The sequence below is a fragment of the Caminicella sporogenes DSM 14501 genome (assembly GCF_900142285.1).
GTDB lineage: Bacteria > Bacillota > Clostridia > Peptostreptococcales > Caminicellaceae > Caminicella > Caminicella sporogenes.
Genome location: NZ_FRAJ01000003.1, coordinates 57672 through 288357 on the forward strand (window position 1 = coordinate 57672; position 230686 = coordinate 288357).

General features: G+C 27.7%; 244 protein-coding genes, 1 tRNA gene and 1 pseudogene (2 of these 246 only partly in view). 30 read left to right on the plus strand and 216 right to left on the minus strand.

Annotation, left to right across the window (positions count from 1 at the left end; translation table 11 throughout):
• Positions 1 to 418 carry the 3' portion of a GNAT family N-acetyltransferase gene (locus tag BUA90_RS00320; protein ID WP_072965376.1) on the plus strand. 53 nt of this gene lie to the left of the window's left edge, so the window shows 418 of its 471 coding nt (coding positions 54-471); its start codon lies beyond the left edge, outside the window; the stop codon is at positions 416 to 418.
• Positions 419 to 434: 16 nt separating this feature from the next.
• Positions 435 to 1022, plus strand: a complete 588-nt coding sequence (mnmM, locus tag BUA90_RS00325) for a tRNA 5-(aminomethyl)-2-thiouridylate-methyltransferase MnmM (protein WP_072965377.1) — start codon at positions 435 to 437, stop codon at positions 1020 to 1022.
• Here the strand turns inward: mnmM and BUA90_RS00330 are convergent.
• Positions 1019 to 1657, minus strand: coding sequence for a hypothetical protein (locus BUA90_RS00330; RefSeq protein WP_072965378.1), 639 nt, complete (start codon positions 1655 to 1657; stop codon positions 1019 to 1021). The two genes, mnmM and BUA90_RS00330, sit on opposite strands and share 4 nt — an antisense overlap.
• 122 nt (positions 1658 to 1779) lie before the next feature.
• Between BUA90_RS00330 and surE the strand changes: the two genes are divergently transcribed.
• The 14 genes from surE to BUA90_RS12325 all read left to right on the plus strand — a co-directional run bounded on the left by surE (position 1780) and on the right by BUA90_RS12325 (position 12447).
• Positions 1780 to 2544 carry a 5'/3'-nucleotidase SurE gene (gene surE / locus BUA90_RS00335; RefSeq protein ID WP_072965379.1) on the plus strand — a complete coding sequence of 255 codons (765 nt, stop codon included), beginning with the start codon at positions 1780 to 1782 and terminating at the stop codon, positions 2542 to 2544.
• A gap of 191 nt (positions 2545 to 2735) precedes the next feature.
• Complete coding sequence (locus tag BUA90_RS00340; RefSeq protein ID WP_072965380.1) at positions 2736 to 2954, plus strand: 4Fe-4S dicluster domain-containing protein; 219 nt, start codon at positions 2736 to 2738, stop codon at positions 2952 to 2954.
• Positions 2944 to 4083, plus strand: coding sequence for a 2-oxoacid:acceptor oxidoreductase subunit alpha (locus BUA90_RS00345; RefSeq protein ID WP_094756645.1), 1140 nt, complete (start codon positions 2944 to 2946; stop codon positions 4081 to 4083). Before BUA90_RS00340 ends, BUA90_RS00345 begins: the two co-directional genes overlap by 11 nt.
• A 1-nt stretch (position 4084) precedes the next feature.
• Positions 4085 to 4906, plus strand: coding sequence for a 2-oxoacid:ferredoxin oxidoreductase subunit beta (locus tag BUA90_RS00350; RefSeq protein ID WP_072965382.1), 822 nt, complete (start codon positions 4085 to 4087; stop codon positions 4904 to 4906).
• A 1-nt stretch (position 4907) separates the two neighbouring features.
• Entirely contained in the window at positions 4908 to 5447 is a 540-nt protein-coding gene (locus BUA90_RS00355; RefSeq protein ID WP_072965383.1) for a 2-oxoacid:acceptor oxidoreductase family protein, read from the plus strand.
• Positions 5448 to 5487: 40 nt separating this feature from the next.
• Positions 5488 to 6357: a MurR/RpiR family transcriptional regulator gene (locus tag BUA90_RS00360; RefSeq protein WP_072965385.1), complete on the plus strand. Its 870-nt coding sequence runs from the start codon at positions 5488 to 5490 to the stop codon at positions 6355 to 6357.
• A 153-nt stretch (positions 6358 to 6510) separates the two neighbouring features.
• Positions 6511 to 7122, plus strand: a complete 612-nt coding sequence (locus BUA90_RS00365; protein ID WP_072965740.1) for a histidine phosphatase family protein — start codon at positions 6511 to 6513, stop codon at positions 7120 to 7122.
• Between the two features lie 23 nt (positions 7123 to 7145).
• Positions 7146 to 7595 carry a hypothetical protein gene (locus tag BUA90_RS00370; RefSeq protein WP_072965386.1) on the plus strand — a complete coding sequence of 150 codons (450 nt, stop codon included), beginning with the start codon at positions 7146 to 7148 and terminating at the stop codon, positions 7593 to 7595.
• A gap of 157 nt (positions 7596 to 7752) precedes the next feature.
• Positions 7753 to 8403 carry a (d)CMP kinase gene (gene cmk / locus BUA90_RS00375; RefSeq protein ID WP_072965387.1) on the plus strand — a complete coding sequence of 217 codons (651 nt, stop codon included), beginning with the start codon at positions 7753 to 7755 and terminating at the stop codon, positions 8401 to 8403.
• Positions 8404 to 8430: 27 nt separating this feature from the next.
• Positions 8431 to 9273 (plus strand): 4-hydroxy-3-methylbut-2-enyl diphosphate reductase, encoded by an 843-nt coding sequence (locus BUA90_RS00380; RefSeq protein WP_072965388.1) that lies wholly within the window; start codon positions 8431 to 8433, stop codon positions 9271 to 9273.
• Between the two features lies 1 nt (position 9274).
• Positions 9275 to 10426: a 30S ribosomal protein S1 gene (gene rpsA / locus BUA90_RS00385; protein ID WP_072965389.1), complete on the plus strand. Its 1152-nt coding sequence runs from the start codon at positions 9275 to 9277 to the stop codon at positions 10424 to 10426.
• A gap of 180 nt (positions 10427 to 10606) precedes the next feature.
• On the plus strand, positions 10607 to 11377 hold the full coding sequence (locus tag BUA90_RS00390) for a CheR family methyltransferase (RefSeq protein WP_072965390.1): 771 nt from the start codon (positions 10607 to 10609) through the stop codon (positions 11375 to 11377).
• 176 nt (positions 11378 to 11553) lie between these two features.
• On the plus strand, positions 11554 to 12177 hold the full coding sequence (locus tag BUA90_RS00395) for a MerR family transcriptional regulator (protein WP_072965392.1): 624 nt from the start codon (positions 11554 to 11556) through the stop codon (positions 12175 to 12177).
• A gap of 129 nt (positions 12178 to 12306) precedes the next feature.
• Positions 12307 to 12447, plus strand: a complete 141-nt coding sequence (locus tag BUA90_RS12325) for a hypothetical protein (RefSeq protein ID WP_159429977.1) — start codon at positions 12307 to 12309, stop codon at positions 12445 to 12447.
• A gap of 66 nt (positions 12448 to 12513) precedes the next feature.
• On the opposite strand, the gene BUA90_RS00400 is transcribed toward BUA90_RS12325, so the two are convergent.
• Positions 12514 to 13707 (minus strand): pyridoxal phosphate-dependent aminotransferase, encoded by a 1194-nt coding sequence (locus BUA90_RS00400; RefSeq protein WP_072965393.1) that lies wholly within the window; start codon positions 13705 to 13707, stop codon positions 12514 to 12516.
• 356 nt (positions 13708 to 14063) lie between these two features.
• On the opposite strand from BUA90_RS00400, the gene BUA90_RS00405 reads away from it, so the two are divergent.
• The 7 genes and pseudogenes from BUA90_RS00405 (at position 14064) to BUA90_RS00435 (ending at position 23966) form a co-directional block, all read left to right on the plus strand.
• The gene (locus BUA90_RS00405; RefSeq protein WP_072965395.1) at positions 14064 to 15170 is read left to right on the plus strand and encodes an HD-GYP domain-containing protein; all 1107 of its coding nucleotides are present in this window, start codon (positions 14064 to 14066) and stop codon (positions 15168 to 15170) included.
• A gap of 120 nt (positions 15171 to 15290) precedes the next feature.
• Positions 15291 to 16604, plus strand: a pseudogene (miaB, locus tag BUA90_RS00410) (tRNA (N6-isopentenyl adenosine(37)-C2)-methylthiotransferase MiaB); the annotation flags it as partial.
• Between the two features lie 177 nt (positions 16605 to 16781).
• Positions 16782 to 19451, plus strand: coding sequence for a DNA mismatch repair protein MutS (mutS, locus tag BUA90_RS00415; protein ID WP_072965397.1), 2670 nt, complete (start codon positions 16782 to 16784; stop codon positions 19449 to 19451).
• Between the two features lie 11 nt (positions 19452 to 19462).
• Entirely contained in the window at positions 19463 to 21358 is a 1896-nt protein-coding gene (mutL, locus tag BUA90_RS00420) for a DNA mismatch repair endonuclease MutL (protein WP_072965398.1), read from the plus strand.
• Between the two features lie 13 nt (positions 21359 to 21371).
• Positions 21372 to 22313 (plus strand): tRNA (adenosine(37)-N6)-dimethylallyltransferase MiaA, encoded by a 942-nt coding sequence (gene miaA / locus BUA90_RS00425; RefSeq protein ID WP_072965399.1) that lies wholly within the window; start codon positions 21372 to 21374, stop codon positions 22311 to 22313.
• A gap of 41 nt (positions 22314 to 22354) precedes the next feature.
• On the plus strand, positions 22355 to 22600 hold the full coding sequence (gene hfq, locus BUA90_RS00430; RefSeq protein WP_072965401.1) for an RNA chaperone Hfq: 246 nt from the start codon (positions 22355 to 22357) through the stop codon (positions 22598 to 22600).
• A 76-nt stretch (positions 22601 to 22676) separates the two neighbouring features.
• The gene (locus tag BUA90_RS00435; protein WP_072965403.1) at positions 22677 to 23966 is read left to right on the plus strand and encodes a methionine gamma-lyase family protein; all 1290 of its coding nucleotides are present in this window, start codon (positions 22677 to 22679) and stop codon (positions 23964 to 23966) included.
• Between the two features lie 34 nt (positions 23967 to 24000).
• On the opposite strand, the gene lexA is transcribed toward BUA90_RS00435, so the two are convergent.
• The 106 genes from lexA to BUA90_RS00965 all read right to left on the minus strand — a co-directional run bounded on the left by lexA (position 24001) and on the right by BUA90_RS00965 (position 127295).
• A complete protein-coding gene (lexA, locus tag BUA90_RS00440; RefSeq protein WP_072965405.1) occupies positions 24001 to 24642 on the minus strand; it encodes a transcriptional repressor LexA in 642 nt (213 codons plus the stop codon).
• A 146-nt stretch (positions 24643 to 24788) separates the two neighbouring features.
• Positions 24789 to 25916 carry a tyrosine-type recombinase/integrase gene (locus BUA90_RS00445; RefSeq protein WP_072965407.1) on the minus strand — a complete coding sequence of 376 codons (1128 nt, stop codon included), beginning with the start codon at positions 25914 to 25916 and terminating at the stop codon, positions 24789 to 24791.
• A gap of 653 nt (positions 25917 to 26569) precedes the next feature.
• Complete coding sequence (gene purB / locus BUA90_RS00450) at positions 26570 to 28000, minus strand: adenylosuccinate lyase (RefSeq protein ID WP_072965408.1); 1431 nt, start codon at positions 27998 to 28000, stop codon at positions 26570 to 26572.
• Between the two features lie 171 nt (positions 28001 to 28171).
• A complete protein-coding gene (gene spoVS, locus BUA90_RS00455) occupies positions 28172 to 28432 on the minus strand; it encodes a stage V sporulation protein SpoVS (protein WP_072965409.1) in 261 nt (86 codons plus the stop codon).
• 220 nt (positions 28433 to 28652) lie between these two features.
• Positions 28653 to 30194 (minus strand): ribonuclease Y, encoded by a 1542-nt coding sequence (gene rny / locus BUA90_RS00460; protein WP_072965741.1) that lies wholly within the window; start codon positions 30192 to 30194, stop codon positions 28653 to 28655.
• Between the two features lie 208 nt (positions 30195 to 30402).
• Positions 30403 to 31452 (minus strand): recombinase RecA, encoded by a 1050-nt coding sequence (recA, locus tag BUA90_RS00465; RefSeq protein ID WP_072965411.1) that lies wholly within the window; start codon positions 31450 to 31452, stop codon positions 30403 to 30405.
• A 103-nt stretch (positions 31453 to 31555) separates the two neighbouring features.
• Positions 31556 to 32791, minus strand: a complete 1236-nt coding sequence (locus tag BUA90_RS00470; RefSeq protein ID WP_072965413.1) for a competence/damage-inducible protein A — start codon at positions 32789 to 32791, stop codon at positions 31556 to 31558.
• Positions 32792 to 32856: 65 nt separating this feature from the next.
• A complete protein-coding gene (gene pgsA / locus BUA90_RS00475) occupies positions 32857 to 33393 on the minus strand; it encodes a CDP-diacylglycerol--glycerol-3-phosphate 3-phosphatidyltransferase (RefSeq protein ID WP_072965414.1) in 537 nt (178 codons plus the stop codon).
• Entirely contained in the window at positions 33362 to 34723 is a 1362-nt protein-coding gene (gene rimO, locus BUA90_RS00480) for a 30S ribosomal protein S12 methylthiotransferase RimO (protein ID WP_072965415.1), read from the minus strand. The genes pgsA and rimO overlap by 32 nt, the downstream gene beginning before the upstream one ends.
• On the minus strand, positions 34720 to 35790 hold the full coding sequence (gene mnmH, locus BUA90_RS00485) for a tRNA 2-selenouridine(34) synthase MnmH (RefSeq protein ID WP_072965416.1): 1071 nt from the start codon (positions 35788 to 35790) through the stop codon (positions 34720 to 34722). The genes rimO and mnmH overlap by 4 nt, the downstream gene beginning before the upstream one ends.
• A gap of 66 nt (positions 35791 to 35856) precedes the next feature.
• Complete coding sequence (locus BUA90_RS00490; protein WP_072965418.1) at positions 35857 to 38148, minus strand: FtsK/SpoIIIE family DNA translocase; 2292 nt, start codon at positions 38146 to 38148, stop codon at positions 35857 to 35859.
• A gap of 152 nt (positions 38149 to 38300) precedes the next feature.
• Entirely contained in the window at positions 38301 to 39023 is a 723-nt protein-coding gene (locus BUA90_RS00495) for a ClpP family protease (RefSeq protein WP_094756648.1), read from the minus strand.
• 96 nt (positions 39024 to 39119) lie between these two features.
• Positions 39120 to 40325 (minus strand): aspartate kinase, encoded by a 1206-nt coding sequence (gene dapG, locus BUA90_RS00500; protein ID WP_072965420.1) that lies wholly within the window; start codon positions 40323 to 40325, stop codon positions 39120 to 39122.
• Between the two features lie 84 nt (positions 40326 to 40409).
• Entirely contained in the window at positions 40410 to 40673 is a 264-nt protein-coding gene (locus BUA90_RS00505; RefSeq protein ID WP_072965421.1) for a YlmC/YmxH family sporulation protein, read from the minus strand.
• Positions 40674 to 40751: 78 nt separating this feature from the next.
• Positions 40752 to 41186 (minus strand): dUTP diphosphatase, encoded by a 435-nt coding sequence (gene dut / locus BUA90_RS00510; RefSeq protein WP_200793451.1) that lies wholly within the window; start codon positions 41184 to 41186, stop codon positions 40752 to 40754.
• 26 nt (positions 41187 to 41212) lie between these two features.
• Positions 41213 to 42487, minus strand: a complete 1275-nt coding sequence (locus tag BUA90_RS00515; RefSeq protein ID WP_072965422.1) for a M16 family metallopeptidase — start codon at positions 42485 to 42487, stop codon at positions 41213 to 41215.
• Between the two features lie 58 nt (positions 42488 to 42545).
• Positions 42546 to 43250, minus strand: coding sequence for a polysaccharide deacetylase family protein (locus BUA90_RS00520; RefSeq protein ID WP_072965423.1), 705 nt, complete (start codon positions 43248 to 43250; stop codon positions 42546 to 42548).
• Between the two features lie 78 nt (positions 43251 to 43328).
• On the minus strand, positions 43329 to 45443 hold the full coding sequence (locus BUA90_RS00525; protein ID WP_072965424.1) for a polyribonucleotide nucleotidyltransferase: 2115 nt from the start codon (positions 45441 to 45443) through the stop codon (positions 43329 to 43331).
• Positions 45444 to 45586: 143 nt separating this feature from the next.
• Positions 45587 to 45853 (minus strand): 30S ribosomal protein S15, encoded by a 267-nt coding sequence (gene rpsO / locus BUA90_RS00530; protein ID WP_072965425.1) that lies wholly within the window; start codon positions 45851 to 45853, stop codon positions 45587 to 45589.
• A 154-nt stretch (positions 45854 to 46007) separates the two neighbouring features.
• Positions 46008 to 46937 carry a bifunctional riboflavin kinase/FAD synthetase gene (locus BUA90_RS00535; RefSeq protein WP_072965427.1) on the minus strand — a complete coding sequence of 310 codons (930 nt, stop codon included), beginning with the start codon at positions 46935 to 46937 and terminating at the stop codon, positions 46008 to 46010.
• 20 nt (positions 46938 to 46957) lie between these two features.
• Positions 46958 to 47854: a tRNA pseudouridine(55) synthase TruB gene (gene truB, locus BUA90_RS00540; protein ID WP_072965428.1), complete on the minus strand. Its 897-nt coding sequence runs from the start codon at positions 47852 to 47854 to the stop codon at positions 46958 to 46960.
• Positions 47855 to 47859: 5 nt separating this feature from the next.
• Complete coding sequence (locus tag BUA90_RS00545; RefSeq protein WP_072965429.1) at positions 47860 to 48825, minus strand: DHH family phosphoesterase; 966 nt, start codon at positions 48823 to 48825, stop codon at positions 47860 to 47862.
• The gene (gene rbfA / locus BUA90_RS00550; protein ID WP_072965431.1) at positions 48818 to 49195 is read right to left on the minus strand and encodes a 30S ribosome-binding factor RbfA; all 378 of its coding nucleotides are present in this window, start codon (positions 49193 to 49195) and stop codon (positions 48818 to 48820) included. Before rbfA ends, BUA90_RS00545 begins: the two co-directional genes overlap by 8 nt.
• Before the next feature lie 31 nt (positions 49196 to 49226).
• On the minus strand, positions 49227 to 51254 hold the full coding sequence (gene infB / locus BUA90_RS00555; RefSeq protein WP_072965432.1) for a translation initiation factor IF-2: 2028 nt from the start codon (positions 51252 to 51254) through the stop codon (positions 49227 to 49229).
• 20 nt (positions 51255 to 51274) lie between these two features.
• Entirely contained in the window at positions 51275 to 51598 is a 324-nt protein-coding gene (locus tag BUA90_RS00560; RefSeq protein ID WP_072965433.1) for a L7Ae/L30e/S12e/Gadd45 family ribosomal protein, read from the minus strand.
• A complete protein-coding gene (gene rnpM / locus BUA90_RS00565) occupies positions 51588 to 51863 on the minus strand; it encodes an RNase P modulator RnpM (protein ID WP_072965435.1) in 276 nt (91 codons plus the stop codon). The genes BUA90_RS00560 and rnpM overlap by 11 nt, the downstream gene beginning before the upstream one ends.
• A 36-nt stretch (positions 51864 to 51899) precedes the next feature.
• Positions 51900 to 52949, minus strand: a complete 1050-nt coding sequence (gene nusA / locus BUA90_RS00570; RefSeq protein ID WP_072965436.1) for a transcription termination factor NusA — start codon at positions 52947 to 52949, stop codon at positions 51900 to 51902.
• Between the two features lie 12 nt (positions 52950 to 52961).
• Positions 52962 to 53429: a ribosome maturation factor RimP gene (gene rimP, locus BUA90_RS00575; RefSeq protein ID WP_072965437.1), complete on the minus strand. Its 468-nt coding sequence runs from the start codon at positions 53427 to 53429 to the stop codon at positions 52962 to 52964.
• Positions 53430 to 53611: 182 nt separating this feature from the next.
• A complete protein-coding gene (locus tag BUA90_RS00580; protein WP_072965439.1) occupies positions 53612 to 57883 on the minus strand; it encodes a PolC-type DNA polymerase III in 4272 nt (1423 codons plus the stop codon).
• A 16-nt stretch (positions 57884 to 57899) separates the two neighbouring features.
• A complete protein-coding gene (ispG, locus tag BUA90_RS00585) occupies positions 57900 to 58970 on the minus strand; it encodes a flavodoxin-dependent (E)-4-hydroxy-3-methylbut-2-enyl-diphosphate synthase (protein ID WP_072965440.1) in 1071 nt (356 codons plus the stop codon).
• 15 nt (positions 58971 to 58985) lie between these two features.
• Positions 58986 to 59993: an RIP metalloprotease RseP gene (rseP, locus tag BUA90_RS00590; RefSeq protein ID WP_072965441.1), complete on the minus strand. Its 1008-nt coding sequence runs from the start codon at positions 59991 to 59993 to the stop codon at positions 58986 to 58988.
• Between the two features lie 15 nt (positions 59994 to 60008).
• Positions 60009 to 61154 carry a 1-deoxy-D-xylulose-5-phosphate reductoisomerase gene (locus tag BUA90_RS00595; RefSeq protein WP_072965442.1) on the minus strand — a complete coding sequence of 382 codons (1146 nt, stop codon included), beginning with the start codon at positions 61152 to 61154 and terminating at the stop codon, positions 60009 to 60011.
• Between the two features lie 39 nt (positions 61155 to 61193).
• Positions 61194 to 61973, minus strand: coding sequence for a phosphatidate cytidylyltransferase (locus BUA90_RS00600; protein ID WP_072965443.1), 780 nt, complete (start codon positions 61971 to 61973; stop codon positions 61194 to 61196).
• 12 nt (positions 61974 to 61985) lie between these two features.
• Positions 61986 to 62744, minus strand: coding sequence for an undecaprenyl pyrophosphate synthase (locus BUA90_RS00605; protein WP_094756650.1), 759 nt, complete (start codon positions 62742 to 62744; stop codon positions 61986 to 61988).
• Positions 62745 to 62796: 52 nt separating this feature from the next.
• Positions 62797 to 62994 (minus strand): hypothetical protein, encoded by a 198-nt coding sequence (locus BUA90_RS00610; RefSeq protein WP_072965445.1) that lies wholly within the window; start codon positions 62992 to 62994, stop codon positions 62797 to 62799.
• Between the two features lie 6 nt (positions 62995 to 63000).
• The gene (gene frr / locus BUA90_RS00615; protein ID WP_072965446.1) at positions 63001 to 63558 is read right to left on the minus strand and encodes a ribosome recycling factor; all 558 of its coding nucleotides are present in this window, start codon (positions 63556 to 63558) and stop codon (positions 63001 to 63003) included.
• Entirely contained in the window at positions 63549 to 64271 is a 723-nt protein-coding gene (gene pyrH / locus BUA90_RS00620; RefSeq protein WP_072965447.1) for a UMP kinase, read from the minus strand. Before pyrH ends, frr begins: the two co-directional genes overlap by 10 nt.
• A 105-nt stretch (positions 64272 to 64376) precedes the next feature.
• Positions 64377 to 65027 carry a translation elongation factor Ts gene (gene tsf, locus BUA90_RS00625; RefSeq protein ID WP_072965448.1) on the minus strand — a complete coding sequence of 217 codons (651 nt, stop codon included), beginning with the start codon at positions 65025 to 65027 and terminating at the stop codon, positions 64377 to 64379.
• A gap of 105 nt (positions 65028 to 65132) precedes the next feature.
• On the minus strand, positions 65133 to 65846 hold the full coding sequence (gene rpsB, locus BUA90_RS00630) for a 30S ribosomal protein S2 (RefSeq protein WP_072965449.1): 714 nt from the start codon (positions 65844 to 65846) through the stop codon (positions 65133 to 65135).
• Between the two features lie 245 nt (positions 65847 to 66091).
• A complete protein-coding gene (locus tag BUA90_RS00635) occupies positions 66092 to 66676 on the minus strand; it encodes a DUF6115 domain-containing protein (protein ID WP_072965450.1) in 585 nt (194 codons plus the stop codon).
• Positions 66677 to 66687: 11 nt separating this feature from the next.
• A complete protein-coding gene (locus BUA90_RS00640; protein ID WP_072965451.1) occupies positions 66688 to 66993 on the minus strand; it encodes a hypothetical protein in 306 nt (101 codons plus the stop codon).
• Between the two features lie 30 nt (positions 66994 to 67023).
• A complete protein-coding gene (locus BUA90_RS00645; protein ID WP_072965452.1) occupies positions 67024 to 68433 on the minus strand; it encodes a flagellar assembly protein A in 1410 nt (469 codons plus the stop codon).
• 21 nt (positions 68434 to 68454) lie between these two features.
• Positions 68455 to 69189 (minus strand): FliA/WhiG family RNA polymerase sigma factor, encoded by a 735-nt coding sequence (locus BUA90_RS00650; protein ID WP_072965453.1) that lies wholly within the window; start codon positions 69187 to 69189, stop codon positions 68455 to 68457.
• A gap of 43 nt (positions 69190 to 69232) precedes the next feature.
• Entirely contained in the window at positions 69233 to 69724 is a 492-nt protein-coding gene (locus tag BUA90_RS00655) for a chemotaxis protein CheD (protein ID WP_072965454.1), read from the minus strand.
• Positions 69711 to 70340: a chemotaxis protein CheC gene (locus tag BUA90_RS00660; RefSeq protein WP_072965455.1), complete on the minus strand. Its 630-nt coding sequence runs from the start codon at positions 70338 to 70340 to the stop codon at positions 69711 to 69713. The genes BUA90_RS00655 and BUA90_RS00660 overlap by 14 nt, the downstream gene beginning before the upstream one ends.
• A gap of 17 nt (positions 70341 to 70357) precedes the next feature.
• Positions 70358 to 70801: a chemotaxis protein CheW gene (locus BUA90_RS00665; protein WP_072965456.1), complete on the minus strand. Its 444-nt coding sequence runs from the start codon at positions 70799 to 70801 to the stop codon at positions 70358 to 70360.
• A 30-nt stretch (positions 70802 to 70831) separates the two neighbouring features.
• Complete coding sequence (locus BUA90_RS00670) at positions 70832 to 72889, minus strand: chemotaxis protein CheA (protein ID WP_072965457.1); 2058 nt, start codon at positions 72887 to 72889, stop codon at positions 70832 to 70834.
• 3 nt (positions 72890 to 72892) lie between these two features.
• A complete protein-coding gene (locus BUA90_RS00675; RefSeq protein WP_072965458.1) occupies positions 72893 to 73960 on the minus strand; it encodes a protein-glutamate methylesterase/protein-glutamine glutaminase in 1068 nt (355 codons plus the stop codon).
• Positions 73961 to 74626 (minus strand): flagellar brake protein, encoded by a 666-nt coding sequence (locus BUA90_RS00680; RefSeq protein WP_072965459.1) that lies wholly within the window; start codon positions 74624 to 74626, stop codon positions 73961 to 73963.
• 20 nt (positions 74627 to 74646) lie between these two features.
• Positions 74647 to 75543: a MinD/ParA family protein gene (locus tag BUA90_RS00685; protein ID WP_072965460.1), complete on the minus strand. Its 897-nt coding sequence runs from the start codon at positions 75541 to 75543 to the stop codon at positions 74647 to 74649.
• On the minus strand, positions 75524 to 76660 hold the full coding sequence (flhF, locus tag BUA90_RS00690) for a flagellar biosynthesis GTPase FlhF (protein ID WP_072965461.1): 1137 nt from the start codon (positions 76658 to 76660) through the stop codon (positions 75524 to 75526). The genes BUA90_RS00685 and flhF overlap by 20 nt, the downstream gene beginning before the upstream one ends.
• Positions 76660 to 78687, minus strand: coding sequence for a flagellar biosynthesis protein FlhA (gene flhA / locus BUA90_RS00695; protein WP_072965462.1), 2028 nt, complete (start codon positions 78685 to 78687; stop codon positions 76660 to 76662). The genes flhF and flhA overlap by 1 nt, the downstream gene beginning before the upstream one ends.
• Before the next feature lie 11 nt (positions 78688 to 78698).
• Positions 78699 to 79787 (minus strand): flagellar biosynthesis protein FlhB, encoded by a 1089-nt coding sequence (flhB, locus tag BUA90_RS00700; protein ID WP_072965463.1) that lies wholly within the window; start codon positions 79785 to 79787, stop codon positions 78699 to 78701.
• A 13-nt stretch (positions 79788 to 79800) separates the two neighbouring features.
• Positions 79801 to 80568, minus strand: coding sequence for a flagellar biosynthetic protein FliR (gene fliR, locus BUA90_RS00705; protein WP_072965464.1), 768 nt, complete (start codon positions 80566 to 80568; stop codon positions 79801 to 79803).
• Positions 80569 to 80586: 18 nt separating this feature from the next.
• Positions 80587 to 80856 (minus strand): flagellar biosynthesis protein FliQ, encoded by a 270-nt coding sequence (gene fliQ / locus BUA90_RS00710; RefSeq protein WP_072965465.1) that lies wholly within the window; start codon positions 80854 to 80856, stop codon positions 80587 to 80589.
• A gap of 10 nt (positions 80857 to 80866) precedes the next feature.
• Positions 80867 to 81637 carry a flagellar type III secretion system pore protein FliP gene (gene fliP, locus BUA90_RS00715; protein ID WP_072965466.1) on the minus strand — a complete coding sequence of 257 codons (771 nt, stop codon included), beginning with the start codon at positions 81635 to 81637 and terminating at the stop codon, positions 80867 to 80869.
• Between the two features lie 17 nt (positions 81638 to 81654).
• Positions 81655 to 81981, minus strand: a complete 327-nt coding sequence (locus tag BUA90_RS00720) for a flagellar biosynthetic protein FliO (protein ID WP_072965467.1) — start codon at positions 81979 to 81981, stop codon at positions 81655 to 81657.
• Between the two features lie 6 nt (positions 81982 to 81987).
• On the minus strand, positions 81988 to 82350 hold the full coding sequence (locus tag BUA90_RS00725) for a response regulator (protein ID WP_072965468.1): 363 nt from the start codon (positions 82348 to 82350) through the stop codon (positions 81988 to 81990).
• 17 nt (positions 82351 to 82367) lie between these two features.
• Positions 82368 to 83552 carry a flagellar motor switch phosphatase FliY gene (fliY, locus tag BUA90_RS00730; protein ID WP_330390618.1) on the minus strand — a complete coding sequence of 395 codons (1185 nt, stop codon included), beginning with the start codon at positions 83550 to 83552 and terminating at the stop codon, positions 82368 to 82370.
• The gene (gene fliM / locus BUA90_RS00735; RefSeq protein WP_072965470.1) at positions 83545 to 84531 is read right to left on the minus strand and encodes a flagellar motor switch protein FliM; all 987 of its coding nucleotides are present in this window, start codon (positions 84529 to 84531) and stop codon (positions 83545 to 83547) included. The genes fliY and fliM overlap by 8 nt, the downstream gene beginning before the upstream one ends.
• Positions 84532 to 84547: 16 nt before the next feature.
• Positions 84548 to 84961 carry a flagellar basal body-associated FliL family protein gene (locus BUA90_RS00740; RefSeq protein WP_072965471.1) on the minus strand — a complete coding sequence of 138 codons (414 nt, stop codon included), beginning with the start codon at positions 84959 to 84961 and terminating at the stop codon, positions 84548 to 84550.
• A 14-nt stretch (positions 84962 to 84975) separates the two neighbouring features.
• Positions 84976 to 85728 carry an OmpA family protein gene (locus BUA90_RS00745; RefSeq protein ID WP_072965472.1) on the minus strand — a complete coding sequence of 251 codons (753 nt, stop codon included), beginning with the start codon at positions 85726 to 85728 and terminating at the stop codon, positions 84976 to 84978.
• A complete protein-coding gene (locus BUA90_RS00750) occupies positions 85721 to 86515 on the minus strand; it encodes a motility protein A (RefSeq protein WP_072965473.1) in 795 nt (264 codons plus the stop codon). Before BUA90_RS00750 ends, BUA90_RS00745 begins: the two co-directional genes overlap by 8 nt.
• Positions 86516 to 86530: 15 nt before the next feature.
• The gene (locus BUA90_RS00755) at positions 86531 to 86734 is read right to left on the minus strand and encodes a flagellar FlbD family protein (RefSeq protein WP_072965474.1); all 204 of its coding nucleotides are present in this window, start codon (positions 86732 to 86734) and stop codon (positions 86531 to 86533) included.
• A 59-nt stretch (positions 86735 to 86793) separates the two neighbouring features.
• On the minus strand, positions 86794 to 88293 hold the full coding sequence (locus BUA90_RS00760; RefSeq protein WP_072965475.1) for a flagellar hook protein FlgE: 1500 nt from the start codon (positions 88291 to 88293) through the stop codon (positions 86794 to 86796).
• A gap of 81 nt (positions 88294 to 88374) precedes the next feature.
• Entirely contained in the window at positions 88375 to 88749 is a 375-nt protein-coding gene (locus tag BUA90_RS00765) for a TIGR02530 family flagellar biosynthesis protein (RefSeq protein ID WP_072965476.1), read from the minus strand.
• Between the two features lie 22 nt (positions 88750 to 88771).
• On the minus strand, positions 88772 to 89236 hold the full coding sequence (locus BUA90_RS00770; protein ID WP_072965477.1) for a flagellar hook capping FlgD N-terminal domain-containing protein: 465 nt from the start codon (positions 89234 to 89236) through the stop codon (positions 88772 to 88774).
• A gap of 13 nt (positions 89237 to 89249) precedes the next feature.
• Positions 89250 to 90626: a flagellar hook-length control protein FliK gene (locus BUA90_RS00775; RefSeq protein WP_072965478.1), complete on the minus strand. Its 1377-nt coding sequence runs from the start codon at positions 90624 to 90626 to the stop codon at positions 89250 to 89252.
• Between the two features lie 45 nt (positions 90627 to 90671).
• A complete protein-coding gene (locus BUA90_RS00780) occupies positions 90672 to 91922 on the minus strand; it encodes a V-type ATP synthase subunit I domain-containing protein (RefSeq protein ID WP_072965479.1) in 1251 nt (416 codons plus the stop codon).
• 6 nt (positions 91923 to 91928) lie between these two features.
• Positions 91929 to 92372, minus strand: a complete 444-nt coding sequence (gene fliJ / locus BUA90_RS00785) for a flagellar export protein FliJ (RefSeq protein WP_072965480.1) — start codon at positions 92370 to 92372, stop codon at positions 91929 to 91931.
• A 47-nt stretch (positions 92373 to 92419) separates the two neighbouring features.
• Positions 92420 to 93730, minus strand: a complete 1311-nt coding sequence (fliI, locus tag BUA90_RS00790) for a flagellar protein export ATPase FliI (protein ID WP_072965481.1) — start codon at positions 93728 to 93730, stop codon at positions 92420 to 92422.
• Between the two features lie 7 nt (positions 93731 to 93737).
• Positions 93738 to 94493 (minus strand): FliH/SctL family protein, encoded by a 756-nt coding sequence (locus BUA90_RS00795; RefSeq protein ID WP_072965482.1) that lies wholly within the window; start codon positions 94491 to 94493, stop codon positions 93738 to 93740.
• The gene (gene fliG / locus BUA90_RS00800; protein WP_072965483.1) at positions 94486 to 95496 is read right to left on the minus strand and encodes a flagellar motor switch protein FliG; all 1011 of its coding nucleotides are present in this window, start codon (positions 95494 to 95496) and stop codon (positions 94486 to 94488) included. The genes BUA90_RS00795 and fliG overlap by 8 nt, the downstream gene beginning before the upstream one ends.
• Before the next feature lie 10 nt (positions 95497 to 95506).
• Positions 95507 to 97057 (minus strand): flagellar basal-body MS-ring/collar protein FliF, encoded by a 1551-nt coding sequence (gene fliF / locus BUA90_RS00805; RefSeq protein ID WP_072965484.1) that lies wholly within the window; start codon positions 97055 to 97057, stop codon positions 95507 to 95509.
• A gap of 52 nt (positions 97058 to 97109) precedes the next feature.
• Positions 97110 to 97403, minus strand: a complete 294-nt coding sequence (gene fliE, locus BUA90_RS00810) for a flagellar hook-basal body complex protein FliE (protein WP_072965485.1) — start codon at positions 97401 to 97403, stop codon at positions 97110 to 97112.
• Positions 97404 to 97419: 16 nt separating this feature from the next.
• Positions 97420 to 97860 (minus strand): flagellar basal body rod protein FlgC, encoded by a 441-nt coding sequence (gene flgC, locus BUA90_RS00815; protein ID WP_072965486.1) that lies wholly within the window; start codon positions 97858 to 97860, stop codon positions 97420 to 97422.
• A 4-nt stretch (positions 97861 to 97864) separates the two neighbouring features.
• Positions 97865 to 98272, minus strand: coding sequence for a flagellar basal body rod protein FlgB (gene flgB / locus BUA90_RS00820; protein ID WP_072965487.1), 408 nt, complete (start codon positions 98270 to 98272; stop codon positions 97865 to 97867).
• 316 nt (positions 98273 to 98588) lie between these two features.
• Entirely contained in the window at positions 98589 to 99368 is a 780-nt protein-coding gene (gene codY / locus BUA90_RS00825) for a GTP-sensing pleiotropic transcriptional regulator CodY (RefSeq protein WP_072965488.1), read from the minus strand.
• Positions 99369 to 99441: 73 nt separating this feature from the next.
• Complete coding sequence (gene topA, locus BUA90_RS00830) at positions 99442 to 101502, minus strand: type I DNA topoisomerase (RefSeq protein ID WP_072965489.1); 2061 nt, start codon at positions 101500 to 101502, stop codon at positions 99442 to 99444.
• A 74-nt stretch (positions 101503 to 101576) separates the two neighbouring features.
• Complete coding sequence (gene dprA, locus BUA90_RS00835) at positions 101577 to 102662, minus strand: DNA-processing protein DprA (RefSeq protein ID WP_072965490.1); 1086 nt, start codon at positions 102660 to 102662, stop codon at positions 101577 to 101579.
• 23 nt (positions 102663 to 102685) lie between these two features.
• Complete coding sequence (locus tag BUA90_RS00840) at positions 102686 to 104218, minus strand: YifB family Mg chelatase-like AAA ATPase (RefSeq protein WP_072965491.1); 1533 nt, start codon at positions 104216 to 104218, stop codon at positions 102686 to 102688.
• Between the two features lie 65 nt (positions 104219 to 104283).
• On the minus strand, positions 104284 to 104643 hold the full coding sequence (locus tag BUA90_RS00845) for a YraN family protein (RefSeq protein ID WP_072965492.1): 360 nt from the start codon (positions 104641 to 104643) through the stop codon (positions 104284 to 104286).
• A 229-nt stretch (positions 104644 to 104872) separates the two neighbouring features.
• Positions 104873 to 105145, minus strand: coding sequence for an EscU/YscU/HrcU family type III secretion system export apparatus switch protein (locus BUA90_RS00850; protein ID WP_072965493.1), 273 nt, complete (start codon positions 105143 to 105145; stop codon positions 104873 to 104875).
• Positions 105146 to 105147: 2 nt separating this feature from the next.
• On the minus strand, positions 105148 to 106602 hold the full coding sequence (locus tag BUA90_RS00855; protein WP_072965494.1) for a hypothetical protein: 1455 nt from the start codon (positions 106600 to 106602) through the stop codon (positions 105148 to 105150).
• A gap of 1 nt (position 106603) precedes the next feature.
• A complete protein-coding gene (locus BUA90_RS00860; protein WP_094756652.1) occupies positions 106604 to 107380 on the minus strand; it encodes a ribonuclease HII in 777 nt (258 codons plus the stop codon).
• A 63-nt stretch (positions 107381 to 107443) separates the two neighbouring features.
• Positions 107444 to 108310, minus strand: a complete 867-nt coding sequence (gene ylqF / locus BUA90_RS00865; protein ID WP_072965496.1) for a ribosome biogenesis GTPase YlqF — start codon at positions 108308 to 108310, stop codon at positions 107444 to 107446.
• Positions 108311 to 108399: 89 nt separating this feature from the next.
• On the minus strand, positions 108400 to 108747 hold the full coding sequence (gene rplS / locus BUA90_RS00870; protein ID WP_072965497.1) for a 50S ribosomal protein L19: 348 nt from the start codon (positions 108745 to 108747) through the stop codon (positions 108400 to 108402).
• A 123-nt stretch (positions 108748 to 108870) separates the two neighbouring features.
• Positions 108871 to 109629: a tRNA (guanosine(37)-N1)-methyltransferase TrmD gene (gene trmD, locus BUA90_RS00875; protein ID WP_072965498.1), complete on the minus strand. Its 759-nt coding sequence runs from the start codon at positions 109627 to 109629 to the stop codon at positions 108871 to 108873.
• Positions 109626 to 110147: a ribosome maturation factor RimM gene (rimM, locus tag BUA90_RS00880; RefSeq protein WP_072965499.1), complete on the minus strand. Its 522-nt coding sequence runs from the start codon at positions 110145 to 110147 to the stop codon at positions 109626 to 109628. Before rimM ends, trmD begins: the two co-directional genes overlap by 4 nt.
• 68 nt (positions 110148 to 110215) lie before the next feature.
• A complete protein-coding gene (locus tag BUA90_RS00885) occupies positions 110216 to 110446 on the minus strand; it encodes a KH domain-containing protein (protein WP_072965500.1) in 231 nt (76 codons plus the stop codon).
• Positions 110447 to 110472: 26 nt separating this feature from the next.
• Entirely contained in the window at positions 110473 to 110742 is a 270-nt protein-coding gene (gene rpsP, locus BUA90_RS00890; RefSeq protein ID WP_072965501.1) for a 30S ribosomal protein S16, read from the minus strand.
• Positions 110743 to 110785: 43 nt separating this feature from the next.
• Positions 110786 to 112126: a signal recognition particle protein gene (ffh, locus tag BUA90_RS00895; RefSeq protein WP_072965502.1), complete on the minus strand. Its 1341-nt coding sequence runs from the start codon at positions 112124 to 112126 to the stop codon at positions 110786 to 110788.
• Between the two features lie 24 nt (positions 112127 to 112150).
• The gene (ylxM, locus tag BUA90_RS00900) at positions 112151 to 112525 is read right to left on the minus strand and encodes a YlxM family DNA-binding protein (RefSeq protein WP_072965503.1); all 375 of its coding nucleotides are present in this window, start codon (positions 112523 to 112525) and stop codon (positions 112151 to 112153) included.
• 86 nt (positions 112526 to 112611) lie between these two features.
• Positions 112612 to 113790 (minus strand): signal recognition particle-docking protein FtsY, encoded by a 1179-nt coding sequence (gene ftsY, locus BUA90_RS00905; RefSeq protein WP_072965504.1) that lies wholly within the window; start codon positions 113788 to 113790, stop codon positions 112612 to 112614.
• Positions 113791 to 113806: 16 nt separating this feature from the next.
• A complete protein-coding gene (gene smc / locus BUA90_RS00910; protein WP_072965505.1) occupies positions 113807 to 117373 on the minus strand; it encodes a chromosome segregation protein SMC in 3567 nt (1188 codons plus the stop codon).
• 125 nt (positions 117374 to 117498) lie between these two features.
• Positions 117499 to 118554, minus strand: coding sequence for an elongator complex protein 3 (locus tag BUA90_RS00915; RefSeq protein ID WP_072965506.1), 1056 nt, complete (start codon positions 118552 to 118554; stop codon positions 117499 to 117501).
• On the minus strand, positions 118547 to 119251 hold the full coding sequence (rnc, locus tag BUA90_RS00920) for a ribonuclease III (protein WP_330390619.1): 705 nt from the start codon (positions 119249 to 119251) through the stop codon (positions 118547 to 118549). The genes BUA90_RS00915 and rnc overlap by 8 nt, the downstream gene beginning before the upstream one ends.
• A gap of 153 nt (positions 119252 to 119404) precedes the next feature.
• Complete coding sequence (gene fabF / locus BUA90_RS00925) at positions 119405 to 120649, minus strand: beta-ketoacyl-ACP synthase II (protein WP_072965508.1); 1245 nt, start codon at positions 120647 to 120649, stop codon at positions 119405 to 119407.
• 36 nt (positions 120650 to 120685) lie between these two features.
• A complete protein-coding gene (fabG, locus tag BUA90_RS00930; protein WP_408608421.1) occupies positions 120686 to 121432 on the minus strand; it encodes a 3-oxoacyl-[acyl-carrier-protein] reductase in 747 nt (248 codons plus the stop codon).
• Positions 121433 to 121459: 27 nt separating this feature from the next.
• Complete coding sequence (gene fabD, locus BUA90_RS00935; RefSeq protein WP_072965510.1) at positions 121460 to 122395, minus strand: ACP S-malonyltransferase; 936 nt, start codon at positions 122393 to 122395, stop codon at positions 121460 to 121462.
• A 17-nt stretch (positions 122396 to 122412) separates the two neighbouring features.
• Positions 122413 to 123405, minus strand: coding sequence for a beta-ketoacyl-ACP synthase III (locus BUA90_RS00940; protein WP_072965511.1), 993 nt, complete (start codon positions 123403 to 123405; stop codon positions 122413 to 122415).
• Entirely contained in the window at positions 123398 to 124405 is a 1008-nt protein-coding gene (gene plsX, locus BUA90_RS00945) for a phosphate acyltransferase PlsX (protein ID WP_072965512.1), read from the minus strand. Before plsX ends, BUA90_RS00940 begins: the two co-directional genes overlap by 8 nt.
• 14 nt (positions 124406 to 124419) lie before the next feature.
• On the minus strand, positions 124420 to 124977 hold the full coding sequence (gene fapR, locus BUA90_RS00950) for a transcription factor FapR (RefSeq protein WP_072965513.1): 558 nt from the start codon (positions 124975 to 124977) through the stop codon (positions 124420 to 124422).
• A 288-nt stretch (positions 124978 to 125265) separates the two neighbouring features.
• Positions 125266 to 125445 (minus strand): 50S ribosomal protein L32, encoded by a 180-nt coding sequence (gene rpmF, locus BUA90_RS00955; RefSeq protein WP_072965514.1) that lies wholly within the window; start codon positions 125443 to 125445, stop codon positions 125266 to 125268.
• A gap of 2 nt (positions 125446 to 125447) precedes the next feature.
• Positions 125448 to 125969 (minus strand): YceD family protein, encoded by a 522-nt coding sequence (locus tag BUA90_RS00960; RefSeq protein WP_072965515.1) that lies wholly within the window; start codon positions 125967 to 125969, stop codon positions 125448 to 125450.
• Positions 125970 to 126098: 129 nt separating this feature from the next.
• Complete coding sequence (locus BUA90_RS00965) at positions 126099 to 127295, minus strand: acetate/propionate family kinase (RefSeq protein ID WP_072965516.1); 1197 nt, start codon at positions 127293 to 127295, stop codon at positions 126099 to 126101.
• Positions 127296 to 127494: 199 nt separating this feature from the next.
• On the opposite strand from BUA90_RS00965, the gene BUA90_RS00970 reads away from it, so the two are divergent.
• Positions 127495 to 128748 (plus strand): nucleotidyltransferase, encoded by a 1254-nt coding sequence (locus BUA90_RS00970; RefSeq protein ID WP_072965517.1) that lies wholly within the window; start codon positions 127495 to 127497, stop codon positions 128746 to 128748.
• A gap of 82 nt (positions 128749 to 128830) precedes the next feature.
• Positions 128831 to 130105 carry a sporulation integral membrane protein YlbJ gene (ylbJ, locus tag BUA90_RS00975; protein WP_094756654.1) on the plus strand — a complete coding sequence of 425 codons (1275 nt, stop codon included), beginning with the start codon at positions 128831 to 128833 and terminating at the stop codon, positions 130103 to 130105.
• On the opposite strand, the gene BUA90_RS00980 is transcribed toward ylbJ, so the two are convergent.
• The 7 genes from BUA90_RS00980 to BUA90_RS01010 all read right to left on the minus strand — a co-directional run bounded on the left by BUA90_RS00980 (position 130102) and on the right by BUA90_RS01010 (position 136132).
• Entirely contained in the window at positions 130102 to 130551 is a 450-nt protein-coding gene (locus BUA90_RS00980) for an ATPase (protein ID WP_072965518.1), read from the minus strand. The genes ylbJ and BUA90_RS00980 overlap by 4 nt on opposite strands.
• A gap of 19 nt (positions 130552 to 130570) precedes the next feature.
• On the minus strand, positions 130571 to 131044 hold the full coding sequence (gene coaD / locus BUA90_RS00985; RefSeq protein WP_072965519.1) for a pantetheine-phosphate adenylyltransferase: 474 nt from the start codon (positions 131042 to 131044) through the stop codon (positions 130571 to 130573).
• 1 nt (position 131045) lies between these two features.
• The gene (gene rsmD, locus BUA90_RS00990; protein ID WP_242945010.1) at positions 131046 to 131600 is read right to left on the minus strand and encodes a 16S rRNA (guanine(966)-N(2))-methyltransferase RsmD; all 555 of its coding nucleotides are present in this window, start codon (positions 131598 to 131600) and stop codon (positions 131046 to 131048) included.
• A gap of 131 nt (positions 131601 to 131731) precedes the next feature.
• On the minus strand, positions 131732 to 131935 hold the full coding sequence (locus BUA90_RS00995) for an alpha/beta-type small acid-soluble spore protein (protein ID WP_072965520.1): 204 nt from the start codon (positions 131933 to 131935) through the stop codon (positions 131732 to 131734).
• Positions 131936 to 132052: 117 nt separating this feature from the next.
• Positions 132053 to 134110 carry an ATP-dependent DNA helicase RecG gene (gene recG / locus BUA90_RS01000; protein ID WP_072965521.1) on the minus strand — a complete coding sequence of 686 codons (2058 nt, stop codon included), beginning with the start codon at positions 134108 to 134110 and terminating at the stop codon, positions 132053 to 132055.
• A 37-nt stretch (positions 134111 to 134147) separates the two neighbouring features.
• Complete coding sequence (locus BUA90_RS01005; protein WP_094756656.1) at positions 134148 to 135761, minus strand: DAK2 domain-containing protein; 1614 nt, start codon at positions 135759 to 135761, stop codon at positions 134148 to 134150.
• A gap of 14 nt (positions 135762 to 135775) precedes the next feature.
• Complete coding sequence (locus BUA90_RS01010) at positions 135776 to 136132, minus strand: Asp23/Gls24 family envelope stress response protein (RefSeq protein ID WP_072965522.1); 357 nt, start codon at positions 136130 to 136132, stop codon at positions 135776 to 135778.
• A 223-nt stretch (positions 136133 to 136355) separates the two neighbouring features.
• On the opposite strand from BUA90_RS01010, the gene rpmB reads away from it, so the two are divergent.
• Positions 136356 to 136547, plus strand: a complete 192-nt coding sequence (rpmB, locus tag BUA90_RS01015) for a 50S ribosomal protein L28 (protein ID WP_072965523.1) — start codon at positions 136356 to 136358, stop codon at positions 136545 to 136547.
• A gap of 241 nt (positions 136548 to 136788) precedes the next feature.
• Here rpmB and BUA90_RS12220 read toward each other — a convergent pair whose 3' ends face one another.
• The 18 genes from BUA90_RS12220 to dapF all read right to left on the minus strand — a co-directional run bounded on the left by BUA90_RS12220 (position 136789) and on the right by dapF (position 152915).
• Positions 136789 to 137013 (minus strand): hypothetical protein, encoded by a 225-nt coding sequence (locus BUA90_RS12220; protein WP_143146257.1) that lies wholly within the window; start codon positions 137011 to 137013, stop codon positions 136789 to 136791.
• Positions 137014 to 137045: 32 nt separating this feature from the next.
• Positions 137046 to 137681 carry a thiamine diphosphokinase gene (locus BUA90_RS01020; protein WP_072965524.1) on the minus strand — a complete coding sequence of 212 codons (636 nt, stop codon included), beginning with the start codon at positions 137679 to 137681 and terminating at the stop codon, positions 137046 to 137048.
• Between the two features lies 1 nt (position 137682).
• A complete protein-coding gene (rpe, locus tag BUA90_RS01025) occupies positions 137683 to 138351 on the minus strand; it encodes a ribulose-phosphate 3-epimerase (RefSeq protein WP_072965525.1) in 669 nt (222 codons plus the stop codon).
• Positions 138352 to 138356: 5 nt separating this feature from the next.
• Positions 138357 to 139232, minus strand: coding sequence for a ribosome small subunit-dependent GTPase A (rsgA, locus tag BUA90_RS01030; protein WP_072965526.1), 876 nt, complete (start codon positions 139230 to 139232; stop codon positions 138357 to 138359).
• An 11-nt stretch (positions 139233 to 139243) separates the two neighbouring features.
• A complete protein-coding gene (gene pknB, locus BUA90_RS01035) occupies positions 139244 to 141154 on the minus strand; it encodes a Stk1 family PASTA domain-containing Ser/Thr kinase (RefSeq protein WP_072965527.1) in 1911 nt (636 codons plus the stop codon).
• A 16-nt stretch (positions 141155 to 141170) separates the two neighbouring features.
• Positions 141171 to 141911, minus strand: coding sequence for a Stp1/IreP family PP2C-type Ser/Thr phosphatase (locus BUA90_RS01040; protein ID WP_072965528.1), 741 nt, complete (start codon positions 141909 to 141911; stop codon positions 141171 to 141173).
• Positions 141912 to 141961: 50 nt separating this feature from the next.
• Positions 141962 to 143305, minus strand: a complete 1344-nt coding sequence (rsmB, locus tag BUA90_RS01045) for a 16S rRNA (cytosine(967)-C(5))-methyltransferase RsmB (protein WP_072965529.1) — start codon at positions 143303 to 143305, stop codon at positions 141962 to 141964.
• 47 nt (positions 143306 to 143352) lie between these two features.
• The gene (locus BUA90_RS01050; RefSeq protein ID WP_094756657.1) at positions 143353 to 144045 is read right to left on the minus strand and encodes a zinc metallopeptidase; all 693 of its coding nucleotides are present in this window, start codon (positions 144043 to 144045) and stop codon (positions 143353 to 143355) included.
• Between the two features lie 2 nt (positions 144046 to 144047).
• A complete protein-coding gene (locus BUA90_RS01055; RefSeq protein ID WP_072965530.1) occupies positions 144048 to 144815 on the minus strand; it encodes a DUF116 domain-containing protein in 768 nt (255 codons plus the stop codon).
• Between the two features lies 1 nt (position 144816).
• A complete protein-coding gene (fmt, locus tag BUA90_RS01060) occupies positions 144817 to 145749 on the minus strand; it encodes a methionyl-tRNA formyltransferase (RefSeq protein WP_072965531.1) in 933 nt (310 codons plus the stop codon).
• Between the two features lie 9 nt (positions 145750 to 145758).
• Positions 145759 to 146202 (minus strand): peptide deformylase, encoded by a 444-nt coding sequence (gene def / locus BUA90_RS01065; RefSeq protein WP_072965532.1) that lies wholly within the window; start codon positions 146200 to 146202, stop codon positions 145759 to 145761.
• Between the two features lie 14 nt (positions 146203 to 146216).
• Positions 146217 to 148697, minus strand: a complete 2481-nt coding sequence (gene priA / locus BUA90_RS01070) for a primosomal protein N' (protein WP_072965533.1) — start codon at positions 148695 to 148697, stop codon at positions 146217 to 146219.
• A gap of 76 nt (positions 148698 to 148773) precedes the next feature.
• Positions 148774 to 149985 carry a bifunctional phosphopantothenoylcysteine decarboxylase/phosphopantothenate--cysteine ligase CoaBC gene (coaBC, locus tag BUA90_RS01075; protein WP_072965534.1) on the minus strand — a complete coding sequence of 404 codons (1212 nt, stop codon included), beginning with the start codon at positions 149983 to 149985 and terminating at the stop codon, positions 148774 to 148776.
• A 16-nt stretch (positions 149986 to 150001) separates the two neighbouring features.
• Positions 150002 to 150205, minus strand: coding sequence for a DNA-directed RNA polymerase subunit omega (gene rpoZ / locus BUA90_RS01080; RefSeq protein WP_072965535.1), 204 nt, complete (start codon positions 150203 to 150205; stop codon positions 150002 to 150004).
• A complete protein-coding gene (gene gmk / locus BUA90_RS01085; protein WP_072965536.1) occupies positions 150205 to 150822 on the minus strand; it encodes a guanylate kinase in 618 nt (205 codons plus the stop codon). Before gmk ends, rpoZ begins: the two co-directional genes overlap by 1 nt.
• A gap of 13 nt (positions 150823 to 150835) precedes the next feature.
• Complete coding sequence (gene remA, locus BUA90_RS01090; protein ID WP_072965537.1) at positions 150836 to 151108, minus strand: extracellular matrix/biofilm regulator RemA; 273 nt, start codon at positions 151106 to 151108, stop codon at positions 150836 to 150838.
• Between the two features lie 13 nt (positions 151109 to 151121).
• Positions 151122 to 152000: a YicC/YloC family endoribonuclease gene (locus tag BUA90_RS01095; protein WP_072965747.1), complete on the minus strand. Its 879-nt coding sequence runs from the start codon at positions 151998 to 152000 to the stop codon at positions 151122 to 151124.
• Between the two features lie 63 nt (positions 152001 to 152063).
• Positions 152064 to 152915 (minus strand): diaminopimelate epimerase, encoded by an 852-nt coding sequence (gene dapF, locus BUA90_RS01100; RefSeq protein WP_072965538.1) that lies wholly within the window; start codon positions 152913 to 152915, stop codon positions 152064 to 152066.
• 132 nt (positions 152916 to 153047) lie between these two features.
• On the opposite strand from dapF, the gene BUA90_RS01105 reads away from it, so the two are divergent.
• The gene (locus tag BUA90_RS01105; RefSeq protein WP_072965539.1) at positions 153048 to 154829 is read left to right on the plus strand and encodes an Rqc2 family fibronectin-binding protein; all 1782 of its coding nucleotides are present in this window, start codon (positions 153048 to 153050) and stop codon (positions 154827 to 154829) included.
• 21 nt (positions 154830 to 154850) lie between these two features.
• On the opposite strand, the gene pyrR is transcribed toward BUA90_RS01105, so the two are convergent.
• The 66 genes from pyrR to gspE all read right to left on the minus strand — a co-directional run bounded on the left by pyrR (position 154851) and on the right by gspE (position 213392).
• Positions 154851 to 155390, minus strand: a complete 540-nt coding sequence (pyrR, locus tag BUA90_RS01110; RefSeq protein ID WP_072965540.1) for a bifunctional pyr operon transcriptional regulator/uracil phosphoribosyltransferase PyrR — start codon at positions 155388 to 155390, stop codon at positions 154851 to 154853.
• A gap of 91 nt (positions 155391 to 155481) precedes the next feature.
• A complete protein-coding gene (locus BUA90_RS01115; protein WP_072965541.1) occupies positions 155482 to 156402 on the minus strand; it encodes an RluA family pseudouridine synthase in 921 nt (306 codons plus the stop codon).
• Positions 156403 to 156553: 151 nt separating this feature from the next.
• A complete protein-coding gene (locus BUA90_RS01120) occupies positions 156554 to 157189 on the minus strand; it encodes a TraR/DksA C4-type zinc finger protein (protein ID WP_072965542.1) in 636 nt (211 codons plus the stop codon).
• 17 nt (positions 157190 to 157206) lie between these two features.
• On the minus strand, positions 157207 to 157485 hold the full coding sequence (locus tag BUA90_RS01125) for a DUF5665 domain-containing protein (protein WP_072965543.1): 279 nt from the start codon (positions 157483 to 157485) through the stop codon (positions 157207 to 157209).
• Positions 157486 to 157657: 172 nt separating this feature from the next.
• Positions 157658 to 158353: a 5'-methylthioadenosine/adenosylhomocysteine nucleosidase gene (locus BUA90_RS01130; RefSeq protein WP_072965544.1), complete on the minus strand. Its 696-nt coding sequence runs from the start codon at positions 158351 to 158353 to the stop codon at positions 157658 to 157660.
• Positions 158354 to 158380: 27 nt separating this feature from the next.
• Positions 158381 to 158839 (minus strand): DivIVA domain-containing protein, encoded by a 459-nt coding sequence (locus BUA90_RS01135; protein WP_072965545.1) that lies wholly within the window; start codon positions 158837 to 158839, stop codon positions 158381 to 158383.
• A 15-nt stretch (positions 158840 to 158854) separates the two neighbouring features.
• On the minus strand, positions 158855 to 159643 hold the full coding sequence (locus BUA90_RS01140; RefSeq protein WP_072965546.1) for a YlmH family RNA-binding protein: 789 nt from the start codon (positions 159641 to 159643) through the stop codon (positions 158855 to 158857).
• 13 nt (positions 159644 to 159656) lie between these two features.
• The gene (locus BUA90_RS01145; protein WP_072965547.1) at positions 159657 to 159917 is read right to left on the minus strand and encodes a YggT family protein; all 261 of its coding nucleotides are present in this window, start codon (positions 159915 to 159917) and stop codon (positions 159657 to 159659) included.
• Positions 159918 to 159950: 33 nt separating this feature from the next.
• Positions 159951 to 160391, minus strand: a complete 441-nt coding sequence (locus tag BUA90_RS01150) for a cell division protein SepF (RefSeq protein ID WP_072965548.1) — start codon at positions 160389 to 160391, stop codon at positions 159951 to 159953.
• Between the two features lie 35 nt (positions 160392 to 160426).
• The gene (locus tag BUA90_RS01155; RefSeq protein ID WP_072965549.1) at positions 160427 to 161134 is read right to left on the minus strand and encodes a YggS family pyridoxal phosphate-dependent enzyme; all 708 of its coding nucleotides are present in this window, start codon (positions 161132 to 161134) and stop codon (positions 160427 to 160429) included.
• 16 nt (positions 161135 to 161150) lie between these two features.
• On the minus strand, positions 161151 to 162407 hold the full coding sequence (locus tag BUA90_RS01160; RefSeq protein ID WP_072965550.1) for a biotin/lipoyl attachment domain-containing protein: 1257 nt from the start codon (positions 162405 to 162407) through the stop codon (positions 161151 to 161153).
• A gap of 300 nt (positions 162408 to 162707) precedes the next feature.
• Positions 162708 to 162784, minus strand: a tRNA-Pro gene (locus tag BUA90_RS01165).
• A 105-nt stretch (positions 162785 to 162889) separates the two neighbouring features.
• A complete protein-coding gene (spoIVA, locus tag BUA90_RS01170) occupies positions 162890 to 164368 on the minus strand; it encodes a stage IV sporulation protein A (RefSeq protein ID WP_072965551.1) in 1479 nt (492 codons plus the stop codon).
• A 254-nt stretch (positions 164369 to 164622) separates the two neighbouring features.
• Entirely contained in the window at positions 164623 to 165789 is a 1167-nt protein-coding gene (locus tag BUA90_RS01175) for a D-alanyl-D-alanine carboxypeptidase family protein (RefSeq protein WP_072965552.1), read from the minus strand.
• A gap of 155 nt (positions 165790 to 165944) precedes the next feature.
• Positions 165945 to 166772, minus strand: a complete 828-nt coding sequence (locus tag BUA90_RS01180; protein WP_072965553.1) for a purine-nucleoside phosphorylase — start codon at positions 166770 to 166772, stop codon at positions 165945 to 165947.
• Positions 166773 to 166812: 40 nt separating this feature from the next.
• On the minus strand, positions 166813 to 167985 hold the full coding sequence (locus BUA90_RS01185) for a phosphopentomutase (RefSeq protein WP_072965554.1): 1173 nt from the start codon (positions 167983 to 167985) through the stop codon (positions 166813 to 166815).
• 167 nt (positions 167986 to 168152) lie between these two features.
• Positions 168153 to 169037, minus strand: coding sequence for a site-specific tyrosine recombinase XerD (gene xerD, locus BUA90_RS01190; protein WP_072965555.1), 885 nt, complete (start codon positions 169035 to 169037; stop codon positions 168153 to 168155).
• Positions 169038 to 169166: 129 nt separating this feature from the next.
• Positions 169167 to 169796 carry a stage II sporulation protein M gene (gene spoIIM / locus BUA90_RS01195; protein WP_242945019.1) on the minus strand — a complete coding sequence of 210 codons (630 nt, stop codon included), beginning with the start codon at positions 169794 to 169796 and terminating at the stop codon, positions 169167 to 169169.
• A gap of 91 nt (positions 169797 to 169887) precedes the next feature.
• Complete coding sequence (locus tag BUA90_RS01200) at positions 169888 to 170421, minus strand: NUDIX hydrolase (RefSeq protein ID WP_072965557.1); 534 nt, start codon at positions 170419 to 170421, stop codon at positions 169888 to 169890.
• Between the two features lie 29 nt (positions 170422 to 170450).
• Complete coding sequence (locus BUA90_RS01205; RefSeq protein WP_072965558.1) at positions 170451 to 171533, minus strand: DUF3866 family protein; 1083 nt, start codon at positions 171531 to 171533, stop codon at positions 170451 to 170453.
• Between the two features lie 32 nt (positions 171534 to 171565).
• Positions 171566 to 172369: an MraY family glycosyltransferase gene (locus BUA90_RS01210; protein ID WP_072965559.1), complete on the minus strand. Its 804-nt coding sequence runs from the start codon at positions 172367 to 172369 to the stop codon at positions 171566 to 171568.
• Positions 172366 to 173049 (minus strand): glycosyltransferase family 2 protein, encoded by a 684-nt coding sequence (locus BUA90_RS01215; protein WP_072965560.1) that lies wholly within the window; start codon positions 173047 to 173049, stop codon positions 172366 to 172368. The genes BUA90_RS01210 and BUA90_RS01215 overlap by 4 nt, the downstream gene beginning before the upstream one ends.
• A 14-nt stretch (positions 173050 to 173063) precedes the next feature.
• A complete protein-coding gene (locus BUA90_RS01220; protein WP_072965561.1) occupies positions 173064 to 173828 on the minus strand; it encodes a copper transporter in 765 nt (254 codons plus the stop codon).
• Positions 173822 to 174958, minus strand: coding sequence for a putative cytokinetic ring protein SteA (steA, locus tag BUA90_RS01225; protein WP_072965562.1), 1137 nt, complete (start codon positions 174956 to 174958; stop codon positions 173822 to 173824). The genes BUA90_RS01220 and steA overlap by 7 nt, the downstream gene beginning before the upstream one ends.
• Before the next feature lie 326 nt (positions 174959 to 175284).
• Positions 175285 to 176106, minus strand: coding sequence for a sporulation transcription factor Spo0A (spo0A, locus tag BUA90_RS01230; protein WP_072965563.1), 822 nt, complete (start codon positions 176104 to 176106; stop codon positions 175285 to 175287).
• Between the two features lie 157 nt (positions 176107 to 176263).
• Complete coding sequence (gene spoIVB, locus BUA90_RS01235; protein ID WP_072965564.1) at positions 176264 to 177571, minus strand: SpoIVB peptidase; 1308 nt, start codon at positions 177569 to 177571, stop codon at positions 176264 to 176266.
• Positions 177572 to 177750: 179 nt separating this feature from the next.
• Complete coding sequence (gene recN / locus BUA90_RS01240) at positions 177751 to 179487, minus strand: DNA repair protein RecN (protein WP_072965565.1); 1737 nt, start codon at positions 179485 to 179487, stop codon at positions 177751 to 177753.
• A gap of 16 nt (positions 179488 to 179503) precedes the next feature.
• On the minus strand, positions 179504 to 179953 hold the full coding sequence (locus tag BUA90_RS01245) for an arginine repressor (RefSeq protein ID WP_072965566.1): 450 nt from the start codon (positions 179951 to 179953) through the stop codon (positions 179504 to 179506).
• Between the two features lie 107 nt (positions 179954 to 180060).
• Positions 180061 to 180870 carry a TlyA family RNA methyltransferase gene (locus BUA90_RS01250; protein WP_072965567.1) on the minus strand — a complete coding sequence of 270 codons (810 nt, stop codon included), beginning with the start codon at positions 180868 to 180870 and terminating at the stop codon, positions 180061 to 180063.
• Between the two features lie 6 nt (positions 180871 to 180876).
• Positions 180877 to 182748 carry a 1-deoxy-D-xylulose-5-phosphate synthase gene (gene dxs / locus BUA90_RS01255; RefSeq protein WP_200793453.1) on the minus strand — a complete coding sequence of 624 codons (1872 nt, stop codon included), beginning with the start codon at positions 182746 to 182748 and terminating at the stop codon, positions 180877 to 180879.
• A gap of 14 nt (positions 182749 to 182762) precedes the next feature.
• Complete coding sequence (locus BUA90_RS01260; protein WP_242945012.1) at positions 182763 to 183404, minus strand: hypothetical protein; 642 nt, start codon at positions 183402 to 183404, stop codon at positions 182763 to 182765.
• Between the two features lie 727 nt (positions 183405 to 184131).
• On the minus strand, positions 184132 to 184575 hold the full coding sequence (locus BUA90_RS01265) for a divergent PAP2 family protein (protein ID WP_072965568.1): 444 nt from the start codon (positions 184573 to 184575) through the stop codon (positions 184132 to 184134).
• Between the two features lie 15 nt (positions 184576 to 184590).
• The gene (locus BUA90_RS01270; protein WP_072965569.1) at positions 184591 to 185481 is read right to left on the minus strand and encodes a polyprenyl synthetase family protein; all 891 of its coding nucleotides are present in this window, start codon (positions 185479 to 185481) and stop codon (positions 184591 to 184593) included.
• Between the two features lies 1 nt (position 185482).
• Positions 185483 to 185728, minus strand: coding sequence for an exodeoxyribonuclease VII small subunit (locus tag BUA90_RS01275; protein ID WP_072965570.1), 246 nt, complete (start codon positions 185726 to 185728; stop codon positions 185483 to 185485).
• Positions 185718 to 186941, minus strand: coding sequence for an exodeoxyribonuclease VII large subunit (xseA, locus tag BUA90_RS01280; protein ID WP_072965750.1), 1224 nt, complete (start codon positions 186939 to 186941; stop codon positions 185718 to 185720). Before xseA ends, BUA90_RS01275 begins: the two co-directional genes overlap by 11 nt.
• Positions 186923 to 187780 (minus strand): bifunctional 5,10-methylenetetrahydrofolate dehydrogenase/5,10-methenyltetrahydrofolate cyclohydrolase, encoded by an 858-nt coding sequence (locus BUA90_RS01285; RefSeq protein ID WP_330390620.1) that lies wholly within the window; start codon positions 187778 to 187780, stop codon positions 186923 to 186925. The genes xseA and BUA90_RS01285 overlap by 19 nt, the downstream gene beginning before the upstream one ends.
• Positions 187773 to 188732 (minus strand): Kae1-like domain-containing protein, encoded by a 960-nt coding sequence (locus BUA90_RS01290; RefSeq protein WP_159429979.1) that lies wholly within the window; start codon positions 188730 to 188732, stop codon positions 187773 to 187775. The genes BUA90_RS01285 and BUA90_RS01290 overlap by 8 nt, the downstream gene beginning before the upstream one ends.
• Positions 188725 to 189138 carry a transcription antitermination factor NusB gene (gene nusB, locus BUA90_RS01295; protein ID WP_072965572.1) on the minus strand — a complete coding sequence of 138 codons (414 nt, stop codon included), beginning with the start codon at positions 189136 to 189138 and terminating at the stop codon, positions 188725 to 188727. Before nusB ends, BUA90_RS01290 begins: the two co-directional genes overlap by 8 nt.
• A gap of 167 nt (positions 189139 to 189305) precedes the next feature.
• Positions 189306 to 189692 carry an Asp23/Gls24 family envelope stress response protein gene (locus tag BUA90_RS01300; protein WP_072965573.1) on the minus strand — a complete coding sequence of 129 codons (387 nt, stop codon included), beginning with the start codon at positions 189690 to 189692 and terminating at the stop codon, positions 189306 to 189308.
• 72 nt (positions 189693 to 189764) lie between these two features.
• Complete coding sequence (locus tag BUA90_RS01305) at positions 189765 to 190460, minus strand: SpoIIIAH-like family protein (protein ID WP_072965574.1); 696 nt, start codon at positions 190458 to 190460, stop codon at positions 189765 to 189767.
• Between the two features lie 15 nt (positions 190461 to 190475).
• Complete coding sequence (spoIIIAG, locus tag BUA90_RS01310) at positions 190476 to 191063, minus strand: stage III sporulation protein AG (RefSeq protein WP_159429980.1); 588 nt, start codon at positions 191061 to 191063, stop codon at positions 190476 to 190478.
• A gap of 26 nt (positions 191064 to 191089) precedes the next feature.
• Complete coding sequence (gene spoIIIAF / locus BUA90_RS01315) at positions 191090 to 191683, minus strand: stage III sporulation protein AF (protein WP_072965575.1); 594 nt, start codon at positions 191681 to 191683, stop codon at positions 191090 to 191092.
• A gap of 8 nt (positions 191684 to 191691) precedes the next feature.
• Positions 191692 to 192882, minus strand: coding sequence for a stage III sporulation protein AE (spoIIIAE, locus tag BUA90_RS01320; RefSeq protein WP_072965576.1), 1191 nt, complete (start codon positions 192880 to 192882; stop codon positions 191692 to 191694).
• A gap of 11 nt (positions 192883 to 192893) precedes the next feature.
• The gene (gene spoIIIAD, locus BUA90_RS01325) at positions 192894 to 193280 is read right to left on the minus strand and encodes a stage III sporulation protein AD (protein WP_072965577.1); all 387 of its coding nucleotides are present in this window, start codon (positions 193278 to 193280) and stop codon (positions 192894 to 192896) included.
• Positions 193281 to 193294: 14 nt separating this feature from the next.
• Positions 193295 to 193498, minus strand: coding sequence for a stage III sporulation protein AC (gene spoIIIAC / locus BUA90_RS01330; protein ID WP_072965578.1), 204 nt, complete (start codon positions 193496 to 193498; stop codon positions 193295 to 193297).
• 15 nt (positions 193499 to 193513) lie between these two features.
• Positions 193514 to 194032, minus strand: coding sequence for a hypothetical protein (locus tag BUA90_RS01335; protein WP_072965579.1), 519 nt, complete (start codon positions 194030 to 194032; stop codon positions 193514 to 193516).
• On the minus strand, positions 194025 to 195089 hold the full coding sequence (gene spoIIIAA / locus BUA90_RS01340) for a stage III sporulation protein AA (protein WP_242945013.1): 1065 nt from the start codon (positions 195087 to 195089) through the stop codon (positions 194025 to 194027). The genes BUA90_RS01335 and spoIIIAA overlap by 8 nt, the downstream gene beginning before the upstream one ends.
• Positions 195090 to 195207: 118 nt before the next feature.
• Positions 195208 to 195621 carry a CD1247 N-terminal domain-containing protein gene (locus BUA90_RS01345; RefSeq protein ID WP_072965580.1) on the minus strand — a complete coding sequence of 138 codons (414 nt, stop codon included), beginning with the start codon at positions 195619 to 195621 and terminating at the stop codon, positions 195208 to 195210.
• Positions 195622 to 195666: 45 nt separating this feature from the next.
• Positions 195667 to 196224: an elongation factor P gene (gene efp, locus BUA90_RS01350; RefSeq protein ID WP_072965581.1), complete on the minus strand. Its 558-nt coding sequence runs from the start codon at positions 196222 to 196224 to the stop codon at positions 195667 to 195669.
• A gap of 68 nt (positions 196225 to 196292) precedes the next feature.
• Positions 196293 to 197354: a M24 family metallopeptidase gene (locus BUA90_RS01355; protein ID WP_072965582.1), complete on the minus strand. Its 1062-nt coding sequence runs from the start codon at positions 197352 to 197354 to the stop codon at positions 196293 to 196295.
• Complete coding sequence (aroQ, locus tag BUA90_RS01360; RefSeq protein WP_072965583.1) at positions 197347 to 197805, minus strand: type II 3-dehydroquinate dehydratase; 459 nt, start codon at positions 197803 to 197805, stop codon at positions 197347 to 197349. The genes BUA90_RS01355 and aroQ overlap by 8 nt, the downstream gene beginning before the upstream one ends.
• A gap of 135 nt (positions 197806 to 197940) precedes the next feature.
• Positions 197941 to 198462: a shikimate kinase gene (locus BUA90_RS01365; RefSeq protein ID WP_072965584.1), complete on the minus strand. Its 522-nt coding sequence runs from the start codon at positions 198460 to 198462 to the stop codon at positions 197941 to 197943.
• Positions 198463 to 198471: 9 nt separating this feature from the next.
• Entirely contained in the window at positions 198472 to 198741 is a 270-nt protein-coding gene (locus BUA90_RS01370) for a late competence development ComFB family protein (RefSeq protein ID WP_072965585.1), read from the minus strand.
• A 12-nt stretch (positions 198742 to 198753) separates the two neighbouring features.
• The gene (locus BUA90_RS01375) at positions 198754 to 199320 is read right to left on the minus strand and encodes a PilW family protein (RefSeq protein WP_159429981.1); all 567 of its coding nucleotides are present in this window, start codon (positions 199318 to 199320) and stop codon (positions 198754 to 198756) included.
• Complete coding sequence (locus BUA90_RS01380) at positions 199313 to 199774, minus strand: hypothetical protein (protein ID WP_072965587.1); 462 nt, start codon at positions 199772 to 199774, stop codon at positions 199313 to 199315. Before BUA90_RS01380 ends, BUA90_RS01375 begins: the two co-directional genes overlap by 8 nt.
• Positions 199775 to 199903: 129 nt before the next feature.
• Positions 199904 to 202204: a vWA domain-containing protein gene (locus BUA90_RS01385; RefSeq protein ID WP_072965588.1), complete on the minus strand. Its 2301-nt coding sequence runs from the start codon at positions 202202 to 202204 to the stop codon at positions 199904 to 199906.
• 22 nt (positions 202205 to 202226) lie between these two features.
• The gene (locus BUA90_RS01390; protein ID WP_072965589.1) at positions 202227 to 204323 is read right to left on the minus strand and encodes a hypothetical protein; all 2097 of its coding nucleotides are present in this window, start codon (positions 204321 to 204323) and stop codon (positions 202227 to 202229) included.
• An 18-nt stretch (positions 204324 to 204341) separates the two neighbouring features.
• Positions 204342 to 205121 carry a type IV pilus modification PilV family protein gene (locus BUA90_RS01395; RefSeq protein ID WP_072965590.1) on the minus strand — a complete coding sequence of 260 codons (780 nt, stop codon included), beginning with the start codon at positions 205119 to 205121 and terminating at the stop codon, positions 204342 to 204344.
• A gap of 15 nt (positions 205122 to 205136) precedes the next feature.
• Positions 205137 to 206360: a hypothetical protein gene (locus tag BUA90_RS01400; RefSeq protein ID WP_072965591.1), complete on the minus strand. Its 1224-nt coding sequence runs from the start codon at positions 206358 to 206360 to the stop codon at positions 205137 to 205139.
• The gene (locus tag BUA90_RS01405; protein WP_072965592.1) at positions 206347 to 206919 is read right to left on the minus strand and encodes a PilN domain-containing protein; all 573 of its coding nucleotides are present in this window, start codon (positions 206917 to 206919) and stop codon (positions 206347 to 206349) included. The genes BUA90_RS01400 and BUA90_RS01405 overlap by 14 nt, the downstream gene beginning before the upstream one ends.
• Positions 206920 to 206927: 8 nt before the next feature.
• Complete coding sequence (pilM, locus tag BUA90_RS01410) at positions 206928 to 207986, minus strand: type IV pilus assembly protein PilM (RefSeq protein ID WP_072965593.1); 1059 nt, start codon at positions 207984 to 207986, stop codon at positions 206928 to 206930.
• Positions 207987 to 208005: 19 nt separating this feature from the next.
• On the minus strand, positions 208006 to 208749 hold the full coding sequence (locus BUA90_RS01415) for a prepilin peptidase (protein WP_072965594.1): 744 nt from the start codon (positions 208747 to 208749) through the stop codon (positions 208006 to 208008).
• A gap of 64 nt (positions 208750 to 208813) precedes the next feature.
• Positions 208814 to 209254, minus strand: a complete 441-nt coding sequence (locus BUA90_RS01420) for a prepilin-type N-terminal cleavage/methylation domain-containing protein (RefSeq protein ID WP_072965595.1) — start codon at positions 209252 to 209254, stop codon at positions 208814 to 208816.
• 98 nt (positions 209255 to 209352) lie between these two features.
• Positions 209353 to 210564 (minus strand): type II secretion system F family protein, encoded by a 1212-nt coding sequence (locus BUA90_RS01425; RefSeq protein ID WP_072965596.1) that lies wholly within the window; start codon positions 210562 to 210564, stop codon positions 209353 to 209355.
• 77 nt (positions 210565 to 210641) lie between these two features.
• Positions 210642 to 211697: a type IV pilus twitching motility protein PilT gene (locus tag BUA90_RS01430; RefSeq protein ID WP_072965597.1), complete on the minus strand. Its 1056-nt coding sequence runs from the start codon at positions 211695 to 211697 to the stop codon at positions 210642 to 210644.
• 12 nt (positions 211698 to 211709) lie between these two features.
• Positions 211710 to 213392: a type II secretion system ATPase GspE gene (gspE, locus tag BUA90_RS01435; protein ID WP_072965598.1), complete on the minus strand. Its 1683-nt coding sequence runs from the start codon at positions 213390 to 213392 to the stop codon at positions 211710 to 211712.
• A gap of 377 nt (positions 213393 to 213769) precedes the next feature.
• Between gspE and BUA90_RS01440 the strand changes: the two genes are divergently transcribed.
• The 3 genes from BUA90_RS01440 to BUA90_RS01450 all read left to right on the plus strand — a co-directional run bounded on the left by BUA90_RS01440 (position 213770) and on the right by BUA90_RS01450 (position 216128).
• A complete protein-coding gene (locus BUA90_RS01440) occupies positions 213770 to 213949 on the plus strand; it encodes a hypothetical protein (RefSeq protein WP_072965599.1) in 180 nt (59 codons plus the stop codon).
• A 63-nt stretch (positions 213950 to 214012) separates the two neighbouring features.
• Positions 214013 to 214402 (plus strand): sigma-70 family RNA polymerase sigma factor, encoded by a 390-nt coding sequence (locus BUA90_RS01445; protein WP_278301751.1) that lies wholly within the window; start codon positions 214013 to 214015, stop codon positions 214400 to 214402.
• A 145-nt stretch (positions 214403 to 214547) separates the two neighbouring features.
• Positions 214548 to 216128 (plus strand): recombinase family protein, encoded by a 1581-nt coding sequence (locus BUA90_RS01450; RefSeq protein WP_072965601.1) that lies wholly within the window; start codon positions 214548 to 214550, stop codon positions 216126 to 216128.
• Here the strand turns inward: BUA90_RS01450 and BUA90_RS01455 are convergent.
• From BUA90_RS01455 to alaS, 17 genes are all read right to left on the minus strand, one after another.
• Positions 216110 to 216517, minus strand: a complete 408-nt coding sequence (locus BUA90_RS01455; RefSeq protein ID WP_072965602.1) for a sigma-70 family RNA polymerase sigma factor — start codon at positions 216515 to 216517, stop codon at positions 216110 to 216112. The two genes, BUA90_RS01450 and BUA90_RS01455, sit on opposite strands and share 19 nt — an antisense overlap.
• Before the next feature lie 86 nt (positions 216518 to 216603).
• Positions 216604 to 218292, minus strand: coding sequence for a peptidoglycan D,D-transpeptidase FtsI family protein (locus tag BUA90_RS01460; protein WP_072965603.1), 1689 nt, complete (start codon positions 218290 to 218292; stop codon positions 216604 to 216606).
• Positions 218293 to 218372: 80 nt separating this feature from the next.
• Complete coding sequence (gene udk, locus BUA90_RS01465; protein WP_072965604.1) at positions 218373 to 219005, minus strand: uridine kinase; 633 nt, start codon at positions 219003 to 219005, stop codon at positions 218373 to 218375.
• 1 nt (position 219006) lies between these two features.
• A complete protein-coding gene (locus BUA90_RS01470; protein ID WP_072965605.1) occupies positions 219007 to 220239 on the minus strand; it encodes a peptidase U32 family protein in 1233 nt (410 codons plus the stop codon).
• Entirely contained in the window at positions 220239 to 220898 is a 660-nt protein-coding gene (locus BUA90_RS01475; protein ID WP_408608422.1) for an O-methyltransferase, read from the minus strand. Before BUA90_RS01475 ends, BUA90_RS01470 begins: the two co-directional genes overlap by 1 nt.
• Before the next feature lie 74 nt (positions 220899 to 220972).
• The gene (gene mltG / locus BUA90_RS01480) at positions 220973 to 222001 is read right to left on the minus strand and encodes an endolytic transglycosylase MltG (RefSeq protein WP_072965607.1); all 1029 of its coding nucleotides are present in this window, start codon (positions 221999 to 222001) and stop codon (positions 220973 to 220975) included.
• A gap of 110 nt (positions 222002 to 222111) precedes the next feature.
• Positions 222112 to 222711 carry a LysO family transporter gene (locus BUA90_RS01485; RefSeq protein ID WP_072965608.1) on the minus strand — a complete coding sequence of 200 codons (600 nt, stop codon included), beginning with the start codon at positions 222709 to 222711 and terminating at the stop codon, positions 222112 to 222114.
• Positions 222708 to 223001, minus strand: coding sequence for a LysO family transporter (locus BUA90_RS01490; protein ID WP_072965609.1), 294 nt, complete (start codon positions 222999 to 223001; stop codon positions 222708 to 222710). Before BUA90_RS01490 ends, BUA90_RS01485 begins: the two co-directional genes overlap by 4 nt.
• Before the next feature lie 103 nt (positions 223002 to 223104).
• The gene (locus BUA90_RS01495) at positions 223105 to 224793 is read right to left on the minus strand and encodes a ribonuclease J (protein WP_072965610.1); all 1689 of its coding nucleotides are present in this window, start codon (positions 224791 to 224793) and stop codon (positions 223105 to 223107) included.
• Positions 224794 to 225197: 404 nt separating this feature from the next.
• Positions 225198 to 225632, minus strand: coding sequence for a Fur family transcriptional regulator (locus BUA90_RS01500; RefSeq protein ID WP_072965611.1), 435 nt, complete (start codon positions 225630 to 225632; stop codon positions 225198 to 225200).
• 80 nt (positions 225633 to 225712) lie between these two features.
• Positions 225713 to 225865, minus strand: a complete 153-nt coding sequence (locus BUA90_RS12335) for a hypothetical protein (protein ID WP_159429982.1) — start codon at positions 225863 to 225865, stop codon at positions 225713 to 225715.
• A gap of 91 nt (positions 225866 to 225956) precedes the next feature.
• Positions 225957 to 226202 (minus strand): DUF1292 domain-containing protein, encoded by a 246-nt coding sequence (locus BUA90_RS01505; protein WP_072965612.1) that lies wholly within the window; start codon positions 226200 to 226202, stop codon positions 225957 to 225959.
• Between the two features lie 31 nt (positions 226203 to 226233).
• Positions 226234 to 226644, minus strand: a complete 411-nt coding sequence (gene ruvX / locus BUA90_RS01510; protein ID WP_072965613.1) for a Holliday junction resolvase RuvX — start codon at positions 226642 to 226644, stop codon at positions 226234 to 226236.
• 13 nt (positions 226645 to 226657) lie between these two features.
• On the minus strand, positions 226658 to 227608 hold the full coding sequence (locus BUA90_RS01515) for an aldo/keto reductase (protein WP_072965614.1): 951 nt from the start codon (positions 227606 to 227608) through the stop codon (positions 226658 to 226660).
• Positions 227609 to 227621: 13 nt separating this feature from the next.
• Entirely contained in the window at positions 227622 to 229775 is a 2154-nt protein-coding gene (locus BUA90_RS01520; protein ID WP_094756661.1) for a hypothetical protein, read from the minus strand.
• A gap of 26 nt (positions 229776 to 229801) precedes the next feature.
• Entirely contained in the window at positions 229802 to 230059 is a 258-nt protein-coding gene (locus BUA90_RS01525; RefSeq protein WP_072965615.1) for an IreB family regulatory phosphoprotein, read from the minus strand.
• Between the two features lie 134 nt (positions 230060 to 230193).
• Positions 230194 to 230686: the end of an alanine--tRNA ligase gene (alaS, locus tag BUA90_RS01530; RefSeq protein WP_072965616.1), read on the minus strand. The gene runs 2147 nt beyond the window's last position; only the last 493 of its 2640 coding nucleotides appear in the window; its start codon lies off the right edge, out of view; it ends in the stop codon at positions 230194 to 230196.

The following is a 230686-nucleotide window of genomic DNA, read 5'->3' on the forward strand; positions in this document are numbered from 1 at the left end:
TTTATATGAATGTAAATATAAAGAAATAAATTTAGATGAAAAAATTAATAACTCTATGGCAGTATACGATGGTAATGATTTAATTGGTTTTGCAAGTTACATATATGTAGAAGATGATAATATGGGAATTATTGATATTATAGCAGTAAAGGAAGAATTTCGTGGACAGTATATAGGTGATGGACTTATAAAAGCTCTTTTAAATTTAGCTGATAAAAGAGGAATATCTAAAATTTATGTAATATCAGATTCTGTAAATTCTCTGTTTTTTAAAAAAGTAGGTTTTACAAAGAGAAATGGAAGTGTTTATAAGAACTTAAGAAAGTATTTAAGTCTTAATTATGATGAAGGTAATATAGAAATTTTTGAAGCAAAACTGCCAGACTTTTTTAATAAATCATGCAAGTCAAATTTGTAATTTTGGAGGTGTAAAAATGCAAGCTATATATTTGAATAAGGCAACTCAATTAGCAAAAGACATAATAAAAAAGGTAGTGAAATCAGGAGATGTAGTGGTAGATGCAACAATTGGAAATGGAAATGATACAGTTTTTTTATGTAATCTAGTTGGAGACAGCGGGAAAGTATATGGATTTGATATTCAGAAAAAAGCAGTCATGACAACTATAAAAAAACTTGAAATGGAAAATGTAATTGATAGAGCAGTTATAATAGAAGATGGTCATGAAAATATTGACAAATATGTAAAAGAAGAAGTTTCTGCAATTATGTTCAACTTAGGTTATCTGCCAAAGGCTGATCACAACATAACGACAAAATATAATACGACTATTGAGGCTATAAAAAAGGGAATAAAAGTTTTGAAATTAAATGGTGTGATGACTATAGTTGTTTATCCCGGACATAAGGAAGGATTTGAAGAAAAAATTAAATTATTAGAATTTCTGGAAAAAATTGACCAAAAATATATAAATGTTTTAAAACTTGAGTTTATTAATCAAATTAACAATCCCCCTTTTGTTTTAGCTTTAGAAAAAAAGTCAAAAGACGTAGTTTTTTAACAGCTGCTGTGAAGATAAATTTTTTGAGGTCTTATACTAGTAAACTCTATTATTTTTACATAACTATTATCATTAATACGTCGATTGCATTTTAAGCATATATACTTTGATTTATTTATTTTTTGATAGGAAATATTTATGGGTAGATTGCCGTATTTTTGCCAACTTTTCCAGCCGGTTTTACAAAGTTTTACTCTATTTTCATAATCTGCATATACCCAGCAAAGTATTCTGTGAAAATGAAAAGGATATTTAGTATAACTAATATATCTTTTTGGAAAGCCTAGATTTATTGCATAATTTTCAAATGTTTTTTCAATTTTAGATTGTAGGGGTTCTTCAATTTTTGTATTAGTAAAATTATAATGATTGTTTTTAAGCCAAATTCTCAATTTATCAAACATATACCCTCTACAGACAAAAATGTTTTCATTTTGTCTTACATCGAGCTTATTAAATAAATTTGAAACAATATCAACTACTTTATCTAAATAAGATTTTTTTTTGAATAAGCTGGGAGAATAGTATTCAAGAGGAATGACATCATAGAGAAATTCACCCGATTCTGTTCTCATTATTCCAATAATAGTTCCGCCTATTAAACTTCCGCTGCCTGAATCATCAATAAGTATCAAAATATCACTCCTATCATAGAATGAATATGTATTTATTATTTGAATAATATTACTTAACTATGAGTTATAAATTTTTATAATTTTTAATTTTATTAATTACAACATAGTAAGGAAGTGAAAAAATGAAAGTATTAGTTACAAATGATGATGGCATATTTGCTGAAGGTATATATAAACTAGCTAAAAAATTAAGCGAAAAGTTTGATGTCTATGTAGTAGCTCCAGATAGACAGAGGAGTGCTACTGGACATGCAATTACTATGCATCATCCATTAAGGGTAAATAAAGTCAAATTTTTTGATACCGATATTTTAGCTTGGGCTGTAAACGGAACACCTACAGATTGTGTAAAACTAGGAATAGAAGCTATTTTAGATATTAAACCTGATATAATAATTTCTGGAATTAATGACGGTCCTAATCTTGGAACAGATGTACTTTATTCTGGAACTGTTTCAGCAGCTATTGAAGGAGCTATACATGGATTTAAATCTTTAGCAATATCAATGGTTAGTAAAAAAGATATAGATTATGATTTTGGTGCAGATTTTAGCTTGAAAATTGCTGAAAAATTGCTTGAAAAAGAACTTCCAAATAATACTTTATTAAATATTAATATTCCAGACTGCAGCAGGCAAGAAGTCAAAGGTATAAAGGTAACTACTTTAGGAATTAGAAGATATAAAAACTCTTTTATTAAAAGAATAGACCCTAGAGGGCAAGAATATTACTGGTTAGGTGGTGAAATAGTAAAAGAAATTCAAAATGAATCATCAGATATAGCTTGTGTAGAAGACAATTATATTTCAATAACTCCTATTCATTTTGATTTGACTAAATTTGAAGCAATAGAAGAAATTAAAAAATGGGATTTAAAAAGTATTTAGCACTTTAAATAAGTGCTATTTTTTATTGTATACAGATATAAAATTAAACTGTCATACTAAAATTAAGGGATACAAAATGCAATTTTAGTTTCATTTTTCAAAATAAACTAAATTAAAATGAAATTTTTATTGCATTATTATTGTAAAATTGTTATTATTTATTTGAAGATATTTTGAAGGGGGTTCAAAAGTTGAATCAGAATAAAAATGATATTATTTTGAAGGTAGAAAGAGAATTATGTAAAGGCTGTAGAATATGTGTTGAATTTTGTCCAAAAGACGTTTTAGCCATAGCCGAAGATAATAAGATAATTATTAAAAATATTGAAAATTGTATAAAATGTGGTTTGTGTGAGATGAGATGTCCTGATTATGCTATTTATTTAGGAGGTATTGATGATGAGCAATAAAAATATAAAGTTAATGCAAGGAAATGAAGCCTGTGTAGAAGCTGCGATATTTGCAGGAATGAGATTTTATAGTGGATACCCAATCACACCTTCAACAGAAATAGCTGAAATTTCTGCTGTTAAATTGCCAAAAGTTGGAGGTAAATTTATTCAAATGGAAGATGAAATAGGTGGTATAGCAGCTGCCATTGGAGCATCACTAGCAGGATTAAAATCTATGACTGCTACAAGCGGACCGGGATTTTCATTAAAACAGGAAAATATAGGTTATGCTGCAATAGCTGAAATACCTCTAGTTATTGTAGATGTTCAGAGGGGTGGACCAAGTACAGGACTTCCTACTGCACCAGCACAAGGTGATGTTATGCAAGCTAGATGGGGAACACATGGAGACCATCCTGTTATAGCATTAAGTCCTTCTTCTGTTAAAGAAACTTTTGATTTGACTATAAGAGCATTTAATTTAGCTGAAAAATATAGAACGCCAGTAATACTTTTAACTGATGAAGTTGTAGGACACATGAGAGAAAAAATAGAAATTCCTAATAAAGACGAAATAGAGATAATAGATAGAAAAAAACCTGAAGATAAAGATGAAAATTATTTACCTTATGATGTAAAAGAAGGAGAACTTGTTCCAGCAATGGCTGCTTTCGGAGATGGACACAGATTTCATGTTACAGGACTTATTCACGATGAAACAGGCTTTCCTAGCAACAGTTCACAGGTAGCTGAAAAATTATTGAACAGACTTATGGATAAAATTAATAAAAATTTGGAAGATATTATCGATTATGAACAGTTTATGACTGATGATGCTGAAATAGTTATCTTATCTTATGGAAGCAGTGCAAGGTCTGCAAAAAGTGCAGTAAAGAAGCTAAGAGAAGCTGGTATAAAAGTAGGATTATTTAGACCTATTACAATATGGCCTTTTCCTGAAAAAGAAGTTTATGAATTGAGCAAAAAAGTTAAATCAATTGTAGTAGCAGAAATGAATTTAGGACAATTAGTTCTAGAAGTTGAAAGAGTTGTTAAAGAAAATTGTAAAGTGCATCATATAGGAAAGGCTAATGGAGAAGTTATTACTCCTAATGAAATCGTTAACATGGTTAAGGAGGTTTTATAAAGTGACTAGTAAGCTAATTAAAAAGTATTTTAGAGAAAATAATTTACCTCATATATGGTGTCCGGGATGTGGGCATGGAATACTTATGAGAGCAGTTGCTAAGGCGATAGATAATCTTGGACTTGATAAAGATAAAGTTTGTATAGTATCAGGAATAGGTTGTTCATCAAGAGCACCTGGTTATATGGATTTTAATACTCTTCATACTACCCATGGTAGAGCTTTAGCTTTTGCTACGGGAGTAAAACTAGCAAAGCCAGAATTGGAAGTTATTGTAATTACTGGTGATGGAGATTGTGCGGCAATTGGAGGTAATCATTTAATACATGCAGCTAGAAGAAATATTAATATTACAACAATAGTATTTAATAACAATATTTATGGTATGACAGGAGGACAATATTCTCCAACAACACCTAAAAATGAATTTGGTACAACTGCTCCTTATGGTAATATAGATAGACCTTTTGATATTCCGGGTTTGGCAGCTGCAGCAGGTGCTACATATGCTGCTAGGGGAACTGCATATCATGTTAATCAATTAATCAAATTGATAGAAAATGGAATAAAGAATAAAGGTTTTTCATTAATTGAAGGTATTAGTGTATGTCCAACATATTATGGTAGAAAAAATAAAAAAGGTTCTGCTGTAGATATGATGAAGTGGTTAAAAGACCATGCAGTTGATATTAAGGTAGCAGAAAAATTACCTAAAGAAAAACTTGAAGGAAAATTTTTAATAGGCGAATTTAAAAATATTACTGAACCGGAGTATACTGAAGAATATATGAAAATTATAGAAAGATGTCAAAAGGAGAGATAGTATGGCTATGCAAACAGAAATAAGATTAACAGGTTCTGGTGGACAAGGGCTTATCCTTGGTGGTATAATATTAGCTGAAGCTGCTATACTTCAAGGTCATAATGCAATACAATCTCAGTCTTATGGTCCAGAAGCAAGAGGCGGAGCAAGTAAAGCAGAAGTAATAATTAGTGAAAATGAAATAGATTTTCCAAAAGTTGAAAAAGCAGATATACTACTTGCACTTACACAAGTAGCATTTGATAAATATAAAGATTCTCTAAAAGAAGACGGAATATTAGTTGTAGATTCTTCAATAGAAATTTCAGAAAACTTAAAAGCAAAAAAAATTGTATCAGCGCCAATACTTAAAACTGCATCTGATGTAGTTGGTAAGAGTATGGTTGCCAATATAGTTGCTTTAGGTGTAATACAAGAATTATCAAATATTGTAACTAAAGAAGAACTTGAAAAGGCAGTTTTAAATAGAGTTCCAAAGGGAACAGAAGAGTTAAATAGAAAAGCTTTAGAAGAAGGATATAAATTAGTAAAGAGTGTATAATATTTAAGAAATAAAAAAGTATTTTTAAGGGGTATTACAAATGAAGGAAAGTAGTTTAAATATTCTCAACAGAATACAATTAAATTATAAGAAACTCAGCAAAGGACAAAGATTAATTGCAGATTATATTATTAATAATTATGATAAAGTAGCGTTTATGACTGCTTCAAAGTTAGGCGAAAAAGTTGGGGTAAGTGAATCTACAGTTGTCAGATTTGCAACAGCTCTCGGTTATGGGGGATATCCAAAATTACAAAAAGAACTTCAAGAATTTATAAAGACGAAACTTACAACTGTACAGAGATTAGAACTTTCTAGTGATTATAATGATGAAGAAGATATTTTAAAAAAGGTAATGAAGGCAGATGTAGAAAATATAAAAAAGACTATAGAAGAAACAGATGCATATGTTTTTCAATCTGTAACTGATATTATTTTGGAAGCAAAAAAAGTTTACATATTAGGACTTAGAAGTTCTACAGTATTAGCTGAGTATTTAGGATTTTATTTAAATTTTATACTTGATGATGTTTCTGTTGTTCCTTCTGGTATTAATGATGTTTTTGACCAATTAATAAATATAGATGAAAAAGATGTTATAATAGGAATTTCATTTCCAAGATATTCTAAAAAGACTTTAGAAGCTTTAAAATATGCTAAAACAAAAAGAGCTGCTATTATAGGTATAACTGACAGTAATTATTCTCCAATAAAAGAAATAGCAGATTTTACTCTAACAGCTAGAAGTAATATGGCATCATTTGTCGACTCTTTAGTAGCTCCAATGAGTCTTATAAACGCCTTAATAGTAGGTGTAAGTATGAAGGAAAAAGACAAAATAACCTCAACTTTCAAGACTCTTGAAAATATATGGAATGAATATGATATATATTTAAAAAATAGAGATTAGAATTTAGCTCCTCTTTTTTGAGGGGTTTTTTTATTGCATAAAATTTAAATAATGAAAAAAAGAAATGATTTAGGTCTAAATAGTATAAGAGTTGTCGATAATAAAAATAAAATTCAAGTAAAAAAGAGTTATTTTTTATTAAAGGGGCTGAAAATGAAAAAGATATATTTAGTAAGGCATGGCGAAACACTATGGAACTATATGTCAAAAACACAAGGATGTAAAAATATTCTTCTCAGTAAAAAAGGCATATTTCAAGCAAAAGCAGTTGCAAATAGATTAAGCAGTTTTGATGAAAAATATATAAAAATATATTCTAGTGACCTTGATAGATGTTTGATTACTGCAAAATATATTTCGCAAAAAATTAATAAAGAAATTGAAGTATTAAAAGATTTAAGAGAAATGAATTTTGGAAGTTGGGAAGGACTTACATCTGAAGAAATTAAACAAAATTATCTATCAGAATATAATATTTGGAGAAATACACCCCATATAGCTAATATTCCTAATGGTGAAAATTTAAAAAGTGTTCAGAAAAGATGTTTAAAAGCAATTTACAAAATATGTGATGAATTTGAAGAAGGTTCTGTAATAATTGTTTCTCATGGTGTAGCAATTAAAACCATTATATTAGGAGTTCTCAATATTGATTTATCTAATTATTATAAAATAAGCTTAAATAATGGAAGTATAAATAAAATAGAAATAAGGAGTTATGGAACTGTATTGACTGCATTAAATGATACTGCTCATTTAGAATAAAAAAATAACTTGGGAGAAGGTTCATGAGGCAGAAAAAAAATAAAAAACATGATAAAATTGATAAAATACTGATAGGCTTAATTACTTTTTCATTTATACTTACTATCCTAACTCAAATATATTTAAATTTTTTTCATAACAGAATAGTGTTTAATAATTTTTATAAAAAGAAAAATTTAGTTTTTGAACAATTAGATATAATGCCGGAATATGGAGAAATAAAATTGAAAGTTAAAAACGAAGAGAAAACTGATAAGATAAAAATATTAAAAAACGGAAATATTCAGAAATTTATTAATGGAATTTTAAAAATACAAGTCAAAGATGGGGATTTAATAGAATTTGAAAATTTAAGTAAAAAAGAAAAAATAAAAATAAAAGTAATTCATGCTAGTTTAAACATTGAAAATTTTAAAAGTGGAGATATTATCTCTATATCAAACAATAAAATTATATTAATCAAAATATCTTAATTCTACTTGTTACTAAATGTATTATAAGTTATAATTTTCTTGAAAAGAAAATTATAATAATGAAATTATCTACTACATATTTATTTTGCCAGATTTAAATATTCGATAAACCACCAGTAGTCTGGTGGTTTATATATTTTGAAAAGGAGGATGTATTGTGGCTAATTTAAGTATAGCAATTGATGGACCAGCAGGTGCAGGAAAAAGTACAATAGCAAAGAAAATTGCACTGCTTAAAAATCTAGTTTATATAGATACTGGAGCAATGTATAGAGCATTTACTTTAAAACTCATTAATAAAAATATACCACTAGATAATTATGATTTAATTAAAGAAGTGTTGAAAGACACAGAAATTGATATAGTTGATGGAAAAATATATTTGGATAATGTAAATGTAAGTAGTGAAATAAGAAAACCTATAATTAATAAAAATGTATCTCAAATAGCTTCTATACCATTCGTAAGAGAGTTTTTAGTAAAACTTCAAAGAAAAATTGCTGAAAACAATAATGTGATTATGGATGGAAGAGATATAGGTACTAAAGTTTTACCAGATGCTAAATATAAGTTTTTTTTAACTGCTTCTATTGAAGAAAGAGCAAAGAGAAGATATAAAGAACTAAAAGAAAAAGGCTATAAATGTTCTTTAAAAGATGTTATTGACGAAATAGCTAACAGGGACAAAATGGATTCTGAAAGAAAAGTAGACCCATTAAAAAAAGCAGATGATGCTATTCTTATTGATACAACAGGAAAAACTATAGAAAAAGTAATAAATGAAATTTTAAGTATGATAGATATGTAAATATTGATTTTTAAGGAGGGCTATATATTGAATATAATTGTTGCTGAAAATTCGGGTTTCTGTTTTGGTGTAAAGAGAGCTATAAATAAAACTTTTGAAGCATCTAAAAAAAACAAAAAGAAAATATTTACATACGGTCCTTTGATACATAATAATCAAGTTATTAATAAACTAGAAAAATTAGGAATTAATTCTATTGAAAAAATTGAAGATGCAAAGAATTCAATATTAATAATTAGGTCTCATGGAGTTCCTCTTGAAATATACGATAGAGCAAAAGAATATGACATAGAATTAATTGATACAACTTGTCCTTTTGTTAGGAAAGTGCAGACAATTGCTAAAGAATATCATGAAAAAGATTATCAAATAATTATCGTTGGAAATCCAAATCATCCAGAGGTTATAGGAATAAATGGCTGGTGCAATAATGAAGCTATCATAATCGAAAGTATTGATGAAGCAAATAAACTTTCAGTTTTTGATAAAATTTGTGTAGTGGCTCAGACTACAATTACTCTAGAAAAATGGAACAGTATAACTAAAAAATTAAAGGAAAAAGCCCGTGAAGTTATAGAATTTAACACAATATGTTTAGCAACAAAAGAAAGACAAGATGCATGTGCTAAACTTGCTAAAAAAGCAGATATTATGATTGTTATTGGAGGGTATCACAGCTCTAATACACAAAAGTTATATAATATAAGCAAAAAATATTGTAAAAATACTATTCATATTGAAACTGCTGAAAACCTGCCCTTAAATATATTTAATAAGGATGATATAATAGGGGTAACAGCTGGTGCTTCAACGCCAGAATGGATTATAAACGATGTGATAAATAAGTTAAAAGAAAAGGTGGGAAATTAAAATGGATAATAATAATTTAAATCAAATGTTAAGTGAATTTGAAAAACATATGATTATTCCTAAAAGAGGAGATATTATAAAAGGATTAGTTATGCAGGTATCTGATGATGAAATAGTAGTTAGTATAGGATATAAATCTGACGGAATTATTCCTCTTAAAGAAATATCAAATAATCCTTTTGTAAAGCCAAATGAAATTGTCAAAGAGGGAGATGAAATACAAGTAGTTGTTTTAAAAGAAGATGATGGTGAAGGAAATGTAATTTTATCTAAAAAAAGAGTAGACTTATTAAATGATTGGCATAAAATAGAAGAAGCAATTAGTAAAGAAGAGGTTATAAAGGTTAGAACAGGAGAAGTTGTTAAAGGTGGAATTATAGCATATTTTAATGAAATAAAAGGTTTTATTCCAGCATCTCAAATATCAAATGAATATATTAAAGATTTAAAGACATTTTCTAATAAAACTTTGGAAGTAAAAGTAATTGAAGCAAGTAAAGACAAAAAAAGAATAGTTTTTTCACATAGATTAGTTATTGAAGAGAAATTGAAAAAAGAAAAAGAAAAGTTGTTAAATAGTCTTGAAAAAGATCAAGTTGTAACTGGAAAAGTAAAAAGACTGGCTGATTTTGGAGCTTTTATCGACTTGGGTGGAATAGATGGACTTATTCACATTTCTGAAATCTCATGGGGACGAATAAAACATCCTTCAGAAGTATTGAAAGTTGGAGATGTAGTAGAAGTATATGTAAAAGATATAGATAGAAAAAATGAAAAAATTTCTTTAAGTTTAAAACAGACTAAAACAAATCCTTGGGAACTTATAGATGAAACATACAGTGTAGGAGATATTATAATAGGTAAAGTTGTTAGATTAACTGATTTTGGAGCATTTTTAGAAGTAAAACCCGGCATAGAAGGACTAGTACATATTTCTCAGATTTCAGAAAGACATATTGCAAAACCTTCAGATGAACTGCAAGTTGGGGAAACTGTTAAAGCTAAAATTACTGACATAAATAAAGAAGAAAGGAAAATGAGTCTTTCTATTAAAGAAGTATTAGATACCGAGTATAGTAGTGAATATTTGGAAAAGAATGAAACAGTAAAGACAACTATTGGTGATATTATAAAGTTTGATATTCAAAAATAGTATAAAAATTTTTATATCTGGCAAGAATAAAAATGCCCTCACAAATTACTTAAAGACCCCCTTATATTTTTAAGTCTGTGTGATAATAAAACACAGACTTTTTTTTAGTATAAATTTATGATAAAATAACAATTACTAGTATAAATACATATATTAATAAAAAAATCATGGGGGAAAAGTATGCAGGGATATGAAAAGTTTAAGGAATTAATTTACAAAAAAACTGGAATTAACTTATCTTTCTATAAAGAAAGGCAAATGAAGAGAAGGATAGAATCTCTCATTAAGAGAAATAATTACAACTCTTATGAAGAATATTATAATGCAATATGCAAAGATAAAAAATTATATGACGAATTTATCAATTATTTGACTATAAATGTATCTGAGTTTTATAGAAATCCAGAACAGTGGAAAGTTTTAAAAGATGAAATTATTCCTTATTTGATGAAAGATAAGAAAAAATTAAAAATTTGGAGTGCTGCATGTTCTACGGGAGAAGAACCATATTCTCTAGTTATGGTACTCAGTAATTTTTTTCCATTAAGAGAAATAGAAATTATAGCTACTGATATTGATAAAGAAGCTTTAAATAAGGCTAGAGTTGGATTATATTCTGAAAAGAGTATAGAAAATATTCCTAGTGAGTTTAAAAAGCGTTATTTTGAACCTGTCGGAAATTCTTATAAGATAAGCAGTGAAATTAAAAATTGTGTAAAGTTTAAGCAGCATAATCTTTTAGAAGATAAATATCCTGATAAGTGTGATTTGATTGTGTGTAGAAATGTTATGATATATTTTACTGAAGAAGCTAAAGAATTTATTTATAAAAATTTTAATAAAGCATTAAATCAAAATGGTATTCTTTTTGTTGGAAGTACTGAACAAATTATTTTACCTCACAGATATAATTTTAAACCTTTAAGAACTTTTTTCTATCAAAAAATATAAAATATGACAGTAAAAGCTATTTGCAAGAAAGTTTTTCTTGCAAATAGCTTTTATTTTGTTTTTATAAGTAGAATTATGACTGAAATTGCTATAAAAAAACTAATATTTTATAAAGGAATTAATAAATCTTAAAAGAATAGATAAAATAAAGAATCTTTAGAACGGGGGAGAGGAGATTGTATAATAATAAAAAGGAATTTACAATATCTGAAGCTAGTAAAATTACTGGATTTAGTAATCATGTATTAAGATATTATGAAAAAGAATTTGAAATAGATGTACCAAGGAATAAATCAGGTCATAGATATTATACGAACTTAGAATTGGAAAAATTTTTATATATAAGAAACTTGAAGGAAAACGGATTTTCAAATACTCAAATTAAAGCAGTTTTAAAATCACCTGAAAAAATAATTTTAAATAATGAAATAGCAGCTTCTCAAATTCAAGAATGTGAACTATCAATTGAAAAGAAAAATCTTTCAGACCGAAATAATGATAATCGTGAAATTAGTTTACATGAAATAAAAGAAATAATATCACGAGAAATAGATGATGGTATAAAAACTTTAAGTCAAAACTTAATAGAAGAAATGCAAACAGTATTTGGAGATATAAAAAAAAATAATGAAGAATATAAAAACAATGACAAAGATGCTTTAATATCAGAAAATGCAAGACTTAGAATGAAATTGAAAGAAAAGGCATATGAACTAGCTATTCTCAAAGAAAAATTAAAAAGATTAGAAAACAGTAAAAAGTCAATATTTGCTAAAATATTTAGTAATAAGAAGGATTAAAATAAAAGTATATAATCCTTCTTTTTCATTTTATTGAATAATCAGACCAATATAAATGTATACAGTTGACATAATTGAATACGAGTATTATAATATAATTAGAATTATAAAAGACGAGGGGGAGTAATAATGAAAATAAATAAAAATGAAAATAAAGAAAAAAGGGAAAAGAGAAAGTGTGGAATGATTACTTGTATTCATTGTATTTGTAATACTTGCACTTTAGATAAATGTGAATTTTATGAAAGAGTTTATAAACAAGAATATTAAATAAAAAGCTTCCAAAATTTAAATTAATTTTGGAAGCTTTTTATTTATTTTTATTTAATTGAATTATTATTTTTTATTTGGATATTTTTCTAAAGCAATCTTAAGTATATTCATAGCTTTTTTCAAATCTTTTTCATTTAAGATATATGCTATTCTCACTTCATCTTTTCCTAATCCAGGAGTTGCATAAAATCCTTCTGCTGGAGCAAGCATAACAGTTTCATTATCTATATCAAAATCTTTCAGAAGCCATATAACAAAGTCTTCTGCATCAACTACAGGTAGTTTTGCTACCACATAAAATGCACCAGTAGGTTTTTCACATATAACATTAGGCATTTCTTTTAGAGCATTATAAACTATATCTCTTCTTTTTTGATATTCGGCAAGTACATTTTCAAAGTAATCTTCAGAAACAGAATAAAGTCTAGCAGCTCCAATTTGTTCTAATGTTGGAACACATAATCTGCCTTGGCAAAGTTTTAATATTTGCTTTATTAAATCTTTATTTTTACTTGCAATAGAACCTATTCTTGCACCACATGCACTATATCTTTTAGAGATACTATCTACTATAATTACTCTGTCTTCAATTTCTTTAATGTTTCCAAAGCTAGTATAAGTAAGATTATCATATACAAATTCTCTATAAACTTCATCAGCAATGATGAATAAATTATATTCTTTTGCAAGACTTGCAAGCATTTGAATTTCTTCAGGAGTATATACTACACCAGTGGGATTACCCGGATTTGATAAAAGTATAGCCTTAGTTTTTGGGGAAATTAATTCTTCGATTTTTTCTTTTTTTGGTAGATGAAAGCCTTCTGTAGCTTTTGTAGTAATAGGCTTTACATTAACACCGACAGCTGAAGAAAAACCATTGTAATTTGTATAAAAAGGTTCAGGTATTAATACTTCATCACCATGGTCAGCTACAGCTATTAAAGAAAATAAAAGTGCTTCACTACCACCATTTGTGATAACGATTTCCTCGTGCTCAAAATTCATATCATATCTTTTGTAATATTTTATAAGTGCTTCTATTAATTCTGGCATACCTTGAGAAAAACTATATTTTAGTACTTTTTCATCAAAACTTTTTACAGCTTCAAAAAATTCAGTAGGAGTTTCTATATCTGGCTGTCCGATATTGAGATGATAAACTTTTTTCCCTTGTTTTTTAGCATTTTCTGCTATTGGAACTAATTTTCTTATTGGTGACTGCTGCATTGAAGTTATTCTCTTTGAAAAAATCATTATTATCCCCTCCAGTATTAATAATAAATTCACTTTTATAATAACATAAAATTAGAATAATATGTATATATTTTCTGCAAATTAAAAGAATTAAAAAAATAAAAATCATATTGACAAAACAACAGAAAATAGAATAATTGAAATAATTTTAAATCAAAAGAATACTTTACAGACAAATAGACAAGGGGATTGAATATATATTAATTTGTATGTATAAATTAATTTTTATATATATAAATTTATTTTGATAATCAAGTAAACTATGATATAATATATAAATAATTGGATGATTTGAAATTTATTATCATCTAATATTCAATAATCTTAATAATCTTATATTTTGGAGTGAATTAACAGTGAGATTAGTCCCCTTATCAGCGGTTAAAGAAGGTACTTTTTTAGGGCAAACTTTATATAATAATCAGGGTAAAATATTACTTAACAAGGGAACTAAATTAACAAGCAGATACATAAGTAAAATCCGAGAACATGGTTTTTATACTATTTATATAATAGATAAATACAGTGAACAAGAATTGGAAGATGTTATAAAACCTCAAATAAGACGAAAGGCGATAGATACTGTAAGAAATATTTACAATAATTTTTCGATAATGCATCAGCCTAATACAAATTTTTTTAAAAAAGAAAAATTAAAAAAAGAAAGCGAATCTAATATAGATATGATACAGGAAATGACAAAGGCAATAGTAGATGATATTTTTTCACAACCTAATTTGCTAATAAATTTAGTAGATATAAAGAATGTTGATTCGTATACATATTATCACTGTGTAAATGTTGGTATTCTTGCCTTGACATTAGGAATAGGATATGGTTTAAATAGAAATGATTTATATGATTTAACTTTAGGATGTATGCTGCATGATATAGGTAAAATATTTGTTCCTAAAGAAGTATTAAATAAAAAAAGTAAATTAACAGATGAAGAATTTGAATTGATTAAGGAGCATTGCGAAAAAGGATTTTTATATTTAAGAGAAAATACAGATATAGGACCTAGACCTAGAATAATAGTACTGCAACATCAGGAAAGATATGATGGTTCAGGTTATCCTAACAGTTTAAAAGGCGATGATATTAATTTATTAGCACAGATAGCATCTATAGCAGATGTATATGATGCTTTAACTTCTGATAGACCATATAGAAAAGCTCTACCTCCACATGAAGCAATTGAATATATAATGGGTTCAGGAGGAAGTTATTTTAATATGGCTTTAGTAAAGACTTTTTTGAAAAAAATAATACCATTTCCAGTGGGAACAGTAGTTAAACTGAGTAATGGATTTATAGGAACTGTCGAACAGATAAATTCTGAAATGATACTAAAGCCAGTTATTAAAATATTTAGAAATAAAGCCGAAGATATATCTCCTTTTTTATGTGATTTATCTAGAGAGAAAAATATTGTTATTACTGATGTAGTATATGAATTATAATTATTCTTAATTTCTAAATAATTTTTTACCATTTTCAAATAATATTTATACAGACAAATACTAAATCATGCTCCTGCTTACAGGAGTATTTTTTCTGAGAAAGGAATGAGATGAAATATGAAAAAATATTACATTGAAACATGGGGTTGTCAGATGAATGAGCACGATTCAGAAAAATTAGCTGGTATGCTGTCAAATATGGGATATACTAGCTGTGATAATAAAAAAGAGGCAGACCTCATAATTTTTAACACGTGCTGTGTTAGAGAAAATGCAGAATTAAAAGTTTATGGAAATTTAGGACAGTTAAAACCACTTAAAAAAAATAATCCTGATTTAATAATAGCTGTATGTGGTTGTATGATGCAGCAGAGTCATATAGTAGAGTATATAAAGAAAAAATATCCTTTTGTAGATTTAATATTTGGAACTCATAATCTTCATAACTTTCCAGTTTTACTTGCAAATTGCAGACAATCAGATAATATGATTGTAGAAATTTGGGATAGAGAAGGAGAAATCGTAGAAGGTATTCCTGTTATAAGAAAATACGGAATAAAATCTTTTGTCAACATCATGTATGGATGTAATAATTTCTGCACATACTGTATTGTTCCGTATACTCGTGGAAGAGAAAGAAGTAGAAAACCAGATGATATTTTAAATGAAATAAAAAATCTAGTAGCAAATGGAACTGTAGAGGTAACTTTACTAGGACAAAATGTTAATTCATATGGTAAAACTTTAGATAATCCAATAGACTTTGCAGATTTATTGTATCAGATTAATGAAATTGAAGGATTAAGACGAATTAGATTTATGACATCACATCCTAAAGATGTTTCTCCAAAGCTGATAAGGGCTTTAAAAGAATGTGATAAATTATGTGAACATATACATTTACCTGTTCAAGCAGGTAGTAATAGAGTTTTAGAAAAAATGAATAGAAAGTATACAAGAGAAAAGTATCTGAAATTAATAGAAGAAATACGTAAAGCTGTTCCAGATATAAGTATAACTACAGATATAATTGTAGGTTTTCCGGGAGAAACCGAAGAAGATTTTAAAGAAACTCTTGATTTAGTTGAAAAAGTTGGATATGATAATGCTTTTACTTTTATATATTCAATAAGGAAAGGTACTCCAGCAGCAAATATGAAAGAACAAGTACCTGATGAAATAAAACATGAAAGGTTTAATAGACTACTTGAAGTACTTCATAAATCAGTAAAAGAAAAAAATCATGCTTTGAAAAATAAAGTATTAGAAGTGCTTATTGAAGGTACGAGTAAAAATGATGATAATATACTCATGGGAAGAACAAGAACAAATAAAGTAGTAAATTTCAAAGGACCTAAAGAACTTATAGGAAAATTCGCACATGTTAAAATAACAGAGCCAAAGAATTTTTCATTATATGGCGAATTAATATAGATTTCATATCAATTAAGAGTTAAAAGTTTAGAATATAATAAAAAAGCTTTTAACTCTTAATTTTTAATTGTTTAATAAAGTATTAGAAATGTGTTTATTTTTGATATAAATTTATATAAAGCATATGCTATAATTTAATGTAAGTATTTTAATACTACTAAAATAGGAGGAAATTGAATGTCACGTTTAACTCCAATGATGAAGCAGTATTTAGAAATAAAAGAAAAATATAAAGACCATATTCTTTTTTTCAGACTAGGAGATTTCTATGAAATGTTTTTTGAAGATGCAGAAATTGCATCAAAAGAACTTGAAATAGCTCTGACAGGCAGAGATTGCGGATTAAAAGAAAGAGCCCCAATGTGCGGAGTTCCATATCATTCTGCTGATTCATATATTGCAAAATTAATTGATAAAGGATATAAAGTAGCAATTTGTGAACAAGTAGAAGACCCTTCAAAAGCTAAAGGTATAGTTAAAAGAGAAGTAGTCCGTATTATTACACCGGGTACTATCATAGACCCTTCTATGCTTAATGAAAAAGTTAATAATTATATAATGACATATATAGAAAATGAAAATGGAATAGGAATTGCATATGCTGATATTACTACAGGTGAACTTAAAACGACAGACTTTAAAAATTTAGAAAGTAAAAAGAAAGTTTTAGATGAAATAATGAAGATAAGTCCTAGAGAAATATTAATCAGAGAAGATTTTGACTATAATTCTAGTATTCTTAAAGATATTCAAAAAAATTATAATGTACTGATAACTAAGTATTATAATAGAGCATTTGAATATAAAAATTCTGAGGATATAATAAAAAAACATTTTAATATTTTTTCGATAGACAGTTTTGGATTAAATGATAGAAAGTTATGCGTTATAGCTGTAGGAAGTTTGTTAGATTATATTTATGAAACTCAAAAAGTTCCACTACTGCATATAGATAAGATAAATATATATAATTATGACAAATATATGATATTAGATAAATTTACTAGAACTAATTTAGAACTTTTAGAGACTATTAGAGGAAAAGATAAAAGAGGTTCTCTATTGTGGGTTTTAGATAAAACTTGTACTTCTATGGGAGCAAGAACATTGAGAAAATGGATTGAAGAACCTTTGATTGAAATTAAAAAAATAAATGACAGATTAAATTCTGTACAGATACTATACAATGATGTTATTTTAAGAAGTGAATTGAGAGAATTATTGAGTAAAATGTATGATTTAGAAAGACTTTCATCAAAAATTGTATATGGTAATGTAAATGCGAGAGATTTAATTTCCTTAAAAACGTCTTTAAAAGTATTACCAGAAATCAAGAGTAAACTTTCAGAAAAAAAATTTGAATTAGGAAAAATATTTGAAGAAATAGATGAATTAAAAGATATATATAATTTACTAGAAGAATCAATAGTAGATGACCCTCCTCTTTCAATTAAGGAAGGCGGAATAATAAAAAGTACATTTAATGAAAAGCTAAGAGAACTTAGAAGTGCTATAACAGACGGAAATAAGTGGATAATACAGCTTGAAGAAAGAGAAAGGAAAAATACGGGAATAAAATCTTTAAAAATAAGTTTTAATAAAGTATTCGGGTATTATATAGAAGTAACAAAGAGTAATATTAAAAATGTTCCAGACACTTATATTAGAAAACAAACTCTTGCAAATTCAGAAAGATATATTATGCCAGAACTTAAGGAAATTGAAAATAAAATTTTAACTGCACAAGAAAAAATTGTCGATTTAGAATATGAACTATTTAATGAAGTAAGAAATACTATTCTTAACAATGTAAATCGCATATTGAAAACGGCAAAAAATATTGCATCACTTGATGTTTTATTATCTTTTGCAGAAGTTAGTTCTATTTATAGATATAATAAACCCAAGGTAAACAATTCTAAGATAATAGAACTTAAAAATGCTAGGCATCCGGTTGTTGAAAGAGTTGCTGGAGAAGAACTATTTGTACCTAACGATACTTTGTTAGATGATGATGAAAATAGATTTTATATAATTACTGGACCTAATATGGCTGGGAAATCCACTTATCTCAGACAAGTTGCTTTAATAGTCTTAATGGCACAAATAGGATGTTTTGTCCCTGCAGAAAAAGCAGTAATTGGCATTGTAGACCGAATATTCACAAGAGTTGGAGCTTCAGATGATTTATCACAAGGACAAAGTACTTTTATGGTTGAAATGAGTGAGCTGTCCAATATTTTAAATAATGCAACAAAAAATAGCTTAATAATATTAGATGAAATAGGAAGAGGAACAAGTACATATGACGGACTTAGTATTGCATGGGCAGTTATAGAATATATAAACGATACAAAAATTTTAGGTTCAAGAACGTTATTTGCCACTCATTATCACGAATTAACTGAACTAGAAGATAGAATAAAAGGTGTTAAAAATTACTGTATTTCTGTAAAAGAATCAGGAGATGATATAATTTTTTTAAGGAAAATTATTAGGGGTGGAGCAGATAAGAGTTATGGAATACAAGTTGCCAAATTAGCCGGACTGCCAAAAAAAGTTATTGACAGAGCAAAAGCTATTTTAAAAAAACTAGAGACTAACGATATAAATAATAAAAGAGATTATAAAGATAGAGAAATAGCAGCAATTAATTTATTAGAAGATACACCTGACAATACATCTGACTATATTAATGAAAAGTTAAATGAAAAACAAATAAATCTATTTGATTATAAAAGCAGTGAAATAATTAATGAATTAAAAAATGTCGATATTATTAATATGACTCCAATGGATGCTATGAATAAGCTCTTTGAACTTGTAAAAAAAGCAAAGGCAATATAAGGTGATATTATATGTTTAAAAGAATAAAAAAACTTGATGAAAAAATTACTAATAAAATTGCCGCTGGTGAAGTTATAGAAAGACCTGCTTCAGTGGTAAAAGAACTTGTAGAAAATTCCATAGATGCAGATGCAAAGGCTATAACTATTGAAATAAAAAACGCTGGAAAAACATATATTAGAATTACAGATGATGGGATAGGAATATATAGAGATGATATAGAACTGGCCTTTGAAAGACATGCAACCAGTAAAATATCTAGCGATAGAGATATATATAATCTAAATAGTTTGGGATTTAGAGGAGAAGCACTCGCAAGTATTGCATCTGTTTCAAATGTAGAAATAATTACAAAGACTAAAGATGATGAATTTGGGATAAGAGCTGAATTTAGAAATGGCAAAATAGTTTATAAAAATGAAGTAGGGTGTCCTGTTGGAACTACAATTATTATAAAGGATTTGTTTTATAATACTCCTGTAAGATATAAATTTTTAAAATCAGATGCAACTGAAACTAATTATATAAGTATTCTTGTCAATAAATTAGCTCTATCTCATCCGGAAATTTCTTTTAGATATATTATAAATAATAAAAATATATTTACTACTCCGGGCAATAAAGATATATATTCAGCAATATTATCTATTTATGATAAAGAAATTGCAAAAAATCTTATAGAAATTTACAATAAAAAAGATGATGTGAAATTAAGAGGATATATTTCAAATATTAATTATTCAAGAGGAAATAGACAAATGCAGTCTATATTTGTAAATGGCAGATATATTAAGAGCAAAATAATCACAAAAGCTATTGATGAAGCTTATAAAACTTTACTACCTTTAAATAAATATCCTGCTTGTTTTTTATATTTAGACATTAATCCAAATATGATAGATGTTAATATACATCCGGCAAAAACTGAAATAAGATTTCATAATGAAGAATTTATTAAAAATTTTATTTCAAACACAATTAAAGAAAAGTTATTAAATACTAACTTAATACCAACTATTAAAATGGAAAAGAAATCTGCTAAAATGGATAATAATATATCTGAATTAGATAAAAATATTACTGTTAAAAATAAAGATATAAATATAGAAAAAGTTATTAATGATATATCAAAGCAATTAGTTATTGATACTACAAATAAAGATTTTTCTCTTAAAAAAAATGAATATATAGTTAAAGAAGATAAGCACTTATCAAAACCTAAAGAATATCCTTTATCAAATATTGATACTTATATCAAAAAAGCAGTAAATATTAGAAAAAAAGAAAAAAATACTGTTTTAAAAGAAAGTAACTTAAAATATGATGGAACATTTTTTGATGATTTAGTTATTATAGGACAGCTTTTTTCAACGTATATTATTTGTGAAAAAGATGAAAAAATGTATATAATCGATCAGCATGTAGCTCATGAACGAATACTATATGAAAAATATTTAAATAGTTATTTAAAAAGTGATATTATATCTCAAATATTATTAGAACCGATTATTATTGAGCTAAATTATTTGGATAAAGAAGTTATATTTCAAAATATGAATATTTTTGAAAATTTAGGATACAAAATTGATGACTTTGGGTATAATACTGTTATATTAAGGGAAGTTCCCGTTTTATTTGGTACACCAGTAGCTAAAAGTTTCTTTTTAGAAATTTTAGAAAAATTAAGCAATAATATAAAAAATAATTATGAATTAAAAGAAGAAAAAATTATTCAAACAGCATGTAAAAATGCAATAAAAGCTAATGATTCATTAAAATTTATTGAAATAGATAAGCTTATAAAGGAATTACAAGAAACAAAAAATCCTTTTACTTGTCCGCATGGTAGACCAATAATTATATCTATTTCAAAATCTGAAATAGAAAGAAAGTTTTTAAGAACGTAAGTAGGTGAGCTTTATGAAAAAACCTTTAATAATAATTGTTGGACCAACTGCTGTTGGTAAAACCAAAATATCGATAGAAGTAGCTGAAAAGATAAATGGAGAAATTATATCGGCAGATTCAATGCAGATATACAAATATTTAAATATAGGTAGTGCAAAACCTTCAAAAGAAGAATTGTCTAGAGTAAAGCATTATCTTGTAGATGAAATTGACCCTAAAACAAAATTTTCAGTATCTGAGTATAAACAAATGGCTCAAAAATATATTGATAAAATATTGAGTAAAAATAAGCTGCCAGTAGTTACTGGTGGAACTGGTTTATATGTAAATTCATTAATTTATGATATGGATTTTTCAAATACATCTGCAAATCCTAAGTTGAGAAAAGAACTTGAAGAATTACAAAAAAATTATGGTAAAAAATATCTACATAGAAAACTTGAAGAAGTAGATTCAAATGCTGCAAAAAGAATACATCCAAACAATGTAAAAAGAGTGATTAGGGCTTTAGAAGTATTTTATACAACAGGAAAAAATTTAAAAGATTTTAGTAGAGATTTAAAAAAGACAAATAAATATGAGTATGTTTTAATAGGATTGAATAGGGACAGAAAAAAACTCTATGAGAGAATAAACAAACGAGTAGATATAATGTTTGATATGGGGCTTGTAGATGAAGTAGCTAATTTATTATCTATGGGACTTACTGAAGATGATATTTCTATGAAGGGAATAGGTTATAAAGAGGTCATTGGATATATCAATGGCGAATATAGTTTAGAGGTGGCAAAAGAACTTGTAAAAAGAAATACTAGACGATATGCAAAGAGACAGTTAACTTGGTTTAGAAGATATGACGATATTAAATGGTATAATATTATAGAAAAAAGTGATGAAAATAAATTAGTTAGTGATATAATTGACTTTGTAGAAGGGAAAATAAAATTTATATAGAATTAATATTATATAAAACATAATAGGAGGTAAAACTACATATGAAATCAGCTGTAAATTTGCAAGATATTTTTTTAAATCAAGTAAGAAAGGAACATATACCTATAACTATTTATTTAATTAGTGGATTTCAAATCAAAGGTATAGTTAAAGGATTTGATAGTTATACTATCGTAATCGACAGTGATGGAAAACAGCAGATGATATATAAACATGCAATTTCTACTATTGTTCCTGTAAAATCAGTTAACTTCTTATCTAATAACAATAAAAAACAAGAAAATTAATATTAAAAATACGGCATCATGCCGTATTTTTATGTGTGAATATTTTTAAAATATTGATTTTGGGTGGGATGTTTTTATGTTAAAAAGTAGAAATATATTAAATACAGTTTTCAAAATTCATAATAAAATTTTGGACTTAGCTGAGATAGTAGAAGATGAAATAACTGGAAAATTCAAAGAATTAGATGATATAAAAACATATAATCAATATAAAGTTTTAAAAGCCATGCAGGATAATAGACTGAGTGATGTGCATTTTAATTGGAATACAGGTTATGGATATAATGATGCAGGGCGTGATACATTAGAAAAAGTTTATAGCGATGTTTTTAACACAGAAGATGCAATTGTAAGACCTACTATTGTATCAGGAACACATGCACTAACATTATGTCTTTCTGGAATATTAAGACCCGGAGATGAGTTGTTATCTGCTACATCAACTCCTTATGATACTTTAGAAGAAGTTATAGGAATAAAAAATAAAAACGGTTCATCACTAAAAGATTTTGGAATAGAATATAGACAAGTTGATTTTCTTTCAAATGGAGAAGTTGATATTGAAAATTTAAAGAAAAGTATTACTGACAAAACAAAAATGGTATATATACAGCGTTCAACTGGTTATGGATGGCGAAAAGCTCTTACCATAAAAGATATAAAGAAAATAATTGAAGAAGTTAAAAGTATTAGAAAAGATATAATTTGTATGATTGACAACTGCTATGGTGAATTTTTAGAGATATTAGAACCTACTGATGTTGGTACTGATATTATGGCAGGTTCTTTAATAAAAAATCCCGGTGGTGGATTAGCTTTAACAGGCGGATATATAGTAGGTAAAAAAAATCTAATAGAGCTCGTATCATATAGAATGACATCACCCGGAGTAGGTAAAGAATGTGGACTTACTTTTGGACTGACTAGAAATATATTTCAGGGACTTTTTATAGCTCCACATGTAGTTACCGAAGCATTAAAAGGAGCAATATTTTGTGCTAAAATTTTTGAAAAATTAAACTATGATGTATGTCCTAAATATAATGATAGTAGAAGTGATATTATACAAGCAGTAAAATTAAACTCTCCAGATAAAGTTATAGCTTTTTGTGAAGGTATACAAGAAGCTGCTCCAGTTGATTCTTTCGTAACACCTGTGCCGTGGGATATGCCCGGATATGATAGTGAAGTTATTATGGCAGCAGGGGCTTTTGTTCAAGGTTCATCTATAGAACTCAGTGCCGATGCTCCTATAAGAAAGCCATATATTGTATATTTTCAAGGTGGACTAACATATGAACATTCAAAATTTGGAGTTTTAAAAGGACTTCAAAAAATGTATGATAAAGGATTATTAGATTTATAAAAATAAAGGTGCAAAATAAAATGCACCTTTATTTTTATAACTTTCTAAATACTCCTTTTACAATTCCTAAAATTCTAACATCATTTACTATTATTGGATTCATAAAATCATTTTCAGGCTGCAATTTAATATAATTGTCCTCTTTAAAAAATCTCTTAACTGTTGCTGAATCTTCAAGTAGTGCAACAACTATATCTCCATTATTAGCATCTGATTGCTGTTTTACTAATACAAAATCATCATTTAAAATACCTGCTTTAATCATACTATCTCCAGATATTTTCAATATAAAATAATTACCTGAATCAATAAAATCAATAGGAACTGGAAAAGTTTCTTCAACATTTTCTACAGCTAAAATAGGTTGTCCAGCTGTAACTTTTCCAATAATCGGTATATTTGCAATTTCTTTTTCTTTGTTTTCAGATATAAATCTATTGAAATTTAATACTTCAATAGCTCTCGGTTTTGTAGGGTCACGCCTTATGTAACCTTTTCTTTCTAATCTGGTTAAATGTCCATGAACAGTTGAAGTAGACCTTAAACCAACAGCTTCACATATTTCACGTACTGATGGAGGATAACCTTTTTTTTGAATTTCTTGTTTAATGAAGTTTAAAATTTTAGATTGCTGTTTAGTTAAATTAGGTCGTTGTTTAGTTAAATCTGAACTCATCTCAGCACCTCACTATCATTTGTTTGTTATATTATAACATATTATATATATTTCTTCAAACATAAGTTCGATTTATTGTAAAAAAGTATACATTTTTATATAATATTTAAAATTTGAGGTGGAGATGATTTTCTATTATTATTTTGCTATTCGTCAAATTCTTCTAACCATTCAAATTGATTTATAATCTCTCTTTTTACATTTTTCTTATGAGCTGCATATAATTGAGTAGTAGTAACATTATCATGATCTAAAAGATTTTGAACATCATATATAGAAAATCCATATTGAATTAGAGAAGATGCTGCCGTAGCTCTTAGTTTATGAGGACTATATCCATTTTCTCTAGATGTACTGAGGGCTATTGAAGTATATTTTTTTACAAGCTCTCGTATTGCTCTTTTAGTCATTCTAGTTTTCTGTAGAGATAAAAATAGTGCATCTCTATGCTGTGGTGGTATGCTTTCAGATTTTGGTCTTTCCTTATTAATATAATCGAGAATAACCTTTTCAACTGATTTATTGAGGGGCATATTTACTTCTTTACCTCTTTTTCTATAAATTTTAAAATCACCTCTATTAAAATTGAAAGATGATATATTAAGTTGGTATAATTCATTCAATCTTAAACCATAGGTAGTGAATAGTATGAGAATAGCTTTATCTCTCAACTTAGTTTTTTTCCAGTAAATTTTTTCTCTTTCAGAAAGACCTGTCCCATTCTCAACAGCATCTAACATTATCGCTACTTCATCAATTTCTAATTTTTTAATTGCATCAGGCTGTGGTTTAGGAAGCTTGATAGGGTTAAAACCATCAGTAATATTTTTATCTAAAATTTCATCTCTATATAGAAATTTGAATAGGGAAGATAGGGAAGATTTTTTTCTTGCCAAAGCTCTGTTGTTATTTTCCATTATTATTTTTGCATTGGGTTTTTCTATTACATATCTTGAACAGTAATCTCCAATAAATCTATTTACATCACGTGCTTTTATCTTTTTAAAATCTTCTACAGTAATGGAATTTGTTGTTTTTGCACATGTAATATCAGTTTCAGAAATTAAATATTTACAGAAAAATAAAATATCATTTAAGTATGCATGTCTAGTTCTTATGGATACACTGTTTTTAAGAAAAATGAAATAATCCTTCATAAATGGAGGTAGTTGAGCTTCAATAGCTAAACAGCTTTCAATAAGTTGGTTTTCATCTTGAACGACATTATCTGGCTTTGATGATTTATTATGTACAACAATATTTTGTTTTGACATAGCAGTATACCTCCTGTAATTAGAATTAAGAATTAAAAATTATAAATTAAGAATTAGGAATTAATGATTTTGTAATTTTTTGTAAAATAAATAAAATAGTAAGTATCAATATAAGTAATAATATAATAAGTATATTAAAATTAAGATAATGAGTACATAATATATAACTAAAATATAATTAAATATAATTTAGAATAATTTAAAATTCTAACTAGTATTTTTATTTTATAGAAAAAATATCGTATTTTCAATACAATACAAATGCTAAAAATAATAAATAATTAAGAATTATAAATTAAAAATTATAATATATGTAAATTAAAAGTGAAAAAAGCTTGGATTTGTGAAAACCTAAGTGAAATTTATTATTTTTCATAAACTATTCCCTAAATATACATTTAAAGAATAGTTGGATTTTAAAATTTTAAAACTTAAATTTTAAACATCTATTAAATTTTTATCTTCTTCTACTGCTATTATTTTAAAAATCAAACTAAAAACAATGACAACTTGATATATAAAATTATAAACTATATAAAATAAAGCAATAAAATAAAACAATAAAGTAAAACAATTAAATATAAAATATAAAAATTAATACCTACAAGATTAAAATTTTATAGATTTAATTTATCTTGTAGGTATTAATTTTATTATACATTTAATTCTACATTTATACCCAATAATTCTTTATTTGCTTCTAAAATTGGTTTAATATTTGTTTCTATAAATTCGACAACTTGCTCAGGAGCTCTACCTACATATAATTTAGGGTCTAGAAGATTTTTTATTTCATTAATTGACAAGTTGAAAGAATCATCTTTTGCAATTCGCTGTAATAAGTCGTTTTCTTTGCCTTCTTGTTTTACTTTTTTAGCTGCTTCCATAGAATGAAGTCTTATTTTTTCATGTAATTCTTGTCTGTCTCCACCTTTTTTAACAGATTCCATAAGTATATTTTCAGTAGCCATAAAAGGAAGTTCCTGCTCTATATGTTTATATATTACCTTTTCATTTACAACTAAATTTGAAGTGATATTTATAGCAATATCTAATATTGCATCAACGGCTAAGAAAGTTTCAGCTATTGTAATTCTTCTATTAGCTGAATCATCAAGTGTTCTTTCAAACCATTGAGTAGATACAGTCAGTGCTGGATTTAAAGCATTTGTAATAACATATCTTGCTAATGAAGCTATTCTTTCACTGCGCATTGGATTGCGCTTGTAAGCCATAGCTGAAGAGCCTATTTGTTTTTTTTCAAAAGGTTCTTCAATTTCCTTTAAATGCTGCAAAAGTCTTATATCATTAGTCATTTTATGAAGACTTTGAGCTATTCCACTTAATACTGAAAGAACCTTATAATCCAATTTTCTTGAGTATGTTTGTCCGCAAACTGGAAATGACTTTTCAAAACCTAATTTTTTTGCTACTAATTCATCTAATTTTTTAACTTTTTCATGGTCGCCATCAAATAGTTTTAGATAGCTTGCTTGTGTTCCTGTAGTCCCCTTTGCACCTCTAAACATCATTTTAGATACTACGTATTCAATATCTTCATAGTCTAATAAAAGGTCCATTATCCATAGAGTAGCTCTCTTTCCTACGGTAGTTAATTGTGCAGGTTGAAAATGAGTAAATCCTAATGTTGGTAAATCTTTATATTTTAAAGAAAAAGAAGTTAATTTATCTATGCAGTTTAATAGTTTTTTCTTAATTATTTGCAGAGCTTGATACATTATAATTATATCTGTATTATCTCCTACAAATGCACTTGTAGCTCCTAAATGTATAATAGGCTTGGCTTTTGGACATTGACTGCCATAAGTATGAACATGTGACATTACATCATGTCTAGTTTCTTTTTCGATTTTTTTAGCTAATTCATAATCTATATTATCCATATTTTTTTTCATTTCTTCTATTTGTTCATCTGTAATTGGAAGACCTAATTCCTTTTGAGATTCAGCTAGAGCTATCCAAAGTTTTCTCCATGTTTTAAACTTATTGTCAGGTGAAAAAAGTTTAAGCATTTCTTTACTAGAATATCTAGTTATTAAAGGATTTTGATAAATAGAAGTCACAAAACCACTCCTTAATCATGATATTTTTATATAAATACGAATTTTTTATATATAGTATTATATAATATTTCGATAAATATAACAAATAATAGATTGTAAATTATATAAAAAAATTCGATTTATATAAAAAAATAAAAACCTGCTTAAAGCAGGTTTTTTGTATTTATTTTGTTATCTAGGCTGTACAATTAATTTTATTGCTGTTCTTTCTTCTCCATCGATTTCGATGTCTGTAAAAGCTGGAATACAGATTAAGTCCATACCGCTAGGAGCAACAAATCCTCTAGCAATAGCAACTGCTTTTACTGCTTGATTAAGTGCTCCAGCACCTATTGCTTGAATTTCAGCAGCTCCACGTTCTCTAAGAACTCCTGCTAAAGCTCCTGCAACTGAATTTGGATTTGATTTTGCTGATACCTTTAATACTTCCATTTAGTAAAGCCTCCTTCTTACTAATTTGATTATTTTGAGTAGTGTTTTAAATTGGGAAAAATCCACATTTTTTTAATAAAATTTTATGGAGTTATTTCCACTTATTACTATTATTCTACAAAAAAATAAAAATTCCTGCTTCTATATAAATAAATTAAATTAAAAATTTTCCTAAAATTTTCATTTTAATAATAAAAGAAGCTTAAAGCTTCTTTTATTATTATTTAGCATAATCAATTGCTCTAGTTTCTCTTATAACATTTACTTTAATTTGTCCAGGATATTCTAGACTATTTTCAATTTTTTCACTTATTTCTCTAGCTAATAATACCATGCTATCATCATCTATTTCTTCTGGTTTTACCATAATTCGAATTTCTCTACCTGCTTGAATAGCATAAGCTTTTTCTACACCTTCATAAGAATTAGCTATACTTTCAAGTTTTTCTAATCGTTTTATATATGTTTCAAGAGTTTCTCTTCTAGCTCCCGGTCTAGCTGCTGAAATAGCATCTGCTGCAGTAACTAATACTGCTTCAATAGTTTGAGGCTCATAATCTCCATGATGAGTAGACATTGCATGTATAACTTCTTCAGATTCTCTAAACTTTCTAAGAAGATTTATACCTATTTCAACATGAGTTCCTTCAACCTCATAATCTACTGCTTTTCCTATATCATGTAAAAGACCTGCTCTTTTAGCTATTTTTACATCTGCCCCTAATTCAGCAGCCATTAAACCAGCTAGATAAGAAACTTCTATTGAATGTTGTAAAACATTTTGACCATAGCTTGTTCTATACTTTAATCTACCTAATAATTTAACAAGTTCAGGATGTAAATTATGAATTCCAACATCAAAAGTAGCTCTTTCTCCTTCTTCTTTAATGTGAGCATTTATTTCACGTCTTGCTTTTTCTACCATTTCTTCAATTCTTGCTGGATGTATTCTGCCGTCTAAAATAAGCTTTTCTAATGCAACTCTTGCTATTTCACGTCTGATTGGATCAAAACATGAAAGAATAACTGCTTCTGGAGTATCATCGATTATTAAATCTACTCCAGTTATTGTTTCAAGTGCTCTAATATTTCTACCTTCTCTTCCTATTATTCTACCTTTCATTTCATCATTAGGTAGAGTTACTACAGAAATAGTAGATTCAGCAACATAATCTGCTGCACATTTTTGTATTGCATAAGAAATAATTTCTGTTGCTTTTTTATGAGCTTCTTCTTTAGCTTTACTTTCAATTTCTCTAATCATCACAACTGCTTCATGCTTTAATTTCTTTTCTAAATCACTTAAAAGCATTTCTTTGGCTTCTTCTGTTGTAAGTCCAGAAATTCTTTCAAGTTCTTCTATCTGTTTTTGATACAGCTCTTTAATCTCTTCTTCTTTAGCAGCTAGTTCCTTGAGAGTCTTATTTAAATGTTCCTCTTTCTTTTCAAGATTTTCTGATTTTCTATCAAGAGTTTCTTCTTTTTGTTGTACTCTCCTTTCCAGTCTTTGAATTTCATTACGTCTTTCTCTATTTTCCCTTTCAAATTCATTTCTTAACCTGTGAACTTCTTCTTTAGCTTCTAAAAGAATTTCCTTTTTCTTAGTTTCAGCTTCTTTATGAGCTTTAGAAATAATTAATTTGGCTTGTTCTTCTGCACTGCCAATCTTTTTTTCAGCAATATTTTTTCTTAATATATATCCAATCCCTATGCCAATCGGGGCTGATATTAAAATCGAAGATATAACGTATATATAGTTGATAGACTTCACCTCCTAATTAGTATTACTGTAAAAAAATATAAACCGAAAAAGCTCGGCTTAAAATCTTTTAAAAACTTCATAAAATACCTGGAATGGAGCTATACACACTGCTTCCTTTTAATTTTATATCTTTTTCTATATACTGTCAAGATAATAAGTTTGAACTCTGAAGTAATAAAAAAACCCGAAAATTTGTCGGGCTTTTTTATTACTTAGATTTAGAATTTTCTTTTTTAAGGTTATCTTTCGATTCATTTTTTAGTTCATTTTTTATAGGAAGATTGTAATGTTTTCTAACTTTAGTTTCAATTTCTTTTAGTAAATCTATGTTTTGTATTAAAAATTGTTTAGCATTTTCTCTTCCCTGTCCAAGTTTTATATCTCCATAGCTATACCATGACCCAGCTTTTTTTATGATATTGGCATTAACTGCACTGTCTAGTATTCCACCTTCTTTAGATATACCTGTACCATACATAATATCAAATTCTGCATTTTTAAAAGGAGGAGCTACTTTATTTTTTACGATTTTTACTTTTGTTCTACTCCCTATGATTTGGTCATTTTGTTTTATAATATCAACTTTTCTAACGTCCATTCTAATTGTAGAATAAAATTTCAAAGCTCTTCCACCGGTAGTAGTTTCAGGATTTCCAAACATAACTCCAACTTTTTCTCTCAACTGATTAATAAAAATTGTTGCAGTCTTGGATTTATTGATAATACCGGTTAATTTCCTCAATGCTTGAGACATCAATCTTGCCTGTAGTCCTACATGACTGTCTCCCATTTCTCCAGCTATTTCAGCTTTTGGTACTAATGCAGCAACTGAATCTACTACAATAACATCTACAGCCCCACTTCTTACTAAAGCTTCACATATTTCTAAAGCTTGTTCTCCAGTGTCAGGCTGAGAAACTATTAAATTGTCTATATCTATACCTAAATTTTTGCAGTATACTGGGTCGAGTGCATGTTCAGCATCAATAAAAGCTGCAGTTCCACCCATTTTTTGAGCTTCAGCAATGATGTGAAGAGCTATGGTAGTTTTACCTGAAGATTCTGGTCCATATATTTCTATAATTCTTCCTCTTGGAATTCCACCAATACCTAGAGCTATATCGAGCTCAATAGCTCCTGTAGAAATACTTTCAATATTCAGCTTAGAATTATCACCTAATCTCATTATAGAACCTTTACCAAACTGTTTTTCAATTTTTTCTAATACAGTATCTAAAGTTTTAATCTTTTCATTCATAATTTTCCCAGATTTAATCTGGTTTTCACCTACCTTTCATCTTAACGAACGCATGTTCTAATAGAATTATATACTATCTTTCTTAATAGGTCAACTGAATATTTTAATATTTTTCAATAATTTTTCTTATTATATTTAAAGCTGTCATTGCCGAATAATTTCTAATTTTATTTCTACTTCCATTAAAATTATATTTATAATAAAATGTTTTTTCATCAGTAGAAACTCCAATATAAACTAATCCAACAGGTTTTTTAGATGTAGCCCCTGTCGGTCCTGCAATACCAGTTATAGATAGACATATTTTGCTGCCTGTAATATCTTTCAAACCTTCTGCCATTTCCATGGCTGTTTCTTTGCTTACAGCACCATATTTTTCAAGAGTTTCTCTTTTCACTCCAAGCTCATCTATTTTTGCTCTGTTACTGTAAGTAACTATGGCTCTATCTAAAACACTTGATATTCCCGGAATAGAAGTTAGTTTAGAAACTAGTAATCCACCCGTACATGATTCTGCTAAAGATATTGACACATTTTTTCTAATAAGCATATCACCAACTACTTCTTCTAAAGATTGATTGTTATAACTGTATATGAATTTATCAAGACGTTTTTTTATTTCTTGTTTGATAGGATTTATAAGTTTTTCAGCTTCTTCTAAAGATTTTCCTCTAGCAGTAATTCTTAAACTAAGTTCTCCTTCGTTTGCATATGTAGCAAGTGTAGGATTTGTCTGATTTGATATTAAATCTTGTAAAATCCATTCAAGTTTTGATTCTCCTATTCCAAAAAATTTTATTATATCAGATTTAATTATGTACTTGCTTTTTTCTGCAAGATAAGGTTTTACATAATTTTGAAACATCAAATTCATTTCTCTCGGCGGACCGGGCAGGCAAATGATAATTTTTTCATTTTCATTTAAAATAAATCCCGGTGCTGTTCCAATATCATTAGGTAAAACAATTGCTCCTTCTGGAATAAATGCCTGTTTTATATTATTATCAGTCATTTCTCTATTGATTTTTTCAAAATAATATTTGATTTTTTTTAATGAATCTTCATTGAGCTTTAATTCTTTGCCAATAAAGCGTGAAATAATTTCCTTAGTCAAATCATCTTGAGTAGGACCTAAACCTCCAGTAGTTATAACTATATCTGAAATGTCTAATGCAGTTTTAAATATATTTTCTAATCTATCAGGATTATCTCCTACACTAAAGTGATATAATACATTATAACCTAATTCATTTAGCTTGCGTGATAAGAAAAAAGTATTAGAATTGATTGTTTGCCCCATTAAGAGCTCAGTACCTACAGATAAAATTGAACAGTTCAATAATATGAGGCCTCCTTTTAGCAAGTTTTTTAAAATAAAACTTTCAAGTCTTAAATTATAAAAAATTACTGTCTTAAAACTTTTTTATTTACATATATATAATCGACACCTGAAATAATAGTTAGTATTACAGCAATCCAAGTAGCTATTGTATTAAAAGGCAAGTTTATTAAACTAAAAGGATAATTATTAAATAATATAGAAATAATCATAACTATTTGAGAAATAGTTTTTGCTTTTCCCCATGGACTTGCAGCAATAACTATTCCTTCTGCTGCTGCAATTGCTCTAAAAACACTTATAGTAAATTCCCTTGAAATAATGATTACTACAACCCATGCAGGCAATTTTCCCATTTGAACAAAAGACACTAAAGCAGCAGTTACTAGCAATTTATCTGCTAGAGGGTCCATAAATTTACCTAACTTTGTTATTTGATTTCTACTTCTAGCTATATACCCATCAAGGCTGTCAGTTAATGCAGCTAAAATAAATATTAAAGCAGCAATAGTAATTCCATAAGGAATTTTTGACAGTAAGAATACCATAAAAATAGGGATTAAAAAGATTCTAGCAATTGTCAGTTTGTTCGCTAAATTCATTAATAACCTCTCCTATCAAATCATATTCTAATGCATCTATAATTTTCACTTTAAAAAACTCACCTATTTTCAGCTTTTTATTTGACTGAACATAAACTATTCCATCAACTTCCGGTGCATCAAACTCAGTTCTGCCTATATATACATTTTCATTCTCAACCTTTTCTTCTATAAGTATATCATATATATTGCCTATCTTATCCATATTCTTTTTATAAGAAATATCTTTTTGCAGTTGCATTATCTTATTTAATCTTTCTTCTTTAATTTCTTGAGGAATTTGATTTGGAAATTTTGCAGCTGGAGTATTTTCTTCTAAGGAATATGTAAAAACTCCTAATCTGTCAAATTCCACTTCTTTTATAAATTCCAAAAGTTCATTAAACTGTTCACCAGTTTCACCCGGAAAACCTACTATTATGGAAGTCCTAATTGCAATAGAAGGTATTTTACTTCTAAATTTATTAATTAAATTAATGATAGATTGCTTTGTAGTTTTTCTATTCATCTTTTTCAATATTTCATCATTGCAGTGCTGAAGTGGAATATCTATATAGTTGCATATTTTTTTATTACTAGCCATCAAATCTATTAAATCATCACTTATAATATCTGGATAAGAATACTGAAGTCGTATCCATTTTATATTATCAATTTTGCTTAATTCTTCAAGAAGCTGAGTTAATTTATAATTCCCATACAAGTCAATGCCATATCTTGTTATATCCTGTGCTATTATTATTAATTCCTTAATACCTTTGGAAGCTAAAATTTTAGCCTCTTCAATTATAGTTTCAATAGGTCTACTTCTATATCTGCCTCTTATTTTTGGAATTATACAGTAAGTACAGTAGTTGTCACATCCTTCCGCTATTTTCAAATATGCAGTATGAGATGGAGTAGTTAACATTCTAGGTAAATTATAATCTATATGAGCATTAATATCTTTTATATTTATATATCTTTTTTTATTTTCAATTAAATTTTTTATTACATCAGCTATTTCATCAAAATTTGTAGTTCCTATAAATGCATCTACTTCAGGAAGTTCCATAGATAATTCATTGAAATATCTTTGAGATAAACAACCGGTTACAATAATATATTTACATTTTCCTTCTTTTTTTAGTCTAGAAAGTTCTAAAATAGTATCTACAGATTCTTCTTTTGCACTTTCTATAAAACCACAAGTATTTATTATAATTACATCTGCTTCATATTCATTATCAACTATTTTATAATTATGTCTATCTAAAATTCCCAACATTATTTCAGAGTCAACTAAATTTTTTGAACATCCTAATGTTTCTAAATAGACTTTTAAATTCATTGTTTTATCTCCTCTCTTTTGCCTTGAAAAGTTTTTAAGATAAATATTTCAACTTCTTTTACTGCATCTAAAATGCTTTCATAATTAACCTCAAGGTCGTAATTTTTAAATTTATTAATAGAATATTTATAAAACGAATCATAATAATTGTCTATTAAATATCTTATTACATACCTATAATCTTTAATTTTTATTTTGTTTACAAGTTTTTCTACACTTTCACTCCCTAACCTCTTTTTTAAATTTAATATTGCTTCAATTATTTTTTCATCAACTTTTTCTTTATTTTTAATATAATCATTATAAATGTTGTCAATTCTATTTTCTATATTTGTATTTATTAAAATATGATAGCCATTATTCATAGCTTTAAGTATTTCATCTGGGATATTTATATTTCCAACTCTTTTGCTTTCGCTTTCAACAAGAACATACCCTGATTTATTATAATAGAGCTTGTTAAAAACTATAGACTCAAAATTTTTTTGTGTTGGAGGATTATCTGGAAATAATATATTGCCAAATACAGAACCTGAATTTTTAGCAATATACTCAAAATCAATTACTGGATAATTTAATCTTTCCAAATGCTCTAGTATATGTGTCTTGCCAACTCCTGTTAGCCCATGAAGTACTACAAATTTAATGTTTTTTGTTTTAGTTTCTATAAAATCGATTACATATCGTCTATAAGCTTTATATCCTCCTTCTAATTGATAAACATTGTCAACTCCTAAAACATTCAGTACATTGCAAACTGATTTACTTCTAGTACCACCTCTCCAGCAGAAAATAATTATATTTTTATATTTTTTCTTTATTTCTAATATTTGTCTATATATGCTTTCAAGTTTAGAAGATGCAAAGCGAAGTCCTAAACTCTTTGCTTCCTCTATGCTCTTATTTCTATATATATTTCCAATCAGTATTTTTTCATCATCATCTAATATGGGAATATTTATAGAATTTGAAATAGTTGCCTGCTTAAATTCTTTTGGAGAACGAACATCAATAAAAATTGAATTAGACAAGTTAAGTGCTGCTTCTATACTAATTTTATTTACCATAACAAATCATCACCCTATTACTATTGAAATTTTAAAAATTTATATAATAAATTGTTAAGAGTAAAACTAACTAGTTTTACTCTTAAATTCTTCAAATTCTTCTTTGCTGATTAAAACATTTCGAGGTTTACTGCCCTGACTTTCGCTAACTATTCCCCTCTTTTCCATTTCATCAATAATTCTGGCAGCTCTATTATAACCTATTCTAAACTTTCTTTGAAGCATAGAAATAGATGCCTGCTGAGAATTTACAACTAGTTCAATTGCTTCAGGAAGTAGCTCATCAACTTCTTCAGATTTACTAATTTCTTCAAAATTATCTAATATATCATCTTCATATGTAATATCTGATACTTGACTTTTTATAAAATCTACAACTCTTTGGACTTCTTCATCTGATACAAAAGCTCCTTGTACTCTCTTAGGTTTTGCAGAGCCTACTGGATAGAAGAGCATATCCCCTTTTCCCAATAGTCTTTCAGCTCCACCCATATCTAATATAGTTCGTGAATCAGCTTGAGATGATACTGCAAAGGCTATTCTTGAAGGAATGTTGGCTTTAATTACCCCAGTTATTACATCTACAGATGGCCTTTGTGTAGCTACTATAAGATGTATTCCTGCTGCACGAGCCATTTGAGCTAATCTACATATTGCATCTTCTACTTGGTTTGGAGCTACCATCATCAAATCGGCTAACTCATCTATTATGACTACAATCTTTGGCAGTTTTTCTTTATTTAACTGAATCATTTTATTATTATAGCTATCTAAATCTCTCACATTATTCTCAGCAAATAATTTATATCTATTTGTCATTTCCTGAACAGCCCAGTTTAGTGCAGTAGAAGCTTTTTTAGGGTCTGTCACAACTGGCATTAAAAGGTGAGGAATACCATTGTAATTGCTAAGTTCTACAACTTTTGGGTCTATTAATAAGAATTTTACTTCATCTGGAGAAGATTTAAATAAAATACTAGTAATAAGAGTATTTACGCATACACTTTTTCCAGAACCCGTTGCACCAGCTATTAACATGTGGGGCATTTTAGCTAAATCTGCAACTATTGGACTTCCAGAAATATCTTTTCCAAGTACAAATGTCAAACTTGATTTACTGTTTATATAAACATCACTTTCTATTACCTCTCTTAATGTAACAATTGTTGAAACATCATTTGGAACTTCAATCCCAACAGCTGATTTACCGGGAATAGGTGCTTCAATACGAATATTTTGTGCAGCTAAACTTAAAGCTATATCGTCAGCAAGATTTACTATTTTACTCACTTTTACTCCGGGACTAGGCTGAATTTCAAATCTCGTAATTGTCGGTCCTTTACTTATATGATTTACTCCAGCATCTACTCCAAAGTTATTTAAAGTTTCCTCTAAAATATCTGCTTTTTTAGCTAATATTTCTTCTTCATCTTTTTCAGAACTATTATTTTTATTATTATTTAATAAGCTTATATCAGGTAACTTATATTCACTTTCATCATTTGTATTAATTTTTAGATTTTCATTATTATTACCTGCACTATTACTTATTTTAGTAGCTTTTACTTCTATATTCTTTTTATCTTCATTTTTATTTAAATCCTGCTTATCACTATTAATGGTCGTATAATCAAGAATTTTAATTTTTTCATCAACTTCTTTTGATAAAGCAGAATTATCTATAATTGTCTTTTCACTGCCACCATTTATTGAAATTGTAATCTTAGTTTTCTTTTCTTTTTCTTTTTTTACATCATTAAGTTTTTGCCCAATAAACTTTAAAAGTTTTTTTAGTGATGATGTAAAAAAGTTAAAGAATTCAGCAATAGATAAATTTGTTGAAATCATTATTGATATTATAACTAATGTGGCAACTACTACATAACTGCCTTTAATTCCAAATAGATATTTAAAAAAGTAAGTAATAAAGCTTCCTAAAATTCCACTGCCCAGTCCTTCTTGACCTAAATAATAGACAGTTCGAAAACTAGTCTGATTAAATATTTTATCTGGCAAATATTTATTGTTTATAAGCGTGTAAATAATTATAAGACAAGTAAATAAAGTAAGTGAAGATATTACAAATTTCAATTTGATTTTTTTAAGCTCATTATTAAAAGAAAAAATACCATAAAATATTATTATATATGGAATTACATAAGAAGTTTTGCCAAGCAGTCCCATAAAAATACTTTTTAATAAAATACCAAATTTGCCTACTGAATTTGTATGTAAACTTAAAAGAGAAAGAATACCAAATGATATAATAAATAGTGAAATGATTTCATAGTTCTTTGTACGATTTTTACTCTGCTTTTTAGATTGTTTTTTATTTTGTCTTTTGTTACGTTTTGCCATGTTTCTCATTCCCTTCCTATGTATGTAAAAATAAGCTTATAAGTTTGAAAATCTTTTAATTTTATACTACAAGGTCAAAAAAATAAAAGTGTTAATAAAATCAACACTTTTAAAAACATTATAACACAGAAATTTCAATTGAAAAATAGATATTAAACATTATCTTTTTTAGGCTCTTTTCTTTCATTTATTAATTCTTTTAATTTTGACAGAGCTTTGTTTATACCTCCTACTTCATCTATAAGTCCATATTTAACGGCTTCTTCTCCTATAAGAATTGTCCCTATATCATTTGCTATTTCATCTGTTTCATTCATTAGTTCTAAGAGTTTTTCTCTATCTATCTTTGATGTCCTTATTATAAAATTTATTATTCTTTCTTGCATTTTTTCAAAATACTTAAATGTTTGTGGTACGCCAATTACTAATCCATTCATTCGTATAGGATGTATAGTCATTGTAGCTGTAGGCACAATAAATGAATAATTACAAGATGTTGCAAGAGGAACTCCTATACTGTGACTTCCACCTAATACAAGAGATACTGTAGGCTTTGAAAGGCTTGCTATCATTTCTGCTATAGCTAGTCCTGCTTCGACATCTCCTCCAACTGTATTTAAAATTACTAAAAAACCTTCTATTTCAGGATTTTGTTCAACAGCTATGAGTTGCGGAATAATATGTTCATATTTTGTAGATTTGTTCTGAGGAGGTGAAACACTATGTCCTTCTATATGTCCTATTATGGTAATAAATTGAATTTTATTGCTTAACTTAGGTACATTTTGTGTGCCCATTTCTTTAATATTTTTAAGATTGGTATTTATATCGGATTTTAGTTTGATTTTAGATGGAATATTAGTCTGTTCAGTCATTTTAAACACTCCCAATTATTTTATAGTCATATTATTATTTTGACCATAAAAAAAACTACTATACTTGAAAATATAGTAGCTTTTTTGAAATACATTTTATTTATTTAATAATTCATAATGCAGTGCTCTTACAGCTTTTTCAAGATTATCTCTAGTTATTAGACATGATATAGTCGTATTTGAATCTGATGTTTGAAGTATTTTTATATTTTCATTAGAAAGTATTTTTACTATTTTCGCCATAACTCCCGGAACACCATGAATTCTATGACCTATAGCTGTTACTTTACTACAATTAGTAGTCAGTTTATATTTTAAATTATAAAAATCTAATATTGATTTTAATATAGTCAAATCTTTTTCTTCTATTGTAAATACTTTTCTCTCTTCAAAGAAATTTATCATATCAATACTTATTTTATTTTTTTCTAATCCATCTAAAAGCAGTTTATTTTTTTCATCATCACTATCTATTTCGATATTTACTTGTACTATATCATTTTTGTAAGCAATAGCAGTAAATAAAGTTTTAGAACATATATTTGAAAAAGTATATTCACTTTTTTTAATAGTTGTTCCATCTGAATCTGTAAAAGTATTTTTTATTTTTAATGTAATATTTGACCTTTCAGCAATTTCTACAGCCTTAGGATGAATAACTTTTGCCCCATCTGTAGCCATTTGATACACTTCATCATAAGATAGACAGTCTATAACATTTGCATCTGGAACTAATCTTGGATCGGCAGTCATAACGCCATCTACATCTGTATAAATTTCAACTACATCTGCTTTTAAAGCTTCTCCTAGTATTACAGCAGTAGTATCACTGCCTCCTCTTCCAAGTGTAGTTATATCTCCGTTTTCAGTTATACCTTGAAATCCTGTTACTACAACTATTTTGTCTTCTTTTAGATTTTCAATAATATTTTTGGGGTCTACTCTTTTAACACATGCATTTCCAAAATTTTCGTCTGTTATAATTCCTGCTTGAAAACCTGTCATTGCAACTGCGTCATATCCTTTAGATTTTATAGTATTTGCCATTATAACAGATGATATTATTTCCCCACAGCTCATTATTAAATCTAATTCTCTACTACATCGTTCAGAAAAAATTGAATTTGCAAAATTAATTAAAGTATCAGTTGCATATGAATCTCCTTTTCTCCCAATTGCAGATACTACAACTACTGGTTTTTTCCCAGATAATTTTGTTTCAATAATTTTATCTGCAATTTTATCCCTAAGCTCTTGAGAAGCTACTGAAGTACCTCCAAATTTTTGAACAACTATATTCATAGATTTCCCCCTCAAAGTAATTAATCTGCCTGTAATTTATATTTATGAAAATAAATTTATGAGTGTTACCATACAAAATGTATTTTACAAGTAAAAATTATTTTCGCTAGAATTTTCAATTTCTATTATTATCATATCACTTCCTATTTTTTTAACACAATCCCAAGGAATTTCAATAAAGTCTTTATCATTAAAAAAAGAAAAATGACTTTTTATATCAGGTACCAATAGAGCTTTAATTTTACCAGTTTTCTCATCTATAAGTAAATCAGAATCTGAAAGCATGCCTAATCTGCAGCCATCACTTAAATTGACAACTTCTTTTCCAGCAAGTTCACTAAATCTCATTTATTATCTCCCCTTTTTTCAAACAGTTTTTTATTACTTTTTACTATATTTATAATTAAAGGAGAGATTTTATTACTTTTAAATTCCCGTAGAACCAAATCCATTTTCGCCTCTATCTGTATGATTTAAATCCTCTACTAAGTTCCATTTTACTTTAACGTATTCACTGATAATAAGCTGTGCTATTCTATCACCTTTATTAATTATAAAATCTTTTTCACCTAAATTAATTAATGGAACTCTTATTTCACCCCTATAATCGCTGTCAATAGTACCTATTCCATTAATAACCGTAACTCCATACTTTATAGCAAGACCACTTCTAGCTCTAACTTGAGCTTCTAAATGGCTAGGAAGTTCTATATACAGTCCTGTCGGTACTAATACTCTTTTAAATGGCGATAATATTATTTTTTCATCTATATTTGCCATTAAATCCATGCCAGAAGCACCTTCAGTTTCATATTTAGGAAGCGGTAAATCAGATTTATTGATAATATTTACAGAAATCATTTGTATTCCTCCTGAAAAATCTAATCTTAAAAGTTTATCAAATCTATAAATTTAGAATAATTATGCTTAATTACTTTTTCATCTGCTTTTCCAACTACTGACATACTGACATTTTTATTAAATATTTTTGCAGTTAAATTATTTAAAGCTTCTAAATCTACTTTATCAATATTAGATAATACTTCGTCATGAGTTTTAATTTTACGTTCAAACAGTTCAGATTTGCCTAACATTGTCATGATACTTCCTGTACTCTCCAGACTTAAAATATAGCTTCCTTTCAATTGTTCTTTTGCTTTTGTTAATTCCTCTTTTGTTATAGAGTTTTTAATTAAACTTTTGAGTTCTTTTAATATCAAATCTGTAACTTTGTCAAGTTGTGATGGACTAAGACTTACATAAATAGTAAAAAGCCCTATATCTTTATAAAAACTTGGATGAGAATATATAGAATATGCTAGACCATTATCTTCTCTAACAGTTTGAAAAAGTCTAGAACTCATACTTCCACCAAATATATTATTTAAAACTAATAAAGGATAGAGGTCTTTCTCATTATTCGTAACTCCTTTAAATCCAATACACAGATGTATCTGTTCTATATCTTTAAATTTATAAAAATAATTACTATTAAAGTCTGGTTTTTTTGCTGTCTTATTTTTTTCTGATTTTAAATTATATCTGCCTATTTTATCATTTAATTCTTTAATCAAATCATCTTCTTTAAAACTACCTGCAACTGATATTACTATATTTTGTGAGTTGTAATTTTTTTTCATATAATCTCTAAGGTCATTTCTTTGAAAAGATTTAACTGTATTATGAGTTCCCAATATAGGCAATCCTAAAGAGTGATTTTTAAATATCGTCTTGGCTAAAATATCGTAAGCTAAATCCTCTGGAGAATCTTCATACATATTTATCTCTTCAAAAATTACACTTTTTTCTCTTTCAATGTCATTTTCTTCAAACTTTGAATTTAAAATCATATCGGTAATTATATCTATTGCTATACTAATATGAGAATCTAAAACTTTTGAATAATAGCAGGTACATTCTTTACTTGTAAAAGCATTCAACTGTCCGCCTATACTATCTATAGCATTTGCAATTTCTTTGGCAGTTCTTGTATGCGTGCCTTTAAAAAGCATATGTTCTATAAAATGAGATATTCCATTATTTAAAGTCGTTTCAGAAATTGAACCTGTTTTAACCCAAAAACCAATAGACACAGACCTTACATGAGGAATTTTTTGTGTAATAACCCTTATTCCGTTATCTAGTATGTATTTTTTATGCATATTTATCTCCTTCATCTTTTATTATAAAACTAACATTATTATAATTTAGATGTATTATTTAATCAAGTTTCAATACATCAGATACTGAACCAATATTTATATCTTTACTTTTGATAGATTTAATAATTTCTTCAAGAGCTTTTATAGTTTCTTCTTTTGGATGCATAAGTACAATTGAAGCATTTAAAGGTTTTTTTAAAACTCTATGTATTATCTTTTCCCTTGTGGAATCTTTTCGCCAGTCAATTGTATCGATATTCCACAAAATAGTTTTGTACCCTAGACTGTCTGCTGCTTTAAGTGTAATATCACTAAAATCACCAGCTGGCGGTGCAAAGTACTTCATATCTATTCCCAAAATATTTTTTACTATATCATGTGTTTTCTTTATTTCCTTATAGTTTCCATCAAAATCTAATTTACTGTGCATTTTGTGTGCATAACCATGATTTCCAATCTCATGTCCTTTTTGATAAATGAGTTTAAGCATATCAGGATTGTTCTTTGCCCATCTGCCTGATACAAAAAATGTTATCTTTATATTGTATTTTTCAAATATATCAAGCATTTTTGGAATATTTTCTGTACCCCAATCTACATTGCATGTAAATGCAATAAATTTATCATTATAACCTTGTCTAATTGGAACTAATTTATCTTCTTTAAAAACTTGCTTATATGAAAAAATATTTATTTTAATTAAAACAGTTAAAGTAAGAAAAATAACAAATAAAAATAACAATATTTTATATTTACTTTTCATTTTTACACCCCCTATATAAATTTCTATGTAATTTTTAATCATATATACAAAAAAACAAAAAACATAAACCTTTTTGGTTTATGCTTTTTTGTTTTTTTGTTCGTCATTATTTTCAATTGCAGCTTTTCTAGATAAATTAATTCTACCTTGATTGTCAATTTCTACTACTTTTACTAATATTTCATCTCCTACTTTAAATAAATCTTCTACTTTGCCAATTCTCTCTTTTGCAATTTGAGAAATATGAACTAATCCTTCTTTTCCAGGTAAGATTTCAACAAAAGCACCAAATGAAGTAATTCTTACTATTTTTCCAACATATATTTCACCAACTTCAACTTCTTTTACAATTTCATTAATCATTTGCATTGCCTTTTCACCTTGAGACATACTGCCTGCAGTTATAAATATTCTGCCATCATCTTCTATATCTATTTTAACATCTGTTTCATCTATGATTTTGTTTATAGTTTTACCTCCCGGACCGATAATATCTCTTATTTTATCAGGAGAAACTTTAGTTTGTAGTACTCTCGGTGCATAAGGCGATAACTCATGACGTGGTTTTGATATTACTTCATTCATTTTGCCTAAAATATATAATCTACCTTTTCTGGCCTGTTCTAAAGCTCTTTCTAAAATTTCTTTATTAATTCCATGAATTTTAATATCCATTTGAATAGCTGTTATTCCCTTTTCAGTACCTGCAACTTTGAAGTCCATATCTCCTAAAAAGTCTTCCATACCTTGAATATCACTTAAAATTACAACATCATCATCTTCTTTTATCAATCCCATAGCAATTCCAGCTACAGGTGCTTTGATTGGTACTCCAGCATCTAAAAGTGATAATGTACTTCCACATACACTTGCTTGAGATGTACTTCCATTTGAACTTAAAACTTCTGAAACCAGTCTTATTGCATAAGGAAATTCTTCTTCAGAAGGTATTACAGGTTCTAAAGCTCTTTCAGCTAAAGCTCCATGTCCTATTTCTCTTCTTCCAGGTCCTTTTAAAAATCTAGTTTCTCCAACACTAAAAGGTGGGAAATTATAGTGATGCATATAGCGTTTTGATTCTTCAAGACCTAATCCGTCTAATATTTGTGCATCACCCAATGCACCTAAAGTTGTAACTGTTAAAACTTGAGTTTGTCCTCTTGTAAACAAACCTGAACCATGTGTTCTTGGAAGAATTCCTACTTCACAAGAGATAGGTCTTATTTCATCAGCTTTTCTATTATCAGGTCTAATTCCCTCTTTAACTATCATTTCTCTAACTAATTCTTTTATTATATTTTCAAGAGAAATTTCGATATGTTTTTCTTGTTCAGGATATTTTTCACTAAAAACAGTTAAAACCTCTTCTTTTACTTTTTCAATATTTTCATTGCGTTCTGTCTTATCTACTGTTTTTATTGCTTCTTTCATTTTTTCTGTACAGTACTCTCTTACTTCTTTATCAATATTTTCATCTAATACAAATAATTCTACCTCTTTTTTCTCTTTACCAATTTCATCTACAATTTTTTCAATAAACTCAACTATCTTTTTTATTTCTTCATGAGCAAACATAATTGCATCTAGCATGATTTCTTCTGGAACTTCATTTGCACCTGCTTCAACCATCATAATAGCATCTTTCGTTCCTGATACAACTAAATGCATTTGAGATATTTCTCTTTCTTTTGCAGTTGGATTTACAACAAATTTGCCATCAATAAGTCCTATTAAGACTGAGCCAGTTGGTCCAGAAAAAGGAATATCTGATATTGACAGTGCTACAGAAGAACCTATCATTGCAACTATATCAGGTGTACAGTCTTGATCAACAGATAATACAGTTGCAATAACTTGAACATCATTTCTATATCCCTTTGGGAATAGCGGACGAATAGGTCTATCAATTAATCGAGAAGTAAGAATTGCCTTTTCAGTAGGTTTACCTTCTCTTTTTATAAATCCGCCGGGAATTTTACCAACTGCATACTGTCTTTCTTCAAAGTCAACACTTAATGGGAAAAAGTCAATGCCTTCTCTTGGTTTATCAGAAGCTACGGCAGTTACAAGAACAACTGTATCGCCATATCTTACTAAAGCAGAACCATTAGCTTGACCAGCAACTTTACCTATTTCTACTCTTAAAGTTCTTCCTGCAATTTCAGTTTCAAATACTTTTTCTATATTTTCCATCCTATACCTCCATTTCTATAATATTTATAATAATAATTCTACATTTAAATATTATTTCCTACGAAATTAAAAAAATTACTTTCATTATTTCTTAATTTTTCTTCAGAAAATAAAATAATAGAGCGGGACCATCCCGCTCACAATTATTTTCTTAAGCCTAATTTTTCAATTAGATTTCTATATCTTTCTAAATCTTTATTCTTTAAGTAGTTTAGAAGATTTCTTCTCTTACCTACCATTTTCAAAAGACCTCTACGAGAATGATGGTCCTTTTTGTGAATCTTTAAATGCTCATTAAGTTCATTAATTCTATAAGTAAGAATTGCTATTTGAACTTCTGGTGAACCTGTATCACCTTCATGAGTTTTAAATTCATTAATAATCTCAAGTTTTTTCTCTTTTGATAGCATGCTTTCACCTCCCTACTTTAAATCGCCTTTAGCCTAGATAAGCACCGGTGAAACGCTAATCTAAGCAAAAGGTTCTTACGATATGTAATTTTAACACATTATATAAATGTTGTAAATAATAAATTTATAAAAATAGCATAATATAGAAATAAACTTATATTATTTTAAAGAAATTTTTTACACTGTATATATCACATTCTATTTGATTGCACAGAAGTTTAACTGTATCAAATTTCATTTCATCTCTTATTCGCTTATGAAATTCCACTTTTATTTCTTTGTCATATATATTTTCACTGAAATTTATTATATAAGTTTCTATACTGTAACTATTTTCATTAAAAGTCGGTTTAAAACCTATATTAGTTATACTGTAATACGATTTATTATCAATATAAGTTTTAGTGATATATACTCCTGTTTTAGGCAAACATAATTTGCTGTCTACTAATATATTAGCTGTTGGAAAGCCAAGCTTAGAACCTAATTGTCTGCCTCTTATGACTTTTCCTCTTAAAAAATACTTCCAACCCAAAAAATTATTAGCCTTTTCCACTTGACCTTCGCTTAAAAATTTTCTAATCAATGTACTACTGACTATTTCATTGTCAATTTTTATTGGCATTACAACATTAATGTCAAAATTATATTTTTTAGATAATTTTTTTAATAATTCTGAACTGCCCTCTGCATTTTTTCCAAATCTAAAATCGTATCCGACAATTATTGCTTCCATATTTAGTCTATTTATTAAAATATCTCGTACAAAATCTTCTGCATAAGTATTTTTATGAAATTCATCAAAGTTTAGTAAGAGTAAAATATCTACTCCCATCTTTTCAAATAATTTTATTTTATCAGCATTAGTTACAATTTTTTTTGGAAAGCAGTTTTTATTAGTCAGTTCTTTAGGATGATTTGCAAAAGTATAAACTATGCTTTTGTTTTTTTTATTTTTACTTAAATTAATCAAATTCTCTATTAATATTTGATGACCTTTATGGAGTCCATCAAATGTTCCTATAGATATACAAGATTTGCAGTCTAATTTTTTTATGTCATTTAAAGAGCTTATTAACTCCATTGAACTTTTCTCCTTACCAGTTAAGAGAATAATTTTTTAATTTGTATAATAGAATGTTCACTATTTTTTTTATATATTCCAATAGCCTTAAATGTATTATTTACATAAAGTCTTACAATTGAACCGTTTTTAATATTTGAATTAAGTGTAAAAGCTTTTTTTTGAAGTGCAACTCCATTTAATAAAAATCTTAATGCAAATTGTTTTACATCAACTCTAGGTAGATATTTTATTGGATAATCAAGTTTATAAATATACTGTTTCTCAAGAATATCTTTATCTAATGCTGTAATTTCTTCAAGTGTCAAAGAATCATCTAAATTAAAGTAACCACTCCTTAATCTAGCTAAAAAAGACATATGTCCTCCACAGCCTAAGGCCATTCCTATATCATGACATAAAGTTCTAACATACGTTCCTTTTGAACAATTTACATCAAACAATATTTTATTGGCATTTATATCTATGATACTTATATCATAGATATAAATTTTCCTCGGCTTTCTTTCAACTGTTATGCCTTGTCGTGCAAGTTCATACAATTTTTTGCCCTTATATTTTAAAGCCGAATACATTGGAGGGATTTGAATTTTTTCTCCTTTAAAAGAATTAAAGACCTCAAATATTTTTTCTTCAGATACATTTACATTAACTGTGTCTAAAATATTACCCCACCTATCTTGAGTATCTGTTACAATTCCAAGAGTTAATTCGGCTCTATATGTTTTTGTATCATTTTGCATAAACTCTATCAGTTTAGTTGCCTTTCCAATGCAAATTGGAAGAACTCCTGTTGCCATTGGGTCCAAAGTTCCAGAATGTCCTACTTTTTTTACATTTAAATTTTTTCTCACAAAATTTACTACATCATGAGATGTCATATTTGGAGGTTTTAAAATATTTAAAAATCCTATCATATTTTTCACCTGAAATTTTCTCTAAATGTATTTAGTAATATATTTTTTGCATTATCAATAGTATCATAAATAGTACAGCCAGCAGCTTTTTTATGTCCTCCACCACCAAATTTTTTAGCAATTATGGAAACATCAAAATCATATTTTGAACGCAAACTGACTTTAATGGTATTATCTGAAAATTCCTTTAAAAGTACTGCAATATTTACACCTTCAATATCTCTTGCATATTCAATAATACCATCAGTATCTGATATATCAATTTTATTTTTTTTAAGCATATCATTCGTTACATATATTACTGCTAGTTTGCCATCAAAATGTAATTCTAAACTATTTAAGACGTCTGACAACAATTTTATTTTATTTATTGGTTTGTTTTGATAAAGTTCTGTATTAATAAATGAAAAATCTATACCTTTTTCTATTAAGTCAGCTGCTATTCTTAAAGTTAAAGGAGTAGTATTACTGTATTTAAAACTGCCTGTATCTGTGGATAAAGCAACATAAAGAGCAGTTGCAATGTTTTTATCTATATATATTTTTAATTTTTTAAGCAACTCATATATAATTTCTCCACATGCTGCAGCTTTTGAATTAACTAAATTGTATTTTCCATAGTTAGTATTTGTACTGTGGTGGTCAATATTTAAAACTTCACTGCATAAGTCTAATAAATATGCTCTATCTCCTAATCTATCTGTATCACTGCTGTCTACAGTTATTATCAAATCTGGTTTAATACTTAACTTTTCAAAATCTTCTGTAGTTATTATTTTACTATTTGCATTTAAAAATTTTAAATTTGATGGCAGTTTATCATTTAAAATTATATATACTCTTTTTTCTAGCTTTTTTAATGCATAAAATAAAGCTATAGATGAACCTATCGTATCTCCATCAGGAAGAATATGGGGAAGAATTATGATATTCTTTCTTCCCTCAAACAACTCTAAATAATAATTATTCATTTTCATCAACTTCCTGAACAGAAGAATTTTTATTTACTTTTTCTATTAATTTACTCATATATACACCATGTTCTATTGACTCATCAAGTTTAAAAATAGGTTCGGGTGTATATCTAACTTTTAAATGTTTTCCCAATTCTCTTCTTATATATCCTTTTGCATTATTTAAAGCTTCAATAGTTTCATTTTTATCTACACTATCATCAAATATACTTATATAAATATTTGTATATCTTAAATCATTAGTTGTATCAACATGTGTTATACTAGTTAGTTTAGATATTCTAGGGTCTTTTAACTGATTCATGATTATACTACTAACTATTTTTTTTATTTCTTCAGATATTCTATTAGTTCTTGCATATCTCATTTGCAATCCCTTCCTTAAATAAAATGAGGTTTTAAGATTTTTTTACCTCTTCAATAATATAAGTTTCTATAATATCTCCTTCTTTAATGTCATTGTAATTTTCAAGACCTATACCACATTCATATCCAGAAGCTACTTCTTTCACATCATCTTTAAATCTTTTTAAAGATGATATTTTACCTTCATATATAACAATACCGTCTCTAACTAATCTTACATTTGAATTTCTAGTTACTTTACCTTCTAGTACATAGCCTCCTGCTATTGTACCAACATTAGGTACTTTAAATGTAGCTCTTACTTCAATTTTTCCTAGCACAACTTCTTTAAACTCAGGTTCTAACATACCTTTCATAGCAGCTTCTATGTCATCAATAGCTTCATAAATAATTCTATAAGTCTTAAGTTCTATATTTTCTGTTTCAGCTAATCTTGTAACACTTGATGATGGTCTGACATTAAATCCTATAACTATTGCATTTGATGCAGAAGCAAGTAAAATATCTGATTCAGTTATAGTTCCAACTGCTCCATGTATAACATTTATTCTTACTTCATCATTGCTCAGTTTAGCTAATGACTGTTTTATAGCTTCTACAGAACCTTGAGCATCTGCTTTGACAATAATATTTAAATCTTTTACTTTACCCTGCTGAATGTGTTCAAAGAGGTCTTCTAGTGTAACTTTTTGAGTAGCTTTTAAAGATTTCTCCCTTATTTCCTGCTGACGTTTTTCAGCTATTTGTCTAGCAGTTTTATCATCTTTTACTACTCTAAATTTGTCACCAGCTTCAGGAACGTCAGATAAACCTAAAATTTCTACAGCAGTAGATGGACCTGCTTTTTTTATTCTATTTCCTTTATCATTAATCATAGCTCTAACTCTTCCATAAGTAGCACCGGCAATTATAGAATCGCCTACATTAAGAGTTCCTTTTTGCACAATAACAGTAGCTACTGGTCCTCTACCCTTATCAAGTTTAGATTCAATTATCGTTCCTACCGCTTTTCTATTTGGATTTGCTTTTAACTCTCTCATCTCAGCTACTAATAATATCATTTCTAGTAATTGGTCAATGCCTTCACCTTTCAAAGCAGAAACAGGTACACAAACTACATCTCCGCCCCATTCTTCTATTAAAACTCCATGTTCGGCAAGTTCTTGTTTAACTCTATCAGGATTTGCATCTGGTTTGTCAATTTTATTAATAGCAACTATTATAGGAACATCAGCAGCTTTAGCATGGTTTATTGCTTCAATAGTTTGAGGCATAACACCATCATCAGCGGCAACAACTAAAACTGCAATATCAGTTATTTGTGCTCCTCTAGCACGAAGTGAAGTAAAAGCTTCATGCCCCGGAGTATCCAAAAATACGATTTTTTCACCATTTATATCAACTTCAGATGCTCCTATATGTTGAGTTATTCCACCAGCTTCACCAGCAGTAACCTTAGTTTTTCTAATTGCATCAAGTAGTGAAGTCTTACCGTGGTCGACATGTCCCATAACTGTTACTATTGGAGCACGTTTAACTAAATCTTCTGGATTATCCTCTTCTTCCTCGAATTCATCATCAGAATTATCATTTTTTTCCAATACGGCTGTATAGCCATATTCTGAAGCAACTATTTCAGCAGTATCAAAATCTATTTCCTGATTTAATGCTGCCATTACTCCTAAATTCATTAATTTCATTATTATTTCATTTGCATTTTTACTGAGTTTATCAGCTAAATCTTTAACTGTTATAGTTTTTTCCAATTTTATTATTAATTCGTTGTCATTTGCATTATCTGATTTTTCAATTTTTTCTTCTTTATTTTTATCTTTATTTTCAGATTGTTTTTTTTCTTTATTATTTTTCTTTGTATTTTTACTACCATTTTTTTCTTCTTTTTCAGATTCATAAAACTCTATGATAACATTTGCATCTTCATTTTCTATAGTACTCATGTGATTGGCAACTTCAAGTCCAAATTCACCTAATTTAGAAATCAATTCTTTACTTGTAATTCCTAACTTTTTAGCTAATTGATAGACTCTAATTTTTGACACATATTTCACCCCCTAAATTTTTAAACACTTCTTTCAATGTTTAATAGCTCGGCTATCTCTAATATCTTCTTTGCAAAGTTTTCATCTTTAATGCCGAAAACAGTTCTGTTAATTTTACCTATTGATTTAGAAAGCATATCACGATTTCCAAATATAATATATGGTATACCGTTTGAATTGCACAGATTAATCATTTTTTTTAAAGTGTTGTGAGAAGCATCTTCTGCAATAATTATTAATTTTATAACTTTCTTTTTTATATATATTTCACATGTGTTTTCGCCAGAAAACAGATTTTTAGATTTTTGTGCAAATCCTAATAGAGAATATATCTTATTTTTCATTTTTATTTAGCTCCTCTATTAATTGTTCGTAAATATCTGAAGGAACTTCTACTCCAAATGCTCTAGCAAGTGCATTTTTCTTTTGCATTTTTTCAAAACATTCTTTTTGCGGACAAATATATGCTCCTCTACCGTGAGCTTTTCCTGTAAAATCTATTTTAATTTCACCTTCTTTATTTCTTACTATTCTTATAAGCTCTTTTTTAGGTTTTTGTTCAAAACAACCTACGCATTTACGAAGAGGTATTTTCTTTTTTTTCATCATTTTTATACCCCCTACTGATTATATTATAAATATTTTTTATTCAACTAATGATTCTTCAAACTGACTCAAACTTTTAATATCAATTTTCCAACCTGTTAGTTTAGCAGCTAATCTAGCATTCTGACCTTCTTTACCTATTGCCAGCGATAATTGATAATCTGGTACAATAACTAAAGCTGATTTTTCTTCTTCATTAATTATAACTTTTTCTACTTTTGATGGGCTTAGAGAATTTGAAATAAATTCTGAAGGGTTTTCGCTCCATTTTATTATATCTATTTTTTCTCCTCTTAACTCATCTACAATATTTTGAACTCTAGCCCCTTTCTGTCCAACACATGCTCCAACAGGGTCAACATCTAAATCAGATGAATAAACAGCAATCTTTGTCCTAGAACCAGCTTCCCTAGATATGCTTTTTATTTCTACTATACCATCATGTATTTCTGGAACTTCTAATTCAAAAAGCCTTTTTACTAATCCCGGATGAGTTCTAGATACTAAAATTTGAGGTCCTTTAGTAGTTTTCTTTACTTCTACTATGTACGTTTTTATTCTGCTACCTTGAGTATATACTTCATTTTGTATCTGTTCATTTGGAAGTAGTATAGCTTCAGTTTTTCCTAAATTTATATAAACAATTCCCTTGCTGATTCTTTGAATAGTTCCAGTTACTATTTCACTTTCTCTATTTACAAATTCTTCATAAATAACAGCTCTTTCTGCTTCTCTAATTCTCTGAACGACAACTTGTTTTGCAGTTTGAGCTGCTATTCTTCCAAAGTTTTTAGGAGTAACTTCTTTTTCAATTATGTCATCTATTTCGTAATTTGGGTCAATCTTTTTTGCATCTTCTAAGCTTATTTCAAATAGCTCATTTTCTACATTTTCAACTACCTGTTTTCTAGAATAGACATGAACATCCCCATTTTCTCTATCTATTGTAATTTTAACATTTTGAGCAGAACCAAAATTCTTTTTATAAGCAGTAATTAAAGCTGCTTCAATAGCTTCTAGGAGAGTTTCTTTAGATATACCTTTTTCTTTTTCAAGTTGCTCAAGAGCTTCTAGTAATTCATTTTTCACTATTTATTCCCCCTAATCAAAATTGATTAAAAGTTTCACAAGAGATACTTTATCTCTTGGTATTGAAATAGAACCTTTTTTTTCTATATCAATAATTATTTTGTTATTTTCTAAACCAAGTAATTTACCTTCAAATATTTTTTGACCATCCATAGGATGATAAAGTCTAACTTCTACCAATTCACCTTTATATTTTTCAAAATCTTTATCACGTTTTAAAGGTCTATCTATTCCAGGTGAAGATACTTCTAAAAAATAACTTTCCTTAATTGGATCTAATTCATCTAACTTTTTACTTAGATATTCACTTGCTTCTTGACAATCATCTAAGGATAAACCTCCTTCCTTGTCAAGATATACCCTTAAATATCTATGCTGTCCTTCTTTTACAAATTCTATATCAACTAAATCCAAATTTTTATCTTCAGTAAAAGGAACTATTAGTTCCTCAACTATATCAACTACACGTTTTTTTTGCAAACTAAATCCTCCTTTTCTATTTAAGTTACACTTTTTATTGGTATTTTTCCAAAAAAAATGTTTACTATTCGTAAAACGGCAGAAAATATATAACAATAAAGAGTGGGAAATTCCCACTCTTTATATAAATTATACTATATTTATATGGAAATTATAACATAAACAATAAATGTATGCAACTCTTAAAATAGAGATAATTGATTGGCTTCTGGAAGATTTTTCAAACAACCATGAGCCTGAAGCGTTTCTATGACAGTTTTTGATACTTTGGTTCTTATTCTAATATCTTCAATAGATAGAAATTCTCCATTTTTTCTTTCATGTGCAATATTTCTTGCTGCACTTTCCCCCACTCCCTGCAGAGACCTTAAAGGTGGCAAAATTGCATTATCTTTAATTAAAAACTTATCTGAATCTGATTCATAAAGGTCAACTTTTAAGAAATTAAAGCCTCTACAGTACATTTCATAAGCTACTTCTAAAACTGTAAGCAAATCTTTCTCCTTTTGTGTAAGATTATTACCTTCATTATTTAATTGATTTATCTTTTCCTTCACAACATCTTTTCCTTTACATATCAAATCTGCATCAAAGTCATCTACTTTAGTTGTAAAATACGTAGCATAAAATGCTAGTGGATAGTGAACTTTAAAATACGCTATTCTAAACGACATCATTACATATGCTACGGCATGAGCTTTAGGAAACATATACTTTATTTTATTACAAGAATCTATATACCATTTTGGAACATTATTTTTCTTCATAAGCTCTTCATTTTCGGGAGTTAATCCTTTACCTTTTCTCACTCTTTCCATGATTGTAAATGCTTCTTTAGGAGGTAGCCCTTTTAATATTAGATAATTCATAATGTCATCTCTTGTAGATATAACGTCTTTTAATTCAGCTATGCCCTGCCTTACTAATTCCTGTGCATTATTAATCCATACATCTGTTCCGTGTGAAAGTCCACTTATTCTGACTAATTCAGCAAATGTAGTTGGCTGTGTATCAATTAACATCTGTCTTACAAACTTAGTCCCAAATTCAGGAATCCCAAGTGAACCAACCTCTATATCAAAATCATCATCAACTAAGTTTAAAGTTTCAGTAGAAGTAAATATCTTTATAGTATCTTTATCATCTAATCGTATATCTTGAGGATTTATACCTGTAAATTCTTCTAACATTTTTATAATCGTTGGAACATCATGACCCAATATATCAAGTTTAAGTAACCTACCGCTTATAGCATGATAATCAAAATGAGTTGTAATTACACCAGAAGATTTATCATTAGCAGGATACTGCACTGGAGTAAAATCATGAATTTCTTTATAATTTGGAACTACCATAATTCCACCGGGATGCTGCCCTGTTGTTCTTTTTATTCCTGTACAGCAAGAAGCTAATCTAAGAAGTTCTTTACTATTTACAGATATATTTTTTTCTTCAAAATATTTTTTTGCAAATCCAAAAGCAGATTTTTCAGCTAAAGTGCCAATTGTACCAGCTCTATAGACATATCCTTTGCCGAAAAGTTCTTCAGTATATTTATGTGCTGTTGGTTGATATTCGCCTGCAAAGTTGAGGTCAATATCTGGTTCTTTATCTCCTTCAAATCCGAGGAATACTTCAAAAGGTATATCATGACCATCTTTTTTATACAATGTACCACAATTTGGACATATTTTATCAGGTAAATCCGCACCACTTCCATAAGAACCATCTGTAATAAATTCAGATTTTTTACAATTTGGACATATATAGTGCGGCGGTAGTGGATTAACTTCAGTTATGTCACTCATAGTAGCTACAAATGAAGAACCTACAGAACCTCTAGAACCTACAAGGTATCCATCACGCAGCGATTTAGTAACTAATTTATGAGCAATAATATACATTACGGCATAGCCATTGCTTATAATTGAGTTTAATTCTCTATCAAGTCTTTTTTGAACTAATTCTGGAAGCGGACTGCCATAAATGCTCTTTGCTTTTTCATAACACATATTCCTCAAATCTTCATCAGCACCTTCTATTCTAGGAGGATAAGTTTCTTGAGGAATGGGTATTATATTTTCAACAGAATCAGCAATTTTATTTGGATTTTCTATGACTATTTCTCTTGCAATTTCATCTTCAAGATAATCAAAGTCTTTTAGCATTTCCTCTGTAGTCTTAAAATAAATAGGAGGCTGATTATCTGCATCAGAATATCCTTGTCCAGTCATTAATATTCTTCTTATAATTTCATCATGTGGTTCTAAAAAATGAACATCGCCAGTTGCAACTACAGGTTTGTTATATTTTTTTCCAAGCTCAATTATTTTCTTATTAATTTCTTTTAAATCATCATAACTCTTTACAATTCCCTTTTCAATCATAAAACTATTATTTTCTATTGGCTGAACCTCTAGAAAATCATAAAAATTTACAATAGATTCTATTTCAGATTCATCTTTATTTTTAAGAATAGCTCTATAAAGTTCTCCTGCTTCACAAGCTGTACCGATTATTAAACCTTCTCTCATAGATGAAAGTAAGCTTTTGGGTATTCTAGGTCTTTTATAAAAAGTTTTTAAATGCGAATGAGTTACTAGCTTATAAAGATTTTTTAAACCAGTATAATTTTTAACTAATATATTTATATGATAAGTATCTAGTTTAGTATAATCTTTTGAATTAGAAGATAGATTATTTATTTCATTAAGCTTTGAAATATTTTTTTCTTTAAGCATAGTCAGTAATTTTATAAATATTTCTGCTGTTGCTTCGGCATCATCTACTGCTCTATGATGATTTTCTAAATTTACATTAAAATGTTTAGCTAGTACATTTAATCTGTGTTTTTTTAAATTTGGAAGAAGTACCCTGCTCAAAGTAAGTGTATCAACTATTGGATTTTTAAAACTTATACCAAGTAAACTGCAATTTTCTTTAATAAAAGATGTATCAAATGAAGCATTATGCGCTACTACCGGATTATCGCCTATAAATTCAATAAATTTCGGAAGCACTTTATCTATAGTTGGTTTATCTTTTACCATTTCATCTGTTATACCAGTTAATTTTACTATTTTTTCAGGTATTTTAATTTGAGGATTAATAAGTGAAGAAAATCTGCCAATAACTTTACCATTTTCAATTTTTACTGCACCTATTTCAGTAATTTTATCATGTTTAAATGACAATCCAGTAGTTTCAATATCAAATACTACAAAAGTTTGCTCTAAAGGTTTATCATTACTGTTAATTACTATAGGTGCTCCATCATTAACTATATATCCTTCCATTCCATATATAACTTTAATACCAAATTTTTTACTTGCATCAATTGCCTCAGGGTAAGCTTGTACAACACCGTGGTCAGTAATTGCAATAGCTTTATGTCCCCATTCAGCTGCTCTCTTTATTAAATCTGTTGCAGTACATATTCCGTCCATAGAACTCATCTTTGTATGAGCATGAAGCTCTACTCTCTTTTGATGTGCATTATCTAATCTGACTTTTTTTTCTGTTTCATTAATATCCCTTGCCATTATGACTAATTCTCTTTCAAATGTATCATAACGTACTAATCCTTTTACTTTATAATGCTTACCCTTCTTTATTTTTTCAAGTATTGCTGAAGCATCTTCTTTCTTTGCAAAAATTTTTATTCCTATAGATGAAGTATAATCTGTAATTGCAAGAGAAATTAATATTTTACCACTTTTTAGTTCTCTTTTTTCTATTTCAAATATTTCACCTTCAACACATACAGTCCCATCTTCCTCAGATAAATTAACAATTTTCACTGGAGCATCTCCAATATTTTGACCCATAACAATACTACCTGATTTAGAAATTGGTTTGCTTTTTTTACTATCTTGTTTAGGTTTAGTATTTGAATTTATAACTATATCTTCAATTAATTTGTTTAACTCTTTATCTCGTTTCTTAATATATTCAGATTGATTAGCAGAAAGACTGTCATTTGCTTTTAAATCTACTTTTATATTTATATTAAAATCATTTTTAAATATATCTTGTATAAGTTTATCACATCTTTTTTTGTTTAAATTTTCTAAAGCTATAAAATCGCTAACTTCTATATTTAAAGTGTTTAAATTTTTATCAAATTTTTTATTACAATTATTAAGCCAGCCTATTAAAGCTGGACTTGTATTTTTTACTTCATATATTATGTTGTCCCAATATTTTGAAACAATTTCCTCTATATCTATATCTAAATTTTTATATGACGTATGAACTTTAAAATCGGCAATAAAAGGTAAATTACTTTTAATATATTCTTCTATTTTATTTAAGTTTATTTTATCTATTATTTTATTGAGCAGCAAATTTAATTTTAATGTTTTAGTAGATTTATTATATATTATTGATTCAACTGAAATAGAATTTTCATCGTTTAATATTTTTATAAATATTTCATTATTAAACTTGTTCATTTGCTGACCTCCAAATTTATATGCCCTCTTTCATCTCATTTATTTCCTCTAAGAGAACTTTTATAATATCTTCTTCCGAAACTTTTTTAATGATTTTTCCCTTTTTAAACAATAACGCACTGTTTTTTCCTCCAGCAATTCCTATATCAGCTTCTTTTGCTTCTCCCGGACCGTTTACAGCACATCCCATTATTGCAACTGTAATTGGAATATTTATATTTTTTAATTCATTTTCTACAATATTCGCTATTTTAGATAAATCAATTTGACATCTACCACATGTAGGACACGAAATTAAATTAATTCCATATTTTCGTAAGCCTAAACATTGAAGTATTTCCTTTGCTACCTTTATTTCTTCTATAGGGTCGCCTGTCAGAGAAACCCTCAAAGTATCGCCTATTCCATTTAAAAGCATACAACCTATACCTATTGAAGATTTTATTGTACCACGCCAGACTGTTCCTGCTTCCGTTATTCCTATATGAAAAGGATAATCTACCTTCTTTGCAAGTAAATTATATGCTTCATATGTAAGTCTTATATCTGAAGCTTTAAGAGAAATGATTATATCATTAAAATCCAAACTTTCTAAAATATCTATATGCACAAGTGCACTTTCAACAAGAGCAGATGGAGTAATTTTACCATTATACTTCTTTAAAATCTTTTTATCTAGAGAACCTGCATTTACACCTATTCTAATTGGAATATTATATTCCTTAGCTTTTGAAACTACTTTTTTTATTCTATTAATATCTCCTATGTTTCCCGGATTAATTCTAAGTTTATCTACTCCATTTTCAATCGACTTGATAGCTAAACGATAATCAAAATGTATATCGGCAACTACCGGTATCTTAACATTTCTCTTTATTTCATATATGGCATCAGCAGCTTCCATATCGGGAACTGCTAATCTAATTATTTCGCATCCAGCTTCTTCTAATTTTTTTATCTGCTCAACAGTTTTTTTCACATCTCTAGTATCAGTATTTGTCATAGATTGTATAGTTATAGGAGCATCTCCTCCTATAAAAATATTTCCACATTTAATTTTTTTTGTATTTCTTCTTGTAGTTTTCATATCATATCACCATCTTTAAAATAAATTAAATCGAGTAATATCTTTATATATGACAAAAACCATCAAACCTAATAATATTATAAAACCTATAAAATGAACAAATCCTTCTTTTTCAGGGTCTATAGGTTTTCCAAGTATTAACTCAATGATTATAAATACCAATCGTCCTCCGTCTAAAGCAGGAAACGGTAGTAAATTCAATATAGCAAGGTTGATAGATATAAGCGCCGCTAGCGACATTAATGAAAAAATACTAATTCTAGCTGCTTCTCCAACAAAATGTACCATTCCAATAGGTCCAACTATTTCTTTTGAAGAAGCTTTTCCTTTAACTAAATTTAAAAGAAAATTCCCTATTCCCTTTGTAATCAAAACTACTCTTTCTACAGAAAACTTAAAAGATGCAAAAATTGATTTTGAAAAAACGGGACTTATCCCTATTAACTTTTTATTTGTTTTTTTGTCAAATATTGGTTTAACATCTAATGACATCTTCTTTCCATCTCTAATTAAAGTAATTTTTAATACATCTGTACTACTCTGACTGACATTTTTTACTATATCATCCCAACTATTGATTTTATTATCATTGATTTTTATGATTTTATCTCCGGGTTGTATACCTGCTTTATAAGCTGGATAATTCTCAGTAACTTCATTAATTACATTTATAGGAACTCCTATACTAAATCCTATAATCATAAAGAGCAGTATTGCTAGAATTATATTCATTATTGGACCTGCAGCAATAACTGAAATCCTCTGAAGAGGAGATTTTTTACTAAAACTTCGAATATCTTCTGAAGCTCCATCTTCCCCTTCCATTTTCACATAACCGCCAATAGGAAGAATTCTTATTGAATATTCTGTTTCTTTTCCTTTATATGATAATAATTTAGGTCCCATTCCAAGTGCAAATTCATGTACTTTTATGTCATTTAATTTAGCAAAAATGAAATGTCCAAATTCATGGAAAAAAACTAAAAGCCCAAAGACTAATATAAAACTAAACAAAGTAAGCATATTACCAATCCCACCTTAAAAACTATTATTTATATATTCCCTAGTTTCTTTATCTACAAGAAGTATATCTTCTATACTTGGATTTTTAATAGGATTATGACGTTTCATTGCCTTTTCTATTTTATCTGGTATATCATAAAATCCTATTTTACCGTTTAAAAACAAATAAACTAATTCTTCATTTGAAGCATTTAATACAGTAGGCATACTTCCCCCTATTTTTAATGCTTCATATGCCAACTTTAAACACGGAAAAGTATTAGTATCCGGCTTTTCAAAAGTAAGGCTAGCAATCTGATTAAAATCTAATTTGCTCATATTAGATTTTATTCTTAAAGGATAAGTTAATGCATATTGTATTGGTAATTTCATATCAGGAATACCAAGCTGAGCTAATATTGAACCGTCTATAAATTCAACCATTGAATGTATAATACTCTGCGGATGAATAATTACATCTATTTGGTCTATTTCTAAGTTAAATAACCATTTGGCTTCAATTACTTCCAATCCTTTATTCATTAGTGTAGCTGAATCTATAGTAATTTTTTTACCCATGTTCCAATTTGGATGCTTTAGAGCATCTTTTGAAGTAACACTTAATAAATCATTTCTTTTTAAACCTCTAAAAGGTCCGCCTGAAGCAGTTAAAATTATTTTTTCGACATTTAATATATCATTTCCATTTAGACACTGAAATATAGCACTGTGTTCACTATCAACTGGAATAATTGAGACTCCATTTTTACTTGCTTCATTCATAATTATTTCTCCAGCAGTAACTAAAGTTTCTTTGTTAGCTAAAGCAATCGTCTTTTTAGCTTTTATTGCGTTAAAAGTAGGTAAAAGTCCTATATTGCCAACTACAGATGTTACAACTACATCTACTTCATCAATTGTTGCAATCGCATTTAAACCTTCTAATCCAGCTAAAATTTCAACTCCATCATTTTTTACTATCTCTTTTAACTTTTGTGCATTTTTCTTATCATATACAGCTACATATTTAGGTTTAAATTCTTCTATTTGTTTTCGAAGAAGCTCTATATTAGTATTTCCACTTATAGCAATAACCTTAAACAAATCTGGATTATTCCTTACAATATCAAGTGTTTGAGTACCTATAGAACCAGTTGAACCTAGAATTGAAATTCTTTTCATTTTCCCATCCTTTCGAGTACTAATTTCAAACTCTGCATTTTAATTTGTAAAAAAGATTAGATAGTAATATATTATAGGAGCAGTTAAAATTATACTGTCAAATCTATCTAAAACACCTCCATGTCCCGGTATAATGTTTCCAAAGTCTTTTATTCCAACATATCTTTTTATCTTTGATGCTATTAAATCTCCTATTTGAGAAAAAATACTTCCTATCAAACCAATTACTACTGAATGTAAAATAAATTTAGGCATGAATATGTATGAAAAAACCAAAGATACAATTATACTGCCTATTATACCGCCAATACTTCCTTCTACAGTCTTTTTAGGACTTACTTGCGGAATCAGTTTTTTTCTACCAAAAAAATATCCCGTAAAGTAAGCAAAAGTATCTGTCGCCCAAGCAGTAATAAATGGAAACCAAATAAAATTTTTAACATTCATGTCTGATATATATATTATATGTAGTAAAAATACTGAAACATATAAAAAGCCTAACAATGTTATAGATACATCTAATGGAGAATATTTTTTACTGAATAAAAAAATAATTAAAAGTATAAAAGTAATTAAGAATATAATACATAAAAAATATTTTTGTCTGTAAAAATAATAATCAGCAAAAAGCTGTGCAGTGAAAAAATACCCAATAAAAGTAATAGGATAAATATTTTTTTGAAAAAAGCTCTTATAAAATTCACTTAGCCCCATTAATGCTATAAATAAAACAGCAAAAATTAAAGTAATTCCTCCAGATAAAATTATATATATAAGAAGCGGCAGTCCAATTATTCCAGATAAAATTCTCTTAGTCATCTTCTCACCATCCTATTTAATACCGCCAAACCTTCGTTTTCTACTTTGATAATCTATAATTGCTTCAATAAAATGTTTTGAACTAAAGTCAGGCCAATATACATCGGTAAACCAAAATTCACTATAAGCTGCCTGCCACAGTAAAAAATTACTTAATCTTATTTCACCGCTTGTTCTAATAATCAAATCTGGATCAGGAATATTTTTAGTATATAAATAATTTGAAAATACTGCTTCATCTATTTTATCAAAATCTATTTTATTATTTACCACATCTTTGCATATGTTCTTTACAGCTCTTAGTATTTCATGTCTTCCTCCATAATTCAAGGCTATATTTACTACTAATCCTGTATTATTAGATGTAAGCGCAGTAGCTTTATTTATTTCACTGATAGCAGTTTCAGGCAGTTTAGATATATCTCCTAAAACATTTATAACTACATTGTTTTTATGAAGTTCTTTTGCTTCTCTTCTTAAGTATATCACTAATAGCTCCATTAATGCATTAATTTCTTCTCTAGGTCTTTTCCAATTTTCTGTTGAAAACGCGTAAAGTGTAAGATACTTTATTCCTAAATTTGATGAAGTTTTTATAATATCTCTTAAAGCTTCTACACCTGCTTTATGTCCTGCTACCCTAGGTAAGTTTTTACTTCTTGCCCACCTTCCGTTTCCGTCCATAATAATAGCTATATGTTTTGGTAAATTTGAAAAATCAATATTTGCTTTACTGCTAGATTTACTACTTCTAAATAATTTTTTGAACATTGATAATATACCTCCATATATTTTAAAACATTTAACCCTCCAAATAGGAGGGCTAAAAATAACTTACTGTTATTTCTATAGTATTATCAAAAACTTTCTGTCTTACAATTCTACATTCAGTATTTTCTACTGTATCTTTATTAGCTGGAGATATAGTTTCTTTTATAATTATTTTATAACTATCTTCATATTTTTTTATTTCATCTAATACATTATTTAATTTTCTACCTACATAATCAGGTATATTCATTAAATTCTATACCTCCATAATTTCTTTTTCCTTTTTTGATACTAATTCATCAATAATACTAATATATTTATCTGTCAATTTTTGTACTTCATCTTCTGCTCTTTTTAAATCATCTTCAGTTAGTTCATTATTTTTATGCATTTTCTTTAATTTATCATTTGCTTCTCTACGTTCATTTCTAATAGCTACTTTTGCTTCTTCTCCAGTTTTCTTAACTATTTTTAATAATTCTTTTCTTCTTTCTTCTGTTAACATAGGAATTGATAAGCGAATAACTTTTCCATCATTAGAAGGATTAATTCCCAAATCTGATTGTTCTATTGCTTTTTCTATACTAGATATAGAACTTGCATCGTATGGCTGAATAACTAATAATCTAGGTTCTGGAGCACTTATATTTGCAATTTGTTTAAGCGGCATTTTAGAACCATAGTATTCCACTTCTATTCTGTCTAATAATGCAGGATTAGCTCTACCTGCTCTTATACTCACTAATTCTTCCTTTAAAACTTTAATAGATTTCTGCATTTTTTCTTCTAAATTGTTATGTACTTCTAATCGCATAATCTATCCTCCTTCACATATGTTCCAATATTTTCTCCTAAAATAACTTTCTTAATATTTTCAGGTTCTCTTAAACTAAATACAATAATAGGTATTTTATTATCCATACAAAGTGAAGTTGCAGTTGAATCCATTACTTTTAAACCCCTATTTAATACTTCGATATAAGTAAGCTTTTCAAATTTCTTAGCATTTGGATTTTCCATTGGATCGCTATCGTAAACTCCATCTACTTTTTTAGCTAATAAAATTACTTCAGCTTCTATTTCAGCCGCTCTTAGTGAAGCTGTCGTATCAGTAGAAAAGTATGGATTACCTGTTCCAGCAGCAAATATTACTACACGTCCTTTTTCTAAATGTCTAATTGCTTTACGTCTTATGTATGGCTCAGCTATCTGTCTCATTTCTATAGCAGTTTGAACTCTAGTTAGAACATTTATATTTTCTAAAGCGTCCTGTAAGGCCAAGGAATTAATGACAGTAGCTAACATTCCCATGTAGTCCGCTGTAGTCCTATCCATGCCTTTACTACTTCTTCCTCGCCAAAAATTACCTCCACCAACGACAACTGCAACTTGAACACCAAGTTCTGTAATTTCTTTAATTTGCTTAGCTATTAATTCTATAGTGGTTTGATCAATACCAAAACCTTTTTCTCCAGCTAAGGCTTCACCACTTAGCTTTAAAATAATTCTTTTGTATTTTGGCCTCACAGCATTAGTCCCTCCACTTCTTATATTCTACAACAATAAATAAAAACCTTCTTGAAAATTTTAAAAAAGAGAACACTTTTGTGTTCTCTCATTTTTAATTTTAAATTATTTATTAGCAATTTGCTTAGCAACTTCTTCTGCAAAATTTTCTTGTTTCTTTTCTATACCTTCTCCTACTTCAAATCTAGCAAATCTTCTTATTGAAATATTTTCTCCTATCTTAGCTATTTTTTCATGTAAAAGGTCTTGAACAGTAATATCTGGATTTTTAATGAAAGGTTGCTCTAATAAACATACTTCCTTAAAGTATTTTTCTATTCTTCCCTGTACCATTTTATCAACTATTTTTTCAGGTTTTCCTTCATTTAATGCTTGGTTTCTCAATATTTCTTTTTCTTTTTCTATTACATCTTGAGGAACTTGCTCTCTACTTACATATTGCGGATTAGTTGCAGCTATTTGCATAGCAATATCCTTTGCAAAAACTTTAAATTCATCGTTTTTCGCAACAAAATCTGTTTCAGTATTGATTTCAACAATTACACCTATTCTTCCACCATGTATGTATGCCTCAACAATACCTTCAGCAGCAATTCTACCAGCTTTTTTAGCAGCTTTAGCCAATCCTTTTTCTCTTAATATTTCAACAGCTTTTTCCATATCTCCATTAGCTTCAGTTAATGCTTTTTTACAATCCAACATTCCTGCACCAGTTTTTTCCCTCAATTCTTTTACCATAGCAGCAGTAATTGCCATTATAACGCCTCCTCATTAGTATATATGATAAAAGGTAAGAGTAGTAAGGGAGATAATTCCTATCCCTTATTACCCTTACCATTAAAATTTATATATGATATTATATTATTCTTCTTGTCTATCTTCTTCCATTTGCTCTCCTTGTCTTCCTTCAATAACCGCATCAGCAATTTTTGATGTAATTAATTTTACAGCTCTTATTGCATCATCATTACCTGGAATTACATAATCAACTTCATCAGGATCGCAGTTAGTATCTACTATAGCAATTATAGGAATACCTAATATATGAGCTTCCTTAATAGCAATTTTTTCTTTACGTGGATCTACAACAAATAGAGCATCTGGTAATCCATTCATTTCTTTAATACCACTTAAGAATTTTTCTAATTTTTCTTTTTCATGTCTTAATTTGATAACTTCTTTCTTAGGAAGAACATCAAAAGTTCCATCTTCTTCCATGTTTTCAAGCTCAACAAGTCTTTCAATTCTCTTTTTAATAGTCTTGTAGTTAGTTAGCATTCCACCTAACCATCTTTGATTAACATAATACATTCCACATCTTTTTGCTTCTTTTTCAATAGATTCTTGAGCTTGCTTCTTTGTACCTACAAAAAGGATTTTCTTACCTTCTGCAGATAAGTTTTTAACAAATTCATAGGCAGTATTCATCATTTTTACAGTTTTTTGTAAATCGATAATATAAATTCCATTTCTTTCTGTAAAAATGTATTCTGCCATTTTAGGATTCCATCTTCTTGTCTGATGACCAAAATGAACCCCAGCTTCAAGTAATTGTTTCATTGAAATAACTGACATTAACTCCACCTCCATGGTTTTTTCCTCCGCTTTGAGCATCTTCTCAAAAGAACCATAAAAATGGTCACCCATTTAAGAATTTCAAAGCGTGTGTATTTATTACCTTAAGTAGTATATCATAGAAGAATATATTTTGGCAACAATTATTTATTTAGAGCTCACTTTTTTTGATTAATTTTTGCTCTGTATCCTTTTTATTATAACCAAAACAAAAAAAAATAACCAAATATTTCATAATCAATTGGTTATTTTTTATTTATACTCAAAATAAATTGAACTTCATCAAAACCCATATTTAATATTTTAGCTATTTGTGATGTGGTATATCCTTTTTGTTTTAAATTAAGAACTTTTTTTCTCTTTTCATCTTTACTATCGGTATCATTAATTTTTATAATGTCTTCTTTTATCTCTTGTTTATAATTATCATCTTCCATAGTATTATCTTTTGTAATATTTTTATAAGCTAATTTAGATAATTCAACTGAATTTTCAATTTTATTTATATTATTATCTAATAATTTTTTGTTTTCATTTAACTTAGTATTTAATTTTTCAATGTTTTTTTCCAAATAAGTATATTTTTTTTCTATTTCATCAACAGTCTCTTTAAAAGAAATATTTAACTCATTTATTATATTTTCAATTGAATTAATAGTTTCTAAAAAATCTATGCTTTCTAAGCTGTCAACATTTGACGTATCTGTTAAGTACTTTTCATCATGTACCAAATTATTCCCTGAATAATTTTCAAAAATTTCTTTTTTAATTAATAATAATGATAAAAATATTATTATGATGCCTATTGAAAAAAATATATAATTAAGCATACTGCACCTCTTTATACTTTGATGTCTATATTTTGTCCTAATTTACTATTTTTTTCATCTTTACAAGACTGTTTTTTATTTCTTTTTTTATTTTCTTTAAGAAAATTATTATTTTCTTCTTTTTTTCTTGTAATCAAATGATTTTCTTTTTTTTCAATATTATTTACTTTTTTAAGTTTTTCCATATTTGCCTGTTTGTTTTCATTATAGTTTGACTGCACTATATTTTCAGCTTTATGCAGCATAGACTGATTTTTGTTTGAAACATTTTGAGACTTGGGTAAAAGAACCTGCATATCAATTGGTCTAATAGGCATAAACTCAACCCCTTAAAAGACTAAATAAACTTAATAATGAAAAAAACGAATCTCCCCATTTTCTTTCATAAAAGTAACATTTTCTAAAACATCTCTTACATTATGATAAGAATTGTTAATTTTTAATTTTACTCCTGGATATACTATTTTTGCCTGAACTTTAGAATCTTTTAACTCTCTAATAGTTAAATTTAAATAATCAAGTTTGTCTTGTAAATTATTCATTTCATCTATATATTTATCCCTTGTAGATAGAGTTTTTTGTAATTCTTCTTTAGAATGTTCTGATAATTCATTTTGCACTTCTAAGATTTCAATTATTTTGTTCAGCTTTTTTATATTTTCTTCAATCGATTTTATCCTATCTTTTATAGATTTGTATTCATTTAATAATTCTTCGTCTATTCCAACTTCAACTTTCGTAATAGTTCCTATATTGCTACCTATTACTTTAGCATTAACTCCTTTTCTTGCCTTTATAAAACCTCCGACAACAATTCCCTTTTTTTTGTTTACATGCATTTTACCGTTACATAAAATATTGCTGTGCATTACATAATCACATGTAACATCACCTTTTGCTTCAATTTTAGAATTTTCAACAAAACAGCTCTTTACATCTTTTTCAGCATAAACTTTTGAAGAGTTATGAATTCCCTTATGAATGATAACACTTTCCATTGAAATTATTTCAGCACCTTCTACAATTCCATATATTTCTATATCATCATTGCTTTTAATGGTATACCCTTGCTGAACATTACCTTTTACTATGACTTTCCCAGAAAAAGATATATTACCCGTTGATACACCAACATCTTTATTAATCTCTAATACTTCAATAACATTGATTTTTTCATCAATAATTTTAACTATACCATCAATGTCAGCAATTAACAAAGTACCATCATTTGAAATAGAAACATTTTTTCCTGCTTTAAATTTAATATCTTTTCCATGTTTTGCTTTTATCGTTCTGCCAGTTACAGTAATTCCATTTTCTCCTCGAGTTGGATTAATTTTTCGAGCCAAAATATCACCTTTAGAAACTTGTTTGACAAAATGTAAATTTTTGTAATTCACTTTTCCATTTGGCAGCATCTGTGGTTTAAGCGAATCAGTAGTATCTATATTAAAAATAATCCTACCGTCTTTACCATTCTTATGCCTTTTACCTTGTGCAATGGCAATTTTATCTGCTATATCTGGACTGCGTACTATAGACTCAATTAAATTATGATCAATTCCGTACACAACCTTTTTTTCTTCCAAAGCTTTATATATATCTTCTTTAGTAATATTTGCTTCTTCGTTTTCTTTTTTTACAGTTATATAAGCTTTGTAATAATCATCAGATATATCTACAATTATTTGACATAAATTGCTATCGCACTTTTTTTCCTCTTCATCTAAATTAAATTTTAGATTAACATCACTCAATATTTATCACCTTCTTTCTCATTAAAATAAATTAGATATGGCATTCCTAAGTTTTATAATACATTTTGTATGAAGCTGAGACACTCTTGATTCTGATATGTTCAAAATATTTGAAATCTCTTTATATGTCAATTCAGAGAAGTAATAGAGTTTAATTATCATCTTTTCCCTTTCAGGCAGTTTCTCTATAACTTCTCTTAAAATTCTTTTAGTTTCTTCTTTCATAAAATTTGATTCTGGATTGGATTCAATATCATCTGAAGGTATATCATAATTATTATTTTCAGATAGTTTTTCATCCAAAGAAATGACAGAAAATATTGAAACTTCAGAATATAGCTCGTTTAACTCCTCTAAACTTATACCCATCTCTTTAGCTATAACTTCATCTTCAATATCTAATCCAATTTTATTTTGAAGTTTTTGAATAGTATCTTCTAATCGTTTAAATTTCTGTCTTATACTTCTAGGAACCCAATCTAAATTCCTAAGTTGATCGATAATTGCACCTCTAATTCTAAAATTAGCATAAGTTTCAAATTTAACATTTTTATCTGGATCAAATTTTTCAATGGCATCAATTAAACCTAATATACCATAACTAACTAAATCTTCATATTCAACATTTGAATTGTAAGAAATATATAATCTTCCTGCAATAATTTTAACCAATTCAATATATTCAAGAATTAATTTTTGTTTTATTGCTTTTGATTTTTTCTCTTTGTAAAGTTTCCACAACTCATTATTAGACATATAGTATTTTACCCCTTTAATTAAGCAGTATATTTTACACTGATTATAGTTCTTTTATGCCATGACCAATTGTCTTAACTAATAAAATTCCATTTTCCGAGTAAAATTCAATCGTTCTTCCATAATTGCCACCAGTATCTTCTGCGACAATAGGAATATTTAAATTACTTAAAATTTCCTTTACTGCAATAACATTCTTCTCTCCTATTTTCATCATATCGTTTTTATTCATAAAAGCAAACATTTGAGCTCCACCAGCAATTTTACTAACAAGGCGATATTTTCTTGCCCCTTTTTTTATCATTTCTTCAATTAGCCAATCTATTGCAGTATCAGCAAATTTAGCTTTATTGCTATTATTTTTAATTTTTTTACTGTCTGGCAACATTATATGAGCCATGCCAGCTACTTTAGTTGTAGGATCATAAAGACATATACCTACACATGAACCTAATCCTAACGTCGTTAAAATACCGGGAGCAGTAGTAGTATTTAAATCAGCCATTCCTACTTTTATTACTTTATTTTCCTTCATAATCCGAAACTCCTAAACTCTTTAGTAAAATATCATAAGAATCATAATCAGGTACTAGGAAAAAAAATCCTTTAACATTATCACTACCTTCAATAAATTCTGTTTCAATAATCAATATTTTATCGCTAATCTGTCCAAATTGAATGGCAGGAACACTTAATATAGCCCCAGCCATATCAATAGCTATAGAAGGAATAGAAATTTTTATATTTAACCCTGTCAGTGAAGATAAAGAAGATATATAAGAACCCGAAAGAATATTTCCTATTTCTTGCAAAACTGATTTTGTAAAATCATCAATTTCATTATCTTTATTATTTTGATACCCACTCGTTAATAATTTAACCAACGTCTGGCTAGAATTTATATCTAAAACAAACATTATACTACCGTCTAAATCACCTTCTATTTTAAAATATACTCCTGTGACTAATGTTTCTGGTCCTCCTATTAAAGCTGGTACATCAGATATATCTAATACATTAACTTTTGGAACATTCATGTCTATTCTCTTATTCAACATTTTAGCCAAAGCAGTAGCAGCATTACCTGCTCCAATATTACCTATTTCTTTTAAAATATCTATTACAATATTATTATCAAAGTAACCACCCATAAAGACACTCCTCGTCATTATTCATTAACATCTTCATTAATACCTAATATTTTACATAAATCTATTATCATAATTATTTGTTCGTCATTTTTAGCAATATGTTTTACAAAACTTTCTTCGCTATTATTTTTTAATACAGGAGCTTCATCTATATTTTCATTACTTATCTGAATTACCTCTGATGAAGAATCAACTATCATTCCAACTGTAATATCTTCTATTTTTACAATTATTATTCTGCTGTTTTCAGTGTATTCCTTTTCTTCTAATTTAAATCTTTTTCTTAAATCAATTACAGGTACTACGTTACCCCTTAAATTTATGACACCTTTTATATAATCTTGTGTATATGGTACACGAGTTATCGACATTATTTTTTCTATAGTTTCAACATTTTGTATATCAATTCCATAATATTCGTTATCTAATTTAAATAGAACATATTCCAAATTACTGGACAATGTAATCCTCTCCTTTGCTTATATTTATTGCTAGAATAATGAGTTTGGATCTACAATAAGAGCAATTTGACCATTTCCTAAAATCGTTGCACCAGCAATAATTTTTATTCCTGATAAGTATTTTCCTAATGATTTTATAACTATTTCTTGCTGTCCAATAAGGTCATCAACTATTAAACCAGCCATTTTTTCACCTTTTTTAACAACTACTACAATTAGTTCATCTTTTCTAGCAGGTTCTTTTTTAACTTGAAGAATTTTATTCATTCTCAAAATAGGAAGCGTATTATTTCTATATAAAACTACTTCTTGATTTTGAACTTTTCTTATACTATCTGATTTAATAGTAGTAATTTCCTTAATTGAATTAAGTGGTAAAGCATATTTTTCATCACCTATTACTACCATTAAAGCCTGAATAATCGCTAGAGTTAAAGGTAATCTTATAATAAACTTTGTTCCCTTATTTAACTCAGAATGTACTTCAACTAAGCCTCCTAATGATTCAATCTTTGTTTTAACTACATCAAGTCCTACACCCCTACCTGATATATCAGAAATTTTTTCAGCTGTACTAAAACCGGGCTTAAATAAGAGGTTAATAAGTTCTTGTTCATTCATATTTTCTGCACTTTCTTTTGTTATTAAATTTTTTGAAATAGCTTTTGCTTTGATTTTTTCAAGGTCAATACCTTTTCCATCATCTTCTACTTCTATTACAACGTTATTTCCATCTGGATAAGCTCTTAATGCAACTGTTCCAGAATCAGGTTTATTTAATTTTTTTCTAGTTGCTGGATCTTCAATACCATGATCTATTGAATTTCTTATCAAATGGATAAGAGGATCTCCTATTTCATCAATAACAGTTCTGTCTACTTCTGTATCTTCTCCAGTCATATTTAATGTAATATCTTTTCCTAATTCCTTTGATAAATCTCTCACCATTCTTGGAAATCTATTGAAAACTCTTTCTATAGGAACCATCCTTACTTTCATTACAGCATCATGTAAACTTGTAGTAATTCTTTCTAAGTACTCTACAGCTTCATTCATGTTTTGCTTATTTCTTGTATTATCCATATCTTCAAGTCGTGTCTTTATAATAATCAATTCACTTACAAGATTCATTAAATTATCCAATCTGTCTATATCTACTCTGACAGTTTTTGAAGTTTTACTTCTTCCCTTTGTTATTTTGTTATCTTTTTTACTATTTGATAATTGTGGCTTAAAAGCATTATTAGCTTTTAAATCTTCTTTATTTTTATTATTAGAAGTATTTTCCGGCATAATTTTTTCAACTATTACTTCTTCTATTTCAGATATACTCATTATTTCTTTTTTTAGCGTTTCCATATCTAATTTAGTTACATAAATAAGCTCAAAAGAATCATCGAATTTTTCATCTTCTATTTCTTCAGGAGTAGGTTTTGATTTGATAATTTCACCATCTTTTTCTAATGTATTAAATACTATAAAAGCTCTTGCAGATTTTAACATACTATCTTTATTTAAAATTACTTTTACTTTATACGCTGAAAATCCTTTTTCATATGCTTTACTAATAACATTATCTGTCATATATTCAGTTTCTATAGTAATTGCATTATTAACATCATTTTCTTTATCATCTTCATTACTTTCCTCAAGAACTTCTTTCTGATTATCTTCAGCTTTTTCAATATTTTTAATTTCAGAATCTTTATTTTCTATAATCATACGCAATTTATTTACCAGTGAAGTAGAATCTAAATTTCCCTCTTCTCCAGACTTAGACAATTCATTTATGTATTCTTCTAATGTATCAAAGCACTCAAACAAAATATCAATTATATGTTCAGTCACTGATATTTCTCCATTTCTTATCAATTGCAAAACATTTTCCATTTCGTGAGTTAAGCTAGCTATTTTATTAAAACCCATTGTTCCTGACATTCCCTTTAAAGTATGGGCTATTCTAAATATTTCATTTAGTAAATTTAAATCGTCTTTAGAATTTTCTAAATCTAACAGTAATTGATTCATACTTTGCAAGTGTTCTTTTGATTCATCAATAAAAATATCCATATATTGACTCATATCCATAACTTATACCTCCATAGCTTTTATTATTTCTTCACTTATTTTATCAATAGGAGCTACTACATCTACAATTCCAAGTTTAATAGCAGCTTTAGGCATACCAAACACCACACAGGTTTCCTCATCTTGCGCTATAATAAATCCATTATTATCTTTCAAATTTTTAAGACCATTTGCTCCATCAGAACCCATACCAGTTAATATAACTCCAATTACATTGCTAATATTAAGTTTTGCTATAGAATCTATCATATAGTCGACAGAAGGTCTATGTCCAGATACAGGAGGTTCTTTACTAAGTTTGATTTTATAAGACATACCTTCTCTTATTAATTTCATATGATAATCTCCAGGTGCAATATAAGCATGACCAGCTAAAAGTACTTCATTATCTTCAGCTTCTTTTACATTAATTTCAGAAATGCTATTTAATCTATCAGCTAAAGATTTTGTAAATCCTGGAGGCATGTGCTGTACAATTAAAAAACTAGCATCTATATCTTTAGGTATATTCGGTAAAACTGCTTGTAAAGCTCTAGGACCTCCAGTTGAAGTTCCTATAGCTACAATTTTCTTGAAATTATTAGTTTTAATATTAAGATTTGATACAGATTTTATATCTTTTTTTCTGCTAGTAAAAACTTTAGAGTGTGTTACAGTATGTTTTGTCAAATTTACTTTAGAAGCAACCAAAATCTTTTCTATAAGTTGATTTTTTACATCATCAGCATTTATTTTAAAAATACTAGATGGTTTAGGAATAAAATCTACAGCTCCATATTGCAGAGCTTTTATAGTGGCATCTGCACCTTCTTTTGTTAAAGAACTCAGCATTAAAACTGGTACCGGATTTTTTCTCATTATTTGTTTTAGTGCCGTCAGCCCGTCCATTACAGGCATTTCAACATCTAAAGTAACCACATCAGGTTTTAAATCTGCTATTTTTTCAATAGCTTCTTTTCCATTTCTAGCTGTACCTACAACCTCAATATTTTCATTAGTACTAATTATATCAGATAAAACTTTTCTCATAAAAGCCGAATCATCAACTACTAAAACACGTATCTTTGCCATTTATATCAATCCTTTTTTTATAATTTTTCTTTGTTTTTTAAAAATAAAGGATATAATTTTTTTTCTAATACTTTCATCAATATCGACAAATTCTATTCCTATATCGTATTTTGAAATTGAATCTGGAACTTTTTGACATCTTACAACTTTTCCATTTAACTCTATAGTTTCATTATCAAGTGGTATAATGCATTTTAATAAACGATTTAGATTTAACTTTTCTTTACAAATTATTCTTATTCCCCCACCACTTATATCTTTTGATATAGCATTAATTTGTTTTACTTCATTTTCATCGTTATTTATTTCAATTATAACATTTAAAATAATATCAAGTCTAAAAAATTCTCTGCGCTGCATTTTTCGAATAGAACCTGTTTTATTTATATAAAGTAAAGGTATTTTATCTTTATTTTCTCTTTTTATTACTTCTCCAAGAAAATAGTATTTTCCTCTGTTTTTTTTGCAAAATATTACGTTTAATTTTTTTCCTACATGAATCGGATAAAATCTACCCTTATAAATAGGAGTAGTAATAACAATTACATTATCAGAATGTATATTAGCTACTGTACTTTTAATAGTTAAAGAATCTAAATCTTTATTAATTATTTCTATTTCTATATTGTCTCCTGCCTTTATTAAAGAGCTAATATTCGAATTCAAAGATATGCCCCCTCTTCACATTAAGAATTGCTGAATAATTTGTTGACAAATTTCTGAAAACCATTAAAAGTTCTTATCTTTGTACTATTGTTAATTAAATTTAAAGCAATAAGTTCAATACCTTTACTAGATAAACTATTTGGATACTGTATTACAAAAGGTTTTTGTTCTTTTACAGATTTTTTCACTGTCGAATCTTCATAGATAAATCCTAAGTTTTCTAATTCTAAATCAAGAAAACGTTTGGTAGCTAAATTCATTTTATTAAAGACTTCATAACCTTCTTTACTCGTCTCAACTCTATTGATGACAATTTTTATTTTTTTATTTTTATCTTTAATGTTTTTTATAACAGCATATGCATCAGTTATAGATGTAGGTTCAGGAGTAACAATCAAAATCATTTCATCAGCAGCATCGATAAATGAAATTACAGAATTATTTAATCCTGCCCCTGTGTCAATCAATATGTAATCTGAAATATCATTTAATAATAGAAAATTATCTATTAAAATTTTAACTTTTTCTTTTGGTAAATCAAGCATATCTATAATACCAGAACCACCTGATATGATATTTATTCCATTAGGTCCTTTAATTTTTATATCGTGTATATTCATCTCTTCCTTTAATACATTTGCCAATGTATATTTAGGAACAAGACCAAGTACTACATCTATATTGCCTAAACCTAAATCTGCATCAACTATTGTAACTCTATTATTAAATTTACTCAATATAATCCCTAAATTAATAGTGAAATTTGTCTTTCCCACTCCACCTTTTCCACTAGTAATAGTTATAACTCTTGCGCTATGTTCTTTATTAAATTTATCATCTTTTTTATTAGACAAATTACTTTTATTATCTTTATAATTGCGAATGAGTTTTCTGAGATTATATGCTTGATCTTTCATAGTATTCACCCACAATACTATTAGCTATTTGTTCAGTATTGGCAACTTCTATATCATCTGGAACACCTTGACCTGTCGTTATATAAGATATTGGTTTAGATGTCAAAATTTTTGCATTTAAAACATTTCCAAATAAACTTGCTTCATCAAACTTTGTAAAAACTAATTTATAATCATTTAAAAAGTTATATGAATTTATTATACTTTTTACATCATTGTATGTCGTAGTAAGACTTATCAGTAAAAATACTTCAGGTGATTTTACAAATGTAATAAGCTTTTCAAGTTCTTCTATAAGTTTTTTATCTTTATGATTTCTTCCTGCAGTGTCAATTAATATGAAATCTTTATTAGAATAATTATCTATTGCTTGTTTTAATTCTTTTGGCTCATATATTACAGTTAAAGGAATATCTAAAATTTCGCTATATGTTTTGATTTGTTCTACAGCTGCAATTCTATAAGTATCTGCTGTTATCAATGCCACTGATTTTTCATTTATAAGTGTAAATTTAGAAGCCAATTTTGCAAGTGTAGTTGTCTTTCCAACTCCAGTTGGTCCTACAAAGAAAATAATTTTTTGTTCCGAATTTTTACTATCTATTTCATATGGAGTCCCTAAAATATCTTTGATTATCAGTTTAATAGCTTTTCTTATAGACTGTTCATTTTTATCTGAAATGCTAATTTGACGGCTCACAATGGACAAAATTTTCTCTGTCACAGGCTTTGATACATTATTTTCAATTAAAATATTTTCATACTTTTTAAGAATATCTGATGAAGAACTATTTTGAGTAAAATTTATTTTATCAATAACTGTATTTATCATATCTTTTAAAGTATTTATTTGAGAATTTAAATTTTGAATTTGATTATAATTAGTAATCATATTGCTTTTTGTATTCCTATCAATATAGGAAGATTTATTTCTTGAAAAATCTTTACTTGAATCTACAGCTGCAATTACTTCTATTAAAGGTTTTTGTAAAAAGCCCCTTATTCCGGGTTTCCTTATCTTTCGAGTATGAAGAATTATTGCATCCCTACCTAATTCACTTTTTATTTTGATCATGGCTTCTTGAATATCTTTTGCAATATATCTTTTAACTTTCATTATATACTCACCGTCCCAACAGATTGCACTTCGACATTTGGATCTATTTCGCTATATGATAACACAATCAAATCAGGTATAACCTGTTCAGTTAAATTTTTAAAATAAAATCTTACAACTGGAGCTGTTACAACAATAGGAGGTTCTCCAATAGATATTAATTTTTTTATTTCATGTGATAAATTATTTATTATTACCTGTGTAACATTTGGTTCAAGAGCCAAATAAGAACCATGTTCAGACTGCTGTATTGACTCCATTATGAGTTTTTCTAACTCAGGGTCTAAAACTATTACTTTAGCTTTTTTATTAGGAATATATTGTTTTGTTATAGCTCTCCCTAGAGATTGTCTAACATATTCAGTAAGCATATTTGTATCTTTAGTAATTAAAGCATAATCAGCAAGAGTTTCTAAAATAGTAACAAGGTCTCTTATGGATACATTTTCACGCAATAAATTACATAAGACTTTTTGTATTTCTCCTAAACTCATCAGTTTTGGTATTAATTCATCTACAAGAGCCCCATGAGTTTCTTTAATATTATCAATTAATGATTTTACTTCTTGTCTGCCTAAAAGCTCATGTGCATGTTTTTTAATTACTTCAGTCAAATGTGTAGATATTATTGAACTTGGGTCTACAACAGTATATCCCAATATTTCAGCTTTTTCTCTTTCATCTTCTGGTATCCACTTAGCTGGCAGTCCAAAAGCAGGTTCTACTGTATCTATTCCTTCTATTTCTCCTTCAGCAGTACCGGGATTCATAGCTAAAAAGTGATTAAACATTATACTGCCCTCAGATACTTCAACTCCTTTAATTTTTATTACATATTGATTAGATTCTAACTGTATATTATCTCTTAATCTAATCATTGGTACAACGATTCCAAGTTCCATTGCTATCTGTCTTCTAATCATTACTAATCTGTCAAATAAATCTCCACCTTGATTTGGATCAGCTAAAGGAATAATACCATATCCAAATTCCAATTCTATCGGGTCAACTTGTAAAAGAGGAATTACATTTTCCGGCTTTCTTATTTCTTCAACCTGTGCTTCTTCTTCCTGTACAGTTTCTTCACTTACACTCTTTATAATAGCATTTCTTAATGTAAAACCAAGATATAAAAATGTAGCTGATAAAATTAAATATGGAGCACTTGGCAAAGGTGTAAAGCTCAATACTAAAAGCACACCTGAAAGTATAAACATTATTTTAGGCTGATTAAATAATTGAGTTATAACATCATTTCCCAAATTGGAATCAGAAGCTGCTCTTGTAACAACAATACCTGTGCCGGTAGATATTAATAAAGCTGGTATTTGACTTACAAGTCCATCACCTACTGTCAAAAGAGTATACTTTTGAAGTGCTTCACTTAAAGGCATACCTTTTATCAGACTTCCAATAACAAATCCAGCTACTATGTTAATTATTGTAATTACAATACCAGCTATGGCATCACCTTTGACAAATTTACTTGCACCGTCCATAGCACCATAAAAATCAGCTTCTTTTTGAATTCTCTTCCTTCTTTCTCTTGCTTCACTTTCAGAAATTAGTCCCGAATTTAAATCGGCATCTATAGCCATCTGTTTCCCAGGCATAGCATCTAAAGTAAAACGAGCAGCTACTTCTGAAACCCTTTCAGCTCCTTTTGTTATAACTAAAAATTGAATTACTATTATTATAATAAATATAATAAATCCTACTATTGGATTATTTCCTATTACAAATTGTCCAAATGCTTCTATTACATCACCTGCAAAACCATCTTTTAATATATATCTAGTAGTAGAAATATTTAAAGATAATCTGAATAATGTAGTTATCAACAACAAAGAAGGAAATATTGAAAACTGTAAAGGCTCTTTATTATATATTGAAATTAATAATATTAACATTGCTAAAGATATATTTATACTAAGCAATAAATCCAAAATAACTAAAGGAACTGGAATTATGATTATCAGTACTATTGCAATTATTAACAAGGCAACTACAATATCGCCAAATTTCATCAAATATCCTCCTATAAATTATTTTTTAAACTATAAATATATGCTAAAACTTCAGCAACTGCTTGATACAATTCCGGAGGAATATATTCTCCTATTTCCACCGTATGATATAATGTTTGTGCCAAAGGTTTATTTTCATATAAAGGAATATCATTTTCTCTTGCAATTTTCTTTATATTTTGAGCTATAATATCTTTTCCTTTTGCTATAACTTTTGGTGCATCATCAATTTCCTCATTATAAACTATAGCAACTGCAAAATGTGTTGGGTTAGTTATGATTACATCTGCTTTCGGTACATCTTGCATCATTCTCTTCATTGATATTTGACGCTGTTTTTCTTTGATTTTTGATTTTATTAAAGGGTCACCTTCAGTTTGTTTAAATTCTTCTTTGACTTCTTGTTTCGACATTTTAAGTTCTTTTTCATATTCCCATTTTTTATACATATAATCCAAAATTGCAAGAAATAATAATACTATAAAACATCTAAAAACTAAATTAAAAACTATCTTCCAAAGATATTTTACTATTTCTAAAATTTCCATATCAAATACATTTAAGATATTATAATACTCTTTTTTTAAATAGCTTGATACTATATAAATTAATACTAAAGTTTTAAACAGTGATTTAATTAATTCCACAATAGATTTAATAGAAAAAAGTCTTTTGAAACCATTTATAGGATTTATACGATCAAGTTTAAAATTTAATGTCTTAGTGGTAAATAAAAATCCTACTTGCATATAACTGCATAAAAGTCCTATTATTAAAGAAATAAATAAAATAGGTAATATTAATTTTATAATCAATATGAGCATACTAATAAAAAAAACCTTTAAATTTTCAAATCGAAAAAACAAATCTACATTTGAAGTATAACTCATTATTTCTATATAAAATTTATATATTTCTTTTATCCAGTATTTACCTAAAAAGTTTATTGCCAGAAAAACAAAAAACAGAATAAAAGCAGAATTTATTTCTCTAGTCTGTAGAACTTGTCCCTTTTCTCTAGCTTCACGTCTCCTTTTTGGAGTTGCTTTTTCTGTTTTTTCGCCTGAAAAAAGCTGAAGATTAATATTAAAACATGTCATTGTATCATCCTTTTTAAGGAATACTTTTGATTATAAATCTTATTGTATCAATTAAAATATCAAAAATATTTTTAAATATTTTAAAGTACAAAGGCAAAGCTATATAAATTGTCAAAAGACCGATAAAAATCTTTAGAGGCATTCCAACTATAAATACATTCATTTGAGGAATAGACCTAGAAAGAATTCCAAGTAAAACATTCGTAATAAAAATAGTAACTATTATTGGAGCTGCAATTTTAAAACCAATGATAAAAGATGTTCTCATCAGTTGAGTTACTTTACTTATCAATAATAAATCATAAAACCTATACCCAATCGGAATAGTTCTAAAACTCTGTATAAGAGCTTTAATTAAAATATGATGTGAATCTGTAAGTAAAAAAATGAGTATTGCTATCGTATAATATAAATTAGCTGATACTGGCATTTCTGATTCATCCTGAGGACTGATTACATTAACTATTGAAAAGCCTATATTTCTGTCTACAATCATACCTGCTACATATATAGAATTTAATATTAGTAGAGAAATAAACCCAAACATTAAACCATTTAAAAATTCTAAAACTAAATAAATAAATAATACTGTAAAATTATTTATAACCAATTCGTTTGGAAAATCTATTAACGGAAAAACGATGTAAGTAAAAAAAAGAGAAAAACCTATTTTGACAGTATTCGGTATATTGTTACTGCCAAATAAAGGTGTCATCAAAAATATTCCACTTATCCTAATAAAAATCAGAAGAAAAAATACTGTATATTTTAATAAATCCATCGATTTATATTCATTCCCCTATTTTACAAAATTATTTATATTTGAAAATACAAAATTTGCAAAGTCAATAGCCTTTCTTAAAAGCCAAGGACTAAAAATAACTAAAGAAATAAATACGGCTAGAATTTTAGGAACAAAGGCTAAAGTTGCCTCTTGAATTTGAGTAGTTGCCTGAAATATACTTACTGCTAATCCTACTAAAAGACCAATTAAAAGCATAGGAGCTGACAGCAGTATTATATTTAACATTGCATGTTGAAATAAATCTAAAATTATATTTTCATCCATAAAAACACTCCTATTTAAAACCTAAAAGTATATGTTTTATAATTAAATTCCAGCCGTCTATACTTATAAATAATAATATTTTAAAAGGAAGTGAAATCATTACAGGTGGTAACATCATCATACCCATAGACATAAGAGTACTAGCTACCACCATATCTATTACAATAAAAGGAATAAACAAGAGAAAACCTATACTAAAACCGGTTTTCAATTCACTTATTATAAATGCAGGAATTAAAATTTTAGTAGGTATTTCATCTAAATTTTTAGGTGGATCCATATCTAAAATGTTGACAAATAATGCAATATCTTTTTGTCTAGTCTGTTTGAACATAAATTCTCTCATAGGCTTCATAGTATTATCAAAAGCTTGTTCTAAAGATATTTCATTATTTGTATAAGGTTTAATGGCATCTTCATTAATTTTTTCAAAAGTAGGTGCCATAATAAAGAAAGTTAAAAACAGTGCCAACCCTATCAATACCTGATTAGGTGGCGTAGACTGTGTTGATAAAGCCTTTCTTAAAAAGGATAATATTATAATTATCCTTGTAAACGAAGTAGTCATTATCAAAATAGAAGGTGCTAAAGAAAGAATAGTAAGAATTAAAATCACTTCAATTGTATTAGATACTTCTTTTGGATTTTTTGCCTTATCAATTCCTATAGATATTTTAGGTATTGTAAATTGAGAATCAGCATAAGCATTTATTCCACTAATAAGATGAAACATAAAACAAAATATAATTAAAATCAATATTATCTTATTAAATTTTTTCATCATTTCATCCTTACCTACTAACTAGTTGTAATTTTCTTTGAAAGTATGTCCATCAAATTACTATGTTTGTCTTTACAATCTACATCTTTTTCATTTGAGTTTATAGAATCTATTTTATCAATAACTTGAGCACCATTTTTAGAAATATAAATTAGATAATAATTCTGAAGCAGCTTAATTAATAAAAATTGTTTATCAACTCCTAATGTCAATCTTTCAATTATTTTTATGTTTTTATTTGAATTTATACTTTTATATTTCACAGATATTAAAAGTGTTGTTATATAAGCTAATAAGATTATTAATACAGATGAAAAAACAATCTTAAATAATACTATCTTCACAAATACCTACCCCAATACTTTTTTAACAGCTTCTAAAACTCTATCTGCTTGGAACGGTTTAACAATAAAATCTCTAGCTCCAGCCTGTATAGATTCTATAACCATTGCTTGCTGTCCCATTGCAGAACACATAACTATTTTAGCATTTGGATCAATCTTTTTTATTTCTTTAACAGCTTGTATACCATCTACTTCAGGCATAGTTATATCCATTATAACTAAATCAGGATTTAATTCCTTATATTTTTCAATTGCTTTTTGACCATTTTCTGCTTCACCAACTACCTCGTATCCATTCTTTGTCAAAACATCTCTTATCATCATTCTCATGAATGCTGCATCATCAACGATTAATATTCCATTTGCCATATTAAATCCTCCTTTTACTACCAAAATTTATTAATTCTTTTTTGATTTTTTACAATGTCAGTAATTCTCACACCATAATTTTCATCAACTACTACAACCTCCCCCTTTGCAACTATTTTACCATTTACAAGTATATCAAGAGGTTCTCCAACTAATTTATCTAATTCAATAACTGTACCTGGTCCAAAATCGAGTATTTCACTAATTTGCTTAACTGTTCTACCAAGTTCAACAGTTACATTTAAAGGTACATCCTTAATTAAACTTATATCGTTGTGCTGATTAAAATTCTCACCAGTTTCATCAAAACTTTCAAACTGTAGTGGTTTTACATTTATTGGATTTTTTGGAATTTCCTTGTCTTTATATGGTTGATGATGCACTGCAGCTTTAGAATTATAAACATTATTATCTGCATTTGTTCTTTTAGTTATATTATCAGCACTTTCATATTCTTCACTTCTATAACCAGTATTAGCATTTGACTGATTACTTGCTATGCTGTCTTCATGTTTTGATGATGTATCCATTTTAGGATTAAGCAAAGGCTGAACCATTTTTTTAGCAAATTCTATGGGAATTATCTGCATTATTTCACTATCTAAAACATCTCCAACAGTCATATTAAAAGCTATTCTAACTAGCTTATCGTCATTTTTTAATTCTATATTTCCAAAATCTTTATTTGAAAAGTCAATTGGATATGCTTCAGGAGGTAATATATCTATCTTTGTATTGAACATTTCAGATAAAGATGTACAAGCTGAACCTATCATTTGATTCATCGCTTCTCCTATAGCACTTAAATGTAAATCAGTAAGTTCTTGTGCAATATTAGTTCCATCACCACCCATCATTAAATCTGTAATTACTTTAACATCTTTTTCTTTAAGAATTAAAAGGTTAAAACCTTCTATACCTTCCTTATATTTTATTATAACAGCAACAGACGGTATTGTATAATTTTCAGATAATTCTTCCAAAGTAGTTTCTGAAACCTTTGGAGTAGTTATAGTTACTTTTTGGCCAAGTAATGTAAACAGCGTAGTTGCTGCTGTACCCATACTTATATTTCCAATTTCTCCTAAAACATCTTTTTCTTCATTTGTTAGACTTAAGTTTTCATCATTTAAATCTGTTGTAGTTCCATTCAGCAAGGCATCAATTTCTTCTTGAGAAAGCATATCAGCCATCTTATTCATCTCCTTCCTCAACCAGGTCGGTTATCTTTATGGCCAAATTTTTCTTTTTCAAACCAGGTTTTCCAAGAAATTTCAATTTATCACCTACAATTATCTTTATATCTTCATCTATTTTAGTATTCAATGGAATAACATCACCAACTTGTAAATTTAAAAAATCTCCTACTGTAATAGTTGATTCTCCTATAATAGCTTTTACTTCTACATTAGCCTTCTTAAGACCAACTTGTAAAGCTTTCTTTTCACTATCAGATATTTCTTTATTATTGCTTGAAAACCAAAGTTTAGTACTTAATTTTTGAATAATCGGTTCAATAACTAAATGAGGGATACATATGTTTATTAATCCTTCTATATTGCCAACCTTTATACTCATCGTTATTAAAGCTATAGTTTCATTTGGAGAAACAATTTGAGCAAATTGAGAATTAGTTTCAATTTTATCTAAAGATGGATTTAATTCCACTATATTTTCCCACGATTCTGTCAACAATTTATTTATTTTAATTATTATTTTCTTTAGTAAAGTCAACTCTATTTCGGTAAACGAACGTACTTCTTTTACTAGCTTACCAGTCCCACCTAAGACTCTTTCAATCATTGTAAACGCAATATCTGTAGAAATATCTAAAATTACCTGTCCAGACATCGGTTTAAAATTAATTATTCCAAGTACAGCTGGATTTGAAATTGAATTGCTAAATTCATAATATGTTAATTGTTCAACTGAAATCACTTCAACATTTATATAAGTTCTCAAATAACCTGATAAAAAAGTATTCAATAATCTAGAAAAATTTTCATGGATTATTTGAAGGGTACGTAATTGATCCTTAGCAAATTTATCAGGCCTTCTAAAATCATATTTCTTTATTTTCTTTTCTTTATTTTCTTCTTTAATATCCTGAACGTCTAATTCACCAGCACTCAAGGCCTGTAAAAGTTCATCAATTTCGCTTTGTGAAAGAACATCAGACAATTACGTCACCTCCACATTATTGAATAATAAATTCCACAAAGTATATATTGGAAATTTCTTCTGAATTTATATCTTTTTTAACTAAACTTAAAATGTCCATTCTTGCTTTCTGCTGTCCAGGCTGTCCAATTAATTCTTTATAAGTTTTGTTTCTCAAAAGCTCCAATATATCATTAGTTATTTTTGCCCTATGTGCTTCTAATACCTCTTGCAATTTTTTATTCGTATATTCTACAGTTATATTAATTTTTAATATTCTACTACTATCTTTTATGTTTGTATATAATTCACCTAACTCATAATGAAAGTGTTCTACTTTTTTTTCTTTATTATTATTTTTATTAAGCATGAAAAAGAAAATTCCTGCCATAGTAACTGTAACAATTAATAAACCAATTAAGCTAAGAATTAAAACTTTCTTTACTGTCATGAAAATCCCCTCTTTTAATAGTTTGGTTCATTCTTTAAAAGGTCAGAACGCAAAATAACAATATCTACCCTTCTATTTTTAGCTTTATTTTCTGGTGTATCATTTGGAGCAACAGGATGATATTTGCTGTAGCCAGATATAGAAAATCTTTCTGGCTTCATATTAGTTTCTTCAATAAAAAATCTTACAACATTCGCAGCTCTAATAGAAGATAATTCCCAATTGGTAGGATATTTTGTACTTCTTATAATAGGATCTGAATCAGTATGCCCTTCTACTCTTATAAACTTATCAGCAAATTCCTTTCTTTTAAGCAGTCCAGCTAAAAACTTTAAAGTAGCTTTTGATTTTGGCTTTAACACTGCTTTGCCAGAATCAAACAAAACATTTTCTTTAAATCTTAAAAGCAGTCCCCTTTTTTCTAAACTGACTAATATTTGATTTTCTAAATCATTTTCAACTAAATAATTTTCAACTATTTGTTTTAATTTTCTTAAATTTGCTAATTCATCTACACTTGAAGTTAAATTGTCTTCATTTAGCGAATTACTTATATAATCATCAACTTCAATACTTTTTCCACTTTTCAAAATTCCCGCTGAACCTTGAAATGACTGCATTATAGCTTGAAATTTTCTCGCATCTATTTCAGAAAATGCAAATAGCAATACGAAAAAACATAAAAGCAAAGTCATCATATCTCCATATGTAAGCATATATTCTGGAACGCCGCCAGATTCTTCTTCCTTAAATTTTTTTCTACTCATTTACACCAGCCTCCGTTTTTCCATCATTACTTAATGATTTACGAATAGCTGGAGGTAAAAATGCTTTTAATTTTTCTTCAATAATTCTAGGATTTTCACCTGCTTGTATAGAAAGAAGCCCTTCTATCATAATTTCTTTGAGTAAAATTTCTTCCCTACTCCTTATTTTTAATTTCTTTGAAATAGGTACAAATATTAAATTTGCTAGTAAAGACCCATAAAAAGTTGTAATTAATGCAACAGCCATACTAGGACCTATGGACTTTGGATCATCTAGCTGTTTAAGCATTATTACAAGTCCAATTAGCGTTCCTATCATACCAAAAGCTGGAGCCATTGTTCCCATCATATCAAATAAACTTTTACCTTCACTATGACGTTCTTCCAAAAAAGATAATTCTGTTTCCAAAATATTTTTTACGAGTTCAGGGTCTGTACCATCTACAATTAGCATTACGCCTTTTTGTAAAAATTCATCGTTTATATCTTCAACTGCTTCTTCTAAAGCCAAAAGTCCTTCTCTTCTAGCTACATTTGCCAAATCGATAATTTTATTTATAACACTTCCCGGTTGAAATCCATTTGTAGAAAATGCTTTTTTTACAACTTTAAATGAAGCAAGTACTTTATCCAAAGGAAAGGAAACAAATGTTGCAGCTATTGTTCCACCAATTACTATCAAAAATGATGAAAAATCTAAAAACCAACTTAAGCTTCCTTTCCCTAAAATTCCCCAAACAACTAACAAAAGTCCAGATACAATCCCTATAATAGTTGCTAAATCCAAATATTACACCCCTTTTCATTTAGAGCTATCAGTAAAGTTATTGTAAATATTTCTTTTATATTGTATTATTTTGTCTATTATTTCGTCAATATTTTCAGCTACAACTATTTTTTTGCCCGTAGTAAGAGTTATTACAGTATCAGGGGTTTCTTCTATTGTTTCAATTAGGTCGCAATTTAGTGCAAAAACATCATGATTAAGTCTAGTAACATATATCATATAAATCATTCCTTATTAATTTAAAGTTAATTTACCTGGACTAAAGAGTCCAGGTATAATTATCTCTTTAGATTAACTAATTCTTGAAGCATTTCATCTGTTGTCGTAATAACTCTCGAATTAGCTTGAAAACCCCTTTGTGTAGTAATCATTGTAGTAAATTCCTTTGCTAAATCTACATTTGACATTTCAAGTGCTCCGGGAATTAATGTAGCAAATCCACCTAACCCCGGCTTTCCAATTATTGGATTTCCAGAGTTTGAAGTGCTTACAAATAAGTTTTCTTGAGTTTTTTGAAGACCTTCTGGATTTTTAAATCTTGCCAGTGCAATTCTTCCTATTGCAGAAGTCTTTCCATTTGTAAAAGAACCTGTTATTATGCCATCTTCACCTATACTAAAACTATCAAGTTTACCCTGCTTATAGCCAGTTAATGTCTGAAGATGTATTGTACTGTCGCTTGAAAATTGCTTTAATAATTTATCTCCATTTTCATCTTCAAAAGATAAATTGAAATTAAATGTATCTGCACCATTAGGAAAAGTACCCGTTGAAGAAGAAAGTTCTATATTTATTTTTGATAAATCTACTTTTCCATCAGTAAAAGTAATATTATCCACAAAATATTTTGGTGCTGGAGAACCTGCAGCATTTACATCTATAGCTTCAGTACTGTTTACTGCCTCAATTACTAACTCCCATTTATTAGGCTCAATTGCTTCTTCTATTTTAGGATTGTTTGCATCTGTAAAACTTTGTGATGTAAATTTTTCATTATCCCAATCATATGAAAAACCTGATTTCATTTTCCTTCTAAAAGTTAGTTTGAGTTCATGTTCTCCTCCCAACTCATCATAAACAGTTATAAATTGAGGATTTGTCATAAGTTTACTAGATGAAACTAGCCATTCATCAGCATTACCATTACCACTTGTATCTTTTACCGTAATAGAAGCATCAAGTCCTAAATCAGCATCTATATTTCCTTCTATTATTACATCTCTTTCTGTTGACTGCTTCGCATTAGCAGGTTCTGAAATCCCTGTAACTTGAGCCGGGAAAGTCATAGCTTTGGAAATTACAAGCCCCTCTAAAGTAGTTTTAAATTTAGGAGTTTCTCCTATGGTTCCATCTTCAATTCTATATCCGAGAACTCTGTATCCACCTAAATTTAAATTTCCCATACTGTCGATTGAAAAATTACCTGCTCTTGTATAACTTCTATTTAAAAAGTTTTCATCATCTGAAACTATAAAGAAACCATCTCCATTTATCATTACATCAGTCGGAACGTCTGTTCTGTCAACTGAACCCCTAGTATGAATTGTATCTATAGAACCAATATTTATTCCAAGTCCTATCTGCTGAGGATTTGTACCACTCCTTCCGCCTTGGTTAGCTGACGCTCCCTTTATAGTTTGACTTAAAACTTCTTTAAAAGTAACCCTTCCAGCTTTAAATCCAACAGTATTTACATTTGCAATATTATTTCCTATAACATCCATTTTAGCTTGATGAGCTTTAAGTGCAGAAACTGCAGAATTCATTGAACGCATCATAATAATTACCCCCTTTAAGTTATGCCGTAACCAACTTCATCTGTCATTCAGAAGTTAAAAGCTCCCTAGGAAGGTCCAGCTTTATACAATTACGGCTCCATCTATATTTGTAAAAATATTTTCTCTTAATTGTTCATCTACAGCAGCTGTAATTATAGTATTATTTTTTACACTTGCAATGAAAGCTTTGTTATCCATGAGAATTAAAGCTTCTCTTATCCCTTTACTGCTAGCTTTTTTTACAGCATCATTTAGTTTATCTATTTCACTTTGAGTTAAATTTATATTCCTATTTTTTAATCTTTCTATAGCATGTTTTGAAAATTTGAGGTTTCTAGCAGTAATGCTTTTATTTAAAATTTCCTGAAATGTATTCATTCCAGTATCCACTTCATGAACATGCCTATTAATATCTCTTCTGAATTTTAAATTATAGTTTAAATTTATTCTATTCAAGATAACACCACCTTAAACTGCATTACTCAGTATCAGTATTATAAATTTCTATTGCCTTATTAATATTTATAAGCTCATTAACCGTTTTTGAAGTGTTATCTATATTTTTTTGATAACTTTTATCAAGATTTAAAATGGATTTATTTAAGCTATCAAAAGACTCTAACATAGTATCTTCTAAGCTTTCAAGTTTTTCATTTAATCGAGTATTTTGACTATCTATTAACTCTTTAATAGAATTTAAAAGTTTGCCTGTATCATCCATCTTTTTATTGATTTCCTGCAATTGCTCTAATGAACTAAACTGAGCCATTTGAGCAATAAATTCTTTATCCTCCACAGGGTTTAACGGATCTTGATATTTAAGCTGAGTAATGAGCAGATTTAAAAAAGCATTTTTATCTAAATTGCCTTTCTTTTTGCTTTCACTTCGATTAGAATTTGTAAGATTAGATTTATTAGATATATTCATTATACTGGAATTCAAATCTATCTCTCCTTTATGCCAAATAATTTATAGTTGAATCTAATCCATTCAAATAAGTTTGATTTGTCATATAATTTTTCTCTAACTGCTCTTCATTTAAAACAACTTTTTTTGCTTTTTTTCCTTTATATCTATCAAATGTACTCTGATTATAACTTGAGTCCTGATTGACTGATACACTAAATTCTTTTATTTCAAATCCCTTTTCACTTAATGCACTTCTCAAATCTTCTAAATTAGCTTCTATAGCTTGTTTTACAATTTGACTTTCAACATCAAATTTTGCAACTAAAATACCTCTTTCCACAATAATTTTCATAGATAAATTCCCCAAAAAATCAGGTTTTAATTTTATTGTGATTTGAGAATTATCATCGTTAATATAAGTCTTTGCATTTTCTATTATCTGATTGAATATCTTTCCCAATTCTAAATTGTTATTCTTTAAAAACTGCCCAGTCTTTACTGCATTTATAACTTTTTCATTTTCAATGCTTGAATTTCCAGTATTTATAAATTCATTAGCTTTCGATAAATCATGTTTTTCTGAAATATTACTGCTTTTTGTTCTTATAATACCTAACTTAAATAATTTTTTTGAATTTGTTTTTTCATTTTCTCCACTTTCTTTAAGCTTATCAGATACTATCTTCTTACTTTCTTCTAAATCATTGGAATTAGATGTTATATTTTTATCTTCTTCTAATTCATTAGATGATTTAATTGAGTTTGCTGATTTTACAGTAAAATTTTTAAGTGATTCATCTTTCTGATAGCCTTTTAAATTTTGAACTGCATTTTTAGTATCTGTCTTATTATCCTTATTATCTTTTAAAATTTCTTGCAGCTCATCTAAAAGTTTGTATAAATCTGAAGTTTCTTTATCAGATTTAACATCTTTCATTTGCTGAATATCAACTAAAATACTTTTTACTTTTTCAAAATCGATACTCTCTAAATTCAAATTGTCTGAAAAATATTTTTTTATTTCATTTAAAATATAATTAATATTGAAATCTTCTCCATTTAAACTAAATTGAGATAAAAGTTTTTCAATAGCTTTTACTGCATCTTCTCTTTCATGTATATTTCTTTCATCACTTATATTTATATTTTTAATTATTGAACCTAAAGCAGACATAAGCACATTAACATTTTTAAATTGTTTGTTTTCTTTTTTATCTGCATCGCTGACATTCTTTCCTTGTTTTTCATCTATTGTTTTTTTATCGTTATTATCTGTTTTTTTGCTAAGTATTTTTTTGAATTTATTATCAGTATTTAGATTTTTAGAATTTTTAATTGATTTCTTGCAGTTTAAATTATCATTAAGCTTACTACTACTATCATAAGCTGCTAGTAAATCTTTTCTTATCTTTCTATTTAACATATTTTTTCACCTCCTTCTATTAATAATATAGACTTATAGTTTATATTAAGGAACTGGTATAGCAAGTTTTTTAGAAATTTCTGAAGAAAGATTACTGTCTAAGTACGAAAGAATAGATGCCACTTTCTTTTCATTAAAACTCTTTAAAACATTTATAGCTATATCTTCATCAGTAAAAGAAATAGTATTTCCATTGCCAAGAACATATTTAACAGGTTTACCGCTATTTCTAATCATTCTCTTTATAAGCTCTGCTATCTGCTTTTCATCCATTTTCTCGTATATAGCTGTAAGTTCTTTAACATTATTGTTGAACTGCCTATAGACTTTTATAGCTTTTAAAATATCATCTGTAACAGTATCTTTTCCTTTTAATAAAATTTCTTTTTCTTTAATACTATTTATAAGCTCAAATATGAATTTATTATCTTCTAAATTAGATAAAATTTGAGCAGTTTTTAAAACCCCTATATTTCTATATATTTCTGCTAATTCTTCCATCTTGTAAGTTTTGGTATTTCCAAGTATCTTAACAAGATTTGCAGGACTTTCTATAGAATAAATATCTGAAAGATTTTTTAATTGAAGCTGTTTATCTTTTAATTCATTTATTTTCATCGATATACTATTTCTTGCTTGAATTGATGTAAAATCATCTAAAATTTCATCTTTAACATCAGAATCTATATATCTAAGTAATTCTGCCGCTTTTTCTTCATCCATATTTTCAAATATTTTAGCTAAATCTTTATAAGATATTTTATTTTGAACTATATCTGATTTTATTTTATTCACAGCTATTATAGTGGACAAACTTTCTATATATTTAGCTTGACTTATTATTTCATTATCTTCTTCCTTTTCTATTTGATCTAAAATGTTTTTCAAAAGATTAGTCTTCATTGAATTATTGCGCATACTATCAAGTATTTTTTTAGTTTTTATAGAATTTGCTTTATACATCAATTTTATAATATCATTAAAAGCTTTCTGGTCTTTACTTTTTATCAAATTAAGTTTATCTACTGCCCTATTATCATCTAGCTTTATCAAATAATTTGCAAGTAAATGAATTTGATTATTTATTTCTTCTTTTGTGGGATAATTTTCAAAATAATCACCCACTGCACCCGGCAATTTTGACAAGTATTTATTTGCTTCCATTTTAAAGTTTTCATTTGTATAATATATCGCTGCTAAAATTGTCATTGGTATAATAAAAAATACAATAAACACTATCAAAAGAATTTTACCAATACCTATTCCTTGTTTGCTTTTTTCTTCTACTGTGGCCATATGCTATCACCTGCTTAACTTGCTGTTAAATGTAACAATTTGATCTATCAACTTATCTTCTTCCAATTTTATATGAAATTTATATTCTTCGTATCTTTTTTCTTTTAGTTTTTCTAATATTTTTTTTTCTTTTGACATCTCAAATAATTTATTTTTTATAATTTCAATATCTTTTTCTTTTTCGGCAACTCTATTTCTTTGTATATAAATTTTAAAATGTAAAGATTTAATATAATCATTAATACTTTTAAGCACAGCTATATTACAACCTCTGCTCGTCTTATCTTTTAATAGCTTAGAAACATTTTCTCTTTTACTTTTTAAATCATCTAATTTCCTTTTTTCTAAATACAATTCATCATATGCCTTTGAAAGATCTCCTTTAAGTTTCATTTCTTTATCTTCTGTCAATTTTAAAATGTTTTGATATCTAAATTTAAAAACTGGCATTAAAACCACCTTTATTCAATAAAATATTTTATAAACATTTAGAAAACTTAAGATGATACTAACGATTTTAATTTAAGCAGTGTATCTTCAAACTCAAATTTATCATTTACTCCTTGTTTGAGAAAATTATTAAAAGAATCTATTTTCTCAATTGCCAAATCAATTTTCCTATTGCTGCCTTTAGAATAAGCTCCAATATTTATCAAATCTTCCGCTTCTTTATATACAGATAAAATCTCTTGAAAATTTCTTGCAGACATCAAATGCTCTTCATCTACTATATTCGGCATAACTCTACTTACACTGCTTAAAATATCTATTGCTGGATAATGACCTTGATTTGCCAATTTTCTAGATAATACTATATGACCATCAAGTATACCTCTTACAGCATCAGTTATAGGCTCATTCATATCATCACCATCAACTAATACTGTATATAGTCCAGTTATAGAACCCTTTTCTGAATTTCCTGCTCTTTCCAAAAGTTTTGGAAGAACGGCAAAAACTGAAGGAGTATACCCTCTTGTCACAGGTGGTTCTCCAACTGCTAGTCCTACCTCTCTTTGAGCCATCGAAAATCTCGTTAAAGAATCCATCATTAATAAAACATCTTTCCCCTTATCTCTAAAATATTCAGCAATTGCTGTAGCAAGTAGTGCTCCTTTTGTCCTCACTAACGCTGGTTGATCAGATGTTGCAACAATAACTACAGAACGTTTAAGTCCTTCTTCTTGCAGTTCATTCTCAATAAATTCTCTTACTTCTCTTCCTCTTTCACCTATCAGTGCAATTACATTTATATCAGCTTTTGTATTTTTTGCTATCATACCCATAAGTGTACTCTTACCTACACCGCTTCCTGCAAAAATCCCTATACGCTGCCCTTTACCACAAGTTAACAGTCCATCAATTGCCTTTATTCCTAACGGCAAAATTTCTGTAATTTTCTTCCTAGTAAGAGGATTAGGCGGCTGATTATTAACAGGATACTTCTTTTTTGTAATAAGTTGTCCTTTTCCATCTATTGGATTGCCAAGCCCATCTAATATTCTGCCCAACAGTTCATCACCCACATTAACATATAGCGACTGTCCTGTTGCTATTACTTTACTTCCAGGACCTATACCATTCATCTCACCAAGCGGCATGAGAAGTACTATTTCTCCTTTAAAACCAACAACTTCAGATTTTATAGGCAAACCACCTTTTAAAGGATATATATAACACACTTCCCCAATTTCTACAGCTGGACCTAAAGACTCAATAGTTAAACCAATTAATTTTGAAACTCTACCACTATATCTTATTAGATTTGTATTTTCAAGTGCAGATAAATACTTATTTACAAAGGACATCTATAAATCACTCGCCTTTTAATATTTCCTCAAATGTATTTTTAATCTGATTAAATTGAGTCCATATACTAGAATCAACACTACCTGATGAAGTATCTATAATACAACTTCCTTTTGAAAGTGATTTGTCTTGCTTTATAATTATATCGGTTACATTTTCACTCAAAGCCAAAATTTTATCCTTAACTTCTAAAGCAAATTCATAATCATCAGGACTGACTCTTAAAACTAAGCTGTCCGTAAAAGCACATTTTTCCAATCCCGCTTTAATCAATCCATATATTATGTCATAATCTTCCTTAATTTTTTTATTTAAAATCTTTTCTATTGTTTTTATAACTAAATCTACAACATCTCTTTCTATATCTACAATAAAATTTTCTTTGAATTTCATAACTTCTTCTTTTATGTTTAAAGCTTCACTTATAATTTCATCTGCTCTTTTTTTACCCTTTTCAAAACCTTCTCTAACACCTTCTTCAAAACCTTTTTCATAACCTTCTTCTCTTGCATTTTGAATAATCTGCTTTGCTTTTTCATAAGCATCATTGATTATTCTTTCAGCTTCTTTTTCAGCCTCTAAAAGTTTTGAATTTTTAATCTCTTCTATTTCTTTATATAAATCTTTTATATTTCTATCTTCAGACTTTTCATTTTTAGAAATACTCTCTATCTTTTTCTCATGTTTTATAAAATCTGACGAAGTAAGCTTATATGCAGATTTATCTATTATAACTTGCGTTGACTTCAAAACCCTAGACAATTATTTCATCTCCTCCACCACGAGATATAATAATTTCTCCAGCTTCCTCAAGTTTTCTAATTATATTTACTATCTTCTGCTGTGCTTCTTCTACATCACGCAATCTAACTGGTCCCATAAATTCTATATCTTCTTTTATCATTTCAGCCATTCGTTTAGACATATTTGCAAATACAATATCTCTGACTTCTTGAGTTGCTCCTTTTAAAGCTACTGCCAAATCATTATTATCAACTTCTCTTATAAATCTTTGAATTGATACACTATCAAGAGTAATAATATCTTCAAATACAAACATCCTCTTCTTAATTTCCTCTGCCAATTCAGCATCTTGTATTTCTAAAGTTTCCATAATAAATTTCTCTGTTCCCCTATCTACTGAGTTTAAAATATCAACTATAGTCTGAACTCCACCAGTTGTCGTATAATCCTGAGTAACCATAGATGAAAGTTTTCTCTCTAATACATATTCTACTTCTTTAATAATTTCTGGAGAAGTTCTATCCATAGTAGCTATACGCTGTGCTACATCTGCCTGCTTGTCCTGTGGCAATGATGATAAAATCTGTCCAGCCTGACTAGGACTTAAATATGAAAGAATTAAAGCTATAGTTTGCGGATGTTCATTTTGTATAAAGTTAAGCAATTGACTTGCATCAGCTTTACGTACAAAATCGAATGGCCTAACTTGAAGTGAAGCTGTTAGTTTGTTTATAATTTCTAGGGCTTTATTAGCTCCCATTGCCTTTTCTAACACTTCTTTTGCGTATCCTATTCCACCTTCAGAAATATAATTTTGTGCTAAACAAATTTGATAAAATTCTTCTATTACTTCTTCTTTTTCCTCTGGAGAAATCTTTCTCATATTTGCAATTTCCAAAGTCAACTCTTCTATTTCATCATCTTTTAGATGTTTAAAAATCTTTGCTGAATTATCAGGTCCTAGTGCTATCAATAATATTGCAGCTTTTTCACGTCCTGTTAGACCACCTTTTTTCACCATATTAGACCCCCTAATCTTCGTTTAACCAATTTCTTAACAGTTGTGCTACTGCTTCTGGTTTTTTGTCGAGGAATTTTTCTATTTGATATTTATAGCTTGCTTTATCATTGAAATCTAAATCTATTTCTTCTATTTCATCACTTTCCCCAGTTACAGGTGGCTCTAAGATTTCTTGAACCTCATTCTTTCTCTTTCTAATTCTAATCACAGTAAATACAACACCAATAATAAGTAGTAGCGAAATAATTCCTATACTCCACATTGGCAGTTTAGATAAAATATTACCATTATCTTCACTGCTGACAATTGAATTTTGATTATCTGAATCATTAAAGTCACTTGCCATAACTTCAACTACTTTTGTTTCAAGTCCAGCTGCTGCAGATACTAATTTTATAAGCTGCTGTTTGTGTTCTTCTGTCAGTTCTCCATTTGGCAAACTTTTTCTATTTATTATAACTGCTACACTTATGTCTTCAATTTGACCAGGAGCTTTAACAATATTTTTCCTGATTTCATTCAATTCATAATTGATATTTGTATTTTCTTTTTCATATTTAGAGCCTTTAGATTCAAATTCTTTATATTCAGTTATTTCTTGAGAATTTGAATCTGTACCCGGCGGCCCTCCTTCAGCAGTATCAGCTACTTGTTCTTTTAATTTTGAAATACTTCTTATAAGTCCATTAGTTTCCCCTTCTAAAGGAGGATTAAATTCAACATATTGAGTAACTTCTTTATCAAAATTCAGTTTTACATTTACCATGACATCTACATTTTTAAAACCATATATCTTAGCCAAAAGATTTTTTATACTGTTTTGCAAATTAGTTCTCACTTGTTGTTGTATATCCATACTATTATTTACTGTATAGACTTCACTATCTTCTGGTTTTGAATTTAAAATTCTTCCCGTACTATCATGAACAGATACATTTTCAGGTTTTAATCCCTCAACTGCATTTGCAACTATCATAACTATTCCATTGACTTGCTGCTCAGTTAATTTATACCCTCTTTTTAACGTTACAACAACAGATGCTTTAGAAAATTTATATTTTTCAGTTAAAAAATCGCTATTATCAGGAACTGATAAATTTACTTTTGCATCAACAACTCCTTCTAATGTTTCTATAGTTTGAGCTAATTCACTCATCTGAGCTTTTAAATATTTCATTCTTCTTTCTTCACTTGTCATTGTAAGACTGTTGCTATTAAAAGCATCACTCCAAGTAAATTCTTTATTTGGAAAGCCTTCAACTGCCAAATTCATTCTGGCTTTATTAACACTTTCTTTTGGAACCAATATTGTAGTCCCACCATTAGCATCTTTCCAAGGAATATTCATTTCATCTAATTTTGCAGTTATTTGTCCCGCTTCTTCTAAATTCAATCCACTATATATTACTTTATAATCCGGTTTTGCAAAATAAAAAATAGCTAATGATAGAAAAGAAACTAAAAATAAACTTCCTAAACCTATTAAAATTTTTTGTTTTTTATTAAGGGATTGAAAAAATTCATTTAATTGATTTCTTATCTTTTCCAGAGATTCCCCCATTTGTACACCTCATTTCCAACTATAGTAGTGCGTATAGTATACATATACTAGTTTATAGTTGTATTCTCATTATTTCTTTATAAGCATCCATTATTTTATTTTTTACTTCAATAGCAAATTGAAGGGCTATTTCAGCTTTTTGTCCTGCAATCATAACATCATGAATATTGTCTATTTCACCTGAAGCAAGTTTTAAACCCATTTCTTCAGCTTCTTCTTCATATGTATTAATCTTGTTTATTGAATCAAACAAGATTTTTTTAAAATCTATGTTGTCTTTATCCTTGTTGTCTTTTTGTAGTAAATTTGAAATCTTAATATCATTATAATAATTAGAAATCTTCATTTATGAAAGCCTCCCATTAACGACCTATTTCTAATGCTTTCATAGCAATATTCTTTGAACTATTAAGAGCAGTTACATTTGCCTCATAGCCTCTTGAAGCAGATATTAAATTAATCATTTCTGTCACTATATCTACATTTGGCATCAAAACATAGCCTTTTTCATCTGCATCAGGATGTCCGGGATTGTATACCTTTTTAAAAGGTGAATTATCATATGTAATCTTGCTTACTTCTACTCCATTACCTAAATCATAACCGCTTTTAACAGTATTTAATATTTCTGAAAAACTGCTACCTTTTCTTTCTTTGAAAATAGGTATCTGTCTTCTATAAGGTGTACCACTACTAGTTCTTGTAGTATTTGCATTTGCAATATTTTTTGAAATAATATCCATTCTCAATCTTTCAGCAGTAAGTCCAGTAGCACTTATATTTATTGATTTAAAAAAACTCATTTACCTATTTCCTCCCATCAGTTATGCACATTTTTATTCTGTGAAGCTTACCATTTAATTGTTTTATTAATGCATTAAACTTAATTGTATTCTTAGCAAGTTCAGCCATTTCAGTATCTATATTTACATTATTCTCATCTTTTCTAAAACTTGTATTGTATTCAGTCGTAATTTGAATTTCAATATCTTCAATATCATTTTTATTAGAAATGTGTTTAGGATGTGTAGTTTTTAATTTAAAAGAATTGTCATTTAAAAATTCTTTTAAAATTTTTTCAAATTTAACATCTTTTCTTTTATATCCCGGTGTATTGACATTAGCTATATTATTTGAAATCGCTTCATTTCTAAGCCATGCTGCAGATAATGCCTTTTGATAAATAGATATATCTTTAAATGTCTTATCTAACATATTACTACCTCCACCTAAAACAAATTAATGGACAACAAGTATATTTTATTCGACAAAAATGTGATTTTTCCTTCTTTTTTTGTCAATATGGTTTACAAAAAAGCAAAAGGAACTATTTTTCACTTATATTTTACAATATTAGTCAATAAATGTTAAACATTTTTGTTTTATATACATAAAGTCAGGACTTAATTACTATAATTATAAATAATTAAATATGTCTTTTCTACTCTTTTTTAAGCTGTAACTTCTTTATTTTCATATCTTAAGCCAAAGTTTTAAAATTAGATAAAAAAATAGCAACCTTTAAAGGTTGCTATTTTTTTAATTTCTTTAATTCTTCTAAAAGTTTATCATTTAATATCTTAATATGAGTACCTTTCATACCTAATGACCTTGACTCTATTACACCAGCACTTTCAAATTTTCTTAAAGCATTTACAATTACAGACCTAGTAATTCCTACTCTATCTGCAATTTTACTAGCAACAAGCAATCCTTCATTGCCATTTAATTCTTCAAAAATGTGTTCTACAGCTTCAAGTTCTGAATAAGATAATGTACCAATTGCCATTTGTACAATAGCTTTTTTTCTAGCTTCTTCTTCGAATTCTTCACTTTTTGCTCTCAAAATTTCCATACCAACTACTGTAGCCGAATATTCAGCTAAAACTAAATCTTCATCAGTATATTCTTTCTCATGTCTTGCCAAAACCATTGTTCCCAATCTCTGACCACTGCCATTAATAGGTACTATAGTAACTAATTTGTTATAACTTTCTATATCATACTTAAAAATACTTAATAATTCATCTCCTGTTATATTAGATTTAGTTTCAGTAATTTTTAATAATTCTTCATTATATTCTTGCGGAAATCTCTTTTCTTGAGTTTCTTTATCTACAATTATTGGACAATCGGATACATCTGCTAAACTCACACCTAACACTTTACCTTTTTTACTAGCTACATACACATTTGCATCTAATATTTCACTTAAAGTCTTGCAAAGTTCAGGAAAAGATACTGGTGTATTTCCAGATTGCTGAAGTATTTTATTTAGTCTCCTCGTTTTTTCTAAAAGTGAACTCACCATAGTCTGCCTCCTTGTTTTATATTGTTGTTTATAGAAATCTTTATTAACAAATTCAATGTCTTAAACCAGTTTATTATAAGTCTTCCTTAAAATCACAATCTTTATTAAGACATCTTGCTGTTTTTTTATTTTTTGTACTTTTCACAACTAAAATTGATTGACATTTTGGACATCTTTTATCAATAGGTTGTTCCCATGTCATAAATTTACAATCAGGATAGTTGCTACATCCATAAAAAGTTCTGCCTTTTTTAGTCTTTCTAACAATTATATCTCCACCACATATAGGACACTTAACTCCTGTCTTGATTAGTATAGACTTTGTAAAATTACAGTCAGGATAGTTTGAACATGCTAAAAATTTACCAAAGCGACCATGTTTTATTACTAAAGGACTTCCACATTTTTCGCAAATTTCATCTGTCTTTTCTGTAAGGTCAACTTTTTCTATTTCTTTTTCTGCTTTGCTTAAAATTTTGCTAAAAGGTTTATAGAAATCATCAATCAGTTTTATCCAAGATATTTGACCTAATTCCACTTTATCTAACTTTTCCTCTAAATCGGCAGTAAAATCTACATCTACTATATCAGAAAAATATTTTTCTAAAATATCATTTACTAAAAATCCTAAATCAGTAGGTTTTAAATTTTTTCCATCTCTAACTACATATCCTCTGCTCAATATAGTAGATATTGTAGGTGCATAAGTACTTGGTCTGCCTATTCCTTTATCCTCCATTTCTTTCACTAGTGTAGCTTCAGTATACCTTGGAGGAGGTTGTGTAAAATGCTGTTTTGGATTTATATCCTTACAAGTTAAAATTTCATCTTTTTCTACTTTAGGCAAAATATTTTCATTTATTTGAGCATATGAATATACTTTAAGAAAACCATCAAAAACTTGCTCTATTCCTTTAGCTTTAAAAATATATTTACCATTTTTTATTTCGATTGAATATGAATAATAAGTCGAATCAGCCATCTGACTTGCTACAAATCTCTCCCAAATCAATTTATATAAATTATATTGGTCTTTACTCAATGAATCTCTTATAGAATCAGGTGTTCTATAAACAGATGTAGGTCTTATAGCTTCATGAGCATCTTGTGCATCTTTTTTGTTTGTTACTTTACGAGTATATTTAGGAAGATATTTTTTAGAATATTTTTCAACTATATATTCCTCAGCTTCTTTTTTAAAGTCTTCTGAAATCCTTGTAGAGTCAGTTCTTATATATGTTATTAATCCAACCGTTCCCTCATCAGCAATATCAATTCCTTCATATAATTGTTGAGCTATCATCATCGTCTTTTTAGTAGAAAATCCAAACTTGTTAGATGCTTCCTGTTGAAGACTACTAGTCGTAAAAGGATGATAAGGCTTTCTACTTTTTAACTTCTTTGTTACATTTGAAATTACAAATGTATTATTTTTTATTTCATCTATTATTAAATCTACTTCTTCTTTACTGTTTATTTCTATTTTCTGTTTATCTGTACCATAAAATAAAGCTTCAAATTCCTTAGTTTTACTTTCATCACAAAGCGCAACTTCTATAGTCCAATATTCCTTTGGAACAAAGTTATTTATTTCCCTTTCCCTATCACATATAAGTTTAGTAGCTACAGATTGTACCCTACCTGCACTTAACCCCTTTTTGACTTTTCGCCATAAAATTGGACTAATACTATATCCAACCAATCTATCTAATATTCTCCTAGCCTGTTGAGCATCTACTAAAGTCTTTTTTATAGGTCTTGGACTATTAATAGCTTTTTTGATAGCTTTTGAAGTTATTTCATTAAATTCTATCCTGCAGTTTTTATTTTCATCAATTGATAAAATATTAGCTAAATGCCAAGAAATAGCCTCCCCTTCCCTATCAGGGTCTGTAGCCAAATAAATTTTATCTGCTTTTTTGGCTTCTTCTTTTAACTCTTTAATAACTTTACCCTTTCCTCTTATAGTTATATAATTAGGTTTATAGTTATTTTCTATGTCTATACCCATTTTACTCTTAGGCAAATCACGAATATGTCCTATGGAGGCTTTAACTTTATATTTTTTGCCTAAAAATTTACCTATTGTCTTAGCTTTAGCTGGTGATTCAACTATTACAAGTGAATGAGCCATATGCCCACCTCCAAGAAAGGCTTCACAATGTTTGATTATATCAGAAAACTTGAAATATTTCAAAAGAAATATTACTAAACAGCTATAAAAATTTTTCCCGGTAATTCTTCAATTAAACCTTTTAGTTCCAAGATAGTTATTATACTATTTAATTCATTTATATTCAACCGTAAAACAACTGATATTAATTCAATATTTATAGGCTGTTTAATTCTTATTAAATTATATACTTCCTTTTCTTTACAACTTAAATTTAAATCTATATCTATATTATTCTCAAAAAAAATATTTTGTATATTATATTCTTCTAAAATATCTTCAACACATGTAACAATTTTTGCACCTTCTTTTATCAGCTTATTCGTTCCCTTTGAAGTATTTGTCAAAATGTTACCCGGAACTGCAAATACATCTCTTCCTTGTTCTAATGCATGATTAACAGTAATTAAAGAGCCACTTTTAAGTCCTGCTTCAACTACTAATACACCTTTAACTAAACCACTAATTATTCTATTTCTGCGTGGGAAATTGCCAGGCCTCGGCAAAGTTCCAATTGGATACTCAGACAAAACTGCCCCACTGCTTACTATTTTTTTCATTAAATTTATATTCGATTTAGGATAACAAACATCTACACCTGAACCTAAAACCGCAATAGTCCTTCCTCCGCCGTCTAATGCACCTTTGTGAGCAGCAGTATCTATTCCAACAGCTAAACCACTTACAATAGTTATCCCATACTTTACTAATTCTTTTGCAAATTTATATGCTATATTTTTTCCATATGGTGTTGCTTTTCTTGAACCTACTATTGCAATTGCAAATTTATCATCTTCTTTGTAATCTCCAATTACATTTAATACATATGGCGGATCATAAATTTCTTTCAAACTTGATGGATAATTACTGTCATTTAGACAAATACAATTTGCATTTATTTTTTTTACTTTTTCCATATATGCACAAAAAAATTCACTATTTCTTTTATCGATTATTTTCTTTGCCAAAGATTTCTGAATACCGGGCACATTATAAATTTCACTTGATGAAACACTCCAAAGTTTTTGAATATCTCCGAAATAATCAATTAATTTTTTTATAGTTTTATATCCTATACCTTTAATAGAATTTAACCAAATAAGACACTCTCTTTCATTCATAATTTATACCCTACCTATATTTTTTATACCTCCCAGAATTTTTTGTCAAGACTCCTATACTGAATTGCTTCAGCTATATGAACTGTTTTTATTTCTTCAGATTCATCTAAATCTGCAATAGTTCTACTCAATTTTATTATCCTACTATAGGACCTTGCACTCATTTTTAATTTATAAAATGCAGTTTCTAACAATTTATTCTGCTTATATTTCAAATGACAGTATTTTTTTATAAGTTTTGGAGAGAGCTGAGAATTATAATTTATCTTTTCATTTTTATATCTTTCTAACTGTATCAATCTAGCTTTATCTACTTTTTTCTTTATTTCACTAGAATTTTGATTTTTTGTATTTTTTACTAATTCTTGATATTTAACTGGAAAAACTTCCACATGAATATCTATCCTATCTAATAATGGTCCTGAAATTTTCGATAAATACTTTCTAACTTGACTTGGCGAACATTTACATTCATTATAGGGGTCATTATAATATCCGCAAGGACAAGGATTCATACTCGCCACTAATATAAATTTTGATGGATAAGTTATTTTAGCATTTACTCTTGAAATAGTAACTTCTTCATCTTCCATAGGCTGTCTTAATGCTTCTAAAACACTTTTTTGAAATTCAGGAAACTCATCTAAAAATAAAACTCCTAAATGTGCTAAAGAAACATCTCCAGGCTTTGGAATTTTCCCGCCACCTATTAAAGAAACTTTAGAAGCAGTATGATGTGGAGAGACAAAAGGTCTAGATGTAATTAAAGAACAATTATCCGATAAAAGTCCTGCAACACTATATATCTTAGTAACCTCAATTGATTCTTCTATAGTCATATCCGGAAGTATTGTCGGAAATCTCCTTGCAAGCATTGTCTTTCCAGCACCCGGTGGTCCAATTAAAATAATATTATGAGCTCCTGCCGCAGCTATTTGAAAAGCTCTAATCACATTTAACTGTCCAGAAACTTCACTAAAATCTACATCATATCTTTTTTTTACTGATTTTACTTTGATATTATCTTTAAATGGCTTAATATCTATTTCAGATTTTAAAAAGTCAATAACATCTTTTAAGTTGTCAAAACCATAAATATCAGCATCTTCAATTATACTAGTTTCATTAATATTTTGTTTAGGAAGTATAATTTTTTTATACCCTTTTTCTCTAAATGATATGACTATAGGTAGTGCTCCTATTACTTTATTTAATCTTCCATTCAATGACAATTCTCCTATAAAAGCATATTCTTTTAAACTTTTTTCTTCAATTTGACTTGATGCTGCAAGTATTCCAATTGCCATTGGCAAATCGAAATGAGTTCCTTCTTTTTTTGTATTTGCCGGAGATAAATTTATAGTTATTTTTTTTATTGGAAATTGAAATCCAGAATTTTTTAAAGCTGCACGAATTCTCTCTTTAGACTCCCTTACTGCTGTATCTGGTAGACCCACAATAGTAAAAGAAGGCAGTCCATTTGAAATATCTGTTTCTACATTAATAATCTCACCGTCTAGCCCAACTAAATTGCAACTTATGACATTAGATAACAACAAAATATCCTCCTTTAAACAAACTGTACTTGATTTACATAATATAATTATGTAAATCAAGTATTTTAATATAAATATATATTTGGTATATGGTTTATGATATAATTTTTAAAATCTTTTATAATAATTTCTACTGCATCAATTCTAATATTATAATTTTTAATGTTATTTTTATTGAGATAATAAAAAATTGTTTTAGTTATATGATTAATTTTATTTTTAGTTATAGATTCAATAGGTCTGCCAAAGTTTAAACTCTTCCTGGTCTTCACTTCTATAAATATATAAAAGTTATCATTTTTTGCTATTATATCTATTTCTCCAAATTTACATCTAAAATTCTTTTCTACTATCTTATACCCTTTATCTTCAATATACTCAACTGCTAGCTTTTCACCTAAATCACCTAACTCTTTATTTTTCACATTTTTCTTCCTTTCAATATTAAATTCAAAAAAAATAATTCTAATCCTAAAATATTATTTTGACATTATTTTCTATATTCCTTCAAAAATTTATAAACTTTTTGAAAATTTTACAAGATTAAATATTTAAAGCAGCTCTTAGCAAAGTTATAGGTAACAAATAAGAGGAAAAAAATCTTTTTTATTTTTTAAAAAAAGACCTAAAAATAGGTCAGTAAATTAAAATTTATTATTTTTTCATTTTACTGTCTAATTTAGCTATAAAGAGCAAAACTTCAACAACAACCTGATATAACTCGGGTGGAATTTCTTCTCCTAAAGATAAATTATAAAGCTGTTTTGATAATTTTTCATCTTTATAAATTGGAACATTATTTTCTTTTGCTATATTTTTTATCTTTTCAGCTGTAAATCCTTTTCCCTTAGCTATTAAGTGTGGAGCTGAATCTTTATCTATATCATATTTTAAAGCAGTTGCAATAGTTTCTTTTTTTTTTTTCATATTTACACCTTCAAATCCAATTTATTATATTTTGAAACCATTTTGTCAGAAGATATTATATCTATTAATGAATCTTTTTCCTTTACTATAGTATATTTTATATTAACTTTTTTAAAATCTAAATTATAAAGACTGTTAATCAATTCATTTTCATACTTTTTAAAAAAGCTTTCTATTTTATTATTGTTGAGCTTAAAATTTAAATTAATTTCTTTATTATTTATTTCTATCAAAGACTGTACAATATTAAGATTTTTAGTATCTAATGAAATAAATATTTTTGTACTTTTTTTATTGATTTTTTTATTCTTTTTAGCTTCCTTAGAAATATATATTTCTAAAGAATGAATATTTTCATTCACGTTAATTGGTATTTGAATAAATGTCAAATTTTCATTTAATTTATTTAAAAATTTAAAACTTGTTTTTATATCTTCAATTTCTCTTGCTATTATAGTCTTTAAAGTATTATTTTCTTTCTTATTTAAATCATATTCCAATTTTCCAATTTCAAAATATATTTTATTCATTATTTCATTAATTTTAGATTTATCATAAAAAATATTAGGTTTTACAGATTTTATCAATTTAACTAAGTTGCTATATTCTTCTGACTTAATGCCATTTTCTTTTAAAATTTCTATAAATTCTAAAAGCTTATTGGAAATATCTTTTTTACCAACAATAATATCATCTATAAGCTTTATATTCATAAGATTAAATTTTAAACTATTTTTCAACATAAAAACTAATTTATCTTGTGAAATATTATTCATTAACTTTAATAAATCATTTGAATTTAAAAAGTGCAATTTGTTATAACCTTTAAACTTTTTCAACAAACTATGCTCATCATGATTTTCTTTATTTACATCTGCAATATCTTTTTCTGAAAAATTAAGATTATTTACAACTTTTTTAAGAAGCTCTTTTATTTCTATTTTTAAATCACTTTCATCAATAGAAATACCATACTGTTTTAAAATCTCAGCAAGTTTACCATAATATTTTTGTGTAAACTTTATTAATTCAATATTTTCTTTTGTAACCGGTATTTCATTTTTTAATAATTTTTCAATTACTACTTTATCAGTTATTTTATCAGTAAAAAATTTGCGTGTATCATCATCTATACTCTTATTATCCAAATTATAATTAATTTTAATTAAAATTTCATTTTTATCTTCATTTTTTCCTACAACGGTAAATTCAAGTGTTTTGCCAATCTTATAATCATTATTCTTATTTGAAATATTTTTAGCCTGAAAAACAAATTTACCATTTACTTCTATATTAAGCAAATTATCTGAAATTTTTAATATTTTTCCTCTAAATACATCGCCTATATTGATATCTGATATGAATAAAGCTTTTAATACATTTGAAATATTTTCATTAGATATATTTTTATTATTGATAATTCCATTGTAAATGAAATTATATAAATTAATATTCATTTTAATCACCCAGAGATTTTAAAAATGTCTTTCTGTGAAATGGAGTAATGCCAAATTCTTTTATTGCTTTATAATGTTCTTTAGTTCCATATCCTTTATGATTTTTAAATCCATATCCCGGATACTTCTTTTCATATTCGATTACTATCCTGTCTCTCGTAACTTTTGCAACAATAGATGCAGCAGCTATTGATATGCTTAAACTATCTCCCTTAACTATTTCTTTCTGTTTAATATTTATATCGGTCAATTTCAATGCATCTATTAATAAAAAATCCGGTTTGTTTTTTAGTGATAATACTGCTTTTTTCATTGCCAGTTTGGTAGCATTGAAAATATTTATTTTATCTATGATTTCATTGTCTACTATTCCTATACCTACATCTATCGCCACTTCATTTATAATATCATACAGTTTATATCTCTTTTTTTCTGGAATTTTTTTTGAATCATTTATTCCAAATATCAACTTATCTTTAGGCAAAATAACAGCAGCTGCTACAACTGGACCAGCTAAAGGCCCTCTACCTGCTTCATCTATACCTGCTATTAAATTATAATTTTGATTATAAAGCTCATTTTCAATCTTACACATTTTTAAAATTCTTTCTCTTTCTCCAATAAACTTACTATACTCTCTTTCAATTTTATCTGCAAATTTTTTTATAGTTTTTCTATTATCATCTTTTAAAATAGTTATATACTTTAATTTTTCTTCTATGCTTAATTTTTGTAAAAAATTTCCAACTTCATGTGCTGACATATTTTTTAAATCCATAATTTCATTCCTTTCAATATAATTTGATACATAATAACTAAATTATAACAAAAAAATTAGTGCTTATTCAGCACTATTATTAATATCTTCAGGAGTTTCTAATGTAATTTTTCCTAGCTTACCCTTTCTAAAATCGTCCAAAACTATATTGGCAATTCTAGTATAATCAATTATACCTCCTGCACTTATACAACCTCTATTTCGACCTATATCTTCCATAATCTCTAATGCTTCTTTATTTAAATTATCCAGATTATATCTTTCTTTTAAATTATTTGGATATTTTTCTAATAAAGTTTTTATAAGTTCCAAACACAATTCATCTATGTCTAATATTTCATCTCTTATAGAACCAGTAAATGCCAAATTTAATCCTACTTTTTCATCATCAAATTTAGGCCATAATATACCGGGAGTATCAAAGAGTTCTATATCTTTTCTTATTCTTATCCACTGTTTTCCCCTTGTAACACCGGGTTTATTTCCCGTCTTTGCAGATTTTTTACCTACTAATTTATTTATCAAAGATGATTTTCCAACATTAGGAATTCCAACTATCATTACTCTTATAGGTCTAAGCTTACGACCTTTTTTCTTTAAGATTTCTATTTTATCTTTAGCAGCATTTTTTATGGCATTTAATAAATTATTCATTCCTTCTCCACTTAATGCATTAAAAGGTATTGCATTAATTCCTAATTTTGAATAATAATCTAACCATTTTTTTAATATTTTAGGGTCAGATAAATCATATTTATTCAATACAACTATTTTAGGCTTATTACTTATGATTTTATCGATTTCTGGATTTTTACTGCTGATTGGAATTCTTGCATCATACAGCTCAATAACTACATCAACTAATTTTAAATTATTTTTTATCAGTTCTTTAGTTTTTTTCATATGTCCGGGATACCAATTAATATTCATAATATATCACCACTTTACTAAAAATAAAATTTAAAAATCAAAGAATAATAAAGGGACTGTCACTCAACAGTCCCCGCATATTTTTTATATTAACCCATAATTTTTTCTTTAACTTTAGCAGCTTTTCCAACTCTATGTCTTAAGTAATTTAACTTAGCTCTTCTTACTTTACCTCTTCTAACAACTTCTATTTTTTCTATTTTTGGTGAATGTACTGGAATAGTCTTTTCAACACCTACTCCATATGAAATCTTTCTAACTGTAAAAGTTTCTCTTATACCACCATTTTGTCTTTTAAGTACAACACCTTCAAAAACCTGAATTCTTTCTCTTTTACCTTCTTTAACTTTTAAATGAACTCTTACAGTATCTCCTACATTAAATTCAGGTAAATCATTTCTTAACTGTTCTTGTTCTAAAGCTTTGATTATTTCCATATTTCTTACCTCCCTCCATCATAGACGTTCATGTTAAACATATTAACAGAGGACCGCCCGTAGTGCCACAAGTAATTATATCATAGAGCAATTTATATTACAATACCTTAATTTAAAATTTAGTTAATTATTATTCATTAATATTTCATTAATAATGTTTTTAAACTTTTCTCGTTCCTTCTGAGTAAATTTATTATTTTTTAAAAATTTTTCTATTAAATCAGGTCTTCTTTTTATAGTTAATTCAATTGACTTTTTCAATCTCCATTCTTCTATAAGTTTATGATTACCTGATAGAAGAACTTTAGGAACTTTCATTCCATTATAATCAGCTGGTCTAGTATAATGGGGATATTCCAAAAGCCCCGAATAAAAACTTTCATCTTTAAAAGAATTTTCATTATTTAATACGCCCGGTATTAACCTTGCTACAGTATCTATAACTACCATTGTAGGAAGTTCTCCACCAGTTAAAACATAATCTCCTATAGATATTTCATCTGTAACCCAATAATCAATAATTCTCTGATCAATACCTTCATAATGTCCACAAATAAAAATTAAATTTTCTTCTTTAGATAAGGATAGTGCCATTTCTTGATTGAACGTTTTTCCCTTTGGAGTCAAATATATTATTTTATACTTTTTCTTTTCTTTAGTTATAGATTTTAATGCATCAAAAATAGGCTGGTTCATAAGAACCATACCAGAACCTCCACCGTATGGATAATCGTCTACTCTCTTATGTTTATCTGATGAATATTCTCTAAAATTTATTACATTTAATTTTATAATCCCATTTTTAATTGCTCTTCCAATTATACTCTGATTTAAAACATTAGTAAACATTTCCGGAAAGAGCGTTAGTATATCTATTTTCATTCTAACATACCCTCTATCAAATGAACTATAATACTTTTATTTTTAATGTCAATTTTTTTAATAAATTCCTCAACAGCTGGAATCATTACTTTCTTAGTTTTTTCTCTATCTTCTTCATCTAATCTTTCTACAACATAAATATCTTGAGCAGTATTTTGTATTACATCTATTAATTTGCCTATTAAATTATTATCTTCATCATACACATTACAGCCTACTAAATCAAAAATATAATAAGTATCTTCAGGTAGCTTTCTAAGCTGACTTTCATCTATATATATATATTTATTTTTATACTTTTCTACGTCATTTATATTATTTAATCCTTTAAATTTAATTATTGCCAATTCTTTTTTATATCTTACATTTTCAATTTCAAATTTATCATCTATACCTTCTATATAAATATATTCTAATTCTTCATAACGCTCCTTATAGTCTGTAAGTGGATATATTCTGACATCTCCTTTTATCCCCTGAGTATTTACTATTTTACCAATTACTATCTTTTTCCCCACTCTATCACCCTCTCTAATATTTAATGTTTAAAATATAAAAGGATTAGGAGTCCCTAATCCTTTTATACCTATTGAATTATTTCAACAACAACTCTTTTATTTTCTCTTGTAGCAGCGGCTTTAACTACAGTTCTAATTGCTTTTGCAATTCTGCCCTGCTTACCAATAACTTTGCCCATATCTTCTGGGGCAACTTTTAACTCTACTATTACTGATTGAGTTCCTTCAATTTCATTTACCTGTACTTCTTCGGGATGATCAACTAAAGCTTGTGCTATTATCTTTACCAATTCTCCCATTTTAATAAACACCCCCTAGAAGCTAATTATGCCTTTTTAGCTTCTTCAAACTTTTCTAAAATACCATGTTTTTTGAATAAATCTTTTATAGTATCAGTAGGCTGAGCACCATTTTTCAGCCACTTAATAGCCTTTTCAGCATCTATTTTAACTTCAACAGGTTCAGAAACAGGATTATAATAACCTATTTCCTCAATAAATCTACCATCTCTTGGTGAACGTGAGTCTGCAACTACTATTCTGTAAAAAGGCTTCTTTTTAGCTCCCATTCTTCTTAATCTGATTTTTACTGCCACTTGATTCACCTCCTTTAAATACATAAAATATATAAAAATTTATCTAAAAGAACGGTATTTTAAATCTCCCGCCCTTTTTTAACCCTTTTTCCATATCAGAAAATTGCTTCATCATTTTCTTCGTCTGTTCAAACTGCTTTAACAATTTATTTACTTCTTGAACGCTAGTTCCACTTCCTTTAGCAATTCTCTTTCTTCGACTAGCTTTTATTATTGAAGGATTTCTTCTTTCTTCAGGCGTCATTGACTGAATTATAGCTTCAATCCTTACAAGTTCTTTATCATCTATTTGTAAATTTTTAAGCTGTTTATTACTTACTCCTGGAAGCATTTCAATCAATTGACTAAGCGGTCCCATATTCTTCATCTGTTCAAGCTGTTCTAAAAAATCTTCCAAATTAAATTCTTGAGTTCTAATTTTTTTCTCTAAATTTTTTAATTTCTTTTCATCTAAACTAGCTTGAGCTTTTTCTATTAGACTGAGAATATCTCCCATTCCAAGTATCCTAGATGCCATACGATCTGGATAAAATGGTTCTAAATCGCTAAGTTTTTCACCTACACCAATATATTTTATAGGCTTATCAGTAACAGCTCTAACAGATAATGCTGCCCCACCTCGTGTATCTCCATCCAACTTCGTAAGTATAACTCCATCTATTCCAAGCTGCGAATTAAAAGTTTCTGCAACATTAACTGCATCTTGACCTGTCATAGCGTCAACAACTAATAGTATCTCATGAGGATTTACTTCAGATTTAATATTTTTTAATTCATCCATTAATTTTTCATCTATATGAAGTCTTCCTGCAGTATCTATTATAACCACATCATTGCCATATTTTTTTGCATGTTCTATACCTGCTTTTGCAATGTTTACTGGATTAACTTTATCTCCCATAGAAAAAACAGGTATATCGAGTTTTTCTCCAACTACATGAAGCTGTTTTATAGCTGCTGGTCTGTAAACATCACAGGCTACTAATAGAGGTCTTTTGCCCATCTTTTTAAGCAATCCACCTAACTTACCTCCAGTAGTAGTTTTACCAGCACCTTGAAGTCCAACTAACATGATTATAGTAGGAGGTTTTGACGCAAAATTTATTTTGCTTTGAGTAGTTCCCATCAAATTAGTTAATTCTTCATTTACAATTTTTATAACTTGCTGTCCCGGAGTAAGACTCTCCAATACTTCATGTCCTATCGAACGCTGTGTGATTTTATTGATAAAATTTTTAACAACTTTGTAGTTTACATCAGCCTCAAGCAATGCAAGTTTAACTTCACGCATTGCAGCTTTAACATCTTTTTCAGATAACTTCCCTTTCCCTTTAAGTTTTTTAAAAGTATTTTGAAGCTTTTCGGCAAGCCCTTCAAAAATCATTTTTTTACCTCCCAAAGAGTTCTTCTATGAACTCTCCTCCAATATTTCTAAAGTCATTTTCTTTAAATCATTTATCTTCTCTAAAACATAATTTCTATCGAAATTTTTATCTATATCTTCAATCAGATAATCTATATTTACTAAAAGCTCATTAATTTTACATCTTGTCTTTAAAAATTTATTTAAAAGTCCTAACTTTCCTTCATATTCTTCTAATAGCTTTTCCGTTCTCTTTAAAGTATCATATACAGCTTGTCTGCTTATCCCCAGATTTTCAGAAATTTCTCCCAAAGACAAGTCATGTATATAATACAACTTTAAAATTTCCTGTTGCTTTCTTGTCAATAACTGTCCATAAAATATAAATAAATTTCCCAATCTAATTTTCTTTTCAATCATTATTTACACTTCCCAAGCACCTGTAAAGGTTTTAAACTTTACAGATGTATTTTATACTACTATTTTATTATTGTCAATAGTATTTATTAATTTTCACTTAATAATGCTTCAATAAATTCTTCTGGTTCAAAAGGTTGTAAATCCTCTTTACCTTCTCCAATACCTATAAGTTTTACAGGAACATCCAATTCTGACGTAATACCTAAAATAACTCCTCCTTTTGCAGTACCATCAAGTTTTGTTAGTACAATCCCCGTTATATTTGCAGCTTCTTTAAAAGTCTTAGCTTGTTGTATAGCGTTTTGACCTGTTGTAGCATCTAAAACTAATAAAACTTCTCTTTTGGCTTCGGGATACTCCCTATCTATTATTTTAAATATTTTTGACAATTCATTCATTAAATTCTTCTTATTATGAAGTCTACCAGCTGTATCGCATATTAACACATCTATTTTTCTCGCTTTAGCAGCTTGTATTGCATCAAAAACTACTGCTCCCGGGTCAGAACCTTCACTCTGATGAACTACATTAACTCCTATTCTTTCGCCCCAAACTTTAAGCTGGTCTATTGCAGCAGCTCTAAAAGTATCCCCTGCAGCAAGCAAAACTTTTTTTCCTTGACTTTTTAAATTATATGCTATTTTGCCAATAGAAGTAGTCTTTCCAACTCCATTTACACCTATTACAAGAATAATAGCTGGAGATGGAGAAATATTCAAACTACTGTCTTTAGATGTAGTAAGAAATTCTATCATTACTTCCTTCAATACTTCTTTTACTTCACTAGTTTCTGAAATTTTTCTGTCATTTATTTTTTCTCTTAATTTATCCATTATTTTAAGTGTAGTATCCATACCTACATCTGACATAATAAGTATTTCTTCCAATTCTTCTAAAAATTCTTCATCTATTTTTTTATATGATTTCAATAAAGTATCTATCTTTTCAGTAATTCCCTGTCTAGTCTTTAATAATCCCTTCTTCAATCTACTGAAAAAAGATAGTTTGTTATTTTCTTTTTGAGATTCTTCATTTGCATCTTCTACATCTTCTGTATGTTCAACTGTTTTATCTAGTGCTACTTCTTCTTTTATATTTTCTTTTTCATATACAGGAGTATTATCAGTATCTACATTTGAATTTTCTAATATTTCCTCTTGCTCTTCCAAAATAATATCATTTTCAACAATATTATCTTCTGTTAAATTATTATTTTCTTTTGAATCATTATTTTTTATAAATTTTTTCAAAAATTTCTTTAACATATTTTTATACCTCCATTTAACTTGCTTTTTCAGTTAATTTTACAGAAACTACTTTAGAAACACCATATTCTTGCATAGTTACACCGTATAAATAATCTATTATTTCCATAGTTCCCTTTCTATGAGTTATAATTATAAACTGAGAATTTTTAGAAAACTCCTTTAAAAAGTCAGCAAATCTATATATATTAGCATCATCTAAAGCAGCTTCTATTTCATCTAATATACAAAATGGCGTTGGTTTTGTCTTTAATATGGAAAATAAGAGAGCTATAGCTGTTAGTGCCTTTTCTCCACCAGATAACAAATTTAAATTTTGCAATTTTTTACCCGGTGGCTGAGCAATTATTTCTATATTGCTTTCTAAAACATTGGATTTATCTTCCAAAATCAATTTAGCCCTTCCGCCATTAAACAACTTATTGAAAATAATGCTAAAACTTTCATTTATTTTATTAAAACTATCTAAAAACTGTTTATTCATAGTACTTTCTAACTCTACTATGACTTTATTTAAAGATTCTTTTGCTTTTATAAGGTCTTCTTTTTGATTTTTTAAAAAATCGTACCTTTCTATCAATTCTTCATATTCTTTAATAGAATTAATATTTACTTGACCGAGTCCTTTAATTTCACCTTTTATATACTTTATCTTTTCTAATATATCAGAATAGTCCTCAATTTCTTTCTTGTATTTAATAGCATCAGTCAAACTCAATTCATATTTTTCCCAAATTTTTTTTACAATTGAATCTCTTTGTAATTCAAACCTAGTCTTTCTTACCTCTATTTTATGCAGACTTTCTTTTAGTTCATTGATAGCCTTATTTATAGATTTTATTTCATCAACTAAAATTTTATTTTCCTTTAATAAATCAGTTTTTTCACTGTCATATTTATTGATATTATACTCTAATTGCTTAAATAAAACATTATTATCATTAATTAACAACTCTATCTCTTTGAGCTTAGCAGAATAATCTTTTTTACTTTTTTCTAAACAAGTAAGTTCTTCTTTTCTACTTAACTTATCATCATCACAAGTCTTAATAGAATTATTTATTCTGTTAATTTCAGCAATAATATTTTCCTTCTTTTCATTTAAAGAAGCTAAAGTAACTTTTAAAGTAGTAATTTTTTCTTTAACATTTTCTAAGTCTCTATGACTTTTAGATATACATTCTAATTTTTTATTTATATCATTTTGCAATTTTAAATTTTGTTTTTCTAAGACTTCTATATTATGCCTTTTTTTCTCAATTGACATCTCTATATCTTTTAAATCACTACTTAATTCATCGTATTCACTTTTTAAATTTGATTTGTTTGATTTGATATTATTTAATTCATTTTTTAAATAAGTATATGAATTTTCTTTTTTAAATAATAACATCTTTAATCTTTCAATTTCTTCATGATTTAAATTTATTTTTTTCTCTAACTTTTCTAATTCAATTTTATAAGTACTTATTTTTTCACTATAAGAATTTATTGTATTTGACAATTTTTCAATTTCATCATTTAAATCTTCTATTTTTCTCTTTCGAATAAATACATTTATTCCCTTTGCTTTATAACTTCCACCCGTAATAGTTCCACTAGGATTGATAACATCTCCATCAACTGTTACTATTTTATATGTTTTTATAATTTTAGATATTTCTATTGCAGTATCAATATTATCTACTATAATAACTTTTCCCAATAAATACTCAAACAATCTTTCATATTTCTTATCAAAATTTATAAGCTCATTAGCTCTACCTATTACACCCGATAATTTTTTAAAATTTAAAACTTTATCACCTTTATTGTTTTTTATATAAATATTTGATAAAGGAAGAAAAGTAACTCTACCAATACTATTTTCTTTTAAATATTTTATTACACGTTTTGCTTCTTCCTGTTTATTACAAACAATATACTGCATTGAATATCCAAGTGCAACTTCCATTGCAATTTCTAATCCTCTTGGAATAGTCATGAGTTCTGCTACAACGCCATGGATTCCATTCCCTATATTGCTTTTTTTACATATTTCCAATGTCTTTTTTACACTGCTATTAAAACCTTCATAAGATTTGTCCATCTCTTCAAGTAATTTTTTTTCAGATATACACTTATTTAAACTATTTTTTTTCTCTTCAAAAGATACTAATAAATTATTGTACTTATTCAAAAGCTCATCTCTTCTATTTTGAAAATCATTTTTTTTATCCTGTTTTTGAAGTATAGATTTATTTATATTTTTTAATTCTTCATCTAATGTTTGTATATCAAAATTTAAAGAATCTTCTCTTTCCTTTAATTCCCTATTATCTTCCTGTATTTTTCTAATTCTCTTTAAAATACTTTCCTTAATAGAACTCATACTGCTTATTTCACTTTTAGTAGAAGAAATTTTATTCAATATTTCTATAACTTCACTCTTTAAATTTTCAATAAACAGCTCATCTTCATTTAAAGATGAAGTAGAAGATTTATATTTTTCTGTTTCAAGTTTCAAATTTTCCGTACTTTCTCTTATATTTTTTTCTAAATTTTCTCTTTCATTTAATAAATTTTCTAGCTGCTTATTTAATACATTTTTTTGCAACTCTAGCTCATTTATTTCTTTAGAAATCCTTATAACATTGTTTTCTGTATTTTGAATTTTTTCATTGTATAAAATTTTATCGCCTTCTAATTTTTTTATTGTGCTGGATATTTCAAAATAATTACTCTTCATCTTTTTTATTTCATTTTCTATATTGTCTATCATCAGCTGTATTTTTTCTTGTTTTTCTATAAGATTTTTTCTATTTTTTAAATAATTATTTAATTGATTTTCAACTATATTTAATTGTTTTTGTTCAGCCTTTAATTTGTTTTCTGTTTGTTCTATTTCATTCAAAAATAAGTTAAGCTCTAAATCCTTAAGTTTTTCACTTAATTCTAAATACTTTTTTGCTTTCTCACTTTGCTGTTTTAAAGGTTTTACCCTAGACTCTAATTCTCCAATAATGTCATTTATTCTCACTATATTTTGGTATGTATTCTCAAGTTTTTTTTCAGCTTCAGCTTTTCTCGCTTTATATTTTACAATTCCTGCAGCTTCTTCAAATATTTGTCTTCTATCTTCTGTCTTACTGCTTAGTATGCTGTCTATTTGCCCTTGTCCAATAAGAGAATAACCATCTATTCCTATACCTGTATCCATCAATAATTCCTTTATATCTTTTAATCTGCAAGGTGTTTTATTTATTAAATATTCACTTTCTCCAGAGCGATAAATCCTTCTAGTTATCGTTACCTCTGAATAATCTATAGGAAGTAACTTATCACTATTATCAAAAGATAATGATACCTCAGCCATTCCTAAAGGTCTTCTATGGCTTGTACCATTAAATATTACATCTTCCATTTTACTGCCTCTTAATGTCTTTGCACTTTGTTCTCCCAAAACCCATCTTACCGCATCTATAATATTGCTTTTGCCGCTTCCATTTGGTCCCACTATTCCAGTTATACCTTTTTTAAAATCAATTTCTATTTTATCTGCAAAGGATTTAAATCCGTAAATTTCAAGTTTTTTAAGGTACAATTCCTACACCTCTTTTTAAATCTGTTATGTCATATAATTTTCACATTTTAAACTATTGTATCTATGTATAAATGCACTCTAACATTTTATCATAATTTACTTAATAATATCAAAATTTATCAGTATTACTGAAATTTTATAGTAAATGTATCATTGTTGTTTAAACTTAACTTTATAATATCTTTTAAAATAGAATTATCTTCTTTTATTTTTATAGAACCAATGTTGAATTTTTCTTTAATATAATTAATATTCTCTTTTTTATTTCCTACTACAAAAGATATATTCTTTGAATTCACTATAAATATTAATTCTCGTACTTTTTTTTCATATTTGGATAATACATCAACAATTTTATCTCTAATTAATGAAGATATAACTAATTGTCTAAAAGAAGGATGAAATGGTCCTGCTACAACATCTTTTCCTTCCATAATATTATCAGTTGGCTGAAGTCCCATTCTTATTACTTTTATATTATTTTTACTAAATATTTTATATAATTCTTTACATATTTCAACTGCTTCATTTAAAGTAAGAGGATTATATATTCCTTTAAGATACATCTTTTCAAGATTAGTACCTTTTATTACTAAAGTAGGATAAATTCTAACAAAATTTGGATTACATGAAACAATTCTATTTGCAGTTTTAACAGATTTTTGAATATTATCACCCGGTAGACCTATCATCATCTGCAAGCCAAGTTTAAAATCAAATTTTTTTATAAGCTTTGAAGCGGCTATTACATCTTCAGCAGAATGTCCTCTAAAACTCTGCTTTAAAACATCATTATCTAAAGACTGAACACCTAATTCAATTATCGAAACATTAAATTTCTTTAGATTTTCAAGTATTTTTTCATCAATATAATCCGGTCTGGTAGAAAGTCTTATATCTTTTATTACTCCTCTTTTATACCATTTATCTGCAGCACTTAGAAGCTCCCTTTGTTTTTCAATATTTATTCCAGTAAAACTGCCACCAAAAAACGCTACTTCAATATGTTTATCATAGGAAACACCAATAGTTCTTATATGATTTTCTATAATATTTTCAACATCTCTATATGATATTGTCGTATCTACTCCAGTAATTTTTCTCTGATTGCAAAATACACAATCAAAAGGACATCCTTCATGCGGTACAAATATCGGAATAATATAATGTTTTTTACTCAATGTCCAACACACCTTTTAGAGCCATTTTAGCTGCACTTTGTTCTGATTCTTTTTTACTTTTTCCGCTACCATAACCTATTATTTCATCATTCTTTTTAACTTGCGTATAAAAAATTTTATTATGATCAGGTCCTTTTTCTTTAACTACTTCATAAGTAATTTTAATATTATTTTCATTTTGAAGTATTTCTTGAAGTTTTGTCTTATAATCTATAAATATTTTCCCATTTACAGCATCTTCTATTACTTTAGACATTTGTTTCAATACAAAATCTCTTGCCTTTTCGAGCCCCCCATCTAAATATATAGCTCCTATCACAGCTTCAAAAGCATCTGCTAAAATAGATGTTCTATCTTTTCCACCTGTACTTTTTTCCCCTTTTCCAAGTAGTAAAAAATCTCCTAATTTAATATCTCTAGCACAATCTGATAAAGTAGGTTCACAAACTATTTTTGCTCTTGTTTTAGTTAAATCCCCTTCAGGCAAATTAGGATATTTTCTAAACAAATAATCACTAATTATAATACTAAGTACTGCATCACCAAGAAATTCAAGCCTTTCATTATATTTATAATTCTTTTTCTTTTTTTCATTTGCATATGAACTATGTGTCAATGCTTCTAATAACAGCTCTTTATCTTTAAAAGTATAATTTATAACTGTTTCAAATTTTAAAATATCAATATTATTATCCACAATCAATCCTCCTAACGAAAAGACTTTTGGGATACATTTTACAAAAGAGCAAAAAATATTCCAAATGCCTTTTTAAAGTCTATTTATATTCTATACTTTTTTAAAAAGAAATAAAAGAAAAAAATAAAAGTAAGCCATTAAACAGGCTCACTTTTATTTTGTATACTTTTTAAATATTAAAGTTGCATTATGCCCACCAAATCCTAATGAATTAGATAATGCATAATTAACAGTTCTTTCTATTCCCTTATTAGGTACATAATCTAAATCTAATTCTGGGTCTGGATTTGTTAAATTAATTGTTGGCGGAATAAAACTATTTTCTATAGCCAACAAACAAGCTATAGCTTCTATTGAACCTGCAGCACCCAACAAATGACCTGTCATTGATTTAGTAGAACTTACAGATAGCTCATAAGCATGTTTCTCAAAGACACTTTTTATAGCCATTGTTTCAAATTTATCATTATATGGAGTAGATGTTCCATGAGCATTTATATAATCAATATCTTCTGGATTTATTTCTGCATCTTCTAGAGCTAAACGCATTGCTCTTGCAGCCCCTTCTCCTTCAGGTGCAGGTGCTGTTATATGATAAGCATCAGCAGACATTCCAAATCCAACTACTTCTCCATATATTCTTGCACCACGATTTAATGCATGTTCTAATTCTTCCATTATTATTATACCTGAACCTTCTCCCATTACAAAACCATCTCTTTCTCTATCGAAAGGTCTACTTGCAGTTTTAGGGTCATCATTTCTTGTTGATAATGCCTTCATACTACAAAAACCTGCCATAGCTAAAGGTGTTATTGCTGCTTCAGCACCACCAGCTATCATTATATCCGCATCGCCTCTTTGAATTATTTTAAATGCATCTCCAATAGCATGAGTTGATGATGCACAAGCTGTAACAATTGTAGCATTTGGTCCTTTAGCTCCAAAATGCATTGATATGTAACCTGCTCCAATGTTTGAAATCATCATTGGAACAAAAAATGGGCTAACTCTTCGTGGTCCTTTTTTTAATAATTTTTGATGTTCTTTTTCAAGAGTTTCTATTCCTCCAACTCCAGAACCTAATACAACACCAAATCTATCTCTATTTATTTTATCTAAATCAATTTTAGAATCTTCAACAGCCATTTTAGATGCTGCAATAGCAAATTGAGTAAATCTATCCATTCTTTTAGCTTCTTTTTTATCTATATAATCATGTGGGTCAAAATCTTTTACTTCTGCGGCAATTTGTGCTGATAATTCAGAAGCATCAAATCTCGTTATTTTATCTACTCCATTTACACCATTTTTTAGAGATTCCCAATAATTTTCTTTTCCATTTCCAATTGGTGAAATTACACCAATTCCTGTAACAACTACTCTTTTTCTACTCAATTTAATTCCTCCTATACGATTTAATTAATCTTAAAGTTACATCACCATTCCACCGTCAACGTTTATAACTTGACCTGTTATATAATTTGCTTCTTCAGATGCAAGGAAAGCAACAACATTTGCAACATCTTCTGGTTTTCCAAATCTTGCAATAGGAATATTTTTCTTGTAGTTTTCAATAACATCAGCAGGAAGTTTATCTGTCATTTCAGTTTCAATAAAACCGGGTGCAACAGCATTCACAGTAATTCCTCTTGCTGCTAGTTCTTTTGCAGCTGACTTTGTAAATCCTATTACTCCTGCTTTTGATGCAGAATAATTTGCCTGTCCTGCATTCCCTATAATGCCAACTACTGACGCAACATTAATTATTTTACCTGACCTTTGCTTCATCATTTTTTTTCCAACTAATTTCGTACATAAATATGTACCTTTAAGATTAATATTTATTACCTTATCCCAATCTTCATCTTTCATTCTAATTAAAAGACCATCTCTAGTAATTCCTGCATTGTTTACTAAAATATCTATACTTTCAAAATTTTTGCTAACTTCTTTTACTAAATTTGCTACATCATCAGGATTTGAAACATCAGCTTTAATTGCAATAGCCTTTCTTCCCATACTTTTTATTTTTTCAACAACTTCTTGAGCTTTTTCAAAATTACTAGTATAATTCACTACTATATCTGCACCTTTTTCTGCTAGTTTTAAAGCTATAGCTTTTCCTATACCTCTTGACCCACCAGTTACAATAGCTGTTTTACCAGATAAATTCATCAATACTATTACCCCCAATTAACATTTAATTTATTTTGTTAAAGATTTTATAGTCTTTTCTAAAGAAGCTATATCTTCTACATTTAAAATAGTAACTTTTTTTGAAATTCTTTTAATAAATCCAGATAGAGCTTTCCCCGGTCCAGCTTCTATAAAAGTATCTACTCCATCTTCTATCATTTTCTTTACTGAATCTTCCCAAAGTACAGGACTGCTAACTTGTCTAATAAGTAATTCCTTTACACTTTCAATAGATTTATAATAATCTGCTGTTACATTAGCAACAACCGGAATATTAAAGTTTGATAACTCTATATTATCTAATTCTTTAGCTAGTTTTTCACCTGCACCTTTTAACATGCTTGAATGAAAAGGTGCAGATACATTCAAGATTACAGCTTTTTTCGCTCCTAATTCCTTTCCTATTTCAACTGCTCTTTCAACAGCTTTCACTTCCCCAGAAATAACTATTTGAACTGGAGAATTGAAATTGGCAGGTTCAACTATACCAACTTCTGAAGCCTTCTCACATGCCTCTAAAACTTTTTCTCTTTCAAGTCCTATAAAAGCTGCCATTGTACCTACTCCTATAGGTACTTCTTCCTGCATATACTTACCTCTCAATTTTACCACTCTTACTGCATCTTTAAAATCTATTACTCCTGCTGCAACGAGAGCTGAATATTCTCCTAAACTTAATCCAGCAACTACATCTGGAAAAATTCCCTTTTCTTTTAAAACTTCATATACAGCTATACTAGCTGTTAATATTGCAGGTTGAGTATTTTCTGTCTTTTTAAGTTCTTCTTCTGGACCTTCAAAACACAACTTTTTCATATCATAGCCAATGGCACTTGAAGCTTTTTCAAAAATTTTATCTGCTACTTCAAAATTATCAACTAATTCTCTACCCATTCCAACATATTGTGCTCCCTGTCCGGGAAAGACAAAAGCTATTTTACCCATGATTTCCCCTCCTAATATTACCATTTTACTACACAAGAACCCCAAGTTAATCCTGCACCAAAACCAACTAATACTACTATATCATTTTCTCTGATTTTATTTTGCTTTACTGCTTCATCTAAAGCTACAGGAATAGAAGCTGCAGACATATTTCCATATTTGTCTAAATTTACATAAACTTTATCCATTGAAAGTTTTAGCCTCTTTGCTGCTGATAAGATTATTCTGATATTTGCTTGATGTGGTACTAAATAATCTACATCTTCTACATTTAGATTGCAGAGTTTCAATGCTTCTTTTGATGCATCTCCCATAATCCTTACTGCAAATTTAAAAACTTCACTTCCATCCATTTTTATATAGTGAAGATTTTGTTTTACAGTTTCAATAGATGCCGGCATTCTTGAACCTCCAGCAGGCTGTGTTAGGAATTTTCCTTTTTCACCATCAGCACCTAAATATGTAGATAAAATTCCTCTACCTTCTTCTACCGGACCTAAAACTACTGCACCTGCTCCATCACCAAATAAAACGCAAGTATTTCTGTCATTCCAATCCATAATTTTAGATAATGTTTCAGCACCAATCACTAAAACATATTTATACACCCCAGTAGCTATAAATTGCTTGCCAACTGTCATTCCATATAAGAAACCTGAACATCCTGCTTCTAAATCAAATGCAGCTGCATTTGCTGCTCCTAAATTGCTTTGAACAATACAAGCAGTCGAAGGAAATGCCATATCAGGAGTAACTGTCGCAACAATTATTAAATCTAAATCTTCCGGCTTAATATTTGCCATTTCAAGTGCTTTTCTTGCAGCCATCGTTGCTAAATCTGATGTAGCAGTAGAATCATCAGCTATACGTCTAGTATGAATACCTGTTCTAGACACTATCCAATCATTAGATGTATCTACCATCTTTTCTAAATCAAAATTTGTAATTTCTTTTTCCGGAAGATAACTACCAGTACCTAAAATCCCTACACTTTGCAAAACATTATTCAAATTTATCAACTCCCATTCTACTAATCATTTCTTCAATATTTTCTATTACTTTATTTTCTGCAAAAATCTCTCCATATTTAATTGCATTTTTTATTGCTTTAGAATTTGAACTTCCATGAGCTTTTACTACAGCACCTTTAATTCCCAATAATGGTGCTCCACCATATTCAGTATAATCAAGCTTTGATTTGAAATTTTTAAAAACATCTTTCAATACAAATGCTGCCAGCTTTTTTACAATACCATTCATTAACTGCTGTTTTAGCATTACAGCCATATTTTTTGCTACACCTTCTGTCAATTTTAATACTATATTTCCTGTAAAGCCATCACAAACTATAACATCAACTAATCCTTCAGGCAAATTTCTCGCTTCAACATTTCCAATAAAATTGAGATTTGAATCTTCAAGAAGTGAAAATGCCTCATTAATTAATTTATTGCCTTTACCTTTTTCAATTCCTATATTAATTAATCCTATTTTGGGTTTTTCAATTTTCAAAACTTTTTCAGCATAAATTAATCCCATTACTGCAAACTCTAGAAGATTATGCGGTTTACAATCTGAATTTGCTCCAGCGTCAACAAGAAGTGAAAAACCCTTTTTAGTAGGATATATAGGTGCTAAAGCAGGTCTATCAATACCTTTTATTCTTCCAACTCTCATTAGACTGCCAACTAATAAAGCACCTGTATTCCCTGCTGAAATAAAACAATCTGCTTCTCTTTTTTTTACTAAGTCAAGTCCAACAATCATGGAAGAATTCTTTTTTCTCTTTACTGCTTGAACAGGTTTGTCTTCATTAGTTATTATTTCATCTGCATTAACTATTTCAATGTTCTTAAAATTATTTGTATACTTAGCTATTTCTTTTTTTATCACTTTTTCTTGTCCAACTAATATCAAACTTGAATTTATTTCCTTTAGAGCTTGTATACTGCCTTTAATAATTTCAGTAGGGGCATTATCTCCTCCCATAATATCAACTGCAATTTTCATTTTTTCACCTCAAATTATATGGATACCAATATAAATTTGCCTCTAAAAACCTGTTCGTCTTTAACTGTAATTTTAACGTGAACAAAATACTTGTTCCCTCTTATTTTCGTAACTTCAGCTTTAGCAATAAGTTTTTGTCCTGCTAAAACAGGAACTCTATATTTAATATTAGCTACACCTGTCAAAGCTACATCAGCATCTATAACAGCCATAGCCAGTGATTCTGCCATTGCAAATATGTAATGTCCTCTTACTATTTTAGTCTTTTTAAATACCATACTAGAATCTGTTTCTAAAATAGAAATTCCTCTTTTATTCAATTCAAGGTCAATCAATTCTCCTACTATTTCAGCTTCAGCAATTGTTCTAACTTTTTTATAATTTGCCTTGGCAACTTTTTTCACTCTTTCTCTTAATTCTGGAATATTTAGTGCAAGTCTATCCAGTCTAATAGTCTGTATACTAACATTAAACATATCACTCAATTCTTCATCAGTGATAAAAGGGTCTTCCTCAATAACCTTTAAAAACTTTTCTTGTCTTTCTTTTTTACTTAATTTTCTGGAAGACATTTTTCCACCTCTTTAAAAATAATATTAGTACCTAGTTCTAATAATAAGTATAAATTATATTATCATATAAAGCAAGTTAATTTTAAGTTTTAAACTATCAGTTTTTATTTTTATATGCCTAGACTTCAGATTAATTCTTTAACTACAATCCTTCATTCTTAGCTCTAAACTTTTAACTTATAATTTTTATTCTACCTGTTTTAAAAATATACTTTATTACAAAAAACGTTTAAATTTTTACAAAAAAATAAATAAACCTCACTATTATATTAGTGAGGTCCCTTACAACTAATCAACTTTAATTACTTCTTTATCTCCATAGTAACCACATGATTTGCAAACTCTATGTGGTAAATTTGGTTCATTACATTGTGGGCATTTAATTACATTTGGAGCTGTCATTTTAATATTAGCAGCTCTTCTCTTATCTCTTCTAGCCTTTGAAGTTTTTCGTTTAGGTACTGCCATCGTTACACCTCCTCATTATTGCTAAAAAAATTTTTTAATTTTTCCAATCTTGGATCAATTTTTTCTTTGTTGCATTTACATTTATTTATATTTAGATTTTCACCACATGTTGGACATAAACCTTTACAATCTTCTTTACACAAAACTTTCATAGGCAAAGATAAAATTACTGCTTCATTTACTAAAGCAGACAATTCTATTGTATCACCCTCAAGATATAGACTGTCATCTTCATTATCTTCAATTTCAGTTTTGCCAAGTTTTATTTTTGTAACTATGTGTCCATTAATTTCTTTATCAACTTCTTCTAAACATCTATTACATCTAAAAGTTATATTGCCTGAAAAATTTAATTCAACTATATATTCTTCATTTTTTTTATAAATTTTACCTAAAAAGTGTAAGGGCTTTGCATTGACTATATCATAGCTTTCAAAAATTTCATCTTTATCAAGGGTGTAATAAAAATCTAAATCAATACAACTTTCTCTACAACTAATTAACTGCTCTAAATTGATTTTCATAAATTCACCTCATAGCATGGACAGATTTATTATACAGAGCTAAATGATATTTGTCAAGCAAAAGTACTTGATAAAATACAAATATTTATACATTTAAGAAATATAGGTAGGATAGCTCCTACCTATAGATTATTTTACTAAATCAATTGTATCTCTTGCAATCATCAATTCTTCATTTGTAGGAATAACTAATATTTTTACCTTTGAATCTTCTGTACTAACAACTGCTTCTTTACCTCTTATATTGTTCTTTTCTTTATCTAATTTCACACCCATAAACTCAAGATTTTCACATATAGCTTCCCTATTAGTGATTGAGTTTTCTCCTAAGCCTGCAGTAAATACTATGGCATCTACGCCACCCATAACTGCAGCATATGCAGCTATATACTTCTTAACTCTCATATCAAATTTATCTATAGCAAGTTTAGCTCTTTCATTTCCATTAGCAGCAGCTTCTTCAATATCTCTAAAGTCACTACTTACACCAGATATTCCAAGTACTCCAGATTTTTTATTTAAAAGATTGTTCATACCATTAATATCTAAATTTTCCTTTTCCATTACAAAAGTTACTATAGCAGGGTCAATATCTCCACATCTAGTTCCCATTACTAATCCCTCTAATGGAGTAAAGCCCATACTTGTATCTACAGATTTACCATTTTGAATAGCTGCTAAACTTGCACCATTTCCTAAATGACAAGTAATTATTTTAAGTTCTTTTATATCTTTTCCTAAAATCTCAGCAGCTCTTTGTGATACATATCTATGACTTGTTCCATGGAAACCATACTTTCTCACACCATATTTTTCATAAAGTTCATATGGAAGTGGGTATATATATGCATGTTTCGGCATAGTTTGATGAAAAGCTGTATCAAAAACTCCTACCATTGGTACATTAGGCATAAGCTCTTGACAAGCTCTAATTCCCATTAAATTTGGCGGATTATGTAAAGGTGCAAGTTCTATACATTCTTCTAATGCTTTTATTACTTCATCATCAATAACTACTGAACCGCTAAATTTCTCTCCACCATGTACAACTCTATGACCAACAGCATTAATTTCTGACATATCTTTTATAGCTCCATGCTTTTCATCAACTAAAGCATCTAACACTAATTTTAATGCATCTTTATGGTCTTTTATAGGCTGCTTTATTACCACTTTATCATCTAACTTAGCAGTTTCATGCTTCAGCCTAGAACCTTCTATTCCTATTCTTTCCACAAGACCTTTTGCTAAAACGTTTTCAGTCTTCATATCAATAAGTTGATATTTTAATGAAGAACTACCACAATTGATAACTAAAACATTCATTTTTATACCTCCTATTATATCTAAATTAAATTATTTGTTAATAAATAATTTTTATACTTCCAATTATAATAATTATAAAATAATGAAGAAATTTTTCAAGTTTAATTTTGCCTTTTTTGTTATTTTAGACAAATAAATTTATAATAAAATAATATAAGACAAAAAAATTTTATTTTATTATTTACTATAGGAGGGAAACATGAAAATATTAGGAATAATAGCAGAATATAATCCATTTCACAATGGACATAAATATCATCTAAATAAGTCATTAAAGATTACAGGTGCAACCCACACCATAGCAGTTATGAGCGGCAATTTTCTACAAAGAGGTGAACCTGCACTATTTGATAAATGGGAAAGAGCAAAAATGTGCATAAAAGAAGGTTTAGATTTAGTTATAGAACTTCCTACTATCTATGCTTGTAATAGCGCTGAGTTTTTTGCAAAAGGAAGTATTTCTATCCTCAATTTTCTAAACATTGTAGACTATATATGTTTTGGAAGTGAAAGCGGTAAAATTGAAAATCTAAAAAATATAGCTGATATTTTATGTGATGAACCTAAAGAATATAAACTTTTATTAAAAAAATACTTGAATACGGGAATTACTTTCCCTAAAGCTAGAGAATTAGCACTAAAAGAATATTTAAAACAATTTTCTATTTTAAACATGAAAGAAGATGTTTTAAATTCTCCAAATAATATTCTCGCAATTGAATATTTAAAAGCCTTAAAACAATTAAACAGCAGTATAAAACCAATAACAATAGAAAGAATTAAAGCAGACTACAACTCCGATAAATTTTATGAAAATATATGCAGTGCTACTGCCATAAGAAAATTTCTTTTAAATAATTTAGATAAAATTGATACTCTTAAAAATGTAATTCCAGAAAACAGTTTTGAAATTCTCATAGATAATATTTTAAAATCAAAAGGACCTATTTTCATTCATGATTTAGAACAAATTATATTCTATAAATTGAGAACTGCTTCTCCTAATGATTTAAAACAAATTCATGATATAAATGAAGGTCTTGAAAACAGACTAAAAAAAGCCTGCTTAATTTCAAATTCTCTTAAAGAACTTATAGACAATATAAAAACTAAAAGATATGCTTTAACGAGAATACAGAGAATACTGATAAACTCATTAATTAATATAACCAAATCTGATATTGAACTTATAAAAAAAGATTTTCAGCCAAAATATCTCAGGATTTTAGGATTTTCAAAAAAAGGAACAGATATTATTAAAATGATAAAAAAATCTTGCGATATACCAATAATAACTAATTTAAAACAATATTATCCCCAAGATAAAATTGCAAAACGAATTTTAGAAATAGATATAATATCATCTGATATATACAGTCTCCTCTATAAAAATAAAAGTATGAAACGAGGAAGTTATGATTACATAAAAAAACCGTATATAGACTTTAAATAAACTTATAAATGTTCCTTTTCAAGTAATAAAATTACCATCTCACAATATATATTAGATATACATTATTAGGAGATGGTGTCAATTGATTTCGGTTTTCATATTTTTAATAATAGTTATTTTTGCTTTTATATTGTTAAAACAAAATAAAATAATTTTAAAAAATCTAAAGTACATATTAATGATGATAATAATTACATGCATGGTCTTTCTTATTGTCCTATATCCTAAAGAAATAATTGAAGCTACACAAAATGGCTTAAACGTATGGTTTAACTCGGTACTACCTTCTCTACTACCTTTTTTTATTGGTTCAGAATTATTAGTAGGATTGGGAATAGTAAAATTTTTAGGTATCCTTATCGAACCAATTATTAAACCCGTTTTTAAAGTTCCCGGAGAAGCTTCTTTTGTATTTGCAATGAGTATTACATCTGGGTATCCAATGGGTGCAAAATTGACATCTTATTTGCGTAAAAATAAAAGTATAAGTAAAGTTGAAGCGCAAAGAATGATTGCATTTTGCAGTACTTCTGGTCCTTTATTTATCATTGGTGCTGTAGCAATAGGAATGTTCAGCTCTCCAAAAATTGGACCTTATATTGCACTATCTCATTATTTGGGAGCTCTAACCATAGGTATACTATTTAGATTTTACAAATCAAATGAAACATACTCATCTAAAAAAAATGGTAAAAAAAATATATTGAGAAATGCTTTTAATGAAATGATTTATGCACGACAAAAAGATGGACGGTCTTTTGGAAAATTGTTAAGTGATTCAGTTAATGAATCTATTTCTACTTTAATCCTAATAGGTGGACTAATTGTAGTATTTTCAGTTATAAACTGTGAACTGTCATTAATAGGTTTAACAGATTATATATATAAAATTACTAAAAATATATTTAATACAAACATAACTAAAAATTTAATTGAAACAATATTTGCCGGTTTTATTGAAATAACAATGGGATGCAAATTAGCATCCCAACTAGTTAATTTTACTCCTATTGTTAAAATAGTTTTAGCAACTATGATAATTTCTTGGAGTGGACTGTCAATCCACGCACAAGTTGCAAGCTTAATAAACGAAACCGATATAGATATTAAAATATATATTTTTTCTAAATTTTTACACTCAATTTTTTCAGGTATGTACATATATATAATTGCAAAAATTTTTAAACTTACACTGGCATACACATATAAAGAAACATTTCTTCAAGAATTTCAAGGAATAAAAAATTACTGTTGGTTTAATACATTTTTCTTTTCAACAAAATTATTTTTAACAATACTCTGTACATTAGCATGCATTGGAATCTTTTTTAGTCTAATAAATAAAAATAATAATTAAATATTCATTTCTTTTAATTCCATCCTATTATTTCTGATGATTTCAGATACATCAGAAATATTTTTTTCAAGTTTTTCTAATATTTCATCAGCATACTGTAGTGAACCCACTCTAATTTCATGTGCTTGTTTTTTAGCTTGTTCAACAATTTCATTAGCCTTATCTTGTGCTAATTTAATAATTTCTTGTTGATTAATTAATTCTTCTACCTGTCTTTTTGCTTCTTCAATAATTCTTTCAGCTTCACTTTGAGCATCTATTAATATCTTATTCCTTTCTTCTCTAATCCACTGAGCTTGCTTTACTTCATCTGGAAGTTGTATTCTTATCTCTTTCAACAACTCAGTAATCTCTTCTCTATCTATTAATACTTTCCCAGAAAAAGGTATTGAAGAACCATTTTCCAAAATATCTTCTAGTTCATCTAATAAATTTAACACACTCATAACCATGTCCCCCTTAAAATCAAAGTTTTTCTTGTAATTTTTCTACAACGATTTTTGGGACTAATCCTTCTATACTACCACCGAATTTATATACTTCCTTTATCAAACTCGAACTTAAATAAGAATATTCACTATTTGTCATCATAAATATTGTCTCTATATTTTCATTTAACTTTCTGTTCATCAAAGCCATTTGAAATTCATACTCAAAATCTGATATAGCTCTCAAACCTTTAACAATTATATTTGCATTTATATTATTCATATAATCTATTAATAAACCAGAAAAGTAATCTATTTTGACATTATTTAAATCTTTCGTAGCTTCTTTAATCATTTCTACTCGTTCATCAAGATTAAAAATAGGTTTTTTATTTGGATTATTCAAAACTGCAACAACTAACTTATCAAAAATTTTTGCAGACCTCTTGATTATATCTAAATGTCCATTAGTTATTGGATCAAAACTTCCAGGATAAACTGCTATTTTCATTTTAAGCCTCCTTAGAATAAAAAGAAATAATTGTCTTGCCATATTTTCTTTCTTTAACCTTTATTAAAGCTTCTACTCTATCTGGAAGAACATCTTTTACATCATGTTCTACAGCAATAATTCCTTCCTCTTTTAAAATATTATTATTGCAAATTTCTTCTAAACACGGTATTATAAAGCCTTTTAAATATGGTGGGTCCATAAAGATTATATCAAAATTTTCCCCTTTTTCTCCAAACTCTCTTATTGCCATAAATACATCTTTTATAATTATTTTAATTTTATCATTTAATTTTGTCTTTATAACATTTTCCTTAATAATATTAAAACATTTTCTATTTTTTTCTACTAGATATGCAAAAGAAGCTCCTCTGCTAATAGCTTCTATTCCTAAATTACCTGTACCAGAAAATAAATCTAAAACTTTACCACTTTCTATAGAAGGAGCTAATATACTAAATAATGCCTCTTTCACTCTATCGCTAGTAGGTCTAGTGTCTAAACCTTTTAATGTTTTTAATTTTGTTCCTTTAGCCTGTCCTGCAATTACTCTCAAAAAAATCGCTCCTTTCATCAAATTTATTTTAGCATAAATGTTAATTACAGACAAACAAAATAATAAAAAGCATCTTTTTATTCATAAAAGATAAGAGGTAATAGCACTCTATTACCTCTTATCTAAATATATTATTTACCTGACATTTGTTTTTCAGCCATTTCAACTAATTTTTTAGTCATATAGCCTCCAACATAGCCATTTTGTCTAGCTGTTAAATTCCCTTTATCGATATTTTGATAATTTGTAAGTCCAAGCTCATTTGCTATTTCATTTTTCATTTGATTTAAAGCTGCTCTTGCTTCAGGAACAACTTTTTGATTTTTGTTAGCCATCTATATCACCTCCTATTAATTTTAATTTCTCCATAATTTATTTTATTTAGTCTAACAATTTTTTCTTTAAATTCTAATATAATACTTTTTTGAATTAGGAGGTGATTTATGTAAAATTTATATAGAAAAATTATCTAATAATCCCTTGAAATACTTTTTAACTTTAATAAAAAATTTCCTTCTTTCTTCATCGTTTAAATCATTAAAATTGTCAACTATATTTCTTGCTTCATTTTGAGCAATTTTTAAAATATCTGCATGTTTAAATAAATTTGCAATTTTAAGTTCCGGTAGTCCATGTTGTCTAGTTCCAAAAAAATCTCCCGGTCCACGCAATTCTAAATCTTTTTCTGCTATTATAAATCCATTATTTGTATTTTCCATGATTTTCATTCTTTCTTTAGTATTTTTACTAGTATTACTAGTTACTAAGAAACAGTATGATTGATATTTCCCTCTGCCCACTCTTCCTCTAAGCTGATGAAGTTGTGCTAATCCAAACCTTTCTGCATTTTGTATAACAATAACAGTGGCATTTGGAACATTTATGCCTACTTCTATAACTGTCGTTGAAACCAATATATCCAATTTACCAGATTTAAATTTTTGCATTACTTCATCTTTTTTGACTGAATCCATTTTACCGTGTATTAGTCCTATATTATTAAATTTAAAATAATTATCCTTCAATTCTTTATACAAATTTACAGCTGATTTGGCTTTTATATTTTCAGAATCTTCTACTAAAGGACATACAATATATGCCTGTCTTCCTTCTTGTATTTGCGACTTTATAAATTTATATAATTTAGGTAACTTTTTTTCGTTTATACTATAAGTCTTAATATATTTTCTTCCCGGAGGAAGTTCATCAATTATCGAAATATCTAAATCTCCGTATAATATTAAAGACAACGTTCTAGGTATAGGGGTAGCAGTCATTACTATCATATTTATATTTTTACCCTTTTGTTTTAAAAAACTCCTCTGTCTAACTCCAAATCTATGCTGCTCATCAGTAACTACTAATCCTAAATTATGAAATTCTATATTATCCTGAATTATAGCATGTGTTCCAATAATAATATTAAGCTTACCACTTTTAATCTTATTTAATACTTCATCTTTGTCTTTTACACTCCTAGTCAATAAACCTATATTAACTCCAACAGGATTTAAAATCTTTTCAAAAGTTTTAAAATGCTGTTCAGCCAAAATTTCCGTAGGAGCCATTAATGCACTTTGGTATCCATTTAAATATGCTAAATACATAGCTAAAAGAGCTACTATTGTTTTCCCTGAACCTACATCACCTTGAACAAGTCTATTCATAACTTTTCCACTTGATACATCTTTAATTATATCTTTTATGACCTTTTTTTGTGCATTTGTCAACTGAAATGGAAAATTATTAATGAGCTCATAAAATTCATGTGGCACATCATATCTTACACCTTTGTTAGATGAAATATACTGTTTTTTTATTATAAATAATCCTAACTGTAAAAAAAACAGTTCTTCAAATACTAATCTATACTTAGCAACTTTTAAAGCTTTTATAGATGTAGGAAAATGAATATTTTTTATTGCAAAATTTATATCACATATTCTGTTCTTATTTAAAATATAAGAAGGAAGATATTCTTCTAATTTTATATTAGATTCTAATAAAATTTTTTTTTGTAAATTTATTATATCATTTTGCGATATTCCTTTTGTCAATCCATAAACCGGCTGAATAGTTGCAAATTCTTCTAATTTACACTTTTTAATATTTTTAAATTCAGGATGTTTTATTTGAATATAATTATTTTTTATTTCAATTTTTCCATAAAAATAAAATACTTCATCTTTTTTAAATATATTTTTTAAATATGGTGAATTAAAAAAAGTTACATATCCTTTTTTAGTATTATCTGACACAAGTACTCTTAATACTTTTAACTTTTTATTTTTATTAAATTCTTGAGGCTCATCACATATTCTAGCTACTATTGTCGCTTTTTCCCCATCTGATACACTCGATAAATTCTTTATATTTCTCTTGTTTTCATAAGACTTTGGAAAGTAGTATATCAAGTCTACAATATTTTTTATACCAATTTTAGAAAAATATGCTGCCTTTTTTGGTCCAATTCCTTTAATTTTTTCTATTTTGTCATCTAGACCAAACATTTTAACACCTCAAACTAAGAAAAAAGTATGTTCATAACTATTCAACAGAAAAGATATAATAATAAAGCGGTTGTCCACCAAAATATACTTCTATATCGAGTTCAGGATAAATTTCTTCCATCTTTGATGCAAATTCATTAGCTGTTTCTTCACTAATTTCACTACCGTAATAAATTGTTAAAATTTCATGTTCATCATTGATAACTTTCCTTAAAGCTTCATCGGCCACAGAATTTATACTATTGCCAACTGAAATTATTTCTCCATCAGCTATTCCTAATATATCACCTTTGTTTATCTTTAAATCTTTAAAAGAAGAATCTCTTACTGAATAAGTTATTTGAACTGTTTTTACATTGTTTAAAGCTTCCATCATATTATCAAAATTTTCTTTTATGCTCAGAGAAGGGTCAAATTGAATAAGTGAAGTTATTCCTTGAGGAATTGTCTTCGTAGGTATTACAAATACATTTTTTTCTGTAATTTCTTTAGCTTGATTAGCAGCTAATATAATATTACTGTTATTTGGCAAAATAAATATATTATCGGCATTTATTTCATTTATAGCTTTTACAATATCTTCAGTACTAGGATTCATAGTTTGTCCGCCGCTAATTACTTTATCCACATTCAAATCTTTAAATATGTTGTATAGTCCTTCTCCCATAGCAACAGAAATTATTCCATATTTTTTCTTTTCTTCTGTTTTCTTTATGTCTTTATTTGCAACTACTTTATTCTGATGCTGATACCTCATATTGTCAATTTTAATATTTATAAGTTCTCCTATTTCAAGCCCATATTCAATAACTTTTCCCGGATTATTAGTATGAATATGAACTTTTATCAAATCTTCATCTCCAACAACTAACATTGAATCTCCTAAATTTTTTATTTTATTTTTTAATTCATTTAAATATGAACTATTTCCCTTAATTATAAATTCAGTACAATATCCAAATTCTATCACTCCATCATGTTCATCTTTAATCTGAACTTTACTGCTATATGTATTTATTTCTTCTTCAGAAATTTCTCCATTTAAAGCTTCTTCAAATCCTTTTAAAATGAATATTAAACCTTTACCTCCAGCGTCTACAACTCCAGCTTGTTTTAAAGCATTTAACATATCTGGTGTTTTTTCAAGAATTTTTTCTCCATATTCAATTATTTCAGAAAAAAATTCATTAAAATCTAAATTTTTACTAGTTATCTCTAATGCTTTTTTGCTCACTTCTCTTATTATTGTCAATATAGTTCCTTCTATTGGTTTCATGACAGCTTTATAAGCTACATCTGAAGCACTTTTAAGTGCCGTAGAAAAATCTTTAATGCTAAGAACTTCTTTATCCTTACAAGCTTTTTCAAAACCTCTAAAAATTTGAGATAGTATAACTCCAGAATTTCCTCTTGCTCCCATAAGAGAACCATCTGCAATAGCCTTTGCAATATTTGAAATACTAGGCTCTTTTATTTTAGAAATTTCACTTACTGCTGATTCCATCGTAAGAAACATATTAGTTCCTGTATCTCCATCAGGAACTGGAAATACATTTAGTGAATCTACTACTTCTCTATTTTTGCTTAATTTATAAGCACCTTGTATAAACATTTTTTTTAAAGTTTCTCCGTCTATCTGTCTTAATTTCAACTCTATAGCCTCCTTTAAGCTTGTACTCTTACTCCTTCTATATTTATATTAATTTTTTTTACTTTTAATCCTGTCTGCTCCTCGACACTATATTTTACCCTATCAATGATATTCTGTGCAACTACAGAAATTTTTGTACCAAATTGAACTATAACAAACAAATCAATTATAACATAATTTTCTTCAATGTGAACTTTTACTCCTTTACTTAAATTTTCCCTTTTTAATAATTTTACAATACCACCAGCCGCAGATTTAGATGCCATTCCAACTAATCCATAACATTCCATAGCAGCAGCACCAGCAATAGATGAAATTACTTCACTGTTTATATAAATATACCCATATTCATTTTCTAATTTAACTGCCATTTTAAAAAACCTCCTTAATCAGAGAAAAAAATCTCTGTCATTGACTTTATTGTTACTTATTATTCTATAGTAATGTAAAAATATATTCAATTATAAAACATAAATAAAACAAGAATAATTATTGATTGGTATTGCAAAAAATAAGCATATTGTGATAAAATAAATATGTTTTTAAAATAAACAATTTGATTATTTAGGAAATCCACTCGAGGAGGTGTAATATATGGCAAAAAAATGTGCAATATGTGGAAAGGGACAAATTACAGGTAATAAAGTGAGCCACTCAAATCGTCATTCAAGAAGAACTTGGATGCCAAACGTAAAAAAAGTAAGAGCTATTGTAAATGGTTCACCTAAAAAAATAACTGTATGTACAAGATGCCTACGTTCAGGAAAAGTAGAAAGAGCTATATAATTTTAAATTTAGAAAAGGCCTACGATAAAGTAGGCTTCTTACTTTTTATATACAAAATAATTTACAGCCAATTAATATAAGTATAAGCCCAATGAAAACTATCCATATTCTAAAAGGTATTATAATAATCATTAGAATAAAAATACATAGACATACTATTGAAGTAAAAATTATTCTTCTGCATTCTCTTCTACAGTCAATACGTCTCTTATTAAATTTACTCATACTTTCACACCCTTACTTAATAAAAAAGATACTGGCATAAAATAACAATAAATATTACTATTAAAATAAAAAGTACTGTATACCATATTTTTATCGGAACAAATTCTACTAAAATTATTGCACCTGTAAGTCCCAAAATAACGCCTAACATCTTTCTCAGTAAACATCCTTTTCTTCTCAATTCTAAATCACTCCTCGGGCTTATTATTATATTGTATTCTTTAATTTTATATTTTGACACATAAAAAAACCTACAAAATTGTAGGTTTTGTGCTAATCTCTAGATTTTATAACTAACAACATTCCTTTTTTTATTTGTATTTTAGCTTTTTTTGCAATAAATTCATTACTTATCCCCCATGTTGAACCAAATTTAATTCGTACATTTGACAAAGGATATTTAAGCCCCTGAAGAGTAACTCCTATTACTTCATCTGTAACTGGTATTATAGAAATAAACTCATTTTTATTTCCTTCTATTTCCATTTCGCTATCTATTAAATAAATTTCATTTTTTTCATTGACTATTTTTGCCTTAACTTTTCTGTCTAAAGATTTTTTTAAGAGATTTATATTTGCTAGTGTATGGTCCATTCTGCTTCCTAAAACACCTATATATGTTATTGTTTCAGGATTTTTTTCTAAAGCCAATTCTGTTGCAAGTTCAGTGTCAGTAGCATCTTTATCTGCTGGAAACTTAACAAATTCAACGTCTTGAGACATAAAAAATTCTCTGTCTTTAGAGAGAATCGAATCGAGGTCGCCTATAATTACATTAGGCTTTATCCCAAAATTTATCAAATGTCTTGCTCCGCCATCAACGCAAATAATAAAATCCATATTTTTTAATATATCTTTATAAAAATTATAATCTTCAATAAAACCATTAGATACTATTAAGCAATTCATCTTACTTCACCAATGCCTTATCTATCTTTTTTCTAAACATTTTGACTGCTTCAAATATATTATCACTATTAAATATAGCTGAACCTGCAACAATTACATTTGCTCCAGCTTTTACAACTTTATCTACATTGTCAATTTTTATTCCCCCATCAACTTCAATATCAATATCTAACTTTTGATTATCTATCATTTCTTTTAAATTTTCAATTTTTTTAAGTGAATTTTCAATAAATTTTTGTCCGCCAAATCCGGGATTAACAGACATTATGAGAACCATATCTAATTCATGAAGTACTTCTTCAATTAAACATAATGGAGTAGCTGGATTTAATGATACAGCTGCTTTTATTCCATGACTTTTTATATTTTGTATCGTTCTGTGAAGATGAGGACAAGTTTCTACATGAACAGTTATTATATCTGCACCAGCTTCAGCAAACCTTGAAATATACATATCTGGATTATTTATCATCAAATGAACATCAAAAGGCAAATTAGTTTTTCCCTTTATACTTTCTAATACTAAAGGTCCTATAGTTATATTGGGAACAAAATGCCCATCCATTACGTCTATGTGCAATAAATCTACACCCGCTTTTTCTACTGCTTTAATATCATCTAATAAATTAGCAAAATTTGCTGATAGAATTGATGGAGCAATTTTTACCATATCTACTACCTCCTATTATTTTCTAAAATTTGCTTGACAAATGATACATAATTTTCATAACGCTGCTTACTTATAAAACCATTATCTAATGCTTCTTTAACTTTACAATCTGGTTCATTTATATGCATACAATCTGTAAATTTACATTCATCTAAATATTTTCGGAACTCCGGAAAACACTCTGCAATTTTTTCACTTTCTATAAAATCTATATTTAAAGAAGTAAATCCCGGCGTATCAACTACCCATCCACCAAAATCCAATTCTAACAATTCAGTATGCCTAGTCGTATGTTTTCCACGTTTTATTTTTCTACTAATATCACCAGTTTTCAATTTTAAATTGCTTTGAACAGCATTTAAAATACTAGATTTTCCAACTCCTGAAGGTCCAGCAAAAACAGTTATCTTATTTTTTAACACATTTTTTATATCATCAATCCCTAAATCATTTTTAGTACTGCTAAAAATAATATTATAACCTGTATTTTTATATATGCTTTGTATTTTTTTTATAATTTCACCATTTTCATCTAAATCTATCTTATTTATACATATTGTTAATTTCAATCCTGCAACTTCACCAAGCACTAGCATTTTATCTAACAAAATCATATTTGGTTCTGGATTTTTTGCTGCAAATACTATTATTGCATGTTCTACATTTGCAACAGGTGGTCTTAAAAGTTCGCTCTTCCTATCTAAAATTTCTTCAATTACCCCAGAATTTTCATTATTCAAAGTAAATTTTACATAATCACCTACAAGAGGCTTTATATTTTTTTTTCTAAATATTCCTCTTGCTCTACATTCATATACATTATCTCCACACTTTATATAATAAAAACCTCCTATACCCTTGACAATTATTCCTTCCTTCATCTGATTCCTCCTTATTCAAACAACTCTTCTTTTGAATAAACTAATTTATCTCCAAAATAAACATCAAATTTAACTTTACCATTTCCAGTTACAGTTATTTTAAGAATTTCTTCTTCCTTTTTATGAGTACCTTCATATATTGTAGAACTGATTCCATTTTCAGTTTTTATTACTTTTACTGTTTCCACATCTTTATCAAAATTCAAAGGAATAATAAGCGTTTTCTTGATAGGAGGCAGTTCTTGTTCTTCAGGAGGTTGCTGTATAACTTCTGGCCCTTTGCTTACAACAATGCTTAAAACTGTATTTTCAGGTACTTCAGAACCCGGTTTTATACTCTGTGAAATAACCGTATCCTTCTTAACATCTGAATTATACTCATAATCGATATTATTTATAATCAACTGCAATCTTTTAGCAGTGGATTTTGCGTCTTCTACATTTTTACCAACAAGATTTGGCATAATAATAGTTTGAATTTTTCGCCCTTCACTTACTATTATATTTACTTGTGAACCTTCTTCTATTTTAGTATTAGGCTTTGGTATTTGATCTATAACCATCCCTACCGGTAAATCATTATCATATTTGTGTATTATCTCTTTTATAGATAAATTATTATTCTCTAAAATTATCTTTGCCTCATCTAAATCTTTATGAATGAGATTTGGCATTTCTACCATTTTAGGACCTTTACTTACTGTAACTCTGACAGTATAGCCCTCTTTTACTATTTCTCCTGCTTTTGGAAGTTGTGTAATAATATATCCCTTTTCAACTTTTTTACTGTACTGCTCTCTTTCCAAATCTATTTTCAATCCCATTTCTATAAGTTTATTTTTAGCTATTTCATATGATACGTTCGTCAAATCAGGAATTTCCAATTCTTTAGTAAAAAAGTTTTCTTTAAAAGAATTATAAAAAATAGCTGTAACAAAAATTATAGAAACAACAAGTGCTGAAATTACTCCCAAAAATAACTGCTTTTTATTTGAATTTCTCTTTGCTTTAACTTCTCTTTTCTCTAATTTTACATCATTTATAGGTGGTAATATTCTAGTAGGAGATTCGTCTTCTTCAAAATCCATTAAAACTTCTAGTGATGGGTCTGTAAGTGCCCTATTTAAATCATTATATAAATCTAAAGCACTATCATATCTCTTACTTTTTTCTTTTTGCATACACTTTAGTATAATACTTTCTAAACTCTTACTTATATTTCTATTTATTAATGAAGGGGGAATAACATCTTCTTTTAAATGTTTTAAAGCTACTGAAATTGGCGTATCACCTGAAAAAGGAACTTTTCCTGTCGCAGCTTCATACATTGTTACTCCGAGGGAGTAAATATCAGATTTTTCATCTACAAAGCCGCCTCTAGCTTGTTCAGGTGAAAAATAATGAACAGAACCTATAACATTTCCAGTATTTGTAACAGTCGAAGAAGTAACAGCTCTAGCAATACCAAAATCAGTTACCTTTACTCTTCCGTCTTCTGTTATCAATATATTATGAGGTTTTATATCTCTATGGATAATATGATTTGCATGTGCATGATTTAATGCTAAAGCTATTTGTTTAGAAATGTTTATAACTTCTTCATTACTAAGCGGTCCTTTTTCTTTTATATATTTTTTTAGGTTTTTACCTTTAACGTACTCCATTACTATATAATATATATCATTATCTATGCCAACGTCATAAATACTTACTATATTCGGATGAGATAAACTCGCTGCAGCTTGTGACTCTTTAGCAAATTTACTTATAAAATCTTCATCTGAAGTAAATTCTGGTCTTAATATCTTCACTGCAACATACCTGTTTAAAAGACGGCATTTTGCTTTATAAACTAAAGCCATGCCTCCTCCACCGATTTTTTCCAAAATTTCATATCTGTTATCTAGTATTCTCCCAATCATGATTTCAACTCCCTCGTTAACTACACCTATGTTTAATAGCTATTATCGTTATATTATCATATCCGCCTCTTTCATTTGCCAAATTTATTAAATAGTCACAAGTTTCTTGTAAACTTGAAAATTTACTAAAACTCTTTTTTATTTCGTCATTTTCAATGACATTTGTAAGCCCATCTGTGCACAATATGATTATATCATTATCTTTAATTTGATAATTAATTAATTCCGGTTCTACATTATAACCTGTTCCTAGTGCCTTCGTTATAATGTTTCTCTTGGGATGATTTTTTGCTTCAATCTCCGTTATAGTCCCATTTTTCAATAATTCACTAACTAAAGTATGATCTTGAGTTATTTGAAACAAATCATCATTTCTAAGTACATATGCTCTACTATCTCCTATATGTCCAATATATAAGAATGTCTTATCAATAATAGCAATAGTTAAAGTAGTTCCCATCCCATCTAATTCTTTGTTAACAAGAGATTTTTCATATATTTTTTTATTGGCTCTTTCAATTGCTTCTCTTAAAAGTGAATGAACTTCAAATTTATCTTTTAAATTTACATTAGACCAATTTTCTTTAATGTATTCGCTTACTATTTCTATAGCCATTTTACTAGCTATTTCTCCTGCGTTATGTCCTCCCATCCCATCAGCTACAATAAATACAGAATGATTATCTTCATCAATATAAAAGGAATCTTCATTATTTTCTCTAATTTTACCTATATGTGTTTTAACTGCCCATTCCATAAAATCACCTCAAAATTCAACTATAAAAGTTGTAAATATATAAAACAAATTTATTTAATACGCTTTAATTTGCAAATAAAAAACCCATCTATTCCATGCAAATGAGGAAAAAGCTGTAAATAGTTTTTATCTGTCTGCAAGCTATTTGGCAAATATTTATTAACATTGTCCATCACAAAAGAATCGTTATCTTTAAGAAATCTATTTATAACTTCAATATTTTCATCAGGCTGAATTGTACAAGTACAATAAACTAAAAAACCTTCTTTTTTCACATACTGAGAAGCATTTAAAAGTATTTTATACTGAATTTCAGATAATTTTTTTATATCTTCTAAGTTTTTTAAATATTTTATTTCTGGTTTTCTTCTTATTATACCAAAACCTGAACATGGTGCGTCAACTAAAACTTTATCAGCTTTACCTATTAAACTTTTATCTAATTTTAGAGCATCATAAATTTCTGTTTCTATTATTGAAATTCCCAAACGTTTTGCATTTTGATTTATTAAAATTAATTTGTGCTCATGAATATCTCTTGAAAGAACCTTACCCCTATTTTGCATTAATTCTGCAATATGAGTTGATTTTCCTCCCGGTGCACTGCATACATCAATGACAAAATCATTTTCTTTTGGATTTAAAATAAGGCCAGCTAACATAGAGGCTTCATCCTGTACCTGAAACAATCCTTCCTTAAATGAGTTTAAATTTTCTATGCTCGTATTAAAATTTTTTATTATTATAGATTCATCTACATATTGACCTTTAATGCACTTTACATTCTCCTCAGCCAATACATTTAACAATTCATCTCTTGTAATTTTCAATTTGTTTGTTCTAATTGTAAGATTTGGTACATCGTTATTAGCTTTTAAAAGTTTTTCAGTAAATTCTATTCCAAAATTGTCAATCCAATTTTCTATAATCCACATTGGATGAGAATATTTTAATGATAAAAATTCAATAGGCTTTTCTTTAAAATTCGGTAATTTTAAAGAGTTGCTATTTCTCAAATAATTTCTTAAAATTCCATTTACATAACCTGCTAATCTAAAATTAACTTTTTTTGCTAATTTCACAGACTCATTTACTGCTGCCGAATTTGGCACTTTATCTAAATATATAATTTGATATAGTCCTAGCCTCAATATATTTAATATATCAACATGTATTTTTTTTATTTTAGTTTTAGAAAAATTTTTAATGATGAAATCTAAATACAACTTATTTTCTAAAACACCATAAACTAATTGACTTATAAAACGTCTATCTAATGTTGAAATATCTTTAGTTTTTAATGTTTTATTAATAGCAATATTTGAATAAGCTCCATTTTCTTCTATATCACTCAAAATTTTTAGTGCAATCTTTCTAGCATTTACTTTTTCCATTTCATTCCTCCTAATGATAAGCACCCTAAAAGGGTGCTCTGCATTGTCTAATCTCTACTACTATTTCTTATCAATAGAAGTCTAAACAATTGTGCAATTGAAACTGCCGCTGCGGCTACATAAGTAAGTGCTGCAGCATTTAAAACATCTTTTGAATATTTAATTTCAGAATCTACTATAAGACCGCTATCAACTAACTGATTTAACGCTCTAGAACTTGCATTGTATTCAACTGGAAGAGTTATTATTTGAAATAAAACTGCTCCAACATAAAATAATATTCCCACATCAATTAACCAACCATTTCCTAAAATCAATCCTACAAATACTAAAGGCCAAACTAATTGAGAAGCAAAACTTACTACAGGTACTATCTGATTTCTAATAACTAGCGGTGTATACCCTTTTGCATGCTGGAGCGCATGCCCAGCTTCATGGGCAGCTACACTAATAGCAGCTATTGATGTTCCACTATATACATTACTTGAAAGACGCAAAACTCTATTTCTAGGGTCATAATGATCTGTTAAATATCCCCCTATATGCTCTACCTCTATATCAAATAATCCATTTCTATCTAAAATATATCTTGCTACTTGACTTCCAGTAAGTCCTCTAGTATTTCCTACTCTAATATATTTATTAAAAGTCATTTTAACTCTAGCTTGTGCATAAAAAGCAAATAGTATAGCTGGTAATAAGAAAATAAATCCTTGAAAAGAATATATTCCATGATACAACTTTAAACCCTCCCAGTAAAAAATATTATTGCTTTTTCCACTTCATCTACATCAACACATGTATTAACACATGGTCCATACGGTCTAATATTAGTTACTCCTATAACAGGTATAGATTTAACGTCTAAAATTCCATAAGATAAATCTCTTTCACATGCAACTGCAATTATACCTTTTGGTTTATAATCTGCAATTATCTTTCTTGCTAAAGTTCCTCCGGTTACCACTTCAAGATTTACACCATATTTGTCGCATAAATTTATTAAATCAGCAATATTACATGCACCGCACTTAATACAATTTTTTATAGAACCTGCAACTTTATATTTACAAGATTTTTTCTGAAGACAGTGAGGAACTACGATCAATATATCATTTGGAGCAATATTAATTCTAGTTGATTTTACAATTTTATTGTTTATTTCAGTAAAAACTCTTCTTAAAGAGTTTTTATCAATTTTTATTACATTTGAAACAATAAGCATAATTGGAAAAATCATCCTTAAAGATTTTTCTATAAAATTTAAAAATATACGATTTACCTTCTTTTCATTAATTATTCTATATATCAATAAAATATTAACAATAAAAAACACACTTACTACAAATGTTAGTAAAACTACTATCTTTAAAGCTATTTTATATAAATCTATACTTCCATTTTGTATTACAAAAACTAAAACTGAAGCTACGGTAATAAACATAATAAATAACAATAATATAACATGAATAAATAAACTTCTATCTTTTTTTTTACTTAAACTTTCCATATTATTCTCCTAATATAACATTTGTTTCTATTTTATTACCTCTAATATATTCATCAACTGTCATTTTTCTGCTATTAGGAAATTGTATTTCTTCTATCAGCAATAAATCTTCTTTCGTTGATACATAAATACCTTCTTTATCTACTTTTAATATTTTACCGCAAACTTCATTACTATTTTGATTTATAACTCGACTCTTCCATACTTTGAATTTTATCCCTTTATACCTAGTATAAGCTACAGGCCATGGATTTAAACCTCTTATAAGATTATGAATTTGATAAGCTGTTTTTTCCCAATCAATTAATCCAATTTTTTTATCAAGCATACTTGCATAAGAACTTTCACTATCATTTTGAGGAATTCTCGGAGCTTTGTCTTTTTCTATTAAATTTAACGTCTTTATCAGAACCTTTGCCCCTAAAGATGCCAGTTTATCATGAAGTTCTCCTGCTGTCATATTTTCATCTATTTCAACTTCTTCTTTTAAAATCATATCTCCAGTATCCAATCCTTCATTCATATACATTGTAGTTATTCCAGTCTTTTTCTCTCCATTGATAATAACCCAATTTATAGGAGCCGCACCTCTATATTTTGGAAGTAATGAGGCATGAACATTAATACATCCTTTTGCAGGCATATCTAAAATTTCTTTTGGCAGTATCTGCCCATATGCAACTACAACAATACAATCTATATCCATTTTTTTTAGATTATCAATAAATGCTCTGTCCTTTATATTTAAAGGCTGCATTACATTTAATCCTAATTTTTCTGCCTTTATTTTTACAGGAGGAGGCATCACCTTTTTACCTCTACCTTTTGGTCTATCTGGCTGAGTTATTACAGATACTATTTCATTTCCTGATTTATATATAGCCTCTAAACACGGCAATGCAAAATCTGGAGTTCCCATAAATAATATCTTCATTTGCAACACCTACTCCTCAATCAATTTATCTACAAATAAAATACCATTTAAATGGTCTATTTCATGACAAAATGCTCTAGCTAAAAACCCTTTTGCTTCTATAATCACTTCTTCTCCATTTCTGTCTAAACCTTTTACCTTTACTCTTTCAGGTCTTTCAACTTTACCTGTAACATTAGGCACACTTAAACATCCTTCTATATCAATTTGTTTGCCTTTTTCACTTAATATTTCTGGATTAATTAACTCAATCAAACCTCCACCTATATCAATTACAATAACTCTTTTTAAAATACCAACCTGCGGTGCAGCTAATCCAACTCCATCCGCATTATACATAGTTTCTGCCATATCATCAATTAATTCCTTAATTTTATCATCTATTTTGTCAACAGTTTTTGAAACTTTCCTTAAAATAGGGTCATCATTTTTTCTTATATTTCTAATAGCCATAAATATCCTCCTCATCAAAACATACTATATGGATTAATATCAACACTTAAATTTACATCTCCATACAAAAATTTATTTTTATTTCTAATACATACATTATTAATTATACCTTTAATACTTTCTTGGTCAATACTTTGGCATTTTATAAGTATCTGCCATCTATAATTTCCTTTTATTTTATTATATATTGCCGGATTTGGTCCAAAAATAATTATATCTCTCAAATTATTTTCTTTTATTTTAAATTCTAATTCTTCAAATAAATTCCTAGATGATTTTATAACATCATTTTCATTTTTTCCATAGATAACAATATTTATTAAACTACAAAATGGCGGATACAGAAATTCTCTTCTAATATTTATTTCTCTTTTAAAAAAAGTATCATAATCATGGTTCTGTGCTGCAATAACAGAAAAATTTTCAGGAGTATATGTCTGAATTATCACTTTACCTTGAAAATCGTGTCTTCCAGCTCTACCTGCTACTTGAGTTAAAAGCTGAAAAGTCCTTTCATTAGCTCTATAGTCAGGTAAATTTAAAATAGTATCAGCTGATAAGACACCTACTAAAGTAACATATGGAAAATCAAGTCCTTTTGTTACCATTTGAGTACCTATTAGTATATCTATTTCTCTATTTTCAAATGAAGTAATTATCCTTTCAAGTTCACCTTTTCTCGATGTCGTATCAACATCAAGTCTTTGCACTTTATAATTAGAAAACAATTTTTTTACATAGTTTTCTACTTTTTCTGTACCTGCTCCAAAATATTTTATATATTTACTTCCACATGAAGGACATGTATCAGGTACTGCTCTAGAATAACCACAGTAGTGGCATTTAGCTAAATTACTTTTATAATGATAAGTAAGAGAAATATCACAATTTATACATTTTAATACAAAACCGCAACTTCTACAAGATATAAAAGTTGAAAAACCACGTCTATTTAAAAATAAAATCACCTGCTTTTTATTTGCCAAACATTCCTTCATAGAATTATATAAACTTTTGCTGAATATACTTCTATTCCCTTCTTCTAATTCTACTCTCATATCAACTATCTCAACTGTTGGAAGAGGATTTTTATTAAATCGATTTTTAAGCTTTAAAAGTCTATACTGCCCTTTTAAAGCTTTATAATAACTTTCAACAGACGGCGTTGCAGTTCCTAAAACTAAAGGTATATTTTCTTGAGTACAAATATACTTTGCAACTTCTACAGTTTGATATTTAGGACTCATATCAGATTTATATGAAGATTCATGTTCCTCATCTATTATAATTAGACCTAAATTTTCACATGGAGCAAAAACAGCAGACCGTGCTCCAATGACAATTGAAATTTCATTATTTTTTATTTTCTTCCACTGATCCAACCTTTCTCCTAATGATAACTTGCTATGCAGTACTGCTATATTTGATCTAAATCTACTAAAAAATTTATTCACAATTTGTGTAGTAAGTGAAATTTCAGGAACTAGAATAATTGCTTGTTTATTATCTTTTAAAACTTTATCAACAAGCTGTATATAAACTTCCGTTTTACCACTGCCCGTAACTCCATGAACAAGAAAAGTTTCATGTCTTTTTTCTGATATAGCTTTGAGAATATTATCATAAACTATTTTCTGTTCTCTATTTAATACTTTTGCTTTTTCCAAGTGTTTTTCTTTTTTTGCTAACGGACTTCTAAACTCTTTTTCTTCAGTAATGCTTATTAATCCTTTTTTTTCTAACTGTTTAATAACTGAACTAGATGTACCTGCATCAGAAATTAGTTTGCTAACTTCCATTTTTTCTTTTTTAATGAGAATTTCTAAAATTTTTCTCTGTTTGTATGCTCTTAATGAAAGATTTGCAAATACATCATCTGCTTTGTTTATATCAAAATTTAAAACTGCCATTTTTTTATATTTATGATTTACATCAGTATAAAAGTATTCTTTTGAATTTATTAAATTCATTTTACATAAAATATTTAAATTTCTTTTAAAATTAAAATTCAATATTTCTTTAAGTTTTTTTTCTTCTACAAACTCTTCTCTTTTTACTGTATTCAATATGATTTTTTGTTGCTTTGTCAAATCAGCTAAATTTTCAAACTTATTTAAAACTTCATAATTGATACTATATACAATTTTTCTCTTTAAAGTAGTTCCTGAAGGTACTAATAAACTAATAGCCTCAAAATAAGTACATAAATATTCATTTTTCAGCCAATGACATAATTTTATCTGCTTTTCCGATAATATTATATCATCTTCTATTATATATTTAATATCCTTTATAGTGCTTTGAAAATCAGTTTCATTTTTAATTTCAAATACATATCCTTCTAATAATTTATTACCTATACCAAATGGTACTACTACCTTACACCCCACTTTAATTTTACTCTGTAAATCTTGAGGAATTCTATAAGTATATATATTATCTGTCTGTCTGTTTCCAGTATTTACAACTATTCCAGCATAACAAGCTAAATACATTATCATAATCCTCCAAGTTTATATAAACATTTAATTCAATAACATTTCATATCTAAACACAAAGGAGTAGGAATACCTACCCCTCTTTCTTTAAAATCATATCTACTACTTTATCTAAAATAACATCTGCAACTTCTTCTTTTGTCATCTTTTTTAAAGATTTATAGTTTCCATTTTTATCTATTATCGTAACAATATTTGTTTCAGATTTAAAACCTGCTCCCTTTTGAGTTATATCATTAGCTACTATTAAATCAAGATTTTTCTTTTTTATTTTTTTCAGTGCATTGTTTAATACATCATTAGTTTCAGCTGCAAATCCTACTAAAATTCTATTGCCTTTTATTTTTCCTATTTCATAAAGAATATCAGGATTTCTAGTCAGCTCTATATTTAAATCATCATCACTCTTTTTAATTTTAACATCAGACTTATTTTTAGGTCTATAATCAGCTACTGCTGCTGATTTTATCACTATATCAGCATCTTTTAAATTATTTAAAACAGCTTCATACATTTCATTCGCAGTTACTACATTAATAATTTTCACTCCATCAGGAGCAGATAAATTTGTTGGGCCAGATATTAATAAAACTTCAGCTCCTCTATTTTTTGCAGCTTTTGCAATAGCATATCCCATTTTTCCAGTTGAATGATTAGTTATATATCTTACTGGGTCAATAGGTTCTTGAGTAGGTCCTGCAGTAACAATTATTTTTCTACCCTCTAAATCCTTTGAATAATCACTCTTAAACAAATTTATGATTTCATTGACAATATCTTGAGGCTCAGCCAATTTTCCTTTTCCGTAATCTCCACAAGCTAATCTGCCTGATACAGGCTCTATAAATTTATATCCTAATCTTTTTAAAATATCTATATTCCTCTGAACAATAGGATTATTATACATATTTGTATTCATAGCTGGTGCTATCAGTACTGGCGCTTTAGTAGCCATAACAGTAGTTGACAACATATCATCAGCTATTCCATTTGCTATTTTCCCAATAATATTTGCCGTAGCTGGAACTATGAGAAATAAATCTGCTTTTTGTGCCAAAGAAATATGCTCTATATCCCATGTTTTTGGTTCTGCAAACATATCGGTTACTACATAATTTTGAGATATAGATTGAAAAGTTAATGGTGCAACAAATTTAGCAGCTGACTTAGTCATTATTACATTAACATTTGCAGAAAGTTTTTTTAATCTGCTTACAACATCTACCGCTTTATATACTGCAATACCGCCTGTTACACCCACTACAACATTTTTATTCTTTAACATTTATTACACCCCTAAATTATTCATCTAAATCAATTTTTTCATATGTAATTTTACCTTCATATAGTTCTTGAGTTGCAATAGAAACAGGCTTATTTGATTCTAAATCAGTTAACTTCTCATACCCGTCAATTAACTGTCTAGCTCTCTTTGCTGTTGCTATTACAAGAGTATATCTACTGTCAACTTTTTTTAATAACTCATTGATTGATGGATATAACATTACTTTGCCTCCTCCTTATATTTTTGTATTAATTTATATATATCATCTTTTACACGACATTTTTCTGCTTCAATAATGGAAATTAATTTAGAAATTGAATTTTCCAGCTTATCATTTATTATATAATAATCATATTTGTCAATAAAATCAATTTCTCTAAATGCAGCTTTTAATCTTTTCTCTATACTTTCTTTTGAATCTGTTCCCCTATTAACAATTCTATTTCTCAATTCTTTCATACTAGGTGGTAAAATAAAAATAAATACTCCTTCAGGATATTTCTCTTTTATTTGAAGAGCACCTTGAATATCTATTTCTAATAATACATCTTCTCCATTATTTATATGTTCTAAAACATATTTTTTTGGAGTTCCATATAAATTTCCATATACCTCTGCATATTCCCAAAACTCATCTTTATTTATCATATCTTGAAAATTTTCTTTACTAATAAAATAATAATTAACTCCTTCTAACTCTCCATTTCTCTTTTTACGAGTAGTAGCAGAAATAGATAATTTAATATCCGGTCTTCTCTTTAATAATTCTTTACATACAGTTCCTTTACCTACACCAGACGGACCGCATATTACAAACAAATTACCTTTTTTCTTCATCTGCAATTCTCCTTTAGTCAGTATTTTGGTTGTTTTCTATTAGTTCTTTACTATTAAATCTTTGTGCCATAGTTTCTGGCTGAACAGAAGATAAAACTATATGATTACTATCACAAATGATTACAGCACGAGTCTTTCTACCATAAGTTGCATCAATAAGTTTTCCCTGTTCCCTTGCTTCATTGATTATTCTTTTTATTGGTGCTGATTCTGGTTTGACTATTGCTATAATTCTATTAGATGAAATTACATTGCCAAAGCCTATATTTACAAATTTTAAATCCATTATTCTCCCCCTGTTATTCAATATTTTGAACTTGTTCTCTTATCTTTTCAAGTTCACTTTTTACATCTATAACATAATTAGAAATCTCTATATTAGAAGATTTTGAACCTATGGTATTGATTTCTCTGTTCATTTCTTGTATTAAAAAATCTAATTTTCTACCAACTGCTCCATCTTCATTAAGAATAGAATTTAACTGCTGTATATGACTATATAGTCTAACTATTTCTTCATTTATATTGCTTTTATCTGCATATATTGCAAGTTCTAAAGCTAATCTACTTTCATCTACTTCTACTTCATTCAAAAGCTCTTTTATCCTATTATAAAGCTTTTCTTTATACTCTTTTACAATAAAAGAGGATTTCTCCTCAATTTTTTTTACCACTTCATAAATTTTTTCACTTCTACATTTAATATCTTCTGCTAATTTAATGCCTTCTTTTTTTCTCATATCAATCAGCATATCAAGTGCTTCTTTAACTGCTGGCTCTAATATCATCCAAATAGATTCACTATCTTCTTCTTTATTTTTTATCTCAAAAACTTCAGGAAAAGATGTAAGCAACGAAAGATTAACTTCATCTTTTAAATTTAATTCATCTTTTATAATTCTTAAAGCATTATAATACTGTTTTACAACCCCAACATTTGGATTTATAACAACATCTTCATCTTTAGATTGCTCAAAAGATATATATACCTCTATTCTGCCTCTTTTTAATCTGGATTTAATTAAACTTCTTATCTTTTCTTCAAAGCAAGATAATTTTTTCGATGCCTTTACAATTATATCATTATATCTATGATTGACAGATTTTATTTCTACAACAAAACTTTTTTGTTCATTACCAGACTCACCTCTACCGTATCCTGTCATACTGCTAATCATATTTTTTCCTCCTACTGTATATAGCATTACCTTCTCCTAATGAATTTATATTATACCACTTATTTAAAAATTTTTTAAGTAATCTTTATAATAATACTTTCCACTACAGATAAATTCAGCTCGACCTTCCATAAATACATTATCATTTTTATCAATGTATATATTAAGCGTTCCACCGGGCACTTCTACCTCAACAATATTATCTACAAAATTTAATAATTTTGCAATATAAACTGAAGCACAAACACCTGTACCGCAAGCTAAAGTTCTGCCAACTCCTCTTTCCCATGTATTAACTATTATTTTAGCTCTACTGAGTATCTTAACAAAATTAACATTTGTCTTTTTGGGATAAATATCATGTTTTTCAATAATTGGTCCAATTTTATTTATCAAATCATCATCTAAATCACTAACAAAAATAACTGTATGAGGTACTCCCATTAATATAGATGAAACATTAAACTCTTGACTGCTTATTATTATTTTTTCATTTATAAATTTTTCCTTATCAGTCTTAACAGGTACATCTTGAGAATTTAAACTAGGCTTTCCCATTTCAACTAAAATTTTGTCAATTTCATCATTTTTTATAGATACTTTTATTTTTTTTATGCCAGCTAAAGTTTCAACTGTAAATGTTTCACTTTTTACTATATCATTATCATATACATACTTTGAAAAACATCTTATACCATTACCACACATTTCGGCTATAGAACCATCAGCATTGTAAAAAATCATCTTTACATCAGCCACATCTGACTTATCAACAATCATCAATCCATCTGAACCTACTCCAAAATGTCTATTACAAATTGCCTTTGCAAGATTTGAATAACCCAAATCACCTATATTCTGCTTCTCTAGTATTATGAAGTCATTACCTGCCCCGTGCATTTTAGTAAAATTCAAAATAAAACCTCCTTTGTTTTAGCCATCAACAGTCATTTAAAATCAAACTTTAAGTATCATTTTCTTTTATTTTATACAAATTAATGATATACTTTACAATGAATTTTAATTATAAATAAATGGAGGGATACTATGCCTTTTGATGGCTTTGTCATAAATTCACTTATAAAAGAATTAAAAAATACATTAATAAACACGCGTATAAATAAAATATATCAAAGTGATTCCGATGAGCTGATAATTAAATTAAAAAATTCTACTAAAAATAATATACTACTAATTTCTGTTAATAGCAATTATCCTCATATATGTTTAACAAATGAGCAAAAAGAAAATCCTTTGACTCCTCCAATGTTTTGTATGCTGCTCAGAAAACACATACAAAATGGAAAAATAGTAGACATAAATCAAGTTGAATTTGAAAGAATAATTATATTTACAATAGAAAGTTATGATGAACTCGGAAACCGCTGTTTTAAAGAACTTATAGTAGAAATCATGGGAAAACACAGCAATATAATATTAGTTGATGGAAATTCAAAAAAAATTATTGACAGCATAAAAAGAATACCTTTAAACATAAGCCGTCAACGTCAAGTTTTACCCGGACTTAAATATATTAATCCTCCTTCTCAAGGAAAAATTAATATCTTTGACTGCAATTTTGAAAACTTTTTAAACAAAATCAGTGAATTTAAAAAAACTGAACCAGTTTATAAAGTATTATACAAATCTTTTCAGGGTGTAAGTCCAATTGTAGCAAAAGAAATTTGTTTGCGATTAAATATAAATTTTGATGAGCACATTGAAAACATAAATCAAAATCATCTAAAACAAATATGGTTACAATTTACAGCTATAAAAAAAGATTTAGATTCATATAATATATTTCCAAATATAGTTTCAGAAATAAATAACAAAAAATATATAGATTTTTCATCTCTTGACCTAAAAATATATAACGAAAAAATATTTAAAAAATTATTTTTCAATTCTATAAATGACACTATTAAGCATTATTACTATGAAAAAGCTAAATATGAAAAAATAAGACAAAAATCATCAAATTTGAAAAAACTAATAAGCACAAAATTAGATAGTCTTTACAATAAACTTCAAAAACAAAAAGAAGAACTGCTAATTGCTAAAGATGCAGACAAATATAAATTATACGGAGAATTAATTTTAGCAAATTTATACAAAATATCTAAAGGAATGAATGAAATAGAAGTTGAAAATTATTATGATGAAAATTTATCAAAAATAACAATTCCTCTAGATGTGAGATTAGAGCCAAATGAAAACAGTCAGTATTATTTTAAAAAGTATAATAAATTTAAAAATGCTTTAAAAAAAATATCTACTCAAATAGAAGAAACAAAAAAAGAAATAGAATACTTAGAAAACGTGCTAACTAGTATTGAAAATGCAGATGATGTTCAAATTATTGAAGATATAAAAGATGAATTAATACAGCAAAATATTTTTAAAAGAAAAAATAAATCTTCCAAAAAGGCAAAACAAAATATTTCTCTACCAAATAAGTATTTATCTAGTGATGGTTTTATTATAGAAGCTGGAAAAAATAACAGACAAAATGATTATTTGACTTTAAAAGCTTCTTCTAAAAATGACATATGGTTTCATACAAAAGAAATACCAGGTTCTCATGTAGTTATCAAAACTAACGGACTTGATGTTCCTAAAAGCACCATTATAGAAGCTGCAAAAATTGCCGCATATCACAGTAAGGCAAGATACTCAAGTAATGTTCCAGTTGATTATACATTAATTAAATTTGTTAAAAAACCTTCTGGAGCAAAACCCGGTATGGTTATATACGATAACTACAAAACAATTTATGTTACGCCTGACGAAGAAGATATAAAAAAATTACAAACACAAAGAAAATAATTCTTTGTGTTTGTAATTTTTTTAATTTTTTTCATATATAATCACTTCATTTTTTCCATCAACTTCACTAACGTGTACTCCTATAACTTCTTTTTTTGAAGTTGGTACATTTTTTCCAACATAATCTGGTCTTATAGGAAGTTCTCTATGTCCTCTATCAACTAAAACTGCAAGTTGAATGTTTTTAGGTCTACCTATATCCATAATTGCATCCATAGCAGCTCTTATAGTACGCCCTGTAAAAATAACATCATCTACTAAAACAACGCATTTATTTTCAATATCAAATGAAATATCTGTACTGTTAACTACCGGATTATAATCTACTTTAGTCAAATCATCTCTATATAGAGTAATATCCAAAGAACCTACTAAAACATCTTCATTTTCTATTTGTTTTATTTTTTCTGCTATCTTTTTTGCCAAAGGAACTCCTCTCGTATGTATACCTATTAAGACTACATTTTCAACACCCTTATTCTTTTCTATAATTTCATGTGCCAATCTAGTTAACGACCTATTTATTGCCTTTTCATCCAAAATTTTTGCTTTTACTTTCATAATACAAATTACCCCTTTCACATATTTATAAAAGGCATGAATAATTATAATTTATAATTGCAATTTTAGTATAATCAATATACAACATAAATCAAGAAATTAATTCTATTTTCCTTAAAATTTCTTTAAAATAAGTAGGCAGCTGACTATCAAACTCAATATATTCCAAAGTCGAAGGATGTATAAAACCCAGTTTTTTAGCATGTAAAACTTGTCCTTTAAGATTAAATTTTTCTTTTTTTATTCCATATAAAGGGTCTCCCACAAGAGGATAACCAATATACGACATATGCACTCTAATTTGATGAGTTCTACCAGTTTCAAGTTTTAACTTTACAAGAGTATAGTTTTTATATCTCTTTACTACTTCAAAATGTGTTACAGCCCTTTTGCTGTTATTTTCAGTCACTGTCCATTTTAATCTATTTACAGGGTGTCTTCCAATAGGAGCATCTATTGTTCCAGAATCTTCTTTTATTTTTCCATGAACTACTGCCATATAAATTCTCGTGATGCTGTGCTCTTTTAGCTGCTTTGCTAAAAAATTATGAGCTCTATCGTTTTTAGCAATCATAAGCAATCCCGAAGTATCTTTGTCTATTCTATGTACTATACCCGGTCTTATTATACCATTGATTGAAGATAAATTGTTACAATGATATAATAATGCATTGACTAAAGTTTTAGAATAATGTCCCGGTGCTGGATGAACAACCATTCCTTGAGGCTTATTTACGACTAATACATCATCATCTTCATAAACAATATCTATTGGTATGTTTTCAGGTTCTAATTTAAGTTTTTCAGGTTCTGGTATAGTTATATGTATTTCATCATTTTCATTTACTTTATATTTTTTTGACTCAATTACTTCACCATTGACTTTTACTTTTCCAGATTTTATTAACTTTTGTATATAAGACCTTGAAATGTCATTTAACTCTCTTGATAAATATAAATCTACTCTAGTAGGTTCTACTATATCCTCAACTAATAGTCTAATTACTTCCAAATTATCTACCCCTTTTTATACTGTTTATGTATGATTATATCATATGTTAGTAAACAACTCGACAGTAAAGATATATTCAAACAAAAAATTTCTCTAGTTTTTTGAGTATATATATTATATATAAAAATAGAAGTAAAGCAAATCCTTACTTCTATTTATCTTCCTTATTAATATCATCATTTATTTGTTTTTTATAATATTCTAAGCTTATATCTTCTACATCTTCAACTTTCCCGGAAATACTTCCATCATACATATTGTTATCATACCAATCTAAAGCCATTTTTTTATAATCTGTTTTATTATATCTAGCCACTTCCTGCCATGTATCTTCCCCATCTAAACCACTTAATCTAAAGCTGCCATTAAATATTTTATATGGAGTTTTTAAATACTCTTCTTCTACTGGTCTTGTTTTTAATTTTTCGTTTAATGAAATACTATCCTTACTACACTTCATGCAAAATTCTGTATCAGGTATAATATCAAGTCTGTCAAATTCAATTTCTTTTCCACACTTTTCACAAATTCCATATGTGCCATTTTCTATTTTTTCCAAAGCTTTCTCAACTTTAAGCAAATGCTTTTGTTCTTTATCTTCTAAATTCATCTGCATTTCCATTTCAAAAGTTTCACTTCCTATATCTGCAGGATGGTTATCATATAACGACAATTCTTTATAATAATCTTGAAAAGAACTGTGAATATCTTCATTTATAGTATTTATAGCTTCCTGCTTTTCTCTTAATAATTTTTGCTTGAAATATTCTAGTTTTCTTTTATTCAACTAAATACCTCCTTATATTATCTGTAACTATCTATAATATTCAATAATTCTGCAATGTACCGACCTATTAAAGGTAAATTTACTAACTGCTGTATAATGTAAATAACTAATGCTGCCAAAATAGTAAAGCCTATTGCCATTCCAAATCCACGTGCTAAACCTCCAATAAAATTTACAAATATTAATCTTCTAGGATTATTCATCATTTCTACATATTCTAATATTTTACTTCTTTCTAAATGTATAGAAAAAGATTCTAATTTATCTTCCAAAGATTTAATCCTATTTTCTATCATGATATAAGCACATCCTGTTTTACTATTAGTTATCTACTGTTTATTAGATAATATTATTTTGCCCCTTTTTAAACAAATTATAAAATATACATAAAATAAAAAACTATAGCATTCATATTAGCTATAGTTTTCTTAAAATAAATATTTCTTTATTCTTTTACAATAATTTTTCTTAAATATTTTTCAATATATTTTTTACAATATTACTAGAATTTTCAGCTGCTTCATGAAGAAACTCATTAAAATTAATATGAGCTGTTCCATCTGCTTTATCGGACATCGCTCTAATAATAACAAATGGAATATTATTCAAATAACATGTATGTCCAATAGCAGCTCCTTCCATTTCAGTACAATATCCATTAAATGTTTCCCAAAGAAATTCCTTTTTTTCAGGACTAGCAACAAAAACATCTCCTGACAAAATTCTGCCAATCATTGTCTTATGTTTAGCAGTTTCAGATTTGCTTGCTTTATATGAAATATCAACTAAATTCTTATCAGCTTTAAATATATATGTATCTAATCTAGGAATTTGACCTAAATTATATCCAAAATTTGTAGCATCAAAATCATGCTGTATCACATCTGAGGATATTACAATATCTCCAACATTTAAATCATCATGAATAGCTCCAGCTACCCCTGTATTGATTACATGACTTACCTTAAAATTACTTATTAATATCTGAGTACAAACTGCAGCATTTACTTTGCCAATTCCACATCTAACAAGTACAATTTCTTTTTTTTCTAAAGACCCCACATAAAAATCTATTCCTGCAATTTTCACTACTTCATCAATTTTCATCTGCTCTTTTAAAATATCTATTTCTTCATCCATTGCTCCAATTATTCCAATTCTCATTTTAAATTCCCTCCTAAAAACATAATATTAATCTAAATTCATATCTTCTTCTGAAGTATCTAATAACTTTAATTGAGATTCAAGTAAAGTTTTAAACCTCGTTTTGAAAATTTGAAAATCTTTCTTTAATTCTTCATATTTTCTGTTAATTTTCAAAACTTCATCATTAGCATTTTCAATTATCTTTTTTGCTTTTTCTTCTGCTTCTTTTATTATTAATTCAGCTTTTTTATTTGCATTTACGGCAACTTCCTCAGCTGCACTTTGAGCAACTACTAAAGTATCTTTTAAAGTTCTCTCTATACTATTGTATTTTTCAACCTGTTCCTCTAATAATTTGTTTTTTTCTTTCAAATTAGCATTTTCATTAATCAATTTTTCATAACTTTCAATAATTTTTTCCAAAAATTCATCTACTTCATTTTCATTATATCCTCTGAAAGACTTTGAAAATTCCTTGTTTTCAATATCTAAAGGCGTTATCATGTCCTTCCCCCTAAATCAAACAAATTTTTTTATATTAATTTTATACCTATCTTTTTTAGTTTTTCCTTGTATTTTTTCAAAAATAATTCTTCCTTTTCCTCTATAAGATACCATATCCCCTTCTTCTAAAATATATGAAGGCATATTTATTGGTCTATAATTGACTTTTATTTTCCCCTTTTTTATATCCTCTGCTACTTTATTTCTCGATTCAAAAAAAGATGCTGAACATACTGAATCTAACCTTAAAGATTTTACATTAGCACTGATTTCTTTAAATTCTTCTATTTTAGGAACTATACTATCTATATTACCTATAGACACATTTATACTGAACCTTCCAATTTTCTTAAAATACAGCTCAATAAAATCTGCAACTTCTTCTAATACTAATATTTGAATAATATCCTTATTTATAATAATATCACCTATTTTATCCCTTTTTAATCCTAAAGATAAAATCGCTCCTAATACTTCCCTGTGAGTGAAAACTTTATTTTTAGGCAAGTTTTGTAAATTAATTAATTTTATAGGAAAGTCTATATAATCACTACATAAATAATTAGGATAAAAAATAAATATCTTTCTTTCAGCTTTTTCGTATCCGCCAAAGCCTTTAAATGAAATATTATACAAATTTGTCAGAATATCCTTAAGTATAATATAAAGATATGGGTCTATAAAATCAGAATACCGTATTATCTGCTTTTTTTCTGCTAAAGCTGCCTTATCCAAAATTTTTAATACTTGCATTTTTTGTTCATTATTAAGCAAATACTTTGAAAGTATATCTTTTTTATTCAAACTACCACTCTTTCTATAAAATTGTTATAACAAACCTTGCAAAAAAATCTAAAGCAACAATTGCTAACAAAGGTGAAAAATCTATCGCTCCTTCAATTCCCAATCTATAAAGTAAATTTCTAAAAGGAGATAATATAGGCTCAGTTAAATTATATAAAATTCTAAATATGGGATTTGAAAAATCCCTTACAAACCATGAAGCCAACGCTCTTGCAATAATTAAAAAATTTAAAAAACTAATAAATTTATAAATTGATACCTTTAAAATCCACATTATGTCACCTTCTTTTATCTCAATCATTATTTACTATTTCTGCCAAGGAAAAATGCCTTTATTTTTTAATTCTTCTTTAAAATTACCTGATATGTCTATATTATTAGGTGCTAATATAAATATCCCTTTTGATACTTTTTGAATTTGTCCATCTAGTGCATAAACAGCTCCATTTAAAAAGTCAAAAATCTTTTTAGCTAAATCATGTTCTAAATTTTCCAAATTTATAATAACAGGTTTCCTATTTTTAAGATTGTCTACAATTAGTGGTGCTTCTTCAAAATCATTTGGTTCGTATATAACTACTTTCATTTGAGTAGTAGTATGTATATTGACAATTTTATTTTTCTTAACAGTATTTGTATGCACAGCTGTAGATAAATTTTCTTCATATTCTGGTTCTAATGTTTCTTCATCGTCATAATCATCCAACCCCATAAAAAATTTAACTTTATCGATTAATTTATTTGACATAATTAATTAGCCCCCCATTAATTAAAATAGTTTAATTACTTATTATAGTTTCTCTTTCCAAAGATTCCTGTTCCAATTCTAACTATATTTGCTCCTTCTTCTATAGCAACTAGATAATCATTTGTCATTCCCATTGATAAATACTTCATTTCGATATTTTCATAATTTTCACAATACTTCATGTTTACCTGTTCAAATATAGATTTCATTTCTTTAAAATATTTTCTAACTTCTTCAGGATTTTCTGCATATGGTGCTATAGTCATTAAACCTTTTACTTTTATATATTTAAACCTTACCATTTCATCAATAAATTCGTAAACATCATCAGGATGTATGCCAAACTTTGACTCTTCATTTGCAACATTTATTTGTATTAATACATCTATTTCTCTACTGATTTTAGCAGCTCTCTTTTCTATTTCTTTTGCTAGTTTAATACTGTCAAGAGAATGTATCATATCAACTTTATCAATTATGTACTTTACTTTGTTAGTTTGCAGATGTCCTATCATATGCCATTCTATACTTTTATCTATTTTATCATACTTTTCTAATATCTCTTGCACTTTATTTTCTCCAATAGAAGAAACACCACAGTCTATAGCAAATTTAATTCTATCTACATCTACCGTCTTAGTTACAGCAATAATTTTAATATCTTCCGGATTTCTATTGATTTTATAACATACTTCTTTAATATTTTCTTTTATGTTATAAATATTTTCTTTTATGTTTAACATTTTTACCCTCCCAAACTTAATAAATTATTTCTCCTTCTTTATATTTCTTTCCATTTCTCAAAATTTCATCATATAAATTTATAGTTCTAACTCTGACATAATTATCTCCTTCTTTATTATAATAAAAAGTATTATAGACAATAGCAAAATTCTCATTATAGCCTTTCAACTTAATAGGAACAAATTTTGTCTTTTTATTAATATCCAAAACATATACTCCTAACTTTCCATCCTTTTCTACAATTGAATCTCTATGAATTTTTAATCCCTTATAATGTTTTTTTATAATTTCTAACTTTAACTTTCTCTCCTTATTGAAATTTTTAGCATACTGATTAGTTTCAATAACGATTAATCCTTTATTTTTCTCAATAAATATATCTTTTACTCTTCCATCTATTTTATCTCCATAAAAATCTATTGTTACTTTTTGACCTTTTTTAAAAGTTTTGCTCTCTTTTATATCTGTAAAAACAGCAATATTCCAAGAAATATTATCTATAATTTTAAATATAGGCTGTCCATAAATAACTTTGTTTAACTTAAGATTATTCAATTCTACATTAAGTGAATCAAAAAAATCATATTTAATATTTCCCACATTCTGTGGAGTCAGTATTTCCTCATATCCATCTATATTATAACTAATAATACCCGAATCAATACTTTTAATCTCATATAATGAACCTTTTATTTTACTTTCTAAAATTTCTTTTTGTGCTTTTAAATTTTCAAGATTAGCACCTGAAAAACTTTTATCTCCATTTATTCTTCTTTTTTTATCTATCAAACTTTTTAAATCTTTTTTTAATATATTTACTTTATAATAATTTCCTATAAACACATTTTGTTTAATTTCATAGATTAAATTATCAATTTCAGAATTAATTTTTTCAATATCGGCATCAAAAATGTTATTCTTATTAGCTTGAATTTCTTTTATACGATTATTTAATTCTACTAACTTAGCCTTATCGTCCTCACTTATCTGATTACTAAATATTTCAGCTACCTTACACCCTTTCTCAACTTTCTCTCCTTCTTCCACAAAGTATTTTATCTCCCCTTCCGCCGGAGAAGTTATAACTTTTTCATTTCTTACAATCAAACATTCATAACTCCCTTTTTCTACTATTTCTCCATATTTTACAATTTCTGAAGAAGGCTGTCCTATAACAAAATCAAATATAACCTTATATATAAAATAAATAATAATTATTGCAAAAAACCATGTTCTAGCTATATTTTTTCTTTTTTTTCGTCTCTTTTTCATTATTATATCACCTTAATTATTAATTCTTCAAAATCAAATGATTTCCTTTTATTTTTAATAAAATTATTTATAGTAATTATGTCCTGTATTTTTGTCATTCTATGACGAAATATGCAAAAAAAATTTTAAAGACTACAAAAGTAGTCTGTATTTACTTCTAAATTACAAATTTTAAATCTTAAAAAATATTTTAAATTCAATATTTTGCAAAAATAGTTTGTAACTTAACTAACTCTTTATAGATAATAATTATATCCTCAAATGATAAAAAAAAACTATGACTAATGTCATAGTGGAAACTGGTCTGGGTGAGAGGATTTGAACCTCCGACCACTAGAACCCCATTCTAGTGCGCTACCAAGCTGCGCTACACCCAGACAAAAATTTAACTTACATCTATATTATACAAAAAATACTATAATAATCAAGCTACTTTTTTTATTTATATATTTTAAAATTCAAATATATTCTTTATAAATTTGCTAAAGTATAATACAAATTAAAGTTCCGCTGCCTTCATTTACAATTTTTTGAATAGTTCTTTGAATTTTACTTCGTACATCTTCCGGCATCATAAATAATTTGTTTTGAAGCTGTTCTTTAACTAAGTCATGTAAAGATTTTCCAAACATATTTGTTTCCCATATTTGTTTCGGATCTGACTTAAATTCATCTAGCAAATATTTTAACAAATCTTCACTTTGCTTTTCTGTTCCAACTAGTGGTGAAACTTCTGTTTTTATATCTGCTCTTATTAAATGTAAAGAAGGTGCATTTGCTCTTAATTTTACTCCAAATTTATTGCCCTGTCTATATATTTCTGGTTCATCTAATTCCAATTCGTCTAATTCTGGTGGTACTACTCCATATCCAAAGTTTTTAGCATTGTTAAGAGCTTCTTCAACTCTATCATATGCTCTTTTTGCTTTAGCAAAAGACCTCATCAAACTCAATAGTTGATGGTCTCCTTCTATCCTATATCCAGTAAATTCTTCTAAAATATCATAAAATAATCCTTCTTTAGTATCCATATCAATTGATGCTATTCCCTTTCCAAGATTTATATTAGATATATCTGCTCCTGTTATTATATCTAATCCATAAAACTTACTTACTAATGTTTTAATGTCTTTAATTTTCTTAGTCCCTTCAAGAGATTCTTTAATTGTATTTAATATTTGATTTTTAAGCCAATGATTTAATTCTAATCCTTCTATCCACTTTGGAAGATTTATTCTTATTTCTTTTACTGGAAATTCAAACAATATACTTTCAAGAACTTTATTTATATCTTCTATTTCCATTTTCAAACAGTTCATAGGAATTACTGGAACACCATATTTTTCCTCTAAATCTTTTTTTAGTTTTAAAGTCTGCTGAGAATCTGGATGAACTGAATTTAAAATTATGACAAATGGTTTATTAAGTTCTTTTAGCTCCTTTACAACTCTTTCTTCTGCTTCAATATAATTTTCTCTGCTAATTTCTGTTATACTTCCATCTGTTGTAATTATAAGCCCTATAGTAGAATGGTCAGTAATTACTTTTTTTGTTCCTATCTCTGCAGCTTCTTCAAAGGGAATTTCGTTTTCAAACCATGGTGTCATAACCATTCTTGGAACACCATCCTCTTCATGTCCCAATGCTCCTTTAACTATATAACCAACACAATCTATCATTCTTACTTTGAATTTTGCATTTTCTTTCAAAGATATTTCTATAGCTTCATTTGGAACAAATTTAGGTTCAGTAGTCATTATAGTCTTTCCAGTTCCACTTTGTGGCAATTCATCTTTTGTTCGTTCTTTTTTATATACATTTTCAATATTTGGTATAACTAATAAATCCATAAATCTTTTTATAAAAGTAGATTTACCTGTTCTAACTGGACCAACAACACCTATGTATATATCCCCGTCTGTTCTCTCAGATATATCTTTATATATATCGAATCCTTCCATATTTACCCTCCTTATCACAAAGAATAATTTGTACATTTTTAATGGCCAACTATTAACACTATAAATATATGTCTATTTTTATAAAATATTACTTTTTTATGTAGTAAAATTCTCATATTAGTTTCTATGCTTTATACTGTAAATTATTAAAGTTTTAATTTTAATTTAACAAAAAACTAAAAAAGAGTAAGAATATGCTACTATTCCTACTCTCATATATTTTAAATTTAATATAGCTTTTAATTTTAAATTTCCTACTTCGGTACATTCTTTAATATTTTTCCTAACATATTAAGCATTGATGCCTTATCAACTGCTCTTTGAGCAACTAAATCTACTTTTCCTATTTCTTTACCATTTGAATCATATACTATAATCTCTCCTACTTTTTCATTTTTTTGAATTGATGCTTTAATCATTTTAGGTAAAATAACTTCTTTTTTTACTGAATCTTCCTCGCCTTTTTTAACTAATACTTTTAATCCTTCCTTAGCTATTACATTTATTTTATCTACTTTACCTTTTTCTACACATACTTTATCTATAATTTCACCTTTTTTTGCAATCAACACTGAATTGTAATTTGCAAAACCATAGTCAAGTAATTTTTTTGCTTCTTGAAATCTTATCTTTGAAGTAGGTGCACCTAATATTACAGCTATAAGTGTAAGATTATTTCTTGTAGCTGAAGCTGATAAACAATATCTGGCTTCTTGAGTAAATCCTGTTTTAATTCCATTTGCCCCAGAATATGTTCTTATAAGTCTATTTGTATTTGTAAGTTCTAAAGTAGACTGCTTTCTTTTTCCAACTTTCATTGTAGACATCCATATAGTCAGCCATTTATGAATTTGAGGATATTTTAACAGTTCTCTAGACATAACAGCTATATCGTATGCAGAAGTATAATGCCCCTCCTCTGGAAGTCCATTTGTATTCTTAAATTGAGTATCTTTCATACCTAATTCCTTAGCTTTCTCATTCATTTTTTTAACAAATAATTCTTCACTTCCTGCTATATATTCTCCTAAAGCTACACAAGCATCATTTGCTGAAGCAACTGCAATTCCCTTTAAAAGTTGTTCAACAGTTTTTTCTTCTCCGGGCTCTAAGTATAATTGACTTCCCCCCATACTTGCAGCTCTTTCACTTATAACTACTTTGTCTTGAAGTGAAATTTTCTTTGTTTCTAAAGCTTCCATTGCCAAGAGCATTGTCATAATTTTTGTAACACTTGCTGGCGGTAATTTCTCATGTGAATTTTTTTCAAAAATAATCTTTCCACTATCTGCATCTATTAAAATTGCTGACTTTGCATTTACATCAAATTCTTTTGCAATTGAAAAAATTTGACTATTAAAAAATAATAACATTATACAAATTATAAAACTCATCTTTCTAAAAAATTTATTATATTTCATCAAAATACCTCCTAATTAATTTCTTATTTTTATATTTTCCACTGTTATTTAACCTTATTCATATAAAGGAAAATATAAAAAGGCTGTAAATTTTTACAAATTTACAGCCTTTTTAACAATTTTAAATAAACAATATATATTTTTTATATTACAACTTATATTAAAATTTCTCTCAATATACCTTTTACAAGTTTTATGAATTTAGGTCTTGTCCTATTTGCAACTTCAACAACTTGTGAATGTTCTAATGGTTCAAGTCCATCTGCAATAGCCATATCAGTTACACAAGATATACCTAAAACACGAAGTCCTGCATGTCTAGCTACTATCACTTCTGGAACAGTTGACATTCCAACTGCATCTGAACCTATTGTCCTCAACATTCTAAGTTCTGCTGCAGTTAAATAATTTGGTCCACTAATTGCAGTATATACTCCTTTTTTCGTTTCAATGCCTAATTTTTCTCCTACTTTTTGACCTAGATTTATAAGACTTTTATCATAAGCAGTAGACATATCAGGAAATCTTGGACCTAAACTTTCATCATTCGGTCCTATTAATGGATTATTTCCCATAAAATTAATATGGTCCTCTATAAACATAATAGCTCCCGGATAAAAATCAGGATTCATTCCACCGCATGCGTTAGTAACTAAAATCATCTGTACTCCCAACTCTTTCATAACTCTAACCGGAAAAGTAACTTCCTGCATAGTATATCCTTCATAATAGTGAAATCTACCCTGCATAGCTACAACATTTTTTCCTTCTAATGTACCTATAACCAATTGTCCCTCATGACCTTCAACTGTAGAAATTGGAAAATTAGGAATTTCCTCATATTTTACAATTACTTTATCTTCTATTTCATCAGCTAAACTTCCAAGTCCTGAACCAAGTATCAGCCCAATTTGCAAAGTTAAATTTGTTTTACTCCTAATAAATTCAGCTGACTCAACTATCTTTTCTTTTAAATCCCTCATCTTTTGACTCCTTTCTCTTTTCTCACAACCTATTAACTTTTTATTTTAAAATAAGTTCTTTAAAACTCGTTCCTACCTGCGTCTTTTGAACATCAAAAATATCAGCAATTGTAGCTGCAATATCTGCAAATGTTTTTCTCGTTCCTATATTCACACCTGATTTTATCTTATCTCCATATACTAAAATAGGTATATATTCTCTTGTATGGTCAGTTCCTTTATAAGTAGGGTCATTTCCATGGTCAGCAGTAATAATTAACATATCATCTTCTTTTAAACTTTCCAAAAGTTCTGGTATTCTAGCATCTAATTCTTCCAAAGCTTTTTTATAACCTTCTACATTACGTCTATGCCCATATTTAGAATCGAAATCAACTAAATTAGTAAATATTATACCTTTATTATCCGTTTTTAAAAATTCTATCGTCTTGTCAACTCCATCCATATTATCCTTAGTATGTATGGATTTTGTTATTCCCCTTCCATTAAAAATATCTTCTATTTTACCAACAGCCATTACATCATATCCATTTTCACTTACAATATCTAGTATAGTCTTTCCAAAAGGGTCTAATGAATAATCTTTTCTATTTGACGTCCTTTCAAAACTGCCCGGCTTTCCTACAAATGGTCTAGCTATAACTCTTGCGACTTGATGCTCTCCTCTTAATATTTCTCTAGCAATTTCACACATTTTATAAAGTTCATTTAAAGGAATTACTTCTTCATGTGCAGCAATTTGAAATACACTATCTGCTGAAGTATATACAATTGGATTACCTGTCTTAATATGTTCTCTACCTAATTCTTCAATAATTACTGTACCAGACGCAGGTTTATTTCCCAATACTTTTCTTCCTGTAAGTTTTTCAAATTTTTCTATAACTTCTTTAGGAAAACCATTTGGATAAGTTTTAAAAGGTTCTTTTATATATAATCCTGCTATTTCCCAATGACCTGTTGTAGTATCTTTTCCATTAGATATTTCCATAGATTTACCATAGCAACCTATTGGATTTGAAATTCCTTTAATGCCTTCTATTCCATCTATATTTCCTAAACCTAATGATACTAAATTAGGTAAATCTATTCCTCCTGTCTTTTTAGCAATATTACCTAAAGTATTAACTCCTATATCTCCAAATTTTTCTGAATCAGGTAAAGCTCCTATTCCTACACTGTCCATTACTAAAATTATCACTCGATTTATCATTTTTCTTCCTCCTTACATAAATAATAAATACCCTTTTAGATTATATTTTAATCTATTTGCATATATAATATAATAAATTTAAAATTTATTTTACAAACTATATATCTAATGCCTACAATTTCTTATAAAAAAACGTTTTAATTTTAAAAGAATGAAAAAAGCCTACATTAGGCTCTAGGATGTGTTTTATTGTAAACTTCTCTTATTCTGTTTTTAGTAAGCTGCATATAAATTTGAGTAGTAGATATATCTGAATGTCCCAACATTTCCTGTACTGATTTTAAATCTGCTCCATTTTGAATTAAATGCGTTGCAAAAGAATGTCTCAGTGTCTGAGGAGTAATTTTTTTATTTATATTTGCTTTTTTAGTATACCTCTTCATTATTTTCCAAAATCCTTGTCTTGTCAACCTTTTTCCATAATAATTTACAAACAGTGCTTTTTCATCTTTTTTAGCTAATTTTGACCTATATTTGTTAACATACGTTTCTAATGCTCTTTTTGCCAAAGAACCTATCGGAATAACTCGCTCTCTTTCTCCTTTTCCTTGACATCTAATAAAACCTAATTCTAAACTTATATCATCTATATTAAGTGAAACTAGTTCTGATACACGTATTCCCGTAGCATAAAGTAGTTCTATCATTGATTTATCCCTTGCCCCTATACTGGTATTTTCATCAGGCTGTTCCAATAATCTTTCAACTTCACTCAAACTCAAAACACAAGGCAATTTTTTTTCAGCTTTTGGAGATTCAAGATTAAAAGTAGGATCGTTCTTTATAATATTTTTATTTAACATATACTGATATAAAGACCTAATCGATGCTAGATTTCTAGAAATTGTTGATGCAGCACGTCCTCTTTTTTGAAGATAAAGTAAATAAGTTATAATAGTTGTCTTGTTAGCTTCTTGATAAGTTGCTTTTCCTTTTTCTTTTAAATAATCAGCAAATTGTTTTAAATCTCTCTTATATGATTCTAATGTATTATCGGACAACCCTTTTTCTATTTCTAAATATGTAATAAATTCACTGAGAATTTCTTTCATTTTTTAATAAACTCCTTTATATATCTTTTTTCTGTAAAGATTTTTTATATACTATTCAACAATTATATTAAAAACCCTTTTATATTTTAAAAATATTTCATTAAAGTATCAAGAATTTGTATAAATTTTTTACATATATACTGAAAGATATTTAACAAATAAAGGAGATATATACGCTTCTATTATACAGCCTAAAGCTATAAAAATATACACTATAGCTATAACTGTACTATATACAAAAAATTGATTTAAGATATTATTGTGCACATTTTTTTCCACTTTGCTTTTAATAAGCATAACTGAAAAACTTATACCTAAAACTCCTGTAACTATTATTCCTGGTATTATTATAATATTTTGTGGCAAAAGAGAAAATATAGAAAATATTAAACCCTTTAATCCCTTCTGCTTTATTATAAATCCAACTGTAAATCCTATTATAAACCCTCTCAATCCTATCAAAAACAGTATTGCTGGTATACCAATAATAGTTACTCCTAAAATCCAAATCAATACCCCTGTCTGTAAATTATTTATTAATGACTGCTTTAATATAGCAAAATTATCAATTGTCTTTGTATCTACAATTTTAAAAAAATTTTCTAAATATGCAATTAATTCCCCATTTTCACTATCACTTAATGCTTTTGTAGTAAAAGCACCAGAAGAAATACCTATTAAAAAAAACATAATAACAACAAAATACGTAATAATATTTCTTTGAATATGTTTAATCAATACATTATTTACTTTTCTCATCAAAATAAAAACCTCCCTTCTTTTTAGTACATGCTATTAAATAGTATGCTTAGAAAGGAGGTTATATGTCTTTTTAATTTTAATTTTTATTTTACATATTCAATGAATTTTTTATATACAATATTGCTATTATTGTCTTAGCATCTTTTATTTCTCCATTTTTAATCATTTCTAAAAGCTCTTCAATTTCATATTCTTTTATTTCTATGTATTCATCTTCATCTGGCCTTGCTTCTCCCTTTTCCAAATTTTTAGCTATAAAAAGACTGATTACTTCATTTGAAAAACCCGGAGAAGTATAAAACTTGAATAAATATTCTATATTTTCACTTGTATATCCAGTTTCTTCTAAAAGCTCTCTCTTAGCACATTCTTTTGGCTCTTCTCCTATCTCCAACTTCCCTGCTGGGATTTCAAGTAGCTTTTCTTCTACTGATTTTCTGTATTGTTTGACCATAATAATTTTATTGTCTTTTGTTATAGGTAATATTGCCACTCCACCGGGATGTTCTACAATTTCCCTCTTAGAATATTTTTTATCAGGAAGTTCTACTGTATCTACTCTTAAATTAATTATTTTTCCCTGATATATTTTATCAGATTTTATTGTTCTTTCATTAATCATATTAACTAACTCCCCTTTTACTTTATTATTTATACTCTACAACTCATTTTTTCAGCAACATATTTAGCATTAACTCCTGCACTGATAAAATATTCAAAATCACTTTTAAAATTTCTACCCATAGTATTCATAATTATATCAGAGTTTTCTAATACATTTATTATATCATTAAAATCCATATAATATATATTATGTTTTATGTGAATTTTATTGTCATTAATTTGCTTAATAATATATTTAAGCCTCCAATCATCAAATTTAGGAATAACTAAATTTGATGATGTCTTTGAAATCTCACTTAGAACAGTTATAGTATGATGACTTAACCCAAAATGTCTTAATCTCTTGTCTTTAAAACTTATCCGAGGAATACAAATTGGAAATCCCCCTAAAGTATTAACTGCATCAATTATATATCCTTGTTCAATTCCTGTAAAACCATATTTGGTTCCAGTTCCAACTATCCCCGGTCCCATTGATACTATGCATATATCACAATTCATTATATTTTTAGCTGCAATTAAAGCATTATAAATGTTTACACATTCATAATCACCACCAAAAGAATGTCCAATCGTTATAGTACCATCAATATATCCTTTTTCTTTTAAAAAAAAGACATTTTCACTAAAATCAATTGGAAGTGCACCACCATCAGTCATAATATAACATATCTTCAAATTTCTATTATATTTTTTTAAAACTACTGTTACAGGTGGTAATATACTATGAAGCCCTCCAATTAAAACGGGCATATTATTTAAAGAATCAAAGTTATTAAATATTTCATGATAACTGCTATCTTGTTCTTCACAAGCATAAACTTTGATTTGCAAAGGTGTATAGCGTAATTTCATAATATGTCCTTTACATTTACTTTCAACAGTCATATTGTTTAAATTACTGAGTACATAATGGTATCCTCCCGTTCCCAGATTTAAGTCTACTGCCGTAGTATTAACAATTACCCAGTTTCCAACTTTTAAATTATTTACAAAAATATTATATGCAATCGCCTTTTCTAATTTTTCATTTATTTTAACTAAAACTTCTATACAGTTTTTTCTTATACTGCAAATTTTTACAACTTTTCCAACTTTTAAGTTTAACATCTAGTTTATGTCCTCCTAAAGCTGTTAAATATTTATCTTCCAATACTATCAATATACCTCAATATTTTATTTTTTAATATTAAATCAGAAAGAGAATATTTTTCACAATAGACATGAACAGATATTAAAAATAAAACTAATCCTATTTTAAAACTTAATTGTAAAGCAGTTCCTATTATACCTAATGTTACTCCTATAATATTTGCTCCTGTATCTCCTATCATGCTTATTTCTCTTAAATCATAGGGTAAATATGCAATAGTTATCGCCATAGTAATCAGTAAAAAATAGTCATAAATTCCATTTAATAAAATTAAAAATATGACTGAAATCAACAAATGAATTTTTAAGGCTCTACCGGGTCTTAAATCTAATAAATTAATAAAATTTGTAAAAAGACTTATCAAAATAAAATTAATTACAAAGTCAAATATATTTTTAGAAATTAAAAAACTAATAAATACCGAAATTAGTCCGCCAAATACTGCTTTTATACCTCCCGTTGTCAAATCTCCATTTATTAATTTTTTTATATGTCCCTTAAACCCTTTTACATTACTACTGCCTAAAAAATCATCAATTATTCCCACTAAACCCATCGTCAAAACACCTATCAAATATATCAAAACAAAATTTTTATCAATATATTTAAAATAAGTAAAAAATAACATCGTCATTAATAAAATATTAAATACATATATAATTCCCATTCCATAAATTATTAAATTGCCCCTATAATTTTTCATTAAACATTTTGATTTAAAAAGAAATTTTTTCAACATAGGAATTGTTAATTTTGAAACAACAAATGCAGATAAAAATATAAAATACTTCATTTATTACACCTCAATGCTCTTAATAACAAAGTAGTTAAGATTTCATAAAATTGCCTACTTCTGTGTAAAAATCCTTTTATATCACGACCTGTTATTCTATGCTTCATATCAACTTCTACTTGCTTAATAGAATATCCTAAGTTTAATATATCTATTGTCATTCCTACTTCTACTCCAAATTTTTTAGGTATCTTTTTTATTTTTTTTAAAACTTCTACCTTAAATGCTCTTTGACCTGAAAGACTATTATCAAAATCTATATCTGTAAAATATTTAACTCCTTTTTTGGATAAAAATTTTACAAATCCAAATCCTCCTTTTTTATTTCCAAAAGTTTTAAATTTTGCAATAGTTACATCACATTCATTTCTTAATAAAGGCTTTATTAATTTATCTACTTCTATGGCACTCTCTCCTAAATCAGCATCTAAAAATACTACTATATCACTTTTATTAGTTACGCATTTTAATCCACAACTTAGTGCATAACCCTTGCCTTTATTTGTATTTAAACGTATAACACATACTCCAAATTTTTTTGCTATATAAGCTGTATCATCTTTTGAACCGTCATCTATTACTACTATGTGATTTACGTACCTCGATTTCTTTACAGATTCAATTGTTTTTCCTATTCTTTTTTCTTCATTATAAGCAGGTATGAGTACAGATATATTCATAAGTTACCCCTTTTTTAATTATTTGAAAATTTTTCAACCATTTCATTTTCTCTATTTTTTGCTAAATCTAATATCATAATCAATATCAATTTCATATATTTGCTATCTAAATTATCAATTGATAATTCTCTATTTTTTGTATAAAAATATACATTCAAAAAATCAGAAGTACTATGCTCAAAAAATACAAATGGTATATTTAAATCTCCAATTTCCTTATCTATTTCAAACTTTATATTTTTTATATCTTTTAAATTTTCTTTAAAAACTCCATCTATAATAACTATACAATCTAATTTTTCTTTAAAACCATATCTATAATCAAATTCTAACTTGCTATCATCTCTCAAATATTCAATTATTTTATCTGATAAACTATTTTTATTCATTTTGTTTATTGAAATTTCATAAATGTTTTTTATTCCCATTTTTTTAAGTAAATTAAATGTCTCTAAGTGTTTCCTTTCATCTTCATCGTAAAATTTAATGAAAATAATATTAAAATCTTTCTTATTATTCATAATCATTAAATTTTCAATTTTTTTTAGAAATTGTTTATATCTATTATTCTCAATTTCCAATTTTTCAATTTTATCCATAAGCTTACTATTTTCTCTTTTATATATATCAAAATCTTCTTCTATTTGAGCAACCAATTCTCTTTGCTGCTGTATAAACAACTGCTGACTATCTAGTAATGCACCTATAAAAATACCTATACTCAAGGATAAAAATATCGATATTATAGTTGTAACAAAATATTTCATATTTATTACCATAGTATCCCCTTCAATTTAAGTATGAGTTTAAGTCTTATTTCTAATAATTTTAATATCTGATGGCTAAATGGAGAAAATATAAAAACTGTTAAAATTGGAACTAGTGATGAAAATAAAATACTAAAAAAATATGTGAGTTTAAATTTTTCTCTATATAATTTATTCACTCCTTTAGCATCAATTAGTTTAGAACCGACTTTTAATCTTACTAAAAATGTACTTGCCATTCCCTTTCTTCCCTTTTCTAAAAAATCAATCATATCTGTATGTGTACCAACGGCAACAATAAAATCTGCTTCTTTTTCATAAGCTAATAATAAAGCTATATCTTCACTAGTACCCGGTGATGGAAATATTTTGCACTCTAATCCTAATTTTTTTATTCTATTTAACCCGGGCGAATTACCATTACTATAAGCATGTACTATTATTTCTTTGCTAATTTTAAGACATTCATCAGAAACACTGTCCATATCTCCTATTAAAATATCTGGCTTATAACCAAATTCTAAAAGTGCATCTCCACCACCGTCAACTCCTATGAGTATAGGTTTCACTTCTCTTATATAATGTTGAATTGCCCGTAAATCTTTTTTATAATCTCTTCCTCTTACAACTATAAGAACATGTTTATTCTTTAAATTCACATCAATTTCAGGAACCTTTAAATTTCCAATAATTAAATTTTTTTCTTTTTTGGCATATTCCAAAGTATTTTCTATAAATTTATCAAGTTCTACTTCAATATTTCTCTTTGCCTGTGCAATTCTCTTATTTATTATTTCTTCTGTCAATATAACTCCAGAACCTATATATTTATTATTTTCATAAATTTTATCATTAATAACAGTTATATAACTATTTTCCTTGATTTTTTCAAATATATTTTGATTATCTAATTCCATTATATTTATACCAGCTTTTATTAAAATAGATGGTCCTTTATTAGGATACTTTCCACTTATTGACTTTTCAGCATTTATAACAAGTTTTGGTCTTTTTTCAACTAGAGATAGTGCTGCAACTTCATCTATATCACGATGTTTTATTACTGCTATATCATTAGGTTTTAATCTTTTAATTAATTTCTTTGTTTTCACATCTTTTTTAGCAATAGATTGTATAAACATTACTACCTCCTTAAAAATTTTCTGTTAAATATAATTAATTTATCATTTACAATCAAAAAAGTTTATTTAATTATAAAATTATCCATTATCTCAACTTTATTATTTCCAATTAATTTCTAAATAATTAAATTTATCAAATAAAAAAAATAAAATATTCTAAACACATCTCCATCATTTCGACTTCTTTCGTTTAAAATATAAAAATATTTTTAGAAAAATGTTGTAATTTAACTATTGCCTCGGAAATAAATTATTTCCGAGGCAATAAAAAACCCTCATTCCTAGTTAATCTCTAAATTAACTGAACGAGGGAAATCATTTATATATTAGGATATTTTCTGTTCAAGTCTTAATTTATCAGCAACCATAGCTATAAATTCGCTATTCGTTGGTTTGCCCTTGCCATTATGTACTGTATAGCCAAATAATTTATTAATAGTATCTATTTTTCCTCTACTCCATGCTACTTCTATAGCATGTCTTATTGCTCTTTCTACTCTGCTTGGAGTAGTATTAAACTTTTGAGCTATACTTGGATAGAGTTCTTTAGTAACTGCACTCAAATATTCAATATTTTGAACAACCATTCCAATTGCTTCTCTTAAGTATAAATATCCTTTAATATGTGCAGGTACTCCAATTTCATGTATAATATTTGTTATTTCAGCTTCAATAGATTTATTTTTATTATTGCTATTATTATATAAAGATTCTACATTTGAAATACTAAATTCTTTCAATGGTCTTTTTCTTTCAATATTTATTTGCATATTCCCTGCTATTTGTCTAATTCTCTTTATAAACACTTCAAAATCAAAAGGCTTTACTACATAATAATCTGCTCCAAGATTAATCGCCTTTTGTGTTATTCTATCCTGACCCACCGCAGATAGAACTATTACCTTTGGTATTTTTTCTAAATCTAATGAGTTTATTTTTTCAAGAACTCCTAAACCATCTAAATGCGGCATGATAATATCTAATATCAATACATCAGGAATTTCCTTAGATAAAAATTCAATAGCTTCTATACCATCTTTAGCCACACCTATTATTTCTAAATCTTCTTGCTTACTTAAATATTCATATAGAATATCACAAAAATCCTTATTATCATCTGCTATCAATATTTTTATATTTCTATTCACTCCAAATACCCCCTTGAAATATGTCTAACACATTACTTAATTTCAATTCGACACAAATTAAAAATATCCTTCTTTATTTTGAAATATTTAAAAAATTTTATTGTAAGCTGATAAAATAAATAAAAAAAAGTTGAGAAATATCTCAACTAGTAGTAATTTAACCCGTTTTTGCCAGTTCTCTATCTATATAATTTTCAATACCTGATTCTTTTAACATCCATTCTATGAAAATACCATATCCCTTAGTTGGATCATTTACAAAAACATGAGTAACTGCACCAATTATTTTTCCATTTTGTATAATTGGACTACCACTCATTCCCTGAACTATTCCACCAGTTTTTCGCAATAATTCTTTATCTGTTATTCTTATTATCATACTTTTATTACCCATTCTCTTTTGTCTATTTATTTTTTCAATTTCTATATCATATTCCTTAATTTTATTATCATCTGTTGTAGTCAATATTTTAGCTTTTCCTAGCTTAATTTCATTTTGAAGTCCTATCTCCAAAGGTCTATTATATTTAGTCCTAACAGGCTCTTTGTATAATTTCCCATAAATTCCATAACTTGTATTTCTATCTAATTTTCCTAGAGGTTCTGTGGTTTCTAAAAATATACCTCTTATTTCTCCTGCATGTCCTCTTTTTCCTTGTTTTATAGATACTACTCTAGATTTAACTATTTCTCCATTTCCTACTGATAATATTTGTCCTGTTTCAACATCAGAAATTGCATGTCCAAGTGCTCCATATATTTTTGTATTAGGTTCGTAAAAAGTAAGTGTTCCAACTCCTGCAGTACTATCTTTTACCCAGAGTCCAATTTTATAATCATTATACAATATACTCTTTACTGGTTTTATAGTAAAATTCATTATATGTTTATTTCTCTTAACTTTTATGTTTATATTTCTATCTTTATATTTGTTTATTATTTCTATAACATGTTCAGCATTTTTTACTTTTTCTCCTTCAATTTCTAATATACTATCGCCAATTTTCAATCCAGCATCTTGTCCTGGATTATGTTTTTGTTTATCTACTCCAACTATTTCTTCTAAACCAACAATTAATACTCCTCTAGTCTTTAATTTAACACCTATAGAATGTCCTCCCGGTATAACTTTTAGTCTCGGTAAAACATCTACTTCAAGCTTTTTTACTGGCACCAGACCAAAAAGATTTATTTGCAGATGAGCTTTTCCCTTTTTAAGCGGAATTATTTCTATCTCATTTTTCTGATTTGAATCTTTATCATCTAAATTACTTATACTTATTGTTTTATTACTATTTAAATTATTTATTTTAAATGGAAATCTTATATTTAATATCCTTCTCTTTCCTTCTATTACATTTATTTGACTAGGATAATTTAAATATTCAATAAAATTTACTATTATAAAACTTAATAAAAAAGTAAATATACAAAATAAAATATTTTTTTTATTTGCTATCTTCAAAAGTTTTCACTCCTCCGCTTAACCACTCCTTTTTATAAAAGAAATAAAAAATGAAAATAAACTCTAATTATAATTTAGCCTAATTTAATACTCATTATTCTATATAAAATATAAGCGTTAAAGAATAAAAAAGTATATATATAAATTCTTATCAAAATTAGTTAAAATAAAAAAAGTTGCTAAATTTTAGCAACTTTTTTATTAAAACCTTCTTTTATTTTATTTGCCAGCTCTATCATTTCCTCAGCATTTTGCAGTGTTAAATCTGTTATATTATTACCTCCAATTAATCTGCTGATTTCTTCTATTCTTTCTTCTTCAGTCAATGTCTTAACTTTTGTCATAGTTTGATCATCATAAAAAACTTTTTCAATAAGTAAATGGTTATCAGCCATAACAGCTATTTGCGGAAGATGTGTAATTGAAATAACTTGATAATTAATAGCAATAAGAGCCATTTTTTCTCCTACAATATTAGCAGTCTTTCCACTAATTCCAGTATCAATTTCATCAAATATAAGAGTTGATATATTATCAACCTTTGCTAGTATGATTTTTAATGCTAACATTATTCTTGATATTTCTCCACCTGATGCCACTTTTGAAAGAGGCATTAACGGTTCACCGGGATTAGTAGAAATTAAAAATTCGACTTTATCAATTCCCTTTTGTGAAAAAATTAATTTACCTTCTTTATCAAGATTTGCAACAATATTTACTTCAAACTTTGCTTTTTCAAGATTTAAATCTTTAAGTTCTTTCAAAATCTTTTCTTCAAAATCTTTTGCTACTTGCTTTCTAATCACCGTTAATTTATCAGCTAATTCAATATATTCTTCTTCACATTTTTTTATTTTTTCATTCAATACATTTATCTTATCAAAACTGCCTTCTATTTCTTTTAATTCATCAATGAGTTCATTTCTATAATTTAATATTTCTTCAATAGTATTTCCATACTTCCTTTTTAAATTATTAATTGTATCAAGTCTCATTTCTATTTCATTTAATCTCTCAGAATCAAATGAAATATTCTCTAAATAATGCCTCATATCAGTAGAAATATCTTGAAGTCTATAGAATATATCTTGAACTTCACTATAAAAATTCAAAAGCTTTTCATCAAAACTCGATATTTTTTCTAATTTACTTAATACATTTGACAATACACTTGACACTGAATATTCATCATTATAATTAGATGAAATTTTATCATAACTTTCACTTATAGTGGCAAAAATATTTTCAGCATTTTTTAACAGCTCATACTCTTTTAAAAGCTCTTCATCTTCATTATTTTTTAAATTACTAGAATCTATTTCATTTATCTGAAATTTTATAAGGTCTATTCTTCGCTCTCTTTCCTTTTCATTTATACTGCTATATTTTTTTAATTCGCTTTTGTAAAGTTTTAATTCATTATACTTTTCCTTTACCTTAATAGCAGTATCTTGTATTAATTTATTTCCGTATAAATCTAATAAATCAATATGATTTTCAGAATAAAGCAAAGATTGATGTTCATGTTGACCGTGAATATCAATTAATAACTTAGATATTTTTTGTATAAATGCTAACTGTACTATTCTACCATTAACTCTGGATATACTTTTACCTGTACCAAAAATTTCTCTTGTCAATATTAAAATATTATCTTCACAGTCTATACCATATTCATCTAATAGCTTCTTAACTTCTCTATTATCAATATCAAATACAGCCTCTATTATAGCTCTTTTTTTGCCAGTTCTAACAAAATTTTTATTTGATTTTCCGCCTAACGTAAGATTTATTGCATCAATAATTATCGATTTACCTGCACCTGTCTCACCTGATATAACATTAAAACCATTCGTAAATGAAATTTTAACTTTATCTATAAGTAAGAAATTCTCAATGCTAAGTTCAAGGAGCATATACAACCTCCTTTTCTTATTTCATCAATTTCTTAAAGTAACTAATCAGTTCTTCTACATCTTTATCTTCCCTAGCAAGTAAAAAGATAGTATCATCACCAGCTATTGTACCTACTACTTCTTTTATATTTAAAGCATCAATTGCTGCTGCAGCTGCATTAGCTGCTCCTACTAAAGTTTTAAGTACAATAATATTTTTAGAATAATCTATAGATAACACAGAGTCCTTAAAAATCTTTATCAATCTATCAGATAATACACCTTCTTGCTGTTTTATTGTAGCATACTTGTATCTGCCATTTTTAGTTAATACTTTGATTAATCTTAATTCTTTAATATCTCTTGAAACTGTAGCTTGAGTAACATTAAAACCATTTTTTTTCAAGTATTCTGCTAATTCTTCTTGAGTTTCAATTTCATTATTTTCAATAATTTCAAGTATTTTAGCATGTCTTGAATACTTCATAAATAACCTCCTGTTTTATATTTATAAAGAAAACGTTTTTTAAACACTAGATACTAATTCTATAATTATACTTAATATTCCTGCATAATTATAAATATTTCTAAAAGTTAAGAAAAATTCAAATGAGCTCTTTCAACTACATCTTGAACTATTTTTTCTATATCCAATATTTCTTCAGATTTTTCATTAATGGTATAAGCAAGAAATTCTATATTTCCCTTAGGTCCTGTAATAGGCGAAAAAGTAACATATTTTATAGATAAACCCAAGTTTAAAGCAAATCTCAATATATCATACAATACTTCTTTATGTACTTTTTTATCCTTCACTACACCTTTTTTACCTATTTTACTTCTGCCAGCTTCAAACTGAGGTTTTATCAAAAATACTATTTCACCGCCATCTTTGACTACTTTCTTTACAACAGGTAAAACTAATTTCAGTGATATAAAAGATACATCTATAGTTGCAAAATCTACTCTATCTCCAATATCATCAGGATTAACATATCTTATATTCGTTCTTTCCATGTTTATAACTCTTTCATCTTGTCTTAATTTCCAGTCCAATTGTCCATATCCTACATCTACAGCATACACCTTACTTGCACCATTTTGCAGCATACAATCTGTAAAACCACCAGTTGAAGCCCCGATATCCATAGCAATCTTATTAGTCAAATCGAGATTTAATTCATTTATAATTTTTTCTAATTTATATCCTCCTCTACTTACATAAGGCATTTCTTTTCCTCTAATTTCAATTTTCGAATCAACATTTACTTTCATACCTGACTTATCAATTTTTTCATTATTTACATATACAATACCAGCCATAAGTGCCCTTTTTGCTTTTTCCCTTGAAGAAAAGTAACCTCTTTCCACTAATAAAACATCTATTCTCTGTTTTTCACTCATCTATATCTATATCTCCTTCTTTTTTAATAATTCTAATATACTCAAAGCAATACTTTTAAAATCTAATTTATATTCTTTAAAAAGAACATCTACACTTCCATGCTCTACAAATTTATCTGGAAAACCAAATATTTTAAACTTTTTACCCTTTATTCCATTTTCATTTAAAAGTTCAAGTACTCCACAACCAAAACCACCTGATTTCACATTATCTTCAAGTGTTATTACAGTATCAATATTTTTAATTTCATTCAATATAGTATCTTTATCTAATGGTTTTACAAATCTACTGTTTATTACAGTTGTCATTATACCTTCTTTTTCAAGTAATTTAGAAACTTCTAGTCCCGTTTTAACCATTTTTCCAATGGCTATAATGCACACATCTTTACCTTTTCTCAAAATTTCTGCTCTATCTACATTATTTTTTTCATCAATACATAAATCTTCACTAACTCCACGAGGATACCTAATAGCTATTGGACTTTCCTGCTTAAAAGCATATTCAAGCATTTTTTCAAGCTCTTTTCCATCTTTTGGTGCAAGAATTTTTAAATTTGGTATGTGTCTGAGATATGATAAATCAAAAACTCCATGATGAGTTTCACCATCTTGCCCAACTATTCCTGCTCTGTCAATTGCAAAAACTACAGGCAAGTTTTGAAGACAAACATCATGAATAATTTGGTCATATCCTCTCTGAAGAAAAGTAGAGTAAACTGCAAATACTGGTCTTATACCATTTGCCGCTAAACCTGCTGCAAAAGTAACTGCATGCTGCTCTGCTATCCCGACATCATAAAATCGTTCAGGAAATTTGCTGGCAAATAAACTTAATCCCGTTCCTGATGGCATAGCTGCAGTAATAGCAACTATTCTAGAATCTTTTTCAGCAAGTTTAACAAGAATTTCTCCAAATATTTCTGAATAAGTTTTAGATGAATTTACCTTTAATTTTTTACCAGTTTGAATATTAAACGGTCCTATACCGTGAAATTTATCTGGATGTTTTTCAGCAAAGCTATACCCTTTTCCTTTTCTAGTTTTTACATGAACTAATATAGGTCCTTTAATATTTTTAGCTCTTTTAAAAACTTCTATTAAATCTTCAATATTATGTCCATTTACAGGACCTAAATAAGTAAATCCAAGTTCTTCAAATATAATACCGGGAACAAAAAAATATTTAATAGTATCTTTTGTCTTTTGAGCAGTTCTTACCACTGATTCACCAATTGCCGGTATTTTTCTAAGTAAACTTTCTACATCATCTTTAACCTTAAAATACGTAGGTGCTGTTCTTATCCTATTTAAATATTTTGAGAGTCCTCCAACATTTTCAGAAATTGACATTTCATTATCATTTAATACAACTATAAAATCCGTTTTTGAATGACCCGCATGATTTAAAGCTTCAAAAGCCATTCCTCCTGTTAAAGCTCCATCACCTATTACAGATATTATTGAATATTTTTCTCCTTTTAAATCTCTCGCAAGTGCCATACCAAGTCCAGCTGAAATAGAAGTACTGCTATGTCCTGTTTCAAAACTGTCATGTATACTTTCTTTAATCTTTGGAAAGCCACTTAAACCCTTAAACTGCCTTAATGTATCAAACTGTTCTTTTCTGCCAGTCAATATTTTATGTACATATGCTTGATGCCCAACATCCCATATTATTTTATCTTCTGGACTGTTAAAAACTTTATGCAGTGCAATAGTAAGTTCTACAACTCCTAGGTTTGAAGCTAAATGTCCTCCTGTAACAGATACTTTTTCAATCAAAAACTTTCTTATTTCACTTGACAATTTTTTTAATTCTAATAAATTCAGTTTTTTAAAATCGTCTAGCCCATTTATTTTAGATAAAATATTCATATAATACAGTCATCTCACTTTCCTTTTTTTTTGTTGACTTTCTTTTTCTTATTATTGGGCAGAATTCCTATTTTAAACTTATAACTCAACCAATTTAACAACTTTGCTACAAAAAATACTATTTCTTTTGATTTTCTCAGTGCAATTTCTTTTCCAAATGCTTTTCCTCCAACTGTTAAAGCAGCTACTACTGCACTTAATATTATACTAAATATAGCCGTATCAATGTTTTTATATATTTTACTAATCTGTATAAGTATTATTGCTCCAGCAGCACCACTAATTATACCTGCTATATCTCCTATAACATCGTTACAAAAATTTGAAACCGGTCCTGCATTTTGTATTAATCTAATAGCTTCCTTTGCACCTTTAATACGCTTAGAAGCCATTGCATTAAAAGGTCTTTGGTCTGCCGTAGCTACTGCTATACCTATAAGGTCAAACACAATTCCTATGAATATAATAATAATTAAAACTAGAAAAGCTATTCCTATAGAAGCATTTCTAAGAAGTGCTTCAGAAATAATACTCATTCCTATAGCTAAAATAAAAGTAATTATTGTAACATTTATAATCCATTTAAAATTATAATTTTTTATAGATTTTATAGCAATTTTTATACGATTTATTTTTTTTCTTTTAGTTTTATTCAATGTTTATACCACACCTCATTAATAAAATAGTTTTTTATAAGACAACTTAATTACTATTTTGTTAAAATTTACCCACATTAATCAAAAAAAACTGATAGCAAAAGCCATCAGTATACTAACACTTGAGGGTAGTATATTAAGTAAACTTTGCGGCTTAGGTCTAGTAGGATTTCCCATATGGGTACTGTTCTGTTGCCAGATCAGCGGTTTCCCTTTAAACCCATATTTATACTGTCGCCAAGTATAAGACTAGACTACCACTAAGTCCGCACTGTAATCCTTAATATACCTTCACGTGGAAACAGTCTAGGAGTTTTCCTCAACAGGCATACTAATTCCTAGCCTCTTTTGCAGAATAGGTTTAGAATAGCAATGCTTTAATATTACGGGCCCATAATATTAAAGCTGAATCTATTCATCCACCTATTCCACTCAAGGCAGGCTACACTGCATGTAGCAGAAATCTACCACATGCAGGTTCATCCTAATCCCTTTCGAGATTTAGGTCTCCACGGAAAGAGGGTCGCCGTCCACATGCCATTGTGGATCGCCCCCTATTCCTTACTCCCAGCATCAACCCCTGACTGGGCGTCAGAAGCCAATACCAGGAACTTCATCGATGTGCCCTTTGACGGATTTTTAGCCCCGCCTTCAGAATTAGATGCTCTGACTAGAATACTGCACCACTCAAGTGTAGAAGATATTATAACATAAATTAAATAATTTATCAAATAAGTATATTAGCAATTAATATGCCAAGAAAAGCTCCTGCAAAAACTTCAATTGGAGTATGTCCTACAAGTTCTTTCAATCTACCTTCTTCTATTTGTCTGTGCTTTTGTTTATCTTCTAAAATTTTATTTAATATTATAGCCTGTTTTCCAACAGCACGTCTAACTCCAGCCGCATCATACATTACTATCAAAGCAAAAACTAATGATACTCCATATAAAGCAGAATCCCATCCATTTTTTAATCCAACTGCAGTTGAAAGCCCCATTACCATAGAAGAATGAGAACTCGGCATTCCACCAGAACCAACAAATCTATAAAGATTTAACTTTTTTTGAGTCAGCAAAGTAATAATTACTTTAAGAGCTTGTGCTATAAACCAGGAGGTAATTGCTACATTTAATATTTCATTTCTAAAAATCTTTGGTAAAAATGCCACTTCATTTCCTCCTAACTAATAATCTCTTACTTCTAAAAATCTTGATAATTCTCTTAAAAAATCAGCTTTTTCCCCAAATATTTCAAGCACATTTATACTGCGATTTATCAAATCTTTAGCTATTTTTTTCGATTTATCAACACCGAATAAAGATACATAAGTACTCTTATCATTATTAAAATCACTACCTACTTTTTTACCAAGTTTTTTTTCATCTCCAACAACATCTAATATATCATCTACTATCTGAAAAGCCAGTCCTATATTTCTTCCATATTCTGAAAGTGCTCCATATTCTTGCTCATTTGCTCCACCAATTATAGCACCTGCCTTAATAGATGCTTCAATCAAAGCTGTTGTCTTTTTCAAATGAATAAACTCTAATGTTTCTTTGTCAATTTCTTTTCCTTCAGATTCCAAATCTACAACTTGTCCACCAATCATTCCCTCTACTCCGGCTGCTTTTGCTATCTCAAACATAGCCTGTATACCTTTATCTTTATCAATTTTTCCATCAATAATTTTTTTAATCATAGTTTCAAATGCAAGATTAAGCAATCCATCACCAGCTAGTATAGCTATTCCTTCACCAAAAACTTTATGATTAGTCAGCTTACCTCTTCTGTAATCATCATTATCCATAGCCGGTAAATCATCATGTATTAAAGAATATGTATGTATCATTTCAATAGCACAAGCAAAAGGCATTACATCATCAATTTTTCCACCCAACATATCACAAACTTCTATCATTAAAACAGGTCTTAATCTCTTTCCTCCTGCATTAATACTATAAGCCATTGCTTCAAAAATTGTCTTTTGAAAACCATTTTTAGCTACAAAATATTTTTTTAATTCTTCATCTACTCTGCTTTTTTTGGACAATAATAAAGTTTTAAAATCCATTTTATTCCTCCTCATACACATCAAAAGGCTGAGTCTTTATTTCTCCATCTTCATCATGTAATAATAAAGATATCTTTTGCTGTGCACTATTTAAAACATTTATACATCTTCTATAAATTTTAATCCCTTCTTCAAAATACTTTAGTGAATCTTCTAAAGAAAGATTTCCTTCTTCTAATAATTTTACTATATCTTTTAATCTATTTAAATCTGTTTCAAAACTTTTATTTTGAGTATTATCTGTCAATCAATTTATCTCCTTTCTCAATATTATCAACTGTACAATTCAAATAACCATCTCTCAATAATACTTTAATTTCATCTCTCAAATTTACATTTTCTACACTTGTTAGTAATTTATTATCACTGCTTTGAAGTATTGCAAACCCTCTTGACATCGTTGAAAGAGGACTTAAATTATTTAAATTATTTCCTAAATGAAAAAGCATTTCTTTTAATATTTCTACTTTTTTGTTTAAAATATTACTTATCTGACTATGCATATAATCAAGATTTTGATGTTCTTCTCTAATTTTATATAAAAGATATTTCTGCATTCTTTCTTCACTATAATTTTCTAATTTATGCTTATAATTTTCTATAAATTTTGAAATATTTACCTTTAAATTCCTATAATACAAATTCAGAGTATATTTAATATCTGATATAGTAGGAACAGCTATTTCTCCTGCAGCAGAAGGCGTTGGAGCTCTTAAATCAGCAACAAAATCAGAAATAGTAAAATCCGTTTCATGTCCAACAGCTGAAATTATCGGTTTTTTAGAATTAAATATACTATCAGCTACTATTTCTTCATTAAATGGCCATAATTCTTCTATTGAACCTCCACCACGAGCCAATATTATCAAATCTACATCATCAATTTTATTTAATCTATCTATAGCTTCAGATATTTGAACACTTGCCCTATCACCTTGCACCAACACTGGAGATATTAAAATATCTACAAAATTATTTCTTCTTGTAATTACAGATATAATATCTCTAATTGCAGCTCCAGTCGGCGAAGTTACCACAGCTATTTTCTTAGGAAAAAATGGTATTTTCTTTTTATATTTTGAATCAAAATAACCCTTTTTAAAAAGTCTATTTTTTAACTTTTCAAATTCAATATATAAATCTCCAAGTCCTTCTTCTTCTAATTCATTAACATATAATTGATACTCTCCATTTTTGTCATAAATTGAAATATAACCTTTTACAATTACTTTCATTCCATCTTTTGGCATAAACTTTAGTTTAACAAATTCACTACTAAACATTATACATTTCAGTTTACTTTTTTCATCTTTTATTGAAAAATACACATGTCCACTGCTATGTAATTTAAAATTAGATATTTCGCCTTTAATAACTAAATTATTTAAAATAGGGTCATGTAATAAAATTCTTTTTAAATAATTTGTGAGCTCAGTAACTGTTAAAATTTTAATTCGCATTGTTTTAAACATGCCTCCAATGTATTTTCTAATAGCATAGCAATTGTCATAGGTCCTACTCCACCCGGTACAGGCGTAATATATGACGCTTTCTTTACAGCACTATCAAACTCAACATCTCCAACAAGTTTTCCATCTACAACATTTGTTCCAACGTCAATTACTATACAATTTTCTTTGAGCATATCTCCTTTTATCAAATTAGCCCTTCCTGCTGCTGCCACTACAACATCTGCTCTTAATAAATGCTCTTTTAAATCTTTAGTTTTTGAATGACAGAGTGTAACTGTAAGATTTTCTTGCTGCAATAGTTCTGCAACAGGCTTACCTACTATATTACTTCTACCTACAACAACAGCATTTTTACCCGTTAAATCTTGATTTATACTCTTGATGAGTTCTATAACACCTTTTGGAGTACATGGTAAAAAGCTCTTTGAGTTTGAATACAACATACCCACATTTATTGGATTAATACAATCAACGTCTTTTTCATAAGAAAGTGCAAACTTAATTTTATTTTCATCTATACCTTTAGGAAGTGGAAATTGAATTATTATTCCATTTATTTTTTCATTTTTATTTAAATTATTTATTAAATCTAATATTTCATCTTCTGATACATTTTCAGAAAGTAAATGTTTTTCACTATAAAAATGTACTTTTGTACATTTTTTGATAATAGTATTTACATAAACCTCTGAAGCTTTATCATTTCCTATATATACAACTGCAAGTCCCGGAACTTTTCCATATTTGTCAGATAGATACTTTACCTTTTCTTCAATTTCTATTAACCTCTTCTTTGAAATTTCTCTTCCATTAATTATATTACTCACTATATCTCCCCCCATTTAATCCTAATAAAGCAATGCCAACTGCATTATCTGTAGAATAATGTGGCTTACTAAGATAAACATTTATGCCTTCTCTTTTAAGCCTTATAAATAAATTATCTCTTATAAAACTATTTGATGCAACTCCTCCGACTAATAAAACATCATTTATTTTTGTCTTTTTGCAAGAATTTTTGATTACTTCAAATAAAGATTTATAAATACACTCAAATAGTGCTACTGCTATATCTGAATTATTATATATTCTGCTCTCAATAATTCTTTTTACATGAGTTTCTGTTCCAGAAAAATTTATGTATGTACCTTCTGTACTTACCGGCAGCTTAATCTTACCTAATACTCCATTTTTTGAAAGTTTATCCAATTCTTTACCTGAAGGAAAATTTAATCCCATCATAACTCCTATTCTATCAATCAATTGTCCTGCACTAATATCTTTAGTAGCTCCAATTATCTGTACTTTAAATTTATTATCTATTTCACACACTTTAAGAATTTCCGTTGTCCCACCAGAAATATGAACTGCTATGTAATCTCGTATATCCAACATCTCTGCAGACCATTTCCCAGCAGCTATATGACCTTCTTGATGACTATATTCTTCATAACTAGTTTTTAACATAGCTGCTATTGTTTTTCCAAAAGATGTACCCGCTAAAAAAACAGGCATATATGATTCAGGCAAATTTCTGGGTTTATTGCTTGCAGAAACTTTTGATATTTTATTTATATCCACTTGACTAGCAAGTTTTTCAAAAAGTATTGGCAAATTTTTGATATGCTGAAATAATGCTTCTGACTGCCTAAGACCTCTTAAACCTCTTTTAACTTTTAAAACTTGCCTACTATCAAACATTAATTTTTCATTTTCATCGACTACAGCTATAGAAGTAGTATAACAGCTTGTATCTATTCCCAAAAAATACTTACTCATCATTTAATCCCTTCTTAGATACTAAAGAAGCTAATAATCCATTAATAAAATTAGGAGATTCATCTTCACTAAATTTTTTAGCAAGTTCAATAGCTTCATTTATTGATACTTTTATTGGTATATCTTCTCTATACAAAATTTCCGCAACTGCTATTCTCAATATAGATAAATCTATTTTAGAAATTCTACTCAATTTCCAGCCTTTTAAATTTTCTTCGATATTTTTATCTATTTCTTCTTTATTTTCAATAAATAAATTTACCATTTCTTCTATAAACTGTCTGTCTTTTTTGTTATCTATAACTCCTTCTATAAAATTTTCAACAGCTTTAAAATCATATATCTTTTGGAACTCTATTTGAAATAATGCCTGCATCAAAGTTTCTCTAGCTAATTTCCTACTCATTATAAATCCTCCTTTGCTGAATATGTTATTTTAAATTTTATTTTTTACATTTTTTTCTTTAAGATACATCTCAATCGAAATTCAATAAGTTCTTATGTTATAATAACATAAATTAACTCCCTAAAAAGGGAGTTAGTCATTTTTTCGATATTATTATCTATATTAAATTATTCTTCCTCAACTTGTTCTTCTTTTTTTGGAACATTCACACCTTGAACATGAATATTTACTTCAACTACCCTAAGTCCAGTCATCGTTTCTATAGCATTTTTAACTTTTTCCTGTACTTTCCATGCAACATCTGGTATTTTTACTCCATAATCTACAATAACATACAAATCAATAGCTGCCTCTTCTTCCCCAACTTCAACTTTTACTCCTTTAGAAAGACTTTTTCTTCCAAGTAAGTCAGAAATATTTCCAGCTAATCCTCCGCTCATACTGTAAATTCCTTCAACTTCAGCAGCTGCTAGTCCTGCTATAGTACCGACAACTTCATCAGATATTTTAACTTGACCATAATTCAAGTTATCTGTTTGAGAATTATTATCCATGTTTTTACCTCCAATTTCCTTATTATACTGTTTATTATACCAAAATGTATTTTTATTTACAATTATTAAGATTTATTTATTTTGAATTTTTATATTATCTATAGATACTTTCGTTTCTCTAGTTACAATATCTAAAATTTTAGCTATATCGGATTTACTTAATTCTTCATCCTTAACAGTTACATAAACGCTTTCATTCGTAATAAATACAACTGCATCTTCAAAACCTTTACTTTTTATTAAACTTTCCACTATTTTTTCCTTATTGATTAAATCTATTATTGCCATCTTTTTCTTAATTGCACTTTTTCTTGATTCTTCATCAGTCATCTTACTATTAATAATCTCATCAAATCTTTCTATTGTCTTTTCTCTCTCAACTTCTATATCTATTTTTGCTTGAAGAAAATAACTTGATTTATTTCTTTTTTCATTATTTAACAAAGATTCCTCAATGTTTGAATTGGAAACTGATACTATTTTATTTATATCTTCTTGCTTACTATCTACTACTTTTTCTTCTTCTGGTATCATCATCATAGATGATGTAGCTGTTTCTTTTCCTATATTTTCTTCAACGACTATATTATCCTCATTTTCCTTTGATGTCATAACTGATAATTGATTTTCTTCATATTGTTTAAAGTCCGAAGAACTTTCAAGTATTGATTTTTTATTTAGCATATAATTCAAATAACTTATTGAAATTAATACAAACACTAATGATAAAATTACAACCTTTCTCTTATCAAATTTAAAATTAAACATATTTTCATCTCCCCCTTATTTTTTTTCATATACTTTAACTTTATAACTTTTTATTTGAAAAATCGTTGTAACTGCATCAATAAGTGCACTTTTCACCTTTGGATTACCAGCACCCTCAGCTACAACTATTACCCCCCTTACTATAGGTTTTATTTCTTTTATTACAACAGGTGCATTTTTATAATCGCTATTATTTAAAGTTACAATCTGCTCAGTAATATTTTCTTGTGTAGTAGTTCTCGTCCCACCCTGACTGTCATTTTCTTTAGTAGTTTGAAGAGATTTTGTAATATTTGAAGCTGGAACAACTTCAGAGCTAGTTTCATAAGTTATCATTACATCTACATCACCTACTCCATTTATTTGACTCAATATTTGTTCTAATTTCTTGTCTATACTATCTGTATAAAAATATTCATTTTTTTCTATTCTTGATGTCTGTAAACTTTCAATCTTTTCTGTTGATTTATTTTCTTTAGGATAAAAAGTACTCCACGAAATTAGCAGTATAATACATGATATAATTACTGCTAAAAAATTATATATCGTCTTTTTTATATTTTGAGTTGCTATAATATCCTTTAACTTTTCTATGATTTTCACTTTATCCTCACCCCCGCTTATGAAACTTAATTGATAATTATATCTAGATTATCAATATTGTAAATATCTGTAATATCACATCTAATTTCTTTTTTTAAACTATCATTTTTACTATTTAAGTTATTATTTTCTTCTTCGCCGTTTACATTTATTTTTATTATCGAAACAGTTTCTTTATCACTCATATTTTTTTTATCGTTTGAAAGCAGAATATATAACTTTCTTATTTTACCGAATTTCTCTCTATCTTCTTCCAAATCCATATCTACATTTAATACTTTTACAGAATATTTTCTTTCTATTCTGGTCTTTATATCATCTTTTAATTTAGATTTGTAAATATTAATCAACTGTTCTCTTTGTAAAGATTCAATATTCTTTACAGTCATTTTACATTCTTCCTCACTTAAAAGAGCAGATATTTTAAAATATTCCTTTTCAAGTACATCTTTACTATTAAGTAAATTTATTATAGGATTTATTATTACAATCATAACTAAAAAACCAAGTATTAAATTTAAATATTTCTTCATCTTTCCTTCAGGCATAAGTATTTCTATAAAACTGACAAATATCATAACTGACACTATATTTCTTATCCATTTATAAATAAACCCCATATTATCACCTACCTAATCATAGCAGTAATATTAGCTGCCCCTATAATTGCTGTAACACCTATAAAAAATATTATTGTTACCGAAATTACTGTTGCAAATAAAACTGTAACTGCACTGCTCATATCATTTAAACAATTTACTATCTTACTATCAGAAATAGGTTCTACTAAAGCTGCAGCTATTTTATAAATTATCATAATTGACACTATCTTAAAGATAGGATAAGAAACTATTATAAGTAATAATATCAATCCTACAGCTCCTACTGCATTTTTAAGTAATAAAGAACATCCTAATACCGTATCTACAGCTTCAGACATAAAACCTCCGACTATAGGAATGAAACTGTCCACAGCAAATTTTGCTGTTCTCATTGCAATTCCATCAGATGTAGAAGTTACAACTCCTTGAATAGACATTATTCCCAAAAATACTGTTAAAATTAATCCTATTAACGCTATACAGCCCTGTTTAATTAACGATGATAATTTTGAAATCTGCACTTTAGATGTAAAATTATTTATTATCGATAAAATTGCTGTAAATAATACTAAAGGAATTACTACATCTTTCATTGTTGTACTTGTTATACCTATTGAAGCAACAATAATAGGTTTAAAAATTGCAGATGTAGTCAAACTTCCAGCGGCTACCAATAAAGTTAACAGCACAGGAATCAACGCCTGCATAAAACTTACCATGTTATCTATGGCTACTTGTCCAACATGCATAGCTACCATAAAACTCTTTACTGCTAAGCCCATAATAATTAAATAACATCCATAAAAAGCTATTTCTCCAGATATACTACCGCCGAAAGAATTACTTAAATTTTTAAGTAGTGCACATAGTATAGATATAAATATCAACTGTGCTAATAGTCTAGAATTTATTACTATTTCCTTAAAAAGTAATTTTATTATATTTTTTATTATTTCATTTAACTGATACCGAGTATTTCCTTTCAGCATTGAAATTATCATGGATTTAATATTTATGTTTGGAATTTTTATTTCTTCATTTTTACTCATATTTTCAATAAGTCCTTCTATCTCTGAAATATCAAGTGCCTTTATTTGTTCTAAAATTACTTTATCTGTTAAATTATTCAAATCAGCTTCACCTTCATAACAGTAAACTACTTTAAATTTCAAAACAAAAATTGCTAATATGAGTAAAATTAATATTGATTTTTTCATTTCTTCACTTCCTATAACATCAATTTTGTAATTAAATTAAAAACAGATAATAATATAGGCAGTGCTAAAACCATTATAATTATTTTGCCTCCTAACTCTACCTTAAAAGCAATAGCTTCTTCTCCTGAATCTCTGCAAATCTGTGCTCCAAATTCTGAAATATATGCTATTCCAATTATTTTGAAAATAGATTTGACGTATACTAAATCTATTTCAAGCTTATCAGTTAACTGATTTATTACTTCAAATACTGAAACCAATTTACCTGCAATCATTAAAAAAATCATCACTCCAGCAGCTATACTAATATGTACCCCATACTCAGGTTTATATTGTTTAACAATTATTGTTAAAATAGTTGCTATAATTCCAAGTCCAACTATCTTGAATATTTCCATATAATCACACCTTTTTAATAAATTTCAAACATAGTTTTAACTGTACTAAATAAATTGTTTATTATGTTAATAATCATAAAAAGTACTATTATCAAACCGGTAATTGTAGTCATCATAGCCATTTCTTCTCTTCCAGAATGTTTTAGTACCATATTTAGTACCGAAACTAATATACCTATTGCTGCTATTTTAAATATCATATTTATATCTAATGCCATTTTTATCCCCCCAAATTAAATTAATATCACTATTAACGCCAATCCCAATATAACTCCTAACTTACTATACATTTTTCCATTTTTATTTTGCTGATACATAGCCTTTTTTTTCTGTTCTTCCAATAAATCTCTAATAAAATTAAAATGTTTTTTCTGGACTTCTTTGCTTACAACCCCTAAATCTTTACCAAAATTTATTATTATTTCTATATCCTCTCTATTAAAATTCGTTTTACTTTTAAATTTCAACACACTTATCTTCCAAGCTTCATCTATTCTATATCCTTCTTTACTGTTTAATAACTTGGATACTTCTTTAAAAATTTTTGAAGTATTGCCATTACACAATTTAGCTATCTTCTCCATAGCTAAAGGAAGTGAAGTAGAATAGTAAATAATTTCACTTTCCAATCTATTTAATGCACTTTGAATATCGTTTAAATCTCTAATTCTAAAACTATACCCTAAAGAAATAAGATAACCTATTGCAGATGAAGAAAATAATAAAATACTGCATAGAAAAATCTTAATCATAATCTGTTTCACTCCTATCGTATAGGAGTACATCGTTAAGAATTTTATTATTTTTACAATCTATTATTTTTCTTACTGTTCCTACTTTTGGCTTATTTGACAAAATTATTACCCTCTCAAATACCTTATTCTTTATTAATTTAGAAATATTTTCTCTCCTGCAAACTTCTTCAAGACTACTGCCATGAATAGTCGTTATAAACTTCACTCCAGCATTCATTGCTTCTTTAAGTGCATAAATATCATCATCTCTACCAATTTCATCAGTTACTATTACTTTTGGAGACATAGACCTTATGAGCATTATCATTCCTTCTGCCTTTGGACAACTATCAAGTATATCTGTCCTAATTCCTATATCATTTTGAGGTACACCATTATAACATCCTCCTATTTCAGACCTTTCATCTACAACTCCTACATTAATCCCTTTAAAATTCAAATCAGCTACACCATTACTTATAAGTCTTACAATATCTCTTAAAAGTGTTGTCTTACCACATTGAGGCGGAGAAATAATAAGTGTATTATAAATAGAATTTTGCGACTTGATAATATATCTAATTACTTTTTTAGCACATCCAATTTTTTCTTTTGAAAATCTTATATTTAAACCCGATATATCTTTTAATGTTTTTACTCTTTTTTTTTCTATAATTGTCTTTCCACATATTCCAACTCTATGTCCACCTTTTATAGTAATAAAACCATTTCTTATTTCTTCTTCAAGAGCATAGGCTGAATAATCAGTAACCAATTGAAAACACGTTTCAATATCAAGTTTGTTAACCATAATAATATTATGTTTATTTTTTGTTATAATACCTGTATCAGTAACAAAATAATCTTCTCCACTGACATTAATAATTAAAGGTCTGTTCACTCTCAATCTAATTTCTTCTACATTTTTAATAGTATTTGAAGAAATTTTCATAAGTATTTTTCGCAGCCTTACAGGAAGTATTGATAAAACTTCATTAAAATTTAACTCTTCAATTTTCTTTTCCATATGTTTTATTCCTATAAAGCTATTATTTTTTTCTTTATGTTTTTCCATAACATGTCCCTCCTTTGTATAAAATAATATTTCTTTAAAGCTAAATTTATGATATTTTTTTTCAAAAAAAAAGAAAAACCTGATACTTTTGTATCAGGCTTAATCTATACATGCCGTTTTATTCTTCATCGTCATCATTATCAAAACTGCAGCAATCACAGTCTTCAGATAAATAAATCTTTTCATTACAATTTGGACAAGTAATCTCTACTTCGTCACAATCATCAAATAAATCATCTTCAACATAAATTTCTTCACCACATGTAGGACATTCTATCATTTCAAAATCATCATCTAACTCTTCATATTCTTCATAATAGTCATCTTCTAAATCTGCTAAATCTTCATCTATGGCTTCAACATATTCATCTATTTCTTCAATTTCATCATCTATGTATTCTATTGCATCTGCAAAGTCTTCCAATACATCTATTATGTAACCTAAAAGCTTCCCTTCCTTTGAATTTAAATCCAATTCCATTCCTTCTGCTAAGCCTCTTAAATATGCAACTCTTTCACTTAAATAACTCATATAAATCCTCCTTTATTTATTAAATTTACTTTTATATTATTCCCATTAAGCTCTAGATAAATACTCCCCAGTTCTTGTGTCTACTTTTACCTTATCGCCTTCATTTACAAACAATGGAACTTGTACTTCTGCACCTGTTTCTAACTTTGCACGTTTAGTAACATTTGTAGCAGTATCACCTTTTACTCCCGGTTCTGTTTCAACTACAACTAATTCAACAAAGTTAGGAGGATCTACTTGGAAGCATTTACCTTTATAAAACTTAAGAGTTGCATTATCATTTTCTTTTATATACTTTATTGCATCTTCTACTTGTTCAAAAGTAAGTGGAATTTGTTCATATGTTTCATTATCCATAAAGTAGTAAAATTCTCCATCTGTATATAGATATTGCATCTCTTTAGTTTCTATATGTGCTCTAGGAAATTTATCATTTGGATTAAAAGCTTGCTCTCTTATAGTACCTGAAATTAAGCTCTTATATTTTGTTCTAACAAAAGCAGCTCCTTTTCCAGGTTTTACATGTTGAAAATCAACAACTACAAAAGGTTCTCCATTAATTTCAAAAGTAACTCCTTTTCTGAAATCTCCTGCTGAAATCATTACATATCCCTCCATATTTTTTCTTTCTAACTTTTCTTACTTGTACCTTATTAAATAAAATTTTTAGTTTAAATTTCAATTAAATCCTTTGGTGATTTAGATAATAATTCACATCCATCTTTTTTTACAACAACTAAATCCTCTATTCTAACACCACCAAAGTCAGGAATATATATACCAGGCTCATCAGTAACTACCATATTTTCCTCTAGAGTATCTTTACCAAGTGGAGATAATCTAGGATTTTCATGAACTTCAAGACCTACTCCATGACCAAGTCCATGACCAAAATATTCTCCATATCCCTTATTGGTAATAATATCTCTAGCAATTTTATCTACTTCAAAGCCTGTTATCCCAGCTCTAATGTTTTCTAGCGCAGCTTTTTGAGCTTGTAAAACTATTTCATATATTTCTCTTTGTCTTTCTGTTGCTTTTCCAATTACAACAGTCCTTGTCATATCAGAACAATAACCATTATATACACACCCAAAATCTAAAGTAACAAAATCGCCTTTTTCTATAATTTTTTGTGAAGCAACACCATGTGGAAGTGCTGAACGTTTACCAGATGCAACTATGCTTTCAAAAGAAGTACCTGATGCACCTTGTCTTTTCATGAAATTTTCTAATTCCAAGGATATTTCCCATTCAGTAATTCCGGGTTTTAATACTGAACAAATATGCTTAAAAGCCATATCGGCAATACTAGCTGCTTTTCTAATATTTTCAATCTCATCTTCTGTTTTAATTTTTCTCAAATCATTTATGATACCATTTAATGGTACTAATTCAATATTATTTAGTTTTTCTTCAAATTCTCTATACTGTAAAAAAGTAACAAAATCTTCTTCAAATCCTAACTTTTTAATCTGCAGATTATTTAAAATATCATATAAAGATTTTTCATTCGAATGTTTTATTATTTCAAAACCTTTACACTGTTTTGAGGCCTGCTCTACGTATCTAAAATCAGTAATAAATATATTTCTATCTCTAGTTATTACAACATATCCAGCTGTTCCAGTAAATCCACTTAAATATCTTCTATTTTGAGGCTTATATACAACTGCAGCATCTAATCCTTTTTCAATAATCTTTTTTCTAAAATTATTAACTTTATTATTCATTTTCATACCTCCTATTTAACATTTCATGTAGAGCAAATAATGCTAAAATATACCCATATTCTTTAAAACCGCTGATTTGCCCTACACAAACTGGAGCTATAACAGACTTAGTCCTAAACTCTTCTCTATTATAAATATTGGATAAATGAACTTCGACAGTAGGTATCTCAACAGAAGCAATTGCATCTCTTATAGCTATACTATAATGGGTATATGCTCCGGGATTTATAATAATACCTCTGTAAACTCCATACGCTTCATGTATTTTATCTATTATCTGTCCTTCACAATTTGATTGAAAAAAAGAAATTTCAAAATTTAAATTTTCTGCTTCCCTTTTTAAAATATTATTTATATATTCCAAAGTTTTTTGTCCATAAAGTTTTGTATCTCTTATACCCAATAGATTTAAATTTGGACCATTTAAAACTAATATTTTAGCTTTTTTCATTACTATTTTCCACATCCTACTAAAAAATTACATAATAATAATACCACAAAAAAATAAATTTGAATATAATTTTATTCTAAATATATCAGCTGCAATATATAAAATTGCAAATCTTTCACTTCATTTTTTATACTTTTATAACTTTTTAGAATTATAAATTTCCATTATCTTAACTGCAACTTCATTGGAAGATAAAAAATCAATATTTATATCAAAATCTGATGCTCTTTTATAAAGTTCTCTTCTCTCTTCAAGTAGTAATTTGATTTTTTCATAATAATTATCACAATTTAGCAAAGGTCTTTTATGAATTTCACTTTCTAAATTTTCTTTTATTTTTGATACACTGCCATTTAAGTGAAAAATTAAACCTTTCTTCTTTAAATTTAAAATATTTCTTTCATCTTTTACAACTCCACCACCTGTAGCTATAACACACCCGTCTAACTTAGATATCTCTTCTATCACAATTTTTTCTAAATTTCTAAAATATTCTTCACCATATTTTTCAAATATTTTATTTATAGACATCCCGGTTTTCCTAATTATTTCATCATCAGAATCAATAAATTTCATATTAAATTTTTTAGCCAATAATCTTCCTACTGTAGTTTTACCTGTACCCATAAACCCAATTAAAACTATATTTTCTCTCATTATCTCACCTTAATGTCTAGGATTTTTAGATACTATATCTATTGCATTAATAAGAGCCTTCATAACATCTACACAAAATTGCATATCCATTTCATAAACTTTTTCATAAAGTCTTCCTTTTTCACTGACAATATAATGCGGTTTTAAATTATTAAGAGCTATAGCTTTAATATCCATTTGACACTTTTCACATTTACATATGTCTTCAAAACCACTCAATAGCTCAGGTAATATACGGTCAATAACTACTTCCATATAATTTTTGAGAAAAACTTTCATGCTATTATCCCCCTAATTTTCTTTTTTCCAATTTCTAAAATATACTTGATTTGTAAGTGTTATTTCTTCACTACCAACACTGCTGGTAATAAATATTTTTATACCTCTAACTTTTTCAAGTTCTGTCTTATCTCCCCCTATGAGTTCTATTTTAAAATCCTTTATGCCAACAGCATATTGATTTGTATTAAATTTATCTTTTTTATAATAATCTTTAATATCAAAACCCAAAGGAATTTCTAATTTTGATGTTCGATATAGTTTATCTTCCTTATATTCATACTTTATGTAGACATCTCTTTCTTCATCATATATTTTGAAAACTAATGTTTTAACCGGATATTTATTCCCTATCCTATTTCCCAAATCCGCTACTACTAATGCTTCTGCTTCCATTATATTTTCTACTAATTCATTCATTGCAATTTGAGCTTGATATTGAGCTTCTATTTGATTATCACTTTTTATAAATGTTTTATAATTAGACAGAAAAAAAGAAAAAACAGCAGATAAAATTATTCCCATTATTGCTATTGATATTAAAACTTCAACCAATGTAAATCCATGCTTATTATTCAAATATTTCACCTTTTAACAGCACCCTTCCAGTAACAGGAATGATTGTTATTTCCATATATTTACCTGTATTTATGTCTTTTATTCTAACCGTTCCAGCATAGCTCGGCGTACCGTTATGATTAAAATGTATAATAGAATAATCTAAAGCACCATCATCAAAGTTATCTAACAATATCAAATTTGAATCTAAATACTCTGTTTTAAGTGTAGCTATGCCTCTTTTTACAGAATAACGGTCTTTTTTTATTACTATATAATAAAGACTGTCTTCTGTCATATTAATAATCCTAATATTTCTAATCTCTTGACATAGTTTTGCTGAAAAAATTTTTAAATTACATCTATTTATCTTCAACATAGGCTCTACTATAATAAATATTGTTAAAATAATAACTAGTGTTATAATAAGTTCTATCACTGTATAACCCTTTTTTATTTTTATTATTTTAAACATAATTGCCACCTGCTAAAAATATATCTATGATAATCTTACATCTTGTGGCAATATAAGTCAATTATTTGCATATTTTTATAAAATAATTAGGAAATGGAATTTCCATTTCCCAATTATTTAAACAATTCTTTAAAGCAAACCAGGTAATTTTACAACCTTAATATTAATTTCAACAGGCGAATCTTTCAAATCTACTTCCGAGCCATTAATTTTATATTTAATAATATTCAAATTAAATTCACTTGAATTTCCTAATTCATTATCGTTAACCTTAATAGGAACTAAAATAGTATACTCCCCTGATTCTATAGGTGAATCTTTATCTATTGATATTATTAAATTACCATTTTGATTTATTGTAGACATAACATTTATATCTTCAATATTTTTACCCGTATCTGTTTTTATAATTTTAACATTATCATCAAAAATTGAAATTGTATTCAAATTTATATCACTATCAGCATTTTTAGTTAAATCTAAAACAAATTCTAAATCATTTACAGGTACATTTATTTTAAAATTAAATTTTATATCTTCAACAGTTTTTTGCATTATTTTCGTTTGATTATTATTATATTTACTATAAATTTTCAAAGAAGTATTATCTGACATAATCTTGTAATTTAGTTCAGCTATGTTATTATATTCATTAACTACAACTATTTTTAAGCTGTTCATACCGTGAATTAATTCAACTTGTTGAACATATTCTCCATTATCTGTTAATCTATTTTCTCCCAGCAATATATCATTTAATGTAATTTCTCTTATTATAGAATTTTCTTGTGTAACTATTTTTATATTTCCTTCTCTATTATTATTTTCATTTATATTATCACTAATGTCTATTTCATTAATTTGTATAAGAGGAACTTTCTCTTCAACTTCATTCTGAAAATAATCTATAGCCTTTACAATTATATAATTTCCTACTAAATCTTCTTTATTTAATTCTATATCAAAAGAACCTTTTGTATTTCTTGTATATTTTCCTAAAGAATTTCCATTTACATCCATAATTTCTATTTGAGCAGGTTCATCAATATCTATATTTAATCTATAAATTTTATCAGATTCAAAACTGTTTGATATTTTTGCTTTAATTTCAGGCGGCTGATTTTCATATACTGAAATTTCTGATTCAGGAAAATATTTAATAGTATTTACTGTACCGTCAATATCTGTATATCTAATAAATGAAGTATCATTTTCACCTAATACAAACCTGCCTGTTTCCTTTGCTCTTAAAGTTATTTCAAACTCAAAAGGTTCTGCTTCAAACTGATTAGTTTCTTTATTCAAGTTATAATTAATACTTCCTATATCTCCTATTACTTTTTGTCCTCTTATTTCCATATTTTGTGGAACATTTACTATTTCTATATTATCAGGAAATGTTTCCTCAAAATAAATACTGTGAATTGGTAAATCACTGGCAATCTGCTGAGATAACTTATCATAAACTTCATCTAGAGCTTTATCATCTACAGCTTTTTTATAATATCCATTACACTCATTTGCAATTTCCTTTAACTTGTTTGAATTACTATCTCTGGAAAAAGCTATAAAAAATGCATCAATAATAGGCGTATCACTATTTCCAATCATGTTAGAAACCTTTTTTGCATATTCTAAAGAATAATTATTATAATCATTTGTACCCCAATTTACAAAACAATTTATAGAACTATCATTATCCATCTTATAAACTGGGTTTGATATGGCAGAAACCATAATAGAATAATTATCTCCTACTAATTCACCTATAGAAGGAGTCCATATATCCCAAAACCATTTTTTTCTATATCTTATACTATCAAAAGAAAATGCAGTAGGTTCACCATCAGTTAAAAAGACAATATATTTTCTTGCATTATCACTGCCGCTATTTAATAAAGTATAATAAGCTTTTCTCAATCCATCTCCAATATTTGTTCCTCCACCAGCCTTTAAATTATCTATTTGTTTATTCAACTTATCATATCTATCTGTAAGTTTGACTAAATCCTGTTTAACAGATGCAAAGTTATTGTATTCAATTAAAGCTATTTTTATCGATGGATCGTACTTTAACTTATCTATAAAATGTTTAGCAGCTTTTTTAGCTATTTTCATTCTGCTTTGTCCATAATTACCACCATCTAAATTCCAATTCATACTGCCTGAAGTATCCATTACCAAAACAATTTCTTTATCTTTCAAATATACATCAGGCGAAATTTGACCTGCAGGTATCGGCTGAGGCTGAAATTTATACCTCACTTTAAATTCTTCACCTACAAGTACTTGACTTTTTTCAACAGACCTTACCATATTAACTGGTGCTTTAACATTAGGTTTTTGATAACTCAAAGCATAATCTGCACTTGGAAATATACAGCCTAACATCAAAAATAAAATAATAACTATAGCTGTATTTTTCTTCATCTTCTAATCTGCCTCCTTTCAATCATTTCTCTATCTTCCATCCTCTTACTTCTATCAAGTCTGAATAATTCTTATAAGACGATATATCGCTCTCATTTTCAAATCCTAAAGATTCTTCCACTATTTTTACTTCTACATCTCTATCATAAGTTATGATTTTATCTCCACTTCCTTCAAAATATATACTGCCTTCTGACGCTATTATACCTTTAAAATTGATTTCACCACTTATGTGTATATCACCCTTACTTATAATCAATCCATATACTTCTCTATCACTAGGAATATTAATAATTTTCCCATAATTTCCTATTGTAATAGAATTGCTTCCATTATTTATATAAACTAATTTAATTGCATTATCTTCCTTTACAATCTCATTTACTAACTTTGAAGGATATTCTAATAATACTTGAGTAGTTTTTGTCATTTCATTATATTTATTTACAATAGCTTCTTTCATTGTATTATAGAGACTATCATTAAATTTATTATCTACCTTACCATTCGATATATAAATTCCTGTTGTATGAATTACTTTATCTTTAGGCAAATTCACACCTTTAACATTTAATATTGAATCTGAATTTTTAGCAACTTCTTTAATTATAGATGTCTTACTCTTTCCTGCTCCATTAAATACTTTGAGGTCTTTTCCATCAAATTTATCTACATATTTTAACTTTAAACTATCTTTATCAGTATAAAAATAATAATAATCTCCATACTCATATTTTTCTCTATCATCTAAATACTTGTTAACTGAATCTGTATAGGCTATATAATTCCCAATTATCGATACACTTTCTCCCGTTTGATACTCTTTTTTATTTTCGTCTCTTTTTTCATTTTTTTTATATAAATTATCAATATAAGACGTTCCTCCTATTAATATACCGCTTTCAAATTCATTATTTTCTGACTTTTCTCCTGTTATAGTAAGACTTGAACCACCCTGTTCTCCTATATCTATACTGTTAATTATTATTGCACTACTATCGTCATGAGTTGAAGTCAAGCTGCTTCCATCAGAAAAACCATAATAACTTCCATATATATTTATTTGAGAAGATATTCCATTTAGCTCTAAATCATCTTCTGTAAAAACTCTAAATTTATTAGATTCTCCTTTTTCAAAACTGCCTACAATTAAACTTGAATTAGATGAATTTTTAGTAATTTCTAATGTATTGCAAAATACATCTGTATTAAAGTTAGCTTTTATATTTTTTCCGTCAATTTCAACATTTTTAGGAGTAGATATTTTATCTATTGTATCATCATTATTATCTTTATTTACACAAACGGTCCCACTTTTTATAACAATTCCTCTGCCATTATTTTTTCCGCCTGCATGAACACTACCATTTACTGTAACTTTAGAAGACTGTTTAAAGATAATATCTCCCATAGCTGTTAGTACATTATCCGTAAAACTTTTAGCCTTTAGCTCATTTAAGTTATATAACTTTGTGTCATACTGTTTATAATAAGGCTTGTTCATTTTATATTTATCATCTTTATTTGGAATTTTTATTGAAAATCTTTGAGATATACTCTTTTCTATACCATCAATCGGAGTATAAGTAGATTTTATTTTCATACTTAAAGTATCAGAATTACTCGAAAACTCATCAACTTCAGAAATATCAATCGATACATTATATAAATAAGAAGCATTATTTATTTTCTCAATCAATTTTTCTTTTTCATTTCCTTCCGGTGGCTTACCTTCTATCTTAGTAGTAAGATAATTTTTATAAGAAGTTTCAAAAAGCTGACTTAATTTCTCTTGAAGCCTAATCTCATCAACTATTTTTTTTCCATTATCATCTGTATACGTACATTCTTCTTTTAGCTTATCAAAATCATCTTCTAATTTCTTGTTTGCATAATCTACAGCATTTTTGACTTCTAACTCTATTATCGCATGTACTTCTTCTAATCCCGATTCTGCTAAATATAGAGATTTTTTTACATCTTCATTTACCAGTTTCATCTTAAAATTAGTTAGAGCTAATGACATAATCGTACTGCCCAACATCATAAGTATCATCATATAAAATACAATCATTATGAGGGATGAACCTTTATTTGAATTTATATACTTTCTTATCATAATATACCCACTACCTAACTATTTAACTTTTTTTATAGTGTTTAATTCAGTTACAGTTTCTGAATTTTTTGATATATTTGCCTTAATCTTTAAAAGTCTATTTTGATTATTTTCGGTATCAAAACTGTTATCACTTCTTACTCTACAATACAATCCATCAATTATTTTTGCTCTTCCCTGAATAATATCTATACTTACATCATTATTATTGCTAAATCCTTCACTTATCATCTTTACTATGTGAATAGTTATCTCCTTTTCAGTTTTTATTTTAATTTTAAAATTTTTTACTAACTCATAATTTTCATCTTGATCATAACATTCTATTTTAATTGCATTTTTTGTATAACCTACACTTTTCCCATCGTATTCAATATAATTATCTGTTATAGTTAAAATCAAATTTTGCATGAGTTCTGATGATGAACGCTTAGAATCTGAAGGAATAGAATAAATTTTAACTTCATTAGGTTTATCTTCTTCTATAGTTATAATAGCCGAATAATAAGAATCTGGATTTGCCTGATTTTCTAATATTTCATATCTTTTGAATTGAGATATTATATTGCCATTTATAGAATAATTACCATTTATTTCATATTTTTCATTTTCTCTTGAAGCCTCAACTACATTTTGAGCTAAATTTACTGCTATAAGCTTATCTTTAGCTTTTGTATCTATTTTCACAGCCATCAAAAACATATTAGATAATGGAACTATTATTATAGATAAAATTGCTATAGATACTAGAAGTTCTATTAAACTCAAACCTTTCTCACTCTTTATAATCTTAAACAAAACATCATCCTTCCTCTATCTATGAATTACAATGTTTCCCTTCTTAGTAGCTATATTAATTCTAGGTTTTTCAGGATCATCATTTGATATATTTACTTCTAACTTTAAATCTGTATCGTTTATTAATGATAAATATACACCGCTATTATCATTTTCTTCTTTTCTTAAAGAACTGACTATCCTCAAAACTATATTTTTGCCAATTGGAATAAATGGAATCATATCATCTTTATAATTTTTAGGCATACTTTGAAGCTGTGTTTTGTATTTATAATAATATTTTCCATTATGTTTCATAAATCTAAATTCAACTTTTTCTATACCCGCATTATCGCCATATATGTATGAATTACCACTATTGTCATTTGAACGTCCTATGACAACTGTAGGCAAATCTGCAGTAATAGGCCTTAATCCCATATAAAAATCAAAATTTTCTCTAGCTACTTTACTGCCATTCGAAACAAAAGTTTGAAAATCATCTGTCTTTCCTCTTACATTATATCCTTTAAAATATTTAAAAGGATTATCTACACCATAATCACCAGACATACGTAAAATGCTTTCTTCTTTACTTACGACATAAGGAATTAAGTAATAATCTAATGTAATAATTCCTCTAAGCAAATTTGATTCCATATTTATAGATATATTTTTAACAACTGTTCTCTTTGTTTTAAATTCTAACTGAGTTAAAAAGTCCATTAATTCACTAAAACTATTTCTTTCAAAAACTATATTTGCAGTTATCTTTTTTACTTTATCAGTTTTATCATCTTTATTTTCTTTATCTATTTTTTTTTCTGTAATTTTATTTCCTATCTCTTGATACATATTTGAGTACTGTTCTAATAAGCTTTTTTCTTCTTTCTTTTTTTCATTACTGCCAATTTCTTCTTTTTTAGGTTCTGTAAAAGAAATGCTTACTACTTTTAAATTGGATTTTTTTATTATACTATCTAATTCAACAATTATATCTTCTTGAGCTTCATCTGAATAAAAATTTCTTTCAGCAAGCAATATTTTAGAATTCAAAATTTTATACTCTTTATATATTTTATTCTTTGGTGAGAGTATTTTTTCAAAATTTAATTTGTTTTTCTCCATTTCTTCTACTTGCATTTGAAGTTTAACTATTTTTTCATGCTGTGGAGTATATATAAATTTATAATATCCAAACACAATAACTATTCCTATGAGAAACAGCAGCATATTTTTTTCTCTTTTACTCAACTTCATCCTCTGTCACATCCCTAAAATAACATTTAACTGTAAATACTAAATTGTCTGTTTGACTGTGCTCTTTGCTAATCACATTTACATTGACATTAGAAAAATACCCTAAATTTTTCAAATTATGCAGAAATTCAGCAATTAATATCCTGTTTACTGTTACCCCCTGTAAATATATTTCTCTTGAATTTGCATTTAATGAAGTAATAAACATCTTTTTAGGCATTACATTTTTTATATCATTTATGACATCACTATTTATATTATCAGTACTATCTATTCTATCTATTATTCTCGTAAGACTACTGTAATACATATTCAATATTTCAGCTTTCTTTTCTATATTCTTATATTCATTTAATTTTTCCTTTACATCTTTTGAACTCAAATACTCTTTTAACAAATCAAGTCTTGCTTCAAGTGATTTTATCTTTTTATAATTATAAATAAAAACTCCAACACTAGTAGAAAAAATTATAATAATCACCAGAGTTAATGACGTATATTTTTTAAGTACATCCCTTCTCTTTTGAGTATACTGTGAAAAGAAATTTATATCTCTCATACTTTCACCTACCTTCTTATAATTGCTGCTATACAATTTAAATACTGGTCAATGTCTATTTCCGAACAGTCTTTTGAAAATTTTACAGCACTTAATTCTTCGAGCTTAAAGGTAGGTATGCCTAATCTATCTTCCATATAATTAACTAAACCCTTAATTCTTGAACTTCCACCGTAAATATAAACTTGATCTACTCTATTTCCCATATTTCTACTTGTATAGTATTGAAAAATTCTCTGTATTTCACGTATCCATGCATCTATGTTAGATAAAAATATTTCATTTATCACAGTAGGATGAGAAAGTGTCCCATTCGAAAATTCTATACTGCCATGTTCTTTTTTTTCAATGTCAGCTTTTTCTAAAGATAAATTGTAAGATTTTGCAATATTCATATTTATATCTTTTCCACCGAGGGGAATCATCCTATTGAATTTAAGTAATCCCTTTTCTATTATGATTACATTTATATATGAATGACCTAAATCTATAAGTACAACAGTTTTACCCAAACTGTAATTTTCACTATTTACTTTTATTTCATTATCAAATAATTTTGATACTGCATTTGAATGGATATCTAACGAAACAGGTTTTAATTTTAAATCTTTAACTAGATTATAATATTTCTCAGAAATGTCTCTAGGAAGGACTGCAACTAGCACTCTCAATTTTTTTACATCTTCTTCAGTAAATTCTTTTAATACTCTATATTCTACTGCATATTTATCAAACTCTATTGGAATTTGCTGCTCTATTTCAAACTTAATCATAGAATCAAGCTCTTTTGCTTTAACGAAAGGTAAAATTAATTCTCTAGTAATTAAAGATGTACTTCCTACTGTACATACCATATTTTTTACCTTTACTTTTTCTTTTTTTATATAATTATCTATTACATTTTTTATACTATCAGTATCTAAAATGATGCCATCTTCATATGTCCCTGATGGTGTTTCAAAAGAAAATGCCTTTTCAATGTAAACCACTTTATTTTGAAATTTTCCTACAACTATTTTTGTACTGTATGAACCTATATCTAATGATATAACTTTATTTGAAAACAACTTGTCCACCTCACAATTATCAGCCTATAAAGCTAATATACCAATGTATAATTTGACTTCCGTACAGCATAGTTATAAAGCTTGCTGTAGCTATAAATGGTCCAAATGGAATAAAATCTTTTCTACTTTTAACTTTAAGTATCAGTAAAAATATAGAAAAAACTGCTCCAATTACAAAAGAAATAAAAGTAATCAGCAGTATATTTTTCCATCCTAATGCAAAACCCAAAATGCCCATTAATTTAATATCTCCTCCACCCATTGCTCCATTGGTTGCAACAGCTATTATTAAAAATAATCCTCCACCAATAATTAAACCTAAAAGTCCATCAAAAAAATAAATTTTTAATTTGTATAAATTAAATATAATACTAACTGCAAGTCCTAATACTACTAATCTGTCGGGTATAATTTGAAACTTTAAATCTATAAAAAAAATTACTATTAAAAGACTTGAAAAAATTGCATACTTTATGAATAAAAATCCAAAACTGTACTCATAATACAAAAGTAAATATAAAACTGCATTTAACAGTTCAACAATTGGATACTGTGGAGAAATTTTTTCTCCACAGTATCTGCATCTGCCCTTTAAAAACAAATAGCTAAACACAGGTATTAAATCTAATATATTTAATTTTGTGCCACACACTGTGCAATGTGAAGGCGGATATACAATAGACTCATTTTGCGGTATACGGAATATACATACATTTAAAAATGAACCTATTAAAATTCCAAAAACTATAATTACACAAATCATTTTCAATCCTCTTTTATTATGCTTTTATAAAATCAAAATAAATAGAAATAAAATTTGTTATCTTCTATTGGTCATATAAAGTTTTTTCTTCACCATTTACAACTGCTTTGATAGTTATTTTAGCAATATCATCACCATCAACATCAACGGTAACTTTCCAAGTTCCACTACTACCACTTTGAATCTCAGGTACTTTTTCTAAATAATCTTTGTTTACTAATTTCTTTCCTATTCCAGAACCACTTTTAAGTTCCTGTTCTGTATTATCTACAAAATCTTTATCATTCCCTTCTTCTAAATCTCCTGCAACCCAAGCTGTTTGAATTTGTCTTGCTATCATAGCTGCATTTGCTTCATCTACACCTTGTCTACTTCTATTTAAAACACCTGTAAATCTTGGTATCGCAAGAGTAGCTAATATTCCTAATACTGCTATAACTACAATAAGCTCAACCAATGTAAAACCTTTCTTATTTTTTAACTGCTTTCTAATTTTTTGCAACATAATTTTTCCTCCTTTAAAGTATAAATTTTAAAAGTTTTTAGTTTTTTTCATTTTAGTTAATAATTAAACTTCTAAACTTCCCACCTCCCACAGCTTAATTAAAATTTTACTGTATTAATCATATCAAACATAGGAAGTACCATAGAAATAACTATAGCACCTATTACTAAAGCCATGATTACTATCATAAGAGGCTCCAGCAAAGTAATCATCTTCTGAAGCGATACTTCAACTTCTTCATCATAATAGTTTGCAGTTTTATCGAGTATTTCATCAAGAGCCCCAGAGTCCTCACCTATCTTTATCATAGATATAACCATTGGCGGAAAAAAACCAATACGGCTAATGGTATTAGCCAATTCTGTTCCCTTCCTAACTTCTTCCTTTGCACTAATAAGTCCCTTTTCTACAATTTTGTTTTGGACTATTTTTGATACAACTTCTAATGCCTGTATAAGTGGAATACCGCTTGATAAAAGAGTTGAAAGTGTTCTGGTAAAACGTGAAGTAACTACTTTTTGAGTAGTTCCTCTAACTACTGGTATTTTCATTTTTATATTATCAAATAAAACTTTTCCACTTTCTGTTTTAATATATATTTTCAATATATAAACACCTACTGCTGTAGCAATTATTACAGCATACCAAAAACTTTTTAAAAAATCACTTATTGAAAGTAAAATTCTAGTCGGCAGAGGAAGTTTTACTCCTGAACCTTCAAACATTCCTACAAATGTCGGCATTACAAATGTCAAAAGAAATGTAACTATTCCTAAAGATACTATACTCAAAATTATAGGATATACCATTGCACCCTTTACTTTATTCTGTATTTTATTTTCTTTTTCATAATGATTTGCCATTCTCTCCATTATAATATCCAGTGTACCACTGACTTCTCCCGCTTCAATCATGTATATGAATAGTTCAGGAAAAATATCATCATGTTTTTTCATAGCTTCTGATAAAGCAGCACCTTTTTGTACATCTTCATATACTTGTTCAATAACTTTTTTAAGTTTTTTATTTTCAGTTTGACGCCTGAGTATATCCAGACAATTTATTATAGTTACACCTGCATTGAGCATGACATAAAATTGCCTACAAAATATTGATATATCTTTTATTTTAACTTTATTAAATATCTTAAAACTCTTTATATCTTTACTTTTATGCACCTCTTCTACAAAAATTGGAAAATATTTTTTTCCTTTAAGCATATTTATAACTTGATTTTTTGTAGAAGTTTCATAAACTCCATCAATCTTTTCACCACTACTGCTCACTGCCTTATATTTAAATATGGGCATAAATCCACCCCTTTATCTTTAACATCTGTTTAAAAATTTTATAATTTTACACAATATATATGCCCAAAATTTACATATTAAAACCCAATAAATTTTTCTAACATCTCTCTTTCAACTGCATAATTAAGTGCTGTCTGTCTACTTATAATTCCTCTATTGTAAAGCTCACTTATAGAACTGTCCATAGTTTTCATTCCATATCTCAATCCAGTCTGTACTATTGTCTGCATCTGATGAGTTTTACCTTCTCTTATGAGATTGCGTATAGCTGTCGTTGCAATCATTATTTCAAGTGCAGCTACACGCCCATCACCATCTTTTTTAGGTAATAACTGCTGAGAAATTATCCCTTCTAAAACTGTAGAAAGTTGAATTCTAATCTGATGCTGCTGATAAGGCGGAAATACATCTATTATTCTATCTACAGTTTTAGCTGCACCTATTGTATGTAAAGTAGACATTACTAGATGTCCAGTTTCTGCAGCAGTTATAGCAGTAGATATAGTTTCCAAATCCCTCATTTCCCCTACTAAAATAACATCAGGGTCTTGCCTTAATGCAGCTCTTAAAGCATCTGCATAACTAGATGAATCATTGCCTATTTCTCTCTGATTGACAATACTTTTTTTATGTTTATGAAGATACTCTATCGGGTCTTCTAAAGTCAAAACATGACAGGTTCTATTATTATTAATATAATCTATCATAGCAGCCAATGTAGTAGATTTTCCACTTCCAGTTGGTCCTGTCACTAAAATAAGTCCTCTCTTTTTACTTGCCAACTCTTTTATAACAGGCGGCAATCCCAATTCTTCAATAGAAGGTATTTTTAAAGCAACTACTCTAATAGCCATTCCAAAACTTCCTCTTTGTTTGTAGACATTTACTCTAAACCTGCCTAATCCAGTACTTGAAAAAGAAAGGTCTACTTCTCCTTTTTCTTGAAGTTTTTTAAACTGATTTTCAGTAAGTACTTGTTTAACAAGTCTATTCGTATCATCTGGAGTTAATATTTTTTCTCCATATCTTTCTAATCTGCCATTTATTCTTATAATCGGTGGCACTCCAACTGTTATATGCAAATCTGAAGCATTCATTTCTACTGTTTTTTTTAACAAATCCAGCATATCCATAAATAATCCCACCTAATCTAAACTATAAGTAATTTTCAATAATTCTTCTATTGTAGTTATTCCCTCTAAAACTAATTCTACACAGCTCTCTTTAAGGGTTATCATACCTTTCTTTATTGAAATATCCCTCAAAATATCAGCACTTTTCCTATTATCTATCTCTATTCTCAACTTTTTATCTATTGGCATGATTTCATGTATAGCTGTTCTCCCTTTATAACCTGTATTGTTACAGACACTACATCCTCTACCTCTATACAAAAAAATATCTTCTTCTTGCTGTATACCCAATAAATCTTTTTCGAAACTACTAGCTGTATACTTTTCCTTACATTCATCACATATTTTTCTAACTAACCTTTGTGCTACAACACCCACTAAAGAAGTAGATACAAGATAAGGTTCTATACCCATATCCATAAGTCTTACAATAGTTGATGCCGTATCATTAGTATGCATTGTACTCAAAACAAGATGTCCAGTTATAGCTGCTCTTACTGCTATCTTAGCCGTTTCTACATCTCTTATTTCTCCAATCATTATTATATCTGGGTCTTGTCTTAAAATTGACCTTAATGCATTGGCAAAAGTAAGCCCCGCTTTTAGATTTACAGAAACTTGATTTATTCCATGAATTTTGTATTCTACTGGGTCTTCCACAGTTATAATGTTTTTGTTTGTAGTATTCAATTCTCTAAGAATTGTATATAGTGTAGTAGTTTTTCCACTTCCAGTTGGTCCTGTTACTAATATAATTCCATTAGGATTCTTTATAATGGAATCAAATAACTTTAAATTTCCTTTTGAAAAACCTAATTCCTCTTTTGTTTTTAAAAAGTTACTTCTATCTAATAGTCTTATAACTACTTTTTCTCCATAAACAGTCGGCAAAACCGATATACGCAAGTCAACATCTCTGCCATCAATAAGTATCTCTACTCTACCGTCTTGCGGTATCCTCTTTTCTGCAATATCCATTTTAGCCATAATTTTAATTCTAGTTACAATTGCTGAATGAGTCGATTTAGATGGAGACATAATTTCCTGCAAATCCCCGTCTATTCTAAATCTCACACGAACATTCTTTTCAAATGGTTCTATATGTATATCACTTGCTTTTGCCTTAATAGCCTGTTTTATAATTGAATTAACAAGTCTAACTACTGGTGCATTATTAATTTCATTTAAAATATTTTCATCTATTTCAGTAATATCGTCAACATCATACTGTTTTTTAAAATCTTCTATTGCCTTTTCTGCACTCTGTTTTCCATAATATCCATCTATAGCATTCAAAATTCCCTGTGTCGTCGATATAACAGGTTCTACATCTAAACCAGTAGCTATTCTAACATCATCTATTGCATATATATTTAGAGGATCAGCCATTGCTAAAACTAATTTTCCCCTATCTTTTTTTATAGGTATAATCAAATGACGTCTTGCCAAATTTTCACTTATAAGTTTTGGTATTTCAGGGTCAATATAATATTTATCAAGGTCCATATGAGGTATACCTAATTGAAATTCTAAAACCTCAATAATTTGTTTTTCCGTTATCAAACCCTGCTGTATTAAAATCTCACCAAGTTTTTTTCCCGATTTCTTTTGAAGTTTTAAAGCTTCTTCTAACTCCTCACGAGTAATTAGCCCTGCATCAACCAACAAATCGCCTAATCTTTTTCTACCGTTCATAAACCCACCCTCACAAAATTCCCTATAAATAAATAAAACTAACTATAAATCATAGTTAGTCGGTTACGCCACTGCATCAATATGGGATAAGGCGTCCAAATTTGCCCATATATCATCTGCTCTCAACTACTACATAATCAAGTTTATATTACTATTTTATCGTAAGCTCTGATAATATTCAATATTTAACTTTTTTTAATCTTTCTTCGCAAATTTATTATCCATTTTGTTATTTATTAAACAATTTATTTTCCATTTTTTCATTTTATAACATTTTTATTCCTGTGTCTATAACATTTAATCATAGACCACTAAATCACCTTAATAATGAATAGGACAATTTAAAAAATGCATAAAATTTTACTGAGGTGAGGGCATTGAAAATACACTTGTATTATAAAGGTATAAAATTTGAAAATTTGTCTAAAAAAAAACAAGAAGAAATAAAAAATAATATAACAAATATAGTTAAAAAAAATGCAACAAGACAACTAATAAAAATGTTAAATGAAGGAAAATCAGCATCAGAAATTAAAGATTTTTTAGGAATAGATTAAGTAAAATTTTATTTAACACTTAAACCCTACAATTTATATTTATAATATTGTCTTTTTAAGAGTATAGCAAATGAAATTCTTATGACAATAAGAGCTGGCAAAAAGAAGAAAAATGAAGTCTCTATTCAAGAACCTATAGGCGTAGATAAAGAAGGGAATGAAATATCTTTAATAGATATTTTAGGAACTGACACAGATTCAGTTGTTGATGAAGTAGAACTAAAATTACAGATAAAAAATTTATACAAAAAAATGACTAATGTCTTAAAAAACAGAGAAAAAATAGTAATAGAACATAGATATGGATTAGCTAATGGTGGCTGTAAAACTCAAAGAGAAATAGCTAAAATGTTAGGAATTTCTCGCTCATATGTTTCAAGGATAGAAAAAAAAGCTCTAAACAAATTAAAAAAAGCTTTTAATAATTGTAGCTTAGAAGACCTAAAAAAATAAAGGTCTTCTTACTATTTTTTGAATATAAATTTTAAAATAAAATTTGAAAGTTATAAATATATATCATCTAAAATATACAATAAATAGATAATTTTTTTTAAAAACATATAATGAAATGTAAAAATAGACATAAAAGGTGATACTTATGAAAGGTGCAATATATTCTAGAAAATCTAAATTTACAAGTAAAGGTGAATCAACTAAAAATCAAATAGAAATGTGTAAAGAATATGCAAAAAATCATTTTAATATTAATGAATTTATTATTTATGAAGACGAAGGCTTTTCAGGTGGAGATGCTAAAAGACCTGAATTTATAAAAATGCTCGAAGATGCAAAAAAAAATAAATTCAAAATACTCATCTGCTATAGGCTTGACCGCATTAGTAGAAATATATCAGATTTTTCTAACCTCATTGAACTGCTTCAAAATAATGGAATATCTTTTGTATCTATAAGAGAACAATTTGATACCTCTACTCCTATGGGTAGAGCTATGATGTATATAGCATCTGTTTTTGCACAACTTGAACGCGAAACCATAGCTGAAAGAATTAGAGATAATATGCTTCAGCTCGCAAAGACTGGAAGATGGCTCGGCGGAAAAACTCCAACCGGATATGAAAGCAAACCAATAACATATATAGATTCTAATATGAAACAGAAAAAAATGTTTAAATTATCTCCTATAGAAGAAGAACTAAAAATAGTAGAAAAAATATACAGTAAATATATAGAATTTCAAAGCCTGTCTAAACTTGAAACATACTGCATACAAAAAGGCATAAAATCAAAAAATGATAAATATTTTACCAAATATACACTTAAAACTATTTTAACAAACCCCGTATATGCTAAAGCTGATACGGATATTTACAACTATTTTCTTGAAAAAGGTGCTCAAATTGCAAGTTCTAAAAGCGAATTCAATGGCAACTACGGTATAATGGCTTATAATAAGAAAAATGTAAAAAAGGGGAAATCTGTAAAAGATAAAGATATTTCCGAATGGATAATTGCTGTTGGAAAGCATAAAGGCATTATATCAGGTAAAGACTGGATATTAGTACAAAATAATCTTATTAAAAATAAATCAAAAGCTCCAAGACAAGGAACTTCTAATACTGCTCTTTTAAGTGGTTTAATTAAATGTAAAAAATGTGGTTCTTTTCTTAGGGTTAAATATGGAAGCAGAATAAAAGGATGTAATGAAAGATACCATTATTATGTTTGTAATAATAAAGAAATTTCTAGGGGAAAATTATGCAATATCAACAACTTAGTTGGCAGACATGCAGATGAAAAAGTAGCAGATATGTTAAAAGAAATGATAAAAAATGGAATAATTGATGATATAGATAAAATAAAAAAAGATTTAAAAAATGAAGAATTTCAAAATAAAAAAATACTAAAAAAAATAAATGAAAATAAATTGACTATTCAAAACCTGCTGGAACAATTAAAACAAAACAAAAGTGAAATCGTAGCAAAATATATATTCAGTGAAATTGAAAAAATAGATAGAGAAAATGAAAATCTCAAATCTAAACTAAATAATAAAACTACAGAAGACGAAATTTTCAATATTGAAATTTTAAAAAATACAATGATTAAATTTTTAAATACTTATGATAAATCAAGCTTTAATCAAAAAAGAAATATGTTAAAATCCATAATTGAAAAAATTGAATGGGATGGTGAAAACCTCTATATACACATATTATAAAAATCCATAAATTCGTAAACTTCCTCATTGCATTTTGTATGTATAGCATTTTCAATACATCTTGCTGCATAAGTTGCCAATCTCGTACCTTTACTAGCATCAAATGTTGTTATTGCCTTTATTAATCCTATTGTTCCTATTGAAATTAAATCATCTATATTATACCCTGAGTTATGATATTTTTTTACTACATGGGCAACTAATCTAAGATTTTTTTCAATTAGTATATTCTTTGCTTCATTATCTCCTTGAGAATAAAGCATTAAATACTTTTCTTCTTCTTCTGGAGATAAAGGCTTTGGAAAAGAAGTATTATTTGATACAAATGAGACTACTAAAAATAAAAATTTCATTAAAAAAAATGAAAATTTCGGAAAACTTAACCACATGTAGTTTTACACCTCCAAAATTAAGGTCATTTTAAATTATATGTTTTTTATATATCAATTGTGCATGTCTTTGACATTATTTTTTATCAATAACCCATTTCAATAAGTCTTTTAGCTATATTTTTAAATATAGGTGCTGCAAATTTTCCACCACTTCCTTTTCTTTCAGCTATTATCGTTATAACATATCTTGATTTTTTTCCATCAAAAAAACCAGTAAACCATGCATGGACTGTTTTTTGCCCTCCTACAACTGTTTCAGCTGAACCAGTTTTGCCAGCAACTTCAATATCATCTATCTTAGCTGATCTTCCAGTTCCTTCCTCAACTGTTTGAATCATCATATCCTTTATTTTTTGTGCTGTATCTGATGAAATAACTCTATTGATACTGTCTTTTTTAAATTTCTTTTTGATTTTCCCATTATCACTTATGATTTCCTTAACTAATCTCACTCCCACATCTACTCCATTATTTGCAATTATATTGGTAAATTTAGCCACTTGAAGAGGAGTTACTTCCAAACAACCCTGTCCTATAGAAATATTCCCTATACCAGCTCCTTTAACATAATCCTCTGTTGGAAGTACTCCTTCGGTTTCTTTATCTATTTTTATTCCGGTTTTTTTTCCTAATCCGAATTTTTTAGCCATATTTAATATTTCTTCTCCACCTAAAATTTGTCCGATTTGAATAAAAACAGAATTACATGAAGCTGCAAATGCTTGTTTTAAATTCAAATTGCCATGTCCGCCTTTTTCATAACTGTGACATTTAATAATTATATCTTTACCTAATTTTTCATATCCCTTACAGTAAAAATTCTGCTGCATGTCTACTAATTTTTTTTCAATAGCTGCTGCTGCAACTATTATTTTAAAAATTGACCCGGGTGGAAATGATATTTGTACAGCTTTATTATATAATTCCATATTATTGCTGTTTAAATAATTTGCTACATTATCCGGATCGAAATTTGGTCTGCTTACCATTGCCAAAATGTCGCCACTCTTACTATCGAGAACTACAACACTTCCATCAAAATTATATTTATCAAATTCCTTTTCACTAATTTTTTGAATATTATAGTCTATGGTTGTTACTATATTTTCTTTTTTATTATCATCTTCTTTATATACTGCATAGCCAAATCCCGGAATAATTCTGTTCTTTGCATCTTTTACTACACTAATTACAGTTCCTCTATCTTTTGTAAGCTCTGTGTCAAAATACTTTTCTAATCCCGACATTCCAGCATTTTCAGATTCTTTTATATATCCTATTATATGAGATGCCAATTTACTTCCATCATATCTCTTTGTAATCTCCACTGTCTGTATACCCATACTTAATAATTCTCTAAGTATATCTATATCATAATATTTTATCAGCAGTTTTTTATATCTATCTTTTTTAGATAAAACTTTTTTCAACGTTTCTACATCAAGTTTCGTTGATATGCTTAAAAGATTTAAAACTTTATCATTTAATTTTATACTTGGATGTATAATAATATAATCTTCTTTTACCCTACTAGTTAAAGGTATATAATTCCTATCATAAATCTTACCTCTTTTGTCTACAATACTGACTGTTTCACTCCACTGTTTTACAGCCATTTGCCTTAAATCATTCCCTTTAATAATTTGTATATAGCATAATCTTCCTATTAAACAAATTAAAATAACTGTTACTAACGTAAACATTATAGTAAGTCTTTTTCTCAATTTTTTTAATCCTTTTTCAGACTTATCTTTGTTATCTTTAACAGACATAAAAAAACACCTTCTCACAACTGAAATTAACTATTTAAAATTATTTCCAGTTATGAAAAGGTGTATACCTTTATTAGCAATTAAATATTTTGTTTTTCCTGAATTATAGATTTAACTTTTGTTACTACTATATCAATAGCTACTTTATTATATCCACCTTCAGGTATAATAATATCAGCATATTTTTTTGTAGGTTCAATAAATTGCTGATGAGCTGGTTTTACCGTAAAAAGATATTGATTTATTATTGACTCAAGAGTCCTACCTCTTTCTTTCATATCTCTTATAATCCTTCTTATTACTCTAACATCAGCATCTGTATCTACAAATATTTTTATATCCATTAAGTCTCTAAGTCTTTTATCTTCTAATATCATAATACCTTCTAACATTATTATATCTCTCGGCTCTACTTTAATTGTTTCATCTTTTCTAATATGATTTGTAAAATCGTATATAGGTTTTTCTATCGGTTGTCCATTTAAAAGAGCATTTAAATGCTCTAATAAAAGTTCGGTGTCAAATGCTAAAGGGTGATCATAGTTCATCTTTGTTCTTTCTTCAAACGATAAATGCCTTTGGTCTTTATAATAAGCATCCTGCTCAATTACCGCAATGCTATTTTCTGGCAAAGATTTATAAATAGCTTTTGCTACAGTACTTTTTCCTGAACCAGTTCCACCAGTAATTCCTATTATAATAGGTTTTTTCAACCTAATCATCCTTCCTTTTTCTTCTTAATATAAAATATTTATCTACAGGTTTATCCATAAGAATTTTTATTTTTTGCTGTGCATGAGGAGCAACATCTATTTCATGTCCTTTATCATCTAACATAACATTTATTTTTTGCTTAATGAGTTTATAATCTGGACCAATTATTTCAATAAAATCTCCCTTAAACATCCTATTTCTCTGCTCAATAGTTGCATATCCAGTACTTTCATCATAATCCAAAACAATGCCAAGAAAATCATAATCTCTTATATAAGAACTTGAAGCATAAAGCTGAGCTTCTTCATTTGGTCTTCCAAAATAAAATCCAGTTGTAAATTTTCTATGACTTACTTTTCCAAGTTCTTCAATCCATTCAGGATCTATTTTATAATTCTCACCTAATTTATAATAATCATCTATTGCTTTTCTATATACCCTTACAGTATTAGCGACATAATATATACTTTTCATTCTACCCTCAATTTTTAAACTGCTAAGTCCTGCTTTTATAAGTTCTGGTATGTAGTTTACCATACACAAATCTTTAGAATTAAAAAAATATGTTCCTTTCTCATCTTCAAAAACCGGTATGTATTCACCGGGTCTTTTCTCTTCCACTAAATAATACTTCCATCTACACGGATGAGCACATTCTCCCCTGTTTGAATCCCTATTTGCCATGTAACTGCTTAAAAGACATCTACCTGAATATGATATACACATTGCCCCATGTATAAAAGCTTCAAGTTCTAAATCTTCTGGCGTATTTTTTCTTATTTCACTTATTTCTTTTAAAGACAATTCTCTTGCCAATATTATTCTTTTAACACCTTGTTTATACCAGAAATTAGCACTCATAAAATTTGTATTGTTTGCCTGCGTACTTAAATGAATTTCCAAATTTGGAGCATGTTCTCTTACATACATCAAAACTCCCGGATCAGATAAAATAACTGCATCTATATCCATCGTGCTTAATTTTTTTAAATATTCAGGTAGCTGCCTTAAATCATCATTATGGGGAATTATATTTAATGTTACATATACCTTTTTACCTCTGTCATGTGCAAATTTTATACCTTCATTCATTTCTTCAAATGAAAAGTTTTTTGCACTTGTCCTTAATCCAAAAGTTTGACCTCCTATGTATACTGCATCAGCACCATATATTATGGCATATTTCAATTTTTCCAAATCTCCCGCAGGTGCTAATAATTCTACTTTATTCACTATAACTCCTCCCTATTTTTATAAGATAATGCTACACCATCTCCAATGGGAATAATACTAGTTGTCAAATTAGGATGTTTAGATATATAATCCAAATATTTCCTCATTCTTTTAACTATCGTTATTTTTCTCCTTTTGACATATTTGTTAGATGCTATCATTCCCTTATAAAGCACATTGTCAGAAACTATAATTCCTCCATCATTTAATTTTTCATAGCATAGAGAAAAAAACTTCTGATAATGTCCTTTTGCTGCATCTAAAAAAATCATATCAAATTTCCCTTCAATTTTGGGAAGAACATCTACTGCATCACCAAATTTTATTTCTATATTTTTTTCATATCCAGCTTTTTTTATGTTTTTAGATGCTATTTCAAACATTTCTTCATTCTTTTCTATGGTTACAACTTTTCCTTTTATATTCATGGCTCTAGTAAATACTGTGGCAGAATAACCTATTGCAGTTCCTATCTCAAGTATACTTTTTATACTACTTGCCTTTATTACTACCTCTAAAAACTTTGCAACCTCAGGCTGTATAATAGGAACATTATTTTCTCTTGCATATTCTTCCATTTCATATATTATTCCCGAGCTTTTTGGAATCATATTTCTAATATATTCTTCAACCAATTCATTTACAATGTTACTCACCATAACATCTCCTTTACCATTAAAAAACTAATACGCGGAATCCTACCACGTATTAGTTTTTCCAAAATTTATTACATTTAGTAATTCCTATTTTTTGCTCTTAAATGTGCACTATAGCTTTTACTAAATGTATGACTCCCATCTCCATTTGAAACAAAATACAAATAATCAGTATCAGCTGGATAAAGTGCTGCTTTTATAGATGCTTTTCCCGGAGAAGCTATCGGCATAGGTGGAAGTCCAAATCTTTTATAAGTATTAAATGGAGAATTTATTTCTAAATCTTTATATGTCAATCTTTCTTTTCTCTTTCCCAGTGCATATTGTACTGTTGCACACGATTGAAGAAGCATATTCTTTTTTAATCTATTATGAAAGACACTTGAAATAATAGCTCTTTCTTCATCAAGTTTTGCTTCTTTTTCAATTATAGAAGCTAATGTGACAACTTCCACTACACTCATATTCAACTGCTCAGCTCTTTCATAATACTCTTTCTTAAAAACTTCATCAAATCTTTTTAACATCTTATATATTATTTCTTTTTCTGTTATATTTTTTTCAAATTCATATGTATCTGGAAAAAGAAAACCTTCTAACCTATTCTTCCCTTTAGGAATTCCTTTTAAAAATTTAAAATCAAAATCGCCATTTTCTATAACATACATCAATTTTTCTCTATCAATATTTAATTTATCATTGTTTACAATTCTATCGACAATCTGCTTCAATTCAAATCCTTCTGGAATTGTAATTCTTACTGTTTCTTTATAAACATCTCCAGATATAATCTTATCTATAATTTGATACATACTCATTGACTTTTTAAATCTATAACTACCTGCTTTAAATAAATTGTCCGCTTTTTTCTGTTTACTTACTAATTTAAAAACAAATTTGCTCTTTATAAGATGATTTTCTTTTAAAATAGATGCTATTTTACTAGACGATGAACCTCTAGGAATATTAATTATTATATTTTTATTATCATTTTTATCCACAGGTCCTTTTAAACTATTAAAATAAAATAATAAAGCTACTAAAGCAATTATAAATATGCTCAATTTAATTATTAAACTTCTTCCTTTGTTAATAGAGGAATCCATTTTTTACCTCCAATGCCTCTTTGATAAATTCTTATACTATTATACATTTGTCATCAATTTTTTACAAGTTTTTTATCATAAAAATAAGTCCGAAAAAATCGGACCTTACTTTAAAAATTCAAACCAATTATCAATGGTACTAATATCGGAACTATACTCGTCAAAATTAATCCTGAAAAAAAGGAAATAACTGATATGCTGCTGTTTGTTGCTTTAGTTATTACAGGCAGTGCAGTATCCATAGAAGTAGCTCCAGCAGCTGCAACTGTTTCAATATACCCAATATGTTTTGCAATAAGTGGTATCATGATAATAGATGTAATCTCTCTTAAGACATTTGCTAAAAAAGCTATTGTCCCAAGTTTTGCACTATATTTGGAAAGTTCTATAGCAGATAGAGAATACCAGCCTAATCCCGCCCCTACTGCCGCTGATTCTATCAAAGACAAATTTATTAAAAAACTTGCTATTATACTTCCAAATAAAGTACCTATTACAATCATAAAAGGTACTAATATAATTTTATAGCCATATTCTCTTATATCTTTTAAAATACTCTTATTTCCTCCAATATCTATTCCCACAAAAAATAATAAAAGACACAAACCCACATCAATGACAAAATCAATATTTCCTATTAACATCTCGGGAGTCATTATATATCCAAAAATTATACCTAAAACTACAGATAATAATATTTGTAAAGTCATGCTCTCTTCTCCTCTTTTGAAACATTCATATATTTTGATATAACTTTTACTCCCAAGATGCTAAAAATAATTGAAAATATCGAAATTATTAACGCAGTAAAACCAAGTTTAGGAAATAATCTCAAAATCTCTTTATTTGTTCCTATTTTAACTCCCATAACAAAAAGCAAAAACAAAAGACAAACATATTGAATACTACTTACTTTGCCAGATATTTTTTTAGGAACTAGCTCCTTAAATCCTATATAAGCTCCTAGCGATATAATGGCCAAATATAAAAGTATTCTCATTTGTTATCCCCCCATATTTAACGCTTTTCTCAGGTTTAAATCTCCAATCTCTTTTATAACTTCTAATTCTTTAATTTTTATTTAAAACTTATAGCAATTATATTTACACTTCCATTATAATAGGTAAAATCATTGGTCTCCTCTTTGTCTTTTGATATAAATACCCCTTTAACGTTTCCTTAATAGCTGATTTTAAAGTAGCCCATTCTTTTATACTATTTTCTTCACATTTCTGAAGTGCTTCTTTAACTACACTTCTTGCTCCCTCCATAAGGTCCTCAGATTCTCTTACATATACAAAACCACGTGAAATAATATCTGGTCCAGCCATTATACTGCCATCTTCTTTTGATATAGTTACTACAACTACCATTAGTCCATCTTCTGAAAGATGTTTTCTGTCTCTTAGTACTATATTCCCTACATCTCCAACTCCCAGTCCATCAACTAATATGTTCCCACTTACCACAGAACCAGTAATACTGGCACTATCTTTTGATATTTCTATTATATTGCCATTTTCAGCTACAAAAATATTTTCTTTAGACATTCCAAGTGATTCTGCCAAAGTAGCATGCTGTCTTAAATGTCTATACTCACCATGTACTGGAATGAAAAACTTAGGCTTTACTAAAGAATGCATTAGTTTCAATTCTTCTTGACATGCATGTCCTGAAACATGAACATCTGCTAATGATTCATATATAACATTTGCACCTTTTTCAAAGAGTAAATTTATTACTTTAGCTACTGTTTTTTCATTCCCCGGAATCGGAGATGAAGAAAGTATAACTAAATCACCCGGTAATATCTCCATTTTTTTATGCTCTGATGAAGCCATACGTGATAGTGCCGACATAGGTTCACCTTGACTTCCCGTTGTAATTACAACTATCTCATTGTCCGGATACCTATTTAAATCATTAATATCTATAAGCATTCCCGTTGGTATATTTAAATATCCTAAATCAATTGCCACATTTACGACATTTACCATACTTCGTCCTGATACTGCTATCTTTCTATTAAATCTGTATGCAGCATTAATTATCTGCTGAATTCTATGAACATTTGATGCAAAAGTAGCTACTATTATTCTCCCTTTTGCGTTGCTAAATATGTTTTCAAAAGTTTCTCCCACAGTTCTTTCAGACATAGTATAACCGGTTCTTTCAACATTTGTACTATCTGCAAGCAATGCAAGTACTCCTTCTTTGCCAAGCTCTGCAAATCTATGTAAATTTATCATTTCTCCATCAATTGGAGTAAAATCTATTTTAAAATCGCCAGTATGAATTACTTTTCCAACAGGAGTATCTATAGCTAAACTCACTGCATCGGGAATACTATGACTAGTTTTAATAAATTCTATATTAAATTTTCCTAAAGTAATTTTATCTCCCGGTTTCACAACATTTAAATTGATACTATTTATCATTCTATGTTCTTTTAACTTATTTTCAACTAACCCTAATGTCAATTTTGTTCCATAAATAGGTACATTAATTTTATTCAATACATATGGAAGTGCACCTATGTGGTCTTCATGTCCATGAGTTAATACTATACCTTTTACTTTTTCTTTATTTTTCAATAGATATGTTATATCGGGTATAACGACATCAATACCTAACATTTCATCTTCCGGAAAACTTAACCCACAATCAACAACTATTATATCATCTCTATATTCAAAAACGGTCATATTTTTCCCTATTTCATTAAGTCCACCTAATGGTATAATCTTTAGTTTAGAAATTTTTTTTGGCACAATATCACTCTCCTGATCCATATAATAACTAGTTGAACTTTTACAACGATTATCTCATCAATTAAGTTCATTATACTTTAAATGGTATTATTTAGCAAGTACAGTTGTACTACAATTAATTACATAAATTTCCCCTAAAATTTCCTTTATATAATATATGATTACTTTTTAAATTAAACATTATGCTTTAAAATTTTTATCATTTATAAAAACTAACTTTATCAAACTGTTTTAAAACTAAATTTTAATAGAAAACTTAAAAAGAAAATATGCACTTATTAAAATGCCTACAAAATGCAGATATATTGATATAAAAAACAGGAGGCATTTCAACAAGTGCATAAATACAGTCATACTAAATTAATGCATCATCTTAAAAACAATTAATCTATAAAATTAATTGTACTTAAATCAAAATTACATATCTATTGACATTTAGAACACAGCCCAAAAAACTTAACTTTATGGTCCTTTATCTCAAATTTATAATTCTTTTCAATTTCTGCCTCTAGATGATCTAACAAATCTACTTCAACTTCTATAATTGCTCCACACTTTGTGCATATTAAATGATGATGCTGATGATCATCACTATTAATATTTAATTCATACCTTGCACAGCCATCATCTAAATTTATTTTTGTAATAATACCTAGATCATCTAATAGTTGCAAGGTTCTATAAACTGTAGCAAGCCCTATTTCAGGACAATTCTTTTTTACATAATCATAAACTTCTTCAGTACTTAAATGTTTACCCTGATTGTTAATTATAGTATCCAATACTGCTCTTCTTTGTGGAGTTAATTTATATCCTTTTTCTTTTAAAATATCTTTTAATTTTTCAGCTGAATCTATCATACCAAAACCTCACTTATCAATTAATAATTCATTTAAAATAAGTGTACTTATAATTATTTAATATGTCAACAATTAAATTTTTAAAAACATTTTTCTTTCTTACCTCCATATATACTACAGCCCTTACATTCACTGCATTTTTTAGGCACATCTACTAATGAATTACATCTAGGACATCTCTTTGTTTTACTAATATCTACTTTAAAACCACACTTTTTACATTCTTTAATCATAACATCACCTTATCAAATGAAAATGATTATATAAATCAATTGCATATTAACATTTTTTATATTAATTTTCAAGCCCCTATTAATCATTTAATTATTTTTCCATCATTTCTTCATATGCCTTCGCTACTTTATTAAATTCATCATCGTCTTCAACACATTCTAACATTTCTTCTCCATTTTCCTCCACTATTTTAAAAACTACAGCCTCTTCAGTATCTTCATCTAAAGGCAGTAAAATGGCATACTCTTTATTTTCAACTTCTAAAGTGGCAATAATCTCAAATTCTTTTTCATTGTTTTCTTCATCAATTAGAGTAATTATTTTTTCATTTTCCATAAAATCATCACCTCTCTGATATTTATTTTTTTCACCTCTGGCTATCTAAATATCCCTGTAAAATATAAACTGCTGCAACTTTATCAATAACCTTTTTTCGCTTTTTCCTACTAATATCAGCTGAAATCAACATTTTCTCAGCAGCAACAGTTGTCAATCTTTCATCCCACATTATTATTTCTACATCAACTTTTTTCTTGAGCTTATCTGCAAACTTTAATACTTTTTCTCCCTGCGGTCCTATCGTACCATTCATATTTTTTGGAAGTCCTATGACTATTTTCTTTACTTCCATCTTTTCAACAATTTCTTTTATCCTGCCGAAATCAGCTTTATTGCTGGTTCTTCTTATAGTTTCCACCCCTTGAGCTGTTAGGCCCAATAAATCACTTACTGCAACTCCTATGGTTTTATCTCCTACATCTAAACCCATTATTCTCATAATTTCCCTCTTTCTAAACTACTTTAATACAAAACAAAGGACAATAACTGCTGCAATAGCCACATAAAACACATTTATCTTTATCTACAACTACTTTGTCGTTTTCAATTCTTAATGCATTTGCTTTACATGCCTCAACACATCTTCCACATCTTTCACACCAAAAATCTATATGTAGCCTCCTATTTTGTCTCGAAAGCTTATCTTCTATTTCCTTTGGCACTTTTTCACCATTAAATCTACATACATTTGCAATAACTTCTTCAACTCTCTGCATACCAACAGCAATAGAGTCTAAAAATGGCAAGTTTAAAACAAATTCAAAACATTCGTCAATGTTATTTAGTAGATTTCCTCCGCCTAAAGGTTTCATTCCATATATTCCCTTGCCCTTGTCTTTAGCTAATTTTAATACTTCTACCATCTCATCGACAGTACCGTCTTGTATACCTAATCCATTTTTATTTATAATCGGATGTATAACTTCAATTTCATCCATATTTATGCTAGCTTTAACAGCTGCAATTGTATGAGTAGATATTCCAACTGCTCTAATTATTCCTTTTTCTTTCATCTTTATAAAATACTCTAATGCCTCATAATGCCCTTTTAATGTATACTCATTTTCTTGCTCATGTAAAAGAAAAATATCTATATAATCTCTATTTAACTCATCTAAAGCTTTTTTTAAGCTCTTTTCTGCTGTTTCTTTAGAATATGCATACGATTTAGTAGCTATAACTATATCATTCCTATATTTATTTCCTAAAGCTTTATTTATATAACCGTATGTTTTATACAACTCAGCTGTATCTATAAAATTGACACCTCTATCAAATGCCTCTCTTATTACTCTAGCTCCTTCTTCCAAAGGCAAATTTGCTTGAAGCGGTCCTACCGTCAATCCTCCAAAACAAAGTTTTGAAACTCTTATATTAGTCTTTCCTAAAATATTATACTGCATATTCATTACCTTCCTAACTACTTTTTATTTCATCAACTATCAAATACATCAATGTTATCCCTAAAAATATTATAGCAGTTGCAGCTGCAACAACTCCTGAATCATTAACTATAAAACCAACTACACAAGCAATCAAAACACCCAACAGTCCTTTAGCAAGATTGTTATATTTCTCTAACACCTTTTTAGCTACACCAAATGGTCTATAAAATAAAATACTCAAAAATAATATAGTTGTCAAAAGTACTTTACTCCATATAGTTATTTCTAACAGTTTTATATTCATGCAAATTTTTCTAAATATTATAGAATAAATAACTTTAAATCCTTCATTTCTTATCTGGCTTAAAGCATTTGCCAAATGAGTTTTATCATCAACAATATATAAATCCGTAAGCGAAATAATAAAAAGCAAAATTAAAACCGATAAAAAAATCAAACTAAAATCTCTCAATTTCAATCTCTTTTTAAAAAGCCTTAATATAACAAATACAGCTGAAATTACAGCAGTAATACTTCCACCTACATTTGCCCCTAATTTAGGATACCCTATAACATACACTATAAACATCAGAAAAATTACGGGCAACATCTTGTTAATTTTAAATCTATCTAATAAACTCATTATAAAAACTAAACTAGCTCCAATGAGTATACCCATATATTCATTACCTATGCCATAATACCTTGCTCCTATTATCGGATCATATCCTAAAAATGATAATTTCATTAACTTTGAATTGTTAAATAAATCTATTATTAATCCAATACTTGTAATACCCGATAATATTATTATACTATCTAAAGTTTTCCTTTTTAAAATAACAAGAGTGCTAGATATGACTATACTTATAATTATAACTAAAAAGAAACTTGTAAAAAGATTATTTACTGTAAATAACGGCAATATAAGCAGTGAAAAAGGTATTGACATCGTACCTAATAATAGATACTCAATATATTCAAAATGCTTTGATTTTAATTTGCTACTAAATTGTATTGCAAAAAATGTCAAAATAGATATGATAATCTCAAAAATAGCAAAAGCATATAAAATTTTTATTCTATTCTTATATAAAAATGCTGTTTCATTACTTAGATTTAATACAAAAGAAAAATTATCAGAAACACTTACTGTATTAAATGGTTTTCCTGTAAAATGTTTAAGCGAAGCATTAAAATATTCTGCAATATATGGAGCAATATCTATATTTCCTATTATACCTTTACGTTTTGTAGTTGAAGATGTCAATATTCTCTGATTATTATAATTATCAACTAATATTACCGGTGTCAACTTTTTCCCAACATCAGAAGATTTAGTTGACGGAAAAGGACTTAATATTAAAATCTGTGTATTACTTAAATCTATTAAATTATATATCTTTTTTATAAAAATATCTATATCACTTATTATTCTATTTCTGTGTACTTCATACATTTCCTGTGTAACATTACTTTTATAATTTTCAAGCCTGCTAATATCTCCGAGATCTATTATCATAAAATCATGAGTCTTTATAAATTCACTAAACTTTGTATAAATATATTCATAGTTAGTTTTTAATCCAAATGGATAATTACTATCTTTTACTACTACTTTTTCGTCTATTTTTCCATCATCAACTAATCCGTACTCATCCATCCCTATTAAAGCACCTAATCGAATCTGCTTATCATCTGTATCAGAATTGCCTAAAACTACGGATTTTATATTTTTCTTACTAAGAGAACTCCCTAATGCCCCTATATATGGAATATAATTATTACTTTTATTTATATTTATCAATTTTGCTATATCAATATTTATTATGTGTTTACCTTTATTTGTAAAACCTGTTCTTCTATTGTAAATTTCGTAACTATCAGTATTTAACTCAACAAATTTTGAAGTATAATATGTCCCATCTGTCCTTGCAGCTGAACCAATAGTAGCACAAGAACTAAATTCATTATTATGTCCGTATCCTCTAGTATTCATAAGTCCAATAGCTCCATTTTTTGCAAGGTTTTTAACGAAAGGCATCTTGTCAATATCATCTAAATCTAATCTGCTGACTAAAATCACTATTAGCTTATTTTCACTCCCACTTTGTGAAAAACAAAAACTGCTATATAATAACATTAATAATATTGAAATAAAAAAAATTTGAGCTGTCTTTTTCAAAACTACTCTCTCCTAATTTATTCTGATTAACGTTCTAAATAATTTTTCAATAATTCTTCTATCAGTTCATCTCTCTCAACTTTTCTAATAATATTTCTTGCATTGTTATGACTAGTTATATATGTTGGGTCTCCTGAAAGAATGTACCCTACTATCTGATTTATTGGATTATAACCTTTTTCTTTTAATGCCACATATACATCATTTAAAATATTTCTTATCTCACTCCCTTCTTCCTTATCAACACTAAATTTCATTGTTAAATTATTCAGTTTGTCATTCATTTTTTTCCCTCCAATTTATATATTGGTTATTTTTGTATAACAATATACGTTATAGTTATATTTTACCACTATTTTATCTAATATACACTTATAAATTATAAACGAAGGCATATGCCTTCGTTTATAATTTATAATTATTTTATACTATTTAACACTAACTCTTTAACTTTTGATAAAGCCTTATCTATTTTTGACGGGTCCTTTGCTCCAGCTTGAGCCATATTTGGTCTTCCACCACCTCCACCACCTGCAATACTAGCTACTTCTTTGATTATCTTACCAGAATGTATACCTTTTTTAACTGCTTCATCTGAAGCCATAGCTATAAAATTAACTTTTCCATCTTTTTCACTGCCTAAAACAATAAAGCTGTTTCCAAGTTTATCTCTTAATTTATCTCCTAAATTTCTTACGCTATTCATATCTAAATTTTCAAGTTTATATGCTACTACATTTATGCCTTCAATATTTTCAGCAGAATTAATAATTTCATCTAATGAAGAACTTGCTAATTTATTCTTTAACATATCATTTTCTTTCTGTAAATTTTTAAGTTCCATATTTAATACTTCTATCTTGTTTTCTATATCATTTACATTCGTTTTTAAAGCAACTGCAATATTTTTA

What these genes read in the sequence shown, in the direction of transcription:
- mnmM (WP_072965377.1), top strand. Translation starts at nt 435, where the DNA reads ATGCAAGCTATATATTTGAATAAGGCAACTCAATTAGCAAAAGACATA.
- surE (WP_072965379.1), top strand. Translation starts at nt 1,780, where the DNA reads ATGAAAGTATTAGTTACAAATGATGATGGCATATTTGCTGAAGGTATA.
- BUA90_RS00345 (WP_094756645.1), top strand. Translation starts at nt 2,944, where the DNA reads ATGAGCAATAAAAATATAAAGTTAATGCAAGGAAATGAAGCCTGTGTA.
- BUA90_RS00355 (WP_072965383.1), top strand. Translation starts at nt 4,908, where the DNA reads ATGGCTATGCAAACAGAAATAAGATTAACAGGTTCTGGTGGACAAGGG.
- BUA90_RS00360 (WP_072965385.1), top strand. Translation starts at nt 5,488, where the DNA reads ATGAAGGAAAGTAGTTTAAATATTCTCAACAGAATACAATTAAATTAT.
- BUA90_RS00365 (WP_072965740.1), top strand. Translation starts at nt 6,511, where the DNA reads ATGAAAAAGATATATTTAGTAAGGCATGGCGAAACACTATGGAACTAT.
- BUA90_RS00370 (WP_072965386.1), top strand. Translation starts at nt 7,146, where the DNA reads ATGAGGCAGAAAAAAAATAAAAAACATGATAAAATTGATAAAATACTG.
- rpsA (WP_072965389.1), top strand. Translation starts at nt 9,275, where the DNA reads ATGGATAATAATAATTTAAATCAAATGTTAAGTGAATTTGAAAAACAT.
- BUA90_RS00390 (WP_072965390.1), top strand. Translation starts at nt 10,607, where the DNA reads ATGCAGGGATATGAAAAGTTTAAGGAATTAATTTACAAAAAAACTGGA.
- BUA90_RS12325 (WP_159429977.1), top strand. Translation starts at nt 12,307, where the DNA reads ATGAAAATAAATAAAAATGAAAATAAAGAAAAAAGGGAAAAGAGAAAG.
- BUA90_RS00400 (WP_072965393.1), bottom strand. Translation starts at nt 13,707, where the DNA reads ATGATTTTTTCAAAGAGAATAACTTCAATGCAGCAGTCACCAATAAGA.
- mutS (WP_072965397.1), top strand. Translation starts at nt 16,782, where the DNA reads ATGTCACGTTTAACTCCAATGATGAAGCAGTATTTAGAAATAAAAGAA.
- mutL (WP_072965398.1), top strand. Translation starts at nt 19,463, where the DNA reads ATGTTTAAAAGAATAAAAAAACTTGATGAAAAAATTACTAATAAAATT.
- miaA (WP_072965399.1), top strand. Translation starts at nt 21,372, where the DNA reads ATGAAAAAACCTTTAATAATAATTGTTGGACCAACTGCTGTTGGTAAA.
- hfq (WP_072965401.1), top strand. Translation starts at nt 22,355, where the DNA reads ATGAAATCAGCTGTAAATTTGCAAGATATTTTTTTAAATCAAGTAAGA.
- BUA90_RS00435 (WP_072965403.1), top strand. Translation starts at nt 22,677, where the DNA reads ATGTTAAAAAGTAGAAATATATTAAATACAGTTTTCAAAATTCATAAT.
- lexA (WP_072965405.1), bottom strand. Translation starts at nt 24,642, where the DNA reads ATGAGTTCAGATTTAACTAAACAACGACCTAATTTAACTAAACAGCAA.
- BUA90_RS00445 (WP_072965407.1), bottom strand. Translation starts at nt 25,916, where the DNA reads ATGTCAAAACAAAATATTGTTGTACATAATAAATCATCAAAGCCAGAT.
- spoVS (WP_072965409.1), bottom strand. Translation starts at nt 28,432, where the DNA reads ATGGAAGTATTAAAGGTATCAGCAAAATCAAATCCAAATTCAGTTGCA.
- recA (WP_072965411.1), bottom strand. Translation starts at nt 31,452, where the DNA reads ATGAATGAAAAGATTAAAACTTTAGATACTGTATTAGAAAAAATTGAA.
- pgsA (WP_072965414.1), bottom strand. Translation starts at nt 33,393, where the DNA reads ATGAATTTAGCGAACAAACTGACAATTGCTAGAATCTTTTTAATCCCT.
- rimO (WP_072965415.1), bottom strand. Translation starts at nt 34,723, where the DNA reads ATGAATTTAAAAGTCTATTTAGAAACATTAGGATGTTCAAAAAATTTA.
- mnmH (WP_072965416.1), bottom strand. Translation starts at nt 35,790, where the DNA reads ATGGTAAATAAAATTAGTATAGAAGCAGCACTTAACTTGTCTAATTCA.
- BUA90_RS00490 (WP_072965418.1), bottom strand. Translation starts at nt 38,148, where the DNA reads ATGGCAAAACGTAACAAAAGACAAAATAAAAAACAATCTAAAAAGCAG.
- BUA90_RS00495 (WP_094756648.1), bottom strand. Translation starts at nt 39,023, where the DNA reads ATGACTGAACAGACTAATATTCCATCTAAAATCAAACTAAAATCCGAT.
- dapG (WP_072965420.1), bottom strand. Translation starts at nt 40,325, where the DNA reads ATGAATATAGTTGTTCAAAAATTTGGAGGTACTTCAGTAGCTTCTCAA.
- BUA90_RS00505 (WP_072965421.1), bottom strand. Translation starts at nt 40,673, where the DNA reads ATGAGATTTAGTGAACTTGCTGGAAAAGAAGTTGTCAATTTAAGTGAT.
- dut (WP_200793451.1), bottom strand. Translation starts at nt 41,186, where the DNA reads ATGATTTCTGTAAATATTATCAATAAATCTGATTTACCGCTTCCTAAA.
- BUA90_RS00515 (WP_072965422.1), bottom strand. Translation starts at nt 42,487, where the DNA reads ATGCATAAAAAATACATACTAGATAACGGAATAAGGGTTATTACACAA.
- BUA90_RS00520 (WP_072965423.1), bottom strand. Translation starts at nt 43,250, where the DNA reads ATGAAAAGTAAATATAAAATATTGTTATTTTTATTTGTTATTTTTCTT.
- BUA90_RS00525 (WP_072965424.1), bottom strand. Translation starts at nt 45,443, where the DNA reads ATGGAAAATATAGAAAAAGTATTTGAAACTGAAATTGCAGGAAGAACT.
- rpsO (WP_072965425.1), bottom strand. Translation starts at nt 45,853, where the DNA reads ATGCTATCAAAAGAGAAAAAACTTGAGATTATTAATGAATTTAAAACT.
- BUA90_RS00535 (WP_072965427.1), bottom strand. Translation starts at nt 46,937, where the DNA reads ATGGAGTTAATAAGCTCTTTAAATGACATAAAAAAATTAGACTGCAAA.
- truB (WP_072965428.1), bottom strand. Translation starts at nt 47,854, where the DNA reads ATGATAGGATTTTTAAATATTTTAAAACCTCCAAATATGACATCTCAT.
- BUA90_RS00545 (WP_072965429.1), bottom strand. Translation starts at nt 48,825, where the DNA reads ATGAATAATTATTATTTAGAGTTGTTTGAGGGAAGAAAGAATATCATA.
- rbfA (WP_072965431.1), bottom strand. Translation starts at nt 49,195, where the DNA reads ATGAGATATGCAAGAACTAATAGAATATCTGAAGAAATAAAAAAAATA.
- BUA90_RS00560 (WP_072965433.1), bottom strand. Translation starts at nt 51,598, where the DNA reads ATGAAAAATAAGATATATTCTCTATTAGGATTTGCACAAAAATCTAAA.
- rnpM (WP_072965435.1), bottom strand. Translation starts at nt 51,863, where the DNA reads ATGATGAAAAAAAAGAAAATACCTCTTCGTAAATGCGTAGGTTGTTTT.
- BUA90_RS00580 (WP_072965439.1), bottom strand. Translation starts at nt 57,883, where the DNA reads ATGAACAAGTTTAATAATGAAATATTTATAAAAATATTAAACGATGAA.
- ispG (WP_072965440.1), bottom strand. Translation starts at nt 58,970, where the DNA reads ATGAAAACTACAAGAAGAAATACAAAAAAAATTAAATGTGGAAATATT.
- rseP (WP_072965441.1), bottom strand. Translation starts at nt 59,993, where the DNA reads ATGCTTACTTTGTTTAGTTTTATATTAGTCTTTGGGCTTTTAGTTTTT.
- BUA90_RS00595 (WP_072965442.1), bottom strand. Translation starts at nt 61,154, where the DNA reads ATGAAAAGAATTTCAATTCTAGGTTCAACTGGTTCTATAGGTACTCAA.
- BUA90_RS00600 (WP_072965443.1), bottom strand. Translation starts at nt 61,973, where the DNA reads ATGACTAAGAGAATTTTATCTGGAATAATTGGACTGCCGCTTCTTATA.
- BUA90_RS00605 (WP_094756650.1), bottom strand. Translation starts at nt 62,744, where the DNA reads ATGTTCAAAAAATTATTTAGAAGTAGTAAATCTAGCAGTAAAGCAAAT.
- BUA90_RS00610 (WP_072965445.1), bottom strand. Translation starts at nt 62,994, where the DNA reads ATGAATATACCTGATTATGTAGGTAGAAAATTAAATAATGTATTAGAT.
- frr (WP_072965446.1), bottom strand. Translation starts at nt 63,558, where the DNA reads ATGCGATTAGAAGTACATAACAATTTAGAAGAAAAAATGCAGAAATCT.
- tsf (WP_072965448.1), bottom strand. Translation starts at nt 65,027, where the DNA reads ATGGCAATTACTGCTGCTATGGTAAAAGAATTGAGGGAAAAAACTGGT.
- rpsB (WP_072965449.1), bottom strand. Translation starts at nt 65,846, where the DNA reads ATGTCAGTTATTTCAATGAAACAATTACTTGAAGCTGGGGTTCATTTT.
- BUA90_RS00635 (WP_072965450.1), bottom strand. Translation starts at nt 66,676, where the DNA reads ATGCTTAATTATATATTTTTTTCAATAGGCATCATAATAATATTTTTA.
- BUA90_RS00640 (WP_072965451.1), bottom strand. Translation starts at nt 66,993, where the DNA reads ATGCCTATTAGACCAATTGATATGCAGGTTCTTTTACCCAAGTCTCAA.
- BUA90_RS00650 (WP_072965453.1), bottom strand. Translation starts at nt 69,189, where the DNA reads ATGTCTAATAATGAGTTGTGGAAACTTTACAAAGAGAAAAAATCAAAA.
- BUA90_RS00655 (WP_072965454.1), bottom strand. Translation starts at nt 69,724, where the DNA reads ATGAAGGAAAATAAAGTAATAAAAGTAGGAATGGCTGATTTAAATACT.
- BUA90_RS00660 (WP_072965455.1), bottom strand. Translation starts at nt 70,340, where the DNA reads ATGGGTGGTTACTTTGATAATAATATTGTAATAGATATTTTAAAAGAA.
- BUA90_RS00670 (WP_072965457.1), bottom strand. Translation starts at nt 72,889, where the DNA reads ATGGATATGAGTCAATATATGGATATTTTTATTGATGAATCAAAAGAA.
- BUA90_RS00675 (WP_072965458.1), bottom strand. Translation starts at nt 73,960, where the DNA reads ATGGCAAAGATACGTGTTTTAGTAGTTGATGATTCGGCTTTTATGAGA.
- BUA90_RS00685 (WP_072965460.1), bottom strand. Translation starts at nt 75,543, where the DNA reads ATGAAAGATCAAGCATATAATCTCAGAAAACTCATTCGCAATTATAAA.
- flhF (WP_072965461.1), bottom strand. Translation starts at nt 76,660, where the DNA reads ATGAAAGTTAAAAGATATATTGCAAAAGATATTCAAGAAGCCATGATC.
- flhA (WP_072965462.1), bottom strand. Translation starts at nt 78,687, where the DNA reads ATGAAATTTGGCGATATTGTAGTTGCCTTGTTAATAATTGCAATAGTA.
- flhB (WP_072965463.1), bottom strand. Translation starts at nt 79,787, where the DNA reads ATGACATGTTTTAATATTAATCTTCAGCTTTTTTCAGGCGAAAAAACA.
- fliR (WP_072965464.1), bottom strand. Translation starts at nt 80,568, where the DNA reads ATGGATTTATTAAAATATACAGTATTTTTTCTTCTGATTTTTATTAGG.
- fliQ (WP_072965465.1), bottom strand. Translation starts at nt 80,856, where the DNA reads ATGGATGAAAATATAATTTTAGATTTATTTCAACATGCAATGTTAAAT.
- fliP (WP_072965466.1), bottom strand. Translation starts at nt 81,637, where the DNA reads ATGAAAAAATTTAATAAGATAATATTGATTTTAATTATATTTTGTTTT.
- BUA90_RS00725 (WP_072965468.1), bottom strand. Translation starts at nt 82,350, where the DNA reads ATGGCAAATGGAATATTAATCGTTGATGATGCAGCATTCATGAGAATG.
- fliY (WP_330390618.1), bottom strand. Translation starts at nt 83,552, where the DNA reads ATGAATAAGATGGCTGATATGCTTTCTCAAGAAGAAATTGATGCCTTG.
- BUA90_RS00740 (WP_072965471.1), bottom strand. Translation starts at nt 84,961, where the DNA reads ATGACAGTAAAGAAAGTTTTAATTCTTAGCTTAATTGGTTTATTAATT.
- BUA90_RS00745 (WP_072965472.1), bottom strand. Translation starts at nt 85,728, where the DNA reads ATGAGTAGAAAAAAATTTAAGGAAGAAGAATCTGGCGGCGTTCCAGAA.
- BUA90_RS00755 (WP_072965474.1), bottom strand. Translation starts at nt 86,734, where the DNA reads ATGATATATGTTACTAGACTTAATCATGATGTTTTTGCACTAAATTGC.
- BUA90_RS00760 (WP_072965475.1), bottom strand. Translation starts at nt 88,293, where the DNA reads ATGATGCGTTCAATGAATTCTGCAGTTTCTGCACTTAAAGCTCATCAA.
- BUA90_RS00775 (WP_072965478.1), bottom strand. Translation starts at nt 90,626, where the DNA reads ATGTTAAATAGAAAGATAAGAAAAGATTTACTAGCAGCTTATGATAGT.
- BUA90_RS00780 (WP_072965479.1), bottom strand. Translation starts at nt 91,922, where the DNA reads ATGGCCACAGTAGAAGAAAAAAGCAAACAAGGAATAGGTATTGGTAAA.
- fliJ (WP_072965480.1), bottom strand. Translation starts at nt 92,372, where the DNA reads ATGCCAGTTTTTAAATTTAGATATCAAAACATTTTAAAATTGACAGAA.
- fliI (WP_072965481.1), bottom strand. Translation starts at nt 93,730, where the DNA reads ATGTCCTTTGTAAATAAGTATTTATCTGCACTTGAAAATACAAATCTA.
- fliG (WP_072965483.1), bottom strand. Translation starts at nt 95,496, where the DNA reads ATGGTGAAAAAAGGTGGTCTAACAGGACGTGAAAAAGCTGCAATATTA.
- fliF (WP_072965484.1), bottom strand. Translation starts at nt 97,057, where the DNA reads ATGGGGGAATCTCTGGAAAAGATAAGAAATCAATTAAATGAATTTTTT.
- fliE (WP_072965485.1), bottom strand. Translation starts at nt 97,403, where the DNA reads ATGAAGATTTCTAATTATTATAATGATATTAAGATTTCAAATTTACTA.
- flgC (WP_072965486.1), bottom strand. Translation starts at nt 97,860, where the DNA reads ATGAGTTTTTTTAAATCAATAAATATAAGTGCTACTGGACTTACTGCT.
- flgB (WP_072965487.1), bottom strand. Translation starts at nt 98,272, where the DNA reads ATGTTAGATAAGACATTTAAAGATATATCTATTTATCAAAAGGCATTA.
- codY (WP_072965488.1), bottom strand. Translation starts at nt 99,368, where the DNA reads ATGGTGAGTTCACTTTTAGAAAAAACGAGGAGACTAAATAAAATACTT.
- topA (WP_072965489.1), bottom strand. Translation starts at nt 101,502, where the DNA reads ATGGCTCATTCACTTGTAATAGTTGAATCACCAGCTAAAGCTAAGACA.
- dprA (WP_072965490.1), bottom strand. Translation starts at nt 102,662, where the DNA reads ATGAATGAAAGAGAGTGTCTTATTTGGTTAAATTCTATTAAAGGTATA.
- BUA90_RS00850 (WP_072965493.1), bottom strand. Translation starts at nt 105,145, where the DNA reads ATGAAAAAAAAAAAAGAAACTATTGCAACTGCTTTAAAATATGATATA.
- BUA90_RS00855 (WP_072965494.1), bottom strand. Translation starts at nt 106,602, where the DNA reads ATGAATATTAATTTATATAATTTCATTTACAATGGAATTATCAATAAT.
- BUA90_RS00860 (WP_094756652.1), bottom strand. Translation starts at nt 107,380, where the DNA reads ATGGATTTAAAAAATATGTCAGCACATGAAGTTGGAAATTTTTTACAA.
- ylqF (WP_072965496.1), bottom strand. Translation starts at nt 108,310, where the DNA reads ATGAATATTAATTGGTATCCCGGACATATGAAAAAAACTAAAGAACTG.
- rplS (WP_072965497.1), bottom strand. Translation starts at nt 108,747, where the DNA reads ATGGAAATAATCAAAGCTTTAGAACAAGAACAGTTAAGAAATGATTTA.
- trmD (WP_072965498.1), bottom strand. Translation starts at nt 109,629, where the DNA reads ATGAAAATAGATATACTAACGCTCTTTCCGGAAATGTTTACTAATGTT.
- BUA90_RS00885 (WP_072965500.1), bottom strand. Translation starts at nt 110,446, where the DNA reads ATGGGAGAATTGGTAAAGATAATAGCACAAGCTTTAGTTGATCATCCC.
- ffh (WP_072965502.1), bottom strand. Translation starts at nt 112,126, where the DNA reads ATGATTTTTGAAGGGCTTGCCGAAAAGCTTCAAAATACTTTTAAAAAA.
- ylxM (WP_072965503.1), bottom strand. Translation starts at nt 112,525, where the DNA reads ATGATTGAAAAGAAAATTAGATTGGGAAATTTATTTATATTTTATGGA.
- ftsY (WP_072965504.1), bottom strand. Translation starts at nt 113,790, where the DNA reads ATGTTAAAGAAATTTTTGAAAAAATTTATAAAAAATAATGATTCAAAA.
- fabD (WP_072965510.1), bottom strand. Translation starts at nt 122,395, where the DNA reads ATGGGTAAAATAGCTTTTGTCTTTCCCGGACAGGGAGCACAATATGTT.
- plsX (WP_072965512.1), bottom strand. Translation starts at nt 124,405, where the DNA reads ATGAAAATTGCAGTTGATATTATGGGAGGAGATAATGCCCCTACTGAA.
- fapR (WP_072965513.1), bottom strand. Translation starts at nt 124,977, where the DNA reads ATGTCTTCCAGAAAATTAAGTAAAAAAGAAAGACAAGAAAAGTTTTTA.
- rpmF (WP_072965514.1), bottom strand. Translation starts at nt 125,445, where the DNA reads ATGGCAGTACCTAAACGAAAAACTTCAAAGGCTAGAAGAGATAAGAGA.
- BUA90_RS00960 (WP_072965515.1), bottom strand. Translation starts at nt 125,969, where the DNA reads ATGAAAATCAATTTAGAGCAGTTAATTAGTTGTAGAGAAAGTTGTATT.
- BUA90_RS00965 (WP_072965516.1), bottom strand. Translation starts at nt 127,295, where the DNA reads ATGAATGTTTTAGTTATCAATTGTGGTAGTTCTTCATTAAAATATCAA.
- BUA90_RS00970 (WP_072965517.1), top strand. Translation starts at nt 127,495, where the DNA reads ATGAAAATATTAGGAATAATAGCAGAATATAATCCATTTCACAATGGA.
- BUA90_RS00980 (WP_072965518.1), bottom strand. Translation starts at nt 130,551, where the DNA reads ATGAGTGTGTTAAATTTATTAGATGAACTAGAAGATATTTTGGAAAAT.
- coaD (WP_072965519.1), bottom strand. Translation starts at nt 131,044, where the DNA reads ATGAAAATAGCAGTTTATCCTGGAAGTTTTGATCCAATAACTAATGGA.
- BUA90_RS00995 (WP_072965520.1), bottom strand. Translation starts at nt 131,935, where the DNA reads ATGGCTAACAAAAATCAAAAAGTTGTTCCTGAAGCAAGAGCAGCTTTA.
- recG (WP_072965521.1), bottom strand. Translation starts at nt 134,110, where the DNA reads ATGTTTGGTCTAGATGACAAAATAGAAAAAATTAAAGGAATTGGACCA.
- BUA90_RS01010 (WP_072965522.1), bottom strand. Translation starts at nt 136,132, where the DNA reads ATGGCAGTTAAATTAGAAAATGAATATGGGTATATTTATATAAACAGT.
- rpmB (WP_072965523.1), top strand. Translation starts at nt 136,356, where the DNA reads ATGGCAAAAAAATGTGCAATATGTGGAAAGGGACAAATTACAGGTAAT.
- BUA90_RS01020 (WP_072965524.1), bottom strand. Translation starts at nt 137,681, where the DNA reads ATGAATTGCTTAATAGTATCTAATGGTTTTATTGAAGATTATAATTTT.
- rpe (WP_072965525.1), bottom strand. Translation starts at nt 138,351, where the DNA reads ATGGTAAAAATTGCTCCATCAATTCTATCAGCAAATTTTGCTAATTTA.
- rsgA (WP_072965526.1), bottom strand. Translation starts at nt 139,232, where the DNA reads ATGAAGGAAGGAATAATTGTCAAGGGTATAGGAGGTTTTTATTATATA.
- pknB (WP_072965527.1), bottom strand. Translation starts at nt 141,154, where the DNA reads ATGATTGGGAGAATACTAGATAACAGATATGAAATTTTGGAAAAAATC.
- BUA90_RS01040 (WP_072965528.1), bottom strand. Translation starts at nt 141,911, where the DNA reads ATGGAATGGGCAGTTAAAACACATATAGGTAAAATTAGAGAAAATAAT.
- rsmB (WP_072965529.1), bottom strand. Translation starts at nt 143,305, where the DNA reads ATGGAAAAAGTAAATGCTAGAAAGATTGCACTAAAAATTTTGAGTGAT.
- BUA90_RS01055 (WP_072965530.1), bottom strand. Translation starts at nt 144,815, where the DNA reads ATGGAAAGTTTAAGTAAAAAAAAAGATAGAAGTTTATTTATTCATGTT.
- fmt (WP_072965531.1), bottom strand. Translation starts at nt 145,749, where the DNA reads ATGAAGATATTATTTATGGGAACTCCAGATTTTGCATTGCCGTGTTTA.
- def (WP_072965532.1), bottom strand. Translation starts at nt 146,202, where the DNA reads ATGGCTATTAGAAATATAAGAAAAAATGATGACCCTATTTTAAGGAAA.
- priA (WP_072965533.1), bottom strand. Translation starts at nt 148,697, where the DNA reads ATGTATTTAGCTTGTTATGCTGGAATAGTTGTAAATACTGGAAACAGA.
- coaBC (WP_072965534.1), bottom strand. Translation starts at nt 149,985, where the DNA reads ATGTTAAAGAATAAAAATGTTGTAGTGGGTGTAACAGGCGGTATTGCA.
- rpoZ (WP_072965535.1), bottom strand. Translation starts at nt 150,205, where the DNA reads ATGTTATATCCATCAATCAATGAGTTATTAAAAAAAGTTGACAGTAGA.
- gmk (WP_072965536.1), bottom strand. Translation starts at nt 150,822, where the DNA reads ATGAAGAAAAAAGGTAATTTGTTTGTAATATGCGGTCCGTCTGGTGTA.
- remA (WP_072965537.1), bottom strand. Translation starts at nt 151,108, where the DNA reads ATGGATTTAAAATTTGTAAATATAGGCTTTGGCAATGTAATTTCATCT.
- BUA90_RS01095 (WP_072965747.1), bottom strand. Translation starts at nt 152,000, where the DNA reads ATGATTAGCAGTATGACAGGATACGGTAGAGGTGAGTCTGGTAATGAA.
- BUA90_RS01105 (WP_072965539.1), top strand. Translation starts at nt 153,048, where the DNA reads ATGCCTTTTGATGGCTTTGTCATAAATTCACTTATAAAAGAATTAAAA.
- pyrR (WP_072965540.1), bottom strand. Translation starts at nt 155,390, where the DNA reads ATGAAAGTAAAAGCAAAAATTTTGGATGAAAAGGCAATAAATAGGTCG.
- BUA90_RS01125 (WP_072965543.1), bottom strand. Translation starts at nt 157,485, where the DNA reads ATGATAGAAAATAGGATTAAATCTTTGGAAGATAAATTAGAATCTTTT.
- BUA90_RS01130 (WP_072965544.1), bottom strand. Translation starts at nt 158,353, where the DNA reads ATGAGAATTGGAATAATTGGAGCAATGGATGAAGAAATAGATATTTTA.
- BUA90_RS01135 (WP_072965545.1), bottom strand. Translation starts at nt 158,839, where the DNA reads ATGATAACGCCTTTAGATATTGAAAACAAGGAATTTTCAAAGTCTTTC.
- BUA90_RS01145 (WP_072965547.1), bottom strand. Translation starts at nt 159,917, where the DNA reads ATGTGGATTTTAAAGGTATCAATTTATAAATTTATTAGTTTTTTAAAT.
- BUA90_RS01150 (WP_072965548.1), bottom strand. Translation starts at nt 160,391, where the DNA reads ATGTCAAATAAATTAATCGATAAAGTTAAATTTTTTATGGGGTTGGAT.
- BUA90_RS01155 (WP_072965549.1), bottom strand. Translation starts at nt 161,134, where the DNA reads ATGTTAAACATAAAAGAAAATATTTATAACATAAAAGAAAATATTAAA.
- BUA90_RS01160 (WP_072965550.1), bottom strand. Translation starts at nt 162,407, where the DNA reads ATGAAAAAGAGACGAAAAAAAAGAAAAAATATAGCTAGAACATGGTTT.
- spoIVA (WP_072965551.1), bottom strand. Translation starts at nt 164,368, where the DNA reads ATGGAAGGATTCGATATATATAAAGATATATCTGAGAGAACAGACGGG.
- BUA90_RS01175 (WP_072965552.1), bottom strand. Translation starts at nt 165,789, where the DNA reads ATGAAATATAATAAATTTTTTAGAAAGATGAGTTTTATAATTTGTATA.
- BUA90_RS01180 (WP_072965553.1), bottom strand. Translation starts at nt 166,772, where the DNA reads ATGAGGGATTTAAAAGAAAAGATAGTTGAGTCAGCTGAATTTATTAGG.
- BUA90_RS01185 (WP_072965554.1), bottom strand. Translation starts at nt 167,985, where the DNA reads ATGATAAATCGAGTGATAATTTTAGTAATGGACAGTGTAGGAATAGGA.
- xerD (WP_072965555.1), bottom strand. Translation starts at nt 169,037, where the DNA reads ATGAAAGAAATTCTCAGTGAATTTATTACATATTTAGAAATAGAAAAA.
- spoIIM (WP_242945019.1), bottom strand. Translation starts at nt 169,796, where the DNA reads ATGAGAAAAGTAAATAATGTATTGATTAAACATATTCAAAGAAATATT.
- BUA90_RS01200 (WP_072965557.1), bottom strand. Translation starts at nt 170,421, where the DNA reads ATGATTAATGAAAGAACAATAAAATCTGATAAAATATATCAGGGAAAA.
- BUA90_RS01205 (WP_072965558.1), bottom strand. Translation starts at nt 171,533, where the DNA reads ATGTTAAACTTAAAAGTTGGAAAAGTTGTAAAAATTTGCAGTATAAGA.
- BUA90_RS01210 (WP_072965559.1), bottom strand. Translation starts at nt 172,369, where the DNA reads ATGAAGTATTTTATATTTTTATCTGCATTTGTTGTTTCAAAATTAACA.
- BUA90_RS01215 (WP_072965560.1), bottom strand. Translation starts at nt 173,049, where the DNA reads ATGAATATATCTGTACTCATACCTGCTTATAATGAAGAAAAAAGAATA.
- BUA90_RS01220 (WP_072965561.1), bottom strand. Translation starts at nt 173,828, where the DNA reads ATGGTAATAAATATGAAATATTTTGTTACAACTATAATATCGATATTT.
- steA (WP_072965562.1), bottom strand. Translation starts at nt 174,958, where the DNA reads ATGTTTATACAATCTATTGCTAAAAAAGATGTGAAAACAAAGAAATTA.
- recN (WP_072965565.1), bottom strand. Translation starts at nt 179,487, where the DNA reads ATGCTCCTTGAACTTAGCATTGAGAATTTCTTACTTATAGATAAAGTT.
- BUA90_RS01245 (WP_072965566.1), bottom strand. Translation starts at nt 179,953, where the DNA reads ATGAAGTATTCAAGACATGCTAAAATACTTGAAATTATTGAAAATAAT.
- BUA90_RS01250 (WP_072965567.1), bottom strand. Translation starts at nt 180,870, where the DNA reads ATGAGTGAAAAACAGAGAATAGATGTTTTATTAGTGGAAAGAGGTTAC.
- dxs (WP_200793453.1), bottom strand. Translation starts at nt 182,748, where the DNA reads ATGAATATTTTATCTAAAATAAATGGGCTAGACGATTTTAAAAAACTG.
- BUA90_RS01270 (WP_072965569.1), bottom strand. Translation starts at nt 185,481, where the DNA reads ATGGATTTTAAAACTTTATTATTGTCCAAAAAAAGCAGAGTAGATGAA.
- xseA (WP_072965750.1), bottom strand. Translation starts at nt 186,941, where the DNA reads ATGCGAATTAAAATTTTAACAGTTACTGAGCTCACAAATTATTTAAAA.
- BUA90_RS01290 (WP_159429979.1), bottom strand. Translation starts at nt 188,732, where the DNA reads ATGAGTAAGTATTTTTTGGGAATAGATACAAGCTGTTATACTACTTCT.
- nusB (WP_072965572.1), bottom strand. Translation starts at nt 189,138, where the DNA reads ATGAGTAGGAAATTAGCTAGAGAAACTTTGATGCAGGCATTATTTCAA.
- BUA90_RS01300 (WP_072965573.1), bottom strand. Translation starts at nt 189,692, where the DNA reads ATGGATAATAATTCTCAAACAGATAACTTGAATTATGGTCAAGTTAAA.
- BUA90_RS01305 (WP_072965574.1), bottom strand. Translation starts at nt 190,460, where the DNA reads ATGTTTAATTTTAAATTTGATAAGAGAAAGGTTGTAATTTTATCATTA.
- spoIIIAF (WP_072965575.1), bottom strand. Translation starts at nt 191,683, where the DNA reads ATGGGGTTTATTTATAAATGGATAAGAAATATAGTGTCAGTTATGATA.
- spoIIIAE (WP_072965576.1), bottom strand. Translation starts at nt 192,882, where the DNA reads ATGAAAAAATCAATATTAATTTTACTCATATTAGCAATTTTTGTTTTG.
- spoIIIAD (WP_072965577.1), bottom strand. Translation starts at nt 193,280, where the DNA reads ATGGAAATATTCAAGATAGTTGGACTTGGAATTATAGCAACTATTTTA.
- spoIIIAC (WP_072965578.1), bottom strand. Translation starts at nt 193,498, where the DNA reads ATGGCATTAGATATAAATATGATATTTAAAATAGCAGCAATAGGTATA.
- BUA90_RS01335 (WP_072965579.1), bottom strand. Translation starts at nt 194,032, where the DNA reads ATGATTAAGATTTTTCTATGCAGTATTTTATTATTTTCTTCATCTGCA.
- spoIIIAA (WP_242945013.1), bottom strand. Translation starts at nt 195,089, where the DNA reads ATGGAAAAACATAAAGAAAAAAATAATAGCTTTATAGGAATAAAACAT.
- BUA90_RS01345 (WP_072965580.1), bottom strand. Translation starts at nt 195,621, where the DNA reads ATGAGTTATTTAAGTGAAAGAGTTGCATATTTAAGAGGCTTAGCAGAA.
- efp (WP_072965581.1), bottom strand. Translation starts at nt 196,224, where the DNA reads ATGATTTCAGCAGGAGATTTCAGAAAAGGAGTTACTTTTGAAATTAAT.
- BUA90_RS01355 (WP_072965582.1), bottom strand. Translation starts at nt 197,354, where the DNA reads ATGAATAATAAAGTTAATAATTTTAGAAAAAAGATTATTGAAAAAGGA.
- aroQ (WP_072965583.1), bottom strand. Translation starts at nt 197,805, where the DNA reads ATGAAAAAAGCTAAAATATTAGTTTTAAATGGTCCAAATTTAAATCTA.
- BUA90_RS01365 (WP_072965584.1), bottom strand. Translation starts at nt 198,462, where the DNA reads ATGAGAGAAAATATAGTTTTAATTGGGTTTATGGGTACAGGTAAAACT.
- BUA90_RS01370 (WP_072965585.1), bottom strand. Translation starts at nt 198,741, where the DNA reads ATGAAAGTTTTTCTCAAAAATTATATGGAAGTAGTTATTGACCGTATA.
- BUA90_RS01380 (WP_072965587.1), bottom strand. Translation starts at nt 199,774, where the DNA reads ATGTTTAAAATAATAAAAATAAAAAAGGGTTATACAGTGATAGAACTT.
- BUA90_RS01385 (WP_072965588.1), bottom strand. Translation starts at nt 202,204, where the DNA reads ATGAAGAAAAATACAGCTATAGTTATTATTTTATTTTTGATGTTAGGC.
- BUA90_RS01390 (WP_072965589.1), bottom strand. Translation starts at nt 204,323, where the DNA reads ATGATAAGAAAGTATATAAATTCAAATAAAGGTTCATCCCTCATAATG.
- BUA90_RS01400 (WP_072965591.1), bottom strand. Translation starts at nt 206,360, where the DNA reads ATGAAGTTGAGTAAAAGAGAAAAAAATATGCTGCTGTTTCTCATAGGA.
- BUA90_RS01405 (WP_072965592.1), bottom strand. Translation starts at nt 206,919, where the DNA reads ATGAGAGATATAAATTTCTTTTCACAGTATACTCAAAAGAGAAGGGAT.
- BUA90_RS01415 (WP_072965594.1), bottom strand. Translation starts at nt 208,749, where the DNA reads ATGATTTGTGTAATTATAGTTTTTGGAATTTTAATAGGTTCATTTTTA.
- BUA90_RS01420 (WP_072965595.1), bottom strand. Translation starts at nt 209,254, where the DNA reads ATGTTGCAAAAAATTAGAAAGCAGTTAAAAAATAAGAAAGGTTTTACA.
- BUA90_RS01425 (WP_072965596.1), bottom strand. Translation starts at nt 210,564, where the DNA reads ATGCCCATATTTAAATATAAGGCAGTGAGCAGTAGTGGTGAAAAGATT.
- BUA90_RS01430 (WP_072965597.1), bottom strand. Translation starts at nt 211,697, where the DNA reads ATGGATATGCTGGATTTGTTAAAAAAAACAGTAGAAATGAATGCTTCA.
- gspE (WP_072965598.1), bottom strand. Translation starts at nt 213,392, where the DNA reads ATGAACGGTAGAAAAAGATTAGGCGATTTGTTGGTTGATGCAGGGCTA.
- BUA90_RS01450 (WP_072965601.1), top strand. Translation starts at nt 214,548, where the DNA reads ATGAAAGGTGCAATATATTCTAGAAAATCTAAATTTACAAGTAAAGGT.
- BUA90_RS01455 (WP_072965602.1), bottom strand. Translation starts at nt 216,517, where the DNA reads ATGTGGTTAAGTTTTCCGAAATTTTCATTTTTTTTAATGAAATTTTTA.
- BUA90_RS01460 (WP_072965603.1), bottom strand. Translation starts at nt 218,292, where the DNA reads ATGTCTGTTAAAGATAACAAAGATAAGTCTGAAAAAGGATTAAAAAAA.
- BUA90_RS01475 (WP_408608422.1), bottom strand. Translation starts at nt 220,898, where the DNA reads ATGGTGAGTAACATTGTAAATGAATTGGTTGAAGAATATATTAGAAAT.
- mltG (WP_072965607.1), bottom strand. Translation starts at nt 222,001, where the DNA reads ATGGATTCCTCTATTAACAAAGGAAGAAGTTTAATAATTAAATTGAGC.
- BUA90_RS01485 (WP_072965608.1), bottom strand. Translation starts at nt 222,711, where the DNA reads ATGACTTTACAAATATTATTATCTGTAGTTTTAGGTATAATTTTTGGA.
- BUA90_RS01490 (WP_072965609.1), bottom strand. Translation starts at nt 223,001, where the DNA reads ATGAGAATACTTTTATATTTGGCCATTATATCGCTAGGAGCTTATATA.
- BUA90_RS01495 (WP_072965610.1), bottom strand. Translation starts at nt 224,793, where the DNA reads ATGGATCAGGAGAGTGATATTGTGCCAAAAAAAATTTCTAAACTAAAG.
- BUA90_RS01500 (WP_072965611.1), bottom strand. Translation starts at nt 225,632, where the DNA reads ATGATAGATTCAGCTGAAAAATTAAAAGATATTTTAAAAGAAAAAGGA.
- BUA90_RS12335 (WP_159429982.1), bottom strand. Translation starts at nt 225,865, where the DNA reads ATGATTAAAGAATGTAAAAAGTGTGGTTTTAAAGTAGATATTAGTAAA.
- BUA90_RS01505 (WP_072965612.1), bottom strand. Translation starts at nt 226,202, where the DNA reads ATGGAAAATGAAAAAATAATTACTCTAATTGATGAAGAAAACAATGAA.
- ruvX (WP_072965613.1), bottom strand. Translation starts at nt 226,644, where the DNA reads ATGAGAATAATGGGTTTAGATGTAGGAGATAAAACCATAGGAGTTGCA.
- BUA90_RS01515 (WP_072965614.1), bottom strand. Translation starts at nt 227,608, where the DNA reads ATGCAGTATAATATTTTAGGAAAGACTAATATAAGAGTTTCAAAACTT.
- BUA90_RS01525 (WP_072965615.1), bottom strand. Translation starts at nt 230,059, where the DNA reads ATGAATGACAAACTGAATAATTTAACAATGAAATTTAGTGTTGATAAG.